The following is a 230,686-nucleotide window of genomic DNA, read 5'->3' on the forward strand; positions in this document are numbered from 1 at the left end:
TGGGGCCTTGCGAAGGACTGCAAAGCGAGAAGGACTATAATGAACAGATTGAAGACATAAGGCAGATTATTAAAGGCAATTTAAAAAGTTCCATACAAACATTTAAGCAACAAATGAATGAGTTTGCTGATAATATGGAATTTGAAAAAGCTCAGCATGTTAAAGATAAAATTGATATCCTTGAGAATTATCAGGTAAAATCTACAGTGGTAAACCCAAAAATCAACAATGTAGATGTATTTACCATTATTTCTGATGAGACACATGCCTATGTGAACTTTTTACAGATTTCCCACGGAGCTATCATTAGATCGCACGCAATGGAAATAAAAAAGAAGTTGGAAGAAACCGATGAGGAATTATTGCAATTGGCCATAACGGAAATCAGGCAGCGGTTCAATTCCAAATCTAGAGAGGTGTATTTGCCTTTCCCTGTTATGGTAGACGATGATATAAAGGTAACCCTCCCAAAGTTGGGAGATAAACGTAGGATATTGGACCTCTCGGAACGTAATGCGAGATTTTACAGGCAAGATAAATTAAAACAAATCAAAATGACCGATCCTGACCGTCATACCAAAAGGATAATGGCGCAAATGAAGTCGGATTTAAGACTTTCGGAGGAACCACGGCATATTGAGTGTTTTGACAATTCCAATATCCAAGGAAGTAATCCTGTTGCCGCATGTGTTGTTTTTAAAGATGGGAAACCTTCAAAAAAAGAGTATCGACACTTCAATATAAAAACAGTGGAGGGGCCAGATGATTTTGCGAGTATGGAAGAAGTGGTCTTTAGAAGATATAAAAGGTTGCTCGAGGAAGATAAACCTTTACCTCAACTCATTGTAATAGATGGGGGAAAAGGTCAATTGTCTTCTGCCTTAAAAAGTTTGGATGTTTTGGGGCTTCGAGGCAAAATTGCCATTATTGGAATTGCAAAGCGTTTGGAAGAAATTTATTTTCCAGATGATCCTGTGCCACTTTATTTGGACAAAAGGTCGGAATCCCTAAAAATAATCCAACAGCTAAGAAACGAAGCGCACCGGTTTGGAATCACACATCATAGGAATAAAAGGAGTAAAGAAGCTATTAGTTCCGAGTTGGTCGATATTCAAGGAATTGGGGAACAAACTGCGCAACAGTTGTTAAAACAATTCAAATCCGTAAAACGAATCAAAGAAGCATCCTTGGAAAATTTAACAGCCTCCGTTGGAGCATCCAAGGCAAAAAAAATTTATAAAACCTTTCATAAGTAAGCAATGAGAACCAAAGCGATTACCATTACAGTTTTACTTACCTTACTTGGTGTTATGGGCATGGCCCAACATGCTTCTGAAAACAAACCACCTAAAGTAGGACTTGTGCTCAGTGGCGGTGGGGCCAAGGGTTTGGCCCATATCGGAGTATTAAAGGTTATAGAGGAATCCGGTGTTAAAGTTGACTTCATCGGAGGAACAAGTATGGGAGCTATTATTGGCGCATTGTATGCATCCGGTTACTCTGCGAAGCAATTGGACTCCATTTTTAGGAGCACCGATTTTACCAATTTGATACAGGATAATGTTCCAAGAAGTGCTAAAACATTTTATGAAAAAGAAGACTCGGAACGGTATGCCCTTTCACTGCCCTTTGATAATTTTAAAGTGTCGTTTCCGCAAGCAATTTCAGGAGGACAAAACATTTACAATCTTTTGGTGCAGTTACTTTTTCATGTGAAAGATGTACGGGATTTTAGTGAACTGCCGATACCTTTTTTATGTGTAGCCACCGATATGGAAACAGGAGATGAAGTTTTATTGGACAAAGGGTACCTTCCTGAAGCCATTGTGGCCAGCGGGACATTTCCATCGTTATTTGAACCCGCTGAAATAGATGACCAAATTTTAATTGATGGAGGGGTAGTGAACAACTATCCTATAGATTATGTTAAAGCCATGGGTGCAGATATTATAATCGGGGTCGATGTACAGCATGATTTGGCTACGAGGGAATCCCTCTCTTCGGCAACAGAGATTCTTCTCCAAATCAACAATTATCGTACGGTGAACGATATGAAGAGAAAATCCAAAAAAACCGATGTTTATATACGACCGGACATTGAAAAGTTTTCTGTTATTGATTTTGAAAAAGGGAATCAGATTGTGACGAACGGTGAAATATCCGCAAGAGATAAAATTGAAAAGCTGAACCAAATAGCCCAAGCACAAAACAAAGTGTCAAAACCAAGCAATAAGATTGTAATGGTAGATAGTTTGACCATTAATAGGATGATCATTGAAGGGAACGACAGGTATACAAGAGGATTTATAAAAGGTAAGTTAAGGTTCAACTTGGCAGAAAAAATTTCATTCGATGATTTGAGGCAGGGCATAAACAATCTTTCGGCTACTGGAAACTTTAAGGCGATTAGATATGATCTGGTATCCAATGGGTTGGGCACGGATTTAATTTTAAAATTAAAGGAAAACCCAATAAAGATGTTTATAAAAATGTCTGCACACTACGATGATCTGTATAAAAGTGCAGCCCTTATAAACCTTACCAAGAAAAACTTTTTAATGAAAGATGATGTGGCATCTTTTGATTTTATTTTAGGAGACCACATTAGGTACAATATGCAGTACTATTTGGATAAAGGGTATTACTGGAGTTTTGGCATAAACTCCAAGCTGACAGATTTTGATGCCGACGCTGATTTTTCCTTGATCAGAGATAATTTTAATGTGCCGAACGACCCTAATATTCAAAGAATTAATATTGATGTAACGGATCTAACGAATCAAATATACCTGCAAACAGTTCTCAAGGAGGAATTCGCATTTACTATTGGGGCAGAACACAAATTTTTGAACTATAGTACCAGAACATTGAACAAAATAGATCCAGAAGCAGAAATTGCTATTTCGGCATCCAACCAAAGGAGCACATTCGAAAACTCAAACTATTTTAGTGTATTTTCCCAGATTAAATTAGATACCTACGACGATAAATATTTTCCCACGAGTGGCCTGTTGTTTGATGGCGACATGCATTTTTATGCTTTTTCATCGGATTATAACGATAACTTCTCTGAATTGGCTGTTGCAAAAGCCAGGCTAGGGGGTGTTTTCTCCTTGTCTAACAATCTTATTCTAAATATAGAAGCCAGTGGAGGGGTAAAACTAGGAACATCCAAGATATCCTCCTTCGATTTTATTTTGGGAGGTTTTGGGAATAACTTCGTTAACAATTTTGTTCCCTTTTTTGGATATGATTTTCTCAGTATTCCGGGTAACAGTTATGTAAAAGGTTACGGACGTTTGGATTATCGTATTGCTCCAAAGCACCACGCACTATTTTCCGCCAATTTCGCCAATGTTGCCGACGATCTTTTTAGAACTGGAGATTGGTTTGAGGAGCCAAGTTTTTCCGGCTATGGTCTCGGCTACGGTTTTGAATCTTTCTTGGGACCGATTCAATTGTACTATTCCTGGTCACCAGAGATAAGTGACGGTCATTTTTTCGTAAGTGTTGGGTATTGGTTTTGATTTTACCTCTTCATCAAAACGGACAATTATCTTAATTATTTGTCAAAAAAAACAATAAAACCGATCAAAACTATAGGTTTTAGTTAAAGTCCGTTAAAAACGCTTTTTCCTACAAAAGCGTGACGTATCTTTGTATCAACATAAGGGGTGGTTCCCTTATAACTTTAAGTATTGGTTTTTCATAATTTAAAGTTTGGTTGGTTATTTAGGAAAAGCCCAGTTTTAAGACTGGGCTTTTTTTGTATATAATATTTTGGAATAACTTTTGTTTTACTATAAGTAAATGGCATAGCCCCTAATGCAATTTTACTAATTTTATACAATAAATTGTTTATGAAAAAAATACTAACGCCCTTACTTTTACTTCTTTTTGCATTGCCAATCTTTAGTCAAAGTCCAAGGCCAGCATTTAAACCAGGGGAATGGCTTAAGTATAGGATACATTATGGATTCTTAAACGCAAGTTACGCAACCTTGCATTTAACTTCCAGTACATTGGAGGGGGTTCCGGTCTATCATGTTGAGGGTAGGGGAAAAACTACAGGTTTTGCTAGTATTTTTTTTAAAGTTGACGATACGTATGAAAGTTATTTTGACCGTGACTATGGAAAACCATATAAGTTTATTCGGAAAATAGATGAAGGAGGATATACCAAGGATATAGAAATCGATTTCGATTATGAAGAGGATACCGCCCTGCTTAAGGACAACAAAAATGGCACAGAAATAGACATTCCAATACATAATCAAATACAGGATCTGATTTCAGCCTCCTATTTCTTAAGGAGTAATTATAATCTCGAAGAATTTGAAAAGGGCGACTCCATTGATTTGGATTTGCTATTTGATGATGACGGGGTTTTTAGGTTTCAGTTGAAATATTTGGGAAAAGAAATTCTGAGGACCAAGTTTGGAAAGGTGGAATGTCTTAAATTTAGGCCTCTGGTTCAATCTGGCCGTGTATTTAAGGAAAAAGAAAGTTTGACCTTATGGGTATCCAATGATTGGAACAAGATTCCAATCCGAATTAAGGCCGATTTGGCTGTAGGATCTTTAAAAGCCGACCTGGATGGATATAATGGACTTAAGAACCAGTTTAAAATAATAATGAAACAGTAAATGGGCATTAATGGATAAGGATGCAAAAATTGTTTCCCAAATCAACAAGTTAGAAGAAAAGTACAAAAACTCGGGTCAAGACCTAAGTTCTTATTTGGACGGACTTCTTTATCAACGGTACCTTACTTACTGGGATTATATCCACTTGGACACCCTGCTCAGTCTTCAAGTACCGAGAACACATTTCCCGGATGAAGAAATCTTCATCATGTACCACCAAATAACCGAGCTTTACTTTAAACTTATCCTTCACGAACAAAAACAGATTGTAGAGGATAAATCTCAAGACCTTCAATTTTTTATAGAAAAGGCACGGCGGATCAATAGTTACTTTAAAGCGCTTATATCCTCATTCAGCATTATGATAAAAGGAATGGAGCGGGAACAGTTTCTTAGATACCGAATGGCCTTGTTACCTGCAAGTGGATTTCAATCAGCGCAGTATAGAATGATAGAATTTTATGCCACCCCATTGGAAAACTTGGTGCACTCGTCCCAAAGGGATTCATTTTCTTCAGAAGATAGTATCGAAGAGCTTTTCGAACACGTTTATTGGAAGAAAGGAGCGACCGATAAGAGTACTGGGGAAAAAACGTTGACCCTAAAACAATTTGAGGTGAGATATACACCCAGGTTTTTACGTATTGCCAATCAAGTAAAAGAAAGCACCATATATCATAAATACCTACAATTGCCCGATTCTTCCAAAAACAATGAAGAACTAATTTCAGCGTTAAAAGAGTTGGATATGAATGCCAATGTAAATTGGCCATTAATGCACATGGGGTCGGCTCATAGGTATTTGGCCAAAGAAGGAGCGGATATTGAAGCAACAGGAGGAACCAATTGGAAAGCATATTTGCCTCCAAGTTTTCAGAGAATAATATTTTTCCCAACTTTGTACTCAGAATATGAACTGGATACATGGGGAAAAGAATGGGTGGACCATATTTTTAATCCGACAAGTAAAGAATACAAGGAAAAGTAAAGAAATGTATAAAAGTATTGGGGCAATTTTGATTCTGGCGATGCTGGCATCATGTAAACAGATAAAAGAACCGGTTGATGAAGTGGCAAAAGTTGAAGTAATCGAAAAACTTCCAGAACTTCATTATGGCTTTAACCTTGATGAATTCAATGTAGTTCAAGATACGGTTCGTAATGGAGACAGTTTTGGGGAGCTTATGCTCAAGAATAAAGTGGACTACCCCAAAATTTTTACAATCTCAGAAAATTATCGTGACACCTTCGATGTTCGTAAAATTATGGTAGGTAAACCATATTTGATTCTTAAATCAAAAGATACTTCAGAAGTAGCAGAAGTATTTATTTATCAAAACGACAAAATAAATTATACTGTAGTTGATTTACGCGATTCCGTTGTCGCCTACAAAAACAGAAAGAAGGTTACGCTCAAAGAAAGAGAGGTTGGAGGTATTATTACCAGCAATCTTTCCGAAGCCATGGACAATTTAGGAGTGGATTACGGGGTAACCATAGGTCTATCCGAAATTTATGCTTGGACCATTGATTTCTTCAGATTGGAAAAAGGAGACAAATTCAAAGTGGTTTTCGATGAAAGATATATCAACGATACCGTTTACGCTGGCCGAGGCCCAATTAAAGCGGCCATTTTTGAGCACAAAGGAAGGGAAGTTTATGCTTTTCCATATGTTGCCGATTCTGTGAACAACATATTGGATTATTTTGACCAAGATGCCAATAACCTTAGAAGCACCTTTCTTAGGGCTCCTATAAAATTTGGGTACAGGTTATCCTCACGATATAATTTAAATCGTAGGATTGCCTACTACGGTTACAAAGTTAGGCCTCACAAGGGAACGGATTATGCCGCGAATGTTGGTACCCCCATTGTTGCTACAGCCGATGGAACCGTAACAGAATCTACTCGAAGAGGAGGTAACGGAAAATATGTCAAGATCAAACATAATGGCACATACAGTACCCAATACCTGCACATGAAAGCGCAGAAGGTGAAAAAGGGAGAGTTTGTTCGTCAAGGAGATGTTATCGGATGGGTAGGTATGACGGGTAATACTGGAGGACCGCACGTGTGTTACCGTTTTTGGAAAAATGGTAGGCAAGTAGATCCGCTCAAAGAAAAGCTTCCTGCGGCCGAACCCATAGCAGATTCTTTACGTATGGACTATTTGGCACATATTTCACCATTAAAAGAACAATTGGATTGTATCGAATTTACTGATACAACCCCCGAACCCGAAGAAACATTAATATCCTACACCCAGTAATGGCACTACCCTCTATAAATCCTAATAAAACCGATAGCTGGAAAAACCTTCACCAACACTATCAAGAGACCAAAAACATACATTTAAAGGAACTGTTTTCACAGGATGGAGAGCGGGGAAAAAAGCTAACTATTCGTTGGAACGATTTTCTAGTTGACTATTCAAAGAATAGGGTTACGGATAAAACATTGGAATTACTCTTGGAACTGGCAGAGGAGGTCGGTTTAAAAGATGCCATAAACAGTTATTTTGCCGGTGATTCCATTAACCAAACAGAAGGGCGTGCCGTTTTGCATACTGCATTGCGCGCCAAAAAAGGAGATAAGATCTATGTTGATGGTGTAAACATTGTGGAAGAGGTTTTTGATGTAAAGGAAAAAATCAAATCTTTTGTAGATACTGTTATAACTGGTGAGCGTAAAGGGCATACGGGGAAAGCTTTTACCGATATCGTAAATATTGGCATAGGTGGATCGGATTTGGGACCAGTGATGGTGACCGAAGCTCTCAAATTTTATCAAAACGATCTAAAAACCCATTTTGTAAGCAATGTGGATGGTGATCTCGTTCACGAAGTACTGAAAGAGCTCGACCCAGAGACCACCTTGTTCGTAATAGTTTCAAAATCGTTTACTACTCAGGAAACCTTGTCCAATGCACTGACCATTAAAAAATGGTTTTTACAGAACGCCTCGGAAAAAGATGTGGCTGATCATTTTGTGGCCGTATCCACCAACCTTGAAAAAATCAAGGAATTTGGTATTGCAAATGAAAATGTATTCCCAATGTGGGATTGGGTCGGTGGTCGATTCTCCCTTTGGAGTGCGGTTGGACTGTCCATTGCACTTTCCGTAGGGTACGATAATTTCGAAGCTCTCTTATCCGGAGCCAACGAAATGGACAACCATTTTAAGGATGCACCTTTTGAAGAAAATATTCCGGTAATTTTAGCACTGATCAGCGTATGGTACAATAATTTTTATGGTGCAGAGACCGAGGCTATAATACCATATACTCAATATCTACATCGATTTTCCGCATACTTACAACAAGGTATCATGGAAAGCAATGGTAAAAGTATGGATAGGTCGGGTAAAAGAGTGGGTTATGAGACCGGAACCATAATTTGGGGTGAACCAGGCACTAATTCGCAGCATGCCTTTTTTCAATTGATACATCAGGGAACCAAATTGATTCCAACAGATTTTATTGGCTACAAGAAATCCCTGCATGGCGATGTGGACCATCACAATAAATTAATGGCTAATTTTTTTGCACAGACAGAAGCGTTGATGAACGGTAAAACTGAGGCTGAAGTAAAACAAGAACTGCAATCTCAAGGGCTGACGGACGAAGAACTTCAAAAAATTCTTCCATTTAAAATATTTGAAGGCAATAAACCTACCAATACCATATTGATTGAGAAACTTACGCCAAAAAGCCTTGGTGCCCTGATTGCACTTTACGAGCATAAAATATTTGTGCAAGGGGTGATTTGGAATATTTTTAGTTATGATCAATGGGGCGTAGAGCTTGGAAAGCAACTGGCGAAAAATATTTTGTCCGATATTGAAAATTCAACAATCAGCAATCACGATAGTTCCACATTGAACCTTTTGCATTATTTTAAGGGGTAAATTGCCATCTTATCAAATCGGTGTTAAAACCGTAATCAATTGTTTATCAGTTAATTTTGTTTGTTAATTTAGTGTTAATTATATTAGCCTGATTTTAACTTTGGCTTAATGGGAGTGTGTTCAAAATAATCCACATTTGCAGGGCTAATTATACACTAAAACACTGAATTAAATGAAAAGAATCTACTTGGCTTTTGCAGCTCTGCTTATGTCTGCAATGGCATTTTCGCAAGGAACTCTTACTGGTACGGTAACCGATGGCGACATGGGCGGACCACTGCCAGGTGCTACTGTAATGGTTAAAGGAACCAGTACAGGTACATCTACTGATTTCGACGGTAACTTTACTTTGGAGGTAAGCCAAAGTTCAGGAACCTTGGTAGTATCTTATATTGGATTTCTTAAACAAGAAGTCTCTTTCACATCTACAGGAAGTATCGGCACAATCACATTGATGCCAGATGCAGAACAACTCGGTGAGGTTGTTGTTATAGGATCAGGGCTTATTGATTTAGCTGAGGACAGAAAAACTCCTATTGCTGTATCAACGATATCTGCCGCACAGATTGAACAAAAGACTGGTAATTTTGATTTGCCCGAAGTTTTAAAATCTACACCTTCCGTACAGAACGTTAAAGGGGGTGGTTTTGGTGATGGTCAAATGTATTTACGTGGTTTTGATCAAACTAATACAGCATTCATGCTTAACGGTCAACCTATAAACGGGGTTGAAGATGGAAAAATGTATTGGTCCAACTGGACTGGGGTATTGGATATTGCCAATGCTGTTCAGGTACAAAGAGGTCTGGGTTCTTCCAAACTTGCAATTTCATCTGTGGGTGGTACGATCAATATCGTAACCAAAACAGTTGATATGAGAGAAGGAGGTTTTGTTAAAACAATGGTAGGAAACGATGATTATCTAAAAACCTCTGCTTACTATTCTACTGGACTAATGGATAACGGTTGGGCATTTTCGGCCATGCTCGGACATTGGCAAGGAGATGGCTATATGCAAGGAGCCAAAGGTCAAGGACAAACCTACTTTTTGTCTGCTGGATATAAGCCAAATGACAATCATATTTTCAACTTTTTACTTACAGGAGCTCCTCAATGGCATGGTTCGGCAGGAGGAAATGACCTGTCTGATTATCTAGAGAAAGGCCGCAGATATAATGACTGGTGGGGCTACTATAAAGGTAAAGAATACGCTGGTGGTAGAAATTATTATCACAAACCAGTAATGAACCTTAGTTGGGACTGGACAATCGATGAGGACACCAAACTTTCTACCGTAGCTTATGCTTCATTTGGTAGGGGTGGTTTTGCTTACCCAGAAGGAGGTTCCTTTTATGGCTTTAGAGATGCAAACGGACTTTTGGATTATGATGCGATCGAAGCCAACAATATAGCAGATCCGACCGCGGACAACTTTGTGAAAAGTTCTGTCAATTCCCATAACTGGTATGGCTTGTTGGCCAACTTTGAAAAACAATTCAGTGAGAATCTATCCTTCAACGTAGGTGTTGATGGAAGATCTTATAATGGTATACACTTTAGAAGTGCAGCTGATTTGTTGGGAGCAACACCATCATATACAAACGGATACAGCGGTACCTTTACCATTGATGAAGATTTTGGATACAATCCATGGTCAAATACTTTTTCACTAACCAATATAGATTCTACTGACAAACTGGGCTATGATTATGAAGAAGTAATCAACTATGTTGGTTTGTTTTCTCAATTAGAATATGCTACAGATGTTTACTCTGTTTATGCGCAAGGTGCAATTTCCACTCAATCTCACTTAAAAACAGATTATTGGAACTATGCAACTGCCCAAGAAGCGGAAAAAGTGACAAACCCTGGTTTTAATGCAAAACTTGGAGGATCATACAACTTAAATGAGGATAATATCATCTTTGCAAACGCAGGGTACTATTCTCGACAGCCATTCCATGATGATTTGTTCACCAACATCAGAAGCTCAAATGAGCTAAACCCATTCGGAGATGAAAACCAAAAAATCACAGGTCTAGAAATGGGATACAAGTTTAAAAGTGAATTTGTTTCCATCAACGCCAACCTGTACCATACCATATGGGATAATAGAATTTTGTCTTCTGCCACAGATAATGATGGGGACAGTGTTTCTGATGAATTTACACAATCAAGTGGAATCAAAGAAGTGCACCAAGGTGTAGAATTGGAAATTTTCACCAGACCTGTGACCGGGTTAAGGCTTGATGGTTTTGTTTCTGTAGGGAACTGGTTTTATGATGGTAATGTAGAAACTAGGACTTACGACATTAATGATAACTTATTGAGTTCAGGTGACATTGCTTTCGTGAATGATGCTAAAGTTGGTAATGCAGCTCAAATTACCGCAGGTGCAAGTGCATTTTGGACAATCACAAAAGGTGTGTCCGTAGATGCAACCTTTAACTACTATGATGAATTGTATGCCAATATAGACTTAACCTCTTCTGAATTTGCAACAGACAATAACAGAGGGTCATTATTGTTGCCTTCTTATACTAACGTGGATGTTGGTGCCACATATAAAATGTTTGTGGGAAGGGATAAGGACAAATCAATCGCTTTACGTTTGAACATAAATAACTTGTTTGATGAGTTCTATATTGAAAATTCTGCTACAAGTGATTATGCAGAACCTGGAGACGATACCTGGAAAGGAATTAACACCGGCAATAATGTGGACTTAGGATATGGTCTGAATTGGAACCTATCTTTGCGATACAATTTCTAAAGATAACTTTATAGAACATAAGAAGCCCTTTGCAATAGCAAGGGGCTTTTTTTATGCCTAAAATTCCGTATTTTTAACGGCACAAACTATACCTAATGGAAATCATCAAGAACCTACACTCTTATTTGGCCTATGTGGTTTTGGCCGTTTTAGTAATCGCTGTAATCAATGCCATAGCGGGTTGGTTGGGCAAAAAAGACTTTACACTACAAAAAGATCTTCGTATAAGCCTGTTTGCACTAATTTTGAGTCATATTCAACTTTTGGTGGGACTGCTATTGTTTTTTACATCAGCAAACGGACTAAAGGCCATCCAAACCTTGGGCATGGGCGGACTTAATGCTCCTGCACGCTTATTGGCAGTAGAACACCCTTTTATCAATATTATAGCGTTGGTTTTGATTACCATAGGCTGGTCACGACACAAAAAATTGATGGAGAGCGTTAGAAAGTTCAAAACCATATCCATTTTTTACGGATTGGGTCTATTACTGATTTTGAGCCGTATCCCTTGGGGGCAGTGGTTTGCTTAAAAACTTACTGACATTGTTCTCGAAAAAGCAGGAATCCAACTTAATCAGCTTCCTTCAACAAAAATAAATACGCAGGAAAGTGGTCGCTGTACCCGGCCGTGTATGCGCCGCCCGAATAGGTACGTAGCGGATAACCTTTGTAACTCCCTTTGTCCGTCCTTAAAAAGGATGGAGCAAAGATGCCCGCTTTCCAAAATGAAAGTTCATTACGGTCTGTGGTCACCAAGTTGGCCGTCATAAACATTTGATCGAACAAGTTCCATTTATCTCGATATGCAAGAGAACCTACTCCTTTCTTGAACATCGCTTCCATGGGATTATAAAGACTTACACTGTCCAATTCATGTGTTTTTCCTTTTGTTTTCAATATTTTTTTCAAACTGTCATCAATGGGGTCATCATTTAGGTCGCCCATCGCAATAATTTTCGCATCCAAATCCAATTTTTGAATAGAATCTATAATACGTTTAGTAAGCAAAGCCGCCCTTACCCGAAAAGGTTGACTTTTATCGGGCCCACCTCTACGCGAAGGCCAATGGTTCACAATAAAATAAACGCTCTCACGATCCATTGTGCCACCGACCACCAATTGGTCGCGAGTGTATTTCCTTTCACTTAAATCGTCAAACAACAATAGCCGATGACTTTTAAAGGATGAAGGAATAAATGATGCTTTTTTGTAGAGCAGAGCCACATCAATCCCACGTGCATCGGGAGAATCAAAATGGATAATGCCATAATTCTTATCCCTTAAATTTGGATGTTGCACCAAATCCTCGAGTACACCTAAATTTTCAACTTCGCATAGACCCACGATGTCGGGTGATGTTTTGGAAGCTTCCATACCAATTTTGGAAATAACTTTGGATAAATTTTCAACTTTTTGATGATAACGTTCCTCGGTCCAATGGTACCGCCCTTCCGGGGTACGGTCATCATCAAAAACAAGGGAGTCATTTACCGTGTCGAACAGGTTTTCACAGTTGTAAAAAGCAACCGTTCTTAAAGTGTATGTTTTGGACTTTTGTCCACAAAGAGAGGTCGATTTTAATACAAGTAGGCATATTAATAATCGCATTTTATTTTGAATTTGTAGCTAAAATAAGTAGAATTGTTTGCTTTTTTTTCAGTTTGTACAGCAATTACAACCCCTTTTTTCTTAATTAACCTACAATAAGCTATGAGACTAGTCAGCTTCCTGGCTATACTCTGTTGTTGCAAACTGCATTACGGACAACAAAGTACACGCATTACAGGGCAATTAATGGAAATGGGTTCGGATGCACCTATTTCAAAAGCCATACTTTCACTTGAAAGTACTTCCCAAAAATTTATAACGGATGCAAACGGAAAGTTTGAACTCAATCTATCCAAAACAGGCGAACAAATGCTCCATATTTCCGCTTTGGATTTTGTTTCAAAACGATTCTCGCTCTATTTGGAAGGAAATCCAATTGATTTGGGTACCATTTATCTGGAACGCGATATTGCGCATGAACAAGTGGACAACCTAATTTCGTTGACCGATGGTGACCTTTCGGATGACTTTGAATCCGTTTCCAGTTCCATGGGATTGCTACAGTCAACAAGGGATATTTTTCTAAACCGTGCAGCATTCGATTTTGGACAAGCCTTTTTTAAAGTTCGCGGCTATGATTCAAGTAATGGCGAGGTACTGATCAATGGTGTGCCCATGAATAAGTTTTATGATGGGAGACCACAGTGGAACAATTGGGGCGGATTGAACGATGTGGTTAGGAATCAGGAATTCACCAATAGCTTATCCATAAATCCTTATACTTTCGGAGGAATTATGGGCAATACCAACATCAGCACAAGACCCTCTGGTATGCGACCAGGCATTCGGTTGTCCTCATCACTGTCCAATCGTACGTATCGGGGAAGACTCATGGCAACCTATAATTTGGGAAAACAAGCAAGTGGATTGGCCTATTCGGCATCCGTTTCTCGGCGATGGGCCAAAGAAGGCTTCGTGGAAGGCACACTGTATGATGCTTATTCTGCTTTCGGCGCCCTCGAGTATCAATTCAACCCACAAAACAGTATCACTTTTACGTCAATTTTGGCCCGGAATCGACGTGGACGTTCTGCTGCTTTAACAGGAGAAGTTTATGAATTAATGGGCAGCCAATACAATCCCTACTGGGGCGAACAAGAGGGAAATGTTAGAAATTCGAGGGAACGTGAGGTTTTTGAGCCACTATTTCTGCTCAATTATGCCATGGAAAAGAAAAAACTGAATTGGAATGTTGGTGCGGCATATCAAACAGGAATCAATTCAAGAAGCCGGTTGGGATATTTCAACGCCCCAAACCCAGACCCAACTTATTACAGGTATTTACCAAGTTATCATATCAATAGTTCCATAGGAGCAGATTTTATAAACGCCAACCTTGCAAAAGAATCCTTTTTGGAAAATCCGCAAATGGATTGGGAACAACTGTATGCTGCCAACGCCAATAATGATGACAAAGCGGCCTATCTACTTTATGATGATATTGCCAGGGACAATACTTACATAGCGTCAACCAGTTTTGACTATACGTTGAACGATCTCATAAAACTAGGTTTCGGCGGAAACTATAAATCTACATTATCAGAAAATTACGGGGAGATTCAAGATTTGTTGGGTGCCAGCTTCCATGAGGACATGGATACTTTTTCCAATACATTAAATGATGTTGATGGTAATGTACAGAAAACAGTAGGAGAAAAGTTTAGTTATCATTACAATATAAATGCCTCTAAAATGGAAGGTTTTGCCCAGGCAAAACTAACTTCCAACAAATGGGATGGTTTTGTGTCCGCTTCCTACTCCAATTTTAATGTACAGCGGGATGGCTTGTTCAAAAACGAACGTTATTTGGAAAATTCCTTCGGAACTGGTGAAAAGGTATCATTGTCCAGCCTATCCTATAAAGGAGGGTTCACCTATTTTTTGACAGGTCGGCATTGGTTCAAGGCCAATGCGGCAATGATTGAAAAACCACCCATTGTGCAAAACATATTTGTAAATCCAAGGGAAAACAACGAAATAGTTCCAGAGATTCAAAAAGAGAACATCAGCAGTCTAGATATAAGCTATTTTGTGAGATTGCCAAGCTTAACGGGGCGCATAAGTGCATTCTACACCAGGTTTCAAAACACGACGGACATCAATTTCTTCTTTGTGGATTCAGGTTTAGGTTCCGATTTTGTGCAAGAAGTAATTACCGGTTTGGACAGACTAAACAAAGGGATTGAATTCGGTTTTGAATATGAAGTGTCATCCAGCGTAAAATTGACCGCAGCAGGAAATGTAGGTCAGTATGTTTATGCAAGTGACCCATCAGTACAAATAAATTTTGATACCGCAGGAGCTGAGGAAGAGCTGATCAATCTGGAAGGAAATATAGACTTGGGCGTTGCCACCTTAAAAGATTTAAAACTGGCACAGGGTCCCCAAACTGCTTTTGCCTTGGGAGTGTCCTACAGAGCCCCAAAATACTGGTGGGTAAGTGCAACCACTAATTATCTCACCAATAACTACATCAACCTATCCACTATTACCAGAACTGCAAGTTTTTTAATAGATCCAGAAACTGGTGAACCATTTCCAGATGCTACGGAAGAAAATGTGGCACAATTACTAAAGCAAAATAAATTGGACGATATCTATCTGCTCAATTTGGTCGGGGGCAAGTCGTGGTTGCTCGGCGGGAAATACATTAGTGTGTTCGCCAGTGTAAATAACCTCTTTGATACGGTTTTCCGCACCGGCGGATATGAACAGAGCAGGAACGGAAACTATGGACAACTAAAGCAGGACAATCTAAGCGGCTCACCCTCCTTTGCCCCAAAGTATTGGTACAGCTACGGAAGAACCTATTTTTTGAATTTGGCCATAAGCTTTTAATCATCTCCTTATGAAAAATATACTTTTAAAAATCTTTGGAATAACTGGATTGTTCATGTTTATCTGCTGTGTGGACAGCAGAGATTTTGATACTATAGCAGAAAGTTGCATTACTGATATTGAACCCAATATCACTTTTTCGGAATTGGATTCCTTGTTGCAGGATGAAGTAATACAGATTAATGATGATTTAATATTGGAGGGCTATGTGATTTCTTCTGACAGGGCCGGAAATTTTTACAATGTTCTCTTTTTGCAGGATGCCATGGAAAAACCATTGTTTGGACTTCAACTCGAAATTGATTTAAGGGAATCACATTTGTTATTTCCTGTTGGAAGCAAGGTAATGATAAAGCTAAGGGATTTATATCTTGGCAAGAAAGGGAGTGCACTTAGATTGGGAGGTGTTTTCTCCTCATTCGGCAATTTATCTATTGGAAGATTGCCGAGGGGAAAAGTTTTTGATCATCTTTTTTTGAGCTGTGACAGTGAAGGGGTCCTTGAACCTGTGATTGCAACCATCCCTAAAATGGATAGTATACCATCAAACGTATTGGTAGAGATTGAATCATTGGAGTTTTCGGAAGAAGAGCTAGAGCAAACTTATGCAGTATCCACGGAAGAGACCGAGCGAACCCTTATGGACTGCGAAGAAAATGAAATTGTTCTTTTGAATAGTGGTTATGCCGATTTTCAAAATGAACCAATACCAACAACAAATGGAAAAATAACTGCGGTTCTGGTACGGGATGGAGATACACCGCAATTGATAATCCGTACTTTGGAAGATGTGGACTTTACCGAAGAACGTTGCCCAGAGATTATCACGGAGTTTACTTCCAATCAGATTTTTATTTCCGAGTTGGCAGACCCCGACAACAATTCTAAAGCACGGTTTGTGGAACTATATAATTCAAGTGCCGAGGCTTTGGATTTGAACCTGTGGACACTCCGTAGATATACAAATGATAACACGGAGATAAGTTCCACCATTGATTTATCCGGTTTGATTATCGGTTCCGAAAGTACGTTGATCATATCGCCCAATGCGGAAGAATTTGAGTTGGTCTATGGGTTTGCTCCAGACTTGGGAGTGTCCACCAACAGTCCGGCAGATTCCAATGGAGATGATAATCTGGAATTGGTTGATCCTTTTGGTAAGGTTATCGATGTGTTTGGAGTAATTGGAGAGGATGGAACAGGAACCAACCACGAATTTGAAGATGGAAGGGCAATTCGGAGTCCAAATATTCTAGAGGGAAATCCTGTTTACACTTTTAGTGAATGGATCATCCACAATGATTCGGGAGATGCGGGAACCATAAAATTGCCCCAAAACGCCCCCGAGGATTTTACCCCAGGGATTAGGGACCAATAAAAGAATGCCCTTTTGTAGAAAAAGCGCAAAAGAATAGAAAATAATTATGATTAGATAATGGTTTAATATTTAAAATTTATGCTTAAAGCATTCAATTTTGTATTTTTAGTATTCTGAAAATATTATCTAACAACTATAAAATTATGAGTAAAGAAATAGCGAACGGGGCAGATGCAAGTCAATGCCCATTTTTGGGTGGAGTTGCCGGGGTGGGTACTTCTAATAAGGATTGGTGGCCCAATCAACTTAGGTTGGAATTGTTGAACCAACATTCTGAAAGATCAAATCCACTTGGAAAAAATTTCAACTATGCCGAAGAATTTAAGAAATTGGATTATGCCGCACTTAAAAAGGATCTTTTGGATGTAATGACCGATTCGCAAGATTGGTGGCCCGCGGATTTTGGTAGTTATGCTGGGTTATTTATTCGCATGGCATGGCACAGTGCTGGCACCTATCGTGTAAAAGATGGTCGTGGAGGAGGTGGACGCGGTCAACAACGTTTTGCGCCTTTGAACGCATGGCCAGATAACGTGAGTTTGGATAAAGCAAGGCGATTGCTATGGCCCATCAAACAAAAACACGGTCAAAAAATATCTTGGGCAGACCTTATAATTTTGGCCGGTAACGTAGCCTTGGAATCATCAGGATTCCGAACTTTTGGTTTTGCTGGAGGTCGTGAAGATGTATGGGAGCCAGACCAAGATGTGTATTGGGGCAACGAAACCGAATGGTTGGCATTGAGTGATACGCCAAATAGTCGTTACCAACATAATAAAGAAAAGCGTGAAATAGAAAATCCATTGGCAGCCGTTCAAATGGGATTGATCTATGTTAATCCAGAAGGGCCAGATGGAAACCCTGACCCAGTCGCTGCAGCACATGATATTCGTGAAACTTTTGAGCGTATGGCCATGAACGATGAAGAAACCGTAGCACTTATTGCCGGAGGTCATACTATTGGCAAAACACATGGGAATGGTGATGCGGACAAAATAGATGTTGATCCAGAAGGAGCAGACTTGGACTTGCAAGGCTTGGGATGGGTAAATAAAAATGGTTCAGGAAAAGGTGCAGATGCCTTCACTTCAGGATTGGAAGTAATTTGGACCTCAACCCCAGTGCAATGGAGCAACGATTTCTTTAAGTTCTTGTTTGAATTTGAATGGGAATTGACCAAAAGCCCAGCTGGTGCTCACCAATGGGTAGCATCTAATGCGGAGGCCATTATCCCTGACCCCTTTGGTGGACCCAACAGAAAACCAACAATGTTGACGACCGACCTTTCGTTACGTTTTGACCCTGCTTATGAGAAAATTTCACGTAAATTCTATAATGATCCGCAAGCCTTTGCCGAAGCGTATGCTCGTGCATGGTTTAAGTTGACCCACCGTGATATGGGACCGGTTTCCCGTTATTTGGGACCAGAAGTGCCCAAGGAAGAATTGATTTGGCAAGACCCAATTCCTGCGGTGGATTATAATTTGGTTGATGATTCAGATATAGTTGAATTAAAAACTAAAGTATTGGAATCCGGTCTTTCAGTTTCTGATTTGGTGTATACTGCATGGTCATCTGCAGCTACTTTCCGTGGAGGGGATAAGCGAGGTGGAGCCAACGGTGCACGAATCAATTTGGAACCGATGAATAAGTGGGAAGTAAACAAAGACACTCATAAAACCATCAAGGTTTTGGAGGGGATTAAAGATGAATTTAATCGCAATGCCGCTGGCGGAAAGAAAATATCTTTGGCCGATATGATTGTTTTGGCAGGTAGTGCCGCTATTGAAAAAGCGGCTATGGATGCTGGTGTTTCTACGGACGTGCCATTTACTCCCGGGCGTAACGATGCTAAACAGGAGCAAACCGAAATTGAATCAGTAGACTATTTGAACACACCATATGATGGGTTCAGAAATTATGTGGTTGAAGGAGTAAAAATGCCAGCAGAGCATTTGTTGGTGGATAAAGCTCAATTATTGACACTTACTGCGCCTGAAATGACGGTTCTAGTAGGTGGTTTGCGAGTTCTTGGTGCCAATTTTGACGGGACAAGACATGGTGTTTTTACGGATAATATTGGCGTGTTAAGCAATGATTTCTTCGTAAACTTGCTCGATATGTCTACCGAATGGAAGGCTGCCAACGATGAAAAATCAATATACGAAGGGAATGATCGCAATACAGGTGAATTTAAATGGTCTGGTACTCGAGTAGATTTGGTATTTGGATCTAACTCTATTTTACGCACTATTGCGGAAGTCTATGCCGAATCGGGCTCCGAAGCAAAATTTGTAAAAGATTTTGTAGCTGCTTGGACCAAGGTGATGAACCTAGATCGCTTTGATTTGAATTGATACATCGCTTCAATGCAATAATAGAAAAGGAAAATTAATTACTGGAGCTGCCACGACCAATACTGTTTGTGGCAGTTTTTTTATAACTTTCAGCATAGCTATGAAGAACAAAGAAGAACTATTCGACCAAATACGTTCCGGTAACTTGGAGACTGTACAGAATCTATTGGAAAACAATCCAGATTTTTTGGAGATTACCGACCAACGGGGCTCCACTCCACTATTGTTGGCAGCTTATTATGGGCATGAAAAAATTGTCACGCTGTTGCTGGACAAGGGTGCCAAAGTGGACGCTTTGGACGGTTCAGGAAATACCGCGTTGATGGGTGTTTGCTTCAAGGGATTTACCAATATCGCAGAAAAATTAATCAAGGCAGGAGCCAATGTGAGCCAAAAAAATGCGATGGGAGCCACGTGTCTTATCTACGCGGTAACATTTAACCGAGAGGACATAGCTCAACTTCTCTTAAAACATGGAGCGGATATGTCTGTAAAAGATGCGAGGGGCAATACAGCAATGGACCTCGCTCTGGAACAAGGAAATAGTGCAATGGTAGAACTCTTAAAAAATATTGAATGCAGGCCACTTTGAACATAGCCCTAATTCAATCGGATTTGTTATGGGAAGACCCAAAGGGCAACAGGAAAATGTTTCAGAAGAAAATAGGTTCCATTTCGGACGAAGTTGATTTAATTATTTTGCCCGAAATGTTCACGACCGGTTTCACCATGAAACCTCAAAATATTGAAAACAGTGAAGGTGATGCTACGGTGAAATGGATGAAATATTTGGCCGAACAAAACAATGTAGCATTGATTGGGAGCATCATTTTTAAAGAGCAAAATAAATTCTTCAATCGTTTGTTTTTTATTTCATCGGATGGTAGGGTTGAGACTTACGATAAAAAACACACCTTTACCTTAGCTGGTGAAGATGAGGTTTACGAAGCTGGCAATCAAAAATTAATATTTGAATTCAAAGGATTTAAGATTTGCCCAATGATCTGTTATGATTTAAGGTTTCCCGTTTGGGCAAGAAATTCACAAGATTATGATGTATTGGTCTATGTAGCGAATTGGCCCAAGAAAAGAATAGAAGCCTGGGATACCCTTTTAAAAGCCAGGGCCATTGAGAACATGGCTTATTGCATTGGGGTGAACCGTGTAGGTTTTGATGGATTAAATTTTGAATACAATGGCCATTCTGCCACCTATGATGTGTTGGGCGAACCGTTAGCTTTTTCTGAGGATGAAGAAATTTTATATGTTACATTGTACAAAGAACATATTGAGTCCACAAGGAAAAAACTTAGGTTTTTAGAAGATAGGGACAGTTTTAATTTGTTAGTATAAAAGTTTCTTCCTTCTCCCAATTGGCCCTTACTTCAATGAGGCCGGGATAGTAGCTTACTCTTTCTGGTTGGATTCCCTTAAGATAATTACCAGTGTCCAATTTTCCATTTCCGTTTTCATCCAATATTACGCGAACCACATAGTTACTAGGATCCAAGTTGTTGAATTCGAAAATTTGAGACTCACTGGCAACGATTTCCCGCTGTACCTCACCTTTTTCAGAGGTCAGTTGTACAATTACAGGATAGGTAACCTCTCCGCCGAGAATAACTCTTAAGTTGCCATAATCAGCAAAACTTCCTGTGGATAGATTGTACGCCAATGTATCATTTTGAGTTCCAAAAAAATCGGTAACGGCTCCGGGCAGAAATGAAAAGGTGTAATTTTGATTGGGTTCAACTTCAAAATCAAAATCAATTTTATTTTTAATAGTATCCATTACAAAACTAAATACTGCTGGAATTGAGTCGTTCATATTCAACGAGATGTTGCTAGTATCCAATGTTGCAAGTGGGGTACTGGATAAGATGCTAAAGGTGTCCTCAAAATTAAATTTACCAGTTGTAGATGTTGATAGTCTTAAAGAATCCAATGGAAGGTCTCGCATTTTTACCGTAAAAGTGTCAATTTCCTGTAATTTATCATTGCGTACCGTAAAAATTATAGAGTCTAAATCGGTTGGGGTAAACCAATAGTTTAAGGTATCCTTATCTTGTTCCTTTAAAATAGTAGTTCTAACGGAGTCGGGAAGCGAAGTCAAGGTTTCAATACTCAAATCGTTATAATCTCCTTGATACCCAAAGATTATTCTGTTTTTGGCAGCTAAGCTTGGCACAGATGCTTTATAATTCAACTGTTCCCGGAAGAGGTTCAATAAATAAATGGAATCTGTTGGTAACGTAATGGTATCTTTTATAAACCCAATTTTATCTTGGGCTTGGTCGAACATATTATTTTTATTTACATCCTTAAGCCCAAACAATGCATATTTTCCACCTTTTAGGTTCTTCAGTTCAAAAAAGGGCAAACTATCTCCTGTGTTGGTAATATACAATGGAGGTTCTTTGTAAATGGTGGAATCATTATAGGTGCTATCCACTTGGTAGAGCATCACACTAATAAATTCATCTGCCTTTCGGTTAATAGCGTCTTTTACTGCACCCTTAAGAATAAGTGAATCAAGATAATCCCCAGTGGAGAATACATAACTCAAAAAGCTATTGGGATTTCCTTCATTGTTGTCTACAATGCTCTGTCCAAAATTAATTGTGTATGTAGTGTTTTCTCTTAGAGTATCCTTTATAACCACCTCAATATACTTGCTGGGCGTGCCCATAGGGGTTATTTCGGCAGCGTTTTTAAATGGGGGAGAAACCACCAATTGGTTCTGTACATCTTCCAATTTGATAAGTTCATCAAAGTAAAGACGAATTTTTTTTGCCTTAAAATTGGTTGTAAAATTTTCTGGTTCTGCCCTAACCAGTTTTGGAGGTGAAATGTCTTTGGGACCACCGCTGGGAGAACCCCGCTTGGCACATTGCCATAGGCCCAAGGCCATAAAAGCGAAAAAAAGAAGTCCCAACATTTTTTTTAAGTACACCATGCCTAAAAATAATGTGAACAAAGAAACAACTAATTTAAAAACTAGAACACCGCATTAATAAATTTTAACCCTCTGGCACTATGGCCAAACTCAATACAGTAACCTCCATATTTTCATGTTGGAGAAGTGTTTGTGTACAAGATTCAATGGTTGCACCTGTTGTAATAACATCATCTACTAAAAGAACATGTTTAAATGTTCGACTGTTGGAAGAATTTAGTTGAAATGCATCCTTTGAACTTTCCCATCGCAATTGACGACTTTTTTTTGTTTGTGTTTTTGTGTGTTTTGCCTTTATCAGCCAATCATTACAAAACTCAGCATCAAGGTTCGCTGCAATTTTACGGGCAAATAAGGCGACTTGGTTATAGCCCCGTTTTTGTTGTTTTTTGGGGTGTAAAGGAACTGGAATAACAGCATCGATATGGTTGAGGTGTCCACTTTCTTTTAAAAGTGACCCGCACCAATCACCAAAAAAACCTCCAATTTGTTCTTGATTTTTATATTTCAACCAATATAATAGATTTTTTACGACACCTTTTTTTGAGAAAAAAACGAAAGAAGCTGCCTTTTTTATAGGAACTCTGCCATAAAATATACGGTCCACTACGTTTTCTTCCAGATAGTTATGATCGGTGAGTGGCACATCATGTCGACAAACTGCACACAAAATACGCTCTCCACTAAATAATTGGGTATTACATCCAAAACATACCCTTGGCAATAGGATGTTGTTAATCTCGTTTATTATCTTAGCCAACCTTTTTAGTGTCAAATCTTATTATATTTTTAGTGTAGTCAGTCAACCCCATGAACTCCCAAGATAGCAATTTTAACTACAAAATTATTTTCGCCGCTATGGCAGCGGTCGTTGTTGGGATTCTAATTGCTTTTTATTATAGTTACGCACAATCCAAAAACCAGATGATTTATTTGGAGGAGGAAAAATCACTCTTAGTAAAAGACCTTACGTTGATGAGGGCCGAAGTTGATCGCTTATCGGGTCTTAATGAAGTAAACGAAATAGAGTTGCAAACTTCTCGGTTCAGAGTTCAACAATTACTTGATTCGGTGGGTAGACTAAATTTTAGTATTACCAAATTAAAGGAAACTAGGACAGAACTCCGTAAATTGGAACTTCGTTTTGACAGTCTAAAGCTCAAGAACAACTTTCTTAGATACAATAATAGTTTATTGGCCAGTAAGTATGATGAGACAATAAAGCAGTTGGAGGAACTACGGGGCCAAGCCAATAATATGCAACAGACAGAATCTTTGTTGCGTGAGACCAATAAAGAGCTTACAAGGGAACTTCGTATAAAAAGCTATTTAAAACTACAAGATGCCGAAGGCAGCGGATTTAGATTAAGAGCAGGTAGGCCTATTAAAACCAATAAAGCATCTGTAATTGAAAAGTTGAGGGGATGTGTGACTATTTTGAGCGAGACCAATGCCCATGGAGATATTAAAGTACTTTATCTACAATTTTTAGACCCCAATATGGCAGTTGTCGAGGATAATGCCAATACTATCTCGGTAAGCGGAAATATCTACAGTAAAAAGGTGGAGATTGTGTATACTGGGAAAGAAATTAGCATATGTGATGCTATTACTGTACCGGAGGGTTCGTTGGAAGAAGGGATTTACACCTTAAATGTCTTTGAAGACGAAAGATTGTTGGCTTCTACCGAATTTCAGCTAAAATAGCGCACTTCTTTTTGGGTAAAATTCTATTTTTGCTCAATGGCAAATCAGGAAGACATTTTTAAGAAGGTTATCTCACACGCAAAGGAATATGGTTATGTATTTCAATCCAGTGAGATTTATGATGGACTCAGTGCTGTTTATGACTATGGTCAGAACGGTGCCGAGCTAAAGAAAAATATTCGCGAATATTGGTGGAAAGCTATGGTGCAGCTCAATGAGAACATCGTAGGTATCGATGCTGCTATATTTATGCACCCTACCACATGGAAGGCCTCTGGCCACGTGGATGCCTTCAACGACCCCTTGATAGATAACAAAGACTCTAAAAAGAGATACCGAGCCGATGTTCTTATCGAAGATTATGTTGCTAAAATTGAAGGTAAGATTGAAAAAGAAGTAAAAAAAGCTGCCAAGCGCTTTGGTGATAACTTCGACAAAGAACAATTTCTTGCTACCAACAAACGTGTAGTTGATTATCAAGAAAAAGCAAGCACCATTCTAAAACGAATGGGGAAATCCCTTGAAAATGAAGATTTGGCCGATGTAAAAGCTTTGATTGAAGAATTGGAGATTGCCTGTCCACTTTCAGGGTCTAAAAATTGGACCGATGTTAAGCAATTCAACTTGATGTTTGGAACCAAGTTGGGAGCCTCTGCCGATAGTGCTATGGATTTGTACCTTCGTCCAGAAACGGCACAGGGTATCTTCGTTAACTTTTTGAATGTACAGAAAACGGGACGGATGAAGATTCCGTTTGGGATTGCCCAAACTGGAAAAGCCTTCCGAAACGAGATTGTGGCCCGTCAGTTTATTTTCCGAATGAGGGAATTTGAACAGATGGAAATGCAATTCTTTATAAAACCGGGTACCCAAATGGAGTGGTACGAAACTTGGAAGGAAAAACGAATGAAATGGCACCTTTCCTTAGGTTTGGGTAAAGAGAATTATCGCTTCCACGACCATGAAAAATTGGCACACTACGCCGATGCAGCTGCCGATATTGAATTCAGGTTTCCATTCGGATTTAAAGAACTGGAGGGAATCCATTCCCGTACTGATTTTGATTTGGGCAAACACGAGGAATTCTCAGGAAAAAAATTACAATATTTCGATCACGGAGAGAACAAAAGTTATACCCCTTATGTATTAGAAACTTCCATAGGGCTAGATCGCATGTTCTTGGCTGTTTTCTCCAATTCGCTACAAGAAGAGGAATTGGAAAATGGTTCAACACGGACAGTACTTAAGATTCCAGCTGTACTTGCTCCTAACAAAGTCGCCGTTCTGCCCTTGTTAAAACGTGATGGACTACCTGAAGTTGCGCAAAAATTGGTGGATGAACTCAAATGGGATTTCAATGTGGATTATGATGAAAAGGATGCCGTTGGCCGTCGTTATCGTCGTCAAGATGCCGCTGGAACACCTTTTTGTGTGACGGTGGACCATCAAACATTGGAAGACGATACAGTTACCATTAGGCATAGGGATACTATGGAGCAAAAGCGAGTGAAACTTTCGGAGGTGAAAGATATCATTTCCAAAGAAGTGGATATGCGCTATTGGCTACAGAAGATTTAAAGTTTAGAACAAACCTGTAATTTCTCCCTCATCATTAATGTCGATGCCTTCGGAAGCTGGATGCGCCGGCAATCCCGGCATACGCATTATGTTACCCGTAATTGGAACCAAGAAACCAGCTCCTACGGCAATTTCTATTTCACGTACGGTAATGATAAAATCTTTGGGTCTGCCCAATAGTTTTGGGTTGTCTGATAAGGATTTTTGGGTCTTGGCAATACAAACTGGTAACTGATCCAAACCAAGATCTGTTATTTTTCTGAGGTCGGCTTTAGCCTTGGCAGTATAATCCACGTACTCCGCACCATAAATTTCGGTGGCAATGGTGGCAATCTTATCCTTTACACTGGATTTCCAATCATACAGCGGTTGAAATGCTGAAGCTTTTGACTCCACAATGTCAATAACGGCTTTGGCCAAATCTTCTGCGCCTTCACCGCCTTTGCCCCAAACATTCGCAACGGCTATTCGTATTCCTTTGGATGCTGCAAATTCTTGAATTGCCGCAATCTCTTCGCCCGTGTCGGAAACAAATTTGTTGATGGCTATTACGGGGACCATTTTAAACTTGGCAATGTTTTCTATATGCTTTTCCAGGTTCGGAAGTCCTTTTTTCAAAGCAGCTACGTTTGGTTCTGTCAATGATTTTAAATCTGCGCCACCATGGTATTTCAAGGCACGGATGGTAGTGGTAAGTACAACCGCCTTAGGTTTTAATCCAGCACTTTGGCACTTGATATCGAAGAATTTCTCAGCTCCTAGATCAAATCCAAATCCCGCTTCTGTCACAGTGTACTCTGAATGGGACATGCCCATTAAAGTGGCGATAACCGAGTTGGTTCCCTGCGCGATGTTGGCAAAAGGCCCACCATGGATTATGGCCGGGTTGCCCTCAATGGTTTGTGCCAAGTTAGGCTTAATGGCATCTTTTAGCAAAGCGGCCATGGCTCCTTCCGCTTTTAAGTCTTTGGCGTAAATGGGTTTTTTGTCGTAAGTATATCCCACAAAAATATTCCCCAATCGTTTTTTCAAATCACTTAAACTTTCTGCTAAACAAAGTATTGCCATAATTTCAGAAGCTGCGGTAATATCAAACCCCGTTTCCCTTGGCACACCTGAAGTGGTTCCCCCAAGACCAACTATTACATGACGGAGGGAACGGTCGTTCATGTCCATTACGCGTTTCCAACCTATTGTTCTTGGATCTAAAAGTAAAGTGTTGGTCTTACTTTGAATATTGTTGTCAATTATAGCGGACAACAAGTTGTGCGCTTTTTCAATGGCAGCAAAATCCCCTGTAAAATGAAGGTTGATGTCCTCCATGGGCAAAACTTGGGAATAACCGCCACCCGTAGCACCCCCTTTAATTCCAAAAATAGGTCCCAAAGATGGTTCACGTAAAACTACGGTCGTTTTTTTGCCTAAGCGGTTCAACCCTTCAGAAAGCCCTATGGACATAGTGGTTTTTCCCTCCCCGGCAGGAGTTGGGGAAATGGCGGACACCAAAATAAGATTACTATGATTGGCTTTTTCCCTGTTTATGGCTTGTAGAGGAAGTTTTGCTTTGTATTTTCCGAACATTTCAATGTTCTCAGGGTCAATTCCAAATTTTTCTGCAATGGTAGAAATGTGCTTCAGTGAAACACCTTTGGCGATTTGTAAATCATTCATAGTTTGGTTTTTATGCGCAGCGGAAACCTTGAAGGATTCCTAAATTGATACACAATATACTATAATTGGAGGATTAAAACTATGACATTTGCATAGCCAAGTGAACTATTCCACTCTCCGTCCCTGAGTAGTGAAAGATAGCCCTTGTTGTCCGGATGTGGAAATCATCACCCCTTCAAAATAAGGTTCGTGGGAGGTGTGTTTCATAGACCATTGAAACAAAAAATTGGCGCCCGTTCCGCCAGATTGATCTTTCTCATCAATCACGATTTCTACGGTTTCCATGGGTCTTATGTAGATGGGTTCATCAAAATAGGTTCGTATGAGGCTTCCTTTGGTGTCATAATAGTCCGCTTTAGTGATGTAAATGGTGTCCTTTAAATTGGTGTTCCGCATACTAATGGTGCTCGTTAGATTATGCGTTCGGTGTTCGGTTTCACTGTAAATTTCGGAATACACGGAAAGATAGGACATACCATTCAAAAGGGAGTCTTGCTCAGTGATGATGGCTGTTCGATTGTTCCAGTTGATTGGATCAATGGAACTGACGTCCTTCTTAGCTTGTTCTTTACAGGAAAATACTAATAGCAATAAAAAAAATGGAACAAGTTTACCCATCGTTCGGATTCAAATAGTTGAACTAAGATACGGATTAGTTGGAAACCCATACATAAGCCCATTCTTTAATTTGATGAAAAGGCGTGCCTTACGTTTTCTAAACAAACTATATAAACCTTGGATTATTGTATTGATTGATTTACTTCATTCCATACAACGCTTTACCCGCTGCTTCATATTTATCACCTTCTTTCCAAAACAGTTTTTTGGAACTATTGGCAATCAGTCTTCCTGAATACACATAGCCTTGATAGAATTGTAGGAGGTAATCGTAGTCCAAGCTGTCCGCTTCGTCGTTGGCTTGGTGATAGTACTTCATAATTTCATCATCAAAACTGTCGAAGCCTGTGGAGTAGGTTGGAGCAGGGATCCCTTTTTTGGCAAAATTCACGTTGTCACTTCTGTCAAAAAGCCCTTGTTCAGGAGCAGGGTCGCCAATGGCCTTTAGGCCAAATGCCCCGGCACCCTCAATAATCAATTCTTCAGCTGAGGTACGTTCCAGACCAACAATGGTTGCCAATGAGGTATCATTATAACCTCCACCGTCAGTATTAAAACAATAGGAAACTTGCTCAAGAGGAATCAAGGGGTGGTCCGCATAATATTGACTGCCCAGTAACCCTTTTTCTTCCGCTGTAAATAAAATGAACAAAGCTGAACGCTTGGTGGGATATTTTGCCAAATTTTCCAACATGGATAATACCGCAGTAACACCAATGTTATTGTCTCGTGCCCCGTTATAAATGGAGTCGCCTTCGGCATTGGGTTGGCCAATGCCTACATGGTCGTAGTGGGCGGAATAAATAACATATTCTTTTTTCAGTATAGGGTCTGTACCTTCAATGGTGCCTACCACGTTTTGGGTATGCAATGTAGTTTTGGTCTTACCATCAGATTTCAGACTGTACGATAGCTGCATGCTCTTGGTAAATCCTGGATGGGTAGTTTTGGTATTCACCCAAATATGGGGTATTTCAGAAGTTTCATTAACATTTTTCACCTCAGTTCCTTGGTCTACATAGTGTTTTATGCGGCTCCACATGGCTTCATCAAACTGTACAAGTTCCAAAAGCCCCTTGGCCCCCATGGACTTAGCGAGCTCTACCTTTTTTCTGCTGCTACGAAACATTTGGCCAGGATCTTGCCCCGCTTCAATACCTGCAAGTACCACTACCATTTTTCCGGAAACTGATTCGACCTTAAAATCATCTTCGGTGCCGTAGCCCAAAAAGACCGCTTCTCCCGATTGCTCCATTTCCGGTAATTTAAAAGATGCCAGTAAGGGATAGGCTACCTCGTTCAAATTGAGTTCCACAAAATTTGGTGCACTCGATTGTAGAAGGTCAAAATTTTGATAATAAGTTCCTGTGCCAGAAATTGGTTTTGCCCCAAATTTTCTAAGTTGGTTGGCTAAATAGCTGGCGGCAATCTTATTCCCCTTGGTACCGGCTTCACGACCTTCCAATAAGTCGTCCGATAAGAATTTGATATGACTTTCAATAGTATTTTTGTTAACAGTGCTAGCTGCTTTTTCTTTGTCCGTTTGGGCATAAAGCGCCATGGCTAACATTGAAAAAGCTAAACAGAGGATAAGTGATTTTTTCATAGGGATTTACTAAAGGGTGTTAAATGAAAGCGATGATGTAAGGTAATGTTTTTTAATACAAGCCCGGGTTATTCTACTTTTGGCACTTTTCCCTGTTCGTTCAAAATCCCTTCCATTTTTAAATGGGTTATCACTGGCTTCTTTTCCATACGAACCAAACTCACATGATCAAAAGCCATGGAATCTTGCGGATTTTGACTACCACCTGTAGTGCCTAAAATGGTGTAGCTATGTCCTTTTCGCATGTGATTGGAAAAGGAGTGAAAATGCCCATTGATCACGGTGTATTCCCTGTCGGCCAATACCTCCTCCAGGGGTTCAAGGCCTTTTTCGTCTATTCGCATCCAAAGAGGTTTGTGCATGAGCACGAACGTCCATTTCACATCCGGATAGGCTTTAAGTACTTTTGTAAAATAATCTAATTGAACTTGACCCATGCCTCCAACACTGCGTTCGAGCATATTGTAGTATTCAGATTCTTCATAGACACCATCAATCTCACCGTTGATTATTTTTAAGGCTTTGGCTCTGGCCTTATAGATTTCTATCATACGTTCTTCTTCATAATCCTCGGAATCCATCATCAAAAACAAAACATTTTCATATACAAAATGATAATAGCGAGGACCAAAACGGTTTTTCCAGAATTCCCTCATGGTTGGATTGGTAAGGTCGTGGTTGCCACCCAAATGAAAGAAGGGCATGTTCAATTTGGAGGTTCGGTCGTCAAACGAGTTCCATTCTTTTTCCAGTTGGGCGAAATCTTCGGTCCCACCATCAATCAAATCCCCTACGCTGACCACAAAAGTGGGGTCGAGCATATTCAATTGTTCAATGGCTGTGGTATAAACCCCTTCTCTTTCCCCACCGGTGAGGTCCGAGATGATGGCAAAGGTAAAGTCCTCCTCAGCAGTTTCAAACGTTTCGCTGGTCCAAGGTTTAGGCCCTGTGCTTACATCATGAATAAACTTTGGAGTTTCTTTTTCAACGGGTTCTACGTTTTGCTTACATCCAATTAAACCCAATAAGCCTAGGAAAAGGAGAAGGTTGGTTTTCATTGTTGTTAGTTTTTTCTATAGTCCAAGGCAGGTTTTCTATCGCCCAATAAAGCTTCATATGTAAAATTTGGACCTCTTCCTTTATTAAAATCTTCTTTTACTGCATCCAAAAGTTTTGGGTTTTTGAACAAGTCCATAGCGGATAAGGCTATGGTTTTTGCTGCTACCATCATTCCTTTATAACCAATATCGGTTCCACCAGCGGCAACTGCTTGCCAACTATGTGCGGGTGTTCCAGGAACCCAAGTAGCAGTGTTTACGGCTGCAGTGGGAGCATTCCAGCTTACATCGCCTGTATCAGCGGAAGCCTTACCATAAGTGAATTCCATTGGTTGAATTTCAGCAGCACTGGAAATGGGTTTGGGCGCTCCCAAAGTTTTTTGGATTTCTTTGGCAAATTCAATGTCTTCCGGAGTGTATTCTACACCACCAACAAGGGTCATATTATCATGCATTATTTTGGAAAGAGATTCGTTTGGCAATTTTTCGTAGGTTCCGCCAATGATTTCATAAGTCATTTCGGTTTCTGTTCCTATGGCCGCTCCTTCGGCCGCTTTTACCACTCTGTCCCACACAGCCTTTACCTCTTTTCGGTTGGAATGACGAATTACATAATATACTTCAGCTTCTTTAGGAACAATGTTAGGAGCGTCTCCACCTTTAGTGATCACATAATGAATACGTGTTGATTCTGTGGTATGCTCGCGCAACATGTTTACCAAATCGTTCATTCCTTCCACACCATCTAACGCAGAACGTCCAAGTTCCGGAGCCATAGCGGCATGGGAAGATTTTCCTATAAATCGAAATTTACCTGAAATCGTGGCTAGGTTAGTGCTGGGATTAGAAGCATTTTTATCTCCTGCATGCCAAGAAACAATGGCATCTATATCATCAAAAAGCCCAGCTCGGACCATGTAGACTTTTCCGGAACCGCCTTCTTCCGCAGGAGTTCCATAAAAACGAATGGTGCCCGATTTACCAGATTCTTTTAGATAATTTTTTGCAGCGATGGCCGCCGCCATGGAGCCTGTTCCAAACAGATGGTGTCCACAAGCTTGACCATGACCCCCGACAAGCCTTGCTTTTCTATAAGGGACAGCTTCTTGCGACATTCCTGGGAGTGCATCGAATTCACCAAGTACACCAATAACGGGGCTTCCAGAACCATAAGTAGCCGTAAAAGCGGTTGGGATTTCAGCCACACCTTTTTCAATAGTGAAACCCTCTTTTTCAAGTTCTTTTTGAAGTAAGGCCGAGCTATTTACTTCCAAATAGCCAAGTTCAGGATTATTCCAAAGCTCTTGAGCAATTTCCTTATAATAATCATTTTTGGCATCTAGGTCGGCAATGATTTTTTTCTTGTCTTTTTGGCCGAAGACCGTCGAAGAAATTAAAACAACGGCAATACTTAACAATATCGTTTTTTTCATTTTAGAGGTTGGTATTGGTTATTACAATCGTAACTGCCACTGACTTAATGGCAATTCACTCAAAGATAGCACTTAAACTCAAAATGCTAACTGAAGTGCTAAAACCTGTACGGATTTAGAAAAAACAGACTTATAATTACTTTTCCTTGATTGGAATCCAAAACTCTTCCTCGGATTCAGGATGCTCTCCTTTATATTTGGCTCCCATTAGTGCAAAATAGGGTCTCTTGTCCATATTAAACCCCGAATTGGGAAGCCAATCAGCATAAATATACCTGAACATATCCATGGCTTCACTTGGTTTTCCTTTATAATGAAAAACGGCATATGTGCCCGAGGGGATGGTTAAGGTATCCATGCCCTCGGGTACGTTATTATAATCCGACACTGTAATGGCGGCCCATTTTTCAAATACTGCGGTAGGCTGAAAATTTTGAAAAAAATGAGTTTTCGGATAAATCTCGACCGAATACAAATCACTGCCAATAGCATTCTTTATTTCAGCTTTTCGTGGAGAAAAGCTGCGCCAAAGCTCCACGGTTTTATCGTTGGCGAAAGAAGTGTTCAATTTTTTACCGATCAATTTGGTGATGGGCAATGTTTCTATTCTTGGCACCATTTTTTGTTAAAATACATACGAAGCTCTTATCCCTGCAAAATAATTACGGCCATTTCCAGGATAATAATATCTGGGCTGTGCACCTCCAAACCCAACGGCATTGATCAATACAGATTGGGCATAATTGCTATCAAAAACATTATTGAGCCCTGCATTGAGTCCTAAACTAATTTGTGGTGAAATTGAAGTTCGAAAAGCCAATTTGGCATGGAAAACATTAAAAGAATCACTGTTTAAGGAATTCGTGTCTGTTAATGGGATTTCGTCAACAAACTGATGGGTTAAGTTCAATTGTAATCCATTTGCATGTTGAAAATCTATTCCTGAACTGAGTCGATGTTTTGGTACTCCTGTGAGTGGGTTGCCCGAATAATCATTGTCTCCGTCTGCGAAATCTACAAAACTATGGTCGTTAAGAGTATAACTGAGGTAGGGAGAAAAAGTAATGTTGTTTGATAGTTTTTCTTGATATTGTAGGTCCATTTCCAAACCTTGATGACGGGTTTCCCCTGCGTTTCTCCCTATATATTGATCTTCTCCTACTCGTTGGGCAACCAAAAGGTTTTCCACATTCATACGGTACAGTGCGATATTTGCCCTAAGTTTCTTTTCAAATAGAGACCAGGTGCTTCCCAGTTCAAAATTAGTTCCTTTTTCTTGAGAAATATCGGGGTTTATGATACCACCCGGAGTAAGTGTCTCTTCCAAACTTGGATTGGAAAAACCTCGGCTGACATTAGCATATAATTCTCCATGTTTGAATTTATAATTAACACCCAAATTAGGTAGTAGAATGGCATCAAAATCCCTAACAGCCGACGCGTTGGCTGCACCTTGATTAAAAAGATCGTTAAAGTCATAATTGGTCTTGTTGAGGTTAAGGCCAAACTGAGCAGAAAATGAATCGGAAAACGAATAAGTCAATGTCCCAAAAAGGTTAAATTGTCTTCTAAACTCTGTATTGTCACTTAGTTGTAAGCCTTGTAAGCTCCCATTGCCATTGTTATCTTCATAAAGATTTTCAAAAGTTCCCCAATGGTATTCATCTTTGTAGAGTTCGCCACCAAAGGTGAACTGCGTTTTATTCCAATTTCCCGAAAATTGACTTCGGAACCCAAACCCGTTGGTAAATTCATCCAAAATATCGAACGGTCTTGGTTCATAATGATCCAGATAAGCATAAAAAATGCTTGTGGTATTTTGGAGGTGCTCCGAAAATTGGTAAGTATGGGAGATACCGGTAAGGATATATTTGTTTGCTTCATATCCTTGTGATTCCAGCCAATTTGATGGAGCCCTAGTAGGATCCTCTTCAAAATCGGTCTGGTTGATGGTACTCGGAATATGTGCAGTATAGTCTATATAATTCACTAAAAGTGCCAAGCTGCTTTTTTGCCCAGTTCGAAACTGGGTATTCAACAATAAACCATCTCGCTGAAACTGACTGTTCTGCCGATAGCCATCTGTTTCTAAATGATTATAGCTCAAACTCATATTAAACCCGTCTTCAGAATGGGTAAATGTTAAATTGTCCTTTAACATGTTGTAAGAGCCTATGGTAAACGAATTGATAAGTTGTGTCTTTTCTTGAACAGAAGCTTTAGTGTCCAACAAAATAGCACCTCCAAGATTGGAACCATACGCTGTGGCTTTTGGACCTTTAATGACTTCCACAGCACCCAAGTTTTCTAAATCATAGGCCTCGATAGTAGAAGAGCCTGTACCATTGGTAACGGGAATACCGTTAAAATACATACGAAGTTTATTGGTGCCGTAGGGTGTTCTGGCACCAATGCCACGAATAGTGATACGGTTGGTATTAATAGCTCCAGAAAGAATATATACCCCTGAAATTTGATTTATAGCAGATGGGATATCCGTAGGGTTGAACCGCTCAAAAGTTTGGGCCGATATTTTTGATGATGTGGTGATTCCAGTTGCTTTTTTAGGAATTGCGTCTTGGGTTAAAATAATCTCATCCAACTGTGTAATGGAATCATTAGGCGTGTCCTGTGCCAACATATGAAGTGTCGGAACAAGCATGAGAAAAAATGGGAGTCCTTTTAATTTTAAGTTCATTTAAATAATTTTTCTAGTGTATTTACTATTGTTTCGGTGTTCTTGATTGTTGCAAATTCATTTTTTAAAATTCCTAATTCCGCATGAAAAATAATTTCGGAACCATAGTTATTGCCATCATGCCCAATTTTGTCAAATGCAGCAGTGGCATCAGAAACCAGAACCACATTGAAGCCCAAATTCGAAGCCATACGAACCGATGTGGAAATACAATGTTCAATGGTGAGTCCGGCAATCACTAGGTTGGAAATTTCCCGAGTTTTCAATTGGAACTCTAAATCGGTTCCAATAAAAGCACTATTCACCGTTTTTTCAAACACTGGTTCGTTGATCATGGGTTGCACCGCTGGGTGGAATTTGTTTCCCATTTTACTGGGATGTAATGGAGAGCTTACATTTGTGGAATTATGCTTTACGTGGAAAATGGGCAATTGTTTTTTTCTGAAATGATTCAATAACCTGCCACAATTTTTTTCTGCCTCTGGATTGTTTCGTTCTGTACCAAAATATCCCAATTCTTGTAGTCCACGTTGGACGTCGATTAAAACAAGTGAGGTCATGCAGGGAAATTTTCTATAAAATTAAGGGAAAATATTAAGAAAAAACCTCAGAATCTTTTCATTAATTGATGTATTGGCAAATTCAATTTTAACGAGCCAGCCACAATGGCTATTTTTGGACAAATTTGAACACATGAAGATTGTATCCTATAACGTAAACGGAATTAGGGCTGCCTTAAAAAAAGGTTTTGTTGAATGGTTGGAATCTGTAAGCCCCGACGTAGTATGCTTGCAAGAAACCAAGGCAATGGAAGAGCAAGTGGATACTTCGGTTTTTGAAGAAGCTGGGTATTCACACCACTATTGGTTCAGTGCCCAGAAAAAAGGATACAGTGGTGTAGCGTTACTTTGTAAAAAAGAGCCCGACCATGTGGAATTTGGTACAGGAATAGATTATATGGACCATGAAGGCAGAAATATTCGTGCCGATTTTGGTGATCTCTCCGTTATGAGCATGTACTTGCCTTCCGGAACCAATTTGGATCGTTTGGATTTTAAGTTGACCTATATGGCAGATTTTCAAAAGTATGCCGATGAACTGCGTAAGGAGCATCCTAACTTAGTTGTATTGGGTGATTACAATATTTGTCATGAGGCCATCGATATCCACGACCCTGTCCGAAACAAGAATGTGTCGGGGTTCTTGCCCGTGGAGCGAGAATGGATAGGTAATTTTATGAAGAGTGGTTTTATTGATAGCTTTAGACATTTCAACAAAGAGCCCGATAATTATACATGGTGGAGTTATCGAGCCAATGCGCGGGCCAACAATAAAGGATGGCGTTTGGATTATGGCATGGTGGCAGATCCCTTGCAGGATAGACTCAAGCGTTCGGTAATTCTGTCCGATGCCAAACATAGTGACCATTGCCCAATATTGTTAGAGATTGAAAAATAACAATGACATAAAAACCGATGTTTTTGATTCTGTACCTTTGACGGTCTTAAACCATATTGATGAAATATACCAGAATTCCACAGACCGATATTCGGATCAGTAAAATATGTTTGGGTACCATGACCTGGGGCCGCCAGAATAATGAAGATGAGGCTCATGAACAAATGGACTATGCTTTAGATCAAGGTGTAAACTTTTTTGATACAGCTGAATTGTACCCAGTCCCTGCCAAGAAAGAACTGTATGCCGTAACAGAGGAGCTTATTGGAAACTGGTTCAGAAAAACAGGAAATCGCGACAAAGTAGTGCTGGCCTCGAAAATAGCTGGGCCAGGACAGGTTGCCAGCCATATTCGAAATACCGGATTCAGTAAAAATGCTATAATAAATGCGGTGGAGGCTAGCTTAAAGCGCCTACAGACAGATTATATTGATCTATACCAACTCCATTGGCCAGAACGGAATACGAACTATTTTGGACAACGTGGTTACAATGCACATGCGGTTGATGTTTGGGATGATAATATCCACCAAGTTCTGGAAACCCTTCGCGATTTGATTGCCGAGGGCAAGATCCGTCATATTGGATTGTCCAATGAGACGCCATGGGGGACCATGCGCTATCTGGAAGAAAGCAAAGTGCACCAATCACTTCCTCGTATGCGCACTATCCAAAACCCATATAACCTTTTAAATAGATTGTTTGAGATAGGCCTTTCTGAGATTTCCATGCGGGAACAGATAGGGTTAATGGCTTATTCACCGCTTGGTTTTGGTGTGTTGAGCGGCAAATATTTGACTGAAATACCCCCAAGAAAGGCAAGGATGTCATTATTTCCCAATTATAATAGATATAGTGGTGATACGGCTGTCGAAGCCACGGAAAAGTATGCCCAATTAGCAAAAGAACATGACCTTGATATTGCGCAAATGGCCTTAGCTTTTGTAAATACGAGACCTTTTTTGACCAGTAACATTATTGGTGCAACAACAATGGAACAGCTTAAGGATAATATTGGCAGTATCCGTATTGAACTATCCGATGAGGTCTTGGAAGGTATTGAGGAAGTTCACAAAGCTATTCCGAATCCAGCACCGTAAAAAATTAACCAAATAGATGACCAACTACATCTTCAATTTTGGATACTTTTTGCACCTGTATCCCCGTTTGTTTTAAACTGATTTTGTTGCTTTTGGAGACGAAAATGGTGGAGAAGCCCAATTTTTCAGCCTCCAGAATGCGTTGACCCACTCGTTGTACTGGCCTTATTTCGCCGGAGAGTCCCACTTCGGCTGCAAAACAGGTCCCTTTTTCAATGGGTAGGTCCGCATTGCTGGATAAAATGGCGGCCATTACTGCCAAATCCGTAGCAGGGTCATCTACGGAGATTCCTCCGGTAATATTTAAAAAAACATCTTTTGCTGCCAATTTAAAACCAGCGCGCTTTTCTAAAACAGCTAAGAGCATGTTCAGTCGTTTAGCATTGAATCCAGTGGCAGAGCGCTGCGGAGTACCATAAACTGCCGTGCTCACCAACGCTTGAATTTCAATCAGTAAGGGGCGCATACCCTCAACGGTTGCTGCTATGGCCGTACCGCTCAGGTCTTCATCATTTTTGGAAATCAATACCTCGGATGGATTGTTCACTTCGCGAAGCCCACTTCCCAACATTTCATAAATGCCGAGTTCTGCCGTTGACCCAAAACGATTTTTAAGGGAGCGTAGAATACGGTATACATAGTTGCGATCACCTTCAAATTGCAGAACGGTGTCCACCATGTGCTCTAAAATTTTTGGTCCTGCAATGGTGCCGTCTTTGGTAATGTGTCCTACCAAAATAACCGGTGTGTGGCTCTCTTTAGCAAATTTGATGAGTTCGGCGGTGCTTTCACGTATTTGTGAAATGCTTCCGGCAGCAGATTCGATATAATCGGAGTGCAGGGTCTGAATGGAGTCTATGACTACCAAATCGGGCTCTATGGTGGATATTTGTTGAAATATGTTCTGTGTTTTGGTCTCGGTTAGGATGTAGCAATTCTCACTTTTGGGTTGAATACGGTCTGCTCGCATTTTAATTTGCCTTTGACTCTCCTCACCCGAAACATATAGAATCTTGTAGGGTAGTTTAAGTGCTATTTGAAGCAACAAGGTACTTTTTCCAATTCCGGGCTCACCACCCAACAGGGTCAGGGAACCTGGAACTAATCCACCACCCAAAACACGGTTGAATTCTTGGTCTTTGGTATCCAGCCGAAGTTCCTGTTCTTGGGTAATCTCGGAAACTCGAAGTGGTTTGTTGGCCTGTTTGGCAACTTTATCTGTCTTCCAACTTTTTTTGTCTTCTTTTTGAACTACTTCTTCTACAATTGTGTTCCACTCCTTGCAAGAGGTACATTGTCCAATCCACTTGGGGAATTGGGTTCCACAGTTCTGACAAAAAAATGCTGTTTTGGTCTTGGCCATTCCTTATTTTGGGTGAAGGCCTAAAGATATGGATTTAGATGAATGGATTTCCTGGAATGTTGGCTTTTTGGTCCATCATAATTTTTGAATGGCCTTCAATTTCATAACCAATCAGTTGAAATACTAATATCCGAAGTCCGCTTTAAGTGCATCAATTTTTTCGAGGGCCAAATCCTTAGTCAAAAAGTCAATTTCTTCTAGTTGGAAGGCTTTTTCGAAAGTTTTGAACGCTTTTTTGGGCTCTCCAATAAACTCATAGTATTCGGCTTCAAAGTAAAAGCCCATCATAGTATCTGGAAATTCTTTTTTACAAAGATCGGACAAAGGCTTAAGTGAGTCGTAATCTTCTTTTTTAAGGCAGGCAGCGTAAATGGCCATAATATCATTGAGTTCCACTTGTTTTTCAAAACCAAAAAGGTCTTCAATAGTGTTGTAACGATTATCCAAATAGTAGAAAACAGGTTCCTCAGAGGTCAGAATATCTGATTTGAATTCCGCTGGTGTAATGGGCCTGTATATTCGGAACACATTATCAAAGGCCTTGCTTATCCCGTAGGAAGCAATGGAGGTATGATCGGCATTTTCATACTCATCAAAAAAGTAATGCAAAGATTCTTTAGTAATGGAACTGATGCTATGGTTCATTTGAAGGATGCGTTGTCTGTCATCCGAAGGCTGTTTTTCCACAATCAAATTATAAAAGATTGTTTGGTTCAATTCTGAGAGGCGAGCGGGGACCCTAGTTTCCATTTCGGTGGCCATCACGGGGGAGATGCTGACATAAGAATTGAACAAAGAGCGATCCTTGAACAAAAAGTAATTTCCAAAGTTGGCGGTAATATCGTATCCTACAAACATTTTAAAGGGTGCAATATTGTAGCTTGTCTCTAGATAGGGGATGATTTCTGTTCCTAAAAACTCGTAGAACATTTTGCCTTTCTCCGTTGGTAGGCCAGATGTGTCTTCGTAATCGCAATCTTCCCATCGGAGGTCGTTTTGCAATTGGTCAATGCCCACTACAATAGCTTCTGGCATACGATCAAACTTACTTTGGAATTTTACATTGGCGACAACAAGGTCAAAAAGGTATTCTGCATCCAAAACCACAATTAATGGGTATGTTTTCTCTTCGGTATAATCTTCTGGAAAATAGTAGGATACATCCCTTCGCTCTTGTAGCTTAAAGGATTCAAAGATTTCCTTTTTTACTTGGGCGCCTAGGTTCAAGCACATGAAGCCTATCAGTAGAAATAGACATTTTTTCATTGGTTAAGTTTTTCGCGGTTGGGGCTTACCGATTTCTATTCAATAACGGTAATACAATGAAGGATATTGTGCCAAATACGACTACCATTAAGGTTTGTGCAATCCACATGATCCAGCCAAACGCATCTCCCGAAATGGAGCTTATACCATAAATGCTCAATGCCGCACTTACCGCTATGGGGTACAAGCCTATGCCTCCGTTGGTCGTGGACATGGCGAAAGCTCCTGCAACAAAAGCGACCAATAATTCACCCAAGGTTAGTGTAATGGTTTCTTCCACGGTATGTTTAATTACCCAGAACATGCCAAAGTATGCTGCCCAAATGAACAATGTGTGGAAGATAAACCTCCATTTATTCTTCATTTTGAATACACTTAGCACCCCATCCTGTAGACCGTTTAAAAACCCCTTCACTTTTAGGGCGAAAGGCGATTTGGATTTGCGGATAATGAAAGACCCTACGAATAAACCTGCTATCCCAATGAACAAGATTCCGATAGCACCGATAATGTTCACACCTTTCTCCTCTAAAAAACCGAAGATAAAGTCAGTTTGAAGAATGAAGGTGATAGTTATAATGATTAGTAGCATCAATAAATCGACTACCCTTTCGGTTACTATGGTGCCAAATCCTTTTTCAAAAGGCACTTTTTCGTAGGTGGTAAGTGCGGTGGCCCTTAGAATTTCACCTGAACGAGGTATTCCCAAATTAGCAAAATAGGAAATCAACACAATAAAAACGTTGTTAGTGATTTTGGGCTTATACCCCATGGGTTCCAAAAGGTAGTTCCAGCGGATGGCCCTAGAAATATGGCTCAGTATTCCAATGATTATGGATATGGTTACCCAAAAAGGACTTGCATTGGAAATGTAATGGATAATTTGGTCACGTTCTTCTGATGTTGTGGAGTTATAGGAATACCAAACAAGAAATAACCCAAAGGCAATGGGTATAACTACTTTAAGGATTTTTTTTAGGGATTTGCCCAAAATTTACTGGAGTAGATTGGTTTTCTCGTTTGGGAATACCAATGCTGGATTAAATGTTTTTGCTTCTTCGATATCCATCCAAGCGTAGGTTATTAGGATCAATACGTCGCCAACGGCGACCTTTCTGGCAGCGGCACCATTTAATGTTAATTCCCCCGAACCCCTAGGTCCAGGGATGGCATATGTTTCCAATCGCTCACCGTTGTTGTTGTTTACGATTTGCACTTTTTCCCCCCGAATAATGTTGGCGGCATCCATAAGATCCTCGTCTATGGTGATGCTACCTATATAATTTAGGTCGGCTCCGGTAACTTTTACTCGGTGTATTTTAGATTTTACAACTTCTACTTGCATGGTGCAAAAATATCAATTCAATCTTATATTATCAATTAGGCGAACACCATCTGCGTAAACCGCAATAAACGCTCTATATTTTTGGTTGTCCTGTATTTTTAAAACTGGAGTCAATGTGATCTCTTCCGCAATTTCAAAATACTCCAAGTCAAACAAAGGGTGGTTCTCAAATTCGGATTTTACCCAATCCGTTATAGTTATAGCACTATTCGTGCCAAATTCAGCTTTGGCAGCTTTGAGGGTAGTATATATAAAACTGGCCTGTTCGCGAGTATTTTTTGATAACCTTTCGTTACGAGAACTCATGGCCAAACCGTGCGGTTCCCTTTCAATGGGGCAACCTATAATAGTATAGGGTAAATTCTTGATTTCGACCATTTTTCTAATAATTTGCAACTGCTGGAAATCTTTTTCCCCGAAGTAAGCTCTATCTGGAGCTACCGTTCTTAAGAAAAGTTCTACAATGGTTCCCACACCATCAAAATGACCACTTCTGAACTTGCCTTCCATTACCTTATCCAAACCATCGAACTCATAGTTTTGAGAAACTACATTTCCTTCATAGATTTCATCCACTGTAGGCGCAAAAACTACAATATTGTCCGAAAGCTGTCTCAAGAGTTCGATATCCTTATTAAAAGTCCTTGGGTATTTATCCAAATCATTCTTTTTATCGAATTGCGTGGGGTTCACAAAAATGCTTACAATTACCAGGTCATTTTCTAAAAGTGCTTTGTTTACCAAAGAGAGATGACCGGAGTGGAGTGCACCCATGGTGGGCACAAGACCAATGGTGTTGTCTTTTTCACGCTTTTTCAAAGTAAAGGTGTTCAGCTCTTTTTTACGGTCGAATATCTTCATATACAGGTACAAAAGGGTGCAAAAATACTATAAATACTGCTAATCAGCATAATTTTTGTACTTTTGCAATTATGTTTTTCGGACAAACAAAAGAAAGTGTTTATGAATGGTAAAAAGGTATTGTTTGTATCTTCTGAATTAGTTCCCTACCTCCCAGAGAATCCTGTTTCCTTAATGTCTTACGAAGCGCCAAGAATGGTGAACAGTAAAGGTGGGCAAATACGCATTTTTATGCCGAGGTATGGTAGTATTAATGAAAGGAGGCATCAATTACATGAAGTAATACGCCTATCGGGAATGAATCTTGTAATCAACGATATGGATATGCCATTGATTATTAAGGTTGCATCCATTCCAAAAGAGCGAATCCAAGTCTATTTTATAGACAATGATGAATATTTTAAAAGAAAAGCAACTTTTACGGATAAAGAGGGGAGTTTGTTTCCTGATAATGATGAGCGAGCCATTTTCTTTGCAAAAGGGGTTGTTGAAACAGTGAAAAAACTAAATTGGTCTCCAGATATTATCCATGTACACGGATGGATGGCTTCCATGGTACCGCTTTACCTAAGAAAATATTATGCGGATGAACCGTTATTTTCTGAAAGTAGGATTGTTACATCCGTTTATGGTAAAGATTTTGAAGGTGAACTCGACAATACAATGATTGAAAAGATTGCTTTTGATGGCATTGACAAAGAAGAGATTTCATCGTTGGCGCATCCCGAATATAATAATTTGTTAAAGGTTGCTGTAGATCATTCCGATGCGGTTATTTTAGCCGCGGAAGAATTGTCAGAGGACTTAAAAAATCATATTGATAATCTTTCCGTACCTGTTTTGCCCTATGTACCGCTTCAGGAAGCAGAGGAGGCATACACAAATTTCTATAACACAGAGGTTCTAAAATAGATTGAATGAGATTTTCCAATATTACCAAAGTTTCAGCGATAGTTGGAACTTTGCTTTTACTCATAACTTCTTGCGAAGACGAATTGGATACCATTGGCGAGGGTGTTGTTGCAGGAGAGCCCTTTAGTACTGGGAAAGTGGAGTACGATGTTTTTGCTTATAATAAAGGAATTGCTGCGGTACAGACCAATAGGCTTCCCTTATATCAGTTGGGTACCTTTAACGATCCCATTTACGGTCAACGTAAAGCCAGTATTGTATCCCAGCTTACATTGTCAACAGTTTCACCTACTTTTGGTGATTTGTCGCAAGCTACCGAAGATCAAGGCGCTTCTGATGATAGCGAAGCTACTGTAGATGAAAATGAAACTGTAACCGAAGTTTATTTGTACATCCCTTTTCAAACCCCTCCTTCTTCCGATACAGACGGTGATGGTGTGGATGATATTTTTGAAAGTGGAGACGATGTCGACGATCCAAATTCGGATTATGATGGTGACGGTGTCACCGACAATCAAGAACAAGTTTTGGGCTCAAACCCTTTTGATCCGAACGAAGATGGAACAGGAGATAATTTTGTAGCGAATAATTATCCAAACAAATTTGATTTGGACAGTATTTATGGTGATCGTACACAAACGTTCAATCTAGTAGTGTCAAGATCTAACTATTTTCTTCGTGATTTAGACCCCAATTCAAATTTTGAAGAAGCCCAAGATTATTTTTCGAATCAGGATATTTCTGCATTTATTGGGGAGACTCTATTTGATGGGGAGGTTACAATAGATAACGAAGAAATGTTGTTTCGGGAGAATGAAGATGACCCTGATACAGAAGATGTGGATGAATCTACAGAAATATCAACAAGACTGAGTCCAGGTATTCGCGTCGCTTTAAATCCAGAATTTTTTCAAGAGAATATTTTGGACAAAGAAGGACAGTCCGAGTTGTTGAGTCAATCCAATTTTAGAAATTTTCTTAGAGGGATTCATTTATCCGGAACCGATATGGATGAATTGATGTTTTTATTGGATTTGACCCAAGCTAACATTACAATTTCCTATACGTACCAAGATTACGATTTAGATGAGGAAGAAATTGTAGAGGCAGAAAGTGATTTTACCTTAAATTTTTTAGTAGGAAGTTCTACTGGAGGGATAACCGGAAATGCCGTAAATGTTTTTGAGAATGAAATGTTACCAGCAGAGATTGAAAATTCGCTTGACAATGGGGAAAATGCTTCGAGAATATTTGTAAAAGGCGGAACTACCTTGGCTGAGGTTAGATTGTTTGATGAAGTGGAAAACGGAGGTTCTTCGATTATCAATCAAATTAAACAAAATAATTGGATCATAAACGAGGCAAACTTGGTTTTCTATGTAGATCGCGAAACACTTGACGCTTCCGTTGTTGAGCCGCCAAGGCTCTATCTGTATAATGCAGAAACCAATCAACCCTTGTTCGATGCGTCTAACGAGGACATTACTGCCACTTCTGGCTCAAATTCACTAAGATATTTTCCAAACCATGATGGTCTTTTGGAAACGGACAATGATTTGGGAGTTAAGTATACTATTCGAATTACCGAGCATATTAATAATATTATTGTAAGAGATTCTTCAAACGCGAAGTTAGGGTTGACATTGACTCCAAATATTTCACTTACTGCTGTCCAAGAAGCTATAGGAAATGATATGCAGGGAATAGATTATCCAGTAGGTGCAGCCATGAGTCCTTTAGGAACTGTTTTATATGGCAGTAATGTGGCACCAGAAGAAGAGGCGAACAAGCTTAAATTGGAAATTTATTATACCAAAGCGAATTAAATTTCATATTTATCGTTGTTTATCGAACGTTTATCGTATTAAAGATCTAGAACAGCCTATTTTAGCGTATACATTCTAAATTTGTTGATTAATCCCCCACTAAAAAATAATCTTATGTGTGGAATAGTCGGATATATTGGTCATAGAGATGCCTATCCAATAATTATAAAGGGTCTACAGAGACTAGAGTACAGAGGCTACGACAGTGCAGGAGTAACCTTGTTCGATGGTGAAAATATACATCTTGCCAAAACAAAAGGAAAAGTAGAGGATTTAAAAAACAAGGCCGAAAACACTATTCCTACAAATGGAAAACTAGGTTTAGGCCATACAAGGTGGGCGACCCACGGAGTTCCCAATGATGTAAATTCTCATCCCCATTATTCCAATTCAGGTGATTTGGTCATTATACATAATGGAATCATTGAAAATTATGAATCCATTAAGCAAGCCTTATTAAAAAGAGGCTACACTTTTAAATCCGACACGGATACAGAAGTGCTTATCAATTTAATCGAAGAAGTAAAGAAAAAAGAAGGGGTAAAGCTTGGAAAAGCAGTTCAAATAGCGTTGAACCAAGTAGTTGGAGCATACGCCATTGCAGTATTTGATAGGAATAAACCAGATGAGATTGTAGTGGCCAAATTAGGGAGCCCACTTGCTATAGGTATTGGAGAGAATGAATATTTTATTGCTTCTGATGCCTCGCCTTTTATTGAATTCACCAACAATGCTGTGTATCTCGAAGATGAAGAAATGGCAATCGTAAGGATTGGCAAGGAAATTAAACTTCGAAAAATAAAGGATGACGCAATTGCCTATCCAAACATTCTGGAACTTCAGCTCAATCTTGAAGAGATAGAAAAGGGGGGGTACGATCATTTTATGCTCAAAGAAATTTATGAACAGCCTAAGGCCATAATGGACACCTACCGAGGACGTTTGTTAGCGGATAAGGGAATCATAAAAATGGCGGGCATTGATCAAAACCTAGAAAAATTCCTCAATGCCAACAGAATTATTATTGTGGCCTGTGGAACATCCTGGCATGCTGGGTTGGTCGCAGAATATATTTTCGAAGATATGGCCAGAATACCTGTTGAAGTAGAGTACGCTTCTGAATTCAGGTATCGAAATCCGGTCATTACTGAGAACGATGTGCTCATAGCCATTTCTCAGTCAGGTGAAACTGCAGATACTTTGGCGGCAATAAAGTTGGCAAAGAAAAAAGGAGCTTTCGTGTTTGGAGTATGTAACGTAGTGGGGTCATCAATTGCAAGAGAAACCCATGCGGGAGCATATACCCATGCAGGTCCTGAGATTGGAGTGGCTTCAACCAAGGCGTTTACTACACAGATTACGGTATTGACCTTAATTGCCTTAAAATTGGCTCAAGAAAAAGGAACCATTTCCCAATCTAAGTATCAAGAATGTTTGGCAGAATTGGAAACAGTACCTTCTAAAGTGGAAAAAGCACTGGAGGCCAATGCATTGGTAGAGGAAATTTCTGAAACCTATAAAGATTCGGCAAATTGTTTGTATTTGGGTAGAGGGTATAATTTTCCGGTAGCATTGGAAGGAGCTCTTAAATTAAAAGAAATCAGTTATATCCATGCTGAAGGATATCCTGCTGCTGAGATGAAACATGGACCTATCGCTTTGATTGATGAACAAATGCCCGTTGTGGTAATTGCAACAAAAAAAGGGCACTACGAAAAAGTAGTTAGCAACATTCAAGAAATTAAATCTAGGAAGGGCAGAATCATTGCAATTGTTACCGAAGGGGATGAAGCCGTGAAAGAATTGGCAGACCATGTAATTGAGGTTCCTGATACTTCCGAAAGTTTATCTCCATTGCTTACAACTATTCCATTACAATTGCTATCATATCATATTGCGGTAATGAGAGGTTGTAATGTGGATCAACCAAGGAATTTGGCAAAATCAGTTACGGTGGAATGATACCATCAAAATATCGAGTTAATAATAGAAGGTGCTGATTTCAGCACCTTTTTTGTTGAAAAAGGATATTTTAGCACTTTTTTTTACCAAAAAAGTATTATGCATGCATAATTTTTTTCAAATTTGTATAATTGAAATAAAAAATAATGTATCTTCCCATCGATACTTAACAAGCACATAAACAAAATTAACTCTAATCCATAGCAAATGAAAAAACTTATGTTTTTTTCCCTCATGCTGATTGGTTTGACTACCTACGGTCAAACTACTGTACAGGGAAAAGTAGTTGATGAAAATAATGAGCCAATCCCTGGAGCCAACGTAGTTCTGGTAGGTGTGGCAGAAGGGACCACTACCGACTTTGATGGAAATTTCATCTTTAATACAGATGAAGAACCCCCTTTTCGACTCCAATTCTCTAGTATTGGTTACTCGGATTTTACAACGAACGTGGCTTCCAATAACCAAACACTTTCCATAACGCTTTCAGAGGCCAATACAATGTTGGACGAGATTGTAATTTCAGCTTCGAGAACACCAGAACGTATTTTTGAGTCCCCGGTTTCTGTTGAAAGATTTGGGCTTCGAGAAATTAAGAACACAACCGCAGAATCCTTTTACGGTGGGCTTCAGAACTTAAAAGGTGTGGATATCAACACAAACAGTTTAACATTTCAATCTGTGAACACCAGAGGTTTTGCAACTTTCGCCAACAACAGGTTTTTGCAGTTGGTGGATGGAATGGACAACACGGCACCAGGACTAAATTTCGTATTAGGGAACCTTGTGGGTATGTCCGAATTGGATGTGCAGAGTGTAGAGATTCTTCCAGGAGCTTCTTCAGCGCTCTATGGAGCAGGTGCTTTTAACGGTATATTGTTTATGACCAGTAAAAATCCATTTGATTTTCAAGGTATAAGTGCATATGCCAAAGGAGGGGTAACAACCCAAGATGCAGCAGGAAGCAATTTTTACAAAGATTTTGGTATTCGTGCGGCACATGCTTTTAGTGATAAATTGGCTGTTAAGGCCAACTTGTCTGTTATGACAGGTGAAGATTGGCATGCCAATAGCCGAGTGGATTGGAACAATCCCGGAGCTGACCGTTCCAACCCAGCCTATGATGGGTTGAATGTCTACGGCGATGAGGTTTCAACTTTATTGGATTTTGATGCAGCTGCAGGTTTTCCAACAGGAACAGTTGGTTCTGCGCAAATCTCCAGAACAGGTTACGATGAAGCCGATTTGGCCGATTATGGAGCGGAAAGTGTAAAGTCGGATTTTGCTGTGCATTATCGACCCTTTGCAGATGATTTAGAAATAATCCTGAATAGTAGGATTGGTAGAGGTACAACCATTTACCAAGGAGCAAACCGTTATGCCGTTACCGGATTTTCCATGCAACAACATAGATTGGAAATCAAAAACGATAACTTCTTTGTGAGAGGATATCTCGTTTCAGAAAATTCAGGCGATGCTTATGATACGCGTTTTGCGGCGATTAATGTAAATAGAGCTTGGAAATCGGATACACAATGGTTCACAGATTATGCTGGAGCTTATATTCCAACATATCTTGGTGGTATCCAGGCGGGAGGGTTAACTCCCGAACAAGCTTCAACACAGGCGCATATAGCAGGCAGACAATCTGCGGATCAAGGAAGATTGATTCCAGGAACCACTGCTTTCGAAAGTACATTTAACAGGGTTATCAATGATGGAGATTTGACCACCGGTGCCAAATTTATTGATAAAACTAAGTTCCGTCATGTAAATGGTAACTATAATTTGGCCCATTTGATAGATGATTGGGCAGATGTCCAAATTGGAGGTTCTTTCAGGGAATACGAATTGAACTCCAATGGAACTATTTTTACAGATATCGATGGCCCTATCAAATACAACGAATATGGAGCGTATCTCCAAGTGCAAAAGAAATTTTTGGACGATCGATTAAAATTTACAGGCTCTGCTCGATATGATAAAAATGAATTTTTTGATGGATTCCTATCACCAAGGGTATCGTTTGCTTATACATTGGGTGAAGAAAGAAACCATAACCTTAGGGTTTCGGTACAACAAGGATTTAGAAATCCAACAACACAAGATTTGTTCATCGGCTTGAATGCAGGTAGAGCTATTTTAGTAGGTTCTGCACCAGATAACTTGGACAGAGATATACGTACTTTGAATGTTAGTGAGAGTGGACAAGCCTTAATAGGGCAATCTACCGTTGAAATTGTTGGTCGTGCAGCCTATGAGAATGCATATTCTGTGAGTTCCTTACAAGCTGGAGCGCCTCAAGCGGTAAACACACCATTGGTGCAACCTGAAGAAATCACAGCTTTTGAAGCTGGGTATAGAGCACAATTGGGAGCGCTTACAGTTGATTTAAGCGGATATTATAATAGTTATACCAATTTCTTGGCCAACACAACCACTGCTGTTCCTTTTTACGGAGAAGCTGGCGATGGAGGACTTTCCTTATTGGCTCTTCAAAATGGCGATTATCAAGTCTACCAAACCTATACCAATTCAGAAGCAGATGTTAATTCCTATGGAGGTACATTAGGCTTGGATTATAAACTTGGAGACTTTGACTTGGGTGTAAACTATACCTATGCCGATTTGGATATTGACGAAGGTAAATACCCAGACTTAAGAACTAATTTTAACACACCAAAACATAAAGTTAAGGCATCTTTTGGTAACACGGAACTTTTCAAAAACTTTGGCTTTAATGTAAACTACAGATGGAGCGATAGTTATTATTGGGAAGCCTCTTTTGCGGATGGTGATATTCCGGCATATACCGTATTGGATGCCCAGATCAATTATTCAGTTCCATCCATTAAATCTGTTTTTAAAGCAGGTGGTTCCAATATATTGGGTGATGAATACTATACTGCAATCGGAACTGGATTTATAGGTTCCATTTACTATCTTTCTTGGAGCATAAATCCTTAAAAAGCAGTAAATAAGAAAAAGTAAAGGCGTTGGGCTTCCCAACGCCTTTTTTCTTTTAAAAAAACTGAAAATCAGTTTCTGAATAAGAATGTAAAAGCATATCTTTGCAGCCGAAAAAATAGCGGTTATTTCCCGTGTATTCAATTAAAAATAAACACACTAATGTCTAAAGTAACAGGTAAGGTTGCCCAAATTATAGGCCCGGTCATTGATGTTGAGTTTGATTCTGGAGTAGAAATTCCAAGGATTTACGACTCCCTTGAAATTGCAAAAGCCGATGGCTCCAAATTGGTATTGGAAGTTCAATCCCACATAGGTGAGAATACTGTAAGGACCATTTCTATGGACTCTACGGATGGTTTGAGTAGAGGAGTTGAGGTTGTTGCAACCGGGAACCCAATCCAAATGCCAATTGGTGAAGATGTTTACGGACGTCTTTTCAATGTGATCGGTGATGCTATCGATGGTTTGGAAGAACTACCAAAAACTGGAGACAATGGGCTTCCAATTCACAGGGAGGCACCAAAATTTGAAGACCTTTCCACTTCAACAGAAGTACTTTTTACAGGTATTAAAGTAATCGACCTTATTGAGCCTTATGCAAAAGGGGGTAAAATTGGATTGTTCGGTGGTGCCGGGGTAGGTAAAACCGTATTGATTCAGGAATTGATCAACAACATTGCAAAAGGTCACGGTGGTCTATCCGTGTTCGCAGGTGTTGGGGAACGTACCCGTGAAGGAAACGATTTGCTTCGTGAGATGTTGGAGTCCGGAATTATAAAATATGGAGACGATTTCTTGCACTCTATGGAAGAAGGAGGATGGGATTTGTCCAAAGTAGATAAAAAAGCCATGAAGGAATCCAAGGCAACCTTTGTGTTCGGTCAAATGAATGAACCACCGGGTGCACGTGCACGTGTAGCATTGTCTGGATTGACCATAGCAGAATATTTCCGTGATGGATCTGGTGAAGGGCAAGGAAAAGACGTACTTTTCTTCGTAGACAACATTTTCCGTTTTACCCAAGCAGGTTCAGAGGTGTCGGCACTATTGGGTCGTATGCCATCTGCGGTTGGTTACCAGCCAACATTGGCAACAGAAATGGGTGCCATGCAGGAAAGGATTACATCAACAAAAAGAGGATCTATTACATCGGTACAGGCGGTTTACGTTCCTGCGGATGATTTAACGGATCCAGCACCGGCGACAACATTTGCCCACTTGGATGCCACAACGGTACTTTCACGTAAAATTGCGGAGTTGGGTATTTATCCAGCTGTGGATCCTTTGGATTCCACCTCTAGGATTTTAGCTCCAGATATTTTGGGTAAAGAGCACTATGATTGTGCACAGCGTGTAAAAGAATTGTTGCAACGTTATAAAGAACTTCAAGATATTATCGCCATCTTGGGTATGGAGGAGCTTTCTGAAGAAGATAAATTGGCCGTAGGTAGAGCAAGACGTGTACAGCGTTTCTTATCACAGCCATTCCACGTAGCGGAGCAGTTTACGGGTATTCCAGGAGTTTTGGTGGATATTAAAGAGACCATTAAAGGGTTCAACATGATTATGGACGGTGAATTAGATCACTTACCAGAATCTGCCTTCAACCTTAAAGGGTCTATAGAAGAAGCCATCGAAGCTGGAGAAAAAATGTTGGCAGAAGCATAAAACAGAATTGAGAAGCCAGTATTGAGTAGTTAGATATTTCAATACGCACATCTCAATACTCATATCTAATATCTCAATACTAATAAATATGTATTTAGAAATAGTATCACCCGAAGCCACTTTATTCTCAGGAGACGTAACAGCAGTTACTCTTCCCGGTATAGATGGTGAGTTCCAGATGTTGGAGAACCACGCACCAATCGTGTCTCTATTGCAGTCTGGAAACGTAAAAGTGAAAGGTAACATTACCATTGATGAGGCTTTTGCCGACAAATTTTCCAAAGGAAACAATGGAGAAACCGTTTTGGCTATTACAAGTGGAACAGTGGAGATGAAAGACAATAAAGTTATAGTCCTAGCCGATTAAAAATAAATGAATTCATTCATCAAAAGCCGCTCAATTCAAATTGAGCGGCTTTTTTTATTATAACTTAATAGTAAGCCATTCCTTTCGCTGTTCGAGCATTTCTTTGGTTGGCTGTTCTTCTTTGTCCTCCATTAAACTAAACTCATAATCCGGGCTGGGTGTTAAAACTAATTCAGTAATTTTTTCCTTTCCGTATCGGGTAAACTTAACCTTTAACTGTTCATCTAAATTAAACTGGCCCAAATAATCTTCAAACTTTTGATTTTCGGTAAAGGGTTTATCATTGATACTTAGAATAACATCACCATTATCCAGACCTGCTAAGTAGGCAGGGCTTCCAATTTTGGTGTTCCTTAGTATAGTGTAACCAGATTTATCTGCACTCATGGAAGTGTAAGCTCCGAAATAAGGCACTTGCTTTGGCTGTTCCAACACCACTCCTACTGATGTCATAAGGGTTTTGTAATCAGGCATATCGCTTTTATAGATATAATTGTTGAAAAAGTGATCTCCAAATTCTTTTCCTGCATATTCGTTCAAGGCGTCATGAAGATTTTTAATGGTATATGGAATTTCCGTTGTACCGTATTTCTTCCATACAGACTTCATAAAACCATCCAGGTTTAGACCCTTTTCCCTTAGAGATAAATCCAATGCCAAGCCCAGAACACTTCCATAGGAATAATATGAGATAAACATATTGTCTCGGTTCACAGGGTCCACTGCTGTAGCGGCATCTACAAAAGGCGCCTGATAGCTCATTTCAATGGGGTTGAAAAACTGCCGTGCAGGAGAGTTCCAAACATAATTGAACGTTCCTGCCAATCCTTCAATATATTCATTAGGCGAAGTAAGACCAGCTCTACACAGAATCAAACCTGTGTAATAACTGGTAAACCCTTCAGCAAACCAGAGAGAACCACTCATGTTCGCTGCTTCAAAATTAAAAGGCTCCAAGCTTTTTGGTCGAATACGTTCCACGTTCCAAGCGTGGAAAAACTCATGGGAAACAGTTCCAATATTACGTTCCATCCCTCCATTGGCCAAACTGCGGGTACTCGTTAAAACTGTGGAATTTCGGTGTTCCATCCCATCGCCAGAGGCATTTGGGATATAGCAGGCAAGAAATGTATAATTACCATAATCAAACTTCGGCAGTTCACCATAGACCTTTTTTTGTGCCAACACTACTTTTTTTACCTTTTCAAAATAGGTGTCGGCCTCTTCTTCGGTGCCATTGTGGTGTAGTGCAAGGTTGATTTTTTTTCCATCCACTGTAAAAGTGCGAAGCATATAGTTGCTTATTTCTGTTGGGCTATCCATAAAATAATACAAATTCGGAGCCGAATATGTAGTGCCAGAAACCAACGGAAGCTGTGTGGCCACTTTCCATTCCAGATCTTCTCTAACATCAAAAGTTACCTCAATTTTTCGCTCGCTCAGCTCAGGAGAAAACATAAATGTCGCCGGAATATTGAGGTGTGCATGCGTTTCGTCCACTTGTGAGTACGTCCCTCCACCGCGATTGGCATACAGAATATATTTAATATTGATGGTGCCATCGTGTCCACTAACTTCCCAAGCATAGGGGTTGGGACGATTTATTTTTAGTGCATTTCCTTTACTGTCCGTAGCTTCAAAACCGTAAACGTTTTTCGCAAATTCATGCAGGGCATAGCGTCCAGGAGAAGACCGGCTCATCCGAAATTCAACCATATCCGTTGCTAAATCGGGAAAAGAGGCCTCAATTACCGCCTCATGATGAACGGCATTGTCAAAAGAAATTTGATAAGTATTGGTCTGTGCGGTTACCATCAGGATCATGAAAAACGCATAAATGGAAAAAACAAGTTTCATTTTGGTAAAGGTTTAAGAACAACTAAGATACTGTTTAATCATGGTAAGTACTACATTTGTGTTATGGAGAGATTTCCTCAAAAATTGGCATATAAACTTTAGAAATGATGCAAGTTTTGTACTTGCTGAAAAAATATTTGGCAATATGAAAAAGCAATTTCACACTTTGGGCTCTTTTGAGTTTCCCGCCGATGCCGTTATCATCAAAGGCAAATTGGAAGCTGAAGGTATTCCTGTGTTTCTACGGGATGAAGCAACCATCAATTCCGATCCTTTGATTAGTACGGCCATAGGTGGTGTCAAACTTCAAGTATATTCCAGTGATAAAGAAAGAGCCAAGGTGATTTTTGATGAGATAAGAAATTATGCCACGGATGAATATGGAAATCCAGTGATATGCCCCAATTGCAAAGCAACCAAATCTGAAATATACTATTCTCGTAATACGGTGTTTTATAAACTGTTCCCGTTTTTTGAGCCACGAAAATATCAGTGTATGCAGTGTAACTTTATCACCAGACCGGCCAAATGAAATTATTCGTTACAGGGTGTCCCGTCATTATTTGGGAAGTATTAATGAAGAACCGCATTTCGATAAAGCAAGGTCAAAATTTATGCAGATGAATTTAGATTAGCCCTAGAATCAATCTAAACGTTGATAAACAAGCCCCCTTCCAATTGTAGCGGTTAATAGATAGTGTTCTTCCAGATAATTATCAATGTAGGCATTATAGTCCACCAACTTTTTATCAAAAATTTTTTTTCCTTTCCTGGCCACCAATACTTTTGGACGAGTAACTTCCAAAATGTATCGAAGTTCTTCCATTCCGGTTTTTCTAGGATTGTCCATATACGGAAACATTTCTTCACGGGTAATATTACTTGGGTGAGTAGCTGCTTTGGTAGGTGGTTCTTGGTTCAATACCCAATATCCTATATGGTATTCGGTAAAAAAGATGTTATCGGTTTCTAGGTTGTGATCCATTATGTATGCAGGTACTTCGATGCCTTCTCCATTAAAAAAAGTGCCATTTTTAATTTTATTTGACACAATATTCCCGTATTCTAGGTACGATTCCATGGGAACTAAAATCAGTAATAGAGCAATAAAATAGCGATATTTTTTCCGAATAGCCGGTAGTTTTGCAACCGCCGTTCCAATAGGAATTAAAACAAAGGGATAGAGTTGGATTAAATAATGACCGTTCACTTTGCCTGCCTGAACAAAGGATAGTAAGATGCCAACTATCAACACCGTTAAAATTTGAATTTTTTTATCTTTCCAATCAATAATTTTTAAAGTAAAACCAGTGACCAGCAACCCTAATACCACAATAATAAACGGCAAAGTCTTCAATGGAGAATGAAACTTTCCTCCAGAATAAGCCAATGGAGCTTCAATGATGGATTGCCAGTACAATTGCATTTGGCCCTGGAAATAATAGGGTAATAGGGTCAACAAAATAACGAAGGCCACCCCTAGTCCCATAGACATCAAGTTTTTTATTCGAACTGCTAGTTGTTTTTGATGATACCCTTCCCATAACAAGTATATCCCTAAAACGACTATAGGGTACACCATGTTTAATTTGGACATGGCGGATAACCCAAAAAGTATGCCTATCCCCAAAAATGAAATCCAGTTTTCTTTGAGAAATAGTAAATAAATGGCTGTGACAAAAAATACAATACTGATGTGCTCGGACATTACTCCTTGCAAGCTGCCGAACAAACTCTGTAAAAAAACACAAAAAACAGCACACCAAAATGCGACCTTTTTTGTGGTGATTTTTGTGGCAATTCCATAGGTAAATAAAGCGGTTATGGCGACCATTATGGAACCGAACAGCCTTATGGCGATAAAACTCTTGCCAAATAGTTTGATGATAGTGGCAAAGTACAGGAAAGTAACAGGAGGCTTAAGATCCCATAGTTGGGTATAAGGCAAATGCCCATTGACCCAAGATTGCCCCATAATAATAAAAGTACTTTCATCCCGATCTATATAATCCCTGAAAAAGAAGGGAAAACGAATAAATATGGCTACGATCACCAAAATGAAGAAAACTGTTTTCCAATCCAGATTATGATAGCTAAGCGGGTTAATTTTTTTGAGCACGGTCGTATTAAGCTTTTAGGCCATTGATTATCATCTTTGCAATATAGATAAATTTGAATGTTTTGAGATATTTACCAAGGGTATCCTTTTATTTTAAATAGCTACCAACTGCAGATAAGCTTGTTTTAATTTTTCCATTACGATTTTGAGTTCTTCCTCGTTTAGATGTCCATAACCAAAACGAATAGCGCAGGTATTTTTATCTTGATATAGAATGGTTTTAGGTAAGAATAAATCTGATTGCTCTCCTTTTTCGGCTAGTTTTACTAGTGATATGGGGATTCTGAATTGCAGCCACATGGCAAGCCCTCCAGAAGGTATTTGCCAATCAAGAATGTTGGCGAAGTGCTGATTTAATAAAACGCATAGAACATCTCTACGTTGTTTGTAGGTAACTATATTTTTTTTCTTGAGCCGGTATATTTCGCCTTCGGATATCAATTCAGAAAGCATTTGTTCTTGTATTAAATCCCCCTGGGTATCCAATAATTGCAAATAATTTTTGGCTTCGGTGATTACCTGTTCTGGTGCCACGACAAAACCCGTATGAAAACTCGGAAATAAAGACTGACCCAGTTTGCCCAAATAAATAACATTTCCATCGGCATCTGCACTGGCCATGGGCAACATGGAACTTCCTTCAAACTGAAAGTCATGGTCAAAATCATCTTCGATTATGGCAAAACCATGAATTTTGGCCAATTGCAGTAACTGCAACCTCCTTTTGGCGCTTAAGGTTATTGTGGTGGGATAGTCCCTGTTAGAGCAAACGTATATGCATCGAATGTTCTCATATATACAATGTTCATTTATGTATCCAATATCCAAACCTTCGTCATCCACGGGTACTGTTTTTATTTTTGCCCCAGCTTGCTGAAATATCATATTGGCCACATAATTGCTCAGTTGCCCGACCAGTACCAAATCCCCCGGATTAATTAGAACCTGTGAAACGATATATAGGCTCATTTCCGTACTACGTGTATTTAATAAATTGGTTGGTTTTATATGGAATCCTCGTGTGGCATTTAAGTAATTGCAAAGTTGCGTGCTAAAAACGGAAGGGACTAAAGCACTTGTTCTGTTCCATTTATTAATCAGAGGCTTTCGTTTCATTGCAGCGCTATACCACCTAGAAAATTGGTGCACGGGATGTAAACGCAAATCCGGCTTACCATCATTTATAGCGTATATAGAAGCGGTTTCTTCCTTGGTGGATGCCAGGTGAAAAGATTGCTGAAACGGAAATCCTGGACTTTTTGGATATTCGTATGCCTGATTGATGTGCTGCGTACTTGCTTTGATTTTTACATTTGAATCTTCCGGAACTACCACAAAAGTTCCTTTATTGGGGATAATGTTTACCCATCCTTGCGAGGCCAATTCATCATAGATGGCCACGGCAGTATTGCGGTGAAGGTTCAATAACTCACTTAAAACCCGTGTTCCGGGTAATTTGCTTCCTTTTTCCAGATAGCCTCGTTGTATGGCATTCATGATTTGCTGTGCCACTTGCACATATACAGGCTGTACCATAGACTTGTCTATGGAGACTAGCTGGACCAACAAATCAGAAACCGGACTATTCATTGTTTTAAAAGCGGACTAGTTTAATCGTCCGGAAAGTTAGGACTTTTGTAGCATTAATATTTACAACTTAAGTTACAAGCTCAAATAATGAAGAAATCAATATTATTTTCTGCAATTTTATTTGTCAGTGCTTTTCAAGTACTCGCACAACAAGATGATGCTGTTAAGGTAGATTCGTTGAGCGAAGTTGTAGTAACCGCAAACCGGATCAATCTTCCATTTAAGGAAAATTCTAGAACTATAAACATAATAACCTCTAGCGATATTAAAAATAGTGCATCGGTTAATGTTGCGGATTTATTACAACAAGTTGCGGGTGTAGATATTAGAAGACGCGGAACAGGTGGTAGCCAAGCAGATTTGTATATAAGAGGAGGTGGTTTTGACCAAACCTTATTATTAATAGATGGTGTTAAAATGGACGATGCGCAAACAGGTCACCATACCTTGAACGCAGCTTTGCCGATAGAGGTTATAGAAAGAATAGAAATTATAAAAGGTCCTGCGGCACGGGTTTTTGGACAAAATGCCTTTGCAGGCGCTATTAATATCATTACCAAGAAAAATTTGAATAATTCTGTTTCTTTAAATGTAGAAGCGGGTTCTTTTGGACAATTAAATTGTAGCGTAACTGCTGGTGTGGATAAGGAAAATTCGTCGCATATTATACATGTGGGAAGGGTGTCATCTGCTGGATATAGAAATAACTCAGATTACGATAATGGTAATTACTATTTAAAAAGCATATTCAATAAAAATGCGCAACCTATTGAGATGACAGCTACTCATTTGGAGCGTAACTTCGGGGCAGAGAACTTTTATACCACCAATCCAACGTTTAATGAGTACGAAGAAACCCAAAATAGTCTTTTGACGTTTTCTACCACTTTTAAGAAAAACAATCTAAAAATACAGCCAAGAATTTATTGGAAACGTAATCAAGACTTGTTTCTATTAAGACGAAATGAACCAGATTTTTACAGAAATATGCATATCTCTAACAAGATAGGCGCAGAAATCAATGCCTCTTATGCATCTAAGTTGGGAATTACCGGTGTTGGAGTTGAATTTTCTAAAATATACCTTAGAAGTAATAATTTAGGGTACCGAAACCGTTTTATGTCCAATGTGTTTTTAGAACATCGTTTTAGCATTGCGGACAATAAGCTGGATATTACCCCTGGCGTAGCATTAACCTATTTTTCAGATTTTAAGCTACGTGCCTTTCCCGGATTGGATATTGGTTATGATCTTACTAATACTTTTAAAGTATACGGAAATATTGGCTATACGTATCGTATACCAACTTACACCGATTTGTTCTATAATGATCCTGTTACCAGTGGTAATGCCAATTTGGAACCAGAAGAAGCTCTTGCACAGGAATTGGGGTTAAAGTATACCACACCTAAATTTAATGCCAGTATTGCCGTTTTTAATAGAGATGCTGACAATCTAATAGATTATGTAAGAAACACTGTTACCGAGGATGTGTTTGTGGCAACAAATATTACTGAGGTAAACACCAAGGGTTTGGAGTTAGACGTTGCTTATAATTTTAAATTTAAGGATTATTCCCAAACATTAAGTGTTGGCTATGCGTTTTTGGATGACAATATTTTAGATCAAAATGAAGAATTATCGCGTTACTCTTTAAATACCCTTAAACACCAATACACCACACGTCTAAGCACGCAATTTTTCAAAAACGTACGTCAAAATATAATTTACAAGTATGCAGAGCGTACTACGGGGCAAACGTATAATGTTTGGGATGCTTCATTGGCTATAAGAATAGATCAGGCAGAGTTTACCATTACTGCAAGCAATATTTTCGATGAGGATTATATAGAGTCTGGATTTGTTCCAATGCCGCCAAGTAATGTGCTTTTCGGTCTGTGTTATAGCTTTAAATAGACGCAAAAGAATCGACTTTGTAGTCAATCAAACCTTTTTTTAACTTAGTAGTTTCAAATTCATTGAAATTTTGAAGCTGAACCTTGAACAGATACCTCGGGAGAAAACCCTGACCAAGAAAGAGTTTATCCAAAAATATTTCAAGCGCCAAAACCCAGTGGTGATTGAACGCTTTATTGAGGATTGGCCGGCATATTCCAAATGGAACCTTGATTATATAAAAGAGATTGCGGGCAATAAAGAGGTTCCTTTATATGATGATCGTCCAGTAAAACATGATGAGGGTTTCAATGAGCCACACGCTAGAATGAAAATGGCCGATTATGTAGATCTTTTAAAAAACGGCCCCACCAAATACCGTATATTCCTCTGGAACATTTTGAAAGAGATTCCTGAATTACAAAATGATTTTTTCTATCCAGATTTTGGACTACGCCTGTTGAAAGGACTACCTATGCTTTTTTTTGGAGGCGAAAACTCGCATACCTTTATGCATTATGATATTGATTTGGCCAATATTTTCCACTTTCATTTTGAAGGAAAAAAGCAGTGTATCCTTTTTTCACAGGACGAAACCAAATATTTATACAAGATTCCTCATTCTTTGATAACGAGGGAAGATATCGATTTTGATGATCCTGATCTTATAAAATGGCCGGCATTACAACATGCCAAAGGATATATTGCACAATTGGAACATGGCAATACCCTATATATCCCCGAAGGATATTGGCACCATATGAAGTATATAACTCCTGGATTTTCAATGAGCCTAAGGGCAATAGCCAGAAACCCCAAAAATGTAGGAAAAGCTGTTTATAACATCATATTTATGCGTTATTTTGATAATTTGATGCGTAAACTAAAGGGTCAAAAGTGGATTGATTGGAAAAACCAAAAGGCTGTGGAACGCACGCAGAGGTATTGTTTCAAGAGCAATAAGATTATTTTATAAGTTCGTTGGCTTTCTCATAAACCAAATTACTTTCCCAACCGCGATAGAGTAGATAATCAGCCAATTTTTTCTTTCTCTTAAAGTTATTGGTTTCCTTGATTTGATCTAAACGTTTTCTGGCCTATTCATCAAAAGTTTTTAAATAATCTTCTTTTGTGATTTCTGCCATCGCACTTTTAATGTTGTATGGGGAAATATCGCGAACCTTGAGTTCTCGGATAATACGTTTTGCTCCCCACTTTTTTATATTGAATTTACCTCTGGCAAATGCTTTGGCAAAGCGCTCTTCGTTAAGGTAATTCTCTTGGATAAGGTGTCCAAGGATTTGGTCAATGGCCTCGGAAATCATGTTCATCCCCTTCAGCTTTTCGGAAACCTCTTTATGGCAGCGCTCTTGATAGGCGCAGTAGTGCTCCATTTTTTTTCTGGCCTCCGTTAGTGTATAACTTTTAATATACTGCATTTTCAAATGTACATAAAACAAAAAAAGCGACCCCATCTCTGGAGTCGCTTTGTGTTATGGTCGAATTGATTTACCGTCTTTGTCCTTAAAACGATATTCAAGATACTTATAGGCATCCCGTGGCTGAATCTTAATCCATTTCTTATAGGTTTTGAACCATTTCGAACGGATAGAAGGAAATCCCTTTGTAAGGTAAGCCGCTATAAACGGATGAATGTTAAGTACAATTCCGTTGTTTTTACGATCTTGCTTAAGGATTCGCTCCAAATCTACCTGGATTTTATCAATCAGTACAATGGGAGCTTCAACTTCGGCTCCTGACCCATTCGGGTTTTCCTCACTCGTTTTGATATTCATTTCTGGACGAACCCTTTGTCTTGTAATTTGTACAAGACCAAATTTGCTGGGGGGCAAAATTTTATGTTTGGCCCTATCATCCTTCATTTCATCCCTAAGGTGATCATATAATTTTCTTCGGTGGTCACCTTTGGTCATATCAATAAAATCCACTACGATAATTCCACCCATGTCTCGCAAACGCAATTGTCTTGCAATTTCGGTTGCGGCCGATAGGTTTACTTCGAGTGCGGTATCCTCTTGATTTTTAGCCTTGTTTGAGCGGTTACCACTATTCACATCTATTACGTGCAATGCTTCGGTATGCTCGATAACAAGGTAAGCCCCGCGGCTCATTGATGCTGTTCGGCCAAAAGAGGTCTTGATCTGACGCTCTATCCCAAACTTTTCAAAGATTGGTGCTGAACCGGTGTACAACTTTACAATGGATTCTTTTTGTGGTGCAATTTCATGCAAATAATCCTTGATTTGGTTGTAGAGTGTTTCTTCATCAACATGAATTCCAGTAAAGGAATCGTTGAAGACATCCCTAAGGATGCTTGACGCCCTGTTCAATTCCACCAATACTTTTGATGGATGGGTCGCTCGTTGCAATTTCTTGCACATGTTTGTCCATTTGGAAAACAAGTTCTGAAGATCTTTGTCCAGTTCTGCAACTTTTTTGCCTTCTGCTACGGTACGTATAATTACTCCAAATCCTTTCGGCTTAATACTTTTTACAAGCCTAATAAGTCTGTCTTTTTCTTCCTTGCTCGCTATTTTTTGAGATACCGAGACTCTTTCGGAAAAGGGCACCATGACCAAAAAACGACCGGCTATGGAAAGCTCGGAGCTAATTCTTGGTCCCTTGGTGGATATGGGTTCTTTTACTATTTGTACCAGTAATGACTGATTGGCTTTTAGTACATCATTGATGCTGCCATGCTTGTCAATGTCTTTTTCAAACGGAAAATCTTTCAGGGAATAATCTTTAAGTTTCCCTGTTCTAGCTTTTTTAATGAATTTCAACATGGAAGACAATTGCGGTCCCAGATCATGGTAATGCAAGAACGCATCTTTTTCATAACCTACGTTAACAAATCCTGCATTTAGGCCTGTAACGGGTTTTCTGATCTTGGCTAGGAAGATATCTCCTACGGAAAAGTTATTGTTGTCTTCTTCTTTATGTAATTCTACTAATTTTCCATCCTTTAGTAAGGCAAAATCGACTGCATCGGTAGTAGATCTTACTATTAATTCTCTATTCACCTGAATCGATTTTTATTTATCCCACATGAATTTTGGGATAAATGATTAAACAATATATAGAATCGGTCATTTTTCGGACCGATCGAAATTCGTTTCTTGAATCTCTATGTCAAAGAACGTTATTGGGTAAAATGAAAAAGTAGTTGAAACAACTACTTTTTCTTGTGTCGATTAGCTCTTCTGCGTTTTTTACGCTTGTGTGTCGCTACCTTATGTCTTTTTCTTTTCTTTCCACTCGGCATATGGCTCTTGCTTTAGTGTTGTTAATTATATTATTTTACTTGTACATTGGTTTTTACGCCTTCCACAAAAACTTTTGCGGGTTTGAACGCAGGAATATTGTGTGCCGGAATTTTAATGGTAGTATTCTTAGAGATGTTTCTACCTGTTTTTTCCGCTCTGGTCTTGATGATAAAACTACCAAAACCTCTTAAATAAACATTATCACCATTCTCCAAGGATGATTTAACCTCCTCCATAAAGGATTCTACTGTCGCTTGCACATCTCCTTTTTCAATACCTAGTTTTTCTGAGATCCTAGTTACAATATCTGCTTTCGTCATTTCGTCTTATTAATTTTCAAATTTTTTTCGGCTTGCAAATATAAACATTATAATTAATCTTTTCCTTTAACCCTTTAATTTTAAGTATATAAACCGATACATTTGAGCTTTATTACTTTCTTTAATGAGTTTTGCCCAAAAAATTCTGAAATGGTACGATCAACACCAACGTAATCTCCCTTGGAGAGAAACACGTGAACCTTATAAGGTTTGGTTGTCGGAAATTATACTCCAACAGACTCGTGTTGCGCAAGGAATGCCCTATTATATAAGGTTTGTAGAGGTTTTTCCAACGGTTTATGACCTTGCCAAAGCCCCGGAGAAACAGGTGTTGAAACTTTGGCAAGGCCTTGGATATTATTCACGGGCGCGCAATCTACATGAGACCGCCAAAATGGTAGTGGAAAATTTTGACGGAGTATTTCCCAATACATATAATCAATTAAAATCGTTAAAAGGAGTTGGTGATTACACCGCTAGTGCCATCGCATCTTTTTGTTTTAACATACCAGAACCTGTGGTGGATGGCAATGTATACCGAGTATTGTCCCGATTTTTTGGAGTAGAAACTCCTATTAATAGCACCCAAGGCATCAAATATTTTAAAGAGTTGGCCCGCGAGGTGATGGATGTAGCGAACATTCGGGATTATAATCAAGGCATCATGGAGTTTGGTGCCGTACAATGTGTTCCAAAAAATCCTAGTTGCTCTCTATGTCCCTTACAAGAAAGTTGTGTGGCCTTAAAAGAAAACAAGGTTGATTTACTTCCGATAAAACAAAATAAGACCAAGATAAAGAAACGTTATTTTAATTATTTGGTACTCTTGGATGAAAATGATAATACAGTATTGGAGCAACGGCAAGGGAAAGGGATTTGGCGAAACTTGTACCAATTTCCATTGATTGAATCAGAGAAACAGCTACATATTGATGAATTATATCCATTGGTAGGTGAGAATGAAATGGTTCCTGAGTTCGAATCCCTATCATTATATAATAATGAACCTATTGTACACAAACTATCGCATCAACATTTATATACTCAATTTTGGATCTTAAAAACTTCTCATATATTAGAGGAAGGAACAGCTTGGAAAGCAATAGCAGATTTTCCTGTTCCAGTTTTGATAGCAGATTTCATTAAGACATTGAAAATTTAGTACTTTTGACTAATTAAATAGATATGAGCGGAACATTGAACAAAGTAATGCTGATCGGGCATTTGGGAGACGAAGTGAAAATGCACTATTTTGAAGGAGGAAACTGCATTGGCAGGTTCCCCTTGGCTACCAATGAGACCTATACCAATAGGCAAACCGGTGAAAGAGTAACCAATACTGATTGGCATAATATTGTAGTACGCAACAAAGCCGCAGAAATCTGTGAAAAATACTTGAGTAAGGGCGATAAGGTTTATGTAGAAGGTCGTTTAAAGAACAGGCAATGGCAAGGTGAAGACGGAAATACGAGATATACCACCGAAGTGCATGTGCAAGATTTTACTTTTTTAACAACCAAAAAAGAAAGCATGGCAAATGCCCAGCCGTCCGGTAGACCAACAGATCATCAAGAACCTTCCAAACCTGTAAGTCCTTCTGCACCTGTTGAAGATACCGAAGAGGATGATGACTTACCATTCTAAAATAAAAGTTTAAAACGACACTAAATTGGACCCCGAACCCTATTGTTTGGCATTTTTCGTTACTGCGAATAGCGGAATTTTCACTTTAAAAATTGTAGTACTCATACTCCTTTTAGGAGGATCTGGATTGATTTCAGCCGCAGAAGTCGCTCTGTTCGGTCTTTCCCAGACAGATTTGAATGAAATGGAAGAAAGCGACTCTGCCAGAAGCAAACTCATTGTGCAGTTGCTGGAAAAACCAAAAAAGTTGTTGGCCACTATCTTAATAACCAATAATGCCATTAACATTGGAATTGTACTATTGTTCAGTTCTATTGGAGACTCAATATTTGTAGGTATTGATGGAACGTTACGGTTTATGCTGGAAGTTGTGCTCGTAACATTTTTAATTTTAATGTTTGGGGAAATTCTTCCAAAGATATATGCCAACCGTAACCGTGTTCAGTTTTCGCACTTTATGGCGGTACCTTTAAAGGTGTTGAATTATTTGTTTACTCCCTTGAGCTCACCCATGCGTTCCGCAACACTATATATGGAAGATAAATTTGGAAAGAAAAAATCCAATTTGAGTGTAAATCATTTATCCCAAGCCTTGGAACTTGCCTCTGAAGGTGATACCACCAAAGAAGAGCAAAAGATATTGGAAGGCATAGTAACCTTTGGAAATACGGATACCAAACAAGTGATGTGTCCTCGCATTGACATATTTGCACTTAATGAAAAAATGAAATTTCCCGAGGTGCTACAGGAAATCAAAAAAAATGGATATTCGCGAATTCCAGTTTTTTCGGAGAACATGGATAATGTAATGGGTGTTCTTTATGTAAAAGATTTATTGCCCTATATTGATAGGAAGAGCTTTAATTGGATGTCGCTTATTCGTGAGCCTTATTTTGTCCCAGAGAATAAAAAACTAGACGATTTATTGTTGGAGTTTCAGGATAAAAAGAATCATTTGGCCATTGTTGTGGATGAATATGGTGGAACTTCTGGCATTGTAACCTTGGAAGATATAATAGAAGAAATTGTCGGCGATATAAGTGATGAATTTGATGATGAAGACCTGATTTTCTCCAAATTGGACGATAATAACTATGTGTTTGATGGAAAAACGGCACTTAAAGACTTCTACAGGGTAGTTAAGATTGAAGAGGACGAATTTGAAAACAATAAAGGAGAATCTGAAACCATAGCTGGTTTTGTATTGGAAATATCAGGAAGTTTTCCAAAAATAGGAGAAGAAGTATTGTTCAAAGACTACCGTTTTATTGTGGAAAGTATGGATAAAAAGAGATTGAAACGAATTAAAGTAACATTGCCCCATGGAACATAGAATTTTGATTTTTGTTATTGTAACAACGCTATTTGTTGGTTGTAAAGAAGAAGTTCTGCCAAAGCCAAAGGCCATGCTGAGCCTGGATTATCCAGCTGCGGAATATACAGTGGCAGGTTCTGATTGTGTGTATACCTTTGACCAAAATATCGTGTCCACAATAAAGGAGAGTGAAGATTGCTCCTCAGTCTTGGATTACCCAATGATGAATGGCTCAATCTACCTTACCTACAAACCCGTTAATGGTAATTTAGATACATTACTTGTTGACGCTCAAAAATTGTCTTACGAACACGTGGTAAAAGCTGATAATATTGTGGAACAGCCTTTTATTAACTCAGAAGATGGGGTGTATGGTATGTTCTATGAAGTAAGTGGCAATGCAGCATCACAATCACAATTTTATGTCACCGATAGTACAAATCATTTTGTGACAGGTTCCCTCTATTTCTATGCAAAACCCAATTACGACTCCATTCTGCCTGCTGCCATGTACTTGCAAAACGACATTAGAAGGATTATGGAAAGTTTGCGCTGGAAAAAATGATTATTGAACGGAATCTTGGGCAAGTAGGGCTTCGGCTCTTTCAATGCTGCTATTGATTTTTTCCTTCACCACTAGTACCTTTTCTTCCTCCTCATTCAACCATTGCTGTTTTTCCTCGGATAATGCTTTGCCGTTTAAAATTTCATCAGAATTAAACCTGTCTCCAAAATCTTTCATCCAATCCATCATCGCAGTATTGGCCTCTTGTAGGTCTTTCATGGCTACTTCATACTTTTTGCCCATTTCGGTTGTGTCCACTTTGGCTTTAAGTTCGCCAACAAGTTTACCAACGGTTCCCATTTTTGGCATCACTTCATCATGGATACCCATAACCTTTTCCATTTGAGTTGGACCTTCTGCCACTTTTTTCTCTTGTTTACAGGAGAAACTTAAAAATAAAACAGTACATATTAGAATAGAAAAAACTTTTTTCATGATGTTGGAATTTTGTCTACAAATTTAATGATTTGGTGGGCTAATAATGTAAGCAATCAGTAAAAGTTTAAATAAATCCGTAATGTGACTTTTGTCACAAAATAGAATTACAGGGATACTTAAATTAGTTGATCGGTTAATTCTGAAATAACATGGTATTGCGGGATTCTTTAAATAAACGGTCTGGGTTTTCTTTGCTTTTCATTGTTTTGACAATGGTCAGCAACCTCCGCTTTTCGTCTATGTATATTTATTTCAGTTTGGACAGGGAAGGCTTCATTGAGCAACTTTGTGAAAACAAGGACAAGCCCGAACTTAACTGTGATGGCAAATGTATGCTTGCCCAAATGCTCCAGGCACAAATGGATGATGACGAACGCCCAATGCCCATAATTGGTTGGGAAGAGGTTTTGGTGTTTTATATGGATTTGCCTAACTACAATATCAACAATGAGTTGGAAGAAAATGGAAATTCTTTCTATTATATGAGTTCCTACGCTTATCCATTTATCGATACCCCCATAAAGCCACCTATGATTTAAGATTTTACTTTATAAAACGGTAACTACCAGGGCCGTACATGTATAATCTTAAATAAAACTCAAAAATGAACAACAGTACTATAGTGAAACTGTGTATTTTGCTTTTTGGCACAAGTGTGTCCTATGGGCAAGTTAGCACTGAGCAAGATTCCCTTTCAAGAAAACCAGTTCAATTGGACGAAGTTCTAGTTCAAGGGAAGAGAAATGTGGATCCGGTTTTTTCGACTTTTAGCAACGAACCGGAAAAGAAAATTATCCAATCTAAAAATGTGGCCGACCTGTTTGGAGATATCAATGGTTTTGCGCTGATCAAGCGTGGTAATTACGCCGTAGACCCTTCGTTCCGAGCTTCCCAATATGAGCAGTTGAACGTTCAGTTCAATGGAGGTACAAAGGTGATGCACGCGTGTCCCAACCGAATGGACCCCATAACTACACATGTAACACCAGAAGAGATAGAGCGGATAGAAGTGGTTAAAGGACCATATACTTTTAGGTACGGCCCCACCTTTGGTGGTATCGTAAACTTGGTGACACAAGAAGTCGAAAAACAAGAAAAGGGATACCATGGAAAGGTAAACTTTGGAGGCGAAAACAATGGAAACGCCATTACCAGCTTTGCCAATGTTAAATATGTAGGAGAAAAATTTGATACTAACCTCAATTTTGGATTCCGTGATTTTGGAAATTATGAAGATGGGGACGGAAATGAGGTGCCATCGTCCTTCAAAAGCACTGATTATGGCGTACAGGTTGGCTATAATCCAACAGAGAACCAAAGAATACAGGTTGGTTTTAGACAGTCTTTTGGAAGGGACGTTTTGCATGCCGGGTTGGCCATGGATACGGAAAAGGATGATAGCAACGTGCTTTCTGTGGATTATAAGCTAGATAATATTTCGGATGGCTTAAAAACATTGAGTGCAAAGGTTTACCGTTCCAAGGTGGACCATCTGATGACCAATGAACTGCGGCCCAGTTTTATGACGACCGAGGCTGTTTCGGAGGTAGATGCACTGACCATGGGAGGTAGGTTTGAACTTGAATGGAGACCTGTTGATGATTTGAAGCTATATACAGGGTTGGATGCACTTTCTGTGGGAAGAACAGGAGAAAGAACCCGTTTGGTGAAAAGGAACATGATGACCGGAGAAGAGCTTCCAATGCCCATGGAATTTGTGGATCAAGTATGGCAAGATTCCCAAATTGATGATTTTGGGTTGTTCGTAGAAGCAAAGTACCCACTTTCAGCAAAGTTTTTGCTAAATGTGGGAGCTAGGTACGATATGGTACGTTCCAAAACAGATGCCCCTTCAGATGATTTCGTGGCCGAATATCCCGATTTGGATACCCGTACAGAGAACAACATCAGTACAACAGCATCTGTTAAATATATGGCAACACCCGATCTTTTGTTCGAATTGGCTTTTGGTAGAGGGGTTCGTTCTGCTAATATGATCGAAAGGTTCATCAACCACTTTACAGTGGGTCAAGATTCATACGAATATGTTGGAAATCCCTTTTTGGATGCCGAGGTAAACAATCAGTTTGAGTTGGGCGTAAAAGCAAAAAATAATTTTGAGAATTACTTTTTCAATCGTTTGGATTACGGTGCGTCCATATATTATTCTATTTATGAAAACTACATTGTGGCTGTCATAGATCCATCATTGGACAAAAAGTATATGCCCACGACCGAACCTACCGAAGTAAAAAGATTCACTAATTTGGATGAGGCGTACAAGACGGGATTTGAGGTTTACGGTGAATTGGCCTTCTTGGGTGACTTCGCTTTTAAAACTGAACTATCCTATGTATATGCCAAAAACAAGGACTTGGACGAATCCCTTCCATTGACACCACCATTGGTGACTCGTTTCAATTTGAATTTTGAACGAGATAAAATCTGGGCCAAGGCTACCTACACCATTACATCCGAACAGTCGGAAATTGCACCTTCATTTGGAGAGCAAACAACAGTTGGCTATGGGGTCGTGGATTTAAGTTTTGGAGCAAAACCCTTTGAACACTTAACGGTTGGGGTTGCAGCATCCAATATTTTTGATGTCACCTACAACAACCATTTAAATTTTGCTTTCACGAACCAAGCAGATTATGGTAGGGTGCCCATCAATGATCCAGGAAGAAACCTGACTGCGTTTATACAATACAGTTTTTGATATCCCGCTATGATTGAAAACAAAAAAAGGCACCCATTTGGGGTGCCTTTTTAGTTAAACTGGGATTATTTTATTTGAAATCGGTAGGCTCCACACCTTCGTTAACCTTGATTTCCTTCACGATGAACTCAAAGTTTTGTGGCCCCATACTTTGTATCAATTTAAAGGGAAATTTAATTCCAGAAACTTCTTGGTAATCATCAAAAGTAAATGTGCTTGTTATTTGCTGTCCTTGAACCTCTTGTGTGTTGGTCTCTTGGACTTTTAGACCGGTTTCAACATCATAAAAAGCGGTTTTTCCATCACTAATTTTCAGCTTGTACGCTTTGGTGTCCCCTACAGGTTCAACGCCTTCCAAGGTAATATTTCCAGCAGATAAGTAGTTCAATTCTGGGAAAGCCGCAGACTCTTCTTTGATTTTTGCAATTTCTTCTGGGGAAAGGTCTTTGCGTTGGCCTTGTACAACCATGTAACCAGTATCGCCGTCCAACACCTGTTTTTGCATGGAGTTGCCCTGTACCTTTACGTCTTGCATAAATTGGTCTTGGGCAGTCTTCTTCATCTCAAGTTCCAGCTTCATGCCCTGCATTTCCGCTTCGGCTAACATGGAATAGGAATTCACGCCTTCCAATTTGGACTTACCACCAATGACTTCAATATACTTTTGTAATACCGTATTGGCATCTATACCTTCAGGTACCGCTGCGTTGTAATTTGGCTTTTCTGTTTTATTGGCATATTTATCGTAGTAAAGTACAGGAACATCCTTTTCTTTAAAAGTTACTTTTTCCAGATTTTCCAATACATCGCTCCCTTTTCCGGTAACGACCACTCTGGCATTGGAGGTGGAAAAATGTTTTTGTGCAGCTTGTTGCACATCTTCCTTGCTTATGGCATCCAATCGCTCTAAATAAGTTTCATAAAAATTCTTTGGAAGCTCTTCGGTTTCAATATTAAGAGCGTATTCGGCAACGGTTTCTGGTTTTTCGAGTGCCATTACAAAGTTACCGGCATATTTTGCCTTCGCGGTTGCCAGCTCCTCGTCGGATACGGGCTCAGAAATAATCTTATCTATTTCTTTCAATATTTCAACCACTGAACTATCGGTGACGGCATTTCGTACTTGTGCATAAGCGTTAAAGCGCATTGGGCTGTACTTATTGGCTCGTATTCCGGAATACGAGCCATAAGTGTATCCCTTGTCTTCCCTAAGGTTTTGGAACAATCTTGACTGCATTCCTCCACCCAAGATTCTATTGGCCAAGAGCGCATCCAAGTAATCCTCGTCCTTCATTGTTAAGCGGGTAATGTTTTCCACGGCCACTTCGGACTGTACGGCATTGGGTACATCAACAAAGTTGATTTGCGTGTACTGCACATCTTTTGGGTCTGAGTAGCTAAAAGATGGAGGCGCAGCTTTGGACCATGGTGTAAAGGCCTTGGTTACTAATTCTTTTACCGTATCAAAATCAACGTCACCGATCACAACCAGATAAGCATTGGCAGGAACAAAATAAGATCGGTAGAACTGTTCTACATCCAACAATGTTACATTGCTTACCGTTTCTTCGGTCATAAACTCACCGTATGGATGATTTTTACCATAGGCCAAAGCAGCTTGTACTCTGTTCGCGATGGCAGAAACATCTTTTTCTTCGGATTTGATTCCAGTAATGATTTTATCTTTTTCTTTTTCAAATTCTTCTTGTATGAAGTTTGGATTGAGTGCGGCATCGGCCATCAATTCCAAGATTCTTGGGAAATATTTGGACAAGGAGCTTGCAAAGGCACTTTGGTCTCCGATGTAAATATTGGCACCCAAGAAATCCACTTCCTCGTAGAATTCATCTTTGGGGATGTTTTTGGAGCCTTTTCCCAGCATGCTGCCGGTAAGGGCGGAAACACCAGCCTTGTCCCCTTCCATAATAGGTGGGTTGTCAATGGAAAGCTGAATGCGAACCCTCGGCAGTTTATGGTTTTCTACCACCAGAACTCTTAAACCGTTTTTGAGCTCAAAACGGGCCGGTTCCTTTAAATTGATTTTTGGTGCCGGGCCGGGCTCTGGTTGTGTACTCCTATCTATTTGTGCATATGTGGCCGTCATAAATAAAGACAGCGCAGCTAAAACTATATATTTTTTCATCTTAATTAGCGTCTTTTTGTTCTGGCAAATATTCTAATTCGACCCGTTGGTTCACCTTCAGGTATTTTTTTGCTACTTCCATAATTTCCTCACGGGTAATAGAACGGTAAATGTCTATTTCTGTATTGATGAGGTTGGTGTCGTCCTTCAGCATATAATTTTCAGCCAAAGAATTGGCAATGCCTTCAACACCGCTATTGGTATTAACAAATTGGTTTTCGAACTTGTTTTGGAGTTTTTGGTAATCTTTTTCCGAAATCAACTCCATTTGGAGTTTCAGGATTTCTTCATCTATCTCTTTTTTGATGTCCTGAATTGAATTTTCACCTACCGGAAGCCCTCCAACGATGTAAGAGCTGTAATCTTCTGCATCTATTGGAACCGATAGTATTTGTAATGCCATTTTTTTCTCGTCGACCAATTTTTTGTATAGCTTGGAACTTTCCCCACTGCTTAAATAGGTAGAGATCATATTGATGACATAAGAATCCCTTTGTCCTTGACCTGGTGTTCTATAAGCCAAAAGAATTGCAGGGATTTGAATGTTGGGATCATGATATTTGGCAAAAACTGTCTTTGTGATGGGTTTTTCTGCCGTATTTGGGCGTTGTATCTCGGCACCTCTTGGAATCGGTCCAAAATAGTCTTCGATCATCTTTTTGGTCTTGGCGGTTTCAAAATCACCTGCTACCACCAAAACGGCATTGTTGGGAACGTAATAGGTTTTGTTGAATTTTTTAAAATCGTCCAAAGTGGCACTGGACAAATGATCCAAAGAACCAATAACTCCCCAGCGATATGGGTGATCGGGATATAGATTTTTAAGGATTTGCTCAAAAAATGCACCGTAGGGAGCATTGTCCGTTCTTAATCTTCTTTCTTCTTGTACCACTTCTTTTTGGGTGTCCACGCCGACTTGACCAATGATGGGGTGCATCAATCGCTCAGACTCCAGCCAAAGTCCCACTTCCAGACTATTGGAAGGGAATACTTCGTAATAATACGTGCGGTCCAAAAAAGTGTTTGCGTTGGCTTTGCCACCGTTGGAGGAGACTATTTTGTCCCATTCACCTCGTTCAATGTTTTTGGTGCCTTCGAACAATAAATGTTCAAAAAAATGGGCAAAACCCGTTTTATCGGGATCTTCATCTTTTGACCCCACATGGTACATAACCGATGTGGTGACTACTGGGGCACTGTTGTCCTGGTGGAGTATAACGTGGAGACCATTATCCAGATCATACTCTTCAAAAACCACTTCCTGAGCAGAAAGTATAGTTATTGAAAATAGCATTGCGAATGCTGAAAACAAATGTTTTTTCATCGTAATAGTTAGTATTTAAAAAATTGATGTTACTAGGAGGTTGGTATCGATTTGCACATCGATGTTACGTTAAATATAGAATATTTTTTTAATGCTTAAAGAAAATTTTATAAGTCTTAAGCTTTTTAATGTGGGATAATTCACAAACATTCAGTAAATTAAACAATGAATCCAAAAAGTAGAAGTATGAAAAATTTAACTCTTCCAATTCGTTTTGGAATAGTAACCAGTGCCGTACTGATTGCGTATTTTTTGATTTTGGCAGTGATGGGGAAACACACCAATGTGTTTTACAGTCTTTTTAATGGAATTATCACAGGTTTTGGTATTTACGAGACCATTAAGTATACCAAAATAAGACAAGGAAAAGATTTTAGTTATGGAAAGGGGTTTACTGCTGGAATAACTACAGGGTTTGTGGCAACCTTGCTGTTTACTTTTTTCTTTGCATTTTATGCAACCGAGCTGGATAGTGATTTTTTAGATAAACTTTCCTCAGCTTGGTCCAAGGACTACAAAAATTTTCAGGGAATAGTCTTTTTTACAGTCGCCATTATGGGATTTGCAACAACCTTGGTTTTGACCCTCTCATTTATGCAACTGTTTAAAACAAGCAATAATTCAAAAAAAATTATAACCTAAATCAAAGAAGAATACTTGTAGATTAAGGATTTAGCAGTATATTTGCACCCGCTAATTTTGATAAAGCGAAGTATTTTTAATCTAATTAACGCATTATGTACGCAATTGTAGAGATGGCAGGGCAGCAGTTTAAAGTTGCAAAAGACCAAAAAGTGTACGTTCACCGTTTACAAGAGGAAGAAGGTAACAAAGTTACTTTTGATAAAGTTCTTCTTTTGGAAGATGGTGATAACGTAACAATTGGCGCCCCGGTCATAGAAGGTGCGGCCGTAGAGGCCAAAGTAGTAAAGCACCTAAAAGGAGATAAGGTAATCGTCTTTAAAAAGAAAAGACGTAAAGGGTACCGTAAGAAAAACGGTCACAGACAATATTTAACGGAAATCGTTGTTGAGAATATTGTTGCCAAAGGTGCCAAAAAAGCGGCTCCTGCTAAAGCTAAAGCTGAAGCAAAGCCTGCTGCTGAGCCAAAAAAGGCAGAGAAAAAAGCAGTAGCTCCTAAAAAAGAAGCTCCAAAGGCAGCAGAGGATTTGGGTTCCAAAACTGTTGCTGAATTGAAGGAAATGGCAAAAGCTAAAGAAATTACCGGTTACTCTTCAATGAAGAAAGCCGAGTTGATTGAAGCATTAAGCAAATAAGAAAGAACTAAAATTTATATATCATGGCTCACAAGAAAGGTGTAGGTAGTTCAAAAAACGGTAGAGAATCAGAATCGAAACGCTTAGGTGTAAAGATTTTTGGTGGTCAGGCAGCAATTGCAGGTAACATCATCGTTAGACAACGTGGTACCAAACACAATCCTGGCGAAAATGTATATGCAGGAAAAGATCATACCTTACATGCTAAGGTAGACGGTCTTGTTAAGTTTGAAAAGAAAGCAGGGGGCAGATCTTATGTTTCCATTGAACCTTTTGAAGCTTAATACGCAATTATAATATTCAGTGAAAAGACCCTGCATTTGCGGGGTCTTTTTTGTTTATATTAGTTTTTAATGGTTTAATAACCTAATGATGATATTGGGGTTAGAAAGGATGATTTTCTTTAAATCCTGCTTATTCCAATAGTAATTATGAAGAAGGTTATTAGATTTACAGTTCTTATTTTTTCCTTTTTTCTTTTTACTAAGGAGGCCCATGGGCAACAAACTATTGGGTTTTTAGATTCCAGAAAACCTCAAAAAGAGTATCAAACTCTAAAAAGTCAATTGGAGGCCGCTAAAAAGCATTCAATTAATCCCAAACAAATAGCACTAGCATATTTGCAAATAGGGGAATATTACCATGTTTTGGGTTTGTACACGGAAGCAATATCCCAATACAATTTTGCTCTGGACCATTTGAGTTTTGATTTACAAGACCCTCTATTTATTAACCTCAATAATAACATAGGTAATGTATACTTATCCTTAAATAATTTTGCACTTGCCGAAAAGTATTTTGAGGAAACCAAACAAGTATCCATTAAACTAAAAGATAATGAAGGGTTAGCCAGATCCTTAAGCTTATTGGGACATAGTCACGAAAAACAAGGAGAGTACGAAGAAGCGCTTCAGGATCAAACTAACAGTTTAGAATTATTTCAAAATCTTCGAGATGACCATGGAATTGCTTTGACAAACGAAAACATTGGAAGCATTTATGAGGATTTGGGTCGCTTTGAACTGGCATTCAAATACTTTGATAAGGCGTATGAATACCTTCAAGGCAGTGGTTCTTTATTAGAGATAAATGTGCTCAACAATTTAGGTGATATTTACAGAAAAACCGGAGATTATGAGTCAGCTTTAGAAAGGACGTATATGGCTCTGGAACTGGCCAGTGACCTCAATGATGGGCACCAATTGGAAAGTGCTTACACAGACCTTTCCAAAACCTATGCGCTCATGGGCAATTTTAAAAAAGCCCACGAACATTTGCTCAAAGCTGAACAATATAGCAGTGATATGCTCAAGGCCCAAAACTATGATCAGTTAAATGTGCTACAAACCATATATGAGACCAATAAAAAAGAAGCAGAAATACAACTGTTAAAAGAACAGAACAAGGTAATTGCTGCCAATCAAAATTTGATGTGGGTAGCGCTTTTTGCGATAGGAGTCATCTTTACCATCCTATATTATTATATGGGAAGAAAGAGGAAAGCGAAGCTAAAACTACAGGAATATAAACAGCGTATGTTAAAGGCAGAACTAGATAAAAAAGCAATTGAGGAGAAAAACCTACAACACGAAGTACAACTCAAAGCAGCATCTTTATCCAGGTACAGTTTGCATTTATCGCAAAAGAACAAAATCTTATTGGACATGTCCAATACACTTCGGAACATGGTTTCTCGCAAACACATGAACACATCCGAAAAAATAAAGGAGTTGGTCAAAGAAATAGATTTTAATCTTAAGCAGGAACAGGAATGGGAGGAGTTTATGACCTTTTTTAAAGAAATCCACCCCGAATTCATCAAAAAATTGTCGGCCTTGTCCAAAAATAATCTTTCGCCAGCAGAACTTAGGTTGGGTATGTTGTTGCGGTTAAACCTATCATCAAAAGAAATAGCATCAATTCTTAGGGTAACACCAGATAGTGTTCGTGTGGCACGCTACAGGCTCAGAAAAAAATTACCAATTAATCAAAATGAGGAATTGGTAAACTATATGATCGATCTTTAATTCATTTTTCACACGTTTTTATAGCGAAGGTTATCACCATGTAAAAAAATTGTAATTGTTGCCCTCTTGTTTCTGTTGATTTTCAGTTTTGTTTTCTATTTGTTTCCTTTTAGTTCAAATTATAATAAGCTGATTAACATAGTTTTGGGAAGCAATCTAACAAGAACCAAAATGAAATTGATGAACCTTAAAAAACTAATTTTTGTAACGCTATTTCTGGTGTTCGGAACTGTATTGGGCCAAGCACAATCAGGAAATATTCAGGGAACAATTACCGATGAAAATGGTATATATGTTCCTGGGGCCAATGTCTATATTGAATCCTTGGTTAAAGGAGCTATTTCAAATTTTGACGGTAGGTTTACTTTGGTGGGTATCCCCGAAGGGTCCTATACATTAAGAGTGTCCTATATGGGCTATTCCGATGTTGAACAAGACGTGGCTGTATCAAACGGGCAAACAGTTGGAGCGAGTATTGTGCTTACTTCTTCTAATTTGGAATTGGACGAGGTGCAGGTGAGTGCATATGGGCTTAGTGGACAATCCAAAGCTTTGAACACCCAAAAGAACAATATGAACATTACCAATGTGGTGTCCACCGACCAAATTGGTAAATTCCCAGATGCGAATATTGGCGATGCCGTTAAACGTATTCCAGGTATCACCATGCAGGTAGATCAAGGAGAGGCGCGTAATATTATTGTTCGTGGTCTTTCTCCACAATTAAACTCGGTTACCTTGAACGGGAGTAGAATTCCTTCCGCAGAATCCGATAACAGAAATATTCAGATGGATCTTATTCCTTCCGATATGATCCAGACCATTGAAGTAAACAAGGCTGTAACTCCCGATATGGATGCGGATGCCTTGGGTGGTTCCGTGAATTTGGTGACTAGAACGGCACCTCAAGGTTTCAGACTATCTGCTACTGCGGGTTCTGGTATTAACTTAATTACTGACAAACCAATTTGGAATGGTTCCATTTTAGTAGGTGACCGTACCAACGATGGCAAATTCGGATATATGTTCTCAACAACGATAAACGACAACGATTTTGGCTCTGATAATATAGAAGCTGAATGGAGCGATGAGTTCGAGTACAACACAGGAGTGGAAGACGAAGAAGGAGAAGCAATACTTGAAGAAATAGATGTTGATCCATATACCAATGTAACAGAACAACGGACATACTTGGTCCAAAGGGTGCGGAGAAGCTTCTCGGCCAATTTTGATTATCAAATCAACTCGGCCAACAATATTTACCTAAAAACCATGTACAACTGGAGGGACGACCGAGAAAACAGATTTGCTTTTGCACAAGAAATTTTAGATGGAGAAGATATTGAGGAAGGTGATTTTTCAATAAGCAACGGCGTGCCGACCCGTTTTCCAATTGAAGCGGTTCGCGAATCCAAAGGTGGTATTGCTGGAGGACGAAACAAAAATCGAAGGTTGGAAGACCAACGTATGCAAAACTACACCTTGGGAGGCACCCATCTTTTGGGTAGTCTAAAAATTGATTGGATGGGAGCTTATGCAAAAGCATCTGAAGAACGATTGAATGAACGGTATGCGGCCTATGTTACTGAATATATTGTGAACAACGATAACAGCAACCCAAAATATCCAATAATGACTGCTGCTGATCCAAGTGACTTTAGCAATTTAAATAGTTTTGAGTTTGATGAAATAACTAACGAAAACCAATATACGGAGGAAGAAGACATCAACTTTTTTGCAAATTTCGAATTGCCTGCCAATATTTTTGGTCAAGGTGAGGGTAGCATAAAATTTGGTGCAAGAGGGCGTTTCAAAACCAAATTGAGAGAGAACGACTTCTTCGAGTATGATTTAGAAGATCTGTATCCTACATTAGGTTCGGTTCCCGTAAAAAGTTACACCAATCCAGATTTTTTGGCTGGAGAAAAATACCAAGCGGGGACCTTTGCCAGCGAAGAATGGTTGGGAACACTCGATTTGAACAGTACCAATGGCGAAGCGTTGCCAGATGAATATTTGCCAGGTAATTTTGAAGTAAAGGAAAATGTTTTGGCAGCCTATGCCATGTTCAATCAAAAGCTTTCTGATAAGTTGAGCGTATTGGCTGGACTTAGAGTAGAAAACACTCAACTTGAAACGGATGGAAACAGAGTTGTCTATATAGAAGAAGATGAAGACGCTGGAATTGACGAAGGGATAGAAGTAGAAGCTGTTTCCGATGAAAATTCCTATACCAACCTATTGCCAGGCATCCATTTTAAGTACGACTTGGATAATAATACGGTACTTCGGTTGGCTTGGACAAATACCTTGGCCCGTCCCAATTATGAAGACCTGATTCCAAGGGCAGAAATCGTCAATGAAGATAAAGAGGTTGTTGTAGGAAATCCAGAGTTAGACCCTACAACATCAATGAACTTTGATTTGAATGCAGAACATTATTTTGAGAGTGTAGGAATTGTATCTGGAGGAGTTTTTTATAAAAAAATAGATGATTTTATCTACACTTTTATTACCGAATCCGAGGATGATTCTTATGGTTCTGGAACTACTGGCTATGATGTGTTCCAGCCATTGAACGGAGATTCCGCTTCTATTTTTGGAGCAGAAGTGTCTTTCCAAAGACAATTGGATTTCTTGCCAGGATTTGCTAAAAACTTTAGCATCTATTTAAACTATACTTATCTGTCATCAAGTGCAGATGGTATCCGTAATGAGGATGGTGATGAACGTACTGACTTGGATTTGCCGAACACTGCTCCGAATATGTTCAATGGTTCCTTGGGTTATGCCGATAAGAGATTCAACGCAAGATTGTCCGCTAACTTTTCCGATTCCTATATTGATGAAATTGGCGGGAATGCTTTCGAAGATAGATACTACGACACACAGTTCTTCTTGGATTTTAACGCCAGTTACGCCATTAACAGTAATTTGAGGCTGTACGCGGATGTGAATAACATCACCAATCAGCCGTTGCGTTATTTTCAAAGCGTGAAGGAAAGAACGCAACAGGCCGAATATTACAACATTCGATTCACCTTCGGTATAAAGTACGATTTGTTCAAAAAGTAATATTTAATCAAATGTAGTATCGAGAGCAGACAAGAAACATTGGTTTTTAACCTAAACACCTTTCTTGGCTTTGCTCGAACGAACATTTTTAAAAAAAATTAAATACGATTATGATGATTAAAAAATATATTCCAATGCTAATCTTGTTGGTCATGGTTTCCTGCAAACAAAGAAGCAAACTACCAGCCATTGCACCAGATGTTATTACAGAAAAAACACCAAATGACACCGATGACCCTGCGATTTGGATCCATCCGGATGATGCATCAAAAAGTATAGTGTTTGGAACCGATAAAGACACCAATGGAGGTGTTTATGCCTTTGATCTTGATGGCAAAATCATACAGGAAAAATCCATTAAAAACATCCAAAGACCCAATAATGTGGATTTGGAATATGGTTTTCAGCTGAACGATTCTATTACTGTTGATGTGATTGCATTCACTGAACGGGAAAAACAACAGATCAGATTGTTTTCCGTACCCGATATGAAGCCACTGGATGGTGGTGGATTCCCTGTTTTCGAAGATGAAACCGATGTAGAGCAACGTTTAGCTATGGGAATCAGTTTGTACAAGTCTCCTAAAGATTCATCTGTTTATGCCATTGTGGGCAGAAAAATGGGGCCAAGCGGAACTTATTTGTATCAATATAAATTTGAATCTGATTGCACAGGAGTCTCGGCCAATTTGGTTCGCAAATTTGGAAGTTTTACGGGAGGTAAAGAAATTGAGGCCATAGCCGTGGATAACGAAATGGGATACGTTTATTATTCTGACGAAGGGGAATGCATAAAAAAATACTACGCAGAACCGAGCATGGGGAACAAGGAACTTGCTTGTTTTGGTGGAGAATTGTTTTTGGATGATATAGAAGGTATAGCTATTGCCCGATACTCGAATGACGAGGGATACATTATCGTATCTGACCAACAACGGGGACAATTCAATATTTTTTCCAGGAAGAACAATAACTTTATAAAAGCCGTAAACCTGTCAACCTTGGAAACTGATGGATGTGAAGTGGTCACTGTTCCATTGAGCGATACCTTTCCAAATGGTCTTTTCGTTGCAATGAACGATGAAAAGAACTTTTATTTTTACGATTTGAAAAAGGCTTTGGAATTGGAATAAAGTTTAGAATGTTAGTTTACGTTTTCTGGCAGTAATTTCCCAAGTGTTTATTTTTTTACCATTCTTGATTACGGAAACTTCATCATGTAGATTTATTGTGGGACAAATGTGGTAAGGGATGCTATATAGGACATCACCGATTTTATATTTGTCCCAATTTTTTACCCTGATCACACCGTGCTCCTCACTTTGTGAAAGCAATTCATAATCTTCCAAGTTTAAGAATTTTACCCGTTTGTCAATCGGATTTTCCGCTGCCACGGATTTATGTCCTAAATCCACAGTAATAATTCCATTTGTTGGTTTAGAGATGATACGAGTAATCAAAAGAGCGGCATGTTTAAAGTTTTGTTCCGATAATTTTTCATCATATCCCCAATCCCAAAGTACACAGGTACCGGGGCTTGTGATTCTCTTTTCTTGTAACAGGTGTGTTGTGAACGAGGGTGTTCCTCCACATATCAATTCAGCTGCGGGATAGTCGATTCTAAGAGCTTCAAAATAAATTTCCACATCTTTCATGCCTTTTTCTATTTTTTCTTTTCTTTCAACAAAATCTACATCCCTTAGATGGCCATCATAAGAATGCAATCCTTTAAAAATTAAAAAATCGCATATTTTGAAATACACAATTAAATCGTCCAACCCTGGACCGATTTCAATCCCCGAACGATTCATTCCGTTGTTTATATCAATATAAATATTGACAGTAAGTTTTTTTTCTTTTGCTTTTTGGTTTAAAAGCTCCGCGCTGTCCACATTATCCACAATTGTTGAAAAAGTAGTGTTTGGAAAGTGTCCTATCAAGCTAAGAAAGCGATCAATTTTAGGTCCGACAAGTTGATGGGCAATCAATACCGAATTGGCACCGGCTTCAGCGGCAATTTCAGCTTCGGAAATAGTGGAGGCCTTAAAATTCGAGATCCCTGATGACAACAAAAGCTCCATAACCTTGGGCATTTTGTTTGTTTTGATATGCGGCATCAATCTTTCGGTTTTTCCATTAACAAGAGAAACCATCTCATTTATATTATACTTGACGTGTTCTACATACAGTGCTATTGAAGGGGAATCCACTGCCTCTATATTGTGTACGGAGTACCAATTATTTTCCATGTTTTTATTGATTTAATCAACTAAAGGTAACAATCAGTTTGAAACTATAGAAGTGTTCGAAGTCGGAATTTTATTTTGTTGGAACCTCTTTTCAAAATCAATATCTGATGAAATTCTTTTTGTAGTTTTAAAACTATTAACCATAAATCTTATATCATGAAAAAAGTAATTATTTCATCGTTACTTGCCTGCTCTATTTTATTCACAAGCTGCTTAGGCTCTTTTAGCGCGTTCAATAATTTAAAAGATTGGAACCAAGGATTAACGGACAGTAAATTTTTGGACAACCTTATTTTTTGGGGATTGAATATTGTTCCCGTCTATGGCCTGTTCTTTTTGGGTGATGCCATTATTTTCAATGTTATCGAGTTCTGGTCGGGATCCAATCCCATTGCCATGAAAGATGGAGAATCCGAGACCCAAATGGTGGAGCACGATGGCAATAACTTTGAGATGATCGCAACTAAAAACAGAATTGAGGTCACTGTTGTTGCGGGTTCAAAGAAAGGGAAGAAAATCGATTTGGTTTATAAACCAGATGAAAAGTCTTGGAACGCTGTTCGTCCCAATGGAGAGATAATTAAATTATCTTCTTTTGAAGAAGGGTTCTATATTGTTTACATGCCAAATGGTGAAGAAGTCAAAATAGACCCAATGAGTACAAGGGAGGAAGGATTAGCCCTTATAAAAGAAAGAGACACCTATTATTACAACGAATCTCTTTTGGCCGAGTAGTATAAAATATAATTGGTCATAAAAAAACCCATGGCAAACACCATGGGTTTTTTTATACTGCTTAAACTCTTAGTATCGATAGTATTCGGGTTTAAAAGGCCCTTCTACTTTTACCCCAATATACGCTGCTTGTTCTTCGTTAAGTTCCGTTAGTTCAGCACCAAGGCGAGATAAATGTAACTTGGCCACTTTCTCATCCAAATGCTTTGGAAGCATATATACTTCATTTGCGTACTTATCACTGTTGTTCCAAAGTTCAATCTGTGCCAAGGTCTGGTTGGTGAAGGAGTTGCTCATTACAAAACTAGGATGGCCAGTGGCACAACCCAAGTTAACCAATCTTCCTTCCGCCAGAATAACAATATCCTTGCCATCCACAGTGTACTTGTCTACTTGAGGTTTAATTTCATCTTTCGTATCACCATAAGCTCCGTTCAACCAAGCCATATCTATTTCATTATCAAAATGACCAATGTTACAAACAATGGCTTTATCCTTTAAAGCTCTAAAGTGTTCTTCACGAATAATGTCTTTATTACCTGTTGTGGTGATAACAATATCCGCATTGGGCACCACGGTTTCCAATTTTTTCACTTCAAAACCGTCCATGCAAGCCTGTAGGGCACAAATGGGGTCTATCTCCGTAACGGTAACAATGGAACCAGCTCCGCGGAAAGAAGCAGCAGTTCCTTTACCCACATCACCGTAACCGGCAACTACAACACGTTTTCCGGCCAACATAGTATCCGTAGCCCTGCGAATGGCATCCACCGCACTTTCTCTACACCCATATTTATTATCAAATTTGGATTTCGTCACAGAATCGTTCACATTGATGGCGGGCATGGGAAGCGTTCCCTTTTTCATTCGCTCGTACAAACGGTGTACTCCGGTGGTTGTCTCTTCGGACAATCCTTTTACGCCAGCGGCCAATTCCGGATATTGATCTAAAACCATGTTGGTGAGATCACCACCATCATCCAAGATCATGTTCAACGGTTTTCTTTCTTCTCCAAAGAACAAAGTTTGCTCAATGCACCAATCAAATTCCTCCTCGTTCATGCCTTTCCATGCATAAACCGGAATACCAGCTGCTGCAATGGCTGCTGCGGCATGATCTTGTGTGGAAAAGATATTGCAAGAGCTCCAGGTTACCTCTGCTCCAAGAGCCACCAAGGTCTCAATTAAAACAGCAGTTTGGATCGTCATGTGAAGACAACCGGCAATCCTTGCACCCTTTAGAGGTTGTTGGCTCCCATATTCTTCGCGCAATGCCATAAGTCCCGGCATTTCGGCTTCGGCAAGCTCAATTTCTTTTCTTCCCCAATCGGCAAGAGAGATATCCTTTACTTTGTAAGGTACATATGGAATTGTCTTTGTGCTCATACTTTATATAAATTTACTTTTGTAGCTTCGCTTAAATAGTGCGACAAAGATACAAATTCACTTAACTTTAGTTGATGCCCGTTTACAAAACAATAACAGTTTCTCCAACCACTAAAGTGTATATCTGGAAGGTTACCGAGCCAGAGGCTGAACTTTCTAAAGATGTGGAGCTTACATTGCATTGCCAAAAGCGAATGGATGGTATGAAATCCGAGTCGCACCGAAGAGCATTTTTAAGCATTAGGCACCTCTTGGCAGTGGCAGGTTATGTAGATCATGATCTGTATTATGATGATTTTGGGAAGCCCCATCTAAAAGATGGAAAATATATTTCAATTACACATTCGCACAACTTTACCGGGATTATTATAAGCGAAACCGATGCGGTGGGGATTGATATTGAGATGCAACGTGATAAAATACTTCGAATAGCACACAAATTCACCCCAATTCAAGAATATAAAACCTTGGCCAATTCCGAAGCCATAATTAGAAAGCTAACCATTGTTTGGGGTGCCAAGGAGTCCCTTTACAAAATCTACGCACAACAAGGGCTCAGTTTTTTACGTCATATAAATGTCATGGATTTTACTTTTGAAGACACTAGAACAGTGGCTGAAATACTATATCAAGGGGAAAAATCGCACTACGAAATTGAATTTTTGGAATTTGAAGGTTTTACCTGTGTTTATGCTCTTAAAATGATGGGTGGATAAGCATCCGTTTTTGTAGTTTTACATCGAAAACCAAATTGCCCATGAAAATATCCGTTGAACTTACCTTATCTCCACTACAGGATGATTTTGAAGCACCAATCATTGAGTTTATAAAAAAGTTACGGAATTCTGGGCTTACGGTTTTAGAAAACCCCTTGAGTACACAGGTGTTTGGTGATTACGACAAAGTAATGGAGCTGCTTAATTCCGAGATTAAGGAAAGTTTCAAAAACTTGGACCATGTAGTGCTGACCATGAAAGTGGTGAAATCTGACAGAAGTGACTATGAACCCCATTTTTGATTTTTTTCTTGGTCCATATGAAGACCGGGAATTCTCTTTGATTATTTTAGAAGCGACTGCATTTTTCTTCGGAATCGCAAGTGTGTTGTATGCTAAAAAAGAAGATATTTTAGTGTATCCCACGGGTCTGATCGCAACGGTGATTACTACCTATATATTTTTGGTGGATAGTTTGTTTGGGGATATGATGATGAATTTCTATTATTCCATAATGAGTATTTATGGCTGGTGGAATTGGGCAAGGAGAAAAAATGACAGACAGTTTGCTGTACAGATTACACGAACTAATACCAAGGAAAAATGGATAGGCTTTGGGTTCTTTTTACTTACCATGTTGGTTACCTATGGGGTCTACAAAGTATTTGGAGCTGAAATAGGTCCCACCAATTATGTGGATATTTTTACCTCAGGAATTTTTTTCACAGCAATGTGGTACATGGCCAATAAAAAATTGGAAAACTGGACCCTTTGGATATTGGGTGATTTAATAACTGTACCTTTGTACGCATATAGGGGATGGGGTATGTTCTCTTTGCAATACCTCATTTTTACTGTATTGGCAATACAGGGATATCTCGCATGGAAGAAAAACTTGGGCAAGAGCCTACAAACCTCATAAAAGTTGTCCTTTTTGGACCTGAATCCACAGGGAAAACAACCTTGGCGAAACAATTGGCCGCGCACTACAACACGGAATGGGTGCCGGAGTATGCGCGCGAATATCTTCAAGATAAATGGGATAGAGAAAATAAAACCTGTGAACCTCATGATCTTCTTCCCATAGCCTATGGCCAAATGGATTTGGAGAACAAATTGGTGAAAAATGCAAACCAAGTACTTATTTGTGATACCGACCTTTTAGAAACAAAAGTCTATTCTGAGGCTTATTATAATAGCACTTGCGACCCACTTTTGGAAGAATATGCCTTAAAAAATACTTACGACCTATATTTTTTGACAAATATTGATACCCCTTGGGTTGCAGATGATTTGAGAGACAAGCCGGATGAAAGAGAACGAATGTTTATGTATTTCAAAGAGGCGTTGTTGAAAAACAATAGGAAATTCATAATTTTAAGTGGAGATAAAGCATCAAGGCTTTCCACAGCAATAAAACACATAGATAAACTTCTCTAAAAACATGATAGAATTAAGTTCTAAAGACTTGGAACAATTGGATTCCAAAGGAATTTCCAAAGAAAAAGTAAATACCCAAATACAAACATTTAAAGAGGGCATTCCTTTTGTGCAGCTATTCCAAGCAGCTGTGGTAGGTAATGGTATCCTAAGGTTTTCCAAAAAAGAGCAACTGGAGCTCATTCAGTATTTTGAAAATAATAGGGGAAGTCTTGAGTTGTTAAAATTTGTACCGGCATCGGGTGCGGCATCAAGGATGTTCAAGGCCATGTTCAATTTTTTGGATAGCTATAATTCATCCAAAGAAAAATTATCGGAATATATAGAACGTACTGGAGATAAAGATGTACAAGAATTTACCGAAAACCTTGTCAAGTTTCCATTTTATGAACTGATAATGGAAAAAATAAGGGGCAAGACTGCGAGTAAAGATGAAGAAGCCTATCTTTTTGTAAAGGAAATGTTGACAGAGAATGGACTTAATTACGGTTTTTTCCCAAAAGGATTATTACCTTTTCATACATATGAAACGGGTACAGCGACCCCGTTCGAAGAGCATTTGAAGGAAGCCGCTCTTTATGCCAAAACAAAGGGCAGGGCCAACCTTCACTTTACGGTATCCGAACAGCATGATCAAATGTTTATCAATGAAGAGTTATCTGTGGGTCCAAAAATCTCGAATCAAACAGAAACGGAATTCAACATTACTTATTCCAATCAAAAGCCATCAACAGACACTATTGCTGTAGATATGCAGAACCAACCTTTTAGAAACAGCGATGGTTCCATACTGTTCCGTCCAGGTGGTCATGGAGCACTCATTGAAAACCTAAACGATCAAGATGCTGATATTATCTTTATTAAAAATATCGATAATGTGGTCATAAATAAAAATTTGGAAACTGTATCCAACAGTAAAAAATTATTGGCGGGAGTGTTAAAAAAGGTTCAGACTAAGGTTTTTTCTTATGCTGACCTTATGGATAAAGGAAATGTTTCGGTAGAAAAGGCAGATGAAATCAAACTTTTTTTAGAGAAAGACCTTAATGTTCGTTTTCCAAGTAATTATGATGATTTAAGTGTATCCGAGCAAATAATGGTTTTGAATGATCGGTTAAACCGGCCAATACGTGTTTGTGGTATGGTTAAAAATGAAGGAGAACCTGGTGGAGGGCCATTTTGGATCAAAGATACCGAAGGTAAAATATCGCTCCAAATTATTGAGTCCGCACAGATTGACATGGATAATGAACAGCAGGCCAGTATTTTACAGAATTCAACTCATTTTAACCCAGTAGATTTGGTCTGTGGGGTTCGGAACCATAAGGGAGAAAAGTATAACCTATTGGATTATATAGATTCGAAACAAGGCTTTATAACTGGAAAAACAAAGGAAGGAAAGGAACTAAAAGCATTGGAGCTTCCGGGTTTATGGAACGGCGCTATGGCTTTTTGGAACACTATTTTTGTGGAAGTACCATTGGTGACCTTTAACCCTGTTAAAACAGTGAACAACCTTTTAAAATCTTCACACCAAGCATAAAAGAATATAATTATTAAAAAATCCGCTGCCTTTGTAGGTAGCGGATTTTTTTGTTTGTGCTTATTCATTAATATAAACGTGTTGCTCAAGTAGCATTTTTGTGTAAAAATTACACACCTTGTTTATTGTATTTCACACTTTTACACAGTGTTTAAAAATATTAAAAACACATAAAAACCTAATAATCAGTTTTTTATAACGTATCTAATACTAATTTCAAAAACGGCACTATGTTTTCTGTTAGATAGTCAAGTTTAATAATTAAAATTATATACCATGAAAAATTTAGCTTTAGCAACAGTACTATCATTTGTAGGAGTAACAGCATTTGCCAATATTGAAAGTCCTGCACATGACACAAATACCACCATTGAGATTGTAGTAGCAGATTTTGAAGAAATCAGTGTAGCTGACCTTCCATCTGCAGTAACAGGTGCAGTGGAGTCAAATTATCCTACCGCTACAATTAGCAAAGCATACAAAAACGATAAAGATCAATATAAGCTTGATCTTACCCTTGAAGATGGAACAACAGGATCTGTTTATGCCGATGCCGAGGGTAATTGGATAGATATGTAAGACATCACCCCACGTTTGGTTGATTAGTTTGGTTAGAAAGGGGCTGCAATGGCAGCCCCTTTTTTTGTGATAATTTTATAAGTGCAGGTGCAACTGAAAAAAAGCAGGAGCCGTATATTAGATAACTGAGATATGCCCGAAATCTTAATCATTGAAGACGATACTGCTTTCTGTCAAATGCTTCAAAAGTTTTTGACAAAGAATGGTTTTGCCGTATCCACAAGTTATTCCTTAAAAGATGCAGAGAGAATCCTTTCAACAGCTACCTTCGATATTATTTTGTCTGATGTACGATTGCCAAAAGGCAACGGGGTAACCCTACTGCCACAAGTAAAACGGGAGTCACCAAGAACCCAGGTTATTTTAATGACAGGTTATGCCGAAGTGAAAACCGCTGTAAATGCCATCAAAAAAGGGGCATTTGACTATATCTCGAAACCATTTACTCCCGAAGCGATTCTTTCCGTAATCAAGGATGCCCTGAATGCTAATATTACTGAGCATGATATTTCCATAAAAAAATCAAAACTACCAGAGGAGGACAAGAAACCAATCAACTTTCTGAAAGGGCAAAGCGAAAAATCCAAAAAACTTCAACAATATGTGGAGTTGGTAGCCCCAACCAATATGTCAGTGTTACTTACAGGTGAAAGTGGTACCGGAAAAGAGGTCACAGCAAATGCCATTCATGAAACAAGTAAAAGGAATAATGAGAAATTTGTTGCAGTAGATTGTGGTGCAATACCCAAGGAAATTGCGACTAGCGAATTTTTTGGACATGTAAAAGGTAGTTTTACAGGAGCCGTTGATGAAAAAAAAGGTCATTTTGAAGCGGCAAACGGGGGGACACTCTTTTTAGATGAAGTAGGGAATCTTTCTTATGAGCATCAGATTCAGTTATTAAGAGCTATTCAGGAACGAAAAATTAAACGGGTCGGCAGTACAAAAGAAATTGAGCTCGATATTCGAATTATTGCCGCTACCAACGAGAATCTTTCCGAAGCTGTGGAAGAGGGAGATTTTAGGGAGGATTTATATCATCGACTCAATGAATTTTCCATTGAAGTACCTTCTTTGAGAGAAAGACGGGAGGATATTCCATTGTTTGCGGATTATTTCCTCGAAAAGGCCAATTCTGAATTGGAAAAGAATGTTCTGGAAATTTCAGAAGATGCCAAACGTATCATTCAACAATATAGTTGGCCTGGAAATTTACGCGAAATGAAAAATGTGATAAAAAGAGCTGTTCTTTTTTCTGAAGAGGAAACTATGTTTCCCAACGCTTTGGCAGATGAGGTTGTAAATGCGGTAAATAAGCATGAAGCAGCTAATTTTTCTAAATCAGATTATGAAAAAGAGCGAATTCTGAATGCTTTAAAACAAACCAACTTTAATAAAAGTAAAGCAGCAAAGCTCTTGCAGATTACACGTAAAACACTCTATAATAAAATCAATCAATACCAACTGAAAGTTTAGCTAAATAACCCTGAATTTGAGTTTCCAATTTGGACAAAGCAATTTTTAGTTCCGAAAGTATCTTTAACACCTTATCCTCTTGGGTGTCGTCTGGAATGTCCTGCAAGACCTCAAGTAAATCAATGGCGTTTTGAGCCTCTAGTTGCCGGAACATTGGTAAAATCTTATGGGAAATAGCCCTGATACGAGGGTAATCTTGCTCTTCCGCAGCGAAAAATAAAAAGTCAATATTTTGACTGGAACTCTTTAAAAATACTTGTAAAACCTCTTTTACCGATATTTTATCTTCTAAAAATGCTGAAATGTTGTCAACAGTAAACATCGAAGAACCAGTATCCGGAACATCACTTTTAATATTCGGTTTTTTTATGAAATTTAAAACTTGTAAGAGCGTTTTAGCAGAAAAAGGTTTTTGGATAACATCTGTGAAACCAGCGTTTAAATAATCTTTCTTTTTGTCGATTTGCTGTCCTGTCATAGCAATTACGGAAATATTTGACTCTAATTTTTTGATTGCTTTTAAAACTGAAAACCCATTTATTGTTGGCATTTGAATGTCGGTAAGCACAGCGTCAAATTGGTTGATTTTCGAAAGTTCAAACTTATTAAAGTCTGTAAACGTTGTTGTTTGAATATCGTTTACCTTGCAGAGTTCAGAAATGAGACCCAACATGTTCTCATCATCATCGATAACCAAAATGGATAGAGCTTCGGGTTGAGAGATGTGTTTGTTGAAGTTGTTTTTGATCAATTCCTTTTTGGAAAACGTTACTGGAATCTGAACGGTAAAAGTACTTCCTTGGTTCATTTTACTTTTTAAACTTAATTTACCGCCCAATAATTCGGTTAATTTTTTGGATATTGTAAGCCCGAGGCCATAGCCAACATGCACTTTTTGAGAAAGTTCCTTTACTTGGGTAAACTCTTGGAAAATGGATTCCTGGTTTTTTCTTGAGATGCCAATTCCCGTATCTTCAACATCGACCCTAAGCCATTTGACTTTGTTTTTAACTTCCACTTTTGCGCAAATCTTAACATGGCCGGATTGGGTAAACTTAAAGGCATTTCCTATGAGGTTCGTTAGGATTTGCCTTATTCTAAATGGGTCGGTGTTTATAGGAGTTTTTAGATCTTCATCTATTTCCAATTGAAGCGATACTCCTTTTTTTGACCGGATTTCTTCAAAATCGACCGTAATTTCCTCAAGTAATTGAGTAAGTTCAAATGGAACCTTGTCCAATTTAATTTTTCCGGCCTCTAGTTTGGAATAATCTAAAAGATCGTTTACCAGTTTTTGCACATATTCTGAAGAAGATTTAATCTTATTCAGATGGTTCTGTTGTTTTGTGTTCAATCCACTTTGTTCAATCAAATCGGAGTAACCGCTAATGGTATTGAGAGGGGTTCGTAAATCGTGGCTAACGGTTGAAATGAGTTGTTCCCTACTTCTTAGAAGTGATTCAGAATATTTTTTGGCCTTTTCGAGTTGTAGTCGGTATTGTTGTACCTTCCAGTAATCTTTGGATATCATTAGTGTGAACAATATCACTGTAAGCAGTCCCAAAAGAACGGCACCTGCAGCCAATCGAAAACTTTTTTTCAAAGTTTGCTCTTGTTTTAGGTTGTCGAGATAGGAGTTCCGAGTCATTTCCCGCTCAAAACCAGTTAGAATACTTCGCAATTTTTGAGAAAGTTCAAGATCGGTACGATAGATCTCGAGTTCTTTTTGCAGTACGCTGCGTTCCACCGAAGCTGTTACTGTTTTAGCTTGGTTTAAAATGGATTTGGACACTTCTAAAATGGAGTCGATATTGTTGGCGTCTGTGTTCCCACCAGAATTTGGAATATTTCTATTGAGTATGGCCACGTAATCTTTGATGTACTCTTGTGTTTTGGGTGGCAACTCATCAAAGTTTGGAGCAAATGTACTAGGGGTTATTCTGCCCATATCCACCTCCATCTCATGAAAAGCTTTCAAAACTGAATCTAAAGAAGTACTGTTTTCATTTTTTACTTTTAAATTTCTTAATTCGGCATTGTTAAAAACCTTTTGTTTCAATAGTAATTGAACACTGTCAAGCTTTGAGCTTTGGTCTCCATAATTGGTTTTTGCCAAAGGCTTCAAGGATTCTATAAATTGTGTTATTGAATCCACTTTTTGTGCATAGGACTGTAGATCTTCTGGTTTTTTGGTCTGTAAAACCAATTTGGATAGGTTTTCGGCATCATACAATTGGGTCAGCAACATATTTACCTTTAATAGTTTTTTATTGCTTTCCCCTTGATTTTTTGTTGAAGCATAACTTTTGAACTCATTATAGATCAAAAATGCAGCGAGTATGGCCAAAACACCCAAAACCGCGTAGCTAAGAACAATTTTAAGCGTAAATCTTTTTTTGGATTTAGGATGCATACTTGTATATACGGTCGACCCTGGGGGACATAGTTGTTATCAAAAGTTAAAATTCTATGATGTTTTTTATGAAATTCAATATTCCCATCTTACATTTGCCCCATCTCAAAGGGGTGCTTTTATTAAAAGGCTGAGATTATACCCAATGAACCTGGGCGGGTAATGCCGCCAAGGGAATGCGCAAGTCGCATCTTGGACTTTCTATGTTTCTTTAAGAAACAAAAATCATTTACTAACAAAGAATAATGACCCCTTTTATTCGTAACATTTTTACGAATGAAACTCTATTCAATTATTCAACAATTGACCGCCCGTTCAAATGGCGGTTCAATGCGACCGACAAGACACAATCACAGGAACCGCATTAAAATTTTATGTACAACATTTACCTTTTTTGGTGTAGCGCTTGCTATGCATGCACAAGATAAGCCGCTTGACAGTCTTGAGGGAGAAAAAGTGGTGCTGGATGAGGTATTAGTACAAGCCGTAAGGGTAACCAAAGAGTTTCCTATTACTTTTTCAGACTTGGACAAGGAGGAGTTGACTCCACGAAATTTGGGCCAAGATGTACCTATTCTAATGAATTTTATGCCGGCCGTGGTCACCACATCCGATGCGGGAGCGGGGATAGGGTACACGAGTATGCGTGTACGGGGTAGCGATGCGACCCGGGTAAACGTTACCATAAACGGTGTTCCATATAACGACGCCGAATCGCAGGGAACTTTTTGGGTAAACTTGCCCGATTTCGCTTCATCTACCCAAAGTTTGCAATTGCAGCGTGGTGTAGGTACATCTACCAATGGGGCAGGTGCTTTTGGAGCCAGTTTAAATATGCTAACGGATGCCTTTTCGCCAGAAGCTTATGCTAGGATTTCTTCATCCATTGGAAGTTTTAGCACCCTTCGGAACAATGTAAAGTTCAGCACGGGGTTAATTAATGATCATTTTGAATTCTCTGGACGGTTGTCAAGGGTAACGTCCGATGGTTACATAGATAGAGCAACTTCGGAACTGGATGGCTATTTCTTGCAAGGAGCTTATAAAGATGACAACACCTTTGTCAAAGCCTTGCTTTTTGGAGGACATGAGGTTACCTATCAGGCATGGTACGGAACACCTTTGGCGAGAATAGAAAATGATACTGATGGCGTTGAGCAATATATCATAAACAATGGTTTTTCAGAAGAAGAAGCTGAAAACCTAAGGAACTCTGACAGAAGGTATAATTATTATACATACGACAACGAAGTCGACGATTACAAGCAAGATCATTTTCAATTGCATTGGTACGAAACTTGGAATTCCAATTGGAACACCCATTTGGCAGTGCACTATACCCGAGGACGAGGTTTCTTTGAACAATTTAGGAACGATGATGATTTTGACACCTATGGTTTTGAACCAATTATGGTGAACGGTGATTTGGTGGAAAACACAGATCTGATCCGTAGAAGGTGGTTGGACAATGATTTTTATGGAACCATTTTTTCCGCTACATACAACAATGACAATCTTGAGCTCATCATGGGGGGTGGTTACAATGAGTACAAAGGAGATCATTTTGGTGAGATAATCTGGGCCGAGTATGCAGTTAATAGCCAAATAAATGATAGGTATTACGACGATACCTCTACTAAGACCGATTTCAATATTTACACCAAGGTCAATTATACATTAACTGATCAATGGTCTTTGTTCGGTGATGTACAATACCGTGGAGTCAGTTATGAAGCTAATGGAGATGATACGGGATTGGTGGACGACAGCTTTAATTTTTTTAACCCCAAGGCTGGTATAACATTCGATTTGAACCGTAACAACAACTTCTATCTATCTTATGCAAGAGCCAATAGGGAACCCAACCGAAACGATTATGAGAGTGGAAGCCCAAAACCGGAAAAGCTTAACGATTTTGAGCTTGGGTGGAGGTATGTGTCACCAAGTTTTCAGTTGAATACCAATGTATATTATATGCGATACAAGGACCAACTGGTTCTAACTGGAGAGTTGAATGATGTAGGCGCCCCGTTGAGGTCCAATGTAGGTGATAGCTACCGACTGGGTCTGGAAATCGATGCAAATGTTAGATTGTCCAGCGTGTTCCAATGGAAACCAAACATTGCTTTGAGCGATAATAGAAACGTTGATTTCTTCTTTGAGCGAGATGGAGTGCTCCAAAATTTAGGGAATACCCACATCGCCTATTCTCCACAGCTAATTGCAGGTAATATTATTTCCTATCAACCCAATGCGAATTTTCAGGTTTCCTTGCTCTCAAAATTTGTTGGAAAACAGTATATGGGAAATGTAGATTCTGAAAGCTCTGTTTTGGACAGTTACACACAAACAGATTTTAATGTACAATACACCATCAACACCAATTCCTTTGTAAAAAGTATTGTGTTGTCTGGGCTTGTGAACAATGTTTTTGATGCCGACATTGTTTCAAACGGGTATTTTTATACTTATGATGATAATTGGTCCAATCCAGGATCGGTGACCACTATCGAAGGGGCCGGATTCTACCCACAAGCTGGAATCAACTTCCTTTTGGGGGCAACGGTTAATTTTTAATATTTTAAACCAACGGGATTCTGTAATTTAACACAATGGCAGAATCCCGTTTTCATTTTTCTAAAGACAAACCCTTTCGATGGGGCGTAATAGGTTGCGGCAGTGTCACAGAAAAGAAAAGTTTACCCGCTTATAAACTAACCCCTGGTTTTAGTGTTGAGATGGTGATGTGTCGCAATGCCGAAAAAGCCGAAGATTATGCTCGGCGGCATCACATTCCTAAATGGACTACCAATGCCGATGAGGTAATCAACAATCCCGAAATAGATGCGATATATATTGCTACTCCACCTGACAGCCATAAATTTTATGCTTTAAAAGTGGCCGAGGTTGGCAAACCCTGTTGTGTGGAAAAGCCCATGGCTCCAAATTATGCTGACAGCTTGGCTATTTACGAAGCATTTAGTTCCAAGGACATTCCACTTTTTATTGCTTATTATCGTCGTTCGTTGCCCCGCTTTTTAAAAATAAAACAATGGCTGGATGATGGGTTGATAGGTGATGTACGACATATCCACTGGCAAAAGACCAAACCACCGAACGAAGTGGATTTGAAAAATAAATACAGTTGGCGAACCGACAAGAACATCGCCCGTGGTGGGTATTTTGATGATTTGGCCAGTCATGGTTTGGATTTGTTTACTTTTCTTTTGGAAGAAATTACAGAGGCAAATGGACTTGCAACCAACCAACTTGGGTTGTACTCTGCTTTTGATTCCGTTACTGCTAATTGGATGCACAAAGGAGGCATTACGGGTTCAGGGATTTGGAATTTTGGCACACTAAACCGAACGGATAAAGTAGAAATTCTAGGCTCCGAAGGAATTATACGTTTTGCAGTACTGGATGAAGCACCAATTGAGTTGGAAAATGCATTGGGGCATCAGATTATGAAAATTTCGCATCCCGAGCACATTCAAGAGTTTCATGTGCAAAATATCAAAAACCATCTTTTGGGCAAGACAGTACATCCATCAACAGGAAAATCCGGTTTGCAAACCAATTGCGTAATGGAAAGGATTTTAAACGGTAATTGATCAATTGGATATTGTCACCGTGTTTCCACTTTGGGTGGCACTGTAAAAAAGAAGGTCGTAATACCTGTTTCCATCATCTGGCCGATCTAATTGCTGTCCTGTAAAAAGGCTATAAGTATAACCCTCACAGCTACAAACCACGTTTTGCCCATCAATGGTCATCGTTGAACAGTCGTTTGGCGCATGGTTTGGGCAACTAGCCTCGAAAGCGTAAAATGTGTTCAAACTGGATTTGATTACAAAAGCACCTCGTGTACCCACTCCATTGTTGGGCACATAAATAGGGTTGCCAATATTGTTGAGGTCGTTATATAGCGGAAGATTTAGATTTAGTTCAAGCCTAAATCCTACCTCTTGCAGGTAAGGATTTCGGTTTGTGGTGTCCGAACTGCAAGATAAAATTAGTGCTAAAAGACCAATGGTCCAGAAGTGTTTCATAGTGGGTGTTTGAAAACGTTTCTTAGGCAAAGTTGATGAAAAATTGCCTATATTTGCGTTAAATCCTCGCAAAAATACCGTGCAGGTCATGGGTATAGTTGAGGATTTTTTGTATTTGTAAAGTAAGAGTACATTGGGGAAATTTTTTGATTTTCTTCAATGCCTTATTGCATTAAAATTTAACGATATGAGCAAAGTTTCATACTACACACCTGAAGGATTAAAAAAATTGAGGGATGAGCTTAATCAACTAAAAGATGTTGAGCGTCCCAAGGCATCCCAAGCCATAGGAGAGGCAAGGGACAAAGGAGATCTTTCCGAAAATGCAGAATACGATGCAGCCAAAGAGGCTCAAGGTCTTTTGGAGATGAAAATTTCTAAAATGGAAGAAACCTTGGCCAATGCACGCTTGATAGATGAATCCCAATTGGACAATTCCAAAATACTGGTGCTTTCTACGGTGAAGATAAAGAACCAAGCCAACGGTATGGAAATGAAATATACCTTGGTAGCTGAGAGCGAAGCCGATCTTAAAACAGGGAAAATCTCCGTAACATCTCCAATTGGAAAAGGATTGTTAGGTAAAAAGGTTGGCGATACAGCCGAGATTAAGGTCCCTAACGGAACCTTAAAATTTGAAATTTTGGAGATTACAAGAGAGTAGCAGTAATTAAATTCATTATATTTAATCCCGTCGCGTAACGGGATTTTTTTATTCTAAAATTGAATTATAATGGCCAGCATCTTCACTAAAATCATTAATGGCGAAATACCTTGTTATAAAATTGCGGAGGACGACGATAATTTTGCTTTTTTGGACATAAATCCGAATACAATGGGTCACACACTCTGCGTTCCCAAAAAGGAAGTGGACAAGATTCTGGATTTAGACGAAGAATCGTATATGAAACTAATGGCGTTTTCGCGCAAGGTTGGACTTGCCATTGAAAAAGCTGTTCCCTGTAAACGTGTTGGGATATCGGTCATTGGTTTGGAGGTACCACATGTGCATGTACACCTAATCCCACTACAGAGTATGGCAAACGCCACTTTTCAGCATAAACAAAGTCTTTCTGAAGAACAGTTTGAGAAAGTCGCAGCAGAAATTAGATCCTACCTTTAATTATAGTTTTCTAAGAAAAAATATACCCCAGCTGCAACTAGACAAAGCATCAACACCAAAATGATGAAAAATAACATGGTAAACCGTACTGCGGGTCTATCTGGCTTTGTCAATTTATTATAGTAGTCAAAAACCCGCTCAATATCCGGGGTCCAGTTTACCGGGTAAATAATAGAATTACATGTTTTGCACTTGATTTCGTGTGTAACCACCCCTGTAGTTCTATGGAAAAGAGCGTTAAATGTGTGTTTTTGGTAAAATGTAATCTTAAGTTCCTGATTAAAGCATTCGGGGCAATTGTTGGTAATATCAGCTTCTTGAATTACAAGTTGTTTTTCCTTTGCCATAATTTATATTTCTAGTTCACGGAGGGAAATTTGCATGATAGTTCCTTCTTTACTAGACGAAAATACTTTAATTTTTCCTTTATGGTATTCTTCAACAATTCTTTTTACCAACGAAAGACCTAAACCCCAGCCTCTTTGCTTAGAAGTAACTCCTGGGTTAAAAATATTCTGAAAATCACTTTTGGTGATACCATGACCGGTATCCGATACCATAATATTAATATTTTGCCCCTTTTTTTCAATTTGAATGGCGATGTTCCCTTTACCTTTCATGGCATCGATTCCATTTTTCACAAGATTCTCGATGCTCCAATTATAAAGAGGTGGATTCATTAACACAAAAGCTTTGTCCACGTTGGAGCTAAAAGAAAAATGTACCAATTTTGAGCTACGTTGCTTAAGGTACTCGTAGGCTAGTTTAGTTTCGGCAACAATGTCGTGCTCTCGTAATTCGGGGACAGATCCAATTTTGGAAAATCGTTCGGTAATGGTTTCCAATCGATCTATGTCTTTCGCAATTTCGCGAGTTACTTCCGGGTTTATATCTTCAGATTTCAATAATTCGTTCCAACCCAATAATGAGGTAAGGGGTGTGCCGATTTGGTGTGCTGTTTCCTTGGCCATGCCCGCCCAAAGCTTGTTCTGTTCAGAAGCTTTGTTTGTCCTAAAGAAAAAGAAGATAACAGCTCCGAACAGGAAAATAATTAAAAGTAAAGCCAATGGATAGTACTTTAACCTGTTTAAAACCTCCGAATTGCCATAATACAAGGTTTCCAATAATTCCTCTTCTTGAATAATCTGAATCGGCTCATTTTCACTTTTGAATTGTGTAATTTTCTTTAGAATGTAAAGGCTGTCAGCCATTTTGTCCTCCGAAATATTGTGGGTTTTGTAGGACCCTTCCTCGTTCACCAAAATCATGGGGGTAGAAGTGTTGTTGCCCAGAACTTTAAGGGTCAGGTTCCCCAATTCTTGATCCACTGAAGATTGAATTAGTTCTAATTGAGCCGTGGCCCAAATTTCCATTTTTAAACGTTCCTCTTCTTTAAACTGTCTAAAAAAACTATTGGTGTTCCATAAAATTAGACTCACAATAATGAATGCCGAAATCAGCATTATAATGTTGGAGGTTTTCCGTTTTAGACTAAAGTTCATTGGTGGTCAATTTCTTTTTAAAGATAATAAATGGAAAACATGTTGATAGTTAGTTGAAATAACGGTAACCAATGGAATTCATTTTATGTATTTTTGATTTTTCAACAAAATTAACATTGCATGGAAGTTCAGGGAAGAATCAAAATGATAGATGAGACCAAAACATATGGAAACAATGGTTTCAGAAAAAGAGAGGTGGTCGTAACTACTGAAGAACAATATCCACAACATATATTGGTTGAGTTTGTACAGGATAAATGCGATTTGCTGAACAATTTTAAAGTTGGCCAAACGGTTAAAATCAGTATAAATCTAAGAGGTAGGGAATGGGTAAACCCGCAAGGCGAGACCAAGTATTTCAACTCTATTCAAGGATGGAGGATAGAAAGCCCGCAACAGGAACAAGGATCGGACAATATGCCTCCTGTTCCGCCAATGGAAGCCTTTGAACCCGCAGATGACCTAAATGAGGAGGATCATGATGATCTGCCTTTCTAAAGGATAGTTGCTGGTAATAATATTAACGTTGAAAATCTGAACCTTGTGTTCAGATTTTCTTGTTTTTGGCCCGATTTGTATTTTTAGAAAAAATTGCTTGTGGAAAATACTCCCTTACATTTTTTAAGCACAAGGTTGGAGTTTCCGCCCGTTTCCACCGCCAGTGAGGACGGGCTACTTGCCGTAGGAGGTGATTTGTCCCCCGAAAGATTGTTGTTGGCCTATAAAAATGGAATTTTTCCTTGGTTCAATGATGATTCATTGATTCTATGGTGGACACCCGACCCAAGAATGGTACTTTTCCCGGAAAAGGTAAAAGTATCCAAAAGCATGCGAAAGGTAATTCGCGATGGAACATTTACCCTTACCCAAAACTCTTGTTTTGAGGAGGTGATGGATCATTGCGCAACAATTGGGCGAAAAGACCAAGAGGGCACATGGATCAGTCCCGAAATGAAAACAGCATATATAAACCTTTATAAAAAGGGTTATGCTAGATCATTTGAAGTTTGGGAAGATGGTGAATTGGTAGGTGGTCTTTATGGGGTTGATCTTGGCCATGTTTTCTGCGGTGAAAGTATGTTCAGTATACGGCCCAATGCCTCTAAATTTGCTTTTATAAAAATGGCCAAGGAATTGGGTGGAACAGGATATCAGCTTATCGATTGCCAAGTTCATACAAACCATTTGGAGAGTTTGGGGGCCGAATTGATTCCCAGAGAAGAATTTTTGAAAATCTTACAGGGATAGATGTGGGTTGGAAAACGGAATATCCGTTAAACCTCGTGATACCTAAAACAGTTTGTTTCATGGTCGTTTACCATGCCTGTTGCCTGCATATGGGCGTAAATTACCGTACTGCCCACAAATTTGAACCCTCTTTTTTTTAAATCCTTGCAAATGGTGTCGGACAAGGTTGTGGTCGCAGGGGCGTCTTTATAATTTACCCATTTGTTTTTAATGGGTTTACCATTCACAAAGCCCCAAATGTAGTTCCTAAAACTTCCAAATTCTTTTTGAATTTCCATAAAAGCTTGGGCATTGGATACCGTTGCGTTTACTTTTAATTTATTTCTGATAATTCCCGAATCCTGCAATAGGATATCAATCTTGGTTTGGCTGTAGTTTGCAATCTTTTTGTAGTCAAATTGATCAAAAGCTTTTCTAAAATTTTCTCGCTTTCGCAAAATGGTGATCCAGCTCAAACCTGCCTGAAAGGTTTCAAGAACCAAGAACTCGAACAGGGTGGCATCATCTTTTACGGGAACTCCCCATTCGTTATCGTGATAAGCCTCATATAGCGGGTCACCCAAGCACCATCCACACCTATGTTTTTCCATTACAAACCAGTTTTTATCAAAAATAAAATAAAAACAGCGGATTAATTATACAAAGAATGATAAGGGTATTTTTGTTCGAAGTTCTCGAAAATCAAACAACAGATTATGTTGAGTACAATTGTCAGTTTTTGCTGATTTGCTTTGTTGCATAATAATGTAAGGATTGACTTCCAATAACAACCAATGACAAAAGTCAGAGAATGTGCAGATTACCCTGCGTACTTTTGAAAAAACATGTATGGAAGTTTTAGAAAAAAATAGATTGAAAATAATACGGGAATATATTGCAAAAGGAATGGATTATGCAGTATACCGTGATTTGGTTAGTCAATTGGCCAAATCGGGGAAGACCACGGGCCCAGAACAAACCGAAGCTTTGGTGAATTATACCAAACTTGGCGAAAGAAGAATGACCCGTTGGGATAAAACCTTTAAAATACCCGAAGGCATTGGTGAAAAGTTAAAATCGGTGGATAAAGAGCTAGTGTTTTTGGTGCTATCTGAAAGTTGGTGTGGAGATGCTGCTGCCAGTTTGCCTGTATTGAACAAAATTGCCGACACAAGTCCAAATATCACCTTGAGCGTAATTTTACGGGATGAAAATCTCGAATTGATGGATGCTTTTCTTACCAATGGTTCACGTTCCATTCCAAAATTGGTCGTTTGGGATAAGGGTAACGATGCAATTATTGGCGAATGGGGTCCAAGACCCAGTATCGCCACCCAAATGGTGGAGGACTGTAAAAGAATGCATGGCAAATTAACCGATGAGTTCAAGCAAGAACTACAGGTGTGGTACAACAAAAACAAAGGTCAAAATATACTGGAAGATATCTTGGAATTACTTACTCTGAAATAGATAGGTGATGGTGCCAATTTGAGAATTTTTGGAATCTGGGCTAAAACGTGCCTTTAGAGCGTACGCAATAGCATTGTCCACTAAACAACCATTACTGGTCCCAGAACTTTTATCGTTAAAACTGGCTTCAGTAACATATCCGTTGTTGTCCACAGCAATATTAACAACTACTTTGCCACCTTCAATACAGGTGTAAATTGGTGGAGGTAGATAGTATGCATTTCGCTCCAATAAAGAATATGAAATGGAAGTTTGCCGATCTTTCAAATAATCGGTGAATTCTTCTTTATGGGCATCACGTTCACCTAATTTCTCTTTTTTCTCGTCACGCTGTGCACGTAATTGTTTCAGTTGTTCTTCAAAAGCGGAATTATCGGCATATTCCCCAGTTTCACTGTTCAAGGCTCTTTCTTCTATAAGCTCTTCCAAAGTCTTTAGGGGTTCAGGATTGCCAACACTTGGTTTTGCGGTTTGGTTAACGGCCATATGGCTTTTGATAGGATTATTGTCGGCTTTCATTTCCTCCAATCGTTCCTCCTCTTCTTCAAGAAGTTTTTCAATATCTTCATCCGCCAAGCTCATTTCAATGACATACTCATCCTCTTGTATGCTTCCTAAGTGAATATTGAATAGCAATAAAATCACTATGGACATAGAGAATAAAGTAATCAAAAGAGATAACTGGCTCTTGTTTAAGTTCATGGTTTAACTATAACCGCTATTTTACAAAAATATTTTATCTCGACCTATCTCAGGAAGAGGTGTTAACACCCAAATTCGCCTTAAAGACATCGGGGGTTGTAGCATTATCTACGTTAAATTCACCTATCTTGGTTCTTCTCAGTTCCGACAAATGGGCTCCAGAATCCAAAACTTTACCAAAATCATGTGCTAAGGACCGAATGTAGGTTCCTTTGCTACATACCACCCTGAACTGGACTTTGGGACGTTCAATTCGAGTAATCTCAAATTCGAGGATTTCTATTTTTCGTGATTTTATTTCGACTTGTTTGCCTTCGCGAGCAAGTTCGTACAATCGTTTTCCATCTTTTTTTAAGGCTGAAAAGATAGGAGGTATTTGCTCGATCTCACCTAAAAACTGTTTTGTGGCCTCTTTGATGGATGCATCCGTGATATGATCGGTTGGAAACGTTTCATTTACCTCTGTCTCCAAATCATAAGATGGTGTAGTGCCTCCCAAGGTGAAGGTACCCGTGTATTCTTTGACCTGCCCTTGAAGCTCGGGAATTTTTTTGGTAAATTTTCCAGTACAAATTACCAGTAATCCTGTAGCCAAAGGATCCAAAGTGCCAGCGTGACCAATTTTTATCTTTTTGAGACTAAATTTTTTCCGAATGGCCCATTTTAATGCATTTACCGCTTGGAACGAACTCCATTCCAATGGTTTGTCAATCAATAGAATTTGACCGTTTAAGAAATCTTCTTTGGTGTTCAAAAATTTGGGGTTTGAGGGCAAATATACTGATCTATCCCCAAATACTCCAAGCTAGAGCAATAAGGCCCACAATCAAACAATAGATGGCAAAATAGATAAGTTTGCTCTGGCGCACTAGTTTAATCATCCATGTACAGGCTGCCAGCCCAGCAATAAAGGCAGCTACAAATCCTGCCCCCATGGCCACGGCCTGGTCACCTTGAAATGAGATCTCACCACCCATTAGGTCTTTGGCCACTTTCCCCAAAATAAGAGGCACTACCATTAAAAATGAAAAACGTGCTGATTTGGATTTGTCCACCCCTAAAAGTACGGCTGTTGAAATAGTGGCCCCACTACGCGAAATACCAGGAAGTATAGCTACAGCCTGTGCCATACCGATTACAAAAGAACTTCGAAACGAAACCGCTTTTTCTGTAGTTTTGGCAAAATCCGCCAAGTACAGTAAAAAAGCTGTAATTATGAGCATAATACCGACAATGATAATGGCGCCATCAAAAAAGACTTCAATAAAATCATTTAAAAATAAACCAATCAATGCGGCGGGAATCATGGAGATGATAATCTTCAAAGAAAATTTGGTCTCTTCATTCCATTTAAACTGAAATAGGCCCTTTAGAATATCAAAAACATCTTTTCTAAATACCACCAAAGTACTTAAAGCCGTAGCAAAATGTAAAACGACCGTGAACAAAAGACTTTCTTCTGGAACGGCTTGTGCTCCCAATATGGCTTTCCCCAATTCTAAGTGACCACTGGAGGAAACAGGTAAGAATTCGGTCAATCCTTGAATAATACCTAGGATTATAGCATCAATTAACTCCAATTTACTCCTTGTTTTTCTTGTTAGGGTTCAATAAAATGGCATATACTTGAATGCCAAGACCAATTAGAATCAATGTAGGGGCAAGACGAATTCTTCTAAAATTATAAATCTCGGGATTGAATACCTCTGGATCGTCGCTTCCACCTCCGCTCATTAAAATATAACCAAGTACTATAAAGGCGATACCAATAAATAAAAAGAGGTAATTTTTCTTTTGGAAAACAAACGCTTTGGTAGGCTTTTGCTCATTTTTGTTTTTCTTGCTCATATCGCAAAGTTAATAATAAAGATCATCCGTTCTCAGGTTTAAAAAGCGTTGGGTGGCAAAATGGGTGCTTGCCCATGATATAATCACACCCAGACCAAATACGCCAGCGAATAAAAAAATGAGTACAACATAGTCTTGGAGCAAGCTCAGTTCTGGGAAATTTTTGTCAATATAGTAGACCAGTACGGCTAATCCCATTAAGGCAACAACGGCTCCGACCATGCCTAATTTAATGTTGGTCCATATAAATGGTCTTCGAATAAATGTTTTGGTGGCGCCAACCATTTGCATGGTTTTAATTATAAATCTTTTGGAATATATGGACAACCGTATGGAGCTATTGATCAGTAAAACAGCGATTATTGTAAAAACGGCACTTGTGATCAATATCCATAAACTAATTTTTCTTGCATTGTTGTTGAGCAGGGAAATCAAAGGTTTGTCATAGCTTACTTCATCCACATATGCTTTGGCTGCCAATTCTTCAGCAATCTCATCAATTTGTTGAGACGATACAAAATCAGCTTTCAAATTAACATCAATGGAATTTTTTAGTGGATTATATCCCAAAAACTCTTCAAAATTTTCACCAATATCCTCGCTATACTGTTCCGCGGCATCTTCTTTTGAAATGTATACGGCAGATTTGGTGTGCTCTGCAAGGGCAAGGCTTTTTTGGAGTTGGTCTATCTCAATGGGTTTGGCATTGTCCTTTAAAAACACCGATATGGTAATTTGCTCCTTAAAGTGGTCTGCCAGTTTTTTGGTGTTTAGCACCAAAAGACCCAGAACACCTAAAAGAAATAGGACCAAGGCAATGCTCAAAGCCACGGAAAAGTAAGAGGAAATCAGTTTTCGTCGCTGATATCGTTCAATATATTGGCTCATATAATAGAATCAGTACGTAAAAATAGAAAAGTAAATTGTATTTAGGGGATTAAACCTATTTTTGCACACGAAATTGAACAAGATTAACAATGAATTACGATTTCCGCGAGATTGAGGCCAAATGGCAGAAGTATTGGGCAAAAAATGAAACTTTTAAAGCAGCCAACGATTCCGATAAACCCAAATTCTATGCATTGTCCATGTTTCCCTACCCATCGGGAGCTGGCTTGCACGTGGGTCATCCACTCGGTTACATTGCCACGGACATCTATTCGCGTTACAAAAGGCACAAGGGTTTTAATGTTTTGCACCCCATGGGATACGATTCTTTTGGATTGCCAGCAGAGCAGTATGCCATACAAACGGGACAGCACCCGGCTATAACCACGGAAAACAATATCAACCGGTATCGGGAGCAATTAGATCAACTTGGTTTTTCTTTTGATTGGAGTCGTGAAGTGCGTACTTCCAACCCACAATATTATAAATGGACGCAATGGATCTTTATCCAATTGTTCAATGCGTGGTACAATAAAAAAACGGACAAGGCAGAAAGTATTTCCACCTTGGTTTCCATTTTTGAAAAAGAAGGAAATAAAAGTGTCGAGGCTGCCTGTGATGATGATACGCCAATTTTTGGTGCAGACAATTGGAACGGGTATTCAGAAAAGGAAAAACAAAAAACACTTTTAAAATATCGATTGACCTATTTGGCGGATACTGAAGTAAACTGGTGCCCAGCTTTGGGAACCGTTTTGGCAAATGATGAAATCGCAAATGGTGTTTCCGAAAGAGGTGGCCATCCGGTTGTGCGTAAAAAAATGACGCAATGGAGCATGCGGATTACCGCCTACGCACAGCGTCTATTGGACGGTTTAGATAAAATTGATTGGCCACAACCGCTCAAGGATTCTCAAACTAACTGGATTGGACGTTCCGTTGGAGCTGAAGTTACGTTTAATGTCATTTCGAGCGATAGCGAGAAATCTCTAGATACCATCGAGGTTTTCACCACCCGACCTGATACCATATTTGGAGTAAGTTTTATGACCCTGGCACCCGAGCACGAGTTGGTGTCCAAAATTACAACCCCAGAACAAAAAGCTGAGGTGGAGGCTTATGTGGATGCCACGGCAAAACGTTCCGAACGAGATCGTATGGCCGATGTAAAAACCATTTCGGGAGTGTTTACTGGAGCTTATGCAGAACATCCGTTTACTAAAGAACCTATTCCTATTTGGATTGGGGACTACGTGTTGGCCAGTTATGGAACAGGGGCAGTAATGGCCGTGCCTTGCGGTGACCAGCGTGATTACGATTTTGCAAAACATTATAATATAGGTATACCCAATATTTTTGAAGGGGTTGATATTTCCGAGGAGGCATTTGCCGACAAGGAAGGTACAGTAATTGCCAATTCTGATTTTCTAAACGGCCTTCCTTATAAAGAGGCTATGAAAAAAGCCATTTCCGAACTGGAAAACATTGGACATGGCCAAGGTAAAGTAAACTACCGTTTGCGTGATGCCGTATTTAGTCGTCAGCGGTATTGGGGCGAACCGTTTCCAGTATATTATGCGGACGGCATGCCGCAGATGATCGACGTGGAACATTTGCCCTTGCAATTGCCCGAAGTGGAAAAATACCTCCCCACCGAAACAGGTGAGCCGCCATTGGGCAACGCAACAGTTTGGGCTTGGGACCGCCTAAAGGCGGAAGTAGTTAGCAATGAGCTTATCGATAATAAAAATGTATTTCCATTGGAGTTGAACACCATGCCAGGTTGGGCAGGAAGTTCCCAATACTTTAATAGGTATATGGACCCGCGCAATGATGAAGCGATATTCTCTCCGGAAGCCATCAACTATTGGCAAGATGTGGATTTATATATAGGAGGAAGCGAGCACGCGACTGGTCACTTGTTGTATTCTCGTTTTTGGCAGAAGTTTATGTTTGACATGGAGTATGTGCCCAAAGATGAATTTGCTCAAAAGTTGATCAATCAAGGGATGATTACCGGGACGAGTGCTTTTGTGTATAGAGATTTGGATTCTAGTATGGTCTATTCTAAAGGTTTAATTGAAGGTAAAAATGTAGTTCCTATCCATGCTGATGTTTCTATGGTGAATGCGTCGGATGAATTGGACGTGAAGGCCTTCAAAGAATGGCAACCTGAATATAAGGATGCAGAATTTATTCTTGAAGACGGAAAGTACATTGTTGGTCGAGAAGTAGAAAAAATGTCCAAATCCAAATATAATGTCGTCAATCCTGATGCCATTTGTGAGGAGTACGGTGCGGATTCGCTTCGTTTGTATGAAATGTTCCTAGGGCCGTTGGAGCAATCCAAACCTTGGAACACCGCAGGGATCACTGGAGTACATTCCTTCCTTAAAAAATTGTGGAAGCTTTACACCAACATAGAAGACAAAGACCCTACGGCTGAAAATTTAAAGACCTTGCACAAGACCATTAAAAAGGTGGAAGAAGATATCGAGAATTTCTCGTTCAATACTTCCGTTTCTACTTTTATGATTTGTGTAAACGAACTCACATCTCAAAAATGTACCAGTAAAGCTGTTTTGGAACTCCTCGCTGTTTTGGTTTCACCTTATGCGCCTCATATAGCCGAAGAGCTTTGGGAACGTTTGGGGAATAATGGTTCCATTGCCGAAGCTCCTTTTCCAAAATTTGACTCAACATATTTGGTAGAGAGCAGCAAAGAATATCCAATATCCTTTAACGGTAAAATGCGATTTAAACTGGAATTGCCATTGGATATGGGCAAGGACGAAATTGAAGCTACTGTGTTGGCCCATGAGAAAACCCAAGCCCAATTGGCTGGCAGAACTCCCAAAAAGGTAATTGTGGTACCCGGAAAAATCGTGAATATCGTCGGATAGTTCTCAAAATCTGTTTTTTCTCCTCATTCCGAATTTATTCCGGAATTTCATCAGGTAAACAAGTAGGTAAATGAGAACCTGACACAAGTTTAGTTTGAAGAAAGTTCTGTTTTGTGATAAAAACAGAATAATTAATAAGGATTTTATAGTAATACCCCTAAAAAGCATGCCAATCGGCATGCTTTTTAGTTTTTGAAAGATTATACCCCTTTAAAAATAGTGTATAAAATTAAAATAATATTAAAAAAATACATTGACCCCCTCAAAAAATAGGGGTAAAACGTTAAAAAAGATATATTTTGACACCTCACCCCTATTTTTTATCGAATTTTTATGTTTTAATTTAAATTTTTTGTTCAACTTTGACCCCAGAAACATAAAAACGTTAAAATGACTGTTGGAATACCAAAAGAAATTAAGAACAACGAAAGCAGGGTAGGCATGACGCCTGCCGGGGTTTTTGAATTGGTAAAAAACAACCACACCGTATATGTACAATCCGGCGCTGGTGATAGAAGTGGTTTTTTTAATCAGGACTACCAACAGGCAGGTGCTACTATTTTGGATACCATTGGACAGGTGTATGCCATGAGCGATATGATCGTGAAAGTGAAAGAACCGATTGCAGAAGAATACAACTTAATTCAAGAAGGTCAAATAGTGTTCACCTATTTTCATTTTGCTTCCAGTGAAGCCTTGACCAAAGCAATGATCAAAAGCAAAGCAATCTGTATAGCTTATGAAACGGTTGAGGATGAGGATGGAACCTTGCCTTTGCTAACCCCAATGTCCGAAGTTGCCGGGAGAATGGCAATTCAACAAGGGGCTAAATATTTGGAGAAACCTGTAAAGGGTAAAGGAGTGCTTTTAGGCGGCGTTCCCGGAGTATCCCCAGGCAGGGTCTTGGTGCTCGGAGCTGGTACTGTTGGTATACAGGCTGCAAAAATGGCAGCTGGATTAGGAGCCCATGTTACCATATTGGACGTAAACATGAAAAGACTCAGATATGTGAACGATATTATGCCCAGTCATGTGGTGACTGGTTTTTCCAACGAGTTCAATATTAGAAAACATATTCAATCACATGATTTAATTATCGGTGGTGTTCTTTTGAAAGGAGCAAAAGCACCAAACTTGATTTCAAGGGACATGCTCAAGGAGATGCACCCGGGAACCGTTATTGTAGATGTAGCGGTAGATCAAGGTGGATGCGTTGAAACCACTAAGCCTACAACCCATGAAGACCCTATATACATCATAGATGATGTTGTCCATTACTGTGTAGCCAATATGCCAGGGGCAGTGCCTTACACTTCTACAGTTGCCTTGACGAATGTAACACTGCCCTATGTGCTAAAATTGGCGAATCTTGGATGGAGTAGCGCTTGTAAACTGGATAAATCTTTGGAAAAAGGTTTGAATGTGGTTGAAGGAGAGATAGTCTATAAAGAAATAGCCGAGACTTTTCACTTGGAGCCTGTGATGGCCTAATAAACTAACATTTTGACAGTAAAATAACCCTGCCAGTATTTGGCGGGGTTTTTGCTTTAATGTGGTATATTTATGATAATATAAAAGAGAAAAGGCTATGATGACGTATTATTTATTGATTGGAGGAATTGCATTGGTCAGCTGGCTAGTTAGCAACCGATTGAAGAGTAAATTCAAAAAATATTCTAAAGTTCATTTGCGTAATGGCATGAGTGGGGCAGAGATTGCTCAGAAAATGCTCGATGATCATGGAATTAGAGATGTAAAGGTAATTTCCACTCCTGGAATGTTGACTGACCATTACAATCCTAAAAATAAAACCGTAAACCTTAGTGAAGGCGTGTACAACCAACGTAATGCTTCCGCCGCCGCAGTAGCTGCCCATGAGTGTGGACACGCTGTGCAGCATGCTCAGGCTTATGAATGGTTGACCATGCGTTCCAAGTTGGTACCTGTAGTAAGTGTTACCTCTGGTATGTCCACATGGGTGGTGTTTGGAGGTATTATGTTAATGGCTGCTACAGGAGTTGCAGGCGGTATTGGATTTTATGTTGCGGTAGCCGGTTTGATCATGATGGGCTTCGCAACCTTGTTCAGCTTTATAACCCTTCCCGTGGAATACGACGCAAGTAAAAGGGCATTGGTTTGGTTAAAGCAAAAAAACATGGTTTCCCAAGAAGAATATTCAGGAGCCGAAGATGCACTAAAATGGGCTGCACGAACATACTTGGTGGCTGCATTGGGAGCCTTGGCATCCTTGCTTTATTGGGCTGTTCAAGTTTTTGGTGGAAGAGATTAAACATAATTTTGAAACATATGAAAAGGGGCCTTTTGGCCCCTTTTTTAATTGTATGTGTTGAAGTCGTCATTCTGAATTCATTTCAGAATCTCATCAAACTGATAAAAAAATCACTATGAGAACCTGAAACAAGTTCAGGTTGATAAAAATCTACCTCTTTTTGATTGCAGTTATTGGATTTATTTAATCAATCCATTTGGCAACTTGGTTGTCTATCATTTGAAGACCAACACCTTCGGTCCCCGTTACCTCTATCATATCCAAAATATCCCGGACAGTGTTCTCCTCTTCAACCTGTTCCATTACAAACCAATCCAAGAAACGTTCAGTTACAATGTCTCCTCCTTTTCTAGCCTCATTAACAATGTTGTGAATAGACTTTGTCACTTTTACCTCATGCTCCAAGGTAGATTCAAATACATCGACAATGGAAGAATAGTCGTGATTGATATTGGTAACTTCAGGAGAAATTGGATTTCCACCAGTATCTACCAAAAAATTAAAAATCTTCATCATGTGTTCGCGTTCTTCCTCTGCTTGTTTAAAGAAGAACTTGGCGCTGGTAAAAAAGCCGTTTTGCTCGCACCAAGAAGCCATGGCCAAATAGGTGGCAGAAGCATGGGCTTCTATTTTTATTTGTCCGTTGAGCAAATCCATAGATTCTACTTTAATGCTCATACTTTGTCTTGCAATATCTTTCATAGTATTAACTTCTAGCGTAATTGTTCCATAAAGTTACAGATTTTTATCTGGTTTGATAGGAGGTATACTTTATTTAGAAAGTAACTAAGATTGAATAAAAATAGCCGACCTATTGGATTACTGCTTCAGTTTTTGCAGAAAGACCCATGGAAATAAAACTCTGATCTATTAGATTTTTAAGATCCAGTATCTCCAGGGTGTTCAAAATAAATAGATGTTTTTTGTTGCAGAGCAACAGAACTTCAAACCCGTGTGCGTTCAAATCGCCATGAAAATGATCTTCGATGGCAATATTCATTACTTTATGTCGCAGAGAAAGCAATTGGCACAAAGACATGTCTACTGTTTTTTGACCGAAATCAATATAAAAACAGCGCTTGTTTGCGGATTGGTATAAGGTGTAATATGAAGACTGAAATATTACATTCATGGGGTCAAATGTAATACTTATTTAGATTCAATACAAATATCAGATTTGTATTTGACGATCAATTTGTTGATTTAATGAAATAAAAGTTTCTGTTCTGGACACCCCTTCTATTTGCTGAATTTTTTTATTCAATACTTGCATTAAATGTTCATTGTCCCTACAAAGTACTTTTATAAGGATAGACCAATTTCCAGTGGTGTAATGGCATTCCAATACCTCTGGTATTTCTTTTAATTGATTAACCGCTCTTGGGTTGGTCATGGCCTTATCCAAAAAAATACCGATGTATGCCATTGTTGAATAGCCCAAAACCTTTGGATTGATTATGAATTTAGACCCGGCCAAAAGACCCGAACTCTCCAACTTGCGCAGTCTTTGGTGTATAGCAGCTCCAGAAATCCCAATGTTTCTAGCAATTTCGAGGATTGGTTTACGCGCATCTTCCATAAGATGCCTTAGGATTTTTTTATCAATCCCATCGATTTTGACCGAACTGTTATTGTTTTTCACAACAATGATTTTAATTTGAAGCTAAAGGTATCGAAAATCCATTAAAAAATTAACTGGCAACTGAATCGGGATTATATCCTAAATAGGGTACTTGGTATTCTTTGAACTCGATACCATTTGTATGCAGTTCGGATAAAATGGGTTTGTACACTTCCTTGTTTATAGGAATTTGAACACCTGGAGTTTTAATTTCACCGTTCAATATTTTCAATGTTGCGATGGCTACGGGAAGACCTACAGTTTTGGACATAGCCGTGTATGTTCGGTTTTCTCCGATAACCACCATATTGGCATCTATCTGCTTCTTTTCCCCATTTAATTCGTAACCAAACTTGTGGTACATCACTATCATGTCTTTTTCATTTTCTTTAAGTGTCCAGTTATCTTCTAAAATATATTGTAGCATTTGTGCAGGGGTTGCATTTTTTAAAGGAATTTTCTTCGAGTCATCAAAAAGATTTAGCTCCAATAATTTACCCCACATAATATCGTCTTGATCAATTTTGAGGTAATATCTCATTTTTAGTTCAACGGAATCGGTGGGAGAATAGGGGAGGAAAAGATTTGCAAATTCTCGATATGTCATACCTTCAGAATTTTCAATGGTATAACTGTCATCTGTCATGCCAAGAATAACAAACATTTGCCAAGCTTTGGAAAAACCGACCCTACGCATGGTTCCTCGAAATAATGTCAATGCATCTTGAAGACCATAGGCTTCACGATATTTTAAAGAATCACGGTTGGCATAAGCTTCAAAAGTACCGTAACCTTCAATATCCATGAATTCTGTTCTTCTGAACAATTTTTGATATGGAATGTACTTATAGGTTCCTTCTTGTATAAACTTTGCAGCACCTCCTTGACCTGCCAAAACTACATTTCTTGGGTTCCATGTAAATTTATAATGCCACAGATTGGTATCACTTTCAGGCGCCACCAACCCACCGGTAAAGGACTCGAACAACAACATTTTGCCGCCTTTATCCCTAATTCTGTCAATAACCTCCATAGCGCTCATGTGGTCGATTCCAGGGTCAAGTCCAATTTCATTCATAAAAACAAGCCCTTTCTTTTTTACCTCTTCGTCCAAGGCCTTTAGTTCTTTACTTACATATGAAGCAGTAATAAAATGCTTTTCAAACTCTATGCAATCATGTGCAACATTTATGTGTAAACGAGCTGGTAACATGGAAACTACAATTGATGCTTCCGAAACAGCCTTTTTTCTATCGGCTTCATTAAAAATATCCAAGTGAAAAACAGTGCAATTGGGATGCTGGGAAAATTCATCCGGAATATGCTCTGGATGTAGGTCACCAATGCTGAGATGAATATGTTCTTCTTTTGCTTTTTTAAGAAAATAACTTAGAAGGTATGAGGTTGATTTACCTGCTCCAACAACTAAAATAGTACGGACCATGTGTTTTGTTTACTTTTGATTAAACGGACACTAAGGTATTAAAATGTTATATTTTTAATAAAATAGCAACAAAAAGTTATGAACAGAACAATTTTAGGGATCGGAACAACAATGGGAATGTTAGCGATCATGCTCGGTGCTTTTGGAGCCCATGGATTGGAGAAATTAGTAGATGTAGAAGCAGTTGATACTTTTGAAACAGGAGTTAAATATCAAATGTATCATGCGCTTTTTCTTCTGTTTTTGGGAATATGGTCTGGGATATCCGAAAAAACAAAGAAAACAATTTTTATTCTGGTGCTTTTAGGAGTGCTTTTATTCTCTTTTTCCATATACCTGTTAGCATTGAACAGCTTAACAACCTTTGATTTTAGAATATTTGGAATTTTAACACCAATCGGAGGTATTTTGATGATTTTAGGTTGGTTTTATTTGGGATATAACATTTTAACCAGAAAAGCGAGTAATTAAGCAGAATTAAAAAGAGCAAAGAGCTAATAATTTTTAATTTTGTACCAACATTTAAAACTACACTAATGAAGGATTCTGCTTCAGGAACGAAATCGATTTCGTTAAAACCTTACGGGATAACACATAACAAAGTTAATTATCAACTAACACCGGACGAACTTCATGATATCACCATTGAGTTGGGAATGGGGAAGAAGGCATCTTCAGGTGCTTTAGCTGTAAATACAGGTGAATTCACCGGACGGTCACCGATGGATCGTTTTATCGTTAAGGATGATATCACAACAGATAAAGTATGGTGGGGGGACATAAATATTCCTTTCGAAAGCGAGAAGTTTGATAAGCTCTACGATAAAGTCATCGATTATCTTAATAAAAAAGAACTGTTTGTTAGAGATTGTTATGCCTGTGCCGATCCAGCGTATAAAATGAATATTCGGGTAATCAACGAATATCCTTGGTCCAATATGTTTGCCTATAATATGTTTTTGCGTCCCACGGATGAAGAACTTAAGGATTTTGATGCTGAATGGACGGTTGTCAATGCACCTGGTTTTATGGCAGATTCAAAAATTGATGGTACGCGCCAGCACAATTTTGCAATTCTCAACTTTAGTAGAAAGATTGCACTAATCGGAGGAACAGGATATACAGGAGAAATCAAGAAAGGAATATTTTCAGCATTGAACTTTATTCTTCCTGTAAATAAGAACACTTTGCCAATGCACTGTTCTGCCAACGTTGGAGAATCTGGGGATACTGCTATTTTCTTTGGTCTCTCTGGAACAGGAAAGACCACATTGTCTACAGATCCTGATAGAAAACTTATTGGTGATGATGAACATGGCTGGACACCGGAAAACACCGTGTTTAATTTTGAGGGAGGTTGCTATGCCAAGGTAATTGATCTATCCCAAGAAAAAGAACCAGAGATATATGGCGCCATCAAAAAAGGCGCTATTTTGGAAAATGTGATTATGGATGAAAACGGAGTAGTCGATTTTGCGGACACTTCAATTACCCAGAACACGAGGGTAAGCTATCCCATTTATCACATAGAAAATATACAACGGCCATCGATAGGAAAAAATGTTAAGAATATCTTTTTTCTCACTGCTGATGCTTTTGGAGTGCTGCCTCCAATTTCGAAACTGACACCAGCTCAGGCCGCCTATCATTTTATCTCTGGTTATACCGCTAAAGTTGCGGGTACAGAGGCTGGTGTAGTAGAACCGCAACCATCATTTTCGGCATGCTTTGGAGCACCCTTTATGCCGCTTCACCCTGCGAAATATGCAGAAATGTTGAGCAACAAAATGAAAGAGTCCGGAGTGGATGTCTGGTTGGTGAATACAGGCTGGACAGGAGGACCTTACGGAGTTGGTACCCGAATGAAGCTTAAATATACACGCGCCATGATCAGTGCTGCCTTGAACGGAGAGCTTGGCCTGTACAATTATGAAAAATATCATATCCATTCCGTGTTTGGAGTTGCTCAGCCAAGGGAGTGTCCTGGTGTACCCACAGAAGTGTTAAGCCCGCGAACTACTTGGAACAATGATGAAGCATATTACAAAACAGCATTTAAGTTAACGAATGCCTTTAGAGAGAACTTTAAAAAGTTTGAATCGTATGCGAGTGAAGAAATCCGCAGAGGAGGACCACAAAGGTATACTTTCTAAAAACAAGAAACGCCCTTGGAAATAACCAAGGGCGTTTCTTGTTTTTTAACTAGATCGTTTTTTATTTATGATTAACGCTAGTGATATATTTCTGTAATGCCATGGTCATAGAAGGGGTTTCAGGCGTTGGTGCCTGAATATCTATCCTAAGGCCAGCATGGGTTGCAGCATTGACCGTACTATTGCCAAAAACAGCAATTCTGGTATTGTTTTGTTCAAAATCCGGAAAATTTTTCATTAAGGATTCAATACCGGACGGGCTAAAGAAAACCAAGATGTCATAATATACATCCCTTAGATTGGATAAGTCACTTATTACGGTTTTATAAAAGATACCACGAACCCAATTCACACCTATCTCATCCAATTGTTCTGGAACTGCTGGTTTTAAAGAATCGGAGGATGGTAACAAGAACTTTTCATCCTTATATTTTTTAATCAAGGGAATCAATTCGTTAAAAGTTCTTTTACCTACATAAATTTTTCTCTTTCGGTACACGACATATTTTTGTAGATAGTAGGCTACTGCCTCGGACTGACAAAAATATTTCATGGAATCAGGAACTTTAAAGCGCATTTCCTCAGCAATCCTGAAAAAGTGATCAACGGAATTTCTGCTAGTCAAAATAATTGCAGTGAAGTTGTTCAAGTCGATTTTTTGCTGCCTAACGTTTTTGGCTTCCACACCTTCAACATGAATGAAAGGAACAAAATCTACTTTAACTTTTTCTTTTTCAATTAATCTTGAGTAAGGTGAGTTTTCGACTTTTGGTTCTGGTTGGGAAACCAAAATTGTTTTTACTTTCATAAGTTTTCAACCTTTTAGATAGCTCCCAATTAACACCAAGGGTGCAATTTCGAGTGTGCAAAGGTACAAAATAAAATACATAAAATACGGGAACAGTGCTTTTTGATAGTTCTTCAATAGCTTGACAATTCCAATGGCATTTATAAGAAAAACTAGTATTAAAACTATATATATCGTTGTTTTCGAGTTGGTTGTAATGTATATTAATAATACGTTGCAAATACAGATCAAAATGCTGCTGTAGTTGAGATATGACATTTTACTAAAAATGACACTGCCAACAACCCCCAAGTTGTTAAAGACATATCCCGTAAACATCTGAAGCACGAATTTTATGAGTTCGAACAATGCCAATAAACCCAATAGAATGAAATAAGTGGTGAGAGCATCCACTTGTGGTAATAGTTCAAATACCTTTAGAATCAGGAACAGGAACAGGGAAAGATTGATCAATTGAAATAAGGTCAATAAAAGATGGAACCAATGCGAAAATTGCCCCTTCTTATTATGTAACAGGATGTACTTATCATTAAAAGGTAGAATAATAAAATTTAAAAATTTCTTATGGTATAAATATTTGCCCAATGCCAAAACAACCAAACTCAGGAATAATGCAATTGTAATCCAGTCCAGGGAAATGATTGTTTTTTCGATGGGGTTCATTATTCTATTTTAATGGGTTGGCCGTTAAGTCCGGGTGGCAAGTCGTTTTCTGAAATACCTATTCTAAAATACGATGGTTTTTCCATTTTGGACAATGGTAGCTCAAAATTATAGTACATTGTATCCTTGGATTTTAACAATGTACTTTGGGGTAAGGTGCTCTTGACCTTTAAGGAAAGCATTTGTTTGACCTGTTTGTGCTTATTGGAGTAAGAGACTGTATATTTCAGCTGTTCCAGTGGAACATCAAACGGATATGGGTTATATACTTTTAAGGAATATCCTAGTCCCTCATCTTGTTTTTCCACAATACATTTTAATTTTCTGTACGATTGAAAGTTATCTATGTAATTTCCAAAGAATACAGTGCTGTCCAAGTTTATATAGCTAATAACCCCGCTTTTTTTGTATTTGGAAACATATAAAACTTTTTCTCCCCTAACTCTTTCTTCTGAATCATCTATCGAATACTGGTTCTTCCGGTACATATAATTGTTCAATGATATGGCAGGGACACCAGCGTAGAACTCATACATGGGAGCACGTCGGTATGAGTTTTCGAAAATAACCGGCACATTACCGGATTTTGATTTAAGGTCACTTGCCCATTCTTTGTTGCCATGCGTTTCATACTTCATTGGAAACAAAGGATAATATATCAACCAAGCTCTTGCATACATTAGAAGCACAAGGCTTACTATACCGATTCGGTACATCCATTTTCTGCTTTTAGCATTTTGTAAAAGATGTTCAAATGCAATGATGACCAAGGGTATCGATATTACAATGGCCCATTGTGCTTGCACCCTACGGTTAAAACTGGAGATAAAAAAGAAGATCAACACCCCATAAACCAGATACACCAATGCCTTGGAGAACTTATCTTGAGGCTTAAACTTAAAAAAAGCTCTATAGATCCAGAAAAACAAAAGACCTATAATTGCAATAAGGTTCAAGAAATACCCCAAGGTAAACTGATCAAAAGAATAAGCTTGGTTTGGCCGCTCGTATAAATGGAAGGTTATCGAAACAAAGTCGTTTTGATAAAGCCATATAAAATGCGGGATATAACAAACGAGAGCTAATATCACTGCCAACCATGCTTTTTTGTTGAAAATAAGCTTGTAGTTGGAAAGGAACACAAATAGAATCACCAACACTGCGTGGTACTTGCTGTACATTAAAGCAGCCATTACCACCCCTAGTAATAGTGTAATCCATATACTTGGGTCGACAAGAAAACGTTTGTACAGCCATAGGAACAATGCCGTAAAAAACAGCAGAGAAGTATCGGGTAGTGTTAAAAATCCATAGGCGTTCAGCAAGGTAAAAGAGAAAACCAATAAGAAAAAATGGACAACATACTCCCTTTTCTTTGGATTATCGATCAACGACCAGAGTAACATATAGGTGCCTGCGGAAAGCACAGCACTCATAAACCTGACTCCAAGCTCTCCATCGAAAAAGAAGCTACTTATCTTAATTAACAGCGCTACCATCGATGGATGGTCAAAATAACCCCATGCCATATTCTGAGCATAGTACCAATAGTAGGCTTCATCAAAAATGAGCTCAGTAACCGATGCTTGGAATAGATTGAGCGCAAAAAGTATCGCTAAGAGTATAAAAAAAAGCTTGGGAAACTTTTGAGACATCAAAATGAGATTTTTAAAAGGGCAAAGTTACAAATAATGCACAAGTACCAATTCGTCCTGTTTAGAGCAACTTGTGTAGGCAAGATAGAAAACCGTATTTTTGACATTCTAATTTAGTGCGAATGGCAGACGGCTTGGTCATTATACCCACATTCAATGAAATCGAAAATATCGAGGCCATAGTTAGAACGGTTTTTGATCTTAAGAAGGATTTTCATGTTCTGGTAGTAGATGATAACTCTCCCGATGGTACAGCGGATTGTGTAAGGAATCTACAAAACGAGTTTCCCGAAAGACTTTTTTTAGAAGTCCGAAAAGAAAAATCCGGATTGGGGACAGCATATATACACGGTTTTAAGTGGGCCTTGAAAAACGGATATGAGTATATTTTTGAGATGGACGCGGATTTTTCGCACCGTCCAGCCGATCTTTCACGTTTGCACAGGGCATGCCTTAATGGAGCCGATCTTGCTGTTGGCTCCAGATATAAAAAAGGGGTAAATGTGGTAAACTGGCCATTGGCCAGAATTCTACTTTCTTATGGCGCATCATTCTATGTAAAACTTATTACAGGGATGAGAGTGCATGACCCCACAGCGGGATTTGTCTGTTATAAAAGAAAAGTATTGGAAACCATCAATTTGGACAATGTTCGGTTTATCGGATATGCTTTTCAAATTGAAATGAAATATAGGGCCTATCTTAAAAAATTTAAGATTGAAGAGGTGTCAATTATTTTTACGGATAGGGTAAATGGAAAATCAAAAATGAACTCAGCCATAATTAGGGAGGCCATTTTTGGGGTGATTGCCATGAAGTTTAGAAGCATATTTTTTAAAAAGACCTTTTAGTTATGTCAAAAACACTGTTGAAGAATGCTAGGATTGTAAATGAGAACAGCATTATTGAATCCGATATACTTTTGGAAGGTGATTTTATTTACCGTATCGATACCGATATATCCGATGCCAACGCCAAGACCATAGATTTGAACGGGGATCTTTTGTTGCCGGGCATTATAGATGACCAAGTGCATTTTAGGGAACCAGGACTTACGCACAAAGGTACTGTTGCTACCGAAAGTAGAGCGGCCATAGCAGGAGGTATCACCACTTTTATGGAGCAGCCAAATACAAATCCACAGACCACAACCATTAAGAAATTGGAAGACAAATTTGCCATGGCGGCAGAGGATTCTTATGCGAATTACTCTTTTCTTTTTGGTGGCACCAATGATAATTTGGAAGAATTAAAACGTTTGGACAAAAATGCATGTTCTGGAGTAAAATTGTTCTTAGGCTCTTCTACAGGAAATATGTTGGTGGACAACGAGAAAGTATTGGAACAGATTTTTAGCAATACAGAGATGGTGATTTCTGCACATTGTGAAGATGAAGGGACTATTAGGGCCAATATGGAAAAGTACAAGGAGATGTATGGAGACGATATCCCCATAGCAATGCATCCCATAATCCGTAGCGCGGAAGCCTGCTATCTTTCTTCTTCAAAAGCTATTGCCCTTGCCAAAAAAACAGGGGCTCGTTTGCATGTATTCCATGTTTCCACAGGTATTGAAACCGATTTGTTCACGAATGAAATTCCTTTGGAGGAAAAAATGATTACGGCGGAGGTATGTATCCATCACCTTTGGTTTTCTGATGAAGATTATGATAAAAAAGGCACACTAATTAAATGGAACCCAGCCGTTAAGACTAAAAATGACAGGAAAAAACTATGGGAAGCCCTTTTAGATGACCGTATTGATGTTGTGGCTACCGACCATGCCCCACATACAATCGAAGAAAAGAACAACGTATACACTAAAGCGCCTTCTGGAGGACCTTTGGTGCAACATGCATTATTAGCGATGCTCCAAAAAGAACAAGAAGGGATGATTACCTTGGAAAAGATGGTCGAGAAAATGTGTCACAATCCGGCAAAACTTTTTGATATAGATAGGCGTGGATTTATTCGTGAAGGCCATTATGCCGATTTGGTCCAGGTGAATCGAAACTCTAAAGAAGAGGTTAAAAAAGCCAATATTCTCTATAAATGTGGTTGGTCTCCATTTGAAGGTGTTACTTTTGATTCTCAAGTAAAACGCACCTTTGTAAATGGCCACCTAGCTTATGAAAATGGTGAATTCAGTGCGGTTAAAAATGCAAAAAGACTCACCTTCAACCGTTAGAAGATGAAATATACAACCCTTTTTTTTCTGGTTATTTTGATGTTTTTTTCCTGTGCTGAAAAAGTAGTGGAAGAACCGGAAAACTTGATTCCAAAGGAAAAAATGACCGAAATTCTGCATGATTTAGCTATTTTGAATGCTGTAAAATCATCTGCAAACAGAAAGTTTGAAGATTCTGGTGTAGATCTTATGGAATTTTTGTTCAAAAAGTATAATATAGATAGCACTCAGTTTTCGCAAAGTGACCTTTATTATGCATCAATGCCATTGGAATATCAATCGATTTATGAAGGGGTGGAAGCCAAAATAAAACAAAAAAAGGACACTTTGGAAGCCATGGAAAAGCGGAGGAACGACAGTGTACGTGAAGCGAATTTAAAACGAAGTGATTCTTTAAAGGCAATTCAAGAGACGAAAAAGAAAGAAACTAATCCTTCTCCATAAATTTATTACAGCAGAATGCTATAGATTTTTCGAGGTCATCAAAAGTAAAATCCAGTTCAGATTTTATTTTTTGACTACTATAGTTTTCTTGACGATATAATCCTCTTGCCATAACTTTGGATAACTTTCTTCTCTTACCAAAAATATAACTTCGCACCCAATCCCATCGCCAAAAGCATTCCAACATAAATTTTGAAACTTTTTTTGTTGGCGGCTCTACACCCAATTTTGGTGCTATTATCTGTAACAATTGCTTGTAGGTCATATTTTGATTGACCAGAATAAAACGTTCTGTATGGATGTCGGATTTCATTAATGCGGTCATGGCATTTATAACATCGGTTATGGTTACAAATCCAGTGCCTCCGGGAATAAAATATTTTTTTTCTTTGGAAGCATAAGTAAAAAAGGTTCCACTGCCCGATTTCCAGAATCCTGGTCCAATAATAACTCCCGGATTTATTATCACTATGGAAAGCCCTTCTTGTGAGCCGCGCCACACCTCCAGTTCAGCTTCATATTTGGTAATCCCGTAGACAGAAGCCTTGGCTTCGTTCCATTCATTTTCTTCCGTTATCTCTTGTTGCTTTATGTTCGGTGCAATTGCTGCGATGGAACTTACATAACACAGTTTCTGAATGCCGAATTTTAAACAGAGGTTCACAACATTGGCAGTACCCTCGACATTGGTACGCTCCAAAATTTTATAATCTTTCGGATCAAAAGAAATCAAGGCGGCACAATGGTATACTTGTTCAATTCCCGTAAAGAGTGATTCCAAATCACCGGGTTCCGTAATGTCGGCATATACCCAATCAATTTGCTTGATCAAATGGGATGCATTGTCCGAGTAATATCCAAAAACTTTTTGGACTTTTTCTATAGATTCCTTTGTTCTAAAATTGCTCCTGACCTTGCTCCCATTGCTTAATAAATGGAAAAGTAAGTGGGAACCGATCAGTCCAGTACCTCCCGTAACCAAAATCATACTGTAAAAATACCTATTTGTACCGGAAATATTCAGCGAAATGCCAACTTCATTTTATATTTGCAGCTATTGCTAAAAACTGATCATGACGAAGAATTTTGTTCAAGAATTACAATGGAGGGGAATGGTACATGATGTAATGCCAGGAGCCGAAGAACATTTGATGGAAGAAATGCGTTCCGCGTATGTTGGGATTGACCCAACGGCCGATTCCTTGCACATTGGCCATTTGGTTGGTGTAATGATGCTCAAGCATTTTCAATTGGCGGGTCATAAACCCTATGCCCTTGTTGGTGGTGCAACGGGAATGATCGGTGATCCATCCGGTAAATCAGCGGAACGAAACCTTTTGGATGAAAAAACGTTGCGTCATAACCAAGAAGCATTAAAAGAACAGTTGAGCCGTTTTTTGGATTTTGAGAGTGGTGAAGCTAATGCGGCAGTTTTGGTGAACAATTACGATTGGATGAAGAACTTTTCGTTCTTGGAGTTTATACGTGATGTTGGCAAACACATTACCGTTAACTATATGATGGCAAAGGATTCTGTGAAAAAGCGTCTTTCTTCCGATGCAAAAGAAGGGATGTCCTTTACGGAATTCACCTATCAGTTGGTTCAAGGATATGATTTTTTATACCTCTATCAAAACCATAATTGTAGCCTACAGATGGGAGGTAGTGACCAGTGGGGAAATATTACTACAGGTACGGAGCTGATTAGAAGAATTGGCGGAGGAAAGGGCTATGCCTTAACGTGTCCCTTAATTACAAAAGCGGATGGGACTAAATTCGGAAAAACCGAAGGCGGTAATGTTTGGTTGGATACTGAACGGACCTCTCCTTATAAATTTTATCAGTATTGGTTGAACACATCCGATGAAGATGCCGAGAAATACATTAAGATTTTCACCTTTTTGAACAAAGAGGAAGTTGAAAATTTGGTATCGGAACATAAAGAAGCACCTCATGCAAGGGCACTTCAAAAAAAATTGGCCGAGGAGGTTACCATTATGGTGCATTCCCAAGAAGATTTGGATAACGCCATAAAGGCAAGTAATATTCTGTTTGGAAAATCAACTTCCGAAGACCTCAAACAATTGAATGAAAAAACATTTTTGGATGTTTTTGATGGTGTTCCCCAAGCAACAATAAATAGAGAGGAATTAGAGTCAGGCTTGGATATGATCGGGGCATTGGCGGCAAAGTCCAGATTTTTGGGTTCCAATGGTGAGGCGAGAAGGGAACTAAAGCAAAATTCCATTTCTGTGAACAAGGAGAAAGTAAAGGAAGACTACCTGATAACTACTTCAGATTTGATCAACGAAAAATTTGTGTTGCTCCAACGCGGTAAGAAAAACTATTTCGTTCTCGTGGTAGCATAGTTTACAAAACCATCAAATTACATCCTCTGATGTCGGAATCATCAAAGCGGCCCAAGACTTCAAAAGTTCCATTTGGATAGGTTTTGCCCAAATCTTGCGTCGCGATAAAGGAACAGGAATAGATGTTGGCTAGGTCAATAACGTTGATCCCCCCCGTTTTTTTATCGGCTTGAATGGAAAGCGGGTCTTCAGTATCCCGAGTGATTATTTTCATCCAAGGAGGTGTTTTAAAAATCCCATCGCCCAAAGAATAAGCCTGGGATAGAAGTTCTGTCATTCCATATTCAGAATGAATTTTAGGTACGCCCAACCCCTTTTTCAAGATTTGGTGTAATTCCTCACGAATAAGTTCTTTGCGACGCCCCTTCATACCTCCTGTTTCCATAACAATGGTATTTTTTAGTTCCATTGGGAATTGTTCTGCCAAATCCAATAAGGCAAAGGAAACTCCAATTAAAAGTGTCTTGGTTCCTGCTTTATCGAGTTTTTTTAATTTTTGATGAAGTTCTCCAAGATTGTTGAGGTAAAACCCACTGTCCGGATGTCTGGATTCTTGAATGAGTTTATCTACCATGTAAATCAAAGAAGAGCCTTCTCTTTCCAAGTATGAAGGTAAAAGCGCCAAGATGCAAAATTCTCTTGGGGAGCCGTAAAAAGCCTTGAAAGCTTTCAAAAAACTTTCCTCATATAATTGGAGGTAAGGAACATAATGTTTACTAGTTGTGCTCTGTGTGGTGCCACTACTTGTGAATATGGTTTCAGGTATTTTCTGGTAGGAAAGTACCTTATGTGTTTTAAAGAATGAAATAGGCAAAAAAGGAATGTCCCAATATTTGGAAATATTTTCGGGAGTTTTTTTTAGGTAATCACAAAAAGTCCTGTAAACGGGATTGCCCTCATACTGAAAACGAAAAACATCCAAAGCTAAATCATCAAATTCTTTGGCATTGTTTAGATTGAAAATCCGATGGGTGTCAAACTGTTTCATTCGTGGGTAAAAGTACCCAAAAATAAAAAAGCCCTTCGAGAAAAGGGCTTTAAAAATATGCTGTTATTTTACGACCAGTTTTCGGGTCATTGTTTTTTTCTGTTCTGATACTTGGAGTACATAAACACCAGGGACTAATCTGGATATGTCCAAAGTATTTGTAGTGATTCTATTGGTCAGTACAACTTCTCCAAAAACATCATATACCTTTATTTGTTTGGTTCCGTTTGTCTCGGTCGTAATATATACCTCACTGCCATAAGCAGGATTGGGATACATTTTAAAGCCTTTGAGCTGTTGTAATGGCTCATTGTTTACAGTAACCAGATCTTGACCAAAAGAAAGTAAAGGTAAAGCCATAAGTAAAACAAAGTAAAATTTCTTCATAAATGCAGATTTGGGGTATACGTGCAATATAAAAGTAGGTAAACAGTCCAAAGTTTACCATATTATGTTGTGAAAACACTAAAATAGGTTGTAAAGCGTTGAATGCTGTTGTTTAGTAAATTAAAAATGGAAATAAAAAGGAGTGAACTACTTCACAATGAGCTTTCTAGTGGCTACTTTGTTATGTTCAAAAACCCTAAGAATGTAGACGCCTTTGTCAAATTCAACAAGGTTGAGTTCCTTTCCTAAAATGGTTGTTTCAAGCACTTTTGTTCCTAAAACATCAAAAACGAGGATTTTCTTCGGTGCATTTTGTGTAGTCTCTATAAAAACCTTGCCTTGTGTAACTGGATTGGGATACAGCTTAAACCCGTCAATATCGGCACTTGACTTCGCGTTTTGTTGAGAAAACCCAAGTGTACAGATAAATAATAAAATGACAAGGTAAAAGTGCTTCATACGTTAATGGTTGCAAACGATATGCCACAAATATATAAAAATTGCAATGCGAAAGTGGAACCATTTGACAAATAGAGGTTTACTTTTCGATGAAATGCAAAGAAAAGTCCCCATTTCGGGGACTTTTAATTAAATTAATGGGGTTAAACTAAAAGGTTAAACTATAGCCCAAAGAAATAGAGACACCAGGTTCCCTAAATGAAAAGTTTTGCTTTGTGGCCCCATAAGATTCATAGAGACTTTCACGGTTATCATTAAGAAGGTTATTGGCCTTGAAACTAATTTTAGACCGTTGTTCTTTTCCAATTGTTTTGGAAAAATTGAAATTTAGACCGTGAAATGGTTGTGTAAATACATCTGGGTTTTGACCAAAACCAACTACTTCCAAGGTTTTTCCCTGAACATTGTAAAAAATACCTGTTTCGAGCCCTTTTTCCGTATTGTCGTAATTTAAACCAGCATTGATTAAAAATGGGGACTGGCCTTGTAATTGCCTACTGTCTTCAATGGTTTCTCCATCCCTTGCGAAAATTTGTCGGGACTCATATTCTTGATTTTCACCTCTCGCCATATCAATCTTTGAATCAATTATGGACAGGTTGAGGTTTACACTTAGATTTTCCAGACCTTCAGAAATAAATCCAAAGTTTTTTCTTGCTTCCAGCTCAACACCGAATACGGTAGCAGATGGAGCATTGCGAGGTGTAAACTGGTTTGGAGCGGTAATGTCGTATGCAACGATTTCTATGGGATCTGTAAACTTTTTATAAAAGCTACTGATTGCCACCATTTGCGCTTTATCTCCAAATACCTCGAACCTAAAATCAAAATTATCAACATAGGTCGGCTGAAGATCTAGGTTACCAAGAAAGAGAATCCCAGTTAATAAATCCGGGATTTGGACTATGGATAGCTCTTTAAAACTTGGTCGTGCCGTTGTTCTGGAATAAGAAAGCCTAAAGTTGGTATTTTCTTTAAACTCATAAATTAAATTGGCAGAGGGGAAAAAATCCAATACGTCTATGGTTTTTTCATTATCGTACACTTCAGTTCCAGAATTGTTCTGACCCGTAAAGTATGTAGTAAACTGTTCTGCTCTTAATCCTAGAATGGCCCTGAATTTATCTGCAAACTTAAACTCGTTGGACACATAGAATGCCATGGTGTTCTGCTCGGAATCAAAACTGTTGGCGGGTTGAAAATTACCTCTAACGTAGGAACCAGAATTGTTTTCTGTTGTCCAAATAGTTTCATCTGCCAATATAGCATTGGGATCTCCGTCCAAATCAGCAGTTGTATAATTGAAAAATGCGATGTTATAATTATAAATGCTATAGTCCCTTTGTTTATAGCTGTAAAGACCTCCAAATTTGAATATGGATTTATTCCCGAACAGCGTATAGTTTTTGGAAAAATCAAGTTTTGCCACCGCATTTACTTCTTCGAGGTCACGCCATAACCGGGTGGGGAAACCTGCATCTGAACTAATAGTGTAAGTATCTGGGTTTATTATAAAAGTGGTTAATCTCACATCTTTGTCCTGAACGTTAGTCAGGGTTGGAGAAATACTCCATTCGGTCACAAAAGAAGCATTTTCTGAGGTGTGTTTTCCTGAAAGCAATAGATTGGAAACTGCCCTTTCGGAATACTCCAAGTTGTCCTTGATTACATCTATGGCATTGGAAATTTCTGTGCGTTGCTCAAATAATGCAGCTTGCGATTCTCCATTTTGAATATGTAAAAGGTTCAATCGATATTTTGACTTTCCAGTTTTGTAGGAGAGCCCCGCTAGAGCAGATGCCAACACATTGTTGGTGCCCAGGTCACCGCGCTGTCTTCTGTCGAAACGTAGGTCGTAGATATCGCTTTCCGGTGCTTTTTGATAAATACCGTTTTCAAAACCATCATAAAATGTTGTTGTATTTTTATAATCAAGAGAAGCAATAAAGCCTAATTTGTTTTCGCCTACATCAAATTGGTTTCCATAGCTGAAGCCTAAACTAAAATCTGGCCTTGAATTTTGTTGCTCTGCCGCCATAGTTGGGTCAAAAGAACGTGTGATGCCTTCTAGCTTATCGTTGTCCTGTTGATTGGATGGACTCGGAACATCAGCGTTTGGTGAAATAGGCAGTTCTCTTGTGCCATCATCAAAACCTAAGAAATCTGTACCACCACCGTTGTAGCTTAAGTAGTTGTCTTGAAAGTGCATATTTGGGTTGTATCCCATGGATGCAGAAAAGGACATTTGCTTTTGGGTGGGGAAATCTTTGGTGACAATATTTACCACACCTCCGGTAAAGTCTGCGGGCAATTCAGCGGAAGCTGATTTCAATACAATTACATTTTCCAAAATATTGGTAGGAAAAATATCCATTTGGACCGTGTTTTTGTCTGGATCCAATCCTGGGATATCCATTCCGTTTAAAATGGATTTAGTGTAACGGTCTCCAAGCCCTCTAACATATACGTACTTGCCTTCTTGGACCGATACCCCCGGAACCCTTTTTATTGCAGAGGCAATATTACTGGCTCCAGATGCTTTGATGGACTCCAGAGAGAGGCCATCCATAAGCGTGACTGAGTTTTTCTGAAGGTTTAAAACGGAAGCTTCTGTATTTTTCCTTACTGTTGTGGTAAGAACAACTTCATCCAATTGTGAAGCTGCAGGCTGTAGGGTTGCATTAACACTTACTGTTTGATTTTCCCCTGCAACAACACCTGTTACTTCCTGTGTAGTGTATCCAAGGAAAGAGAAGGAAACGGTGTAGGTTCCTGGCTCTACTTCCAAGGAGTAGGCCCCATCAAAATCTGAAGTGGCTCCAATAGTGGTTCCTTTTATCATTACGTTGGCGAAAGGGAGTACATCGTTGAACTCACCATCCATAATTTTACCACTAATGGTCCCGGTTTGGGCAAAACACCATTGTGCAAGAAACAAGGTGGTCGCCAAAAGAATATTTTTTAGCATTTCGTTGATTTAAGTAGCAATTTTTATTTAATAAAATTGTCCAAAGGCCTTTAAAAAGAGCCTTTGGACATTATGTAATTTTGAGTATTTACTTAGGTTTTACAATGCCTCTTCAGAGGATGCAAAAGTCCAAGTGAACACGGATAAATCCGCACCTACAGTTGCATCATCGGCTGAATCAATACTTGAAGCATTATCATTGAATTTGCTGGCATCGGCAAGAACAAGATCTCCACCTATGATGTCAGTCAAAAGAACACTCTCTGGCAATACAATTTCCCAGTTAGAAAAAGTGATTCTATCGTTGGCAAGTTCAGTGGCAGAGTCAGCACCATTAATATTTACTGTAGCATCAGCACCAAATCCGTACGCCAATACATTGTTTAAATCGGCAATTAGGCCGTCTCTTAGGTCAGCGTAATAGCTAGAGGTACCTGCGCCAATTAGTGTGATGTCCTCAAAAATGTAACCACCCTCAGTAGCAGCACTTCCTTCTGGACCATCAAGTTCAAGAGCTGAACCAGATTCTGAAGTCATAATTACTACACCGTTGGTCATGGAACCTGTCCAGGCTTGGTCGGCATCAAAACCGTCATCGCCTTGTGCCCATACCAATGCGTTGGTAACATTTACAGTTCCTCCGAACCATTCTATACCATCATCTTGGTTGGCAACAACTTCGATATGATCTATAGTTGTACCAGTACCTACACCACCAAGTGTTAATCCATTGATTTCGTTATCCTGTCCAATAGTGATACCACCATGACGGATGGAAATATATTTTAGGGATCCAGAGTCATCCGCTGGGTCAGTGCCACCGTACTGTCCGTAGGACTCATCTGCAGGGATTCCCTCAATTTGAGCAGTTTCAATATCTCCGTTTACAGAGATAGGAGCATTACCCAATACAATTATACCTCCCCAAAGACCTGTATCGGCAGTGGTTAATGTACCGGTAGTTTGTCCTTGTTCAATACCATCAAGCACAGAGGTGAAAATAATAGGGCTAGTAGCAGTACCTTCTGCTATCAATGTACCACCTTGGTCAACTACAAGGGCAGAAGCAAGAGTTTCTTGTCCTTCTGCTCCTTTAATAATAGTACCTGCCTCAATGGTCAAGGTTACTTGATCATCCACAACTACCTTTCCATCCAAGATATAGATGTTATCCGCGGTCCATGTTTCATCAACAGTAAGAATACCTGTTTTTGTAATTGTAGTTCCTAGAGGTTCTGCAGGGATTGCATCCTCCGAAGCAGCTAAAGTCCAACTAAAGACATTCATATCTGCACCTACACTACCAGATCCAACTGCCATGGCGTTGTCCAAAAATTTGTTTTCGTCACCTTCAGTAAAGTCTCCTGCAAAAATATCAGCCATTACAAGGCCTTCTGGTAATACGATTTCCCAATCGGAGAATGTGATTCTATCGTTTGTAAGTTCAGTTGCAGAATCCGCACCAGAGATGTTCACAGTGGCATCGGTTCCGAAACCGTAAGCGAACACATTGTTCAAATCAGCGATTAAACCATCTCTAAGGTCTGCATACTTACTGGAAGTTCCAGCTCCGATAAGAGTAATGTTCTCTAAAGTAAAACCTCCTTCTGTGGCAACACTTCCTTCTGGACCATCGAGCTCAAGAGCTGAACCTGATTCGGAAGACATAACAACTACACCATTGCTCAATGTTCCTGACCAAGCTTGATCGGCATCAAAACCGTCATCCCCTTGTGCCCATACTAGTGCGTTGGTAACATTTACAGACCCACCGAACCATTCTATACCATCATCTTGGTTGGCAATAACTTCGATATGGTCAATAGTAGTACCGTTACCTACACCACCAAGTGTCAATCCATTGATTTCGTTATCCTGTCCGATGGTGATACCACCGTGACGAATTGAAATATATTTTAGCGACCCGGAGTTGTCCGCAATGTCTGTACCACCGTACTGTCCATAATCCTCATCAGCAGGAAGGCCTTCTATTTGAGCAGTTTCAATATCTCCGTTTACGGAAATGGGTGCGTTACCCAAAACAATCACACCACCCCAAAGTCCTGTATCGGCAGTAGTCAATGTACCGGTAGTTTCTCCTGGTTGAATACCATCCAGTACAGAGGTGAAGATAATAGGGCTGCTTGGAGAACCTTCGGCAATCAATTTACCACCTTGGTCAACTACAAGGGCAGAAGCAAGAGTTTCTTGTCCTTCCTCACCTTTAACTATGGTTCCTGGTTCAATAGTAAGGGTAACATCTTCACTTACTATTACTTTTCCTTCTAAAATATAAATGTTTTCAGATTCCCAAGTTTCATCCTCGGTTATGTAACCTGCTTTTGTGATTTCCTCTACTGTTTGACCTGCATCATCATCTGATGATGAATCGTCATCGGTAGTGGTTCCACCATTATCATCGCTACTACAAGAGCTCACGGCAAAAGAAGCGATGGTTAAAAAAGAAAAAATCAATTTTTTCATAATCGTATGTTTTTTTTCGTTTAATTGAATTGAGAGATTTTAATCTCCGCTATTGGTTGCAAATAAAGCGAGGGGTTGTAAAAGCCGTGTTAGTTGTATGTTAAGTGTTTATTTCAGTTTCGTTACAATAATGTTACTAGATTAAATCAATGTTAACCGTTTAAACCGTAAGTGTATTATCTTTACATTTGGGCGTTTAACAGAGAAATACCATCCCATGAAAAACAAGGACATTAAGATTTTACTGGTTGACGATGAACCTGATATTCTGGAAATTATAAGCTATAACCTTTCCGCTGAGGGGTATGAAGTCTTTACTGCCAAAAATGGTATCGAAGGTGTGGCCAAGGCGAAAAAGAAAAACCCTCATCTTATAATCATGGATGTTATGATGCCCGAGATGGATGGTATAGAAGCATGTGAGATTATCCGAAATACCCCAGGTCTAGACAATACCATAATTACATTTCTAACAGCACGTGGCGAAGATTATTCCCAAGTGGCGGGATTTGATGCTGGTGCCGATGATTATATTACAAAACCCATTAAACCAAAGGTTTTGGTCAGTAAAGTAAAAGCTTTGTTGAGAAGGTTAAAGGATGATAAAAAAGAAGTGGAGGATATTGTTAAAGTAGGCGATATCATCATTGATAGGGAAGAGTATAAAATTGTTAATAATGGAGAGGAAATGGTTCTTCCACGAAAAGAATTTGAACTATTGTCCCTATTGACCTCTAAACCCAATAAAGTTTTTAAACGCGAAGTTATATTGGACAAAGTGTGGGGTAACGAAGTGGTTGTAGGAGGACGAACCATTGATGTACATATCAGAAAATTGCGTGAGAAAATCGGAGATCATCACTTTAAAACTGTTAAGGGCGTGGGGTATAAGTTTGTACTCTAATGGCCATTAAGCTAAAAAAATCATACAAGTTTGCCATAAGGTCCTCTCTAGTTATTACACTTTTGATGACAATCGTGTTCATTGTATTTCATATGGACATTGGATCTATTAATTGGTTGTATACCATATTTTTTGCCATTATATGTTTTGTAACATGTTTTGCCATAATCCAAATTCGGGTGGAACGGTTTATATATCGACGAATCAAAAGAATATATGATGATGTGTCCCTTTTGGAATCTACTACTTTTTCTTCCAAACCAGTAACTACGGATATGAGAACTTTGGTTGAAGAAATAGAAAGGTTTGCCGAAGGAAAAAAAATAGAAATAGACACCCTTAAAATACGAGAGGAATATCGAAAGGATTTCTTAGGAAACGTGTCCCACGAATTAAAAACCCCACTCTTTACGGTCCAAGGTTATATCTTAACCCTTTTGGATGGAGCTATGAAGGATAAAAAACTGCGTAAAAAATACCTTCAGCGTGCCAATAAAGGGGTGGAACGTTTAATTTATATCGTAAAAGACCTTGATTTAATAACCAAGCTCGAAGTAGGTGAACTAAAGCTGGAACGAGAAGATTTCGATATCGTTGACCTTATTCAAAACACATTTGACCTTTTGGAGATGGGAGCTGCCAAAAAGGAAATATCCCTCACTTTTGATATGGACTACCCCGACCCTATATATGTAAATGGAGACAAGGAAAAAATACAACAGGTGATGAGTAACCTATTGGTTAATTCCATAAAATATGGCCTGCCAAAGGGAACAACTGAGGTAAGTGTGGAGAATTTGATTAAAAACAAGGTAATCGTTAGGGTTACGGACAATGGTGCCGGAATACCTAAGCAGCATATCCCTAGACTTTTTGAACGATTTTATCGTGTGGATCAGAGCGGAAGCCGAAGCGAGGGAGGATCCGGGCTTGGATTGGCCATTGTTAAACACATTGTGGAGGCTCACGACGAAAAAATCTATGTGGAGAGTGAACTAGATGTAGGTTCAGAATTCTCCTTTACCCTCGAAAAAACTTCGAACAACAGCGAAAAACCCGCTACCGATTCAAATTGAGCCAACCCATCATAATCATCCATCAGGGATAAATCCGCCAAAGTAAAAGTATCTTGCCTGCTACAGGGAGCAATTCCTTGTTTTTGCATTCTTTTGGCCAAATATTCCTGTTCATACTGACCAGGGGTTGGAATAAAAAATGCTTTTTTTTCCAATTTTGCAAGATCCATAATAGTTGTATATCCAGATCTGCATAGCACTTTGGTGCTTCGGTTCAAGGCATTTTCCAGTTCCATCGATTTCATAAAATTATAAATCAATATTTTTCCATTGGGTAAATGGATTTCTTCTTGTGTTTGAACATCTTCGATTTTGCCTTTCACAAAGAGGATATTGCCTTTGAAATTTTGTAATTCAAGCAGTAATTTCTCTTCCAATATAGTGCGTTGCGGCTCAGGACCGGAGAGCAAAACCATTAAATCATGAACTTTGGGCAGTTCTTTTTTTTCAAACCGACTTAAAGGCCCGATATATGAAATGTTCAATTTGGAATTTTTCAGATGCCCCAGCTTTCCTGATAAATTTGGTTTTTCTTTTACATCCGGTACCCAACAACCATCAAACTTTTTTATGATATTTTGATGTGCCTTGGAGCTCATCCACGTGGTGTTCCCAGAGAGTACATTAAGCTGATGCGTAATGAACACACAAGGGACTTTTTTGTAATAAGCACCCAGCCTATTGTCGGAAATAATTCCATCTAAGCCGTGTGTTTTTACTAATCTTTTCACCATTTTTTTCTCTTTGGCAATTGCCTTGAACACTTTGGGTGAATCCCAAATCATTTTTAGTTTAAAATTCTTCCCTTTTTCGGCATAAGAAATTTTATAGGACGGTAATTCGAAAGCTGGTAAATAAGGAAACTCTTTTTTTAGTAAAGAAAGCGCAACCCCATCCGAAGCAATGATTGGTATGTGTCCATGATCTAGCAATGCATGAATTATTGGTATGCATCTTGTGGCATGCCCCAGCCCCCAATTTAATGGGGCGACCAAAATACGTTTGGAATTTTGCATAATATCAAAAAAACAAAATGCGAATTACTTTTAGATTTCCTTAGTTTTGCGAAATCATTAATTTTTTGCGCAATAAAATTCGGAAGTGGGAAGTAAAAACAAACTCAAGAGGTTTAAAGAGAATGAAACATTTGGAAATGTGGTTCAGCCTACACGGGAGGATGTTTTGGCTGGATTTGAGCATAAGGGCAATTGGGGAAGCTTTTTTGGGAATAATAATCCCATTGTTTTGGAACTTGGCTGTGGTAAAGGTGAATACACCGTGGGTCTGGCTAAAAGAAACCCAAACAAAAACTATATTGGGATAGATATAAAAGGTGCAAGATTTTGGCGAGGTGCAAAAACTGCGATAGAGCAAGAATTAAGCAACGTAGCTTTTTTGCGCACCCAAATTGAACTGGTGGATCATCTTTTTGGAGCGGATGAGGTAAGCGAAATTTGGATTACCTTTCCCGACCCACAGATAAAATACAAACGAACAAAACATAGGATGACCAATCCCGTATTTTTGGAACGCTATAAAAAAATTCTTAAGCCGGAGGGGGTTATAAATTTAAAGACCGATAGTGAGTACATGCATGGATATACACTCGGGATCATACAAGGGTTGGGGCACGAAATTTTATATGCCAATCACGACGTATATAAAAATGAGGGAAGCCCATCCGAAGTTCTGGAAATCCAAACTTTCTATGAAAATCAGTATCTTGAAAACGGAAAACCAATCACTTTCATCCAATTTAGGATAACCTGACCAATGACCCACGTACTTATTCTTTTTTTTGCCACCTTTTCTGCAGCCTTTATGGCCACGGTGCCTCCCGGGTTGCTAAATATGAATGCGGCAAAGGTTAGCGTTGAAAAAGGAAAGCTTAATGGGGTTATTTTTAGCTTAGGAGTTTCTAGTACTATTATGGTACAGGCCTATATCGCAGTTTATATTTCTAAGTTTTTATACAGAAATCCAGAGGTTATCGATATTTTGTTTAAAATAGCTGTAGCGGTGTTTGCCTTTTTCGCTATCTACTTCTTTGTTATGGCAAAACGAAACAAAACCCAGACTCAGGCCATAAAGGAGGTTAACCTTAGTAAAAAAAACAGTTTTTTTAAAGGGATTTTGTTGGCAGCACTTAATTTATTGACCATTCCATACTATAGCGGCCTTAATGCTATGTGGAACGAGGCGGGTTGGATCAAATTTGAGGCCAAGGATATTACCACCTTTGTTGTAGCTGCTGGGGCAGGTACATTTTCAGTACTGTACCTCTATACCTTTTATTTTGATAAGATGGAGACCAAGACCAATCGTTTCTCAAAGAATTCCAACTATATATTAAGTGGCTTAATGCTACTGTTGCTAATCATTACACTTATTCGGATAATGTACCGTTAAGATGGAAGAAAAAAATTTCTTTGATAAAGTGTACGAAGTGGCCCAACAAATTCCTTATGGTAAAGTCACATCTTATGGGGCCATTGCCAAATATCTCGGTGCCGCACGAAGCGCTAGGATGGTCGGTTGGGCCATGAACAATTCCCATGCCAAGGATGTCCCCGCACACCGCGTGGTAAACCGCGTTGGCGTGTTAACCGGAAAGCATCATTTTGATGGTACGAATATTATGCAACAACTCCTCGAAAATGAAGGCGTTTTAGTAAAGGACAATCAAATCGTTGATTTTAAAAAGTACTTTTGGGATCCTTCTAAAGAGCTTTGATCAATATCCTGGCGGATGCAATTCATCAAACGAAGTCTCGTCTTGGAATGCTTTGGCCAATAATAAAATACTTGCTTCATCATACAGATTTCCCACAAATGTCATGCTTGTTGGATGATTTTTCTTATCCAACCCAGTAGGGACCGCAATTACGGGATGCCCTGTAAGATTGGTCGCCAAAAGTTGGTCATTTCCAAAAGTTGGGGATATCAATATATCGTAATCCTTTATCAAATCTTCCATTTTTTGAATAAGGACCTGTCGTTGTCTATTAGCTTGTAAATATTCCACGGCGGGTATAAATCTACTTTGCCTCAATGAATTGGCTCTTGACCTACGGTCTTGTTCCACCATTATATCTACCCCTTTGGAACGTACAAGTTCATCAAAAAAGGCTCCAGCTTCTGCTCTGAGAATGATATCGAAACCTCGGTAAGGGACATCTTTTGGCATGTCCACAGCGGTAGGTACAATGCCTATTTTTTTAAGTGATTTAAGCGCATTTCTGAGATTATCGCCGGAGGCTGTTGTATCTTTTTCAATATCGCTTTTTAAATAGGCAACCTTCAATTGTTTGATATCCTTTTTCCAATCAACTCCAAAAGGAAGGTCTACCGTTGTTAGATCATTTTCGTCTTTACCTTGAATTGTTTGGAATACTATAGCGCAATCTTCTGCATTTCTTCCTAATGGGCCTACTTTGTCCATAGACCAGCTCAAACTCATTACGCCATGTCTACTTACACGTCCATATGTTGGTCGAAGACCGGTAACCCCGTTTCGTGTACTTGGGGATGTAATGGAGCCTAAAGTTTCTGTTCCCAAAGCAAATGGAACAAGACCTGCAGAAGTTGCAGAACCTGATCCCGCTGAAGAACCACTAGCTCCTTGGGTAGTGTCCCATGGGTTTTTTGTTTTACCATTAAACCAAACATCACCACGAGCCAATGCCCCGGAAACCAATTTGGCCACTAAAATAGCACCTGCATCTTCCAATTTTTTTATAACTGTGGCGGTTTCTTCGATCATTTGACTCTTGTATGGAGCTGCTCCCCATGTGGTCGGATATCCAGGGACGGCCATAAGGTCTTTGGTGCCATAGGGTATGCCATGTAAAATCCCACGATAGTTACCGTTTTTAATTTCTTCATCGGCCTTTTTTGCTTGTTCCAATGCCAAGCTATCGGTAATGCTGATACTGCACTGCAGAGCAGGTTGATATTTTTTTAAACGCGCCAGGAAAAACTTGGTAAGCTCTGTGGAGGTTATTTTTTGATGTTTGATGAGTGATGCCAGTTGTGGGATCGTATAAAATGCCAATAGGTTGTATGGTTCAGGTATTTCCACATTATCCGGAATATTCCATTGAGTCCCATTTTGTTGCTCTGGCATGGTGAAGCCAAAAGGTGTGGGGTCAAAACGGATTGCTGGAAAAACATCATTCCCTATGGGATATTTTCGTAACGAATCAAAACCACTTCGATTCCTTTTTAAATACGGATAAAGAGTGTCGATATCTTGCTTAGCAAAATGAAGACCGATCAATTTTTCCGATTTTTTAACATCTTTCTTGGTAAAGGTGTTTTTGTTGGTGGAACAAGAGAACCAAATCAAGGAAATAAGTAATAAAATAAAAAGAGAGATTCTGTTTGTAGTTGGCATATTGGTTGAGAATTTCGAAATGATACTCCTAAACTACATTTTTTCAAAAAAATGAACACTAATATCTATGTTCTTTATTTATAATTCTGGGTAGAAATCAAAAGTTATTTTTTTTAAAATTCAACAGTTCAACATTCTAAATCTAACACCAACATCGTATCTTTGTAGTTTAGAATCAGTTCAAACAACTGATTGCAAAATTTGGATTAATGAAGTTGAACAAAGCAGACATTCTCAAGGCATTGGAAATGATTTCGGCTCCAGGCGAGGGCCAAAATTTAGTAGAGAGCGGTTCCGTAACCAATGTGCAAGTATTCGGAGATGAGGTTGAAGTAGATGTCACCATTAAAAACCCCAGTCTTCAGGCGAAAAAGAAGACAGAGGTAGAGATATTGAAAATCATTCACAGTGAGGTATACGAGAAGGCGAAAATAAAAATCAACCTTAAGGTTGATGCTCCTGCAAAACCCAAAGTGAACCAGATAAAGGGTAACCCAATACCCGGAATTCAAAATATAATTGCGGTAGCATCAGGTAAAGGTGGTGTAGGTAAATCTACGGTAACCGCAAATTTAGCAGTCACATTGGCCAAAATGGGCTTTAAAGTGGGGCTTTTGGATACGGATATTTATGGGCCATCCATGCCTATTATGTTCGATGTGGCTGCAGAAAAGCCATTGTCCATCAACGTGGATGGCAAAGCCAAAATGAAACCTGTCGAAAATTATGGTGTAAAGTTACTTTCCATCGGATTTTTCACCGAGCCAAATCAAGCAGTGATATGGAGGGGGCCTATGGCAGCTAAAGCATTGAATCAAATGATTTTTGATGCACATTGGGGTGAACTCGATTTTCTTTTATTGGATTTACCGCCCGGTACTGGAGATATACATTTGAGCATTATGCAATCTTTGCCTGTAACAGGTGCAGTGGTAGTGAGTACCCCACAAGAAATTGCGCTGGCCGATGCCAGAAAAGGAGTTGCTATGTTCCAACAAGAAGCGATTAGTGTGCCTGTATTGGGAATCGTGGAGAATATGGCGTATTTTACACCAGCGGAGTTGCCAGACAATAAATATCACATTTTTGGCAAGCATGGTGCAAAAAACCTATCTGAAGATCTGGATGTTCCATTTCTAGGAGAAATTCCTTTAGTTCAGAGCATTAGGGAGGCCGGTGACGTAGGAAGACCTGCTGCTTTACAGACAGCTACCCCAACAGAAGAAGCCTTTGAAGAACTTACAAAAAATGTGGTTCAGGAGTTGGTGAGAAGAAATACAGATCTCCCCCCGACCGAAGCTATTAAGATTACAACAATGGCTGGTTGTGCAGCTGTTAAAAAGAAATGAGCATGACAACAATGACATCAGAAGAGACAAAAAGTAATGTGGAAAAGGCGTTGGAAGAGATACGACCTTTTTTGCAGAGCGATGGAGGAGATATTACCTTGATATCCATAGAGGACAATACCGTTAAGGTGCGTTTGGAAGGCAACTGCATTGGATGTAGTGTCAATCAAATGACTTTGAAGAGCGGTGTGGAAATGACAATAAAAAAATATGCGCCCCAAATTGAAGAGGTCATCAATATCAGTTAACTGATAAAAATCATTAATCCTTTTTTGGGCAAGTCTTAAGTTGCAAGCCAAAACTTTTACTTTATGATCAAAACCGATATTCTGATAATTGGAGCGGGACCTACGGGTCTCTTTGCTGTTTTTGAGGCAGGTCTGTTAAAACTAAAATGCCATTTAATTGATGCTTTGCCACAACCAGGTGGGCAATGTGCTGAGATTTATCCAAAAAAACCCATTTATGATATTCCAGGGTTTCCCGAAGTTTTGGCGGGAGATTTGGTGGATAATTTGATGGAACAGATCAAACCGTTCCAACCTGGTTTTACGCTCGGAGAACGTGCCGAAACCATTGATAAATTAGATGATGGGACTTTTGTGGTCACTACCAATAAAGGAACCAAACACCATGCCCCTATAGTTGCTATTGCTGGGGGACTGGGTAGTTTTGAGCCTAGAAAGCCACTATTGGAGAATTTGGCAAAGTATGAGGATAATGGAGTGGCTTATATGATCAAGGAGCCCGAGATTTACAGAGGTAAAAAAGTATTGATTGCTGGAGGCGGTGATTCTGCTCTCGACTGGTCTATCTTTTTGGCAAATGTTGCCGATGAGGTTACCTTGGTGCACCGTAGAAATGAATTTAGAGGTGCTTTGGACTCTGTTGAGAAAGTACAGCAGCTTAAAAATGAGGGTAAAATTAATTTGATAACCCCTGCAGAAGTTGTCGCCCTAAAGGGTGAGAACAAATTAGAGAAAGTTACGGTAAAAAATACAACCACCTCCGACCTAACCGATGTAGAGGTAGATAATTTTATCCCGTTGTTTGGACTTTCACCTAAGTTAGGGCCAATTGCCAATTGGGGATTGGAGATAGAAAAAAATGCCATCAAAGTGGATAATACATTGGATTATCAGACCAATATTCCCGGTATATATGCCATTGGTGATGTCAATACCTATCCAGGTAAGCTAAAATTGATTTTGTGTGGTTTTCATGAAGCTACCTTAATGTGCCAAAGTGCTTATCAGAAGATATTCCCAGATAAAAAATACGTAATGAAATATACTACCGTTGGTGGTGTAACCGGGTTTGATGGGAGTAAAAAAGAAGCGCCGAAAGCAGTTGTAAAAGCTATCGACTAAATACCAATGAAAACCAGCTTATAACTAACCACTAATTCCTACTTCCTTAGAAATATAATGAGCGATATCAAGTTAAAGATTATAGACCGAGACGGCGAACTACACGAAGTAGACGCCCCAACTGATATGAACATGAACCTGATGGAGGTAGTGCGTTCCTACGAACTTGCACCAGAAGGAACCATAGGAATTTGTGGAGGCATGGCGATGTGTGCCTCTTGCCAATGCTACGTGAAATCCGACCATCAACTTCCTGAAAAATCGGATGATGAAGAGGCGATGTTGGCCGAAGCCTTTTTTGTGGAGGATAACAGCCGATTGGGTTGTCAAATCCATATCACAGAGGACTTGGATGGTCTGGAAGTGGAGTTGGCACCTGCCGAAGATTAAATTCTTGCTTGATAGGTAAATAGGTTATAGTACCTTCCTTCCGAAGCAATTAAGTTTTCGTGGGACCCTTGTTCTAAAATATGCCCATTTTCTATTACCAAGATTTGATCAGCTTTGCGAATGGTACTTAATCTATGTGCTATCACAAAGGTTGTTCTACCTTTGGTAAGCTCACCCAAACTTTTCTGAATCAATGCTTCGGATTCCGTATCCAAGCTGGAGGTTGCCTCGTCCAAAACCAAGATTTTTGGGTCCGCTAAAATAGCTCTTGCAATGGCAATTCGCTGTCGTTGGCCACCAGATAATTTTACGCCACGTTCCCCGATCAAAGTGTCCAAACCTTTATCAAAACGGTTGGTAAACTCATCTACATAAGCTGCTTTTATTGCTTCTTGTAATTTTTCTTCACTCGCATTGGGGCGAGGAAAAAGTATATTTTCCCTAATAGTGCCCTCAAACAAAAAATCATCTTGCAGCACTACACCCAAGTGTTGTCTAAAACTGTTCAAGTTCACGTTGGAAAGATCATGCCCATCAATGGTGATGGTTCCTGAATCAGGATTTAAAAAACTAGCTGCCAGCCCCGCAATGGTCGATTTTCCCGAACCAGAGCTTCCTACTAGGGCGATAACCTGTCCAGGTTCTACATCAAAAGTAATGTTGTGTAATATCTCCTTGTCTTCTTCATAAGAAAAACAGACATCGGAAAAAGACATTCTGCCAACCACATTATCCAAAACAATTTTACGATTTTCATCATCCGACTCTTCTTCCAAATTCATTAATTCTTCGGTACGGTCCAGTCCCGCCAACGCTTCGGTCAATTGACTGCCCACGCTGCTCATTTGAACAATCGGCGCAATCATAAGACCCAAAAGCACCGTAAATTCTACGAATTCCCCTACTGTAAGTGTGCCCTGAATTATTTTGTAGCCGCCAAAACCCATTACACTTGTGGTTGCTACGCCAAGCAAAAAAGTGGAGGAGCTCGTCATAAAAGCGGTGGTCGTCAAACTCTTTTTTACGTTTTGATATAAGCGGTCAACACCACCTTCAAAAACTTCCTCTTCCTGCTTTTCCGCATTAAACCCCTTAATTACTCTAATGCCGCCCAATGTTTCGGTCAATCTACCTTTTACTTCAGCATTTATTTTGCCACGACTCCTAAAAATCGGCCGAATTATTTTAAAGGCTTTTAATGCAATTATGGCAAATATGGTGAGTGGGATAAAGGTAAAAAGCGTCATAAAAACACTGATTCTCATGAGAAGGGTAAGCGATACAACCGCCGTTATTACTCCACCTACCAATTGTACCAAACCAGTACCTATTAAATTCCGAACTCCTTCAACATCGGACATAATCCGGGATACCAAGGCTCCCGACTTCGCATTGTCAAAAAACCGGACAGGAAGGGCAAGTACTTTTTTTTGCACTTGAGCCCTTAGTTCAGAAATTAAATATTGGGCCTGCACACTTAGAATTTTTGTCAATAAAAAGGAAGTGACGGCTTGCACTAAAATGGCCAACATAACGCCCGCAACCAAATAGTTGAGCATGTCCAAATCTTTATTTACGATAACATCATCAATAAGGTATCTGGATGCAATAGGAGCAACAAAACTGGCTGCTTTGCTTATGGCAATCAAAAATAGACCCAAAAAAACTAACTTTCTTTTAGGCCAAATAATCGTTTTAAAAGCGGTGAGGATGCTTACTTTTTTTTCGGGCATGGTAATTTTTAAAAGAAAGTTGCAAGTTACGGGAAATTAAGGGGACGTCTAATTCCAGAGCAATTGAAATTAGAAAGAATACAAATGGTATATTTAAATATTCGAAATAGGAAAGGAATATGCTTAAAGCACAATGTTTTGCTTTTTTATACTTGATGTTTTCGCTGTGCACTGCGCAGGAAAATTATCCGAAGTTGACCGAGATAGTTACCGATAATGCCAAAATATTTACAGAAGCACAGCTTGAAGGGCTTCGCGCTAAGTTGTACCAGTTTGAATCCGAGACCACAAATCAGGTGGTGGTTTTGACGATAAATGAACTGGGAAACGAAACCATTGAGCATTATGCTCTTGAGGTTTTCAACCAGAATAAATTAGGTCAGGAGGATAAGGATAATGGAATTCTTTTTCTTTTCTCCAAATTGGACAGGGAAGTCAGAATAGAGGTCGGATACGGACTGGAGTCATATATTACGGATGCTGTTGCTTCTCGAATTATCCGCAATACAATGATTCCACGGTTTAAGGAGGAAGATTACTTTGAAGGAATTGATCTTGCCACGGAACAAATCATTGAATTTTTGGAAGATCCAGAAGCATTGGCAGAATTCAATAAAGTGATTGAGGCAGAAGGCAAAATTTCTTGGTGGTTAAAAGTAATCATTGGTCTATTCTTGATAATATTCATGACTGCAGGGGTATTTGCTTTTTATAAAGGGTATACAGCTGTAATCGAAATACTCCATGGTATTTTCATTGGAAAATTAGCAGTTTTTCGAGGGGTTTTTATGGCTGCCTCGATGCTATTTCTGTTGTTGTTCGGAATTGTTTTCATGGCTGTGCCCATTGTATTTATTTTACTTTTTCTTGGTTTTGAGGATTTATTGAATCGTTTGATTAATGATTTAACCTGGATGCTGTATGTTTTTCCTGCTTTCGTTGTTATTACTTTACTGTTGGTTATTATTAAGATTAAAAGAAACGGAAAAGAAGACTTTAAGCTATCATTTTTTAAATCCGATAAAAGTTATATCAGCAAAACCTTTTCCGCTTCGGGCACACACTCCTTTGGTTCCAGTTCTGGCGGAAGTTCTTCCAGTAGTTTTTCCGGTGGGGGAGGTAGTTCTGGTGGAGGAGGAGCAAGTGGAAGTTGGTAATTCTTTCGAATTTGATGTATTTTCACAAAACTAACTAAACCGTCTCGAAATGAGAATTTCTATACTTGCTGCACTTTTTTTATTCCTTTCTTGTTCTGAAAATCCACAAACTGAAGTAGAACAATGGGAGGCTCAAGCTGAAAAAATTACGATTATCCGGGACGATTTTGGAGTGCCCCACATTTACGGAAAAACAGATGCAGATGCTGTTTTTGGATTATTGTACGCACAATGCGAGGATGATTTTAACCGCGTGGAACGAAATTATATTTGGGCTACAGGGCGTTTAGCGGAAGTTGAAGGTGAAGATGCTCTGTACAGCGATTTGCGAGCAAAACTTTTTATGACCGAAGAAGAAGCTAAGGCCAATTACGAAAAAAGTCCCGATTGGTTAAAAGAACTATGCGACGCCTTTGCCGATGGGATTAATTATTATTTACACACACATCCAGAGGTGAAACCTAAACTTTTGGACCGTTTTGAGCCTTGGATGCCGATGTATTTTAGTGAAGGCTCCATTGGCGGGGACATTGAACGGATTTCCTCTCAAAAAATCAAAAGCTTTTATGAGAGTGGCATGGAGATTCCAGAAATGGAAGCGCTTCAACTCAAAAAAGAAGCCGAAATGGCCGAACCACAAGGTTCTAATGGAATTGCCATTTCAGGGGATTTAACGCAATCGGGGAATGCGATGCTTTTAATAAATCCACACACTTCATTTTATTTTAGAGGAGAGGTGCACGTGGTAAGCGAAGAAGGTTTGAACGCTTATGGTGCAGTGACTTGGGGACAGTTTTTTGTGTATCAAGGTTTTAACGAAAAAACAGGTTGGATGCATACTTCAACCTATACCGATGTCATGGATGAGTTCAAAGAGACGATTGTTAAGAATGATGGAAAGTTGTTTTATCAATTTGGTGAAGAATTACGCCCAGTGGATTCCAGCGAAGTAACCTTGAAATATAAAGAAGGAGAAAGTTTACGCGAAAAGACATTCCCAATGTACCGAACGCATCATGGGCCCATTACCCACCAGGTAGGGGACCAATGGACGGCCTCCGCTATGATGTGGGAGCCCGTAAAAGCATTGGAGCAATCCTATATCCGAACCAAGCAAGATGGCTATGATGGTTTTAGAAAAATGATGGATATTCGAACCAATTCCTCCAACAATACCGTTTACGCTGATGCGGGAGGTAACATTGCCTATTTCCACGGCAATTTTGTTCCAAAAAGAGATACTATTTTTGATTATACCAAACCTGTTGATGGAAGTAATCCTAACACCGATTGGCAAGGTTTGCACACCGTTGATGAAAATATCTTAGTGCTGAACCCAGAAAATGGTTGGATACAAAATTGTAACTCTACGCCATATACCTCTGCTTTGGAGTATAGTCCAAAGCGGGAAGATTTTCCAAAATATATGTCGAGGGATCAGGAAAACTTTAGGGGCATTCATGCTATTTCATTATTGACCGGTAATAACGGTTACACATTGGACAGCTTAATTGAAATGGCCCACGACCCATACTTGCCCGCCTTTGAGGCCTTGATACCAGGGTTGGTAAAAGCGTATGATTTGAATCCGACGCCTGAATTAAAGGAAGCTGTTGATATTTTTAGGAATTGGAATTTTACCACTTCCAAGGAATCCATTGCTATGACTTTGGCCCATTATTACGGAACGCTTTGTTATTCCAAAGCGGAAAGGCCGGAGGGAATGTACTCCATGCAATGGGTAGAATATTGGGGTGATGAATGGGACGATCAGAAAAAATTAAGCTTTTTAAAAGAAACATTGGATAGATTGGAAACTGATTTCGGTACTTGGAAAATGCCTTGGGGCGAGGTCAACCGTTACCAACGTTTAAACGGTGACATCCGCCAAGCTTTTGATGATGCCAAACCAAGTATTCCAATCGGTTTTGCCAGTGGAACTTGGGGAGCGTTGGCTGCCTACGGAGCTCGTTACGATAATAATACCAAAAAGATTTATGGTACAAGGGGCAACAGCTTTGTAGCTGCAGTGGAATTTGGAGAAAAAGTAAAAGCGAAAACGATGTTGGCCGGAGGTCAGAGTGGTGACCCGGAATCACCCCATTTTAATGATCAAGCGCAGCGCTATGCTGATAAGAAATTCAAAGATGCTGCCTTTTACAAAGAAGATGTGTTGAAACGTGCAAAGGTAACTTACTCGCCAGGTGAGAAGTATTGAAAATAGCCTAGTTGCTTTTTTCTATGCCGCTATCCTCTTCTTTTATAATAATTAGGCTGGCCTTGGATCCAGTGGAAAGGTTCCATCGGTTGTTGTGTATAACTACCCCTTTATCGTCGGTAACAACTACTTGTGCAGTGTTTGGCCCAGAGGAACCTTGGTTGAGCGCTTCAAACTCTATTCGGTTGAAACCTTTGACCAAATCCAGATTGATGCCTTTAAAAGACCCACCGAGCAAAAGATTATATTCAGCGACTTCCCCGTTTACGTATATTTTTATTCTGTCACCATCTACAAATTCATGATCCCTTGCTACAATACCCACAAATTTGGCGGTAGTTTTAAAATCGCCTAAATATTGGTCTCCAAAATGCTCTTTGGCGCCTTTTTCTTTTTTTTCAATCACTTTGGGATCTATGACCATATCATGTCCGGCTTGTAAAAGTTCTCTGTCTGGAAGCATTTTAACGCCAGGTTTTTCATTTTTCGAAGTGAGGTCTTCATCTAAAATTGATGGCATACGAAGTAAAGTACCTTGGTTGCTTGCTTTTACATCGAGCTTATTGTTGTCCCCTATTTTTAAAGGTCGTGTTGTGGGCAGGTCCGACGATTGCGCGAATGTCATAGCCATTCCAAAAATTATTCCCAGTAAGGTAAAAACCAGTCTTTTCATAACAAGAGTAAGGAAGTATCTTGTTATAAAATTAGCAAATACCTTGCCATCAACATGATAAATTGTAGTTAAATCGTTAATCGGCAGGCTTTTTTTTGGCTTTACCTTTTAAACCAAAAAGTGGATGCAATATGCGGATTCTTAAAATTATCAGGTCATAAATGAGCCAACTAATGCCAAATGTCCCCACGATTAATATCATTGCCTTTGGAAAAAGTCCCCAATCCAAATCCTTCAAATAGTAGGCAATACCTACGGTAATGGTCTGGTGAAGGATGTAGAAGGGATAAACTGCCCTGTTTGCATAGGAAAGTCTTTTACTTGGTTTGTTGAGGTATTGGGAAGCATAAGCGAAGAGTACTAAAATCCACGACCAAATGTTGACCACTTTTAACAGTGCTTCGCTAAAGTGGATTACATAACCGTCTTCAAAAAACAACCAAATAATTACTTGACCTATAAATCCGATCACTCCTAAAACCAGCGCTTTTTTCTTTATTCTGGCCAATGCCTGCCAAAACGCATCTCCCGTAGCAATCAATACAAAACCATAAAAGAAGAGAATTATGCTGAAAATAAAATTGAACCAATCATCTACCAAAGCGTGGGTGATATCGAAAAAGGGTTCGATCAGCGATTCTACAAAATACAGCGGAATCACAAATAGATATATGCCCCAAGTTTTTTGGACTATCCCTTTTACCCAGTCAATAAAGCGGGTATTTTGTTTGCGCAAATAAACAAACATTGGAGCCTGAATCCATGAAAAAACTAAGAGGTAGGGTAAAAACCAAAGGTGGTGCCAACTTAAATTTCCTTCGGGGTAAACTCCATCAAAAGCAATTGTTGTAAAATATTCCCAGTAAGAACCTGAGAATGTACCCTCGACCAATCTTTCAAAATATACTTGTGGAGGTACGATTAAAATCATGCCAACAACTAAAGGTATGCCTAAACGGAGAAAACGTTCCCAAACAAATTTGCCCATACTTCTTTTTCCCAAAGCATAATAGGTGCCCATGCCAGATATTACAAAAAGTATGGGCAAGCGCCATTGGTTCAGGAACAGCATAGGCCATCGGAGCCAATCATAAATTTCGTTGTTTTTTACATGCCATCCCCATGGCACAAAGAACATCCCTACGTGGTAAAGTATAAGTAGCCCAAATACAATAACCCTTAACCAATCCAAATCGTAACGTCTTATTGTAGTTTTCATCTTAAGAATTTTTCCTAAAGGTGATCAGAGCCAATGAAAAGGAGTTGTTTTTGGGCTAGCGAAACGTCCTGAATTGCAATTATGGAGAAATTACCCCCTTTTTTGCTTCATAAATGCGGAAGGGGATTGCCCTGTATGTTTTTTAAATGCATTGTAAAACGCAGATTTGGATTTGAATCCAACGGATTGTCCAACAGCTTCCACGGTGAGATGCTTGTATTCATCATCCATCAACCTTTTCTGTGCCAATGCAATTCGTTTTTGGTTGATATAGTCGTTGAAATTGTTTCCAGTTTTGGAGTTGATCAATTTAGAGACTGTATTACCATTGGTATTCAGTTTTTCTGCCACGTTTTTCAGCGATACATCTTGATGGGAATAGTATTTTGATTCCGTCACAAAGTTATCTATGGTATCAAATTCGATGGAATTGCTGGCTAACGTTTCATATTTATCTGCAATCCATGATTTTTCAAAAAATCGAGATTCCGAAAGGATAAAAAAGGAGGTGATAAAAATAGTCACAGTCTGTATGATTCCAATAATATGGTCTCCTCCGTCATCCTCATAATTCATATAAATAAGAAACAGGCTTAGCAACAGTACCAAAAAAACAACGACTGTGTTTCTGGAAAAAACATACTTGTCCATTTTTACGTTTTTAGGAGGAATCCATCCTTTTTTTCTGGTTTTTATCACTAATAAAAGGGACAAAACAAGATAAAAAGCGAAACTGAACAGTACCAGCCATCTAAACTGATTTTTAATGAGGTGATAGGAGTAATTCATGTTTCCAGGAACGTCCACAAAACCCAACTCTCTGTGGTAAGCACCTAAATAGGCATTGAGTTTCACCTCGATAGGACTTGAATAATAGTTCGTTTGGGAAACAGCATACAGTATAGGCAATACAAAATGTGGCCAATGTTTTTTGAAGGTGATGGGTTTTCGTTCCAATAAAGTGTACAGAAAAAAGTAAAGGGTAGGAGTAATCAAAAGCACGAAGAACTCCGTGGAATCGTTTAAGTGGATCATGTATTTGATGAGCCCGGTGTAACAGAGGTACACATCCAAAAAAACCAAACATTGCACCAAAAGGGACCAACCGAACAAATTGATGGCCGACTTTAGTTTCGCCCTTAAAAAAATAACAATGGCCAAGAAAAATCCTTGAACAATGCCCAAGAGCATAATATGCGATGCAAGATCGTGCCTAATGGAGATTTGATCAAATATGACCTTTACATTATCCATGTTTTCTGGGTATGTTGTATCTTGAAGTCAAAGTAATATCGAAAAATACCATTCTTTTTTTAATCAACCCATCATCAAAATGAAAAAGAGACAGTTCTTACGCTATATGGGCAATGCAGCCATGGCAGCCCCACTTTTTCCAATAACCTTTGAGAACATTCCTGTTGACGAATTCCCTTATCCCGATAAAGACAGTGAAGCTTTTTGGGCCCGTATAAGAGAAGATTATCGATTGAAACCTGATTACATCAACTTGGAAAGTGGTTATTACAATATTGTACCCACCCCGGTTCTAAACAAATACACCGAACATATTAAAGAAGTGAACTACCAGGGGTCTTATTATATGCGTACCGTGCAATGGGATAACAAGAAAGAAGTGGCAGCCCGTATGGCAGCATTTGTTAATTGTTCCGATAAGGAATTGATCATAACCCGTAACACCACTGAATCCTTGGATATGATTATAGGAGGGTATCCATGGAAGAAAGGGGACGAAGCGATTTTTGCGGTTCAAGATTATGGTGCAATGCAGGTTCATTTTCACCAAATGGAAAAACGCTACGGTATTGTTTGTAAAAAAATATCCTTGCCCAATCACCCTGAATCGGACGAGGAAATTGTTTCCCTTTACGAGTCCCAAATTACACCGAAGACCAAGTTGTTGATGATTTGCCATATGGTAAACGTTACCGGTCATATTCTACCAGTCAGAAAAATTTGTGACATGGCACATTCACACGGTGTTGAGGTAATGGTGGACGGTGCACATTGTGTGGGGCATATAAATGTTGATTTGGCGGAGCTGGACTGCGATTATTATGGCGCGAGTTTGCACAAGTGGTTATGTGCCCCTTTAGGGGCAGGCGTACTATATGTTGCCGAAAAAAATATTCCCAAAATTTGGCCTTTGTTGGCGGAGCACGAAGATGATGAAACCAAAATACGGAGGTTGAACCACACGGGAACCCATCCCGTGCACACGGATTTGACCATACATGATTCTTTGGATTATTTGGAAATGATCGGGATGGAACGCAAGGAAAATCGAATGCGATATCTACAACGATATTGGAGCGACCAATTACGAAATGTAGAAAATGTGGTGATCAATACTCCGATTGAGTCACATAGGAGTTGTGGAATTGCCAACGTTGGCCTTGTGAACATGAAACCTGCCGAAATGGCCAAAACATTGTTGGATGAGTTCCAAGTTTGGACGGTGGCCATAGATTTTGAAAATGTCCATGGATGTAGGATCACACCAAATGTATTTACCACTACGGATGAGTTGGACCACTTTGTGGATGCCATAAAGACCATGGCAAAACGAACTTAGTTGTCTATATAATCACGAAGCTTTTCAGGTCCTTCCAATAAAACCCGTACAATCTGAAGGGTACCATCAGGTTTGGTGTCTATATACCATTTGATGAGGGAGATTTTTCCGTTTTCAATCTCAATACCTGTTATACTTCGTGGATGAACACAACTCCCATCGTTAAAAAATGGAATTTGGCCGGGTTCGGGAAAACGAGGTCTATGGGTGTGCCCTGTTAAGGTAATGAGCAGCTTTTTTTTAAGAATCCACCGTTTAATACGTTTTTCAATACGGATTAGTTCTTTATAGTTTTTGGCTGGACTAGTGGGGTCTGCAATACCCACTACTTGGAGCGGTTTCCATAAAACCCGTACTAAAAATCGGCCAATACGCCAACACACATAATTCCACCAATCTGCTTGGTGGCCATGTACACAGAAAATTTCTTGGCCAGTATCTGCATGCTTTAGAATAAGTGCTTCGTGATAGGTGATGCCTTCAAAAAGTTGTTTGTCCGATCCATCAATAGGTTCAAAATAATGGGAAAGATTTTTGTTCACATACTGCGGATCTTGATATACCATATCGTGATTTCCCCAAAGCATATGGAGCCGTTTCTCCAAATGGAACCTTCTCAGTAGTTGGTACACATTTTTATGCGCCTCAAAAATAGCGTCAAAACTTAGGTTTTCCCACAGTTCGTCCCCGTCTCCAAGTTCAATATACTGGAAACCCTCACGGTAATATTGGTTGAGTGCATGAAAGTAAATGTTTCGATTGTTGGCAAAGTCGTCTGCAAAACTGTTGTCACCCCTATGGCAATCACTAAAAAAAATAAATTTTGAATGATCATCAAACAAAACGGTTTTGGCGTTTTGGTAGGCTCTGTCTAACCGGTTTGAAGAGGACATGTATATTTTTTTGCTAAATATCTTTAAAAATGGTGATTTGTCCATAAATATATCTAGAAAAGGACGCACATATTTACTTTTTGTAACTTTACTTTCTAAACCTCGACTAACTGGGTATGAAGCACGACTACCATTCGGAAAGCCCTTTGGTTCAATTAGTAAGTTTCAATAAATTATTGGAGCATTATGATGAACAACTCACGGACTCCAATCCACAAATTGCTGAGCGGGCAAAATATGTGTTGGATACACAGGCCCCTTATCCAGAATTAAGGGAAGGTATTTCCGATTTGTCCTTACTGCACAAACACAGGGATGTAATTGGTGTCATACTGGAAGATTCATTTGCTCCCATTTTGACAAAGAACGAGATTAAAACCGCATCTACGCCTTTTGAAAATCTGGTCTTCAATTCATCTGAACGTTTTCGTCAAATCTTAAAGGATGCTGGAGATGATTTTGACCTGGAAATAACCAATATACCCCGCGAATATGGGTATATTATGAGGTGTACGGTAATACTTAAGTTTTATTACGGATACAATCTGGATTTTAAGCGCCCTTTCTTTTACGATATTCCGGATACGAATGGTGTAATGCGTAGGTACCGTATTCTATATAATGCGGATTTTATGGAAATCATCCCCACAGTTAAGGCCAAGGAAATTACCCAAACGGATGTGGACGAACTGTTGGACAATTTTTACAATTTAGACCTTTGGAAAGAGAAGATTCCTCCAAATAGTTTTGTCGCCAAAGGCTTTGTTATATCCAATATGTTCGATGTAACGGCAGAGCATTCCGTTTCGGAAATAAAATCATCCTTGATTGGCAGAACCCAAAGAGGCAAGGAGTCATTCATGGAGAATTTTGAGGATACGTTTAGGTCATTCTTCAATCTAAACGGGATAAAGGTGGGGTTTGCTGGATATGATTCAGGAACAAACCACTTTTTTAAGATATATGGCAAAGGTATGGACAGCTATATTCTTAACGGAAAGGAAAAAGAGGAATGCGACTCTACATTTTGCACATATTCTCATGGAAAACTATTTAAGGAAAACATGTATTTCGCCATTTCCAATGTGGAGAAATACTACGAAAAGACCGAGGGGAAGGTTCAGCCCTATAAAAACTTGATGGATCAAGGTATTAAGAGTGCCATTTTAGCCCCAATTTCCGTAAATGGAGAATTATTGGGGGTACTCGAGCTGGTATCCGGAAAAACCAATGAGCTCAATAGTGTCAACGCAAATAAGTTGGATGATGTAATGCCATATATTATCGCTGCGGTAATGAGAACCATTGAGGAAGAAGAAAATCTAATAGATGCTGTTATACAACATGAGTGTACCTCGGTGCATCCATCCGTATATTGGAAGTTTCAAGAAGAGGCGAAAAGATTTATGGCGGACGAATTAGCCGGAAACGAACCCGTCTTTAAAGAAATCGTTTTCAAGGATGTGTATCCGTTATATGGCCAAATAGATATAAAAGATTCTGCAAAACAGCGTAACCTGGCCATTCAGAGGGATTTAATGATCCAGCTTTCCGAAATCAATGATGTACTGCAGATTGCATTTGAAAAATACAAGCTCCCAATATATGAGGAGTTGATGTTTAGAGTGAACAATTATTTAAATGAGGTCAAAGAAGCGCTGTACACACACACCGAACAGGCAGTTTTTGATTTTGTAAAAGAAGAGGTGGATCCCGTATTCAATCATTTTCAAAAAGAAGATACAGAGATAGCGGCCCTATTGGATACGTATAACCAGAAAATCGATAAGGTCACAGAAAGCTATTACGATCATCGCAGGAATTACGATAACAGTGTAATGGAAGCGAACATGAAACTGGCAGCCCTATTGGATAAAAAACAGGAAGAGGCACAGAACATGTTTCCACACTATTTTGAACGCTATAAAACCGATGGGGTGGAACATAATATATATATAGGAAGTTCTATTGCAAACGGTAGAGAATTCAGCGAACTATTTTTGAGCAATCTAAGATTATGGCAGCTCCAGACCATGTGCGAAATGGAGAATAAATATTACGCTTTAAAACCTTATTTGCCAGTTAAATTGGATGTGGCATCTTTGGTTTTGGTATACAGCACCTCTTTGGCAATTCGTTTTAGAATGGATGAAAAACGTTTTGATGTTGATGGCACATATAACGCCAGATATGAGGTTATTAAAAAACGAATAGATAAATCCTATATCAAGGGGACCAACGAACGCCTTACACAAAAAGGGAAGCTTGCAATTGTATATTCACAACGTAAGGATGAAAAAGAGTACCTAAGGTATATTGGTTTTTTAAAAGCCAAAGGTTATTTCACCAACAATATTGAAATTGTGGAACTGGAAGGGGTTCAGGGAATATCAGGATTAAAAGCCATTCGAGTTGAGATTTTATATCAAAAAGATAAAAAATCCGAGCGTACCTATACCTATGATGATTTAATGGCAGAATTAAACGCGTGATTTAAAAAACCAACCTTTCTGGGCCAAAAAACCTAAAGGCAATGCCAAAAGCAATTACCGATATTATTATACCGAACATAAAAATATTATAGGTAACTCGAAGAATCTTATATTTTCTATTTAGTACAATACCTAAGTAGTAAAGGTCTTTTGTCAGGGACGAGTATACATAATCCTTGTCTTTAGTCAGTTCCTGTAGAGCCCATTCATATTCTTCGAGCTTCATTTTATGGAAATTCCCAAAAAACAAAAGGTTCACCCGCTTTTTTTCTACATCCTCCTTGGTAAACTTACCACTTGTAATATTTGGTCTTGTAGCTAAAACAGACAGTACCATGGAAATAACACTAAATAATATTAATATAAACGTGGGATAGATCATATAGGTGTTGGAAGGATTATCCAGTTTAGTGAGCAAATTGGCCAGTACCAACGAAATAATAATGGCATTTACGGATAACAAAATATTTGCTTTGGTATCGGCAATATCACTGAGTTTAAGGTGGTTCCTCAAAGTAACCCTATATAAAGTCTGTACACTTCTGTCAGGGCTTTCACTTTTGTATTTTGCTTTGAGAGCTTCTTTTTTTGCGATTTTTTTCTCTTCTTTCTTTTCTCTGAGCAGTTGGTTTAAATTTTTAAGTTTCCCAACTTCCCAGTTCTCCTTAGCATAATCGGTATAAAAAGTGTGTTTGCGGAACATTTTAATATTTTTTTCCCGCCATTGTTTGGGTGTATAATCGGCAATCCCCAATTCTCTGAGTTCATCTCTTAAAAAGTCAGTTGTTTCCCAATAACTTTTCTGGGCAAAATGAGAGATATCCGCATCTCGAATTATCTCTTCCATTAAATTGGAAGGTTCGTGGCACATCTTTGTTGCAAGAATCAAGGTGCACACCTTTTCAATCCCTTTTGGGTCGTAATCGTTTTTTTTGAGAAAATCGGAGGCTATTTTACAACCTATTTCTTCGTGGTCCGTCATTCCTTCTATATGGCCAACATCGTGGAACCAAGCGGCAAGCAGTATTCTTTCTTTTTCTGTCTCGCTCAGCTTACAATAATTGAGCAATTCTTTAGTACTTTTAACCACCCGTTGAGTATGTCGCAAGTTGTGGTATAAGAACCTGGAGTCAAGCTTCTCAGTTAACAACTCAGAAACAAAGTGTTTAGTTTTAGAAACAATTTCCGACATATCTCTTAATTAAGATATCCAAATTACAAAATTTTGGAATCAACCTTGTGGGATATGAAGAAACATTACTTACTTGCCTTGTTAGTTGTTCTGGCATATGGTTGCGCCACCTACGAAACCAAGTATGCTGAACCCTTTATCCATTCTGCCGATTTAAATAAAAGGGAGGTGGAACATACTTTTTATCTAATTGGTGATGCGGGCAAATCGCCCATGGGAGAATTGAACCCTACCTTAAAACGGTTTAAACAAGTTCTTGATGGGGCCAATTCAAATAGCACAGTAATTTTCTTGGGTGATAATATCTATCCAGCTGGATTTGTGGACAAAGATGCCGATAAGGAAGGATACGAGCGTTCTAAACATTATTTGGACGCACAGTTGACCACACTGGAAAACTTTAAGGGAAAAACAATTTTTATCCCGGGCAACCATGATTGGTATAGTGGCGGTCTAAAAGGACTTAAAAGAGAAGAAGAATATATTGAGGATGCATTGGATGATAAGGAAGCTTTTCAGCCTGAGAACGGTTGTCCCATTGAAAAAATTGAAATCAATGAAAATATCATGGTCATTGCCATTGACACGGAATGGTACCTTGTTAATTGGGACAAGCACCCTACCATAAATGATGAATGTGAAATAAAGGATAGAGGTCGGTTTTTTGAGGAACTAGAGAGTTTAATCAAAAAGAACAGGGATAAAACCGTGCTAATTACGTTGCACCATCCCATGTTCACATATGGTTCACACGGCGGACAATTTTCTTTTGAACGGGGTTTGTATCCCAGTGCTGGTAAGGTACCGTTGCCCATTTTAGGTTCGGTAATCAATCTTTTGAGAAAAACTTCGGGAGCCACTGCAGAAGACCAGTCCAATGTGAGGTACAATGAATTAAAGAATAGGATTGTGACCCTTTCCCAATATTCCGATAAAATTATTTTTGCTTCGGGTCACGAACACTCCCTTCAATATATTGAAGAGTATGGAAAACCACAGATAGTGAGTGGTTCTGGAGCCAAAACAGGGGCAACTCGATTGTTGAATGGCAGTAAGTTTTCAACTGGAAAAAATGGTTATGCCATATTGAGAATATTCAAAGATGGTTCTTCCCAAGTAAACTATTATAGTGCGGATGCAAGTACCAATACATTACTGTTTCAAACAGAGGTGTTGCCGCCAGATAGATCAACTAAAAAAATAGAACTTTTAAATGATTTTCCAGCCTCAAAAATGGCATCAGTATACGAATCTGAACAAATAGAGGTTAGTGGATTTCATAAATGGTTGTGGGGCGAGCGGTACAGAAAATATTATGGCACCAAGGTTAAAGCACCCACGGTACGGTTGGATACATTGTTGGGAGGTCTAACCGTAGTTCGTAAAGGAGGCGGGAACCAATCCAACTCTTTGAGATTAGCTGATGAAAAAGGCAGGGAATATGTGATGAGGGGGTTAAGGAAAAGTGCTGAAAGGTATCTACAGGCAATTGCTTTTCAAGATCAATACATTATAGGGCAATTTGAGGACACATATACGGAAAAATTATTGTTGGATCTATATACGGGTGCACATCCTTACGCCCCATTTACCATTGCCAAATTATCGGATGCACTTGGAATGTACCATACCAACCCTAAGTTATATTATGTGCCCAAACAATCTGTTTTAGGTGATTTTAACAAGGAATTTGGCGATGAACTGTATATGATTGAAGAACACGTATCCGATGAACACGATAATTTGAAAAGCTTTGGATACACTAAGAAGATTGAGAGTACGTACGACCTTATGGAGAAACTGAGGGAAGACGAAGAATATAGTATAGATCAGAAGGAATACATAAAAGCACGACTTTTTGATATTCTTGTTGGGGACTGGGACAGACACATAGATCAATGGCGCTGGGCAGAATTTGAGAATGTAGATGGTGACAAGGTGTATAAACCAATTGCAAGGGATAGAGACCAAGTGTTTTCCCGTTGGGGGGATGGTCTAGTTATGAATTTTGGTTCCAGAGCAGTTCCTTCCCTTCGTATTTTTGAAGGGTTTTATGAAAAAATAAGAAGCGTAAAAGGGTTTACATCATCACCAAAGACATTTGCACTGGATATGGCTTTGCTGTCCGAAGCGGATATGGATATGTGGATAGAACAGGCAACATTAATTCAGCAAAATTTGAATGAAGAAATTATTGATGAAGCCTTTTTGGAATTCCCCGAAGAAGTCAGGGACAAGACTACGACCGAAATCAAAAAAATACTTCTTGCCCGAAAGGAAAACCTAATAGAAACAGCAAAGGAATATTACGCTATCTTGAATAAGTATAGTGTGATTACCGGAACCGATAAAGATGATTATTTTGATATTGTTTCGTTGCCTAATGGCAATGTAGCGGTAAGCGTATACAGAATCAAAGGTGGGGAAATCACAGATCTTTTCTTTAATAAGGAATATAATCCCGATTATACCAAAGAAATCTGGATTTACGGTTTGGATGATGATGACGTATTCAATGCCAAAACGGAAACCTCAAAAATAAAAGTTCGCATTGCTGGAGGTCAGAACAATGACATTTACAAAACCACAGAAGATTCCAAAAAGTTAACAGTTTACGATTTTAAGACCAAAAAGAATACTTTGGATGAGGCCTACGGAGGTAAAATCCGGCTCATTAACGATTACGAAAGCAATACGTACCAATTTTTAAATATTAAGGGAAGTAACAACCAACTATTGCCAACAGTGGGGTATAACCCGGACGATGGTGTAAAAATAGGACTAGCCAACACCTATACATTTAATGGGTTCAGGAAAAATCCATTTACCCAACAGCATACTGTAAATGCAGCATACTTTTTTGCCACCAATGGTTTTGATTTCGGGTACCAAGGAGAGTTTGCACATATATTCAACAAGGTTAACCTTGAGATAAATGCCAGATTTACAAGTCCTAATTTTACACAGAATTTTTTCGGTTTCGGAAACGAAACCGTTAACAATGATGATGACGAGTCTTTGGGAATGGATTACAATAGAGTTCGTATTCAGACATTGAAATTTGCCCCTTCCTTGGTATGGCGTGGATTTTTTGGATCTAAAGTGCGATTGGGGTTGGTATATGAAAACATTGAGGTCGAAGAAACCGAAAACCGCTTTATCAATCAGTTCTATGTAGCAGATGGAGAGGAAAATCACTTAAACTTTTTGGGAGCGGATGTGGAATACAGTTATTTTAATACCGATAATGAAGCATTTCCAACCATGGGAATGGGGTTAACTTTGGAAGGTGGTTTCAAAACCAATTTGGATGATACCTCAAAGTCATTTGGTTATATTATCCCATCCTTTTCCATGGACCATAAACTAACTTCAGATGGCAAATTGGTCTTGGCCACCAAATTTAAAGGGCATTTTAATATTGGAAATGGGTTTGAATTTTATCAAGGAGCCAGTATAGGAGGTGATAATGGACTCCGCGGTTTCCGTTTTCAACGATTTACTGGGAAAACAGCGTATTTTCAAAATACCGATCTACGATATAGTTTTAGACGGACAAAAACGGGTATTCTGCCAGTTACACCAGGCTTGTACGGAGGTTTTGATTACGGTCGTGTTTGGTTGCCAGGAGAGGATTCAAATAAGTGGCACAATTCTTATGGTGGTGGGTTTTTCCTTAATGGAGCGGATGTACTGTCTATTAATTTTGGACTTTTCAACAGTACTGATGGACTACGTTTTTCCTTTGGCCTTGGTTTTGGGTTTTAGCAGATTTATATAAATCCTATTGAGCCTTGTTTTCTTCTAAAAAGTACAATGCCATTCTAATTTTCCAGTAAGGGATTTGTTCCTCAAAATGTGTAAAAAAAGGTTTTAAACCTTCTGTTTTGCCATCCAGAACAGCTTTTGCAGCCTGGATATGCTCAACCTCTTCCTCAGAAATAAATTGGTGAAGGTCAATGGCTTCCCCTTCTTCGTGGGCCTTTGTAAGGTGGCCATAAATGGTATCTTCTTTCAATTCCCGTTGCAAGGCTATTTCGGGCACCTTCACCCCTTTTTTGAACAATGAAAAAGAGACCATATGTGTACTTTTTTTGGAGTCGTGCCAAGTATTGATAGCCTTGAGGAAGCGCTGGGCATACTTATCTTTTTTGGCTTCACCCACACCGCTTACCTCCATAAACTCTACTTCAGTTTGGGGTAGCTTTTCTTCCATGTCACGTAAAGATGCATCGCTGAATATGATATATGCCGGCACATTTTCTTCGCTGGCAATTTCTGAGCGAAGAGCTTTTAATTTGTCAAATAAACCATCGGGAGACGCTTTTTCTGTGCGTTTGCTCTGTATTTTTTTCTCCTCTTTTTGAAGTGTGGCAAGCTGTACCTTTCTATTTTTGAACAAAATTTGTTCTGCCAACGGAGTGAGCAATAAACGGCCATTTTCATGAAACCGAATCTCTAAAATACCCTGATTTACCATTTGGATGATGTATTGTTGCAGATCCTGCCAAGAAACATCTTTTATGGCACCATACGTTTTTATGTTTTGATAGCCTTTTTCCAATACTTGCGCATTTTGTGCGCCTCGGAGCACATCTACCAGCATGGTTAATGCTACCTGTTCTCGTAATCGATATACAGCAGAACAGACTTTTTGGGCCAGAATAGTGCCGTCAAAAAAATGGGGAGGCGATTTACAATTATCACAATTGCCGCAATTTTCGGAAACATGTTCACCAAAATAGTTGAGTAAAGCGATACGCCGACAGCTCAAGGCTTCTGCAAACTGCTGCATGCGTTCCAATTTGGCCAGCTGCACCTCTTTTGTTGATGAATCTTCAATAAACTTGCGTAGTTGGATTACATCGGAAAAGCTATAAAACAACAAGGTGTGCGCAGGTAGGCGATCACGTCCACTACGACCAATTTCTTGATAGTAGCTTTCTATGTTCTTTGGCATGTTATAATGGATTACCCAACGGACATTACTTTTATCTATGCCCATACCAAAAGCAATGGTGGCCACAATTATTGGTGTTCTGTCGTTGATGAAGTCTTCCTGAACCTTGTTACGGGTTTCAATATCCAATCCGGCATGGTAAGCTTGTGCTGTAAATCCATTGCTGTTTAATTTTTGGGCTAGTTTTTCGGTCCCTTTACGACTTAAACAATAAATAATACCATTTTGACCATTTCGCTTTTCTAAAAAACGGATAATTTGAGAAAATCGGTTGGTTCCCGGACGTACTTCGAGAAATAAGTTTTTCCTATCAAAAGACGCAATGTGCCTCTCGGCATTGCTTATGTTTAGCTGTTTTAGAATGTCATCTTGCGTTGCACTATCTGCTGTTGCGGTAAAGGCTGCAATGGGAACATTGGGCAGTTCCTCTTTTAATTTCCCCAATTGCGTATAAGCAGGCCGAAAATCATGTCCCCATGCTGAAATACAGTGAGCTTCATCCACAGCGATCAGACTTACAATTTCCTCGTTCAAAATGGGTGTTAAATAAGCTAAACTTTCGGGCGCTATATACAAAAGCTTGACTTCTTTATTCTGAAGTTTATTTAATATCTCATTCTGAATTTCAGTGGCTTGGCTACTATTATAGAACGCAGCTGGGATACCATTGGCCTTTAAGGAATCAACCTGATCTTTCATCAAAGCAATTAGTGGTGAAATTACAATGGTTGTTCCTTCATGTAGGAGTGCAGGTAATTGAAAACAAACGGATTTTCCACCACCAGTGGGCATAATGCCCAAAAGGTCTTTCCCTTCTAAAACACTGTTGACAATGGCTTCTTGATTAGGTAAAAATGAATCAAAACCAAAGTGTTTTTTTAAGAGTTGTAGGCTATGTTGTTGATTGGGAATCATAGTGGCCAAATGTCAATAATATATTGATTAAAAACAAATTAGATGAGAATGTTGGTCGAATCTTGAATCCTGCTTCGTGTTTTATGGGTGTCTTAAAAAAAATCTTGAAGACAATTAATTAAAATCGATATTCATAAAGTTTTCTGCCACCGTGTTTGTTTTCTTCATCCGCAATAAGAAGCGTTTTGTTGTCCACAAAACAAACCGATTCAATTTGCGTATTGGTATTTAGGTCAACGATTTTTAATGAAGATTCGGTGAAGTCCGGAGCACTAAAATCCGTAAGCAAAAACATAAACCCATAGCTTAGCAAAGCAATTGTTTTGCCATCAGGAGAAATATCGGCACTCGTTACCGAGCAATGGTCTTGGTCTGCACATAAGAACAACGAGCCCAAGAATTCAGCCTCGTATTCCCCTTCTTTATCAGGAACTCTATAAATCAAGGTCTTTCCAGAGTATGGTCTTGTACGGTTTTTTGTAAATATGTACAGATAATCGTTTAGGTGAAAAAAGCCCTCGGTATCAAAATAAAGACTGTCTTTTTGGGGAGGAAAATCCTTTTGTTGTGGGTATTTGAATTCAATTTTGTCAGCATTGGGTTCTTTTTTGTCCATCTCCTCCTTCGGAATTTTATAAATAACCAAATCCTTGCGCTTATTGGCATTATTGCCAAAATCACCAATATATAGGTTGCCCGCAATGTCAATGGTCAAATCTTCCCAATCTTGGTTTTTGGCATGGTCTATTTTTAAAGATTCCTTAAGGTCACCATCCTTATCAACCCTATATATTTTATCCTTGTTCCCGCTATCTTCAATCACCCATATTTTTCCATCAGGAGTAATTTCCATTCCGGAAACTTCTTTTAATTTAGAAGGAAGCTTGCCCAACTTGTCCATTTCACCCATGTATGTTTTCTGGGCACAAGCATTTATTGTCATTAAGAGAAAAACAAGGGCAATCTTATTCATTGGGTTCTTTTATGGGCATAAATATTTCTGTCGTCCATTCTAGCTCATTACCTCCCATATTTGGGTTATTATTAAAAATTTCAAGTGGTTTGTCCTCAACAGGTATGTTGTTCTGTTCTGCGTAGTCCAATATGGCATACCAAGCACGATCTGAGGTGATATAATTTCCGTGGTAGACGGCCTTGATGGCGTTCTTACTAAAGATACGTTTATATTCAATATCCGGATGGTCCGGAAGCCTTTCGGAGCGAATAATCGGGTTGCAGAAGTTGTAGGTAAGACTATTGTTTTCCAAATCCCAATCCAGTACTTCTACAAAGGGCGGACCGTTCAATGTTATTTTTTTCTCCAATAAAATGGTGTTTAGAAAATTGTAATTGGCCATCATGCCCTTAGCCTTGTCCTCCGGTGCTGTTTTGAGTTGTACACATGCACAATAGGACGAGAATGTTTCTTCCTCACCTTCAATGGAAACAGTAAACCCTTTTATATGTTCGTTCAAAAAACTATTGAAGTCCAAGAGCAATTTTCGTGAACCTTTCTCAAAATCGGTATCAGAAAATGGTACTGACAAACGATTGCTCATGGAATGGTCTTGATCTTTGATATTGACTTGAACTTTGCTCAAAGAATCGTGTACTGGACTAATCTTCCATTCATATAAATGGACAGAATCGTTCATAAAAATTTTCTGCTTAAAATGTTTTGGATTTATGTAGACCAGAGGGTGTACAGAATCAAAACCGTTGTTCCAAGCTTTTACAGTTTCGAATATGGTTCCAGGAATTGCTTTTGCTTTAAAATTAACCTGATAATCTTGCGGCTTTAAAAACAAGTACCACAAAACTACTCCTACCACAAGGGCTAGAACTATTGAATAAATCTTCCTCATAATTAACCAACAAAAATAGGAATTAGCGCTTTGTCATGTCCAATTTATCCACTACAAATTTTCCGAGGTCCCTACCTTGTTTTACTCCTACTTCTATAGCTGCTCTATAATGGATGCCACCATACATTCGGCTAATAGCAGCTTCGTCGGCAGCTTGGTTAAAGGAGGTAAAAGAACGGATTGGAAGACCATAGGCTACTTCTGTATCGTCATCAAAAGCGAAGTCATCACCAAAGATATCCGTTAAGGCGGTAGCTGCGGCACCGGAGACCACACTGTGTCCGCTGGTATACTCTGGAAACGGTGGTGTTTGTAATACAGGCTCCCAACTGTCGTCCAAATATTCATTGATCACAGTTTCTGGACGTATCAGGTTACTTCTGTATTTTTCATCCCAACAGCTTATAAAAGCATCGGCTATGGCAATTGATGTTTTAGTATAGGCGTAAATTGTTTGGGCATAATCGGCATTTACTTTTCTTGAAGCTATTTTGGTAATCCCTATCCAATGGGCACCTGGTGTGATTTTTTTTGTAGCAAACATTAAATGTCCCCTTGATACGGAAACATAGGGGTTACAGTCCCAAAACTGGGCTATTTCTATTTCTTCGGATTTATCCCCTTTCTCTATCATGCTTTTTCTTACCTCGTACACTTCCATTAACTCCTTATAAAAATCGGAGTCCTTTTCCATGGAGAATTCCGGCGGAGGAACAGGCTTGAACTGTTGTGCAGAATCAATAGCAAAAGGGCGTATTTTGTTCCAATGGGGTTCTATTCCGTTCATGTAGGCCGGAGGTGTAGGTTGCCAGCGTGAGGGGTCTTCAGAGTTTACGGAGAATTTTGGCATGGTACGGGTTTCTTTGTAGTTGTCCTTGTCCATCCATTCGCCTATAAAATCAGCTACTTGTAGGCCATAATCTTTGGAAGCGTTAAAAACGGGCTCATTCTTATCTGTCCAAATAGTATATAGACTATCACGAAAATTTTCAATCCTATCTTCTGAAAAAATCAATCTTTTGTTCAAATCTATATGGGCAATGAGTGCGGCCATTTCAAAATTGATGTTCTCTTCATTTTTTGGTTCAGGAATGCTTTTCAAGTTGGTTACTTGTCCTGTCAAGGATTTATAATTGTCATTCTTTAAGGCAATGATTTCATATGCTGCAATATTGGGGTATGCAAATATCCTGCTGGCCACTGGGGGTGAAAAGATATCGTGAATCATTACTTCGATAACCTTGTCCATGGAAGCATGCAGTTCCTCTGGAGTGATTTCGATGGGTTCCTGTCTTTTTTGACATGAAGTCAGAACCAATAACACTATTGCGATGAGACTTATTCCTTTTTTCATGATTTGTTTTACTTGTTGATTTTATAGACTTGTGCTTTGTCGTTGTTGAATGTAGCTAACAAATACTTTTTATTATTAAGTGTAATTGTTTTTAAATGCCGAATTGATTTTTTGGTAAAATCCAACCCCAATTGATTGCCCAATAGAATATCGGTTTCATTTTTGAGTAGGGCTCCAGGAAATGAATCCAGCCTGCCATGATAGGGTTTTACTCCAAAATAGTTACCGCCGAGCAATACTTCCCGATTGCCATCACCATCAAAATCATCTACTAAAAAGGACATGATCGGTGATATTTGGAGCTCATTCTTAAAGGGAACAAAAACAAATGAACCTCCATCATTTCTCAAATATCCCGATGTAAGGGTATTTACTTCCAATTGCGTAGATGCTTTTAACATGTCCTCGCCAAAAATCTCTTCCATGGTGACACCTGCAAAAGATTTGTATGTAGTATATTTCTTTTTCAGATAGACCATTTGAGAGGCTAATCCGTCCAATGTTTCCAATGGATAATATTCACCATTTTTTTCCATGGCAGTTACGGTTTCAGTTTGACCGTTCTCGTCAAAATCATTAAAATATAACTTCATGGGATGCTCTTGAGATGCCTTGAACTTGGAGTTGGTCCCCCAGTTGCCCAAGAGATAATCGGTGTCTCCGTCCCCATCAATGTCAAAAGCTTCAATGGCTTGCCAAAGACCGGTAATATTTTCTTGCTGGACTTCTGTGAAAGTGCCATTTTGATTTTTCAAAAACCTTGGAGCCATCCATTCCCCAACCAAGATGAGATCCGTGATTCCGTCATTATCAAAATCGCTCCAAATAGCATCGGTCACCATTCCTTTGGAAAATTCCTCAAATGATTTATTCACCTTAAAAGTTCCATTCTGATTCTCCAACAAATAGGAACTGGCTAGAGTTCCAAATTTGGATGTAATGGTATGTCCACCCACAAAAACATCCAAGTCACCATCACCATCAAAATCAAAAGGTTTTACCACAGATGAGTTTTGATAAAACTCTGGCAACTCAACACTGGTAAAAACGGTATCTTTTTGTATGTAATATGCATCCATCAAAGGAGTGGCCTTTCCAAAAAAGTCGCCCCCTCCCGAACTAACAATCAAGTCATTTTTTCCATCTTCGTTAAAATCTGCTATAGCTGCAGAGACATTTTCTCGAATCCTATCTTTTATAATGGTATCGTATGGCCGGTGTATAAAAACAGAGTCTTGTTGAAGATAGATTTGTGAGGGTTCGTATTTAGATCCGCCAAAGAATACATCATCTTTTCCATCTCCGTTTAAATCACCGACTGCTACAGCTGGCCCTCTATCGGAGACTTGATAGGGAATCAATTTTTCACGGTTAAAATCGGTATAGTTGTCCTCTTTGTGAGTAAAATTAAGACCTAGATTGTTGGGTACGGGACTGAACAGTGGTTTTTTGGTTACGTGTAACGAATTATAATCAAAAGGTATTGTGTTTTTTGGAGCTACGGTCAGTGTTTGGTTTACGGGCACGTTTTTAACAACCTGATAAGTTTTGTTCGGCCAAATAATTTTAATGGAATCGATTTGTTCCACTTTTTGATATCCAAAATGGATTATCGGTTCGGAAGATGCTTGAAAACCTCTTGTAGGAAACAGCTCTTTAAATTGCAATTGACCGTTGGAATATGAATATACCTTGGTTCCGATGCCATGCGTATTTTTTTGGGTGTAATTAAATTTTAGTTTTATATAATTTCCTTTGCCGTTTGTTTTGTTAATGTACAGTGTCGCTGGTCGATCAATGTTGTTCGTAACTAAATCCAGATCGCCGTCACCATCGAGGTCGCCCACAGCGGTCGCACCGGAAATTAGGGTATCTTTTGTAATCCAATCTCCGGACATGTCTTGAAAATTCAAATCTGTTCCGCCTTTAAAAACATAGTTGTGCACATTTCCAGACGGCATTAAGTCCAAGGCTTTTTGGTCTACGAGTTTGGTGTTGTCCATTTTTTGCTGGATTTGTTCACTGGAAACAAATTTGATGAAATCCAAGTCGTTGGGTCTTTTTGGAATCCCGTTGGAAATGAATATATCCTGTTGGCCATCAAGGTCATAATCACCAAAAAGGGCACTCCAGCTCCAATCTGTCGCTGCTATACCACTCATCAGTGCGGTTTCCATAAAATTACCGTCTGGTTGGTTCACGAACAACATATTGCGTGTAAACTGATAGTGGTAGCCAAAACGCTCAATCCTCATTTTTTGGGTCTGGATGTTGTCATCCCCTTCAGAGGATTTTAGGGCCACTTCGTCTTCGGGAAGCATGTCCAAAGAAATAAAATCTGGGCGTCCATCATTATTTATATCAGCTACATCGCTGCCCATGGAAAAACGAGAAGTATGTCCAAAGTATTTTTTTAAACTTTCCGTAAATGTCCCATCCCCGTTGTTGAGGTAATAATAATCGTCTTCATGGAAGTCATTGCCCACATAAATGTCCGGATACCCATCTTGATTAAAATCGGCAATGGCCAAACCTAGCCCATACCCATTGATTCCTCCATAAATACCGGCCTCTTCACTTACATCGGTAAAAGTTCCATTGTCGTTTCGTAAAAGTTTGTCACCTGTTTCATAGCGGCGTTCGTACCTAAGATCAAAACGACCAAAGGAATTTTGGGTGTGTACTGCATGGTTGAGGAGATAGAGATCGAGATCACCGTCCAAGTCATAATCAAAGAAAGTGGCGTTGGAACTGTAGGAATCGAAATCCAGTCCATATTTTGCTGCACTTTCAGTAAAGGTATTGTCCCCATTGTTTATGTACAGCTCATTGAAACCATTAAATCCATTGATGCCAACTACGGCACATACATAAATGTCCAAAAATCCGTCACCATTTACGTCGGCCATGGTGGTTCCAGTGTTCCAGCTACTGTTTCCTTCTATCCCAGCGGTTGTTGAAATGTCTTCGAATTTTAAATCACCCTTGTTGAGATACAATTTATTTTTGACTTGGTTTCCTGAAAAGAAAATATCGGGCAAACCATCATTGTTGATATCGCCGATGGAAACTCCTCCTCCGTTATAAAAATAGAGATAATCCAAAATGCTCAAGTCATCGGTAGATGTAAGGGTATTGGTAAACTGGACCCCGGTTTTTTGTGGGCCGGGATTTTCAAAAAGACTGCCTTCCTTTTTGCAAGAAGCAATCAAAACTGTTGCTAGTACTATGATGAGAAACCTATTCATTCAGAGCGAAAATCTTTGGTTTATTGTTGTTAATTGCGGCAATAACATAAATTTTGCCATTTTTATCCTTGAACTGTTTTAGGTATTTCACTTCTTCCCTGATCTTAAAGCCGCTTGTCTCATAATCTTGCCAGGTAAAATTTAGGTTGCCGTCCCCCAACAATAGGTTTCCTTGGCTTGCATCCAAACGTGAAAACTGCGGTTTAAATTCGTAATTGTTACCCGCCATGATCAAGTCAAGGTTGCCATCGTTGTTCACATCGGCACAGGTAATATCACAAATACAAGAAAGTTGCACTCTTGGAGGTAGATTTTTAATGGTAAATTTACCACCTCCTTCATTAATGGCTATTACAGATGCCGAGGTCTCTACTTTCTTTACAATCGACTTGTCCATGACTTCTTTTGGGAAAAGCTGTTGGATGGTACGGTGGGCATAATCTGTTGCCTTTAGGTTCTGTTTTTTAAGTGAAGGTAGTTGATCGGTAAGCTCTCTTTTTTGATGAATTGGATAATCGCCACCATTTTCTTGCATGGTCATGATTTGCTCAATGGTGCCATTGTTGTCATAATCGTTGATATACAATTTCATTGGTGCGTATTCCGTAGGTTTGTAATGAAGATTGAGACCTTGGTTGCCTAAAATTAAATCTTGGTCTCCGTCGCCATCAAGGTCTGCCGTTTCTACGGTATTCCACCATCCATGAAGACTGTCTAGGGAACTTGTCATTTTTGTTAATCGCCTGCCGGTGTTCTTATAGATTTTTGGGGTGTCCCATTCTGCAGTAATGATAAGGTCTTTTTTACCATCACCATCAATGTCCTCCCATTTGGAATCGGTTACCATACCGGCATTTTTGAGGTCGTACCCCAAGCGTTCCGTTACATCGTTAAAAGTGCCATCTCCCATATTTTCAAGTAGAAGATGGTCAGGAGATAAACCATACACGCCTACTACACTTCGCGACCCGATAAAAAGATCTACATCTCCGTCGTTGTCAAAGTCATATGGAGCTATTGTTGCAATATTTTTAAATGTTGAAGGTAGCTCATTTTCAGATTTTGAAAAGTTTCCGTTGCCATCATTTAAATATAATCGAGCTCTGTAATTACGCTCCATTCCCACAACATTACCGCCGGAGCCAACGACCAAATCAAGATCTCCGTCACCATCTGCATCAAAAAATGAGGCGGCGACATCTTCAAATTCTTTATCTTCTTCAAAGGCCTTTATTGACTTAGGTACTACGTTACCATTGCCCCTATGCATATATATGGTTCCCGGTTGTCCTTTAGCTCCACCAATGTAGAAGTCTTCATTGCCATCACCATCAATGTCGGCCACAGCTAGTGAAGGTCCTTCTTGGGAAACCTTATGCGATATAAGACCTTCGTAATCAAAATCATTGTACTTATCTTCTTTATGTGCAGCGACGACACTTGTAGCCAATTCCTTAAGGAAAGGCTTTACCGTTGCTTTGTTTGGTATTGTATAGGTTTCCTCTGCATTGGAATAATCTAATACCAATACTTGGTTGGCCGCTACTTTTTCCAATTTTTGAGTAAGGTTATCGGGCCATACAATACGAATAGAATCCAATTGTCCGGTTTTACCCAAACCAAATGTCATATCATACTGTACCGAAGATTGGAAGCCTCGGGATGGAATCAATTCTTGATTTATGATATTACCGTTAAAATATAGTTTGGCCAATGTGCCAACTGCAAATGGGTTGGTTTTTGGCCCTTTGAATTTTAATTGGATATAATTGTTGTTCAATTGGGTGTCCGTGTTGTTTTTGTAAATAAAGGCCTGTGTGTTTACATTGTTTATTACTAAATCTAAATCTCCATCGTTGTCCAAATCTGCATATGCGGCTCCATTTGAGCGGGAGGGGAGCTCAAATCCCCATTCTTTATTCGCATTTTTAAAGGTGATATCCCCATTGTTTTTGTATGCAAAGTTCGGCTGTGGTTTTACCGGCATTTTGCTGATAATGGAGTCAATGGATTCTTTCTTGCCTGTTAAAGCCATTTTTTGAACAATTTCGTTGGCAAAAAAGTCTACAAAGTCCAAATCGGTAAGATCGTGGTTTATTCCATTAGTGATAAAAATATCCTTTAGACCATCATTGTCCATATCAAACATGAGTCCTGCCCAGCTCCAATCCGTGGCATGGACACCACTGTAGTAGGCAACTTCGGAGAATGTGCCGTTACCGTTATTGAGCTGTAATGTGTTTTGGATATATTGTTGGCCAAAATCTTTGCTTTGCTTTAGGTCAAAAATATTGTAGCCTTCAAACTCCATTACGGATTTTACCCTATGTTCTTTTTCGGGTAACATATCTGTAATGAAAATATCATTGTGCCCGTCATTGTTAATGTCGGCTATATCTATTCCCATAGCGGATAGGCTCAAATGGGAAGTCCAATCCTTAATTTCTTCATTGAACGTTCCATCTTTTTGATTTATATAGAGGTAATCCCTTTCATAAAAATCGTTGGACACATAAATATCGGGGTACAGATCACCGTTAAAATCTGTGACCATTACACCTAGACCGAAACCGATTAGGCTTCCATAAATACCTGCCTCCTCACTAACATCAACAAATTTCCCATTGTCATTTCTTAAGAGCATATCACCAACCCCTTTGAAAATGTCGGGCACGCCTTCCCAATCCTGGGCTCTTACTTCCCGTTGTTCGGCATAGCCAAGACTACTTACGGGAATGTTGCTGTTGTTGAGAATGTATACATCCAAATCCCCATCTTTATCATAATCAAAAAAAGTGGCGTGGGTTGTGAATCCAGTTTTGGCCAAGTTATATTCTTCCGCTTTTTCGGTAAAGGTCAGGTCTCCATTGTTTATATAGAGGTCGTTATCATGGTTGTTGCCTTCCATGTTACCAGCATTACAGACATAAATGTCCAACAACCCATCATGATTAATATCTACCATTACCACTCCTGTGGACCAAGGTTTGTTTCCCAATACTCCTGCACTTTCCGAGATGTCCTCAAACTTCATGTCCCCTTTGTTCAGATAAAGTCTGTTGGGAACCATGTTACCAGTTAGGTAAATATCTTCTAGTCCATCGTTGTTGATATCACCAATAGCAACCCCGCCACCATTGTAAAAGTTTCGGTATTTAAAAATGTTGAAATTCTTTTGGTTTTCAATCGAATTAATGAACGTAACACCTGTTTCCTCTGGTTTCAACAGGGTAAAAAGTGTATCCATTTCCTTTTCCGCCACTTGTTGTTTTCCTTCATTGTTCTTACAGGACAATAGTCCTGTTAGGAGAAGGCATACAGTTATATATTTAAGTTTCATTTATCGTTTTGTTTTTGGACCAAAAAAACGGGAGCACCATTGTTCATTGTAATTATGAACTCCGCATTCCCATTCCTATTTATTTTTTCAATTTTTCTGGCTGCGCCGGAAATCCCCAAGTTTTGTTTCCAAGTTATAGTGCCATTATTGTCATTTTGTAATAAAAATCCGTGTGAAGCGTCCAATCTACCAAGTTGGGTGCTTATCTCAAAATTATTGCCTACCATTAATATTTCATTAATCCTTTCTTCACTGTTTTTTACCAAGTAAATATCGTTCACCGAAGAAGATTGCACTAACCTGGGAAGTTCTTTTATGCTAAAGTTATTGTTGCCATCATTTTCAAAATATGAAGTGGCGAGTAGATATACTTTTCTTTTAGTTGCTTCTTCTAATTTATCATCACCAAATAATTCTTCTAAGGAGGCCTTTGCAAAGTCTTTGTAGAACAGAAATTTTTTATTCAAAAAAGGCATTTGCTTGGTAAGTTCATCTTTAGATGCAAAAGCAGTTTCCCTGTCCCCATGAAAATGGGTCACTACGGTTTCAATGGAACCATTGTCATCAAAATCGTTGATATAGAGTGTGATCGGTTTTTTAGTGGAGGCATTGAACTTGGTATTGAGTCCCCAGTTGCCAGCAAGTAAATCCAAATCTCCATCATTATCCAAATCGGCAACTTCAATGCAGTTCCACCACCCGTTGGTTTTTGCTAGGCCATTGTCCTTTTGGGGTAATAGTTGTTTTCCGTTGTTCAAGAAGATGGTGACTGGAATCCAATGACCAACAACAATAAGATCTTGAAATCCATTTTTATCAAGATCTTTCCATATAAAATCTTTTACATTGCCTATATTTTTCAGTTCTGGTGCGAAGGAAGATGTCACATCCTTAAAATTGCCTTTTCCATCATTTTCCAAAAGGTATTGCTCACTTTTCTCCCCAAATTTCGTTGGAACTGCGTTTGAAGTAATAAAAAGATCGAGATCTCCATCGTTGTCAAAATCCACGACGTCAGCTTTTGATGCATTTACCTCAAGTTCCGAGAAGTTTTCTTCGTCTTTGGTGAAAATTCCTTTGTTGTTACGATATAGTCTTGGTTGGAGCGGTTTGCCAGTAGTGAATTCATTGCCACCGCTAACTACGATTAGATCTAGGTCTCCATCATTATCTATATCGGCAAAAACTTGGTCAATATCTTCGTTGATTGCATCTAGATCGAATAGTTCCGGTTGATGCGCATTGAAGTTGCCTTTTTCATCTTGTAGGTATAGTTTTGAAGCTTGTGTTTTTCCACCGCAGATAAAAAGATCATCCATTCCATCGTTGTTGATATCTGCTATTGCAGTCGACGGACCTTCATTTGAGTAAGCAAATGGAATAAGTGGGTTTCGGTCAAAATCCAGACTGGGATATTCTTTATGAACAAATTCAATACTTTGTGAAGAAGGTTCATACTCTGGATTTTTAGGTGTTATGTTCGTAAAATAATTTCCTGATGCATTGGAATAGCTAACTTCCAATACTTGATTGGCCTTGATGTTATGTAAGGTTTCAAATTTTCCTGCTGGCCATATTACTTGGATAGAATCAATTATGGTGTCTTTGCCATGACCAAAGTTTAGACTATTGTCCTTAGCAGACATAAAACCCCGGGTTGCAATGTTTTCTTGGACAGCTACTTTATTATTGTTGAATACAAGAACTTTAACACCTATCCCAAATTTATTTTTTGGACTTCCTTCAAATTTAATTTTTGTAAAGTTCCCACCTTCTAATGTGTTTTCCATTACAAAGGCTTCTTGGTTTACGTTGTTTACGACCAAATCCAAATCTCCATCGTTGTCCAAATCCGCATAAACAGAACCGTTACTATAGGAGTCTAATTGTGGTCCCCAGGTATCGGTTACATTGGTAAAATCTGTACCCCCGTTATTTTTATAATAATAGTTTTGTACTTTCTTCTTTGGTAGCCGATCAATAAGAGCCATGTCCTTGTCGGACAGTCCTTTTTCTATATTTTGTTGAATATCCTCGTTCGAAATGTAATTTATGTAATCCATGTCGTTGGTTACACCTTGAATGCCGTTGGATATAAAAAGATCTTTGAACCCGTCATTATCAAAGTCTGCCAGTAACGCTCCCCATGACCACTCCGTTGCATCTATTCCACTTAAATTGGCAATTTCTGCAAAGTTTTCACCATCTAAATTTAAATGAAGTGTGTTTGCCATGTACTGAGGAGCAAAGCCATTTTTAAGGTATTGTTGGTATACTGGATAAGGATATTCCAGACCGGATGTTTTGTACGTTTCCAGATCCTCTGGCAGCATATCCAAGGATATAATGTCGGATAGCCCATCATTATTGATGTCGGCGATATCGTTGCCCATTGAAAAGTGGGTGGTATGTCCCAATTTCTTATCATCATCAGAGATGGTCTCTTTAAATGTTCCGTCCTGTTGATTGATATATAAATAGTCGTTTTCAAAAAAATCATTACCAATATAGATGTCTGGGTAACCGTCGTTATTTATGTCGCTAATTGCAAGTCCCAATCCATACCCTATAGATCCTTGGAAAATACCAGCTTCTTTGGATACATCGATAAATCTACCGTTTTCATTTTTAAAAAGGATATCGCCGGACATGGAGTCTACAATTTTTCGTTTTGCGCCTTTTCCATAGGAACGATTTGGATTTACCGAATGATTTAGGAGATACATGTCCAAATCACCGTCCAAATCATAATCAAAAAAAGCAGCTTGAGTGGAATATCCGATAAAGTCCAAACCATACTTTTTAGATTCCTCCTTAAAAGTAGGTATGCCATCTTGATTGTTTCCTTGATTAATATAAAGCAAGTTATGTCCACGGATGACACCATGGTCCCCAACTTTGGAAATGTATATATCCAAAAGCCCATCGTTGTTAACATCGGCTTGTGTAACACCTGTAGTCCAGCCAGATTCGTTTATGAGCTTAGCAGTCGTAGTGATGTCTTTAAATATAAAATCTCCTTGGTTAAGATAAAACTTGTCTTGTTCCTGATTGGAAGTGAAATAGAGGTCTACAAGGCCATCACCATTAAAATCACCAGCTGCCACTCCGGCCCCATTATAAAAATAGAGATAGTTTAAAATGTTAAGGTCTGGGTTCTGGGTAAGTTGATTGTTAAATGTTATTCCTGTGTGTTGCGAATCTTTTTGAACAAATAGCGTTTTCGTTTCTTTTTTCCCACAACTTGTTAGGGTTAGTACAAAGCCAAAAATAATCCAGAGTTGTCCTCTCATTTCTTTCATTAAAAGCAGTGGGTAATTTAATTAATTCCAGAGCAAGTGGGGCAGGGTAACGATTAATCTTTTTCTAATGAAAGATTAATGTTTGATTAAGGTTATACCAAATAAAAAGGAAAGACCACCGATCGGTGGTCTTTCCATATATAAACGACTTAAACTTTGTTTTATTAATATCCTGGGTTTTGTACCAAGTTAGGGTTCGAGATTATTGCCGTTGCAGGTATAGGGAACAAGTTTTTGGTGTCATCCCCAGAGACCTCTTTGTAAGACCATGGAGCAGTAAACTGCCCGAAACGAATCAAATCGTTTCTTCTCCAAAGCTCACCATACAATTCTCTTCCTCTTTCATCAATAATGTCTTGCTCGGTAACACTTCCTAATGCAGAAGCTCCTCTCAATGTTCTAAGAGCATTAACCATTGCTGTTGGGTCTCCTCCACTTCGTAACATGGCCTCAGCTTTCATTAAGTAAGCATCGGCATATCTGAATACAATCTTGTGATTGGCAAAAGCACCATTGGCAGGGTTGTATTTAATTACCCTAATTCCAGTTCTTTCGTTGTTACCCAACAAACCTGGTAATTCTTTTGTGAAGACCAAAGGGGCTCCGGTTCTGTCTGTATAGGGATTACCGTTGGCATCGTACTGTTGTCCAATTAGGAAACCGTTTCCAATACCAAAGTTTGTCCCATCTGTAGGCACAAAACCTCTTCTTTCTTCCTGACCTGAACCAGTAGTGTTTACGTTGGCATCACCTTCAAACAAATCATAGAATTCTGCAATCGTGGTAAAACCGTTCCAACCACCAGCTTGATCTGGAACTACTTGATTGTAGTGTAAAGTGTTCCAAATGTTTTCACCAACACCAGCTGTTGTAAACCAGATAGTTTCAGTATTTAAATCGTTGATGTCTTCGTAGCCTCCATCTTCAAACAATTCAAAATATCCTTCTTTAAGGGCAAATCCTTCAGCTTCGATATCATCTACTAAACTAATAACTTGTTGCATATCCGAAGCGTCTGGTGTTCCGGAGCCTGTGTATATATGCTTATTCAAGTAAAATTTAGCCAATAATATCATTCCGGCTGCTTTTGAAGCTGAGACCAATTCTTCACTTGGGCCTACAGACGGTAAATCTGGAATGGCTTCGGTCAAATCGGTTACAGCAAAGTCATAAGCCTCGGTTCTTGTCATAACTGTTGGATTTACATCCGGTCCTTCATCTGGAGTTCTGAATGGAACTTGCCCAAACATATCAATTAACCAAAACATGCTATAAGCTCTTAAAAACTTAGCCTCAGCAACTTGTTGTGTAGTTGGGCTACTTCTACTATCAATAATAGTAGTTGCATTAAATACATTACTATTCTGATCGTTCCAAACATTTTTCACTCTTTGGTGTGTTGGACTCCAAGTGTGAGAATGCAAAGTTCTCCATACTCCGTTGTCTCCCCAGTCTGTTCCACGAGTTGGAACCACAAACTCATCGGTACTCACTTCCGCAAGTGCGTACAAATTTTCTTGTGTTTGTAATTGACCTCTTACTGAATTGTAAAGTGCAGTAAGGCTCGACTCAGCTTGGACTCCTGTAAATTCACCGCTCAAGTCGGTGAATATCGAATCTGTCTGTTCGATTTCTAAATCTGTGCAACCCAACATACCCAAGGATAGTGCCCAGATGTAAATTTTATTTAGTTTAATAGCTTTCATAGAAATTATTTTTTAAAAAGTTGCACTAACACCTAATGTAACTGTTCTCGACCTTGGGAAGGCGGTATAGTCGATTCCCAGAGATGGTATATTGTTCAAAGATTTTGGTACGTTAACTTCTGGGTCAAGACCTGAATAATCTGTGATGATAAATAAGTTCTGACCGATCAAGGATAAACGCAAACTTTGTAAAGTTCCATCTCCGCTCAATGGAACGTTGTAACTCAACGATGCATTTTGCAACCTTAAGAAATCACCTTTTTCTAAAAATCTTGTAGAAACATCAGCTGCGTTGGCATTGGATTCTCCATTTGTAAGAACGTTTTGGGTAACATTTTTACCTACTCCAATAATACCTGCTGTAAAATAGGCGTTCTGCGTATTATTATATACATAGAATCCGTACTGTCCGGACAAGAATGCATTAAAGTCCCAATTCTTGTACGAGGCACTTGTACTAATACCTAAATTAACTTTAGGCAATGCACTCTTATCAACAAATTGTTGAACATCACCATTTGGATAGATTGAGATTCCGTTTTCATCAAATCCTCCAAACTCTCTTAAATAGTAGGAAAATAATGGTTGTCCACCAGCTAACAACTGAGCAAACGCTCCTGTAAGACCATTACCGTTAATTTCACCTGTTTGAATTTGTCCATCGAAATCCTCCACCATGTTATCGTTATATGCTACGTTGAAACCTAGGTTCCAGTTGGCTTCCTCCATTTGGATGATATCATAGTTCATGGAAAGTTCTACCCCTTGGTTAATTACTTTGGCATCTAAATTACCAAAGAAAAAAGGTTGGGGCGAAGGTTGTGCCGCTTCTTGTTGAAGAAGCAAGTCGTTGGTTGTTTTGTGGTAAAAATCCAACGTACCGGAAAATCTATTATTGTTGATACCAAAATCAATACCAATGTTAGCTTGCGCAGTTTCTTCCCATTTTAAATCATCATTTGTAAATGATTGAATTGAAAGACCTGGCGCATTGATATTTTGATTTTGATCTATACCAATATCCGCAAAACGCTGTCTTACGGTGAAATTACCGTATCCTAAACCTTCCTGGTTACCTGTTATACCGTAACCAACACGAAGTTTAAGAGTAGAAAAAGTATCTCCAATAAAATCTTCCTCGTTCAATTTCCAAGCAAATGCACCTGAAGGGAAGTAACCATATTGATTATTTGGTCCAAACCTTGAAGAACCATCAACCCTTAAAGTACCAGTAACAATATATTTATTGGCAATAGCATATTCAGCTCTACCAAAGAAAGATTGTAGTTCATCTGTAGTATCAAAATAATCGCCTGCGACTGCACTAATTGGAACGCCAAGAGGGCTGGTTACATTAAATGTTCCTGGCTCGTCTACAAATAAACGGTTTACAAACGTTCCTGAATCATTATAGCCGAATTGCTGGTACTCGCCATCGAGTTGACTTTCGATAGTAGAGGTCGCGGATTCCAAATCGGAAGTCATTTGATTTAAATCTGTTGTTGCAAAACCTAAACCTGTGATATTTTTACCTGCTCTTTGGTAGCTCTGGAAAGAGTAACCAACTAATGCGGTTAACTTTGAATCATCAAATTCCTTAGTGTAATTAAGAGTTAGATCTAAAAGTTTACCAGTAACCTCCACGTTACTGAATGCTCCCTGCCCTTGACCGGGTGCGTTTCCAATACCAGTTGATAATGAAGATTGTACTTGATATTTTTCAGAACTTGAATCATCATAACCTACCGCAACTTTAGCTTTTAATTCTTCTGTAATGCTATATTCTGCGGAAACGTTCCCCAAAAATCTATCGGTGTTGGTTACATCATCATAGTAGTTCAACAATTGGAGCGGGTTAATTTCACTGCCTCCTGTTGTAAAGTTTGTGCTTGCTGGCCATGTGGGATTGGCAAAATAAGTAGCACCAAGCAAATCTCCAGTAGAGCCCGAATTGTTGCTAATAGCACCCCCGTCATCGTTAATTCTTGAAAGTGTCAGGCTTGCATCAATTTTTAATTTATTATCAAAAAATCTTTGTGATGCGTTTATCCTCCCTGTAATTCGTTCTTGTGCATAACCTTCAACGACACCAAATTGCTTTTGGTACCCGAAAGAAGCACGAACGTTTCCACTTCCATAATTTTTGGCGTAGGAAAGGTTTTGGGTCTGGGAAGCAGTACTTCTCAAAATAAGTTCTTGCCAATCTGTGTTAGATCTAAAATCTAAAGCGTTAGGGTCACCGCCGTATTCTGGTAGTGCAGTAAGGAATTCATTTCGGTCTAATAGATTGAAGGTTTTAGCAGGTGTGGAGTAGCTTAAGTTTGATGTAAACTCAAATTTTCCTTGTCCTGTTTTACCACTTTTAGTTGTGATTATTACAACTCCATTTGCACCACGAGAACCATAAATGGCCGTAGCAGAGGCATCTTTAAGGATACTCATGCTTTCAATATCGTTTGGGTTAAGGAAGCTCAATGGGTTTTTGGAAGAGCTGGTTCCTGTACCTACATCGGCACCTCCTGCAGAAGTGTCCTCACCTGTAAGTGGCATACCATCGACAACAAATAATGGATTATTGTTGGAACGAACGGAACTTGTACCTCGAATTCTTACATTAATACCTGCTCCTGGCTCACCACTGCTCTGTGTAATCTGTACACCAGCTGTTTTACCCTGGATCAACTGCTCGGGGGATGATATCACCCCTTGATTAAAGTCTTCCGCGTTAACTACAGCAACTGCACCGGTGGCATCATCCACGGTAGTTTGCCCATAACCAATAATAACTACTTCGTCCAATGCCTGTGCATCTTCTTCCAAGCTAACGTTGATACTGGATTGGCCATTAACCGCAATTTCTACGGTTTTGTAACCAATGTAGCTGAAAACCAAGGTTGCGGTATCCTCTACATTGTTAAGGGTGAAGTTACCGTCAAAATCGGTCTGCGTACCATTGGTAGTACCTTTTACCAATACGCTCGCCCCCGGCAACGGTCCGTTTGCATCCGAAACGGTACCTGATACTGTCTGAGCTTTTACCAACCCAAAGCATAAAAATGCTCCAAGCAATAAAAAGCTTTTTAGTAGCGTAATCTTCATAGATAATTAATTTTAAGTTTAGTTAATTTTAATTCAAGATGTTAAACATATATAAAAAAAAGATTAATATTAACCTAAAGTATATTGCAAGACACAACGAAAACGGTTTCGTGTTAATAACTTTCAGGAGTGTTGAATTAACAGATAGGGACAGACCTGTTTGTTTAAATCCTATTTATTAGGTTTAAATTTGAGAATATAGCAATATCAGCACTAATATAGTGATTTAATTTTTTTTGCCAATTTTAAGAAAACTTGTCATGGGATGTAAGTGCTTCCTATTTGTTAAAAAATATTTTTTTATACAACCTCATGTCTTTATTAAGTAATTTACCACAAGAAAATAGTACAGTTTAAAATTGACCATCATTGAAAGCCAAGATTACTTTAAAAGATATTGCCAGAGAACTTGAAGTTTCCATATCTACTGTTTCAAAAGCACTAAAGAATAGTGAAGAGATCGGTAGGGATACAAAAGATAAAGTTCAGGCCTTTGCCAAACTTTATAATTATAAGCCCAATAACATTGCGATTAGCTTAAAAAATAAAAGAACTAAAAATATTGGTGTTGTAATTCCGGATATCGTACATCATTTTTTCACCACAGTAATTCGGGGTATAGAAAAGTATGCAAATGCAAGAGGTTACAACGTAATTGTCTGTCTTTCAGAGGAGTCTTTTGATAAAGAAGTCATTAATATGGAAATGTTGGCCAATGGAAGTATCGATGGTTTTATAATGTCCCTCTCTTCTGAAACGCAAGAAAAGGGAGACTACAACCACCTTAAAGAAGTAACGGAACAAGGGATTCCTGTAGTACTTTTTGATAGGATAACGAATGAAGTGGATTGTGACAAGGTTGTTATTGACGATGAATTAGGTGCTTATCTCGCTACCACAAAATTTATTGAACAAGGAAAAAAGAAAATAGCCTTAATTACTACAGATGATTATCTGAGTGTTAGTAAAGCAAGAACCAGAGGTTATCGTAAAGCTTTGGAAGAAAGTAAGCTTGGAGTGGATAATTCTTTGATACTTAAACTTCCTTCCATGGAAATGGATGAACAAGCCATTAAAACTTTTTTGAACCGAAAAGAACCCGATGCAGTGTTGTGCGTTAACGAAATCTTTGCCGTATACAGTATGCGTTTGGTTCAAGAAAAAGGATATAAAATACCAGATGACATCTCATTTATCGGTTTTACAGACGGCGTTTTATCCAAATATGCAAATCCTAGCCTAACCGTAGTGGCGCAACATGGAGAAAAAATGGGTGAGGTGTCCGCAAAAATGTTGATAGATAAAGTAGAAAGTGAAGCGGAGCATGAAACGTATCAAACTAAAATATTGGAACCCACTTTGGTAATCCGAGATTCTATTGCACACTGATTTAGGTTTGCATTCTTCATTCATGCCAGCATGAAATTAAAATATATTCTCACTTTTTTGATAATTTTTGTCACAGTATATTCATGTGAGCAAAGAAGTAATCATAAGCAAAAGCCCCTACAACCAATAATGGAGAAAAAAGAAGTAGTCTATCAGGTATTTACCCGTCTTTTCGGAAACACCAAAACTACAAATAAGCCTTGGGGCACAATCGAGGAAAATGGAGTCGGCAAGTTTGTCGATTTCTCGGATAAAGCTTTGGCGGAAATCAAGGATTTGGGCATAACCCATATTTGGTACACGGGAGTGCCCCATCATGCTTTGATAAGGGACTATTCCGCCTATGAAATTTCCAATGACGACCCCGATGTGGTAAAAGGGAGGGCTGGCTCACCTTATGCAGTTAAGGATTACTATAATGTAAATCCCGACCTGGCCATTGATCCGTCAAAAAGACTGGAAGAGTTCAAGGAGTTGATACAGAGAACCCATAATGCTGGGATGAAGGTGATTATCGACATAGTTCCCAATCATGTCGCGAGAAATTATGAAGGAATTACCAACCCAGAAGGAGTGAAGGATTTTGGAGCTTCCGATGATACATCCAAGGAATATGATGTAAACAATAATTTCTATTACATTCCAGGTGAGGTGTTCAAAGTTCCACAATGGCAGGATGGATATTTACCATTGGGAGGTGATGAAAACAGCTTGGCAGATTCAAAATTTGAAGAAGTTCCGGCGAAATGGACCGGAAACGGTTCCCGATTGGCACAACCGCATGTTAACGATTGGTACGAAACGGTAAAAATCAATTATGGAGTTCGCCCAGACGGCACAAAGGATTTCGAGGAGCTTCCAGATGAATACCGCAATAAAGATTACAAGGTGCATTATGAATTTTGGAAAGATAAAACCCTTCCCGATTCATGGTACAAGTTTAAGGACATAACCCAGTATTGGTTAGATTTTGGGGTAGATGGCTTCCGTTTTGATATGGCCGAAATGGTTCCGGTGGAATTTTGGAGTTTCCTCAATTCCAATATAAAAATTAAAAACCCCGATGCCTTTTTGTTGGCAGAAGTGTACAATCCCGATTTGTACCGAGATTATATCTCCCAGGGCAAAATGGACTACCTGTATGATAAGGTAGAACTTTACGATAGTATTAAGCACATTATGAAGGGCTACGGGTGGACGGATCATATTCCCGTAGTGCAAAAAGGAATGGCCGATATTGAACATCACATGCTTCACTTTTTGGAAAACCATGACGAGCAGCGCATAGCCAGTCCAGATTTTGTGGGAAATGCACAATTGGGTAAACCGGCCATGGTAGTTTCTGCCACGATCAGCACTTCGCCCACCATGATTTATTTTGGACAAGAAGTAGGAGAGCCCGCGGCAGAGGATGCTGGGTTTGGAAAGCCCACACGAACCTCTATTTTTGATTACATTGGGGTGCCGCACCACCAAAGATGGGTAAACAATAAGGAATTTGACGGTGGTCAGCTATCCGATGAGGAAAAAAACTTGAGGGATTTTTACAAACGGCTCCTAAACTTCACCATACAGAGTGAGGCTTTAATGGGTGAGTATCAAGAGATTCATTTCTATAACAAAGAGAAAACTGAAGGTTACGACCACAGGGTACTTTCCTATGTAAGATGGTCCGATACCGAAAAACTCATCATCATAACCAATTTTGATTCCCTGAATAATTATTCCTTCAAATTAAAGGTCCCTGAAGATATAATCACAAAATGGGATTTGAATGAAGGGGTATATCCATTGACTGAAACCCTATATGCTGCGGTTAATACAAACATGTCGGTGAGAAATGGACAAGGTCAAATACAAGTGGAATTGCAGCCCTTACAGTCCTATATATTTAAAGTAGAAAAATAAAAAACGTCCAAATCGGATGTTGGTCAGTTACGCATTCTTATTTTAAACCTGTTTCAAGTTTTTTTACCCCAACCTGGATTTCTTTAATTAGATAAGACATTGATTCCTCTTTTTTTCATTTTCAAATCGTATTTTTAGCCTATAAAACCAAACCATAATGAAGAAGAATTTACTTATAACTCTTGGGGCTGTTTTACTTTTAACAAGTTGTGAGATGACAAAATCAAAACTATTGGTAATAGGGCATAGAGGGGCTATGGGCCACGAAACCGAGAATACTCTAGCCTCGGTACAAAAAGCGCTGGATTTAGGAGTGGATATGATCGAAATAGACGTGTTTAAAATTAAAAGTGGCGAGATAGCTGTTTTTCACGATACTACGATAGATAGATTGGCCAACTCTAGCGGAAATATTGAAGAATATGATATTCTTCAGCTAAGAGAACTTACCCTGGAAGGAGGACATAAAATACCAATGCTTCAAAGTGTATTAAAACTCATTAACAATCAGGTTGTATTGAATATTGAGCTAAAAGGGGACGGTACTGCTGATAAGGTAAATCAAATTGTTAACTACTATGTTGAGACCCAGGGTTGGACTTTGGACAATTTTGTGATATCCAGTTTTAAATGGGATGAGCTAAAAGATATGCGGAATCTCAATAAGGATATAAAAATTGCCGTGTTGACCTCTGAGGACCCCATGATGGCATTACCGATTGCCAAAGAGCTCGGCGCGGTGGCCATAAACCCTAATTTTAAAACACTTACCAAAGAAAATACCCGAAACATTCAAGAAGAAGGATTTAAGGTGTATACATGGACCGTTAACGAACCTGAGGATATCAAAAAAATAACCGATTTTGGGGTCGATGGCATTATTACCAACTACCCGGAACGTGTGAAATAATGTTCGATGTTATAATCGTTGGGGGTGGAGCAGCTGGATTTTACGCAGCCATTCAAATTGCTGTGCAAAAACCGGAATGTAAAGTTGCCATTTTTGAAAGAGGCAAAACCGTACTATCCAAAGTGAAAGTGTCCGGAGGGGGTCGCTGTAATGTTACCCACGGAGAATTTTCACCTAAGGAATTAGTGGCAAACTATCCTCGTGGCGAAAAAGAACTTTTGGGTCCTTTCCATACCTACGCCCCCATGGATGTCATGGCATTTTTTGAAGAACGTGGCGTACCCCTTAAAATAGAAGAAGATGGCCGTGTATTTCCAAAAAGCGATTCGTCTCAAAGTATAATTGATTGCTTGGTGGGCGAAGCTGACCGTTTAGGTGTTAAGGTGTTGAAAAACAGCTCTGTAAAATCAATTTTAAAAACCGAGGAATGCTGGCAGGTAACTACGATGAACAAGCATTATCAATGCAAAAAACTATTGCTGGCCACGGGCAGTAACCCCAAAATATGGAAACAGCTGGAAAGCTTGGGACACCATATAGTTCCACCGGTACCTTCTTTGTTTACGTTCAATATTAATGATGAAAGAATCAGAGGAATACCAGGGCTGAGCACGGAAGCATCCGTAGAGGTATTGCCAAAGAAAACTTTTAATACGGACAAAAGTTCGTTAAACCTAAAAAGTAAGATTAAGGATGATGCCGTACTTTATGCAGATGGACCACTTTTGATAACCCATTGGGGGTTGAGCGGTCCGGCAATTTTAAAGTTATCAGCTTGGGGTGCGAACATTTTAAATGAATACGATTATTCTTTTAGGATAAAGGTGAATTGGGTTCCAGAATACAGCACGGAATCCATGCAGGCTTATCTTAAGGAGATGAAAGAAATCGAAGCAAAGAAAACCGTGGTACGAACCAATGCCACTGAACTTCCAAAACGCCTATGGAGACGGTTAGTGCAGGCGGCAAAAATAGCACCCGAAGAACGCTGGGCGGATATTAACAAAGAACAACTTTTGGCGTTGGCAGATCAACTGACTGCCGCTTCTTTTAAAGTTGATGGAAAAAGCACTTTTAAAGAGGAATTCGTTACCGCTGGTGGCGTGGATTTAAAGGAAATCAACTTTAAGACATTTGAAAGTAAATTGCACCCAAACCTATACTTTGCAGGAGAAATCATCAACGTGGATGCTATTACGGGAGGATTCAACTTTCAAAATGCATGGACCGGGGCGTACATTGCCGCCCAGGCTATTATTAGTTCCTGAAAATCACTTAAGGGCTATGGCTATCCAGGCCGCTACCACTGCTCCCAATATAGGCCCTACAATGGGAATCCAAGCATAGGTCCAGCCATTGCTCCCCTTATTTTTCAGCGGCAATAAAGCATGGACAATACGCGGTCCCAAATCCCGGGCAGGGTTAATGGCATATCCCGTAGTACCTCCTAAAGAAAGACCAATTCCCCATACGATCAACGAGACGGGTAAGGCCCCTAGAGAACCTAAACCTATAATAGCGTTGTCGGGTGAAAGCATGGCATCAGTAAAGTAAAGCACAGAAAAAACCAGCACAAAAGTACCGAGTACTTCCGAGAAGAGATTTATAAATGTATTTGGTATCGCCGGAGCTGTGCAAAAAACAGCTCTTTTTGTATCGCCATCTTTTGTAGCATCAAAATGATCTTTGTTTACTAGCCAAATACAAAATGCAGCCAGCATGGCTCCAATAAATTGGGCCAATATATAAGTTGGAACTTCGTTCCACGGAAATTCTCCAGCAACAGCAAGCCCAATACTCACAGCGGGGTTTATATGTGCACCACTGTGGGGGCCGGCCACTGCAACACCGGTAAAAACGGCAAAGGCCCATCCTGCAGTGATCACAATCCAACCGGAGCCATTACCATAAGTTTTTTGTAGGGAAACATTGGCAACTACCCCACAGCCGAGTACCATTAGCAAAAAAGTACCTACAATTTCAGATACAAAAGGAGTCATATATATGTAATGTTAGTGTTTAAAAAAAATTAAGGGTTTTCTGTCCAGAATTCAAGTGCTTTAATTGCTCTGTACCATCCTTTGATGCCTAGCTCAATTGTTTCTCGTTCTTGCGTAGGTTTAAAATGTACATCGGTCTCCCAAATATCTTGGATTTCCTCTGGACTTTCCCAATAACCAACGGCCAATCCAGCCAAATATGCGGCTCCCATTACTGTAGTTTCTACTACCTTAGGGCGAACAGTTACTGTATTCAATACATCGGCTTGAAATTGCATCAACAAATCATTGACGGTTGCTCCGCCATCTACACGCAATTCTTTGATTGATATTCCAGAATCTGCCTCCATAGCTTTTAGTATGTCCATGGTTTGGTAGGCTATGGAATCCAACGCAGCACGGGCAATATGGGCATCAGTGCTACCGCGGGTCAACCCAAAAATAGTACCTTGGGCCTTTTGGTTCCAATGTGGTGCGCCCAGACCTGCAAAGGCGGGAACAAAAAACACCCCATCGGAACTAACTACTGAACTAGCAAGTTTTTCCACTTCCGCAGAGGTCTTTATAATATTTAGACTGTCTCGAAGCCATTGTACAACCGCTCCTGCAATAAAGATGCTTCCCTCGAGGGCATAATATGTTTTTCCATTGATTTTCCAAGCTACCGTGGTAAGTAGGTTATTCTTGGAAACAATTGGTTTTTCTCCGATGTTCATCAGCATAAAGCACCCTGTGCCATAGGTGTTTTTTACCATACCCTGTTTGGTGCACATTTGTCCGAACAAGGCCGCTTGTTGGTCACCCGCAATCCCTGCAATAGGAATTGAACTTGCGAATAAATTAGGGCTTGTATGTCCATATACTTCACTGGATTGTTTCACTTCAGGAAGCATGCTCTTGGGAATCGTTAAGAGACCCAATAGTTCATCGTCCCATTCCATGGTATTTATATTAAAAAGCATGGAGCGCGATGCGTTGGTAACATCCGTAATATGTAGGGCTCCATCGGACATTTTCCAAATGAGCCATGTGTCGATGGTTCCCAGTACTAAATCACCGGCTTCCGCCTTCGCTCTGGCACCTTCAACATTATCAAGAATCCATTTTACCTTGGTGCCCGAGAAATAAGAATCTATCACTAATCCGGTTTTTTTACGGATCATATCGGATTTTCCTTCTTTCTTGAGTTCATCACAATAGTCTGCCGTGCGTTTGTCCTGCCACACAATGGCATTGTAAACAGGTTCCCCCGTATGTTTGTCCCATACAACAACCGTTTCACGCTGGTTGGTAATTCCGATGGCAGCCATTTGAGATGCCTTAAGACCTTTTTTGCTCACTGCTTCGGCGGCCACACCTGCTTGGGTAGACCAAATTTCATCCGGGTCGTGTTCCACCCATCCTGGTTTTGGGAATATTTGTGTGAATTCTTTCTGTGCGATGGAAATAATGGTTCCCTTTTTGTCAAAGACCACGGCACGGGAACTGGTAGTACCTTGGTCCAATGCAAGGATGTATTGGTTCATTTTATTAATTTAATGCGTTTGAATTTACTAAAATTAATTTGGGTTTTAAATCAATTTGTATGAGGAATACATATATAGCATTGCTTCGGGGTATTAACGTAGGTGGTCAAAAGAAAATGAAAATGATTGAGTTAAGGGCTGTTATGGCAGAAGAAGGGTTTCAAAATGTAAAAACATACATTCAAAGTGGGAATATTGTTTTTGATTGTGATGAAACCAACCAAGAGAAACTTGAAAATATTATAGTAAACGCTATTTGGCAGCATTTTGGGTTTAATGTGACAACTTTGGTCATTAAATATGATAAGCTTAAAAGAATTGTTCAATCAAATCCTTTTACTTCCGTAAACTATGTTGAAAAAAGATACTACGTTATGCTCAAAAGACCACCGGAAGATTTATTGGTTAAGGACTTTAAGGAGCTGCATTTTCCCAATGAGGATTTCCATTTAACCGATACCTGTGTTTATTTATTATGCAATGAAGGTTACGGGAAGGCAAAACTCAATAACAATCTTATTGAAAAGAAGTTGAATGTGGAAGCCACCACTAGAAATGAAAAAACGATGAAGAAGCTTCTGCAAATGTCCACTTAAGGATTGAGTTCCCAAATTTTATAATTTAGTGCAGCGGCAAATGCTACCCATATCACATAAGGAATCATCATATATGCGGCAGGCTTGCTAATTACCCTAAACCATTTTATCGTCAATATAATCATGGTCAACAAGGCTAAAATGACCACTAGTCCAAGAAGAGGATTTCTCAATCCAAAAAATACAATGCTCCAAAGCGCGTTCAACAACAACTGGAATACAAAATGATAAAGGGCAGATTTTACCCAGATATGGTGATATCCTTTGGACCAAACCATCCCGGCCGAAATTCCCATTAAAATGTAAAGGGTGGTCCAAACGGGTGCGAAAAGCCAGCTAGGCGGCGTAAACGAAGGTTTGTTGAGTGTTAGGTACCAATCGTTTACAGAGCTTTGGGTGGCTATGCTGGATAGGAATCCAATGGCGAGGCAGACCAAGACGCATATGGATATGTAAAAAAGTCTTTTTTTCATGGCTGGTGGAACTTCAACTAAAATAAGAATTTATTTCATTCCAATTTCCAGTAAGTTTGTCGCTGCTTATATTTGTTCAAATAGCCAAGCCCAATGACTGAAAAAGATTTTTTGCCCGGTGCATATCAAAAAATGCCAAAACACGGCAAAGTAACTTGGAAAGCACCCAGCAATATTGCCCTGGTAAAATATTGGGGTAAGAAACCGGTTCAGATTCCAGCCAATCCATCGATCAGTTTTACATTGGACTCTTGTGCAACCACTACCTCTGTATCTTTTGAAAAAAAAGCTGACAGTGAACTGTTTTCGTTTGACTTGTTGTTCGAAGGAAAGCCTAAGGATGATTTTAAACCCAAAATCCTGACTTTTTTGGAGCGAATTGAAAAATATGTACCTTTTTTAAAAGCGTATCATTTTACCATAGAAACCTCCAATTCCTTTCCTCATAGCAGTGGTATTGCATCGTCAGCCAGTGGCATGGCGGCTCTTTCGTTATGCTTGATGGATATTGAAAGCCAATTGAATCCAAGCTTGGATAATGGATTGTTCAACGCTAAAGCATCGTTTTTGGCACGTTTGGGGTCGGGTAGTGCATGCCGTAGCATAAAAGGCAATTTAGTGCAATGGGGTATGCATAAAAATATACCCAATAGTTCCGATTTGTACGGAATTGAATATCCGTTTGAGGTGGATTCTGTATTTATGAGTTATTGTGATACCATTTTATTGGTACACAAAGGACAAAAGCAGGTGAGCAGCACGGTGGGGCATCAGTTGATGCACGGACACCCGTATGCCGAAAATAGATTTCGGCAAGCATTTTCCAATTTGGATACACTTAAGGCTATTTTGGCAAGCGGAAATTTGGAGGAATTTATTAAACTGGTGGAAAGTGAAGCATTGACCCTACATGCCATGATGATGACCAGTATGCCTTATTTTATATTGATGAAACCCGCTACCTTGGAAATCATAAACAAAATATGGCAATACCGAGAAGAAACGAAAACACCTGTATGTTTTACTTTGGATGCGGGAGCCAATGTTCACTTACTATACCCGGCATCTGTCAAAGAAGAAGTAATGGAATTTATTCAAAATGAACTGGTAGAACATTGCGAAAACGGACAATACATTCATGATCGGGTAGGGATGGGAGCCACCAAAATAAAAGGCTAAAGATGAACAGCAAAGCCTTTTTTTTACGTTATTTGCCATGATTTTAGATGGTTGGAACAATTTTAAAGATAAAATTGAGTTGTTTATCTAATTTTACCAAACATTAAACAAAATTTGTTTGTATCTTAGTACTTATGAAAGGTCCACTATTTTATTCTAAGATTTTATTGTTCGGGGAGTACGGTATTATTAAAGACTCCAAGGGACTTTCAATACCCTACAATTTTTTCAAAGGCGCACTTAAAAGGGACAAGAACAATTCCGAAATGGCCCAAGAATCCAATAGGAGCTTAAAGAGTTTTGCAGGCTACCTAAAAATGCTTGAACTTAAAGAGGAAGGTTTGGTCTCATTTGATATTGAAGCTTTGGAAAAAGATGTGGCCAATGGAATGTATTTTGATAGTTCCATTCCTCAAGGTTACGGTATTGGTAGTAGTGGTGCTTTGGTAGCGGCTATTTATGATCGCTATGCTTTGGACAAAATCACGGTTTTGGAAAACTTGACTCGTGAAAAACTACTTCAACTGAAAGAGATTTTTGGGAAAATGGAATCCTTTTTTCATGGTAAATCTTCTGGATTGGACCCTTTGAACAGTTATTTGAGTTTACCTATCCTAATCAATTCCAAGGATAATATCGAGTCTACCAGTATTCCTTCACAAAATACCGAGGGAAAAGGAGCTGTATTTTTATTGGACAGTGGTATCACGGGTGAAACAGCTCCCATGGTGCAATTGTTTATGGAGAACATGAAGCAGGAAGGTTTCCGTAATATAATCAAGAACCAGTTTGTAAAACATACGGATGCCTGTGTGGAAGATTTCTTGAACGGCAATGTAAAGTCGTTGTTCGGGAATCTAAAACAACTTTCGCACGTAGTATTCGACCACTTTAAGCCCATGATTCCATCAAAGTTTCATCAACTGTGGCAAAATGGGATCGAAACTAACGATTACTATCTAAAACTTTGTGGTTCTGGGGGCGGCGGTTACATATTGGGCTTTACCCAAGACTTGGAAAAGGCAAAAAAAGCACTAAAGGGCCATAGATTGGAAGTAGTGTACAACTTCTAAAAGCAAATCCATGCTTAGTAGAAAAAACAAACTAGTGCTTTTTAAGCTGCTGAGTCTGTTTTCTGTAGTAAGGGGTTACAACATCCTTGTAATTACCTTGGCCCAGTACTTGGCATCCATTTATATTTTATCTCCGAATACTCCTCTGCGAGAGGTTGTATTCGATTTGAATTTGTTCCTTATCATTACCGCTTCGGCTCTTACTATTGCAAGTGGGTACATCATAAATAATTTTTATGATGCAGAAAAAGACCTTATCAATAAACCCACCAAAAGTATGTTAGATCGCTTGGTGAGCCAACGATTTAAACTAACCACTTATTTTATACTCAATTTTTTAGCGGTTTTTGCAGCCAGTTACATTTCGTTTAGGGCAGTGTTGTTTTTCTCTGCCTATATATTTGGTATTTGGTTATACTCCCATAAACTAAAACGTATACCACTTTTAGGTAATTTGGTGTCTTCTACTTTGGCCATAACTCCATTTTTTGTGGTGTTTGTGTATTACCAGAACTTCCAAACGGTAATTTTTGTCCATGCCATGTTCTTGTTTTTATTGATTTTGGCCCGCGAAATGATCAAAGACTTGGAAAGCATGCCCGGTGATATGGCACAGAATTATAAGACCATACCTATTATCTACGGTCTAAAAGTGTCAAAAGCCATAATTTCCTTGTTGATAGGTCTTACGTTGATTCCTGCACTTTTGTTGATCAAAACATTTGATGTTGGCTATATGTACCTGTATTTTATGGCCTGTATTGTACTTTTGGTACTCTTTCTGGTACTACTTTGGAGGGCGGATGGAAAAAAACATTACGTTTGGCTCCACAATATCATTAAATTTATTATTGTGGCCGGGGTTTTCAGTATCCTGTTGATTGATGTAGATGTGGTACTGAACCGAATATTGTAATTATTTGTCCTTTAGATTTTTTGGAACTTAAAAAGAGTACATTTGCACAAAAAATACGACTGATGGCGAAATCAGACAATAGTAAAGGTAAAAGACCTTCCAAGAACTTCCAAAAAGGAGATAATAAGAAGCCGTTTGGCAAAAGAAGCTCCTCAAAACCAAGACAGAGCACTCTCCATAAAAAATCCAACCCCGATGAAATTCGATTGAACCGGTACATTGCGAATGCAGGTATTTGTTCTAGACGGGAAGCGGATACATTTATAGCTGCCGGAAGTGTTACGGTAAATGGGAAGACGATTACCGAAATGGGATTTAAGGTGAAACGTTCCGATGATGTTCGTTTTGATGGGAAACGACTTAACTTGGAAAAGAAGGAATATATTTTACTGAACAAACCCAAGAATTTTATCACCACCACAAGTGATGAAAAAGGACGACGCACCGTAATGGAACTTATTTCCAGCGCGTCGAACAATCGTTTGTTGCCCGTAGGCCGATTGGATAGGAATACTACTGGACTATTACTTTTTACAAATGATGGTGACCTAACCAAAAAACTGACTCATCCCAAACACAATGTGCGTAAAATTTACCATGTGCATTTGGACAATAGCCTTAGTTTGGCGGATTTGCATAAAATTGAGGCAGGTCTGGAATTGGAAGATGGGCCCATAACCGTAGATGGTGTTAGTTTTATACAGGGTGTTCCAAAGCGCGAAGTTGGAATAGAATTACACAGCGGACGTAACCGTATTGTACGCCGTATTTTTGAACATTTGGGCTATACCGTTACCAAATTGGACCGTGTTATTTTCGCGGGACTCACCAAAAAAGATTTGCCTCGTGGCCATTGGAGACATTTGACCGAGCAAGAAGTGGTTAATTTGAAGAATATTAAATAGTTCGGTTTTTGGGGGAGCTTACATTTTAGGCGCTGTATTTTGGTTATGCTCACATCCAATGAGGAAAATGGACATTAAAACCATTAGACAAACAACTATTTTTAAATTATTCATAATGGTTGGTTTAAATTGCAGATAATATTTAAAGGAGTGGTTTTTTTTTAATTATTATATTGGTAACTGACCGAAGTTGATGAATTTAAACCGAAAAAAAATGGAGGTACTTGGTGTATGGATTATTTCATATCCATTTTTACACCTTGGAGTAGAAATTCAAAAAGGCCTTCCATATCTATAATCGTCCAAACAATTGGAGTTAAGAACAATAGATAGATTATATACAAAAGCATTCTGTTTTTTCTTTTCGACAATTTATTTAATGCTATGTAAATCAATACATAGAAAACGGCAATAATTCCGAAGGCAATGGCAAATAGTGGCATAAATCCACCCATTAGTAAAGCCGCTATACAAAGTATAGCAAGAAGTATGGCCAGTACCAGAGAAGAAATTTTGATGATTTTCATATGCGGTATTTAATAAGATGCTTATTGTAGAAGTTAAGTACGCAAATTTATTTGAATTGATTAAGGAGGAATGTACGGATGCCTCTTTCGAATTGACGGATTGTATCACATCAAGAATAAATTCAATCAGCGATTAAACCAATAGGTAAACTTTAGTGTCAACGACCATAAATTGCCTTCCAATAGGGATAATTGTTCGTTGTTGTTGAATACCAAGAAGAGATCGGAGGCTGGGGCGTAGCGCCATTGTAGTCGGGAGTTGATGCCAAAACTATTGATTTGTTCATTGTATTGGAACAAGTTGGACCAAAACAATTTATTGGTAAAAGTAATATCGGCTTCGGTACCAACGAGCCAAAAATCCGTGGTATGCCACGGGTCTGGCAAATCCAAATTATTGTAGCTGAGGTTTACGCCTAAACTTACATATGGTTGAAAACGATACCCTAGTTCGGCATTTATGTTGGTGCGATAACCGCTTGAAAAATAGCGGCCCAATCGCGTGGACAAATTATAGGTAAAAAGGCTTTTGGGACGCGAATTATACGAGATATAAACACCGTTCCAATGGTGTTGTGTGCCTGCTTCCAATTGCTCCCTGCCCATGTTGGTGGGGTCAAAAGGGGCCAAAAGATGTACATATTCATTAAAAATATCGAAATTAAAAGAGCTTCGGTCCAAAAGGTTTAGTCCATAACCAAAAATAGATACATAATCTGTGGAATTAAAATTAGGGTTGAAATAATAAAATCCCGTGAATTGTGGACCATGGCTTACGACTTTTTTACTTGGAGGTAAAAACTGATAGCCTACAGAGCCTTCTAACTTTATGTAATTTTTCCGCGGCACAAAACCCACTTCAGAAACAAAGTTCTCCGAAATATATTCCTGTTGCGCACGCCAATTCCAGTTACGGCTACTATATGCTAAATGGGCCCCCTGTGCAAAACCGTTATAAGAAGTATCGGGTCCAAAAGATTTGAGCATAAAAACCTTGCCATTGTATTTATTGTCCGCGGAGGCTAAGTTATATTCCAATCCCAAATTTCGGTTGAATTTGGTGTACTCCGTCTTTAAGCTGTCCGAGAGGGCGTCATAGTCTAAAGATTCTTTATTCACGAACATCAACCCAATGTTGGAACGAGAAAACACTTTTTGTTGCAATGAAAGCACAGCAAAGTTTTGACTGGGGAGTCCCGTTTCGTCCATTTTGTCAGTCTGCATGTCCATCACCCCCAAACGGAGATTTCGATTAATGTTGCCACTCACACGGGCACCTGCAATAATGGGTACGCCCAAACCTATCCTCCGTGAAAAAAATGGACGAATCTCATCATATCCAAAACTAGCAAAGAGGTCGGCATTTTCTAGGAAAAACTGGCGCCTTTCAGGAAAAAAGAGCTCAAAACGAGTTAAATTGGCTACTTGTCGGTCGGCTTCTACCTGCGAAAAATCTGGGTTGATGGTGAGGTCGAGATTCAAGGATGAGGTGAGTCCTAATTTTACATCGCCCCCAACTTTAAATTCATCTTTGTAGGCAATGTCATCAATACTGGAATTGCCCATCGTACCCAATACATATGGAATAATGGAATAGTTGAGACCTTGTTCGGGTGGAGGATTGTCCCATACCATAGTTCCGGTATAGGCTAGGGAAGAGGTGGAGAATTGTCTTGGTATTGGGGTCCAGCTCGATTTTTCGTTTGTGCTAAGATCTAGCCTAGCAAAATTCACTCCCCATTCTTTTACTCCTTTTTCATATCTGATGGATTTAAAGGGAATGGCCATCTCCACTATCCATTTGTCTTCGTAATTCTGAACTTCGGACACCCATTTACTGTCCCAATTAAGGTCTATGTTTCCTCCGTTGGACATAGTTCCGTCTCGCTGTGCCCCATAAGCGTTTGCACCAAAGCTAAATCCCGTAGTTTGATTGTTGAATGGATCCATGACCCACAAGAAATTATCGTTGCCGTCAAAGGAAAAATCCCTACGGAGTGATTCCACTACGTAAGTATTTCCGGGCGTTTTATAAAAGGTGGCCAAAAGATAGAGATGTTTATCATCATAAGCCATTTTTACCTCAGATGGCTGGGTTGCCTTGCGGTCATCCATGGGCATCACCATAAAAAAATCTTGGACTGCCTCTGCTTTCTGCCATGTAGCCTCATCTCCCTTGCCATCTATGGTAAATGTTTCAGCGGTTTTAAATAGATGGATTTTGTAATCGGCATTCTTCTTTTGGGCATAAGAAAACTCACAAAAGAACATAGCTAGTACTACGAAAACGGAGGTGGGAGAGGCTGGTTTAATCATTGTAAGTTTAGTGCGGTAAAAGTAATAATTTACTTTTATTTTTAACAATGAATCAAAATATAGGTGTTTAAGTTGTGTAAAATTATGGAATTATCAATGAGTTTTTTATAAAGTGTATAAACTGACCTATACTTTGGAAGGCTTACCCCCATATTCATTGAAAGTATCCCATAAAAATCATACCATCTATATACGAACTATATGAGCGGTGCACGAGTGTGACACTCGCCAACAATACTTTTGTATTAGAAGAATTGCTCCATTTTCTCTTTTATCTGCTCCAAACACAAATTCCCCAAACTACCCTCATGGGTGTGTTCAATATCACGTTTGGGTTTAAAATTACCATTTTCAATCGCTTTGCCCATAGTTTTGTATGCATCTCGGAAAGGCATACCACTTTTTACCAGTTCGTTCAAGGTGTCCACACTAAAGAGATAATCATATTTTGGATCGTCCAAAATGGATTTGTTTACTTTGATTTCTTTTAGGCTGAAAGTCATCATCTCCAAACAGGCTTGCATATCCTGCAAGGCGGGAACAATGACTTCCTTTACCAATTGAAGGTCTCTGTGATAGCCGCTAGGCAAATTGTTCATGATCATGATCAATTGGTTGGGCACGGATTGAATCTTATTGCATTTGGCTCGAATTAGCTCAAACACATCAGGGTTTTTCTTGTGAGGCATAATGCTACTTCCCGTTGTGAGCTCATTGGGGAAAGAGATAAAATCAAAATTCTGACTCATGTACAAACATATGTCCATTGCCATTTTGGATAGTGTGGCAGCAACGCTTGAAATTCCAAATGCAGTAGCTTTTTCCACTTTTCCACGCCCCATTTGAGCGGCGACCACGTTGTATTTTTGCGTAGTAAAATCCATTTCCTTAGTTGTGAAACTTCTATCTATTGGAAAGGAACTTCCATAACCGGCAGCGCTGCCCAAGGGGTTTTGGTCTGCCACTTTATGCGCAGCTTGTACAAAATACAGGTCATCAATCAAGCTTTCGGCGTAGGCAGAAAACCACAGTCCAAAGGAAGAAGGCATGGCAATCTGTAAATGGGTATATCCTGGCAACAATATGCTTTTGTGCTTGTCAGCAAGGCTCATCAATAAATCAAAAAGTGTTTTTACCTGACTTTTTATTTCAGTGAGTTCATCTTTAAGGTACAATTGCATGGCTACAAGAACCTGATCGTTCCGAGAGCGAGCTGAATGGATTTTCTTGCCAGTATCACCTAATTTTTCGGTCAGCATAAACTCTATTTTGGAGTGCATGTCCTCAAAATCGTCCTCAATTGTAAAAATCCCTTTTTGGATATCTTTAGCGATGGAATCCAGTGCTTTTACAAGATCTTTGGTTTCATTTTCAGTAATCAGCCCTACTTTACCCAACATTTTGGCGTGTGCTTTGGAAGCAATCACATCATATTTTGCTAATACCAAATCCAATTCACGGTCGTTGCCAACGGTAAAATGATCTATTTTTTTATCAGTGCTGAATCCTTTGTCCCAGAGTTTCATACTATTCAATTATCAGTTATCAATAAACGATGGCTTATTGTAAAAATCCCGTTAAGGTTTTAATGTAAATATCTATTCCTTCTTCAATTTCGTTGACGAATATAAATTCGTTGGCCGAATGAGATCGTGTGCTGTCACCAGGTCCCAGTTTTACCGATTGGCAACTTAATGCAGCTTGATCGGATAAGGTAGGTGATCCATAAGTTTTTCTGCCCAAGGCCAATCCACTTTTTACCAAATCGTGCTCCGGGTCTATACAGGAGGAGTTCAACCGTAAAGAACGCGGGGTTACTTTGCAAGGCGCCTCCTTTTGTAGAGTAGCAGCAATTTCTTCATTGCTATAACAATCATTTACACGAACATCAACGACCAAATTAACTTGAGCAGGCACAACATTGTGCTGTTTGCCTGCATTTATTTGGGTTACCGTAAGTTTTACTTCACCCAAGGCATCCGAAACTTTTTCAAAGCTGTAATCCTTGAACCATTGTAAGGTCTCAATGGTGTTGTATATGCAGTTGTTGTCGTTTGGATGCGCTGCATGGGAGGGTGTTCCTTCCACTACGGCATCAAAAACAACCAAACCTTTTTCAGCAATGGCTAAATCCATAAGTGTAGGTTCTCCAACAATGGCAACATCAATATGAGGTAGTATCGGAAGTAATGCTCTAATACTTTTGTCCCCCGCATTTTCTTCCTCACCGGTTGCAGCCATTATTATATTGTGACTTAAGCTTTCTTTCTCATAAAAATGGACAAATGTTGCCAAAAGCGACACCAAACATCCACCGGCATCATTACTCCCTAATCCAAATAGTTTGCCATCTTCAATATGGGGGTTAAAAGGATCTTTTGTGTAAGCATTGTTGGGCTTTACCGTGTCATGGTGCGAATTTAACAGTAGGGTGGGTTTGCGCTCATCAAAATGTTTGTTGAATGCATAAATATTGTTGTGTTGCCTTTTTGTTTCAACACCAAAACCTTGAAGAAAAGCTTCGATGGCATCACCCGTTTTATCCTCTTCTCCTGAAAACGAAGGTGTACTTATTAGCTTTTTTAGAAGTTCAAGGGCTTGCTTAGTTAAAATATCTTGCGTTATTTTCATAGTGTCAATGTTGTAAAATCTGAGTTGTCTGCTTCAAGCATATTTGTGTTTCCAACGCAGACTTTGGATACTTGGTTGCGCAAAGCATAAAAACAGTTATGCATTTTGGGCAGCATTCCGTCCGATATAATACCATAAGCCAAAAGTTCATCGTAATCCTTAGAATTAATATGTTGAATTACTGAATTGTCATCATTGATATCCTGAAGGACACCTTTTTTCTCGAAACAATAATAGAGCGTAGTATCAAACTGGTCGGACATGGCAATGGCCAGTTCAGCGGCAATGGTATCGGCATTTGTGTTGAGCATTTGACCTTTTCCATCGTGGGTGAGCGCACAAAAAATAGGGGTAAAACCTGCTTGTAATAGCTTGAATATTCCATAGGTGTTTACCGTATCAACATCGCCTACATAGCCAAAATCTATATTCTTTCTTGGTCTTTTATGCGCTCTAATGGCATCGGCATCGGCTCCGCTCATACCAATAGCATTAGTTCTCAATGCTTGTAATTTGGCCACTATTTTTTTGCTTACCAATCCACCGTAAACCATAAGGGCAATATCTAGGGTTTCTGCATTGGTGATCCTTCTTCCATTTACCATTTTGGACTCTACGCCCATTTGTTTGGCCAATTCAGTAGCTTTTTGACCTCCACCATGAACCAAAATCTTATTTTCATTAATTTTGGAGAACAGCTCCAAAACTTGCTTAAACCCTGCTTCATCTTCTATAAGGTTACCGCCTATTTTTACTATGGATAATTTTTGTTTCATCTGTGTTTGTTTCATTTATAAATGAGTCAATCCCACCTATACTGGCAGGTGATTGTCATTCACAATTTAAGTTTGGGGTTACAAGACAATTATAATTCATTTCAAATATTTTTCAGTAATTTTTTTAGTACAATTTGAGCTGAAAACACTCTGTTTTTGGCTTGTTCTACAACCAATGATTGACTACTGTCCAAAACAGCATCTTCTACAACCATATTTCTTCTTACGGGTAGACAGTGCATAAACTTGGCTTTGCCCAATTTTTCTTTGGTCATAGTCCATTGAGTGTCCTTGCTCAAAACTTCTCCATATTTTGAATAACTGCTCCAATTTTTCACATAAACAAAATCCGCATTCTCAACTGCTATATCTTGGTTGTGTTCAATTTTACAACCTTTTGTTATTTCAGGGTTGAGTTCATATCCCTTAGGATGGGTTATAACGAACTCCACGTCCTGTAACTTCATCATCTGGATAAATGAATTGGCCACGGCATGCGGTAAGGCTTTGGGATGAGGAGCCCACGATAGCACTACCTTTGGTCTTTTTTTGGTTTCGTTTTCTTTCAAAGTTATAGCATCGGCCAAAGCCTGTAGCGGATGTCCCACGGAACTTTCCATGTTCACTATTGGAATGGAAGCGTATTTTGCAAATCCATTGATAACTTCTTCTGCTTCGTCCTTTTCTTTATTTTTCAACCCTGCAAAGGCTCTAATGGCAACAATGTCAGCGTACTGGGAAACTACTTTTGCTGCTTCTTTGATATGCTCCGAAGTGCCTTGGTCCATTACGGTACCGTCTCCATATTCCAGCGCCCAGCCCTCATTGCCAAAATTCATGATCATTACCTCCATTCCTAGGTTCATAGCAGCCTTTTGTGTGCTTAACCGTGTTCTTAGGCTATTGTTGAAAAACAAAAGACAAACGGTCTTATGTTTGCCCAGATCTTCAAATTGATATGGGTCTTTTTTTAGGTTTATTGCTTCATCCACCCAATTGGGTAATGATTCTATATCGTTTACTGTTAAAAAATGCTTCATTTATAATGCTTTTTTTAGCGCTTCAAAAAATAAGTTTATGTGTTCTTTGGTAATGTTGAGTGCGGGTAAGAAGCGCAATAGTTTTTTGTTCTTTGCACTACCGGTGAACATATGTTGTTCTACAATCAATTTTTTACGTAGGGGAGCGACTTCAAAATCAAACTCCAATCCAATCATCAATCCTTTTCCCTTTAAGTTTTTGATCTCGGGAATCTCCTTGGTCTTTTCTTTAAAATAAGTTCCGAGATCTGCGGCATTTTCGATAAGATTTTCATTTTCCAAAACTTCCAAAACAGCAAGGCTTGCCGCACAGGCCAAATGGTTGCCGCCAAAGGTAGTTCCCAATAGACCATAAGAGGGTTTAAAGGATTCGTGAATCAAAATACCCCCTACCGGAAAACCATTCCCCATGCCCTTGGCGATGGAAATGATATCGGGTTCGATGCCGTGGTGCTGAAAAGCAAAGAATTTACCACTTCGTCCATAACCTGATTGTACTTCATCGGCAATTAGGACCACGCTATGTTCCTTACATTTTTTTGCGATGAATTGGAAGAATTCCGTAGTGGGTTCGTCCAGTCCTCCCACACCTTGAATGGCTTCCAAAATAACGGCGCAATGTTTACCAGAAGCAATTGCTTTTTCAAAGGCTTCAAAATCATTGAGAGGCAGGAAAGTAACTGCCTGCTGTTTGTTTATTGGTGCATTGATGCTTGGGTTGTCCGTTGCGGCAACAGCGGCCGAAGTTCTTCCATGAAAACCATTGTTGAAAGCTATGACTTTTGATTTTTCGGTGTGGAAAGAGGCCATTTTTAAGGCATTTTCGTTGGCTTCGGCGCCAGAATTGCACATAAAAAGATCGTAATTTTCACAATCCGACAGTTTGCCCAGTTTTTGTGCCAACTTTTGTTGAAGTGGATTCTGAACGGAATTGCTGTAAAATGCGATTTTGTCTAATTGTGCTTTAATACGATCAACATAAACAGGATGCGTGTGTCCAATGGATATTACGGCATGCCCGCCATAAAAATCCAAATATTTCTGTCCTTTATCATCCCACACCTCGATGCCTTTGGCAGAAACCGGGGTAACATCATAAAGTGGGTATACGTCAAATAATTTCATTTTCTATCCCTTTCTAATTTCGCTAATTTTCTCAAATGAGGAAACAATTCCCCTGATCAATGATGAACTCAAACCTTGGTGTTCCATTTCGTTCAAACCTTCAATGGTGCATCCTTTTGGAGTGGTCACTCTATCAATTTCCTCTTCTGGATGATTGCCGGATTCAATTAATAGGCTTGCAGCACCGTTACAGGTATACATAGCCAGCTCTTGGGCTTCATTGGCATCAAAGCCCAATTGTATGGCTCCCTGGGTGGTAGCACGAATCAGTCGCATCCAGAAGGCAATCCCGCTTGCACAAATCACTGTTGCTGCCTGCATTTGTTCTTCCGGAATTTCTAAAGTATGTCCCATTCGGTTAAAAATGGCATTGGCAAGGTCCGTGCGTTTTTTGCCCAATTCGTTGCTACAGATACAGGTCATGGATTTACCAACGGATATTGCCGTGTTGGGCATGCTTCGGATGATAAACTTGTCGTCTCCAATGATTTCTTCGATTTTCTTGATTCCAAAACCTGTAATGGTACTGATTACTACATGTTTTTCGGTAAGAAGATCCTTGGTTTCTTCTAAAATAGCAGCAAAATGACCAGGCTGTACTGCAAAAAGAAGGATGTCGGAATTCTTAACCGCTTCCCGGTTGTTCGAAGTTACCGTTACGTTTCCATATTTTTCAAATTCTTTGATGGATTCGGTATTGCGTTTGGTGAGATACATGGTGGTGGCCCCGTTGCTGTGCAAAATGCCCTTAGCAATGGACAACCCCAAATTACCTGCTCCTATGATTGCTATTTTCATGGTTGTTATTTTAAAATACGCCTGCTTTTAACAATAGACCTTCGGTTTCTGGGAAGCCGAACATCAAATTCATGTTTTGTACCGCTTGCCCGGATGCACCTTTAAGTAAATTATCGATGGCCGATGTGATTAAAAGTAAATCATCATGTTTGTGCAAATGGATGTGGCATTGGTTGGTGTTCACTACTTGTTTTAAATGCAATGGTTCATCCGAAATGTGGGTGAAAGCTGCATTATTGAAAAAGTCGCTGTACAAGTTTTTTGCTTCCTCCAAACTGCCATTATACTTGGTATAAGCTGTTGCCAAGATACCTCTTGTGAAGTTTCCTCGATTTGGTAGAAAAAATAATTTCCCAACGGTATTGCCATAAGAGGAAAGGCTTTCGTCAATCTCGCCTAAATGTTGATGTGTAAAGGGTTTGTACCAAGAAGCGTTATTGTTTCTCCAGCTAAAATGAGAGGTTGCAGATAAACCTACCCCGGCACCTGTACTGCCTGTAACTGCATTTACATGGGCATCATCTGATAATAAATTTGCTTTTGCCAAAGGTAATAGTGCCAATTGGATCGCCGTGGCAAAACATCCAGGGTTGGCAATAGCTTCTGCAGCTTGTATGGCAGACTTGTTTAATTCAGGTAGCCCATATATAAAGCGTTGACCGTTAAAATTAGAATCGGCCTGTAACCGGAAATCATTGCTCAGGTCGATAATTTTTGTTGAGGCCGAAAATTGGTTTTCGTTTAAAAAAGAAGTCGAATTTCCATGACCCAAGCAAAGAAAAACAATATCCACTTCAGGATTTACCTGACCAGAAAACTTAAGTGTTGTCTGTCCCAACAAATCCTGATGGGCAGATGTGATGGGTTTACCGGCCCGTGTTGTACTAAAAACAAAGTCTATTTCCGTTTTTGGATGATTGAGCAGAATCCTGATCAGTTCTCCTCCAGTATATCCAGAACCTCCTATAATTCCTACCTTGATCATAAATCTTGGTTTACATGGTTTGCTATTTTTCCTGAGTTGGACAGAATCTTGATAAATCCTTTGGCATCGTCTGCTGTCCATCCTTTGTTTATTTCACCGTAACTTCCAAAAGAAGCGTTCATTAAATCGTGATCGGAAGCAATTCCGTTCAATTCAAACCGGTAGGGATGTAAGGTTACGAAGACATCTCCCGAAACGTGTTTTTGGGTATCGGTCAAAAAGGCTTCAATGTTTCGCATTACTTCATCCAAATAGTTTCCTTCGTGTAACAACATACCATAAAAATTGCCCATTTGCTCTTTTTGATATTGTTGCCATTTACTTAAGGTGTGTTTTTCCAATAAATGGTGTGCTTTTATAATAATAACTGGCGCAGCTGCTTCAAAACCGACCCTACCTTTGATTCCAATGATGGTGTCGCCAACATGGATATCCCTGCCAATGGCATATTTGGATGCTATGTCCGATAACTTTTCTATGTTCGCCACAGGAGTATCTTCTTTATCGTCCAGAGCGACCAACTCACCATTTTTAAAAGTAAGTTTCAATTCTTTGGGCAATTCTTTTTCCAGTTGACTTGGATAGGCACTTTCTGGTAAGGATAAATGCGAGGTCAAAGTTTCATCTCCTCCAACTGATGTTCCCCATAATCCTTTGTTGACGGAATATTTGGCTTTTTCCCAAGAATAGTCAATACCGTTTTGCTGCAGGTAGTTGATTTCTTCTTCCCTTGCCAATTTTTTATCTCTGATAGGGGTGATAATTTCAATTTCGGGAGCAAGTATTTGAAATATCATATCAAAACGTACTTGGTCATTCCCTGCTCCTGTACTGCCGTGGGCAATATATTTGGCCCCTACCTTTTTGGCATGGTTCACAATCTCAATGGCTTGTACAATTCTTTCTGCACTTACGGAAAGTGGGTAGGTGTTGTTCCTGAGCACATTTCCGAAGATGAGGTATTTTACCACCTTGTCATAGAACGTGGAAACAGCATCAATTGAGGTATAAGAAGTGGCACCCAACGCGAGAGCTTTTTCCTCAATATCTTCGATTTCAGCTTTGCTAAAACCGCCCGTATTTACACTTACTGCATGTACTTCGAATCCCTCTTCTTGAGATAGATATTTTGCACAATATGAGGTGTCCAATCCGCCGCTGTAGGCTATTACTAATTTTTCCATTTTATTGATTCTTTATATGTTAAGGTCAATTCGAACGTTTTCGACTGCGCTCGAACGGATATTTATTTTTGTTTCTTTTTAAGAAAAAGGCTTTCTTTTATACTTTTCAATCTTTTAAAGGCCTTTTTGTTTACTTTTTCAGTTTTTTGTTTTTGTGCTTTTGGGTCGTGTAACATTCCTGTGCAAAGACACATTTTTTTCTCGGTTCGTGTAAGAATATCGAAATTCTTACATGTTTGGCAGCCTTTCCAAAATTCTGGGTCGTCCGTAAGTTCTGAAAAGGTTACAGGTTTATAGCCCAATTCGTAATTCATCTTCATTACGGCCAATCCTGTAGTGATACCAAAGATTTTGGCATCGGGGAATTTTTTTCTTGAGAGATTAAAAACGGCTTTCTTGATTTCTTTTGCCAGTCCTTGGTTTCTATAATCAGGATGCACTATTAATCCGGAATTGGCCACAAAGTCTTTGTTGCCCCAGACTTCTATATAGCAGAAACCAGCAAATTTATCACCATCCAAAGCTATGATGGCGTTTCCATTTTGGAGTCGTTTTATAATGTATTCAGGCGTACGTCTAGCAATACCTGTACCTCGGACCTTGGCCGATTCGGTAATGGTATCACTTATGATTTGTGCGTATTTAAAATGTGATTCGTTAGCAACAATAATTTCCATTGCGAGCGATTGTTCTGTAAAAATTGAGAAATGTATTCGGAGGTTTTGCGGAAATGGACTCACCTATTTCCAATAGTTATATTGCACCCTTACGGGCGACGGCGACGGGGAGTAAATGGACTGATTGGAGCAGTGGTGCTCAAAGTAGATGATATGTACAGTTGTCCTTTCATTTCAGGGGCTAATGTACAAATTAATTCGAATTAGATTAGGGTTGTAGTTATTTTTTGTAGAAATATAACTTTTTTGGTCTGCTAACTATCATTTCATAAACAAAATAGCCGATTACCACGATGTATTCAATGGTCAATAGCCAAAGATTTTCCTTGTATTCTGGGTTGGAATAGGCGTAATAGCTTAAAATAACAGTGCAGGACCATATCAAGGGAAACCTATAATTGGTAAAGATTGCAATGCCCAATAGGAATACCACATACCATGGGTGAACAGTGCTCGATAGAAAATAATAGCTCGCCAGTAGTAACACCATTGTTGTAATAACACTTTCGAGTTTTTGATTTCTCCGTAGGAAAGCTAATAAAAGCACAATAATAATGATAGCCCTTGTTAGTATGGAGCCATAAGAATCTATAAGTTCCCAAGGTTTCGCTTCATAGTAGGAGACAGCAATTTTCTTTACTACGTTATAAATACCAGCGTTGAATTCGAAATTGGAAAACCATAATCCGACGGTCTTCGAGTAATTGTCTATAAAAACAGGTGAGTAAAAAGGAAGTAACAAGGCTGCACATCCCAACAATATAAGTATGTAAAAAAAGACACTTTTTTTTAGACGAAAATATTTTAGAAAGATCGGTAAAAATAGTAGCGGTATCAGTTTTACCATGATGGAGCAGGCATATAAAGGGGTTGCCCATTGCCATTTATTTTGGGATATCAGATAAAGAGACCAAACAAGAAAGAAGAGCATTACACCTTCAAAATGAAGATTACCGGTCAATTCTATGATCACCAAGGGATTTAGAAAATACCAAAAAGCCATGTGGTTGGCCTTGTTTAGGTTCTGAAGTAGTTTTCTTCCAAAATAGAGGGTGCCCAAGTCTGCTAAGATGATGATAACACGCATGGCAATCATGGAGCCCATTACACTTCCACCTCCAAAGATTGTAGCGAAAGCAAAGAGCAATTGATTTACAGGAGGGTAATTGCTATAGTGCCGAGCGTTCAAAGTGCTCATGCCTTTATAAAGTTCCTGCATGGTATCAAAGAAAACGGTGCCCTGAGATATAATTTGGTCGGGCGTGTACAGATACGGATTGATACCGTTTTTGATGAGTTCGCCGTCCCAAATAAAACGGTAAAAATCTTGGGAAAGGTTTGGTACGGCAATTAGGAATACCAACCGAAAAAGGATTCCAATGACCAATAGAAACTTAAAGTTCCATTTTTCGAATTGGATGAGTTTGTGGCACAGATAAAAAAGTGCGCCAAAAAGCATGAACAATTTGACATAATCCGTTCGAACCAAGTTATATGCAAAGCTCCAATAGAATAAAATACAAGCGATAGCAAAAAGTATCGGGTATTTGTGCAGTCGCCAATAAGATTGCATAATCTTGATTTATGCCTTGGAAGTTAGGGATTTAAAGAATACAAATCCAAAACCAAGAAATAACATCAGGTGGAATGGGAACAATCCGTAATCGTTTAGCGGCACGGCACTGTACATTCCAAAAAGAAAATAGATCATTAAGGCAAATTCCAAAATCATATTAGGAGACAACTTGTTGGTCAAATATTTGTTGCCCTTCCATGTGTCCTTAATACTATTGATGTTGAACTTGGGTGTCCGTACAAATTCACTTCGTTTGCCCAAATGTCCTTCCAAAACTGCAACGGTATTGTGCAAAGAGAAGCCTAATGCCACGGAGAAGAAAGTGAAGAAAAGTTTGATATAGTCCACAAAATTATCGAAACTGCTTCCCTGAATACTTTTATAGGTAAACCAATAACAAACGAACAGGATAATGGTACTTAGGATAAAGAAACTTGTCACTTCAAATACCCAACCCAAATGTCCGTAGGTGTTTTTAATGTATAGCATGGGAATGCTCAATAATGCCACGATGAAAACACATAGGAACATGGAACTGTTCAATAAATGCATTACGCCATGGAACTTGGTTTTAAAAGGTATGTTTTTGGAGGTGATGACACTCCAAACGGTTTTTCTGAAATTTTCGGCCCCACCTTTGTTCCAACGAAATTGTTGTGAACGGGCTGCACTTATTACAACAGGAAGTTCAGCTGGTGTTTCAACGTCTTCCAAATATTTGAACTTCCAGTTTTTTAATTGGGCACGGTAGCTCAAATCCAAATCTTCGGTAAGCGTGTCACCTTCCCAATTACCAGCGTCAAAAATGCACTCTTTTCTCCAAATACCTGCAGTGCCGTTAAAATTGATAAAGTGCCCCTTGGAATTTCTTCCTACTTGTTCTAACGTAAAATGGGCGTCCAATGCAAAGGCCTGAATACGGGTAAGTGTGGAATAATCTCTATTGATGTGCCCCCAGCGGGTCTGAACCACACCAATTTCTTCATCCTTAAAATAAGGGACTGTTTTTTTGAGCCAATCGGCCTCTGGAAGGAAATCTGCATCAAAGATGGCGATAAAATCACCTTTTGCTATTTCCAATCCTTCTTTTAGGGCACCAGCCTTGTAGCCTTTTCGGTTTTCCCTGCGGATGTGTTGAATGTCTAATCCTGTTTGCTGAAGTTGCTCAATTCTTTGGGCAGTTTCTATCACAGAATCATCAGTTGAATCGTCCAACACTTGGATTTCCAATTTGCTTTTCGGGTATTCGATTTTAGCGATGTTGTCCAACAAGCGCTCCATAACATATTCCTCATTATAAATTGGAAGTTGTATGGTTACGAATGGAATTTCTTTGGGATCAAGAAGATTGAATTTTGGGGCTACTTCATTTCGCTTTTTGTAGCCGAGATAGTTGATCAATAGATTCAACTGCGCAAGGCTATAGAAAAAAATCAAAATTAAGGCGAAACTATAAATGGCAATGATGATGTAAGCAATAGCAAGTCCCATTATTTTAAACTGTATTTAAAGATCCAACCCAATATTTTTATGCCCGCAAATATAGTACCTTTTACCGTACCTGATACTTTTGAGACACCTATTCTTTGTTTGTAACGCACTGGTACTTCGATATATGACATTTTTTTTCTCAAAATTTTCAATTGCATTTCCACAGTCCATCCGTAAGTTGTGTCCTGCATATCCAATTCTTTGAGCTTTTCATATTTTATGGCCCTAAAAGGTCCCAAATCCGTAAATTTGGACCGAAAAAACAATCGCATTAAAAATGTGGCCAATTGGTTGCCAAAAACTTGTTGCGGAGTCATAGAACCAGGTTCGCGAAGTGATTTTTTTCGCGCTCCAACCACAAAATCAACGTCATTTTCCAAAATTGGGGCGACAATCTTATCCAATTCTTCCGGATAATCTGAATAGTCTCCGTCAATAAATACGATAATATCGGGTGTTTTGGATTGTTCGGAGATGTATTTTAATCCTTTTAAACAGGCAAACCCATAGCCCTTGTGGTTTTCCGTGATTACGGTTGCCCCCGCTTTTTTTGCATTTGTTGCGGTATCGTCTGAGGAACCATTATCTACTACCACAATTTCGGATACATGTGAGGGTAGTCCCGATACCACCAGACCAATGGAATCTCCTTCGTTGATTGCGGGTATAATGACCTTTATGTCTTCCATTGGATAAATCTGAATTTTAGTTAGATTATAGAGTTGCCAAAACTAAAATTTTCAGAGGCCATTTATCCATAAATATTAAAAAATGCTTAAAATGAGGCTATTTTTTGTTTACAAGGGTCATCAAGTCCACGTCGTTCCCTAAAAGTACTTGGTTACTATCTATTCTACCTTCGAGCGGGCCATTTTCTAGTTTAAGAACACCTCTAGGGCATACTGCCGAACAAATACCACAACCCACACAACTAGAACGAACTATATTCTCGCCTTTTTGAGCATAGGCACGTACATCTATACCCATTTCACAATAGGTGGAACAATTTCCACAAGAAATACATTGTCCCCCATTAGTGGTAATCCTGAATCGGGAAAAAAGTTTTTGCTGAAAACCTAAGATTGCCGCCATTGGGCATCCAAATCGGCACCATACCCTATTACCGAAAATAGGATAGAAACCAGTACCAATGACTCCAGAAAATATACTGCCAATTAAAAAGGAATAGGATTTACGAAGGGTTTCGGATTTAAAAAGAAAAACTTGGCCTTCCCCACTAAAAAAGTGAAATCCAATCAGGGCGATGATGATTACAAAATAACCGATGGCCCCGTATTGTGCATCTTTTTGTAGTTGATCTCTTTTAAAAATCATCACCCAACCAAAGACCATGGTGAGCAATACGGCAACGCCTATCAAAAAAGTACTTTTTGTCAACCAATATTTGCTGGTATCGGTTCCCAAATAAGAATAAATTACAGCAGTGGTCATCAAGGTTACAAAAACCACAACACTATGCACTACCCATCGCTCAATTTTCCAAGCTTTTGTGGATTTATCGCTTAATTGCCTAAAGGAATCCCCGGCAGTTTCGGCTAGTCCACCACAACCGCAGACCCAAGAACAGTACCATCTCTTTCCATATTTGTAGGTGAGAATAGGGGTTATTACGAAAATGGAGAGTATGGCGAATATCAATAAGGCAAAACCAATATCACCGGAACTCAAAAATCCTTTGATGCGGTATCCTTCAAAATTATAATAATTGAGAGGCCATACGTTTTTTAAATCAAAATAAGGAAGACTTCCACCATTCAAAACTTTATGACCATTTAAGCGTGCCATTAACTCGGGGATTATAAACGCAAAGGCAGTCTGAAAAAACATAACGCTGAAAGTGCGCAGTCTCTCGTAGCGATTATGACGATACTTCCATAGAAATTTTATGCCAAAAGCCAAAATGGCAACGGTGTATAGGGTGCCATAAACAAACCATTGGCTGGCTGGATTTCCACTCAACAATTTGCTTAGTGGGTCAAAAAGGCCGATAACACCTTTATTATCACCATTACTTACCAGTCCCAGATATTCGGGATAAAAATAGAGTACAACATAAAACCCTGTTAGCGAAAGTCCTGCCACCCAGGCCCATAGTCCGCGACTAGAAATGGATTTGAACCATACGCCATCGTTTTTGATGCCTGGCAGTTTATTGGAATAAGCATCCCAAGCAAACCAAATAATACCAAAAGAAATAGCGAGCAACGATAGCGTTAACCATAACACTTTGTTGGGGAAGTTAACATTGAATACGGCCAATAAGAGAATCCCCAATCCTGACAGTCCCAAGATGGTTGCAATTTTTTGGCTGATGCTCAGGCTTTTAGGTGGTTCCCCGGTAAGGGCCATGCTTTTATCGTAAGTGCTCATAATATTAGGTTAGGAAATTTGAAAGATGCGTTTTAGATTTTTCTTTTTTGGGGTGATGGACTTACCATAATCTTTATTGTATTTCGATATAATTTCCGATTCAAAGCTTTTATAAAATTCTGGGTCAAAATTGGCGTCCGCCAAATGTTCTATCACAAAACCCATCGTTCTTTTTTCATTCAGCCAACGGTCAAAAACTTCATGTCGTAAACGAATACCAAAAGTGTTGATGCCCAAAAACGTTTCCGAATCTTTATGAAACGCAATAGTGATGCAGATTTTTTCTTTTGGGTGTCTCCAATGAAAATGTGATTCTGTTTCTTTTTTACTTCTTTCTGAAAAAACCCAACCATAGGTTTGGTACTCAATATCCAAAAACTTGGCAGAGTTGAACCAATTTCCAGGATTGTATTCCATGGGGTTCTCACAAATGGTTTGGGCAAGGGCCTCACCCATCATCCGACCAGTGTACCAAACAGCTTCAATTGGTCGTCGGTTGCCAATAGCCACATGTTGTTCGGCGCAATCGCCGATGGCATAAATATCTTTTATATTGGTTTCTAGCTGTCGATTTACTTTGACTCCTCGGCCAAGTTCAATCCCGGAATCTTTTAGGAAATCAATATTGGGAGCAACTCCAGCGGTTAGACCAACAAGGTTGCATTCGATTTCTTCACCGGATTCGGCAATGGTCACAGATTTCACTTTCCCGTTTTCGTCAGGTTTGATTTCCTTTAACGAAGCACCCAAACGAAGATCTATATGATGTTCCTGGATATGCTCGTTGATCATTTGCGATTCACCATTGGGTAAAACGCCGTTCCAGAAACTGGTTTCACGAACCAAAAAGGTAACTGGAATATCACGTGTTCGGAGCATCTCTGCTAGTTCAATGCCTATGAGGCCACCACCCACGATTACGGCATGTTTACATACTTTATTGTTGGGAGCGTTGTTTTCCAAAAGTTCCAAATCCTGTTTGGAATAGAGTCCTTGAACACCATTCAAATCTTGACCCGGCCATCCAAATTTGTTAGGCTTGGAACCGGTTGCAATAATGAGCTTGTCATAGTTAAGATCGGGAGCTCCGTCAATCTGTATTGCTTTTTGTTCAGTATTAACATGTGAAACTCGACCTTCCACCAACTCAATCCTATTCTTTTGCCAGAAGTGATTTTCGTAGGGTTGGGTATGTTCAAATTTCATGTGTCCCATGTACACATACATCAGAGCGGTTCTTGAAAAGAAATACTTGCTTTCGGCAGAAACAATGGTAATTTTTTTATCGGATAGTTTACGGATATGCCTGGCAGCGGTTACACCCGCTATTCCATTTCCAATGATGACAATATGCTCCATGGTTTTGGTTTGATTGTTGAATGTGTCGAGATTTAAAGGAAGAACTTAACAGTTCGAGGGAATTTAGTAAGAATTTAACAGCTAAATGATGTTTTAAAAGTATTATTTTAGGGAACCTATTACGATTATGAAGAAATTGTTTTTTGTTTTTACCTTAATAATTGTCTCTTGCAGTAGTAGCAAGTTTGACAAGGTCAATGGTGTAAGTTTTGTATCCTCCCGGGAGGAAGTGTCGCAGCACCACATTGACCCTGTGCTCAATGTTCAGGCTAATTATGCAGCTATAATGCCCTTTGGATTTATTAGAGATCTGAATTCTCCGGAACTCGTTTTTGATTCAGATAAACAATGGTTTGGAGAAACGAGGGAAGGTGCGAAGCAATATATTCAGAAATTACATCAAAATGGGGTAAGCGTAATGGTAAAGCCCCAAATTTGGATTTCTGGTGGAAAATTTACAGGGAACATGTCAATGCCCACAGCAGGGGATTGGGATAAACTTGAGGCTTCCTACGAAAAATTTATTTTATTATATGCAGCGTTGGCAGAAGAAACCCAGAGTGATATATTTTGTATTGGAACCGAACTCAAAAGTTTTATAAACAATCGACCTGAATTTTGGAGTAATTTGATTCTGAAGGTGAAGAGAATCTATAATGGTCAACTTACCTATGCAGCTAATTGGGACGAATATGCGAAAACACCATTTTGGTCGCAATTGGATTACATTGGAGTAAATGCATATTTTCCATTATGTGAAGAAGAAAATCCAACTATTGAAACGCTAAGCGAAGGATGGCAACCTTGGAAAACCGATATTCAAAAACTTGCAGCCCAAGAAGATAAGCCCGTTCTTTTTACAGAGTTTGGATACAGGAGCATGGATTTTACGGGAAAAAAGCCTTGGTTGGTAGATCGCAACCGAGCAGATGTAAATTTAAGGGCACAAGCAGATGCGACACAGGTTATTTTTGATGAATTCTGGAACGAGAATTGGTTTGCTGGCGGCTTTGTTTGGAAATGGTTTATGAAGCACGATCAAGTTGGAGGACATGGGGATAACCGCTTTACCCCACAAAATAAACCTGCCGAATCTGTTATTCGGAAACAGTACGCACAAGAAAAGAAAGCGAGACTTAAGGGGCGGTGATCACATTGCAAAATATTTATCCCGCTTAAACGTATTTGTTTCTGATTTTTTACCATCTTTGTAGCACATCCCACCCAAAAACATACAGTAATGAAATCACGATTATCCCTTCTATTTTGGGTAGGGGCCTGCACGTTTATTTTTGCACAAGAAAACAATTTCTACAAAGTTGTTGCAGAACAGGGAGATGGTATTTTTTCCTTGCTCCGTAAGCAAGGATTAGATCCTGCCAAGCACTATGGAGAATTTTTAGAGCTGAATTCAGACAAAATAAAAGAGGGGAGTGCTTTAAAGCTTGGAAGGGAATACAAGATACCCTATGCGGATGATTCCTTTAAAAAAACAGGGGTACTGGTTGAGGCTGTAAAAGAAGTGGAAGAGCCGATTTTTGACAGGGAACTTGCCCAAATGTCGCTTAAAAGTGACAAGCTCAAAGATGCCGTCTATTATCTGATTTCTGAAAACAGTACGGAAAAGGCCGAAAATTTTGCAAAAGATATCTCTAAACAGTTGGCCGCAGAGCTGATTGTTCATGGCGCAAAAGTTTATATAATGGAAGAAAACTCTTTCGACGATACTGTTGAAGGTAGTGAGTATGACGAGAATCCAATGGGAGATTATATAAAGGTAATCAATAAACGTTATTTACAGAACAAGGGCAAATACCAGCGTGTATTGATTATCCGTGCTGAAAATGTATCCACTAACAGCAATATGGATGTGGCCGTGTATCATTATAATAAAAGTACCCAGGGACAACGATTTGCGCAAAATATTCAGAATGTGTTTAAAAAGAACAGTATTTCCAATAAGACTTTTGATGAGGCTAGTTTGATTTTTGAAGATCAGAACAGTCTTTATTTAGCCAAAAATATACTTCCAGCCATAAGCTTACTTACCATGGAAAATACCTCTGATATGTCAGATAACAAGATTTCCATCAAACCGAACGAAAAGGAATTCGCAAATTTGATTAGTAATGGGATTATGAATGATTATGTGGATATAGAATTTGACAATTAACTTTTTCCAATATAATTCTAACAACACCCCCCACCATTATAGTGATAAGTACTATCACTGATATAAATTTCGCTGGACTCTTTTTCTAGTGCAGCAGCAGTTTTATCGCAAACAGCCAATGGTTGGTTTTGTTGTAGTACGTGCCCTTTTTTGTCATCAAAATAGGATTCCTTTCCAAAGAATATTGCCGTTTTTCCAGTAAAAACACATGGGCCATCTTCGGGCATCGGGTCTTTGATGGCTGCAATTTCAATGGATTCTATATGAATTAGTTCCTTGGTAGGGTAGTGGTTTGGAGATAATACCCGGTAAGATCTTTTGCCTCTGATTTCAATGGTTCCAAAGCCGGCATCGGTCAATACCTTAATATATTCCTTTAAGGGAATACTTCCGCTCAAGCATAGGGCCCTTAATCTATCATCGTTCCGCAGTTCATCACTCATGGGTTGCTCGCAAATTGGATCGCTCATAACCAATCTTCCGTGGGGTTTCAACACCCGATACATTTCAGAGACCGCTTTTTTAAGGTCTTCCATCTTAAAAATATTGAAGAGGCAATTTTGTGCGGCCACATCAATACTCTCATCTTCTACGGGAAGTTTTAAGGCATCACCTTTTACAAGATTTATATAATCACTGCTGAACCACTCATTTTCTTTTTCGGCAACTTTAAAGTTCTTTTTGGAAGCCTCCAACATTTCATCTACGGAATCTACACCTATTACACCTCCTTTTTGACGTGAAAAATAGGAGAACTGGAGCAATTCCATGCCCCCGCCTACGCCTACGTAAAGTATTTTGGGATTGTTAACCAAATCTTGGGCGGATACCGTGCTACCACAGCCATAATTCATTTCTTGCATTATTTTGGGAATGGAAAGTCCTGGAAACTGCCAAATGGGGTTCGTTGTGCAACATAGGCCCACATCAGGGGTGAGTGCAGCTTCTTTATACAAGTCTTGAGTGGCTTCTAGATAGCTCATAGTTCTTTGATTAGCTCTTTAAACAGTTTGATCATTTTAGGTTCCGCTTGTCCTGCAATTTTCAAAATCTCTTGAACATCAACTGGTTCCAGATTTTTTGGGTCGCATTCATCGGTTAAAACGGATACCGCTACAATGGGTAGTCGTAAATGATTGGCAACAATTACTTCGGGAACTGTACTCATTCCCACTGCATCGGCCCCTATAATTTTGAGCATTCGATACTCGGCTTTGGTTTCTAGCTGAGGACCGACCACGGAAGCGTAAACTCCTTTTTGAAATGATATATTCTCACGGACAGCTATGGCTTCTATTTTATTTCGCATTTCCAAATCGTACGGTTCGCTCATGTCCACAAATCTATTTCCGAATTTTCCAACATTTTTAAATGCTAGGGGAGAACCGCTTTGTAGGTTGATATGGTCTTCAATCAACATGATATCACCTTTTTTAAAGTCAAGGTTAATAGCTCCTGCTGCATTGGAAACAAACAGTTTTTTTATCCCTAGTTGATGCATTACCCTTATTGGGTAGGTGATGTCCAAAAAGTCGTAACCTTCATATAAGTGAAAGCGTCCTTGCATTACCACAACTTTTTTCCCCTCAATGGTTCCGTAGATCAATTTTCCGGTATGGAACTCAACGGTTGCGAGTGGAAAATAGGGTATATGGTTATAATGCGCTTCCGTGGGATCCTCGATCATATTTACTAGCTCGCCCAGACCAGTACCAAGTACGATACCGATTTCTGGGGTTTCAAAACCTCGTTTGGTTAGATAAGCAACTGATTCGTCTATTTGTTTCTGTGTCATTTTCCTATATTTTTTAAAAATGGCTCAAAAGCCTTAATATCTTTAACGTCTTCATAATAATCTACATCGTTTTTTTCATCCAAGAGGACAATCTCCTCTGAAGCTAAATCCTTTAACGTATCGGAGAGTACGCTATCAGTTCCCCAAGCTTTGTTCTTAAACAATCTGGTCTTTAGAGAATTCATTCCCAGTAAATAATATCCTCCATCGGCTGCAGGTCCCACAACATAATCATTGTCAGTAAATTTAGAGAACGCAATTTCTAAATCGTACTGATTTAGGTGGTACATATCGCTACCTATCACAATAATATTTTCAAAACCGGCTTCGAAACCTTCTTTAAAAGCATTGTGCATACGTTCCCCCAAGTCTACTCCTTTTTGAAGCTTTTTGTTATAGATATTGGAATCCCAAATATCATTTTCCCATATTTTTTCGGAATAATAGACCCATTTGGTAACCTCCAAATCTTTGGTGAAGGACACGGTATGGTCTAATAGGAATTTGTAGATGTCCAATGCAGTCTTGTTACCCACTTTAGCAGCCAACCGAGTTTTACATTTACCAAGTTCAGGGTTGCGGGTCAAAATCAAAAGTAAGTTTTTGCTCAACATGTATAGATTTAGTTGGGATTAGCAAAACGTAGGTTAAAGATAGGTAGATTTTTAGTTTCATTCCTTTCAGAAAAAGTTGATTGTTTTTGGATTTTGGCAAATCCATCTTGTATTAAAGTTATGCAGATTGATGCTAAAGAATTGGGAGGATAACGCAAAAACTTACTTTTGATTTAGGACGGGAAATAAAAAAGGGCACCTGATCAGGTGCCCTTGTAATACAGATTACTAACTACGGTAATTTCAACTAGTGTTTAGTATAGCTTAATAAATGTAGAGGTAGATACTGCTTAAAAGAAAGTAAGCGGATAGTGCAATTACACCGTACCAGAAAAGGTATCCCAGTTTAGTTTCAATAGTGTTCATTTTTCGAGTGTTAATTATTTAGTTGCGTTAAAACTACATTCCTAAATTATTTAAAACACCCTCAACTGCAAACCATATTTATATTGGTTGCAATAAATGGGATATAAGTGGTTCTAAAAGTTATATAAATGGAAAAACTTTCCTTTTTTAAAATAAGAAGTGCTGATGTAAGTCTGTTTTATGTTTGAAAAACAGTAGTTTACAGTAGAGGTGGGAAGCTAAATTTCAAGGAAGGATGTGGATTTAGAAGTGTCAACACCCTTCCATAAAGGATATGGCGCATTAAAAATCAAACCAAAGGGGTTCCCTTCAGGCGTTTTTCAATTTTACGCTTTTTAGCTGTAATGCTCTTCATGGTTTCCATTAACTTGGAATCCTTGGTTTTTTTATAAATTTCGTTGATAGAAAGGATTAAACTCTTTGCTTCTCTTGAGGCTTTAACCCTATCACTGGTGGACATATGGCTCATTGGCCTTTTCTCAAACTCTTCCGCCTTTTCAAGTAACTCTTGGGTCATTTTTTGTTTTTAAAATTATTCACAATCGGCTAAATATAAGAGTTAGTTTGATATTTTTTGCCTATGGAACCATTTGATTTCCATATTTATGAAAACATTAAGAAGTTGGAACCCTTAAGTGTCATAAAAATCTAAAAATTATGTTTGATCAGACTGGCATTCTATCTCTATCTCTTTGATAATGTGTTTATATCTTTATAAAAATGAAAATATGAGCAAAGTGCTTTCAATGATAGTTGAAGCTTACGCTCCTTGTATCTTAAATTACAAAATAAATACTTTTTGAACAATTTTCAGTCAAAATTAACTTCGGTATAAGTATTTACCTAAAGGGTAAGGTTCGTTTAAATTATAGTCTTAGCGTATGAAATGTTTTGAGCCTGTTTATGCCAGAATATTATTTTTAGATTGACACCAATGGTCTTGACGGATTACGATATTATACTTTTTAAGTCAACCTAAAAATGGATTGAGTAAAGCTGATCAATGTGCCAAGCGTAAATTTGACATACTAAATAAATACGCATGGCAATCATAGGAAACATAATAAAGGGAGTTATTGAAGCGAGGGACGCCCTAAGCACGGATGCCAGTCCAGTGGAAGATCAAAAGAAGGTTTTAGAAGATTTACTGGAAAGAGCCAAGGGTACACAATTTGGAATGCATTATGATTTTGCATCTATTTTAAAATCCAACAACATGCAAAAGATGTTTTCTGATGCCATACCCTACCACGATTACAAGACAATTACAGATAAGTGGTGGAACAAAACAATAGCTGGCGAACCTGATGTAACTTGGCCAGGTAGCCCTGACTTTTTTGCCCTATCTTCTGGTACTACGGGAAAAAAATCCAAAAGAATACCGGTAACAAAAGATATGCTGGATTCCATAACACGCGCTGGAAGACATCAGGTGTATGCCATGAGTAATTTTGATATGCCAGCAGATTTTTTTGAAAAAGAAATTATGATGTTGGGAAGCTCTACAAACCTAGAAGAGCGAAATGGCAAAAAGGAAGGTGAAATAAGTGGAATTAGTGCCAGTAACATTCCATTTTGGTTTAAAAAATACTATAAACCGGGCGATGCAATCGCTAAAATTGACGATTGGGATGAACGGGTCCTATCTATTGCCAAGAATGCGAAAAATTGGGATATTGGGGCGTTGAGTGGTATCCCATCTTGGATGGAGCTTATGCTCAAAAAAGTGATAGACTACCATAAAGTAGACACTATCCACGAGATATGGCCCAACCTGCAAGCATATACTTCCGGTGGTGTAGCGTTTGACCCATATGAAAAAAGTTTCAATGCCTTGCTGGACCATCCCATCCAAATTATAGATACGTATTTGGCCTCTGAGGGGTTTTTGGCATGCCAAGTGAGACCTGAGACCACTGCTATGAAATTGATTACCGATAATGGGATATATTTTGAATTTGTTCCCTTTGAACCCCAATATCTTAACCAAGATGGATCTCTAACTGCTGATGCACCTTCCATTAGTTTGAATGATGTTAAGGAAGAAGTTGACTATGTGCTTATTATTTCCACAGTAACTGGTGCTTGGCGGTACATTATTGGGGATACCATTGCTTTTACTGATGTGGAAAGGGCAGAAATAAAGATTACTGGGAGAACCAAGTTCTTTCTGAACACGGTGGGTTCTCAATTGTCCGTAAACAAGTTGAACGATGCCGTGAAGCATTTAGAAGAAAAATTAAGTATAAAAGTTCCTGAATATACCCTTTGTGCCAAACGTTTTGATGACGGTTTTTACCATACATGGTATTTAGGTTCCGATGAAAATGTGGATGAAGAAAAAACAGCAGAGGTTTTGGACAGCTATCTTAAAAAAGCTAACAAAAACTATAACGTAGCTCGTGGAAAGGCTTTGGAAGGAGTGAAAGTGAATTTTGTACCCCAAAAAATGTTTGCGGATTGGAGTGGAGCCAACAAGAAAAAGGGAGGACAGGTGAAAATGGAAAGAGTGATGGGGGAGGAACGGTTTGAGGAATGGGAAGATTTTGTTTCGCAACAATCATAAAAAATCACTGTTTTTAGTTGAATCTTGTTCCTTCACCATTTCCATTATTTCATCGGGAGATAAATAATATTGCTTTATGTGCGCTTTGTAAGTTTCGTCGATTTCGGAATGGTTAAGAATAAAACGTTTTGTTTTAAGTATATATTCAGACATCCCTCGAGATACTGCAAAAGAATCGGCGGCACGCTCAGCTTTTTTCACAAACTCTTTCAGCAATACATACCGGATTCCAAAGCCAATTAGGTTTAAGTTTCCACGTTCTTGATAATCCATAACATGACCAAGCTCGTGTCCGATCCAACCGATAAGGACATCTTCGGGAACATCCAATGTTTTAAATTCCTCTCCCGATATTTTAAATTTTTCGCTTATCAATATTTTATAACTCCGCTTGCTTCTTGGTCTCAATAATCCACTCCAAGTGGGTTGTGCCTGCATCACAGATTTTTTTATATTCTTTTTGAACTTGAACTCTATTGGAATTCCATTAAGTTCTGGAAAGTGCTGTAATGCAATTTCAACCTCTTTTTCAATGCTTTTCGGTATAGTGTTTATCGGTTCTTTCAAAATTATGATGATTAGCAGAATGATTGCGAGGATTAAGGGAAGCAGTTTTTGTATTTTTTTCAAACTTAAAAAGTTAAAAAAAGGGCAAATAATTATTTGCCCTTTTAAATTAAATTATCGGTTGTTAAAACTGGTATCGAAGCCCCAGGGCTATATCCAGGTCGAGGTCATTGGAATAATTGTCATTGAATCCAATCTCAGGTCTCATATCAAGTGAAATCAACAGTGGGATGTCAAAGTCGTATTCAATCCCGATATCACCCGCGACAAGGGCAAAGGCTCCATCGTTTTCACCGGCATCAAAAGATCCTATTCCACCACCTGCTCCAACATACCAATGAAATCCACCATCAATGGGCATTACCCATTGGTACAGACCAACCAGTTTAAAAGCTTCCACGTTGTCGGAATCTCTCCATCCCAGATCAAATTCCAGTCTGTTGTTCTCTTTAAGGTATCGTTGGTACGAGATTTCACCTCCAAATCCATCGTTGTCCCCAACTCGTATACCCAAAGCATTTTTTGAAATGTTCTGTGCGCACATTGATGTGGCTCCGATTAAAAATAGAATTAAAATTATGTTTTTCATGATAGTTTTATTTTTATACAAAGGTAATTTTGACGACACATCACCTTGCCGTAAACCGATTAATGATTGATGCAAACCGTTAAAATAAGGTGTTAAATGAGTGGTTTGAAAAACTTGAAAAGGCCTTCAAGAAATTTTTGCCAAATGGTACGGTTTTGAAATCTTTGGGTGGTTACCAAATTGGCTTTTTCGCATATTTTCTCGTACTCATGAACCATTTCGGAACCAATTTTTTGGTCGTAAATAAGTACATTCGCCTCGTAGTTGAGCTCAAAACTTCGAATATCAAAGTTTCCCGAGCCAATGGAAACTAAATCATCGTCCACAATCATTACTTTACTATGCGAAAAATCTTCTCGCAAGTAAATTTTGACCCCTACTTGCAGTAATTCCTCAAAATGGGAGAACATTGCAAATTTAGCCGCTTTAGAGTCGGATTTTTTTGGTACTAAAAGACTAATGTCTATTCCCTCCAGAGCTACAATTTTTAGACTTTGCAAAAATGTGTCCCCGGGTACAAAATATGGGTTTGCAATGCGTATGGAATGTTTGGCTTTGTTCATCATGCCTATATATTGCTGCATAATGGTGGGGTGCTTGGAATCTGGTCCACCGGACACTACTTGTGCGTTTACACTTCCTTTCTTTTCCTGTTCAAAAAGATACTTAGAGACATGAAAATCCGTGTTTCGGCATGCAAAATAATAATCCTTCAGAAAAATTAAATGTAAGTCGTTTACAATGGGACCTTCCAGCTTTAAATGGATGTCCTTCCATTTGCCCAATCCGCTTTTTCGACTAATGTATTTATCCGACACATTAATTCCACCGGTGAATGCAAGCTTATTGTCAATAATAACAATTTTTCGGTGGTTCCTAAAGTTGAGTGAAAAAAGAAGGTTTTTTAACCGAATAGGCATAATGGGATAAATCTTAACCCCGATATTTTGAAACTTTTTTCGGGGACGCCCTCGTAATTGATAGCTCCCCAAAGAATCATAAATAATACGGATTTCCACACCTTGCTTAATCTTTCGTTCAAAAAGTTCCAGCATTTTATCCAAAAGATCGCCTTGTTCCAAAATATAATATTGGACATGGATAAATTTCTGAGCTTCCTCCATGGATTTGAAGAGCATATTGAAAGTCTCACCTCCATCTTGAAGCACAGTGATATGGTTTCCCGACTTTGCCGTGGTATTGGAATTGGCCTCAATTAAACGGTTGAGTTTCTCTTTTTGGGTGTCAGTCTCAAAGTGAACCCCAAATTTTTCTTGAATAGAGTTTTTAGGGTAGGTGTATTTGTTTCTTTTCTCAAATTCTTTAGTGTTAAAGAATTTGAATTTTCTGCGGTTCATCCCAAAAAGATAATATAGTACAGCACCTAGTATGGGCAATGTTATGATTACCAAAACCCAACTCACGGAACGCGATGGCCTTCTTCCATGGTAGACAATTGCGCCGATGGCCCAAATAGAAGACAGAACGTAGACAATGGTAAAGGCGGTATTCAACAAATGGTAAAGTTTTATCCCCTAAGGTATTAAGCAATTATGATAATTCTATTCTTTTGTATAGGAATTGTGATTGGGACAATAAAAAAAACTCCGACAACAGATTGCCAGAGTTTGATTTTTTTGGGAGTAAAAAACTATTAGGAGTCGTCGGTCGCATCTTCGAGTTCGTCCCCAACATCTTCTGCTGCATCTCCAACTTCATCGGCTGCATCTTCAACGCCATCCTCCACATTGTCTATGGCATCTTCAGCCTTATCTTCATTCGTTTCTCTACAACTGGTCATACTCATAGTAAGCACCGTTGCCATTAATAGGATTAATAAATTTATTGATTTTCTCATGGGTTCTTTCAATTTTAGGTTAATGATTATTCTTTAGTGTGTATTTTATATTTTTTTTCTTCCAGTTATCAATGAAATAATAAACAATACGATAAATATGAAGAATAGTATTTTAGCTATACTTGCGGCTCCTGCGGCAATTCCTCCAAATCCGAAGATTCCGGCAATAATTGCCAAAATTATAAAAGTGATTGTCCAACGTAACATAATAGTAGTCATTTAAAGTTAATGTCTGACCATCTCTTAATCAGTACATTACAAATATCGTTTACGTTGGTCGTTGTGCTTGACCCTTTCCATCTTTATCTTGACTCAAAAGATAAAAAGGTGACAGCGGAAACCATTTAAAATCAATGGGTTTGATGTTTAGTCGGTTGATTCCACGAACAAAGCACTTGAATGTGTATTTGAGGTGATATTTGTTAAAAAGAATTCGTTGGACATTCTTTTGGCTTCCAAAGTTGCTTTTTTTGGTTTTTCTATTATTTGTTCCAAATCTGTAATTGGGGTGTTTTTATTTAGCCAGGTTGAAACGTTTTCTTTAGGAATAATTATGGGAGACAAGTTGCTTATGTTGTGGTAACTTGATACAAACGGGTCGGTTTTGTTAACCAGTATTGCGGTACATAAAAAACCATCGTTGAGCATATTATAAGTTCCGGCCAGGTAAAATGGTTTATGGGTTGATTGATGAATATAATAGCTACAAGAATTGCCATTTTTTAAAAGATGTGTGTAAAAGCCTGTGACAATAACCAAACAACGCCGTTTTTTAAAAGACTCTTGCATCCAATCCACACCTTTTAGTTCTTCGAGTTGTACATTCAATGTGTTGGCATTATCCTGAAAAATGCACCAATCTTCTTTAAAGTCTTGCGGCATTAGTCCCCAAATGGCCAATGATATTTGATTTGGGTCCTCCATGGTAACTACATTTAGGCTGGTCTCGTTAAATCCATTGATTATTGGATTTGGTCTGTATAAATTTGGATACCTGAAAGAAATTTCAAGCTCTTTTTCCACTTCTTCTCGCTCTGCATCATTCGAAAGTTTGTAAATCATAATCTTCTGGAATATTGAATACAAGTAAGCAATTAGCTCAATGAAATGTTGACTCAAACCAAATCAATTATGCTGCGTTTGATTTATATCCTCAAATTTAACGTTAAAGGTTATGGTTTTTTTAAATTGGTTATCGTCCGTTTTAATATCAAATTGTTCAAAGGATGTTTTTATTAATCAATGGCATCCATCACTACATAAAGTTGATTTTTGGAACGTCTTATGCTATTTTACTTTTACCAACTTAACTCGATTCTATTATTCAATAATAAAATAGACGGAGAATTTAATCAATAGTTCGTCTATTCATATTTATTGCTAGTGCAAATCTTTGTAATATTAAGAGGTCGGAAAGTGATAATTTTTCTTGAAAGCATAATATAAGCACCTTACTAATAACAAAAAACCCGCAAACAAAGTTTGCGGGTTTTTTTGTGGTACCTCCAGGAATCGAACCAGGGACACACGGATTTTCAGTCCGTTGCTCTACCAACTGAGCTAAGGTACCAAGCTTTATTAAGCGGGTGCAAATATAATTTCAAAATTAGGATATACAAACAAAAACTTAAAAAAAAGGTTTTGATTTTTTCCAATTCGCGATCTTTGCAATATGAACTTGGTTATCGATATAGGCAATACGCGAATCAAATATGCTGTTTTTAAGAACGGGAAGATGGTGTTCGACCAAAGCTCGGAGGCTGGTCTTTTTTTGTCAAAAATCAAGGAACTGTTTGAAAAACACCCACAAATCAACAAAGCAATTATCTCGTCCGTAGGTACATTGGATAAAAAGGACAGGGATGTGGTCGCTCTTTTTTGTAAGGTTCATGTGCTCACCAACACATCCAAAATCCCTTTCAAAAATAGTTACGCAACACCCCAAACGTTGGGCGTAGATAGATTGGCTTTGGCGGCCGCTGCCTACCAGCACAACCCAAGGGGTAATACTTTGATAATAGATGCCGGCACCTGTATTACCTACGACATGGTAAATAATTTTGGAGAATATGTAGGTGGCGCTATTTCCCCTGGTATTCGAATGAGGTATAGGGCTATGCACGAACAAACCGCCGGTTTGCCTTTGCTCAACCCCGGTGAAATATTCGATGTTATAGGTAACTCTACCGAATCCTGTATGCACAGTGGAGTAATTAACGGTATAACCCAAGAAGTAGATGGAGTTATTGATCAATATCAAACTCGATTTCAAGATTTAACAGTTATTTTAACAGGCGGAGACTACCATTTTTTTGCCAAAAGGCTAAAAAACACCATATTTGCGAACTCCAAATTTCTCTTGGAGGGGTTAAATTGCCTACTGGAATACAACACAAACTGAATGATTAAGAAAATTCTGATTGCTTTTTTCTGCGTGACCGCCCATGGTTTGTTCGCACAAAATGGAACAATATCACCCTATTCATATTTTGGAATAGGTGACCTAAGGAACAATGGGACAGTGGATAATCAAATGATGGGCGGTATAAGTATGTATGGAGATAGCATACATATTAACCTTAATAACCCAGCGGCATACTCCAAACTAAAATTGACAACATATACGGCAGGTATATCCCATAAAGAGTATACACTCAAGGACTGGACTGAAGAGCAAAATGTTTCCGTAACCAATCTGGAATACCTTGCTATAGCTTTTCCAATGGCGAAGAACATTGGAATGGGCTTTGGAATTATGCCCTATTCCTCTGTAGGATATAGTTTAAGCTCAAGTTCAATAAATGATCAAGAATCAGAAGTGACGAACTTTTTTACAGGCGAAGGTGGACTTAACAGGTTGTATGCATCCGTCGGTTTTGAGCCTATTAAAAATCTTAGCTTAGGAATTACTGCAAATTTTAACTTTGGAACTTTGGAATATGAAAGAATTCAAAGTGTTGAAGATGTACAATTTGGAACTTTGGACAATCGAGAGTCCAAAATAAATGGGTACGATTTTAATTATGCCCTTAATTATAACCCGGTCATTAAAGATAAATATACCTTATATACATCCGTATTGGTTAATACCCAAGGTAATTTGGTTTCAAAAAACACACAAACCTTAGGGTCTTTTTCTTTATCGAACGGAAATAATGTTGAGGTGATCGATGTAGATTTGGATGCATCCAACCTGCGAAATACAGAATTAAAAGTACCTGCAAGAACAACCTTGGGCCTTGGCTTCGGTGAGAACAAAAAATGGTTTCTAGGAGCAGAGTACAGTTTTCAACAGATGAGCGATTTTGACAATACTTTTTTGGGATTGGAAAATGTAACTTATACAGATGCCAACACCTATGCAATTGGAGGGTATTGGGTGCCCAATTATAGGACGCTCTCAGGGTATTTTAAAAGAATTACCTATAGAGCAGGTTTAAAGTATGATGTAAGTGGATTGGAAGTAAACAACAAGGAAATAAATAACTTTGGCATAACTTTTGGAATGGGATTACCGTTGGGAACATCTTTCTCAAATCTTAACCTCGGATTTGAATTGGGGAGACGTGGAACAACAGATGCAAACCTAATAGAAGAAAGTTATTTTAAAATCAATGTGGGCTTATCATTAAATGATAGATGGTTTCAGCAGAGAAAAATAAATTGATAGCCCCTTTTTGTGACAATTTGATAAATAACCACCCATAGAAGGTCCTATAAGAGGATTTTTTAATGAAAATTTGTACTTTAACAGCTTTAAAACTAGTAAGATGAAAAAGAGACACTACTTAACAATGATAATGGTCACGATGTTGACGGGATTAAGTATGGCACAAGCGCAGAATCCCGAATGTATGACCAATTTGTCGATTTATGCAGAACACGTAAAAGTGAAAAATTATGATGCAGCTTATGAACCATGGAAAATGGTCTACGAAAGTTGCCCGGATATCAATAAAGCCAATTTCTCTTATGGGGAAAGAATTTTAAAGGCCAAAGTGGAAAGTGCTACAGGGGCTGAAAAAGATGGTTACATCCAAGATTTATTGACATTGTACGATAATAGCTTGCAATATTTCCCTACCAACTATAGCAAAGCGGAAGTAGCTATAGATAAAGCATTGTTAATGTACGAGAACAAAATGGCTTCGGATGAGGAGTTGTTCAGTATGTTGGACAAAGCTTTTCAAGAAGACCAGTCTAATTTTAAAAATCCTAGGGCTTTGTACCTATACTTCTCTAGCTTGGTAGATTTGCACGGAACAGGCAAGAAAGACCTTCAAGATGTATTTAATACATATGATGATGTAACTGGTAAAATTGAAGAGGAAAACAAACAACTTACAGATATTGTAACAAAACTTCTTCCAAAAGACTCATTGGGTACTTTGACCACAAAAGAAAAAAGACAACTTAGAGTTGCTACGGTAAACTCTGAATCTTATGGTAAAGTTGCCAGTAGTGTAGATTCCAAGTTAGGAGCCCTTGCGGATTGTGATAACCTTATACCATTATATGAAAAGAGCTTTGATGAAAAGCAAGGTGATGTAAAATGGGTAAAACGTGCGGTAGGAAGAATGTTCTCCAAAGAATGTACGGACGACCCAATGTTTAGAAAATTGTTCGAAGCCCAATTGGCGTTAGATCCATCAGCAGATGCATACATGTACGGTGGGGTATTGAAACAAAAATCTGGTGATATGAACGGTGCTCTAGCCGACTTTAATAAAGCGGTAGAGTTGGAAACAGATTCTTACAAAAAATCTGATATCCTATATAAAATTGCTACTACGGTAAGAAGAAGCAGTAAATCACAAGCAAGAAGTTATGCACTAAAGGCAATTGATGCCAATGCAGCGAACGGAAAAGCATATTTGTTGATTGCGAACCTGTACGCATCCAGTGCTAATGCATGTGGAAGTACTCCGTTCGAGAAAAGAGCAATTTATTGGAAAGCGGCAGATATGGCCAGAAAAGCTGGAAGGGTTGATCCTGCTTTAAGTGGAAGAGCCAATCAAACAGCGAATAGCTATGCGGCCAAAGCTCCATCCAAAGAAATGATTTTCAGCTCAGGAAAAGCAGGACAAAGTATTTCCTTTAGCTGTTGGGTAGGAGGTAGTGTTACCGTACCAAGCCTATAGTGAAACAAATTGCAGAACATATTCTAAAGAGATTTGCCACGGTTTTTACCGTGGCAATCCTTTTTATATCCTGTGGTGACGATTACCAAAGAGTAGGTGAGGAGGCGGTTAAACCATTGTTTCCACAAGGTGTGGCCCAGAACTTTACTTTAACATATACCGAAACTGTGGAGGCAATGAGCACCCAGGATTCGGCAACATCGAGAGTCATTGCTGTTCTTACCAGTCCCCTGTCTGAAGACTTTGATAACCAATCATTTAAATTCCGAACCTTCCCAAAAGGACTTCAAGTGGACTTCTATGACGAGAAAAATCAAAAAAGTGTCATAATTGCCGATTATGGAATTGTGTATTCGCAGACCAATTTGATAGATTTGCAAGGAAATGTTATTGTGGAAACCCACGATGGAAAAAAATTGGAGACCGATCAGTTGTATTTTGATAGAAAAGACAACTGGATTTTTACCGAAGCCTCATTCACATACACGAACCCGGAAGACGGAAGTATAATGGATGGCGAAGGAATGGATTTTAATAGGGATTTTAGTTTTTTTAAGGCTCACAAGACTTATGGGCTAATGACGATTAAAGAAGAATAAAATGATCAAGATATTAAGATACACAGAATACCTTTATTTGGCCGTAGCAGCCATTTCCATTTATAAGATTGCTACACTTTGGAGCGTAAATCCAAAGGAGACCTATATTTTTATCTTCTTTGCCGTGGTATCCATAGCTATGTTTATATTCAGGAGAAGATATAGACAACGTTTTGAACAGCGAAAAAAGGATAATCAACAATAGCATTGGACTCCTCCCTCACTATTATAATTCTCTCTTTACTATTTTCAGCATTCTTTTCGGGTATGGAAATTGCCTTTGTTTCTGCCAATAGAATTCATATTGAAATTGAGAAAAAACAAGAAGGTTTTTTGGCCAAGGTACTTACCTTGCTTACGGATAAACCTTCTAAATTCATAGCGACCATGCTTATTGGCAATAATATTGCCTTGGTTGTTTATGGACTGTTCATGGGTGAAGTGCTCATAGATTGGTTTCAGGGAGTCCTGCCAACCAATTCACAATTTATAAATGCATTGTTGACAGATTTTAGTTTACTTTCCCAAACAATAATCTCAACATTGGTAATTTTGTTGACCGCAGAATTTTTACCCAAGGTATTTTTTCAAATATATGCCAATGTGCTTTTAAAAGTGTTTGCGGTACCAGCATATTTCTTTTATTTACTATTCTCGTTAATATCTTGGTTTGTGATCAAAGTCTCTGATTTTATCTTGAGGGTCTTATTCAAAACCGATGGTGATGAAGTACAACTCTCCTTTACCAAATTGGAGCTCGGGGATTATATTACGGAGCAAATGGAAACTGTTGAAGAAGAGGATCAAGTGGATTCCGAAATCCAGATTTTTCAGAACGCATTGGAATTTTCAACAGTAAAGGCAAGAGAAGTAATGGTTCCCCGTACCGAGATTACCGCCGTAGAATTGGCGGAAACCCCGAAAAACCTAACCAAGCTCTTTTCAGAAACCGGTTATTCAAAAATTCTGATTTTCAAAGAAAGTGTAGATGAGGTCATAGGCTACGTACATTCGTATGAACTCTTCAAAAAGCCCAAGACCATCAAAAGTATTTTACTACCAGTGGAGTTTGTCCCCGAAACGATGTTGATTCAAGATATCTTGAATATACTTGCCAAAAAACGTAAAAGTATTGCCGTTGTTTTGGATGAATATGGGGGAACATCCGGTATTTTAACCATTGAAGACATTATAGAAGAACTTTTTGGAGAAATTGAGGATGAACACGATTCTACAGATCTGTACGAAGAACAGGTAAGTAAGAACGAATACAAGTTTTCTGCCCGCTTGGAAGTGGATTATATAAATGAAAATTACAAACTTGAGCTCCCAGAAGGGGAAGAGTATGAAACCTTGGGAGGGCTAATTGTAAATCATACTGGAGAAATTCCCGAAAAGGATACAGAAGTGACCGTGGACAATTTTATTTTTAAAATTATTGAGGTATCCAATACCAAAATAGATTTGGTAAGTGTGAGCGTTCTTACTGAAGATTAATAATTTCCACACCTTTTTTAGCTTTCCTATTTGAAAAGAAAGTGGTATTTTCGCCCACTGAATTTAAAGAAAACAAGCAGTAAAATGGCAATATTAGAGAACATTAGAAAACGAACTACAGTTCTAATTCTAATAATTGGTTTGGCGTTGTTCGCATTCGTAATATCTGGAGTATTTAGCAGTAATAATTTTTCTGGCGAAAAAGTAGGCTCCTCGGTTGCAGAAGTAAATGGAGAAAATATTCCAATCGAAGATTTTAGAATTCAAGTAGAAACAGCTTCCAGAAGATATGGTCCCAGCGTTACTTCAACACAATTGGTGAACATGGTGTACGAACAGGAAGTAAGAAACGCTATCTTGAACCAACAGTTCGAAGATTTGGGAATTGATGTGGAAAGTGACCAAATAGTTGAATTTGTACGAACGTCAAATTATGCTCAAATCCCAGATTTTCAAGATGACAATGGGATATTCAACGAAGAAGTTTTTAAGAGTGCCATCGCCGACTGGAAGGCCAATGATCCTTTGCGCTACGATGCTTGGTTACAAGATGAAAAATCCATTGTTCAGGCAGCCAAAGAAAGAATGTACTTCAATTTGGTAAAAGGAGGAGTAAACGCAACCCTCGCCGAAGGTGAACTAGATTATAACATGGCAAATGATAAAGTGGATTTACAATATGTGCAAATCCCTTATACTTCCATACCAGACAGTACTATTCAAGTATCCAAAAGTGATATTGAATCCTATATCAACGACCACAAAGCCATGTTCCAGCAAGAAAAGGCCCGCGACATAAGATTTGTATATTTTGAGGAAAAGCCATCTGCAGAAGATGATAATGCAGTAAAGGAAGAAATTACTGCTCTACTGGAAGATACTGTAGAATATTCAGAAACGAAAGATGCTAATGACACCATTCTTGGCTTTAGAAACACCAATGATATGGCCGGTTTCTTAGATAGATATTCAGATTCCAAATATGATACTATTTATAAAGCAAAAAACGATCTTCCCTCAATTGCGGCCGACACACTAATGGCTTTGCAAATTGGAGAAGTTTATGGGCCATATAAGGACGGGACTTCCTATAAAGTGTCCAAGATTATGGACAAAAAAGAAAATGGAAGCGTAAAAGCAAGTCATATTCTTATAACTTGGGAAGGAGCGGAAAGAGCTAACCCAGCTATTACAAGAACTAAAGCGGAAGCAGAAACAGAAGCAAAAAGATTATTACAAGAGTCTAAGAAAGCAGATGTCATCTTTACTACATTGGCTAGGGAAAACTCAGATGGACCTTCTGCACCTCGTGGTGGAGATTTAGGGTATTTTCAAGAGGGCGTAATGGCAGACGAGTTCAACGATTTCTGTTTTGGGAATCCAACAGGAACAATTGGCTTGGTCGAAACCCAATTTGGATATCACATAATTAAAATTGATGATAAGCAAGATGTACTTCAAGTAGCAACCTTGGCCAGAGAAGTTGAACCATCGGAAGAGACTGTAAATACACTGTTTGCCGATGCAACTAAATACGAAATGGCCGTTATGGACGCGGAGCCGGAAAACTTTGGGGATATTGCTAGAGAAAGTAATTACACTGTAAGACCTGTTAACAAAATCAAAGAGATGGAAGAGAACCTTCCAGGTCTCGGCTCTCAACGTAGTGTAGTGCAATGGGCATTTAACAGCGATACCAATGTTGGGGATATTAAACGTTTTAATGTAAATAACGGTTATGCCATTGTGCAATTGACCAAGATGTACAATAAAGGACTTATGGCCCCCGAAGATGCATCCGCAACTGCGTTGCCGGCTATTAGAAAAGAACGTAAGGCAGCACAGATTATAGCCGCTAATCAGGGGAAAACTTTGGAAGCCCTTGCATCTGACAATAGTGTTAGTGTGAGCACAGCTTCTGCGGTTACTTTAATGTCACCAACGCTACCTGGTGCAGGTAGGGAACCATTGGTAGTTGGAACTGCATTTACTTTAGGCCAAGACCAAGTATCTGATTTGATCGAAGGAAACTCCGGCGTATATAAACTAAAAGTGACAAATAAGACAGACGCAGTAGATATTGACAACTTTAGTACTTATGCACAAAACCTTCAGACTAGTGCTGCGGCAGGAGTAAATGGTGCAGTTTACAATGCATTAAAGGAGAAGGCGGAGATAGAAGATAAGAGAGCTACATTTTATTAGAATAAACAATATTTATAAAAAAATCCCCTTTAAGGGGATTTTTTTTTGGGAACTACCTAGTTATTTACTTAAAGGTTCATCCCATCTCATTTTATAGCAGATATGGGTTATTTTGCCGTTAGAATCCACAGAAATTTCAAAACCCTGTTTGGATCTGAAATAAGCATCACGGAGAAAATACCATTTTCCATTTTTTAAAAAGTATTCTTTATTGTTTGGTTTCCATTCAGCAATGGGATAGATGTAATCCAAAAGACCTTGAAAGTACGGTGCGGTTTCTTGATTAAGAGAAAAATCCTCGTTTATATAACTGGTTAACTCAGGTAAGCTAGTATCGGTTTTGATGCGTTCAAAACGTTTTACTTTGAGTCCATTGTCAATCACAATAAATTTATTTACACTTTTTCTTTTTTCGTGATATGTGTTTTTTATTTCTTGAACAATGTGAAACACGTCATATTTAAGTATGTCCTTGACCGATTCGGAAGTGATTTTATCATAACTGGTTTCACTACTTTCCCTCATAAAGTTGTCAAGCCTATTAGAAACCTCCATATCTATTTGGCTAAAAGTAGAAGAAGTGGATAGTAACAAGATTCCCATGAGGGTTTTACCAACTATGCTTTTACAAATTCGGACCATTTTTCTAAATAGTTTGATGAATAAGTTTCAAACTTAGAGGCAAAAGGTGGATTTTTTATGAATGAATTGACGGATGATGGGTTTGGGTTGATGAATCTATTAAACTAATGTTTTTATCACTTTATCTTTGTAAAACTAATTTTGAATTGAAATACTTGAATTGTTTTGTATTACCTTT

General features: G+C 38.9%; 192 protein-coding genes, 1 tRNA gene, 1 pseudogene and 1 riboswitch (1 of these 195 only partly in view). Of the genes and pseudogenes, 96 read left to right on the plus strand and 98 right to left on the minus strand.

Annotation, left to right across the window (positions count from 1 at the left end):
- The 8 genes from uvrC to MWU56_RS12140 form a co-directional block, all read left to right on the plus strand.
- Nucleotides 1-1,256: the 3' portion of an excinuclease ABC subunit UvrC gene (uvrC, locus tag MWU56_RS12105; protein ID WP_247044763.1), read on the plus strand. The gene continues 538 nt to the left of window position 1, outside the view; 1,256 of the gene's 1,794 nt are visible here — the last part of the coding sequence; its start codon lies beyond the left edge, outside the window; the stop codon is at nucleotides 1,254-1,256.
- A gap of 3 nt (nucleotides 1,257-1,259) precedes the next feature.
- Complete coding sequence (locus MWU56_RS12110) at nucleotides 1,260-3,527, plus strand: patatin-like phospholipase family protein (RefSeq protein ID WP_247044765.1); 2,268 nt, start codon at nucleotides 1,260-1,262, stop codon at nucleotides 3,525-3,527.
- A 333-nt stretch (nucleotides 3,528-3,860) separates the two neighbouring features.
- Nucleotides 3,861-4,646, plus strand: coding sequence for a DUF3108 domain-containing protein (locus tag MWU56_RS12115; protein WP_247044766.1), 786 nt, complete (start codon nucleotides 3,861-3,863; stop codon nucleotides 4,644-4,646).
- Between the two features lie 10 nt (nucleotides 4,647-4,656).
- A complete protein-coding gene (locus tag MWU56_RS12120) occupies nucleotides 4,657-5,634 on the plus strand; it encodes a tryptophan 2,3-dioxygenase family protein (protein WP_247044767.1) in 978 nt (325 codons plus the stop codon).
- Between the two features lie 4 nt (nucleotides 5,635-5,638).
- Nucleotides 5,639-6,916 (plus strand): peptidoglycan DD-metalloendopeptidase family protein, encoded by a 1,278-nt coding sequence (locus tag MWU56_RS12125; protein ID WP_247044768.1) that lies wholly within the window; start codon nucleotides 5,639-5,641, stop codon nucleotides 6,914-6,916.
- On the plus strand, nucleotides 6,916-8,553 hold the full coding sequence (gene pgi, locus MWU56_RS12130; RefSeq protein ID WP_247044769.1) for a glucose-6-phosphate isomerase: 1,638 nt from the start codon (nucleotides 6,916-6,918) through the stop codon (nucleotides 8,551-8,553). The genes MWU56_RS12125 and pgi overlap by 1 nt, the downstream gene beginning before the upstream one ends.
- A gap of 172 nt (nucleotides 8,554-8,725) precedes the next feature.
- On the plus strand, nucleotides 8,726-11,326 hold the full coding sequence (locus tag MWU56_RS12135; RefSeq protein ID WP_247044770.1) for a TonB-dependent receptor: 2,601 nt from the start codon (nucleotides 8,726-8,728) through the stop codon (nucleotides 11,324-11,326).
- A 95-nt stretch (nucleotides 11,327-11,421) separates the two neighbouring features.
- Complete coding sequence (locus tag MWU56_RS12140; protein ID WP_247044771.1) at nucleotides 11,422-11,859, plus strand: hypothetical protein; 438 nt, start codon at nucleotides 11,422-11,424, stop codon at nucleotides 11,857-11,859.
- Nucleotides 11,860-11,899: 40 nt separating this feature from the next.
- Here the strand turns inward: MWU56_RS12140 and MWU56_RS12145 are convergent, their stop codons facing one another.
- Complete coding sequence (locus MWU56_RS12145; protein WP_247044773.1) at nucleotides 11,900-12,937, minus strand: endonuclease/exonuclease/phosphatase family protein; 1,038 nt, start codon at nucleotides 12,935-12,937, stop codon at nucleotides 11,900-11,902.
- A 102-nt stretch (nucleotides 12,938-13,039) separates the two neighbouring features.
- Between MWU56_RS12145 and MWU56_RS12150 the strand changes: the two genes are divergently transcribed.
- From MWU56_RS12150 to MWU56_RS12170, 5 genes are all read left to right on the plus strand, one after another.
- Nucleotides 13,040-15,775 carry a TonB-dependent receptor gene (locus MWU56_RS12150; RefSeq protein WP_247044774.1) on the plus strand — a complete coding sequence of 912 codons (2,736 nt, stop codon included), beginning with the start codon at nucleotides 13,040-13,042 and terminating at the stop codon, nucleotides 15,773-15,775.
- A 10-nt stretch (nucleotides 15,776-15,785) separates the two neighbouring features.
- On the plus strand, nucleotides 15,786-17,153 hold the full coding sequence (locus MWU56_RS12155; RefSeq protein ID WP_247044775.1) for a DUF5689 domain-containing protein: 1,368 nt from the start codon (nucleotides 15,786-15,788) through the stop codon (nucleotides 17,151-17,153).
- 143 nt (nucleotides 17,154-17,296) lie between these two features.
- Entirely contained in the window at nucleotides 17,297-19,510 is a 2,214-nt protein-coding gene (katG, locus tag MWU56_RS12160; protein ID WP_247044776.1) for a catalase/peroxidase HPI, read from the plus strand.
- Between the two features lie 100 nt (nucleotides 19,511-19,610).
- Nucleotides 19,611-20,102, plus strand: coding sequence for an ankyrin repeat domain-containing protein (locus MWU56_RS12165; RefSeq protein WP_247044777.1), 492 nt, complete (start codon nucleotides 19,611-19,613; stop codon nucleotides 20,100-20,102).
- Complete coding sequence (locus MWU56_RS12170) at nucleotides 20,087-20,863, plus strand: nitrilase family protein (protein ID WP_247044778.1); 777 nt, start codon at nucleotides 20,087-20,089, stop codon at nucleotides 20,861-20,863. The genes MWU56_RS12165 and MWU56_RS12170 overlap by 16 nt, the downstream gene beginning before the upstream one ends.
- On the opposite strand, the gene MWU56_RS12175 is transcribed toward MWU56_RS12170, so the two are convergent.
- Nucleotides 20,847-22,487, minus strand: coding sequence for an Ig-like domain-containing protein (locus tag MWU56_RS12175; protein ID WP_317236544.1), 1,641 nt, complete (start codon nucleotides 22,485-22,487; stop codon nucleotides 20,847-20,849). The two genes, MWU56_RS12170 and MWU56_RS12175, sit on opposite strands and share 17 nt — an antisense overlap.
- A gap of 43 nt (nucleotides 22,488-22,530) precedes the next feature.
- Nucleotides 22,531-23,226, minus strand: a complete 696-nt coding sequence (locus MWU56_RS12180) for a ComF family protein (protein ID WP_247044779.1) — start codon at nucleotides 23,224-23,226, stop codon at nucleotides 22,531-22,533.
- Nucleotides 23,227-23,276: 50 nt separating this feature from the next.
- On the opposite strand from MWU56_RS12180, the gene MWU56_RS12185 reads away from it, so the two are divergent.
- Both MWU56_RS12185 and MWU56_RS12190 read left to right on the plus strand, forming a co-directional pair.
- On the plus strand, nucleotides 23,277-24,173 hold the full coding sequence (locus MWU56_RS12185) for a hypothetical protein (protein WP_247044780.1): 897 nt from the start codon (nucleotides 23,277-23,279) through the stop codon (nucleotides 24,171-24,173).
- A 36-nt stretch (nucleotides 24,174-24,209) separates the two neighbouring features.
- A complete protein-coding gene (locus tag MWU56_RS12190; protein ID WP_247044781.1) occupies nucleotides 24,210-25,751 on the plus strand; it encodes a glycine--tRNA ligase in 1,542 nt (513 codons plus the stop codon).
- Nucleotides 25,752-25,754: 3 nt separating this feature from the next.
- On the opposite strand, the gene MWU56_RS12195 is transcribed toward MWU56_RS12190, so the two are convergent.
- The 8 genes from MWU56_RS12195 to MWU56_RS12230 all read right to left on the minus strand — a co-directional run bounded on the left by MWU56_RS12195 (nucleotide 25,755) and on the right by MWU56_RS12230 (nucleotide 35,395).
- On the minus strand, nucleotides 25,755-27,422 hold the full coding sequence (locus MWU56_RS12195; protein ID WP_247044783.1) for a formate--tetrahydrofolate ligase: 1,668 nt from the start codon (nucleotides 27,420-27,422) through the stop codon (nucleotides 25,755-25,757).
- Between the two features lie 105 nt (nucleotides 27,423-27,527).
- Complete coding sequence (locus MWU56_RS12200) at nucleotides 27,528-28,040, minus strand: DUF3124 domain-containing protein (protein WP_247044784.1); 513 nt, start codon at nucleotides 28,038-28,040, stop codon at nucleotides 27,528-27,530.
- Between the two features lie 139 nt (nucleotides 28,041-28,179).
- Nucleotides 28,180-29,646 carry a M28 family peptidase gene (locus tag MWU56_RS12205; RefSeq protein ID WP_247044785.1) on the minus strand — a complete coding sequence of 489 codons (1,467 nt, stop codon included), beginning with the start codon at nucleotides 29,644-29,646 and terminating at the stop codon, nucleotides 28,180-28,182.
- Between the two features lie 68 nt (nucleotides 29,647-29,714).
- Complete coding sequence (locus MWU56_RS12210) at nucleotides 29,715-30,704, minus strand: metallophosphoesterase family protein (protein WP_247044786.1); 990 nt, start codon at nucleotides 30,702-30,704, stop codon at nucleotides 29,715-29,717.
- Between the two features lie 5 nt (nucleotides 30,705-30,709).
- Nucleotides 30,710-32,137, minus strand: coding sequence for an amidohydrolase (locus tag MWU56_RS12215; RefSeq protein ID WP_247044787.1), 1,428 nt, complete (start codon nucleotides 32,135-32,137; stop codon nucleotides 30,710-30,712).
- A gap of 136 nt (nucleotides 32,138-32,273) precedes the next feature.
- Complete coding sequence (locus tag MWU56_RS12220) at nucleotides 32,274-32,756, minus strand: GyrI-like domain-containing protein (RefSeq protein WP_247044788.1); 483 nt, start codon at nucleotides 32,754-32,756, stop codon at nucleotides 32,274-32,276.
- A 6-nt stretch (nucleotides 32,757-32,762) separates the two neighbouring features.
- Complete coding sequence (locus MWU56_RS12225) at nucleotides 32,763-34,835, minus strand: TonB-dependent receptor family protein (protein WP_247044789.1); 2,073 nt, start codon at nucleotides 34,833-34,835, stop codon at nucleotides 32,763-32,765.
- Nucleotides 34,832-35,395, minus strand: coding sequence for a cysteine hydrolase family protein (locus tag MWU56_RS12230; RefSeq protein ID WP_247044790.1), 564 nt, complete (start codon nucleotides 35,393-35,395; stop codon nucleotides 34,832-34,834). Before MWU56_RS12230 ends, MWU56_RS12225 begins: the two co-directional genes overlap by 4 nt.
- 133 nt (nucleotides 35,396-35,528) lie before the next feature.
- On the opposite strand from MWU56_RS12230, the gene MWU56_RS12235 reads away from it, so the two are divergent.
- Both MWU56_RS12235 and MWU56_RS12240 read left to right on the plus strand, forming a co-directional pair.
- The gene (locus MWU56_RS12235; protein ID WP_247044791.1) at nucleotides 35,529-36,293 is read left to right on the plus strand and encodes an exodeoxyribonuclease III; all 765 of its coding nucleotides are present in this window, start codon (nucleotides 35,529-35,531) and stop codon (nucleotides 36,291-36,293) included.
- Between the two features lie 59 nt (nucleotides 36,294-36,352).
- Complete coding sequence (locus MWU56_RS12240) at nucleotides 36,353-37,393, plus strand: aldo/keto reductase (RefSeq protein ID WP_247044792.1); 1,041 nt, start codon at nucleotides 36,353-36,355, stop codon at nucleotides 37,391-37,393.
- A 4-nt stretch (nucleotides 37,394-37,397) separates the two neighbouring features.
- Here MWU56_RS12240 and radA read toward each other — a convergent pair whose 3' ends face one another.
- The 5 genes from radA to panC all read right to left on the minus strand — a co-directional run bounded on the left by radA (nucleotide 37,398) and on the right by panC (nucleotide 42,228).
- Nucleotides 37,398-38,756, minus strand: coding sequence for a DNA repair protein RadA (gene radA / locus MWU56_RS12245; RefSeq protein WP_247044793.1), 1,359 nt, complete (start codon nucleotides 38,754-38,756; stop codon nucleotides 37,398-37,400).
- A 123-nt stretch (nucleotides 38,757-38,879) separates the two neighbouring features.
- Nucleotides 38,880-40,022, minus strand: coding sequence for an alpha/beta hydrolase (locus MWU56_RS12250; protein ID WP_247044794.1), 1,143 nt, complete (start codon nucleotides 40,020-40,022; stop codon nucleotides 38,880-38,882).
- A 25-nt stretch (nucleotides 40,023-40,047) separates the two neighbouring features.
- On the minus strand, nucleotides 40,048-41,013 hold the full coding sequence (locus MWU56_RS12255) for a YbhN family protein (protein ID WP_247044795.1): 966 nt from the start codon (nucleotides 41,011-41,013) through the stop codon (nucleotides 40,048-40,050).
- Between the two features lie 3 nt (nucleotides 41,014-41,016).
- A complete protein-coding gene (gene panD / locus MWU56_RS12260; RefSeq protein ID WP_247044797.1) occupies nucleotides 41,017-41,367 on the minus strand; it encodes an aspartate 1-decarboxylase in 351 nt (116 codons plus the stop codon).
- 12 nt (nucleotides 41,368-41,379) lie between these two features.
- Nucleotides 41,380-42,228, minus strand: a complete 849-nt coding sequence (panC, locus tag MWU56_RS12265) for a pantoate--beta-alanine ligase (protein WP_247044799.1) — start codon at nucleotides 42,226-42,228, stop codon at nucleotides 41,380-41,382.
- Nucleotides 42,229-42,330: 102 nt separating this feature from the next.
- Between panC and MWU56_RS12270 the strand changes: the two genes are divergently transcribed.
- The 6 genes from MWU56_RS12270 (at nucleotide 42,331) to MWU56_RS12295 (ending at nucleotide 51,933) form a co-directional block, all read left to right on the plus strand.
- A complete protein-coding gene (locus MWU56_RS12270; RefSeq protein WP_247044801.1) occupies nucleotides 42,331-43,140 on the plus strand; it encodes a glycogen/starch synthase in 810 nt (269 codons plus the stop codon).
- 5 nt (nucleotides 43,141-43,145) lie between these two features.
- The gene (locus MWU56_RS12275; protein ID WP_247044802.1) at nucleotides 43,146-44,966 is read left to right on the plus strand and encodes a DUF4270 domain-containing protein; all 1,821 of its coding nucleotides are present in this window, start codon (nucleotides 43,146-43,148) and stop codon (nucleotides 44,964-44,966) included.
- A gap of 114 nt (nucleotides 44,967-45,080) precedes the next feature.
- The gene (glmS, locus tag MWU56_RS12280; RefSeq protein WP_247044803.1) at nucleotides 45,081-46,928 is read left to right on the plus strand and encodes a glutamine--fructose-6-phosphate transaminase (isomerizing); all 1,848 of its coding nucleotides are present in this window, start codon (nucleotides 45,081-45,083) and stop codon (nucleotides 46,926-46,928) included.
- Nucleotides 46,929-47,135: 207 nt separating this feature from the next.
- Nucleotides 47,136-49,895, plus strand: a complete 2,760-nt coding sequence (locus tag MWU56_RS12285) for a TonB-dependent receptor (RefSeq protein WP_247044804.1) — start codon at nucleotides 47,136-47,138, stop codon at nucleotides 49,893-49,895.
- Nucleotides 49,896-50,057: 162 nt separating this feature from the next.
- A complete protein-coding gene (gene atpD, locus MWU56_RS12290) occupies nucleotides 50,058-51,566 on the plus strand; it encodes a F0F1 ATP synthase subunit beta (protein WP_247044805.1) in 1,509 nt (502 codons plus the stop codon).
- A gap of 88 nt (nucleotides 51,567-51,654) precedes the next feature.
- On the plus strand, nucleotides 51,655-51,933 hold the full coding sequence (locus tag MWU56_RS12295) for a F0F1 ATP synthase subunit epsilon (protein WP_247044806.1): 279 nt from the start codon (nucleotides 51,655-51,657) through the stop codon (nucleotides 51,931-51,933).
- A gap of 57 nt (nucleotides 51,934-51,990) precedes the next feature.
- Here the strand turns inward: MWU56_RS12295 and MWU56_RS12300 are convergent, their stop codons facing one another.
- Nucleotides 51,991-53,790: a M61 family metallopeptidase gene (locus tag MWU56_RS12300; protein ID WP_247044807.1), complete on the minus strand. Its 1,800-nt coding sequence runs from the start codon at nucleotides 53,788-53,790 to the stop codon at nucleotides 51,991-51,993.
- A 145-nt stretch (nucleotides 53,791-53,935) separates the two neighbouring features.
- Here MWU56_RS12300 and MWU56_RS12305 point away from each other — a divergent pair, with 145 nt between their 5' ends.
- Nucleotides 53,936-54,322 carry a DUF2007 domain-containing protein gene (locus MWU56_RS12305; protein ID WP_247044809.1) on the plus strand — a complete coding sequence of 129 codons (387 nt, stop codon included), beginning with the start codon at nucleotides 53,936-53,938 and terminating at the stop codon, nucleotides 54,320-54,322.
- Between the two features lie 111 nt (nucleotides 54,323-54,433).
- On the opposite strand, the gene MWU56_RS12310 is transcribed toward MWU56_RS12305, so the two are convergent.
- The gene (locus MWU56_RS12310; RefSeq protein WP_247044811.1) at nucleotides 54,434-55,909 is read right to left on the minus strand and encodes an ArnT family glycosyltransferase; all 1,476 of its coding nucleotides are present in this window, start codon (nucleotides 55,907-55,909) and stop codon (nucleotides 54,434-54,436) included.
- Between the two features lie 93 nt (nucleotides 55,910-56,002).
- Nucleotides 56,003-57,499, minus strand: coding sequence for a PLP-dependent aminotransferase family protein (locus MWU56_RS12315; protein WP_247044812.1), 1,497 nt, complete (start codon nucleotides 57,497-57,499; stop codon nucleotides 56,003-56,005).
- An 87-nt stretch (nucleotides 57,500-57,586) separates the two neighbouring features.
- On the opposite strand from MWU56_RS12315, the gene MWU56_RS12320 reads away from it, so the two are divergent.
- Nucleotides 57,587-59,416, plus strand: coding sequence for a TonB-dependent receptor plug domain-containing protein (locus MWU56_RS12320; RefSeq protein WP_247044813.1), 1,830 nt, complete (start codon nucleotides 57,587-57,589; stop codon nucleotides 59,414-59,416).
- Nucleotides 59,417-59,486: 70 nt separating this feature from the next.
- A complete protein-coding gene (locus tag MWU56_RS12325) occupies nucleotides 59,487-60,371 on the plus strand; it encodes a cupin-like domain-containing protein (protein ID WP_247044814.1) in 885 nt (294 codons plus the stop codon).
- Here MWU56_RS12325 and MWU56_RS12330 read toward each other — a convergent pair.
- The 3 genes and pseudogenes from MWU56_RS12330 to MWU56_RS12340 all read right to left on the minus strand — a co-directional run bounded on the left by MWU56_RS12330 (nucleotide 60,361) and on the right by MWU56_RS12340 (nucleotide 63,002).
- A pseudogene (locus tag MWU56_RS12330) lies at nucleotides 60,361-60,834 on the minus strand (regulatory protein RecX). The gene MWU56_RS12325 and the pseudogene MWU56_RS12330 overlap by 11 nt on opposite strands.
- A 54-nt stretch (nucleotides 60,835-60,888) precedes the next feature.
- Nucleotides 60,889-62,439, minus strand: coding sequence for an Rne/Rng family ribonuclease (locus tag MWU56_RS12335; protein ID WP_247044815.1), 1,551 nt, complete (start codon nucleotides 62,437-62,439; stop codon nucleotides 60,889-60,891).
- A gap of 272 nt (nucleotides 62,440-62,711) precedes the next feature.
- The gene (locus tag MWU56_RS12340; protein ID WP_014032385.1) at nucleotides 62,712-63,002 is read right to left on the minus strand and encodes an HU family DNA-binding protein; all 291 of its coding nucleotides are present in this window, start codon (nucleotides 63,000-63,002) and stop codon (nucleotides 62,712-62,714) included.
- Nucleotides 63,003-63,126: 124 nt separating this feature from the next.
- On the opposite strand from MWU56_RS12340, the gene mutY reads away from it, so the two are divergent.
- The 4 genes from mutY to gldD are packed head-to-tail and all read left to right on the plus strand — an operon-like array spanning nucleotide 63,127 to nucleotide 66,526.
- Nucleotides 63,127-64,164 (plus strand): A/G-specific adenine glycosylase, encoded by a 1,038-nt coding sequence (gene mutY, locus MWU56_RS12345; protein ID WP_247044817.1) that lies wholly within the window; start codon nucleotides 63,127-63,129, stop codon nucleotides 64,162-64,164.
- A gap of 23 nt (nucleotides 64,165-64,187) precedes the next feature.
- A complete protein-coding gene (locus tag MWU56_RS12350) occupies nucleotides 64,188-64,646 on the plus strand; it encodes a single-stranded DNA-binding protein (protein ID WP_247044819.1) in 459 nt (152 codons plus the stop codon).
- 25 nt (nucleotides 64,647-64,671) lie between these two features.
- The gene (locus tag MWU56_RS12355; protein ID WP_247044821.1) at nucleotides 64,672-65,979 is read left to right on the plus strand and encodes a gliding motility-associated protein GldE; all 1,308 of its coding nucleotides are present in this window, start codon (nucleotides 64,672-64,674) and stop codon (nucleotides 65,977-65,979) included.
- The gene (gene gldD / locus MWU56_RS12360) at nucleotides 65,969-66,526 is read left to right on the plus strand and encodes a gliding motility lipoprotein GldD (protein WP_247044824.1); all 558 of its coding nucleotides are present in this window, start codon (nucleotides 65,969-65,971) and stop codon (nucleotides 66,524-66,526) included. Before MWU56_RS12355 ends, gldD begins: the two co-directional genes overlap by 11 nt.
- Here gldD and MWU56_RS12365 read toward each other — a convergent pair whose 3' ends face one another.
- Entirely contained in the window at nucleotides 66,527-66,961 is a 435-nt protein-coding gene (locus tag MWU56_RS12365; RefSeq protein WP_247044825.1) for a hypothetical protein, read from the minus strand.
- Between the two features lie 242 nt (nucleotides 66,962-67,203).
- On the opposite strand from MWU56_RS12365, the gene MWU56_RS12370 reads away from it, so the two are divergent.
- Nucleotides 67,204-67,503 carry a hypothetical protein gene (locus tag MWU56_RS12370; protein ID WP_247044826.1) on the plus strand — a complete coding sequence of 100 codons (300 nt, stop codon included), beginning with the start codon at nucleotides 67,204-67,206 and terminating at the stop codon, nucleotides 67,501-67,503.
- Nucleotides 67,504-67,568: 65 nt separating this feature from the next.
- Entirely contained in the window at nucleotides 67,569-69,683 is a 2,115-nt protein-coding gene (locus MWU56_RS12375; RefSeq protein WP_247044827.1) for a TonB-dependent receptor domain-containing protein, read from the plus strand.
- Nucleotides 69,684-69,753: 70 nt separating this feature from the next.
- On the opposite strand, the gene MWU56_RS12380 is transcribed toward MWU56_RS12375, so the two are convergent.
- Nucleotides 69,754-71,826, minus strand: a complete 2,073-nt coding sequence (locus MWU56_RS12380) for a M16 family metallopeptidase (RefSeq protein WP_247044828.1) — start codon at nucleotides 71,824-71,826, stop codon at nucleotides 69,754-69,756.
- 1 nt (nucleotide 71,827) lies between these two features.
- Nucleotides 71,828-73,150 (minus strand): M16 family metallopeptidase, encoded by a 1,323-nt coding sequence (locus MWU56_RS12385; RefSeq protein ID WP_247044830.1) that lies wholly within the window; start codon nucleotides 73,148-73,150, stop codon nucleotides 71,828-71,830.
- A 186-nt stretch (nucleotides 73,151-73,336) separates the two neighbouring features.
- Between MWU56_RS12385 and MWU56_RS12390 the strand changes: the two genes are divergently transcribed.
- From MWU56_RS12390 to MWU56_RS12415, 6 genes are all read left to right on the plus strand, one after another.
- A complete protein-coding gene (locus MWU56_RS12390) occupies nucleotides 73,337-73,792 on the plus strand; it encodes a DUF4199 family protein (RefSeq protein ID WP_247044831.1) in 456 nt (151 codons plus the stop codon).
- A 95-nt stretch (nucleotides 73,793-73,887) separates the two neighbouring features.
- Nucleotides 73,888-74,427 carry a 50S ribosomal protein L21 gene (rplU, locus tag MWU56_RS12395; RefSeq protein ID WP_247044832.1) on the plus strand — a complete coding sequence of 180 codons (540 nt, stop codon included), beginning with the start codon at nucleotides 73,888-73,890 and terminating at the stop codon, nucleotides 74,425-74,427.
- Between the two features lie 23 nt (nucleotides 74,428-74,450).
- Entirely contained in the window at nucleotides 74,451-74,711 is a 261-nt protein-coding gene (rpmA, locus tag MWU56_RS12400) for a 50S ribosomal protein L27 (RefSeq protein ID WP_247044833.1), read from the plus strand.
- A gap of 147 nt (nucleotides 74,712-74,858) precedes the next feature.
- Entirely contained in the window at nucleotides 74,859-76,454 is a 1,596-nt protein-coding gene (locus tag MWU56_RS12405; protein WP_247044834.1) for a tetratricopeptide repeat protein, read from the plus strand.
- 171 nt (nucleotides 76,455-76,625) lie between these two features.
- Nucleotides 76,626-79,529 carry a TonB-dependent receptor gene (locus MWU56_RS12410; protein ID WP_247044835.1) on the plus strand — a complete coding sequence of 968 codons (2,904 nt, stop codon included), beginning with the start codon at nucleotides 76,626-76,628 and terminating at the stop codon, nucleotides 79,527-79,529.
- A gap of 110 nt (nucleotides 79,530-79,639) precedes the next feature.
- Nucleotides 79,640-80,662: a phytase gene (locus MWU56_RS12415; protein ID WP_247044836.1), complete on the plus strand. Its 1,023-nt coding sequence runs from the start codon at nucleotides 79,640-79,642 to the stop codon at nucleotides 80,660-80,662.
- Between the two features lie 3 nt (nucleotides 80,663-80,665).
- Here MWU56_RS12415 and MWU56_RS12420 read toward each other — a convergent pair whose 3' ends face one another.
- Nucleotides 80,666-81,778 (minus strand): D-TA family PLP-dependent enzyme, encoded by a 1,113-nt coding sequence (locus MWU56_RS12420; RefSeq protein WP_247044837.1) that lies wholly within the window; start codon nucleotides 81,776-81,778, stop codon nucleotides 80,666-80,668.
- A gap of 156 nt (nucleotides 81,779-81,934) precedes the next feature.
- Here MWU56_RS12420 and MWU56_RS12425 point away from each other — a divergent pair, with 156 nt between their 5' ends.
- Nucleotides 81,935-82,513: a DUF3332 domain-containing protein gene (locus MWU56_RS12425; RefSeq protein WP_247044838.1), complete on the plus strand. Its 579-nt coding sequence runs from the start codon at nucleotides 81,935-81,937 to the stop codon at nucleotides 82,511-82,513.
- Nucleotides 82,514-82,582: 69 nt separating this feature from the next.
- On the opposite strand, the gene ahcY is transcribed toward MWU56_RS12425, so the two are convergent.
- Entirely contained in the window at nucleotides 82,583-83,899 is a 1,317-nt protein-coding gene (gene ahcY / locus MWU56_RS12430) for an adenosylhomocysteinase (protein ID WP_247044839.1), read from the minus strand.
- Nucleotides 83,900-83,973: 74 nt separating this feature from the next.
- On the opposite strand from ahcY, the gene MWU56_RS12435 reads away from it, so the two are divergent.
- The 7 genes from MWU56_RS12435 (at nucleotide 83,974) to MWU56_RS12465 (ending at nucleotide 89,652) form a co-directional block, all read left to right on the plus strand.
- On the plus strand, nucleotides 83,974-84,615 hold the full coding sequence (locus MWU56_RS12435) for a 4'-phosphopantetheinyl transferase family protein (protein ID WP_247044840.1): 642 nt from the start codon (nucleotides 83,974-83,976) through the stop codon (nucleotides 84,613-84,615).
- Nucleotides 84,616-84,656: 41 nt separating this feature from the next.
- Nucleotides 84,657-84,917: a YkoF family thiamine/hydroxymethylpyrimidine-binding protein gene (locus MWU56_RS12440; protein WP_247044841.1), complete on the plus strand. Its 261-nt coding sequence runs from the start codon at nucleotides 84,657-84,659 to the stop codon at nucleotides 84,915-84,917.
- On the plus strand, nucleotides 84,901-85,536 hold the full coding sequence (gene pnuC / locus MWU56_RS12445) for a nicotinamide riboside transporter PnuC (RefSeq protein ID WP_247044843.1): 636 nt from the start codon (nucleotides 84,901-84,903) through the stop codon (nucleotides 85,534-85,536). Before MWU56_RS12440 ends, pnuC begins: the two co-directional genes overlap by 17 nt.
- Complete coding sequence (locus MWU56_RS12450; RefSeq protein WP_247044845.1) at nucleotides 85,497-86,054, plus strand: AAA family ATPase; 558 nt, start codon at nucleotides 85,497-85,499, stop codon at nucleotides 86,052-86,054. The genes pnuC and MWU56_RS12450 overlap by 40 nt, the downstream gene beginning before the upstream one ends.
- Nucleotides 86,055-86,058: 4 nt before the next feature.
- On the plus strand, nucleotides 86,059-87,597 hold the full coding sequence (locus MWU56_RS12455) for a DUF4301 family protein (protein WP_247044846.1): 1,539 nt from the start codon (nucleotides 86,059-86,061) through the stop codon (nucleotides 87,595-87,597).
- Nucleotides 87,598-87,873: 276 nt separating this feature from the next.
- Nucleotides 87,874-88,176 carry a hypothetical protein gene (locus MWU56_RS12460; protein WP_247044847.1) on the plus strand — a complete coding sequence of 101 codons (303 nt, stop codon included), beginning with the start codon at nucleotides 87,874-87,876 and terminating at the stop codon, nucleotides 88,174-88,176.
- 132 nt (nucleotides 88,177-88,308) lie between these two features.
- Entirely contained in the window at nucleotides 88,309-89,652 is a 1,344-nt protein-coding gene (locus MWU56_RS12465; protein WP_247044848.1) for a sigma-54-dependent transcriptional regulator, read from the plus strand.
- Here the strand turns inward: MWU56_RS12465 and MWU56_RS12470 are convergent.
- The gene (locus MWU56_RS12470; protein WP_247044849.1) at nucleotides 89,627-92,065 is read right to left on the minus strand and encodes an ATP-binding protein; all 2,439 of its coding nucleotides are present in this window, start codon (nucleotides 92,063-92,065) and stop codon (nucleotides 89,627-89,629) included. The genes MWU56_RS12465 and MWU56_RS12470 overlap by 26 nt on opposite strands.
- A gap of 99 nt (nucleotides 92,066-92,164) precedes the next feature.
- Nucleotides 92,165-92,258: riboswitch (TPP riboswitch) on the plus strand.
- A gap of 83 nt (nucleotides 92,259-92,341) precedes the next feature.
- On the opposite strand from MWU56_RS12470, the gene MWU56_RS12475 reads away from it, so the two are divergent.
- Nucleotides 92,342-94,642 (plus strand): TonB-dependent receptor, encoded by a 2,301-nt coding sequence (locus MWU56_RS12475; RefSeq protein WP_247044850.1) that lies wholly within the window; start codon nucleotides 92,342-92,344, stop codon nucleotides 94,640-94,642.
- Nucleotides 94,643-94,677: 35 nt separating this feature from the next.
- The gene (locus tag MWU56_RS12480) at nucleotides 94,678-95,679 is read left to right on the plus strand and encodes a Gfo/Idh/MocA family protein (protein WP_247044851.1); all 1,002 of its coding nucleotides are present in this window, start codon (nucleotides 94,678-94,680) and stop codon (nucleotides 95,677-95,679) included.
- On the opposite strand, the gene MWU56_RS12485 is transcribed toward MWU56_RS12480, so the two are convergent.
- Nucleotides 95,680-96,117: a Rieske (2Fe-2S) protein gene (locus MWU56_RS12485; RefSeq protein ID WP_247044852.1), complete on the minus strand. Its 438-nt coding sequence runs from the start codon at nucleotides 96,115-96,117 to the stop codon at nucleotides 95,680-95,682.
- 187 nt (nucleotides 96,118-96,304) lie between these two features.
- On the opposite strand from MWU56_RS12485, the gene greA reads away from it, so the two are divergent.
- Both greA and MWU56_RS12495 read left to right on the plus strand, forming a co-directional pair.
- Entirely contained in the window at nucleotides 96,305-96,781 is a 477-nt protein-coding gene (greA, locus tag MWU56_RS12490; RefSeq protein WP_247044854.1) for a transcription elongation factor GreA, read from the plus strand.
- Nucleotides 96,782-96,850: 69 nt separating this feature from the next.
- The gene (locus tag MWU56_RS12495; protein WP_247044855.1) at nucleotides 96,851-97,240 is read left to right on the plus strand and encodes an HIT family protein; all 390 of its coding nucleotides are present in this window, start codon (nucleotides 96,851-96,853) and stop codon (nucleotides 97,238-97,240) included.
- Here the strand turns inward: MWU56_RS12495 and MWU56_RS12500 are convergent.
- On the minus strand, nucleotides 97,237-97,587 hold the full coding sequence (locus MWU56_RS12500) for a hypothetical protein (protein ID WP_247044856.1): 351 nt from the start codon (nucleotides 97,585-97,587) through the stop codon (nucleotides 97,237-97,239). The two genes, MWU56_RS12495 and MWU56_RS12500, sit on opposite strands and share 4 nt — an antisense overlap.
- 3 nt (nucleotides 97,588-97,590) lie before the next feature.
- Nucleotides 97,591-98,742, minus strand: coding sequence for a sensor histidine kinase (locus MWU56_RS12505; RefSeq protein ID WP_247044857.1), 1,152 nt, complete (start codon nucleotides 98,740-98,742; stop codon nucleotides 97,591-97,593).
- A gap of 120 nt (nucleotides 98,743-98,862) precedes the next feature.
- Between MWU56_RS12505 and MWU56_RS12510 the strand changes: the two genes are divergently transcribed.
- Entirely contained in the window at nucleotides 98,863-99,240 is a 378-nt protein-coding gene (locus tag MWU56_RS12510) for a DUF3127 domain-containing protein (RefSeq protein ID WP_247044858.1), read from the plus strand.
- A 93-nt stretch (nucleotides 99,241-99,333) separates the two neighbouring features.
- The gene (gene aat / locus MWU56_RS12515) at nucleotides 99,334-99,990 is read left to right on the plus strand and encodes a leucyl/phenylalanyl-tRNA--protein transferase (protein ID WP_247044859.1); all 657 of its coding nucleotides are present in this window, start codon (nucleotides 99,334-99,336) and stop codon (nucleotides 99,988-99,990) included.
- A 26-nt stretch (nucleotides 99,991-100,016) separates the two neighbouring features.
- On the opposite strand, the gene MWU56_RS12520 is transcribed toward aat, so the two are convergent.
- Complete coding sequence (locus MWU56_RS12520) at nucleotides 100,017-100,580, minus strand: DNA-3-methyladenine glycosylase I (protein WP_247044860.1); 564 nt, start codon at nucleotides 100,578-100,580, stop codon at nucleotides 100,017-100,019.
- Between the two features lie 238 nt (nucleotides 100,581-100,818).
- On the opposite strand from MWU56_RS12520, the gene MWU56_RS12525 reads away from it, so the two are divergent.
- Nucleotides 100,819-101,439, plus strand: a complete 621-nt coding sequence (locus tag MWU56_RS12525) for a thioredoxin family protein (protein ID WP_247044861.1) — start codon at nucleotides 100,819-100,821, stop codon at nucleotides 101,437-101,439.
- On the opposite strand, the gene MWU56_RS12530 is transcribed toward MWU56_RS12525, so the two are convergent.
- The 5 genes from MWU56_RS12530 to MWU56_RS12550 are packed head-to-tail and all read right to left on the minus strand — an operon-like array spanning nucleotide 101,422 to nucleotide 104,877.
- Nucleotides 101,422-102,141, minus strand: a complete 720-nt coding sequence (locus MWU56_RS12530; protein WP_247044862.1) for an energy transducer TonB — start codon at nucleotides 102,139-102,141, stop codon at nucleotides 101,422-101,424. The two genes, MWU56_RS12525 and MWU56_RS12530, sit on opposite strands and share 18 nt — an antisense overlap.
- 49 nt (nucleotides 102,142-102,190) lie before the next feature.
- Nucleotides 102,191-102,895, minus strand: a complete 705-nt coding sequence (gene truB / locus MWU56_RS12535) for a tRNA pseudouridine(55) synthase TruB (RefSeq protein ID WP_247044863.1) — start codon at nucleotides 102,893-102,895, stop codon at nucleotides 102,191-102,193.
- 31 nt (nucleotides 102,896-102,926) lie between these two features.
- A complete protein-coding gene (locus MWU56_RS12540; RefSeq protein ID WP_247044865.1) occupies nucleotides 102,927-103,721 on the minus strand; it encodes an undecaprenyl-diphosphate phosphatase in 795 nt (264 codons plus the stop codon).
- Nucleotide 103,722: 1 nt separating this feature from the next.
- Nucleotides 103,723-103,989, minus strand: a complete 267-nt coding sequence (locus tag MWU56_RS12545) for a DUF3098 domain-containing protein (RefSeq protein ID WP_247044867.1) — start codon at nucleotides 103,987-103,989, stop codon at nucleotides 103,723-103,725.
- Between the two features lie 9 nt (nucleotides 103,990-103,998).
- Entirely contained in the window at nucleotides 103,999-104,877 is an 879-nt protein-coding gene (locus MWU56_RS12550) for a cell division protein FtsX (protein ID WP_247044869.1), read from the minus strand.
- A gap of 89 nt (nucleotides 104,878-104,966) precedes the next feature.
- Here MWU56_RS12550 and leuS point away from each other — a divergent pair, with 89 nt between their 5' ends.
- The 3 genes from leuS to MWU56_RS12565 all read left to right on the plus strand — a co-directional run bounded on the left by leuS (nucleotide 104,967) and on the right by MWU56_RS12565 (nucleotide 110,070).
- Nucleotides 104,967-107,780, plus strand: coding sequence for a leucine--tRNA ligase (gene leuS / locus MWU56_RS12555; protein ID WP_247044871.1), 2,814 nt, complete (start codon nucleotides 104,967-104,969; stop codon nucleotides 107,778-107,780).
- 390 nt (nucleotides 107,781-108,170) lie between these two features.
- Nucleotides 108,171-109,271 (plus strand): alanine dehydrogenase, encoded by a 1,101-nt coding sequence (gene ald, locus MWU56_RS12560; RefSeq protein WP_247044873.1) that lies wholly within the window; start codon nucleotides 108,171-108,173, stop codon nucleotides 109,269-109,271.
- 97 nt (nucleotides 109,272-109,368) lie between these two features.
- Nucleotides 109,369-110,070: a zinc metallopeptidase gene (locus MWU56_RS12565; protein WP_247044874.1), complete on the plus strand. Its 702-nt coding sequence runs from the start codon at nucleotides 109,369-109,371 to the stop codon at nucleotides 110,068-110,070.
- A 183-nt stretch (nucleotides 110,071-110,253) separates the two neighbouring features.
- Here the strand turns inward: MWU56_RS12565 and MWU56_RS12570 are convergent, their stop codons facing one another.
- The 4 genes from MWU56_RS12570 to MWU56_RS12585 all read right to left on the minus strand — a co-directional run bounded on the left by MWU56_RS12570 (nucleotide 110,254) and on the right by MWU56_RS12585 (nucleotide 113,135).
- Entirely contained in the window at nucleotides 110,254-110,772 is a 519-nt protein-coding gene (locus tag MWU56_RS12570) for a ferritin (RefSeq protein WP_247044876.1), read from the minus strand.
- Between the two features lie 109 nt (nucleotides 110,773-110,881).
- On the minus strand, nucleotides 110,882-111,070 hold the full coding sequence (locus tag MWU56_RS12575) for a hypothetical protein (protein WP_247044878.1): 189 nt from the start codon (nucleotides 111,068-111,070) through the stop codon (nucleotides 110,882-110,884).
- 171 nt (nucleotides 111,071-111,241) lie between these two features.
- The gene (locus tag MWU56_RS12580) at nucleotides 111,242-111,712 is read right to left on the minus strand and encodes an Lrp/AsnC ligand binding domain-containing protein (RefSeq protein ID WP_247044881.1); all 471 of its coding nucleotides are present in this window, start codon (nucleotides 111,710-111,712) and stop codon (nucleotides 111,242-111,244) included.
- A 49-nt stretch (nucleotides 111,713-111,761) separates the two neighbouring features.
- Nucleotides 111,762-113,135: a saccharopine dehydrogenase family protein gene (locus MWU56_RS12585; protein ID WP_247044882.1), complete on the minus strand. Its 1,374-nt coding sequence runs from the start codon at nucleotides 113,133-113,135 to the stop codon at nucleotides 111,762-111,764.
- Nucleotides 113,136-113,213: 78 nt separating this feature from the next.
- Between MWU56_RS12585 and MWU56_RS12590 the strand changes: the two genes are divergently transcribed.
- Together MWU56_RS12590 and pckA are read left to right on the plus strand one after the other, a co-directional pair.
- Nucleotides 113,214-113,606: a DUF423 domain-containing protein gene (locus tag MWU56_RS12590; protein ID WP_247044883.1), complete on the plus strand. Its 393-nt coding sequence runs from the start codon at nucleotides 113,214-113,216 to the stop codon at nucleotides 113,604-113,606.
- A 65-nt stretch (nucleotides 113,607-113,671) separates the two neighbouring features.
- Nucleotides 113,672-115,288: a phosphoenolpyruvate carboxykinase (ATP) gene (pckA, locus tag MWU56_RS12595; protein ID WP_247044884.1), complete on the plus strand. Its 1,617-nt coding sequence runs from the start codon at nucleotides 113,672-113,674 to the stop codon at nucleotides 115,286-115,288.
- Between the two features lie 61 nt (nucleotides 115,289-115,349).
- Here pckA and MWU56_RS12600 read toward each other — a convergent pair whose 3' ends face one another.
- The 3 genes from MWU56_RS12600 to MWU56_RS12610 are packed head-to-tail and all read right to left on the minus strand — an operon-like array spanning nucleotide 115,350 to nucleotide 118,414.
- Nucleotides 115,350-116,096, minus strand: coding sequence for a uroporphyrinogen-III synthase (locus MWU56_RS12600; RefSeq protein WP_247044885.1), 747 nt, complete (start codon nucleotides 116,094-116,096; stop codon nucleotides 115,350-115,352).
- Nucleotides 116,097-116,102: 6 nt separating this feature from the next.
- The gene (locus MWU56_RS12605) at nucleotides 116,103-116,759 is read right to left on the minus strand and encodes a DUF4271 domain-containing protein (RefSeq protein WP_247044886.1); all 657 of its coding nucleotides are present in this window, start codon (nucleotides 116,757-116,759) and stop codon (nucleotides 116,103-116,105) included.
- Nucleotides 116,759-118,414, minus strand: a complete 1,656-nt coding sequence (locus tag MWU56_RS12610) for a glycosyltransferase family 39 protein (protein WP_247044887.1) — start codon at nucleotides 118,412-118,414, stop codon at nucleotides 116,759-116,761. Before MWU56_RS12610 ends, MWU56_RS12605 begins: the two co-directional genes overlap by 1 nt.
- Before the next feature lie 122 nt (nucleotides 118,415-118,536).
- On the opposite strand from MWU56_RS12610, the gene MWU56_RS12615 reads away from it, so the two are divergent.
- Genes MWU56_RS12615 through MWU56_RS12625 form a run of 3 tightly spaced genes read left to right on the plus strand, consistent with a single transcriptional unit; the run spans nucleotide 118,537 to nucleotide 121,046 of the window.
- Complete coding sequence (locus tag MWU56_RS12615; protein ID WP_247044889.1) at nucleotides 118,537-119,265, plus strand: polyprenol monophosphomannose synthase; 729 nt, start codon at nucleotides 118,537-118,539, stop codon at nucleotides 119,263-119,265.
- A gap of 2 nt (nucleotides 119,266-119,267) precedes the next feature.
- The gene (locus MWU56_RS12620) at nucleotides 119,268-120,602 is read left to right on the plus strand and encodes a dihydroorotase (RefSeq protein WP_247044891.1); all 1,335 of its coding nucleotides are present in this window, start codon (nucleotides 119,268-119,270) and stop codon (nucleotides 120,600-120,602) included.
- 3 nt (nucleotides 120,603-120,605) lie between these two features.
- Nucleotides 120,606-121,046 carry a DUF4296 domain-containing protein gene (locus MWU56_RS12625; RefSeq protein WP_247044893.1) on the plus strand — a complete coding sequence of 147 codons (441 nt, stop codon included), beginning with the start codon at nucleotides 120,606-120,608 and terminating at the stop codon, nucleotides 121,044-121,046.
- On the opposite strand, the gene MWU56_RS12630 is transcribed toward MWU56_RS12625, so the two are convergent.
- Nucleotides 121,030-122,034: an NAD-dependent epimerase/dehydratase family protein gene (locus tag MWU56_RS12630; RefSeq protein ID WP_247044894.1), complete on the minus strand. Its 1,005-nt coding sequence runs from the start codon at nucleotides 122,032-122,034 to the stop codon at nucleotides 121,030-121,032. The genes MWU56_RS12625 and MWU56_RS12630 overlap by 17 nt on opposite strands.
- Nucleotides 122,035-122,119: 85 nt before the next feature.
- Between MWU56_RS12630 and tyrS the strand changes: the two genes are divergently transcribed.
- A complete protein-coding gene (gene tyrS / locus MWU56_RS12635) occupies nucleotides 122,120-123,415 on the plus strand; it encodes a tyrosine--tRNA ligase (RefSeq protein ID WP_247044895.1) in 1,296 nt (431 codons plus the stop codon).
- 1 nt (nucleotide 123,416) lies between these two features.
- On the opposite strand, the gene MWU56_RS12640 is transcribed toward tyrS, so the two are convergent.
- The 5 genes from MWU56_RS12640 to MWU56_RS12660 form a co-directional block, all read right to left on the minus strand.
- Nucleotides 123,417-124,403, minus strand: coding sequence for an acyl transferase (locus MWU56_RS12640; RefSeq protein ID WP_247044896.1), 987 nt, complete (start codon nucleotides 124,401-124,403; stop codon nucleotides 123,417-123,419).
- A 63-nt stretch (nucleotides 124,404-124,466) separates the two neighbouring features.
- The gene (locus tag MWU56_RS12645; protein WP_247044897.1) at nucleotides 124,467-124,790 is read right to left on the minus strand and encodes a T9SS type A sorting domain-containing protein; all 324 of its coding nucleotides are present in this window, start codon (nucleotides 124,788-124,790) and stop codon (nucleotides 124,467-124,469) included.
- A 147-nt stretch (nucleotides 124,791-124,937) separates the two neighbouring features.
- A complete protein-coding gene (locus MWU56_RS12650) occupies nucleotides 124,938-125,249 on the minus strand; it encodes a T9SS type A sorting domain-containing protein (protein ID WP_247044898.1) in 312 nt (103 codons plus the stop codon).
- 148 nt (nucleotides 125,250-125,397) lie between these two features.
- Nucleotides 125,398-128,217: a TonB-dependent receptor gene (locus tag MWU56_RS12655; protein WP_247044899.1), complete on the minus strand. Its 2,820-nt coding sequence runs from the start codon at nucleotides 128,215-128,217 to the stop codon at nucleotides 125,398-125,400.
- 99 nt (nucleotides 128,218-128,316) lie between these two features.
- The gene (locus MWU56_RS12660; protein WP_247044900.1) at nucleotides 128,317-130,701 is read right to left on the minus strand and encodes a hypothetical protein; all 2,385 of its coding nucleotides are present in this window, start codon (nucleotides 130,699-130,701) and stop codon (nucleotides 128,317-128,319) included.
- A 217-nt stretch (nucleotides 130,702-130,918) separates the two neighbouring features.
- Here MWU56_RS12660 and MWU56_RS12665 point away from each other — a divergent pair, with 217 nt between their 5' ends.
- Entirely contained in the window at nucleotides 130,919-131,605 is a 687-nt protein-coding gene (locus tag MWU56_RS12665; RefSeq protein ID WP_247044901.1) for a response regulator transcription factor, read from the plus strand.
- Nucleotides 131,605-132,681, plus strand: coding sequence for a sensor histidine kinase (locus MWU56_RS12670; RefSeq protein WP_247044902.1), 1,077 nt, complete (start codon nucleotides 131,605-131,607; stop codon nucleotides 132,679-132,681). The genes MWU56_RS12665 and MWU56_RS12670 overlap by 1 nt, the downstream gene beginning before the upstream one ends.
- Here MWU56_RS12670 and MWU56_RS12675 read toward each other — a convergent pair.
- On the minus strand, nucleotides 132,585-133,697 hold the full coding sequence (locus MWU56_RS12675; RefSeq protein ID WP_247044903.1) for a glycosyltransferase: 1,113 nt from the start codon (nucleotides 133,695-133,697) through the stop codon (nucleotides 132,585-132,587). The genes MWU56_RS12670 and MWU56_RS12675 overlap by 97 nt on opposite strands.
- A gap of 85 nt (nucleotides 133,698-133,782) precedes the next feature.
- Here MWU56_RS12675 and trmB point away from each other — a divergent pair, with 85 nt between their 5' ends.
- The 3 genes from trmB to MWU56_RS12690 are packed head-to-tail and all read left to right on the plus strand — an operon-like array spanning nucleotide 133,783 to nucleotide 135,415.
- Nucleotides 133,783-134,451 (plus strand): tRNA (guanosine(46)-N7)-methyltransferase TrmB, encoded by a 669-nt coding sequence (gene trmB / locus MWU56_RS12680; protein WP_247044904.1) that lies wholly within the window; start codon nucleotides 133,783-133,785, stop codon nucleotides 134,449-134,451.
- A 3-nt stretch (nucleotides 134,452-134,454) separates the two neighbouring features.
- A complete protein-coding gene (locus MWU56_RS12685; RefSeq protein ID WP_247044905.1) occupies nucleotides 134,455-135,090 on the plus strand; it encodes a LysE family transporter in 636 nt (211 codons plus the stop codon).
- 1 nt (nucleotide 135,091) lies between these two features.
- Entirely contained in the window at nucleotides 135,092-135,415 is a 324-nt protein-coding gene (locus MWU56_RS12690) for an MGMT family protein (RefSeq protein WP_247044906.1), read from the plus strand.
- Here the strand turns inward: MWU56_RS12690 and MWU56_RS12695 are convergent, their stop codons facing one another.
- Complete coding sequence (locus MWU56_RS12695; RefSeq protein ID WP_247044908.1) at nucleotides 135,416-137,077, minus strand: amidase; 1,662 nt, start codon at nucleotides 137,075-137,077, stop codon at nucleotides 135,416-135,418.
- 209 nt (nucleotides 137,078-137,286) lie between these two features.
- Here MWU56_RS12695 and MWU56_RS12700 point away from each other — a divergent pair, with 209 nt between their 5' ends.
- The 4 genes from MWU56_RS12700 (at nucleotide 137,287) to MWU56_RS12715 (ending at nucleotide 140,186) form a co-directional block, all read left to right on the plus strand.
- On the plus strand, nucleotides 137,287-138,426 hold the full coding sequence (locus MWU56_RS12700; protein ID WP_247044910.1) for an Mrp/NBP35 family ATP-binding protein: 1,140 nt from the start codon (nucleotides 137,287-137,289) through the stop codon (nucleotides 138,424-138,426).
- A gap of 11 nt (nucleotides 138,427-138,437) precedes the next feature.
- The gene (locus MWU56_RS12705) at nucleotides 138,438-138,674 is read left to right on the plus strand and encodes a NifU family protein (RefSeq protein ID WP_119607701.1); all 237 of its coding nucleotides are present in this window, start codon (nucleotides 138,438-138,440) and stop codon (nucleotides 138,672-138,674) included.
- 63 nt (nucleotides 138,675-138,737) lie between these two features.
- Nucleotides 138,738-139,796, plus strand: a complete 1,059-nt coding sequence (locus MWU56_RS12710) for an NAD(P)/FAD-dependent oxidoreductase (RefSeq protein ID WP_247044912.1) — start codon at nucleotides 138,738-138,740, stop codon at nucleotides 139,794-139,796.
- Between the two features lie 57 nt (nucleotides 139,797-139,853).
- Entirely contained in the window at nucleotides 139,854-140,186 is a 333-nt protein-coding gene (locus tag MWU56_RS12715; protein WP_247044913.1) for a 2Fe-2S iron-sulfur cluster-binding protein, read from the plus strand.
- On the opposite strand, the gene MWU56_RS12720 is transcribed toward MWU56_RS12715, so the two are convergent.
- Nucleotides 140,183-141,919: an ABC transporter ATP-binding protein gene (locus tag MWU56_RS12720; protein ID WP_247044914.1), complete on the minus strand. Its 1,737-nt coding sequence runs from the start codon at nucleotides 141,917-141,919 to the stop codon at nucleotides 140,183-140,185. The genes MWU56_RS12715 and MWU56_RS12720 overlap by 4 nt on opposite strands.
- A gap of 119 nt (nucleotides 141,920-142,038) precedes the next feature.
- Between MWU56_RS12720 and MWU56_RS12725 the strand changes: the two genes are divergently transcribed.
- A complete protein-coding gene (locus tag MWU56_RS12725) occupies nucleotides 142,039-143,076 on the plus strand; it encodes a TPM domain-containing protein (protein ID WP_247044915.1) in 1,038 nt (345 codons plus the stop codon).
- A gap of 49 nt (nucleotides 143,077-143,125) precedes the next feature.
- Entirely contained in the window at nucleotides 143,126-145,294 is a 2,169-nt protein-coding gene (locus MWU56_RS12730; RefSeq protein ID WP_247044916.1) for an acylase, read from the plus strand.
- A gap of 7 nt (nucleotides 145,295-145,301) precedes the next feature.
- Here MWU56_RS12730 and MWU56_RS12735 read toward each other — a convergent pair whose 3' ends face one another.
- The 3 genes from MWU56_RS12735 to MWU56_RS12745 all read right to left on the minus strand — a co-directional run bounded on the left by MWU56_RS12735 (nucleotide 145,302) and on the right by MWU56_RS12745 (nucleotide 148,440).
- On the minus strand, nucleotides 145,302-145,925 hold the full coding sequence (locus MWU56_RS12735; protein WP_247044917.1) for a hypothetical protein: 624 nt from the start codon (nucleotides 145,923-145,925) through the stop codon (nucleotides 145,302-145,304).
- 118 nt (nucleotides 145,926-146,043) lie between these two features.
- Nucleotides 146,044-147,186 (minus strand): acyltransferase family protein, encoded by a 1,143-nt coding sequence (locus MWU56_RS12740; RefSeq protein ID WP_247044918.1) that lies wholly within the window; start codon nucleotides 147,184-147,186, stop codon nucleotides 146,044-146,046.
- 90 nt (nucleotides 147,187-147,276) lie between these two features.
- The gene (locus MWU56_RS12745; RefSeq protein ID WP_247044920.1) at nucleotides 147,277-148,440 is read right to left on the minus strand and encodes a helix-turn-helix domain-containing protein; all 1,164 of its coding nucleotides are present in this window, start codon (nucleotides 148,438-148,440) and stop codon (nucleotides 147,277-147,279) included.
- A gap of 79 nt (nucleotides 148,441-148,519) precedes the next feature.
- Here MWU56_RS12745 and MWU56_RS12750 point away from each other — a divergent pair, with 79 nt between their 5' ends.
- Nucleotides 148,520-149,779 (plus strand): aminotransferase class V-fold PLP-dependent enzyme, encoded by a 1,260-nt coding sequence (locus MWU56_RS12750; RefSeq protein WP_247044921.1) that lies wholly within the window; start codon nucleotides 148,520-148,522, stop codon nucleotides 149,777-149,779.
- Here MWU56_RS12750 and MWU56_RS12755 read toward each other — a convergent pair.
- Nucleotides 149,776-150,672 carry a metallophosphoesterase gene (locus MWU56_RS12755; protein WP_247044922.1) on the minus strand — a complete coding sequence of 299 codons (897 nt, stop codon included), beginning with the start codon at nucleotides 150,670-150,672 and terminating at the stop codon, nucleotides 149,776-149,778. The genes MWU56_RS12750 and MWU56_RS12755 overlap by 4 nt on opposite strands.
- Before the next feature lie 116 nt (nucleotides 150,673-150,788).
- Between MWU56_RS12755 and MWU56_RS12760 the strand changes: the two genes are divergently transcribed.
- A complete protein-coding gene (locus tag MWU56_RS12760) occupies nucleotides 150,789-153,164 on the plus strand; it encodes a GAF domain-containing protein (RefSeq protein ID WP_247044923.1) in 2,376 nt (791 codons plus the stop codon).
- Nucleotide 153,165: 1 nt separating this feature from the next.
- Here the strand turns inward: MWU56_RS12760 and MWU56_RS12765 are convergent, their stop codons facing one another.
- Nucleotides 153,166-154,356 (minus strand): Pycsar system effector family protein, encoded by a 1,191-nt coding sequence (locus tag MWU56_RS12765; RefSeq protein ID WP_247044925.1) that lies wholly within the window; start codon nucleotides 154,354-154,356, stop codon nucleotides 153,166-153,168.
- A 54-nt stretch (nucleotides 154,357-154,410) separates the two neighbouring features.
- On the opposite strand from MWU56_RS12765, the gene MWU56_RS12770 reads away from it, so the two are divergent.
- Nucleotides 154,411-158,124 (plus strand): metallophosphoesterase, encoded by a 3,714-nt coding sequence (locus MWU56_RS12770; RefSeq protein ID WP_247044926.1) that lies wholly within the window; start codon nucleotides 154,411-154,413, stop codon nucleotides 158,122-158,124.
- A 16-nt stretch (nucleotides 158,125-158,140) separates the two neighbouring features.
- On the opposite strand, the gene recQ is transcribed toward MWU56_RS12770, so the two are convergent.
- The 9 genes from recQ to MWU56_RS12815 all read right to left on the minus strand — a co-directional run bounded on the left by recQ (nucleotide 158,141) and on the right by MWU56_RS12815 (nucleotide 178,145).
- Nucleotides 158,141-160,231: a DNA helicase RecQ gene (gene recQ, locus MWU56_RS12775; RefSeq protein WP_247044927.1), complete on the minus strand. Its 2,091-nt coding sequence runs from the start codon at nucleotides 160,229-160,231 to the stop codon at nucleotides 158,141-158,143.
- A gap of 118 nt (nucleotides 160,232-160,349) precedes the next feature.
- A complete protein-coding gene (locus MWU56_RS12780; RefSeq protein WP_247044928.1) occupies nucleotides 160,350-161,204 on the minus strand; it encodes a hypothetical protein in 855 nt (284 codons plus the stop codon).
- On the minus strand, nucleotides 161,197-162,096 hold the full coding sequence (locus MWU56_RS12785; RefSeq protein WP_247044929.1) for a GyrI-like domain-containing protein: 900 nt from the start codon (nucleotides 162,094-162,096) through the stop codon (nucleotides 161,197-161,199). The genes MWU56_RS12780 and MWU56_RS12785 overlap by 8 nt, the downstream gene beginning before the upstream one ends.
- A gap of 22 nt (nucleotides 162,097-162,118) precedes the next feature.
- Complete coding sequence (locus MWU56_RS12790) at nucleotides 162,119-163,450, minus strand: vanadium-dependent haloperoxidase (RefSeq protein ID WP_247044930.1); 1,332 nt, start codon at nucleotides 163,448-163,450, stop codon at nucleotides 162,119-162,121.
- An 8-nt stretch (nucleotides 163,451-163,458) separates the two neighbouring features.
- Nucleotides 163,459-166,698, minus strand: coding sequence for a VCBS repeat-containing protein (locus MWU56_RS12795; protein ID WP_247044931.1), 3,240 nt, complete (start codon nucleotides 166,696-166,698; stop codon nucleotides 163,459-163,461).
- A complete protein-coding gene (locus MWU56_RS12800; protein WP_247044933.1) occupies nucleotides 166,691-170,038 on the minus strand; it encodes a VCBS repeat-containing protein in 3,348 nt (1,115 codons plus the stop codon). The genes MWU56_RS12795 and MWU56_RS12800 overlap by 8 nt, the downstream gene beginning before the upstream one ends.
- Nucleotides 170,035-173,340, minus strand: coding sequence for a VCBS repeat-containing protein (locus MWU56_RS12805; protein ID WP_247044934.1), 3,306 nt, complete (start codon nucleotides 173,338-173,340; stop codon nucleotides 170,035-170,037). The genes MWU56_RS12800 and MWU56_RS12805 overlap by 4 nt, the downstream gene beginning before the upstream one ends.
- 164 nt (nucleotides 173,341-173,504) lie before the next feature.
- Complete coding sequence (locus tag MWU56_RS12810) at nucleotides 173,505-175,046, minus strand: RagB/SusD family nutrient uptake outer membrane protein (RefSeq protein WP_247044935.1); 1,542 nt, start codon at nucleotides 175,044-175,046, stop codon at nucleotides 173,505-173,507.
- A 12-nt stretch (nucleotides 175,047-175,058) separates the two neighbouring features.
- The gene (locus MWU56_RS12815) at nucleotides 175,059-178,145 is read right to left on the minus strand and encodes a SusC/RagA family TonB-linked outer membrane protein (protein WP_247044936.1); all 3,087 of its coding nucleotides are present in this window, start codon (nucleotides 178,143-178,145) and stop codon (nucleotides 175,059-175,061) included.
- A 369-nt stretch (nucleotides 178,146-178,514) separates the two neighbouring features.
- Between MWU56_RS12815 and MWU56_RS12820 the strand changes: the two genes are divergently transcribed.
- From MWU56_RS12820 to MWU56_RS12835, 4 genes are all read left to right on the plus strand, one after another.
- The gene (locus tag MWU56_RS12820) at nucleotides 178,515-179,534 is read left to right on the plus strand and encodes a LacI family DNA-binding transcriptional regulator (RefSeq protein ID WP_247044937.1); all 1,020 of its coding nucleotides are present in this window, start codon (nucleotides 178,515-178,517) and stop codon (nucleotides 179,532-179,534) included.
- A 30-nt stretch (nucleotides 179,535-179,564) separates the two neighbouring features.
- Nucleotides 179,565-181,442, plus strand: a complete 1,878-nt coding sequence (locus MWU56_RS12825) for an alpha-amylase family protein (protein WP_247044938.1) — start codon at nucleotides 179,565-179,567, stop codon at nucleotides 181,440-181,442.
- A gap of 157 nt (nucleotides 181,443-181,599) precedes the next feature.
- Entirely contained in the window at nucleotides 181,600-182,352 is a 753-nt protein-coding gene (locus MWU56_RS12830; RefSeq protein ID WP_247044939.1) for a glycerophosphodiester phosphodiesterase, read from the plus strand.
- Nucleotides 182,352-183,620, plus strand: coding sequence for an NAD(P)/FAD-dependent oxidoreductase (locus tag MWU56_RS12835; protein ID WP_247044941.1), 1,269 nt, complete (start codon nucleotides 182,352-182,354; stop codon nucleotides 183,618-183,620). Before MWU56_RS12830 ends, MWU56_RS12835 begins: the two co-directional genes overlap by 1 nt.
- 3 nt (nucleotides 183,621-183,623) lie before the next feature.
- Here MWU56_RS12835 and MWU56_RS12840 read toward each other — a convergent pair whose 3' ends face one another.
- Both MWU56_RS12840 and glpK read right to left on the minus strand, forming a co-directional pair.
- Nucleotides 183,624-184,352 (minus strand): MIP/aquaporin family protein, encoded by a 729-nt coding sequence (locus tag MWU56_RS12840; protein WP_247044943.1) that lies wholly within the window; start codon nucleotides 184,350-184,352, stop codon nucleotides 183,624-183,626.
- A 29-nt stretch (nucleotides 184,353-184,381) separates the two neighbouring features.
- On the minus strand, nucleotides 184,382-185,878 hold the full coding sequence (gene glpK, locus MWU56_RS12845) for a glycerol kinase GlpK (protein ID WP_247044945.1): 1,497 nt from the start codon (nucleotides 185,876-185,878) through the stop codon (nucleotides 184,382-184,384).
- 59 nt (nucleotides 185,879-185,937) lie between these two features.
- On the opposite strand from glpK, the gene MWU56_RS12850 reads away from it, so the two are divergent.
- Nucleotides 185,938-186,474, plus strand: a complete 537-nt coding sequence (locus MWU56_RS12850) for a DUF1697 domain-containing protein (RefSeq protein WP_247044946.1) — start codon at nucleotides 185,938-185,940, stop codon at nucleotides 186,472-186,474.
- On the opposite strand, the gene MWU56_RS12855 is transcribed toward MWU56_RS12850, so the two are convergent.
- Nucleotides 186,471-186,947, minus strand: coding sequence for a TspO/MBR family protein (locus MWU56_RS12855; RefSeq protein WP_247044947.1), 477 nt, complete (start codon nucleotides 186,945-186,947; stop codon nucleotides 186,471-186,473). The genes MWU56_RS12850 and MWU56_RS12855 overlap by 4 nt on opposite strands.
- A gap of 93 nt (nucleotides 186,948-187,040) precedes the next feature.
- Here MWU56_RS12855 and mvaD point away from each other — a divergent pair, with 93 nt between their 5' ends.
- The 4 genes from mvaD to MWU56_RS12875 all read left to right on the plus strand — a co-directional run bounded on the left by mvaD (nucleotide 187,041) and on the right by MWU56_RS12875 (nucleotide 191,020).
- Nucleotides 187,041-188,126: a diphosphomevalonate decarboxylase gene (gene mvaD, locus MWU56_RS12860; RefSeq protein ID WP_247044948.1), complete on the plus strand. Its 1,086-nt coding sequence runs from the start codon at nucleotides 187,041-187,043 to the stop codon at nucleotides 188,124-188,126.
- A gap of 134 nt (nucleotides 188,127-188,260) precedes the next feature.
- The gene (locus tag MWU56_RS12865) at nucleotides 188,261-189,199 is read left to right on the plus strand and encodes a mevalonate kinase (protein ID WP_247044949.1); all 939 of its coding nucleotides are present in this window, start codon (nucleotides 188,261-188,263) and stop codon (nucleotides 189,197-189,199) included.
- 10 nt (nucleotides 189,200-189,209) lie between these two features.
- Nucleotides 189,210-190,115: a geranylgeranylglycerol-phosphate geranylgeranyltransferase gene (locus MWU56_RS12870; RefSeq protein ID WP_247044950.1), complete on the plus strand. Its 906-nt coding sequence runs from the start codon at nucleotides 189,210-189,212 to the stop codon at nucleotides 190,113-190,115.
- Between the two features lie 62 nt (nucleotides 190,116-190,177).
- Entirely contained in the window at nucleotides 190,178-191,020 is an 843-nt protein-coding gene (locus tag MWU56_RS12875) for a pseudouridine synthase (protein WP_247044952.1), read from the plus strand.
- A gap of 236 nt (nucleotides 191,021-191,256) precedes the next feature.
- On the opposite strand, the gene MWU56_RS12880 is transcribed toward MWU56_RS12875, so the two are convergent.
- The 11 genes from MWU56_RS12880 to MWU56_RS12930 all read right to left on the minus strand — a co-directional run bounded on the left by MWU56_RS12880 (nucleotide 191,257) and on the right by MWU56_RS12930 (nucleotide 203,079).
- Nucleotides 191,257-191,547, minus strand: a complete 291-nt coding sequence (locus MWU56_RS12880) for a hypothetical protein (protein WP_247044953.1) — start codon at nucleotides 191,545-191,547, stop codon at nucleotides 191,257-191,259.
- 126 nt (nucleotides 191,548-191,673) lie between these two features.
- The gene (locus MWU56_RS12885; RefSeq protein WP_247044954.1) at nucleotides 191,674-193,863 is read right to left on the minus strand and encodes a DUF5916 domain-containing protein; all 2,190 of its coding nucleotides are present in this window, start codon (nucleotides 193,861-193,863) and stop codon (nucleotides 191,674-191,676) included.
- Nucleotides 193,864-194,108: 245 nt separating this feature from the next.
- Nucleotides 194,109-195,389 (minus strand): argininosuccinate lyase, encoded by a 1,281-nt coding sequence (gene argH / locus MWU56_RS12890; RefSeq protein ID WP_247044955.1) that lies wholly within the window; start codon nucleotides 195,387-195,389, stop codon nucleotides 194,109-194,111.
- Nucleotides 195,390-195,423: 34 nt separating this feature from the next.
- Entirely contained in the window at nucleotides 195,424-196,494 is a 1,071-nt protein-coding gene (locus MWU56_RS12895) for a M20 family metallo-hydrolase (RefSeq protein WP_247044956.1), read from the minus strand.
- Nucleotides 196,491-197,270, minus strand: coding sequence for an acetylglutamate kinase (gene argB / locus MWU56_RS12900; RefSeq protein WP_247044957.1), 780 nt, complete (start codon nucleotides 197,268-197,270; stop codon nucleotides 196,491-196,493). The genes MWU56_RS12895 and argB overlap by 4 nt, the downstream gene beginning before the upstream one ends.
- Before the next feature lie 101 nt (nucleotides 197,271-197,371).
- The gene (locus MWU56_RS12905) at nucleotides 197,372-198,310 is read right to left on the minus strand and encodes an acetylornithine carbamoyltransferase (RefSeq protein ID WP_247044958.1); all 939 of its coding nucleotides are present in this window, start codon (nucleotides 198,308-198,310) and stop codon (nucleotides 197,372-197,374) included.
- Entirely contained in the window at nucleotides 198,311-199,435 is a 1,125-nt protein-coding gene (locus MWU56_RS12910; protein WP_247044960.1) for an aspartate aminotransferase family protein, read from the minus strand.
- Nucleotides 199,436-199,438: 3 nt separating this feature from the next.
- Complete coding sequence (proC, locus tag MWU56_RS12915) at nucleotides 199,439-200,233, minus strand: pyrroline-5-carboxylate reductase (protein ID WP_247044962.1); 795 nt, start codon at nucleotides 200,231-200,233, stop codon at nucleotides 199,439-199,441.
- A gap of 10 nt (nucleotides 200,234-200,243) precedes the next feature.
- Nucleotides 200,244-201,218 (minus strand): N-acetyl-gamma-glutamyl-phosphate reductase, encoded by a 975-nt coding sequence (argC, locus tag MWU56_RS12920; RefSeq protein WP_247044964.1) that lies wholly within the window; start codon nucleotides 201,216-201,218, stop codon nucleotides 200,244-200,246.
- Nucleotides 201,215-202,402 carry an argininosuccinate synthase gene (gene argG, locus MWU56_RS12925; RefSeq protein ID WP_247044966.1) on the minus strand — a complete coding sequence of 396 codons (1,188 nt, stop codon included), beginning with the start codon at nucleotides 202,400-202,402 and terminating at the stop codon, nucleotides 201,215-201,217. The genes argC and argG overlap by 4 nt, the downstream gene beginning before the upstream one ends.
- A gap of 62 nt (nucleotides 202,403-202,464) precedes the next feature.
- On the minus strand, nucleotides 202,465-203,079 hold the full coding sequence (locus MWU56_RS12930) for a GNAT family N-acetyltransferase (protein ID WP_247044967.1): 615 nt from the start codon (nucleotides 203,077-203,079) through the stop codon (nucleotides 202,465-202,467).
- A gap of 23 nt (nucleotides 203,080-203,102) precedes the next feature.
- Here MWU56_RS12930 and MWU56_RS16575 point away from each other — a divergent pair, with 23 nt between their 5' ends.
- Nucleotides 203,103-203,231, plus strand: coding sequence for a hypothetical protein (locus tag MWU56_RS16575; protein ID WP_262917818.1), 129 nt, complete (start codon nucleotides 203,103-203,105; stop codon nucleotides 203,229-203,231).
- A 68-nt stretch (nucleotides 203,232-203,299) separates the two neighbouring features.
- On the opposite strand, the gene mptB is transcribed toward MWU56_RS16575, so the two are convergent.
- The 5 genes from mptB to MWU56_RS12955 all read right to left on the minus strand — a co-directional run bounded on the left by mptB (nucleotide 203,300) and on the right by MWU56_RS12955 (nucleotide 209,896).
- Nucleotides 203,300-204,652, minus strand: coding sequence for a polyprenol phosphomannose-dependent alpha 1,6 mannosyltransferase MptB (gene mptB / locus MWU56_RS12935; RefSeq protein WP_247044968.1), 1,353 nt, complete (start codon nucleotides 204,650-204,652; stop codon nucleotides 203,300-203,302).
- Between the two features lie 9 nt (nucleotides 204,653-204,661).
- The gene (locus MWU56_RS12940; RefSeq protein ID WP_247044970.1) at nucleotides 204,662-206,146 is read right to left on the minus strand and encodes a cellulose synthase family protein; all 1,485 of its coding nucleotides are present in this window, start codon (nucleotides 206,144-206,146) and stop codon (nucleotides 204,662-204,664) included.
- Nucleotides 206,146-206,835 (minus strand): glycosyltransferase family 2 protein, encoded by a 690-nt coding sequence (locus MWU56_RS12945; protein WP_247044972.1) that lies wholly within the window; start codon nucleotides 206,833-206,835, stop codon nucleotides 206,146-206,148. The genes MWU56_RS12940 and MWU56_RS12945 overlap by 1 nt, the downstream gene beginning before the upstream one ends.
- A gap of 97 nt (nucleotides 206,836-206,932) precedes the next feature.
- Nucleotides 206,933-208,537 carry a 4Fe-4S binding protein gene (locus MWU56_RS12950; RefSeq protein ID WP_247044973.1) on the minus strand — a complete coding sequence of 535 codons (1,605 nt, stop codon included), beginning with the start codon at nucleotides 208,535-208,537 and terminating at the stop codon, nucleotides 206,933-206,935.
- A gap of 9 nt (nucleotides 208,538-208,546) precedes the next feature.
- Nucleotides 208,547-209,896 carry an NAD(P)/FAD-dependent oxidoreductase gene (locus MWU56_RS12955; protein ID WP_247044974.1) on the minus strand — a complete coding sequence of 450 codons (1,350 nt, stop codon included), beginning with the start codon at nucleotides 209,894-209,896 and terminating at the stop codon, nucleotides 208,547-208,549.
- Between the two features lie 127 nt (nucleotides 209,897-210,023).
- Here MWU56_RS12955 and MWU56_RS12960 point away from each other — a divergent pair, with 127 nt between their 5' ends.
- The gene (locus MWU56_RS12960) at nucleotides 210,024-211,046 is read left to right on the plus strand and encodes a glycoside hydrolase family 113 (protein WP_247044975.1); all 1,023 of its coding nucleotides are present in this window, start codon (nucleotides 210,024-210,026) and stop codon (nucleotides 211,044-211,046) included.
- Nucleotides 211,047-211,136: 90 nt separating this feature from the next.
- The gene (locus MWU56_RS12965; RefSeq protein ID WP_247044976.1) at nucleotides 211,137-212,069 is read left to right on the plus strand and encodes a hypothetical protein; all 933 of its coding nucleotides are present in this window, start codon (nucleotides 211,137-211,139) and stop codon (nucleotides 212,067-212,069) included.
- Nucleotides 212,070-212,086: 17 nt separating this feature from the next.
- Here the strand turns inward: MWU56_RS12965 and arsM are convergent, their stop codons facing one another.
- The 4 genes from arsM to MWU56_RS12985 form a co-directional block, all read right to left on the minus strand.
- A complete protein-coding gene (arsM, locus tag MWU56_RS12970; protein ID WP_247044977.1) occupies nucleotides 212,087-213,052 on the minus strand; it encodes an arsenosugar biosynthesis arsenite methyltransferase ArsM in 966 nt (321 codons plus the stop codon).
- Nucleotides 213,049-213,864, minus strand: a complete 816-nt coding sequence (locus MWU56_RS12975) for a purine-nucleoside phosphorylase (protein ID WP_247044978.1) — start codon at nucleotides 213,862-213,864, stop codon at nucleotides 213,049-213,051. The genes arsM and MWU56_RS12975 overlap by 4 nt, the downstream gene beginning before the upstream one ends.
- Nucleotides 213,861-214,478 carry a TIGR04282 family arsenosugar biosynthesis glycosyltransferase gene (locus tag MWU56_RS12980; RefSeq protein WP_247044980.1) on the minus strand — a complete coding sequence of 206 codons (618 nt, stop codon included), beginning with the start codon at nucleotides 214,476-214,478 and terminating at the stop codon, nucleotides 213,861-213,863. The genes MWU56_RS12975 and MWU56_RS12980 overlap by 4 nt, the downstream gene beginning before the upstream one ends.
- Nucleotides 214,479-215,133: 655 nt before the next feature.
- Entirely contained in the window at nucleotides 215,134-215,361 is a 228-nt protein-coding gene (locus MWU56_RS12985) for a hypothetical protein (RefSeq protein WP_247044982.1), read from the minus strand.
- A 525-nt stretch (nucleotides 215,362-215,886) separates the two neighbouring features.
- Between MWU56_RS12985 and MWU56_RS12990 the strand changes: the two genes are divergently transcribed.
- Complete coding sequence (locus MWU56_RS12990) at nucleotides 215,887-217,410, plus strand: GH3 auxin-responsive promoter family protein (protein ID WP_247044984.1); 1,524 nt, start codon at nucleotides 215,887-215,889, stop codon at nucleotides 217,408-217,410.
- On the opposite strand, the gene MWU56_RS12995 is transcribed toward MWU56_RS12990, so the two are convergent.
- The 7 genes from MWU56_RS12995 to MWU56_RS13025 form a co-directional block, all read right to left on the minus strand.
- Nucleotides 217,405-217,980, minus strand: coding sequence for a hypothetical protein (locus MWU56_RS12995; RefSeq protein ID WP_247045247.1), 576 nt, complete (start codon nucleotides 217,978-217,980; stop codon nucleotides 217,405-217,407). The genes MWU56_RS12990 and MWU56_RS12995 overlap by 6 nt on opposite strands.
- 121 nt (nucleotides 217,981-218,101) lie before the next feature.
- Entirely contained in the window at nucleotides 218,102-218,566 is a 465-nt protein-coding gene (locus MWU56_RS13000; RefSeq protein WP_247044985.1) for a hypothetical protein, read from the minus strand.
- 92 nt (nucleotides 218,567-218,658) lie between these two features.
- Nucleotides 218,659-220,083 carry a cardiolipin synthase gene (cls, locus tag MWU56_RS13005; RefSeq protein WP_247044986.1) on the minus strand — a complete coding sequence of 475 codons (1,425 nt, stop codon included), beginning with the start codon at nucleotides 220,081-220,083 and terminating at the stop codon, nucleotides 218,659-218,661.
- A 137-nt stretch (nucleotides 220,084-220,220) separates the two neighbouring features.
- The gene (locus tag MWU56_RS13010; RefSeq protein WP_247044987.1) at nucleotides 220,221-220,424 is read right to left on the minus strand and encodes a phasin family protein; all 204 of its coding nucleotides are present in this window, start codon (nucleotides 220,422-220,424) and stop codon (nucleotides 220,221-220,223) included.
- Between the two features lie 45 nt (nucleotides 220,425-220,469).
- Entirely contained in the window at nucleotides 220,470-220,631 is a 162-nt protein-coding gene (locus MWU56_RS13015) for a DUF1328 family protein (protein ID WP_247044988.1), read from the minus strand.
- Between the two features lie 159 nt (nucleotides 220,632-220,790).
- Nucleotides 220,791-221,486, minus strand: coding sequence for an SOS response-associated peptidase family protein (locus MWU56_RS13020; protein WP_247044989.1), 696 nt, complete (start codon nucleotides 221,484-221,486; stop codon nucleotides 220,791-220,793).
- A 435-nt stretch (nucleotides 221,487-221,921) separates the two neighbouring features.
- Nucleotides 221,922-221,994 (minus strand) — tRNA-Phe (locus MWU56_RS13025).
- A 102-nt stretch (nucleotides 221,995-222,096) separates the two neighbouring features.
- On the opposite strand from MWU56_RS13025, the gene MWU56_RS13030 reads away from it, so the two are divergent.
- From MWU56_RS13030 to MWU56_RS13060, 7 genes are all read left to right on the plus strand, one after another.
- The gene (locus MWU56_RS13030) at nucleotides 222,097-222,825 is read left to right on the plus strand and encodes a type III pantothenate kinase (RefSeq protein ID WP_247044990.1); all 729 of its coding nucleotides are present in this window, start codon (nucleotides 222,097-222,099) and stop codon (nucleotides 222,823-222,825) included.
- Entirely contained in the window at nucleotides 222,826-224,091 is a 1,266-nt protein-coding gene (locus tag MWU56_RS13035) for a hypothetical protein (protein ID WP_247044991.1), read from the plus strand.
- 103 nt (nucleotides 224,092-224,194) lie between these two features.
- Nucleotides 224,195-225,565, plus strand: a complete 1,371-nt coding sequence (locus MWU56_RS13040) for a hypothetical protein (RefSeq protein ID WP_247044993.1) — start codon at nucleotides 224,195-224,197, stop codon at nucleotides 225,563-225,565.
- Nucleotides 225,565-226,164, plus strand: coding sequence for an LPS export ABC transporter periplasmic protein LptC (gene lptC, locus MWU56_RS13045; protein ID WP_247044994.1), 600 nt, complete (start codon nucleotides 225,565-225,567; stop codon nucleotides 226,162-226,164). The genes MWU56_RS13040 and lptC overlap by 1 nt, the downstream gene beginning before the upstream one ends.
- 1 nt (nucleotide 226,165) lies before the next feature.
- Entirely contained in the window at nucleotides 226,166-226,369 is a 204-nt protein-coding gene (locus MWU56_RS13050; protein WP_247044995.1) for a hypothetical protein, read from the plus strand.
- A 2-nt stretch (nucleotides 226,370-226,371) separates the two neighbouring features.
- The gene (locus MWU56_RS13055) at nucleotides 226,372-227,661 is read left to right on the plus strand and encodes a hemolysin family protein (RefSeq protein WP_262917820.1); all 1,290 of its coding nucleotides are present in this window, start codon (nucleotides 226,372-226,374) and stop codon (nucleotides 227,659-227,661) included.
- 84 nt (nucleotides 227,662-227,745) lie between these two features.
- A complete protein-coding gene (locus tag MWU56_RS13060; RefSeq protein WP_247044997.1) occupies nucleotides 227,746-229,866 on the plus strand; it encodes a peptidylprolyl isomerase in 2,121 nt (706 codons plus the stop codon).
- A 60-nt stretch (nucleotides 229,867-229,926) separates the two neighbouring features.
- Here the strand turns inward: MWU56_RS13060 and MWU56_RS13065 are convergent, their stop codons facing one another.
- Nucleotides 229,927-230,469 carry a hypothetical protein gene (locus MWU56_RS13065; RefSeq protein WP_247044998.1) on the minus strand — a complete coding sequence of 181 codons (543 nt, stop codon included), beginning with the start codon at nucleotides 230,467-230,469 and terminating at the stop codon, nucleotides 229,927-229,929.
- Nucleotides 230,470-230,686 lie beyond the last annotated feature (217 nt).

It is taken from the genome of Allomuricauda sp. F6463D (genome assembly GCF_023015965.1).
GTDB lineage: Bacteria > Bacteroidota > Bacteroidia > Flavobacteriales > Flavobacteriaceae > Flagellimonas.

What these genes read in the sequence shown, in the direction of transcription:
- MWU56_RS12110 (WP_247044765.1), top strand. Translation starts at nt 1,260, where the DNA reads ATGAGAACCAAAGCGATTACCATTACAGTTTTACTTACCTTACTTGGT.
- MWU56_RS12115 (WP_247044766.1), top strand. Translation starts at nt 3,861, where the DNA reads ATGAAAAAAATACTAACGCCCTTACTTTTACTTCTTTTTGCATTGCCA.
- MWU56_RS12120 (WP_247044767.1), top strand. Translation starts at nt 4,657, where the DNA reads ATGGATAAGGATGCAAAAATTGTTTCCCAAATCAACAAGTTAGAAGAA.
- MWU56_RS12125 (WP_247044768.1), top strand. Translation starts at nt 5,639, where the DNA reads ATGTATAAAAGTATTGGGGCAATTTTGATTCTGGCGATGCTGGCATCA.
- pgi (WP_247044769.1), top strand. Translation starts at nt 6,916, where the DNA reads ATGGCACTACCCTCTATAAATCCTAATAAAACCGATAGCTGGAAAAAC.
- MWU56_RS12135 (WP_247044770.1), top strand. Translation starts at nt 8,726, where the DNA reads ATGAAAAGAATCTACTTGGCTTTTGCAGCTCTGCTTATGTCTGCAATG.
- MWU56_RS12140 (WP_247044771.1), top strand. Translation starts at nt 11,422, where the DNA reads ATGGAAATCATCAAGAACCTACACTCTTATTTGGCCTATGTGGTTTTG.
- MWU56_RS12145 (WP_247044773.1), bottom strand. Translation starts at nt 12,937, where the DNA reads ATGCGATTATTAATATGCCTACTTGTATTAAAATCGACCTCTCTTTGT.
- MWU56_RS12150 (WP_247044774.1), top strand. Translation starts at nt 13,040, where the DNA reads ATGAGACTAGTCAGCTTCCTGGCTATACTCTGTTGTTGCAAACTGCAT.
- MWU56_RS12155 (WP_247044775.1), top strand. Translation starts at nt 15,786, where the DNA reads ATGAAAAATATACTTTTAAAAATCTTTGGAATAACTGGATTGTTCATG.
- katG (WP_247044776.1), top strand. Translation starts at nt 17,297, where the DNA reads ATGAGTAAAGAAATAGCGAACGGGGCAGATGCAAGTCAATGCCCATTT.
- MWU56_RS12165 (WP_247044777.1), top strand. Translation starts at nt 19,611, where the DNA reads ATGAAGAACAAAGAAGAACTATTCGACCAAATACGTTCCGGTAACTTG.
- MWU56_RS12170 (WP_247044778.1), top strand. Translation starts at nt 20,087, where the DNA reads ATGCAGGCCACTTTGAACATAGCCCTAATTCAATCGGATTTGTTATGG.
- MWU56_RS12185 (WP_247044780.1), top strand. Translation starts at nt 23,277, where the DNA reads ATGAACTCCCAAGATAGCAATTTTAACTACAAAATTATTTTCGCCGCT.
- MWU56_RS12190 (WP_247044781.1), top strand. Translation starts at nt 24,210, where the DNA reads ATGGCAAATCAGGAAGACATTTTTAAGAAGGTTATCTCACACGCAAAG.
- MWU56_RS12195 (WP_247044783.1), bottom strand. Translation starts at nt 27,422, where the DNA reads ATGAATGATTTACAAATCGCCAAAGGTGTTTCACTGAAGCACATTTCT.
- MWU56_RS12200 (WP_247044784.1), bottom strand. Translation starts at nt 28,040, where the DNA reads ATGGGTAAACTTGTTCCATTTTTTTTATTGCTATTAGTATTTTCCTGT.
- MWU56_RS12205 (WP_247044785.1), bottom strand. Translation starts at nt 29,646, where the DNA reads ATGAAAAAATCACTTATCCTCTGTTTAGCTTTTTCAATGTTAGCCATG.
- MWU56_RS12210 (WP_247044786.1), bottom strand. Translation starts at nt 30,704, where the DNA reads ATGAAAACCAACCTTCTCCTTTTCCTAGGCTTATTGGGTTTAATTGGA.
- MWU56_RS12215 (WP_247044787.1), bottom strand. Translation starts at nt 32,137, where the DNA reads ATGAAAAAAACGATATTGTTAAGTATTGCCGTTGTTTTAATTTCTTCG.
- MWU56_RS12220 (WP_247044788.1), bottom strand. Translation starts at nt 32,756, where the DNA reads ATGGTGCCAAGAATAGAAACATTGCCCATCACCAAATTGATCGGTAAA.
- MWU56_RS12225 (WP_247044789.1), bottom strand. Translation starts at nt 34,835, where the DNA reads ATGAACTTAAAATTAAAAGGACTCCCATTTTTTCTCATGCTTGTTCCG.
- MWU56_RS12230 (WP_247044790.1), bottom strand. Translation starts at nt 35,395, where the DNA reads ATGACCTCACTTGTTTTAATCGACGTCCAACGTGGACTACAAGAATTG.
- MWU56_RS12235 (WP_247044791.1), top strand. Translation starts at nt 35,529, where the DNA reads ATGAAGATTGTATCCTATAACGTAAACGGAATTAGGGCTGCCTTAAAA.
- MWU56_RS12240 (WP_247044792.1), top strand. Translation starts at nt 36,353, where the DNA reads ATGAAATATACCAGAATTCCACAGACCGATATTCGGATCAGTAAAATA.
- radA (WP_247044793.1), bottom strand. Translation starts at nt 38,756, where the DNA reads ATGGCCAAGACCAAAACAGCATTTTTTTGTCAGAACTGTGGAACCCAA.
- MWU56_RS12250 (WP_247044794.1), bottom strand. Translation starts at nt 40,022, where the DNA reads ATGAAAAAATGTCTATTTCTACTGATAGGCTTCATGTGCTTGAACCTA.
- panD (WP_247044797.1), bottom strand. Translation starts at nt 41,367, where the DNA reads ATGCAAGTAGAAGTTGTAAAATCTAAAATACACCGAGTAAAAGTTACC.
- panC (WP_247044799.1), bottom strand. Translation starts at nt 42,228, where the DNA reads ATGAAGATATTCGACCGTAAAAAAGAGCTGAACACCTTTACTTTGAAA.
- MWU56_RS12270 (WP_247044801.1), top strand. Translation starts at nt 42,331, where the DNA reads ATGAATGGTAAAAAGGTATTGTTTGTATCTTCTGAATTAGTTCCCTAC.
- MWU56_RS12275 (WP_247044802.1), top strand. Translation starts at nt 43,146, where the DNA reads ATGAGATTTTCCAATATTACCAAAGTTTCAGCGATAGTTGGAACTTTG.
- glmS (WP_247044803.1), top strand. Translation starts at nt 45,081, where the DNA reads ATGTGTGGAATAGTCGGATATATTGGTCATAGAGATGCCTATCCAATA.
- MWU56_RS12285 (WP_247044804.1), top strand. Translation starts at nt 47,136, where the DNA reads ATGAAAAAACTTATGTTTTTTTCCCTCATGCTGATTGGTTTGACTACC.
- atpD (WP_247044805.1), top strand. Translation starts at nt 50,058, where the DNA reads ATGTCTAAAGTAACAGGTAAGGTTGCCCAAATTATAGGCCCGGTCATT.
- MWU56_RS12295 (WP_247044806.1), top strand. Translation starts at nt 51,655, where the DNA reads ATGTATTTAGAAATAGTATCACCCGAAGCCACTTTATTCTCAGGAGAC.
- MWU56_RS12300 (WP_247044807.1), bottom strand. Translation starts at nt 53,790, where the DNA reads ATGAAACTTGTTTTTTCCATTTATGCGTTTTTCATGATCCTGATGGTA.
- MWU56_RS12305 (WP_247044809.1), top strand. Translation starts at nt 53,936, where the DNA reads ATGAAAAAGCAATTTCACACTTTGGGCTCTTTTGAGTTTCCCGCCGAT.
- MWU56_RS12315 (WP_247044812.1), bottom strand. Translation starts at nt 57,499, where the DNA reads ATGAATAGTCCGGTTTCTGATTTGTTGGTCCAGCTAGTCTCCATAGAC.
- MWU56_RS12320 (WP_247044813.1), top strand. Translation starts at nt 57,587, where the DNA reads ATGAAGAAATCAATATTATTTTCTGCAATTTTATTTGTCAGTGCTTTT.
- MWU56_RS12340 (WP_014032385.1), bottom strand. Translation starts at nt 63,002, where the DNA reads ATGACGAAAGCAGATATTGTAACTAGGATCTCAGAAAAACTAGGTATT.
- mutY (WP_247044817.1), top strand. Translation starts at nt 63,127, where the DNA reads ATGAGTTTTGCCCAAAAAATTCTGAAATGGTACGATCAACACCAACGT.
- MWU56_RS12350 (WP_247044819.1), top strand. Translation starts at nt 64,188, where the DNA reads ATGAGCGGAACATTGAACAAAGTAATGCTGATCGGGCATTTGGGAGAC.
- gldD (WP_247044824.1), top strand. Translation starts at nt 65,969, where the DNA reads ATGGAACATAGAATTTTGATTTTTGTTATTGTAACAACGCTATTTGTT.
- MWU56_RS12365 (WP_247044825.1), bottom strand. Translation starts at nt 66,961, where the DNA reads ATGAAAAAAGTTTTTTCTATTCTAATATGTACTGTTTTATTTTTAAGT.
- MWU56_RS12370 (WP_247044826.1), top strand. Translation starts at nt 67,204, where the DNA reads ATGTATATTTATTTCAGTTTGGACAGGGAAGGCTTCATTGAGCAACTT.
- MWU56_RS12375 (WP_247044827.1), top strand. Translation starts at nt 67,569, where the DNA reads ATGAACAACAGTACTATAGTGAAACTGTGTATTTTGCTTTTTGGCACA.
- MWU56_RS12380 (WP_247044828.1), bottom strand. Translation starts at nt 71,826, where the DNA reads ATGAAAAAATATATAGTTTTAGCTGCGCTGTCTTTATTTATGACGGCC.
- MWU56_RS12385 (WP_247044830.1), bottom strand. Translation starts at nt 73,150, where the DNA reads ATGAAAAAACATTTGTTTTCAGCATTCGCAATGCTATTTTCAATAACT.
- MWU56_RS12390 (WP_247044831.1), top strand. Translation starts at nt 73,337, where the DNA reads ATGAAAAATTTAACTCTTCCAATTCGTTTTGGAATAGTAACCAGTGCC.
- rplU (WP_247044832.1), top strand. Translation starts at nt 73,888, where the DNA reads ATGTACGCAATTGTAGAGATGGCAGGGCAGCAGTTTAAAGTTGCAAAA.
- rpmA (WP_247044833.1), top strand. Translation starts at nt 74,451, where the DNA reads ATGGCTCACAAGAAAGGTGTAGGTAGTTCAAAAAACGGTAGAGAATCA.
- MWU56_RS12405 (WP_247044834.1), top strand. Translation starts at nt 74,859, where the DNA reads ATGAAGAAGGTTATTAGATTTACAGTTCTTATTTTTTCCTTTTTTCTT.
- MWU56_RS12410 (WP_247044835.1), top strand. Translation starts at nt 76,626, where the DNA reads ATGAAATTGATGAACCTTAAAAAACTAATTTTTGTAACGCTATTTCTG.
- MWU56_RS12415 (WP_247044836.1), top strand. Translation starts at nt 79,640, where the DNA reads ATGATGATTAAAAAATATATTCCAATGCTAATCTTGTTGGTCATGGTT.
- MWU56_RS12420 (WP_247044837.1), bottom strand. Translation starts at nt 81,778, where the DNA reads ATGGAAAATAATTGGTACTCCGTACACAATATAGAGGCAGTGGATTCC.
- MWU56_RS12425 (WP_247044838.1), top strand. Translation starts at nt 81,935, where the DNA reads ATGAAAAAAGTAATTATTTCATCGTTACTTGCCTGCTCTATTTTATTC.
- ahcY (WP_247044839.1), bottom strand. Translation starts at nt 83,899, where the DNA reads ATGAGCACAAAGACAATTCCATATGTACCTTACAAAGTAAAGGATATC.
- MWU56_RS12435 (WP_247044840.1), top strand. Translation starts at nt 83,974, where the DNA reads ATGCCCGTTTACAAAACAATAACAGTTTCTCCAACCACTAAAGTGTAT.
- MWU56_RS12440 (WP_247044841.1), top strand. Translation starts at nt 84,657, where the DNA reads ATGAAAATATCCGTTGAACTTACCTTATCTCCACTACAGGATGATTTT.
- pnuC (WP_247044843.1), top strand. Translation starts at nt 84,901, where the DNA reads ATGAACCCCATTTTTGATTTTTTTCTTGGTCCATATGAAGACCGGGAA.
- MWU56_RS12450 (WP_247044845.1), top strand. Translation starts at nt 85,497, where the DNA reads ATGGAAGAAAAACTTGGGCAAGAGCCTACAAACCTCATAAAAGTTGTC.
- MWU56_RS12455 (WP_247044846.1), top strand. Translation starts at nt 86,059, where the DNA reads ATGATAGAATTAAGTTCTAAAGACTTGGAACAATTGGATTCCAAAGGA.
- MWU56_RS12460 (WP_247044847.1), top strand. Translation starts at nt 87,874, where the DNA reads ATGAAAAATTTAGCTTTAGCAACAGTACTATCATTTGTAGGAGTAACA.
- MWU56_RS12465 (WP_247044848.1), top strand. Translation starts at nt 88,309, where the DNA reads ATGCCCGAAATCTTAATCATTGAAGACGATACTGCTTTCTGTCAAATG.
- MWU56_RS12470 (WP_247044849.1), bottom strand. Translation starts at nt 92,065, where the DNA reads ATGCATCCTAAATCCAAAAAAAGATTTACGCTTAAAATTGTTCTTAGC.
- MWU56_RS12475 (WP_247044850.1), top strand. Translation starts at nt 92,342, where the DNA reads ATGAAACTCTATTCAATTATTCAACAATTGACCGCCCGTTCAAATGGC.
- MWU56_RS12480 (WP_247044851.1), top strand. Translation starts at nt 94,678, where the DNA reads ATGGCAGAATCCCGTTTTCATTTTTCTAAAGACAAACCCTTTCGATGG.
- MWU56_RS12485 (WP_247044852.1), bottom strand. Translation starts at nt 96,117, where the DNA reads ATGAAACACTTCTGGACCATTGGTCTTTTAGCACTAATTTTATCTTGC.
- greA (WP_247044854.1), top strand. Translation starts at nt 96,305, where the DNA reads ATGAGCAAAGTTTCATACTACACACCTGAAGGATTAAAAAAATTGAGG.
- MWU56_RS12495 (WP_247044855.1), top strand. Translation starts at nt 96,851, where the DNA reads ATGGCCAGCATCTTCACTAAAATCATTAATGGCGAAATACCTTGTTAT.
- MWU56_RS12500 (WP_247044856.1), bottom strand. Translation starts at nt 97,587, where the DNA reads ATGGCAAAGGAAAAACAACTTGTAATTCAAGAAGCTGATATTACCAAC.
- MWU56_RS12505 (WP_247044857.1), bottom strand. Translation starts at nt 98,742, where the DNA reads ATGAACTTTAGTCTAAAACGGAAAACCTCCAACATTATAATGCTGATT.
- MWU56_RS12510 (WP_247044858.1), top strand. Translation starts at nt 98,863, where the DNA reads ATGGAAGTTCAGGGAAGAATCAAAATGATAGATGAGACCAAAACATAT.
- MWU56_RS12520 (WP_247044860.1), bottom strand. Translation starts at nt 100,580, where the DNA reads ATGGAAAAACATAGGTGTGGATGGTGCTTGGGTGACCCGCTATATGAG.
- MWU56_RS12525 (WP_247044861.1), top strand. Translation starts at nt 100,819, where the DNA reads ATGGAAGTTTTAGAAAAAAATAGATTGAAAATAATACGGGAATATATT.
- MWU56_RS12530 (WP_247044862.1), bottom strand. Translation starts at nt 102,141, where the DNA reads ATGAACTTAAACAAGAGCCAGTTATCTCTTTTGATTACTTTATTCTCT.
- MWU56_RS12545 (WP_247044867.1), bottom strand. Translation starts at nt 103,989, where the DNA reads ATGAGCAAGAAAAACAAAAATGAGCAAAAGCCTACCAAAGCGTTTGTT.
- MWU56_RS12550 (WP_247044869.1), bottom strand. Translation starts at nt 104,877, where the DNA reads ATGAGCCAATATATTGAACGATATCAGCGACGAAAACTGATTTCCTCT.
- leuS (WP_247044871.1), top strand. Translation starts at nt 104,967, where the DNA reads ATGAATTACGATTTCCGCGAGATTGAGGCCAAATGGCAGAAGTATTGG.
- ald (WP_247044873.1), top strand. Translation starts at nt 108,171, where the DNA reads ATGACTGTTGGAATACCAAAAGAAATTAAGAACAACGAAAGCAGGGTA.
- MWU56_RS12565 (WP_247044874.1), top strand. Translation starts at nt 109,369, where the DNA reads ATGATGACGTATTATTTATTGATTGGAGGAATTGCATTGGTCAGCTGG.
- MWU56_RS12570 (WP_247044876.1), bottom strand. Translation starts at nt 110,772, where the DNA reads ATGAAAGATATTGCAAGACAAAGTATGAGCATTAAAGTAGAATCTATG.
- MWU56_RS12575 (WP_247044878.1), bottom strand. Translation starts at nt 111,070, where the DNA reads ATGAATATTGCCATCGAAGATCATTTTCATGGCGATTTGAACGCACAC.
- MWU56_RS12585 (WP_247044882.1), bottom strand. Translation starts at nt 113,135, where the DNA reads ATGGTCCGTACTATTTTAGTTGTTGGAGCAGGTAAATCAACCTCATAC.
- MWU56_RS12590 (WP_247044883.1), top strand. Translation starts at nt 113,214, where the DNA reads ATGAACAGAACAATTTTAGGGATCGGAACAACAATGGGAATGTTAGCG.
- pckA (WP_247044884.1), top strand. Translation starts at nt 113,672, where the DNA reads ATGAAGGATTCTGCTTCAGGAACGAAATCGATTTCGTTAAAACCTTAC.
- MWU56_RS12600 (WP_247044885.1), bottom strand. Translation starts at nt 116,096, where the DNA reads ATGAAAGTAAAAACAATTTTGGTTTCCCAACCAGAACCAAAAGTCGAA.
- MWU56_RS12605 (WP_247044886.1), bottom strand. Translation starts at nt 116,759, where the DNA reads ATGAACCCCATCGAAAAAACAATCATTTCCCTGGACTGGATTACAATT.
- MWU56_RS12610 (WP_247044887.1), bottom strand. Translation starts at nt 118,414, where the DNA reads ATGTCTCAAAAGTTTCCCAAGCTTTTTTTTATACTCTTAGCGATACTT.
- MWU56_RS12615 (WP_247044889.1), top strand. Translation starts at nt 118,537, where the DNA reads ATGGCAGACGGCTTGGTCATTATACCCACATTCAATGAAATCGAAAAT.
- MWU56_RS12620 (WP_247044891.1), top strand. Translation starts at nt 119,268, where the DNA reads ATGTCAAAAACACTGTTGAAGAATGCTAGGATTGTAAATGAGAACAGC.
- MWU56_RS12625 (WP_247044893.1), top strand. Translation starts at nt 120,606, where the DNA reads ATGAAATATACAACCCTTTTTTTTCTGGTTATTTTGATGTTTTTTTCC.
- MWU56_RS12630 (WP_247044894.1), bottom strand. Translation starts at nt 122,034, where the DNA reads ATGATTTTGGTTACGGGAGGTACTGGACTGATCGGTTCCCACTTACTT.
- tyrS (WP_247044895.1), top strand. Translation starts at nt 122,120, where the DNA reads ATGACGAAGAATTTTGTTCAAGAATTACAATGGAGGGGAATGGTACAT.
- MWU56_RS12640 (WP_247044896.1), bottom strand. Translation starts at nt 124,403, where the DNA reads ATGAAACAGTTTGACACCCATCGGATTTTCAATCTAAACAATGCCAAA.
- MWU56_RS12645 (WP_247044897.1), bottom strand. Translation starts at nt 124,790, where the DNA reads ATGAAGAAATTTTACTTTGTTTTACTTATGGCTTTACCTTTACTTTCT.
- MWU56_RS12650 (WP_247044898.1), bottom strand. Translation starts at nt 125,249, where the DNA reads ATGAAGCACTTTTACCTTGTCATTTTATTATTTATCTGTACACTTGGG.
- MWU56_RS12655 (WP_247044899.1), bottom strand. Translation starts at nt 128,217, where the DNA reads ATGCTAAAAAATATTCTTTTGGCGACCACCTTGTTTCTTGCACAATGG.
- MWU56_RS12660 (WP_247044900.1), bottom strand. Translation starts at nt 130,701, where the DNA reads ATGAAAAAATTGATTTTTTCTTTTTTAACCATCGCTTCTTTTGCCGTG.
- MWU56_RS12665 (WP_247044901.1), top strand. Translation starts at nt 130,919, where the DNA reads ATGAAAAACAAGGACATTAAGATTTTACTGGTTGACGATGAACCTGAT.
- MWU56_RS12670 (WP_247044902.1), top strand. Translation starts at nt 131,605, where the DNA reads ATGGCCATTAAGCTAAAAAAATCATACAAGTTTGCCATAAGGTCCTCT.
- MWU56_RS12675 (WP_247044903.1), bottom strand. Translation starts at nt 133,697, where the DNA reads ATGCAAAATTCCAAACGTATTTTGGTCGCCCCATTAAATTGGGGGCTG.
- MWU56_RS12685 (WP_247044905.1), top strand. Translation starts at nt 134,455, where the DNA reads ATGACCCACGTACTTATTCTTTTTTTTGCCACCTTTTCTGCAGCCTTT.
- MWU56_RS12690 (WP_247044906.1), top strand. Translation starts at nt 135,092, where the DNA reads ATGGAAGAAAAAAATTTCTTTGATAAAGTGTACGAAGTGGCCCAACAA.
- MWU56_RS12695 (WP_247044908.1), bottom strand. Translation starts at nt 137,077, where the DNA reads ATGCCAACTACAAACAGAATCTCTCTTTTTATTTTATTACTTATTTCC.
- MWU56_RS12700 (WP_247044910.1), top strand. Translation starts at nt 137,287, where the DNA reads ATGAAGTTGAACAAAGCAGACATTCTCAAGGCATTGGAAATGATTTCG.
- MWU56_RS12705 (WP_119607701.1), top strand. Translation starts at nt 138,438, where the DNA reads ATGACATCAGAAGAGACAAAAAGTAATGTGGAAAAGGCGTTGGAAGAG.
- MWU56_RS12710 (WP_247044912.1), top strand. Translation starts at nt 138,738, where the DNA reads ATGATCAAAACCGATATTCTGATAATTGGAGCGGGACCTACGGGTCTC.
- MWU56_RS12715 (WP_247044913.1), top strand. Translation starts at nt 139,854, where the DNA reads ATGAGCGATATCAAGTTAAAGATTATAGACCGAGACGGCGAACTACAC.
- MWU56_RS12720 (WP_247044914.1), bottom strand. Translation starts at nt 141,919, where the DNA reads ATGCCCGAAAAAAAAGTAAGCATCCTCACCGCTTTTAAAACGATTATT.
- MWU56_RS12725 (WP_247044915.1), top strand. Translation starts at nt 142,039, where the DNA reads ATGCTTAAAGCACAATGTTTTGCTTTTTTATACTTGATGTTTTCGCTG.
- MWU56_RS12730 (WP_247044916.1), top strand. Translation starts at nt 143,126, where the DNA reads ATGAGAATTTCTATACTTGCTGCACTTTTTTTATTCCTTTCTTGTTCT.
- MWU56_RS12735 (WP_247044917.1), bottom strand. Translation starts at nt 145,925, where the DNA reads ATGGCTATGACATTCGCGCAATCGTCGGACCTGCCCACAACACGACCT.
- MWU56_RS12740 (WP_247044918.1), bottom strand. Translation starts at nt 147,186, where the DNA reads ATGAAAACTACAATAAGACGTTACGATTTGGATTGGTTAAGGGTTATT.
- MWU56_RS12745 (WP_247044920.1), bottom strand. Translation starts at nt 148,440, where the DNA reads ATGGATAATGTAAAGGTCATATTTGATCAAATCTCCATTAGGCACGAT.
- MWU56_RS12750 (WP_247044921.1), top strand. Translation starts at nt 148,520, where the DNA reads ATGAAAAAGAGACAGTTCTTACGCTATATGGGCAATGCAGCCATGGCA.
- MWU56_RS12755 (WP_247044922.1), bottom strand. Translation starts at nt 150,672, where the DNA reads ATGTCCTCTTCAAACCGGTTAGACAGAGCCTACCAAAACGCCAAAACC.
- MWU56_RS12760 (WP_247044923.1), top strand. Translation starts at nt 150,789, where the DNA reads ATGAAGCACGACTACCATTCGGAAAGCCCTTTGGTTCAATTAGTAAGT.
- MWU56_RS12765 (WP_247044925.1), bottom strand. Translation starts at nt 154,356, where the DNA reads ATGTCGGAAATTGTTTCTAAAACTAAACACTTTGTTTCTGAGTTGTTA.
- MWU56_RS12770 (WP_247044926.1), top strand. Translation starts at nt 154,411, where the DNA reads ATGAAGAAACATTACTTACTTGCCTTGTTAGTTGTTCTGGCATATGGT.
- recQ (WP_247044927.1), bottom strand. Translation starts at nt 160,231, where the DNA reads ATGATTCCCAATCAACAACATAGCCTACAACTCTTAAAAAAACACTTT.
- MWU56_RS12780 (WP_247044928.1), bottom strand. Translation starts at nt 161,204, where the DNA reads ATGAATAAGATTGCCCTTGTTTTTCTCTTAATGACAATAAATGCTTGT.
- MWU56_RS12785 (WP_247044929.1), bottom strand. Translation starts at nt 162,096, where the DNA reads ATGAGGAAGATTTATTCAATAGTTCTAGCCCTTGTGGTAGGAGTAGTT.
- MWU56_RS12790 (WP_247044930.1), bottom strand. Translation starts at nt 163,450, where the DNA reads ATGAAAAAAGGAATAAGTCTCATCGCAATAGTGTTATTGGTTCTGACT.
- MWU56_RS12795 (WP_247044931.1), bottom strand. Translation starts at nt 166,698, where the DNA reads ATGAATAGGTTTCTCATCATAGTACTAGCAACAGTTTTGATTGCTTCT.
- MWU56_RS12800 (WP_247044933.1), bottom strand. Translation starts at nt 170,038, where the DNA reads ATGAAACTTAAATATATAACTGTATGCCTTCTCCTAACAGGACTATTG.
- MWU56_RS12805 (WP_247044934.1), bottom strand. Translation starts at nt 173,340, where the DNA reads ATGAAAGAAATGAGAGGACAACTCTGGATTATTTTTGGCTTTGTACTA.
- MWU56_RS12810 (WP_247044935.1), bottom strand. Translation starts at nt 175,046, where the DNA reads ATGAAAGCTATTAAACTAAATAAAATTTACATCTGGGCACTATCCTTG.
- MWU56_RS12815 (WP_247044936.1), bottom strand. Translation starts at nt 178,145, where the DNA reads ATGAAGATTACGCTACTAAAAAGCTTTTTATTGCTTGGAGCATTTTTA.
- MWU56_RS12825 (WP_247044938.1), top strand. Translation starts at nt 179,565, where the DNA reads ATGAAATTAAAATATATTCTCACTTTTTTGATAATTTTTGTCACAGTA.
- MWU56_RS12830 (WP_247044939.1), top strand. Translation starts at nt 181,600, where the DNA reads ATGAAGAAGAATTTACTTATAACTCTTGGGGCTGTTTTACTTTTAACA.
- MWU56_RS12835 (WP_247044941.1), top strand. Translation starts at nt 182,352, where the DNA reads ATGTTCGATGTTATAATCGTTGGGGGTGGAGCAGCTGGATTTTACGCA.
- MWU56_RS12840 (WP_247044943.1), bottom strand. Translation starts at nt 184,352, where the DNA reads ATGACTCCTTTTGTATCTGAAATTGTAGGTACTTTTTTGCTAATGGTA.
- glpK (WP_247044945.1), bottom strand. Translation starts at nt 185,878, where the DNA reads ATGAACCAATACATCCTTGCATTGGACCAAGGTACTACCAGTTCCCGT.
- MWU56_RS12850 (WP_247044946.1), top strand. Translation starts at nt 185,938, where the DNA reads ATGAGGAATACATATATAGCATTGCTTCGGGGTATTAACGTAGGTGGT.
- MWU56_RS12855 (WP_247044947.1), bottom strand. Translation starts at nt 186,947, where the DNA reads ATGAAAAAAAGACTTTTTTACATATCCATATGCGTCTTGGTCTGCCTC.
- mvaD (WP_247044948.1), top strand. Translation starts at nt 187,041, where the DNA reads ATGACTGAAAAAGATTTTTTGCCCGGTGCATATCAAAAAATGCCAAAA.
- MWU56_RS12865 (WP_247044949.1), top strand. Translation starts at nt 188,261, where the DNA reads ATGAAAGGTCCACTATTTTATTCTAAGATTTTATTGTTCGGGGAGTAC.
- MWU56_RS12870 (WP_247044950.1), top strand. Translation starts at nt 189,210, where the DNA reads ATGCTTAGTAGAAAAAACAAACTAGTGCTTTTTAAGCTGCTGAGTCTG.
- MWU56_RS12875 (WP_247044952.1), top strand. Translation starts at nt 190,178, where the DNA reads ATGGCGAAATCAGACAATAGTAAAGGTAAAAGACCTTCCAAGAACTTC.
- MWU56_RS12880 (WP_247044953.1), bottom strand. Translation starts at nt 191,547, where the DNA reads ATGAAAATCATCAAAATTTCTTCTCTGGTACTGGCCATACTTCTTGCT.
- MWU56_RS12885 (WP_247044954.1), bottom strand. Translation starts at nt 193,863, where the DNA reads ATGATTAAACCAGCCTCTCCCACCTCCGTTTTCGTAGTACTAGCTATG.
- argH (WP_247044955.1), bottom strand. Translation starts at nt 195,389, where the DNA reads ATGAAACTCTGGGACAAAGGATTCAGCACTGATAAAAAAATAGATCAT.
- MWU56_RS12895 (WP_247044956.1), bottom strand. Translation starts at nt 196,494, where the DNA reads ATGAAAATAACGCAAGATATTTTAACTAAGCAAGCCCTTGAACTTCTA.
- argB (WP_247044957.1), bottom strand. Translation starts at nt 197,270, where the DNA reads ATGAAACAAAAATTATCCATAGTAAAAATAGGCGGTAACCTTATAGAA.
- MWU56_RS12905 (WP_247044958.1), bottom strand. Translation starts at nt 198,310, where the DNA reads ATGAAGCATTTTTTAACAGTAAACGATATAGAATCATTACCCAATTGG.
- MWU56_RS12910 (WP_247044960.1), bottom strand. Translation starts at nt 199,435, where the DNA reads ATGAAATTATTTGACGTATACCCACTTTATGATGTTACCCCGGTTTCT.
- proC (WP_247044962.1), bottom strand. Translation starts at nt 200,233, where the DNA reads ATGAAAATAGCAATCATAGGAGCAGGTAATTTGGGGTTGTCCATTGCT.
- argC (WP_247044964.1), bottom strand. Translation starts at nt 201,218, where the DNA reads ATGATCAAGGTAGGAATTATAGGAGGTTCTGGATATACTGGAGGAGAA.
- argG (WP_247044966.1), bottom strand. Translation starts at nt 202,402, where the DNA reads ATGGAAAAATTAGTAATAGCCTACAGCGGCGGATTGGACACCTCATAT.
- MWU56_RS12930 (WP_247044967.1), bottom strand. Translation starts at nt 203,079, where the DNA reads ATGGAAATTATTGTTGCTAACGAATCACATTTTAAATACGCACAAATC.
- mptB (WP_247044968.1), bottom strand. Translation starts at nt 204,652, where the DNA reads ATGCAATCTTATTGGCGACTGCACAAATACCCGATACTTTTTGCTATC.
- MWU56_RS12940 (WP_247044970.1), bottom strand. Translation starts at nt 206,146, where the DNA reads ATGGGACTTGCTATTGCTTACATCATCATTGCCATTTATAGTTTCGCC.
- MWU56_RS12945 (WP_247044972.1), bottom strand. Translation starts at nt 206,835, where the DNA reads ATGGAAGACATAAAGGTCATTATACCCGCAATCAACGAAGGAGATTCC.
- MWU56_RS12950 (WP_247044973.1), bottom strand. Translation starts at nt 208,537, where the DNA reads ATGAGCACTTACGATAAAAGCATGGCCCTTACCGGGGAACCACCTAAA.
- MWU56_RS12955 (WP_247044974.1), bottom strand. Translation starts at nt 209,896, where the DNA reads ATGGAGCATATTGTCATCATTGGAAATGGAATAGCGGGTGTAACCGCT.
- MWU56_RS12960 (WP_247044975.1), top strand. Translation starts at nt 210,024, where the DNA reads ATGAAGAAATTGTTTTTTGTTTTTACCTTAATAATTGTCTCTTGCAGT.
- MWU56_RS12965 (WP_247044976.1), top strand. Translation starts at nt 211,137, where the DNA reads ATGAAATCACGATTATCCCTTCTATTTTGGGTAGGGGCCTGCACGTTT.
- arsM (WP_247044977.1), bottom strand. Translation starts at nt 213,052, where the DNA reads ATGAGCTATCTAGAAGCCACTCAAGACTTGTATAAAGAAGCTGCACTC.
- MWU56_RS12975 (WP_247044978.1), bottom strand. Translation starts at nt 213,864, where the DNA reads ATGACACAGAAACAAATAGACGAATCAGTTGCTTATCTAACCAAACGA.
- MWU56_RS12980 (WP_247044980.1), bottom strand. Translation starts at nt 214,478, where the DNA reads ATGTTGAGCAAAAACTTACTTTTGATTTTGACCCGCAACCCTGAACTT.
- MWU56_RS12985 (WP_247044982.1), bottom strand. Translation starts at nt 215,361, where the DNA reads ATGACCCAAGAGTTACTTGAAAAGGCGGAAGAGTTTGAGAAAAGGCCA.
- MWU56_RS12990 (WP_247044984.1), top strand. Translation starts at nt 215,887, where the DNA reads ATGGCAATCATAGGAAACATAATAAAGGGAGTTATTGAAGCGAGGGAC.
- MWU56_RS13000 (WP_247044985.1), bottom strand. Translation starts at nt 218,566, where the DNA reads ATGAAAAACATAATTTTAATTCTATTTTTAATCGGAGCCACATCAATG.
- MWU56_RS13010 (WP_247044987.1), bottom strand. Translation starts at nt 220,424, where the DNA reads ATGAGAAAATCAATAAATTTATTAATCCTATTAATGGCAACGGTGCTT.
- MWU56_RS13015 (WP_247044988.1), bottom strand. Translation starts at nt 220,631, where the DNA reads ATGTTACGTTGGACAATCACTTTTATAATTTTGGCAATTATTGCCGGA.
- MWU56_RS13020 (WP_247044989.1), bottom strand. Translation starts at nt 221,486, where the DNA reads ATGATTTACAAACTTTCGAATGATGCAGAGCGAGAAGAAGTGGAAAAA.
- MWU56_RS13030 (WP_247044990.1), top strand. Translation starts at nt 222,097, where the DNA reads ATGAACTTGGTTATCGATATAGGCAATACGCGAATCAAATATGCTGTT.
- MWU56_RS13035 (WP_247044991.1), top strand. Translation starts at nt 222,826, where the DNA reads ATGATTAAGAAAATTCTGATTGCTTTTTTCTGCGTGACCGCCCATGGT.
- MWU56_RS13040 (WP_247044993.1), top strand. Translation starts at nt 224,195, where the DNA reads ATGAAAAAGAGACACTACTTAACAATGATAATGGTCACGATGTTGACG.
- MWU56_RS13050 (WP_247044995.1), top strand. Translation starts at nt 226,166, where the DNA reads ATGATCAAGATATTAAGATACACAGAATACCTTTATTTGGCCGTAGCA.
- MWU56_RS13060 (WP_247044997.1), top strand. Translation starts at nt 227,746, where the DNA reads ATGGCAATATTAGAGAACATTAGAAAACGAACTACAGTTCTAATTCTA.
- MWU56_RS13065 (WP_247044998.1), bottom strand. Translation starts at nt 230,469, where the DNA reads ATGGGAATCTTGTTACTATCCACTTCTTCTACTTTTAGCCAAATAGAT.